Below are 201,053 nucleotides of genomic sequence, written 5' to 3'. Positions count from 1 at the left end.
CACGTGGGTCAGGTTTGGATGGAAATCCCGGGGGTTACTGGGTCAGTTCTGCGTGGAAATCAACAACTTGCTGTCGAGCACGATGTTGTATTCGGGCAGGGGGGTCTTCGCCTGGTAGTACTTCATCGCGTCGCCACCGGTCTCCTCGGTGGTCTCGATCATCAGGCGGATGCCGCGCGACAGCGGCAGGCCGCTGTCCTTGACGGCTTTCATCGCGTACAGCACGGTGGCGATCGAGCCCTTGTCGTCAATGGTGCCGCGGCCGTAGAGGCGGTCGGGCACGACCGGGACAGAAATCGGAGGAGCGCTCGTCAGCGTCAGCCCACCATTGGCAGGCACGAAGGTGACCTCGAAAGGGTTGATCTGCTTGCCATTCAGCACCCATTCGGCGGGCACCACCGGCACCACGTCGGCATGGGTGAGGATGCCGAACTCCTCGCTGCCGGTGCCAGGCAGCGTCACTTCAAAAATGCGGTTGTCCACATTGCGGTAGCGCAGGCCGAAGTCGCGCGCCATGGACTCGACCAGCTTGCCGAAATCGATGATGGCCGGGCTTTCGCGCGGCGGCACCTTGGCATCGCGCACCGTGGGCAGGGCCACCATGCGCCGCAGGCTGTCGAGCACCGCGGCCTCCTGCGTGCGGCGCGTGTAGACGCCGAGCAGGCGAGCGATGTCGGCCAGTTCGTCCCCGGCCAGCGCCTCGCCACGGCTGTAGCGCTGCGCGGCGGCGGCCAGTGCAGGCTGGGCCTGGGCGACTTGTTGGACGAAAGCGGCGAAGCTCGCGGGCACGGGCTCGGCGACGAGCCAAGCATCGAGCGCGGGCTTCTTCAGCGTCTGTGCCTGGGCCGGCAGGCCGCAGGCCAGCGCGGCACCCAAGGCGATGGCCAGCAGGGAGTGGTTGCGAAAGTGCTTCATGGTCTTGCTCATGGAATGTGGTAGGCGAGCCGGCTCATGCCGGGGCGGCTGCCGGCGCGATGCGCAGCGGGATGGTGACCGGCCCGTCGTTCAGCAGCCAGACCTTCATGTCGGCGCCGAAGCGGCCGGTGGCCACCACCGGGTGCAGCGCACGGGCCCGCTGCACGACATAGTCGTACAGGCGCTCGCCGTCGGCGGGCGGCGCGGCGTTGGTGAAGCTCGGGCGGTTGCCGCCGCTGGTGTCGGCCGCCAGCGTGAACTGGCTGACGATGAGCAGGCCGCCCGCCACATCCTGCACGCTGCGGTTCATCTTGCCGGCCTCATCCTGGAAGATGCGCAGCTTCAGCAGCTTGGCCAGCAGCTTGTCGGCCTCCTGTTCGGTGTCGCCGCGTTCGGCGCAGACCAGGGCCAGCAGGCCGTGGCCGATCTGGCCGGCGATCTGGTGGTCGATTTCGACGCGGGCTTCGCGCACGCGTTGCAGCACGGTCATCATGCAGTGGGTTCCTCGGATTGGATGGTTTTCTCGTATTCGGTGTTCTCGCCGCGCGGCAGCACCTCGATGGACGCGACCAGGCCGGGCACCGCCGCCATCAGTTCGGCCTCGAGCGTGTTGCGCAGCTCGTGCGCGCGGCCCAGGCTCCAGTCGGCGGGCATGTGCAGGTGCATGTCGACAAAGCTGCGCTGGCCGGCGCGGCGGCTCACCAGGCGGTCGCTGTAGACCTGGCCCTGCCAGGGTTCGCAGAAGCGCTGCACGCGCTGCTCGATCTCGGCCACCACCTCGGCGTCCAGCGACTGGTCCATCAGGCCCTGCGACGAGCGCCAGATGAGTTCGGCGCCTTCCTTCAGGATGTTCAGCGCCACGGCCAGCGCCACCACGGCGTCCAACCACAGCCAGCCGGTGGCCATCGCGGCGAGCAGGCCGACGACCACGCCGGCCGAGGTCCACACATCGGTGTACAGGTGGCGCGCGTCGGCCTCCAGCGCCAGCGAGCGGTGCGCGCGCGCCGAGCGCATCATCAGCCAGGCCAGGCCGCCGTTGAGCGCCGAGCTCACCACCGACAGCACCAGGCCCAGCCCCACCTGCTCCAGCGGTTGCGGCGAGAGCAGGCGCTGCGCCGAGGCCCAGATGATGCCGGCCGCGGCGCCGAAGATCAGCAGGCCCTCGAAGCCCGCCGAGAAATACTCGGCCTTGGCGTGGCCGTAGGGGTGCTCGTCGTCGGCCGGGCGCTGCGCGATGGTCACCATGCCCAGCGCGAACAGCGCGCCCACCAGGTTGACCAGCGACTCCAGCGCGTCCGACAGCAGGCCCACCGAGCCGCTGACCACCCAGGCCAGGGTCTTGAGCACGATGGTGGCGATGGCCACCACCACCGACAGCTGCAGCAGCCGGTGCGGCGTGGCCCAGCGCGGCGCGGCGGGCAGTGGTGCGGATGGCATGGTCGGCGGCTCCCTGCGGTGGTTCAATGCTCACAAATTAAAAGCACTCAGCGCAGAATATACCAGCGCTGCAGCCGGATTTCACCATGAGGCCCGGGGCCATGGCAATGCCCGTCACCGGATTGTCGAAATCCGGATGCACAATGTGACATGACCCACAACAAGCCCGCATTCACCGCCCCCACCCGCCACCGCACGGCCGCTGCGGCGCTGGCCCAGGTGCAGGCCATCTACACCGAACAGATCAACCACCTGCGCGCGGCGATGCAGCGCTTCGTGGCCGGCGAGACGCCGAGCGCGCCGTACCGCGCCTGCTACCCCTTCGTGCGCATGCAGACGCACACCGTGGCGCGCCCGCCCACGTCGCGCACCTACGGCTTCGTCGAGGGCCCGGGCCAGTACGAGACCACGCTGACCCGGCCCGACCTGTTCGCCGACTACTACGCCGAGCAGTTCGAGCTGCTGATCGCCAACCACGGCGTGGAGCTGGAGGTGGGCACCAGCAACCAGCCCATCCCGATCCACTTCTCGTTCGCCGACAACGACTACGTCGAAGGCACGCTCACGCCCGAGCGGCGCCTGCTGATGCGCGACGTGTTCGACCTGCCCGACCTGCACGCCATGGACGACGGCATCGCCAACGGCACCTGGGAGCCGCAGCCCGGCGAGCCCCGGCCGCTGTCGCTGTTCACCGCGCCGCGCGTGGACTACTCGCTGCAGCGCCTGCGCCACTACACCGGCACCGCGCCCGAGTGGTTCCAGAACTTCGTGCTGTTCACCAACTACCAGTTCTACATCGACGAGTTCATCCGCCTGGGCCATGCCGAGATGGCCAAGGCCGACAGCGAGTACATCGCCTTCATCGAGCCGGGCAACGTGGTCACGCGCCGCGCCGGCCTGCCGCCCGAGGCGGTGGACGAGCTGGGCAGCCCGCCGCCGCGCCTGCCGCAGATGCCGGGCTACCACCTGGTGCGCGCCGACCACAGCGGCATCACCATGGTCAACATCGGCGTGGGACCGGCCAACGCCAAGACCATCACCGACCACATCGCCGTGCTGCGCCCGCACGCCTGGATGATGCTGGGCCACTGCGCCGGCCTGCGCCACAGCCAGCAGCTGGGCGACTACGTGCTGGCCCACGCCTACGTGCGCGAGGACCATGTGCTCGACGAGGAATTGCCGCTGTGGGTGCCGATCCCGGCGCTGGCCGAGATCCAGCTGGCGCTGCAGCAGGCCGTGGCCGATGTGTCGCAGGTGCCCGAGTCGCAGCTCAAGCGCATCATGCGCACCGGCACCGTGGCCAGCACCGACAACCGCAACTGGGAGCTGCTGCCCAACAACACGCCGCAGCGCCGCTTCAGCCAGAGCCGCGCCGTGGCGCTGGACATGGAGAGCGCCACCATCGCCGCCAACGGCTTCCGCTTCCGCGTGCCCTACGGCACCTTGCTGTGCGTGAGCGACAAGCCGCTGCACGGCGAGATCAAGCTGCCCGGCATGGCCAACCACTTCTACCGCGAGCGCGTGGACCAGCATTTGCGCATCGGCATGCGCGCGGTGGACATCCTGCGCGAAGGCGGCTCCGAGCGCCTGCACAGCCGCAAGCTGCGCAGCTTTGCCGAGGTGGCGTTCCAGTAACGCTCAGTCCTCGGCCACCAGGCGCGCGCGCACCAGCTTGCCCTTGACGCGCCCGGCGTTCAGCCGCCGGGCGGCCTCGGCGGCGATGCCGCGCTCCACCGCCACGTAGGTGGAGAAGTCGTTCACGTTGATCTTGCCGACCTGGTCGCGGCCAAAGCCCATCTCGCCGGTGAGCGCGCCCAGCACGTCGCCGGCGCGGATCTTCTCCTTGCGCCCGCCCACGATCTGGATCGTGGCCATGGGCGGCAGCAGCGGGCCGCCGGTGGCCGGCGTCAGCTCGGACAGCGGGTGCCACTCGGACTCGCGCCCCTGCAGCAGCTCGATGCGGCCCACGCTGCCCATCTCGGGCAGGCTGGCCAGGCTCAGTGCCAGGCCCTGGGCGTCGGCCCGGCCGGTGCGGCCGATGCGGTGCACGTGCACCTCGGGGTCGGGCGTCACGTCCACGTTGATCACGGCCTGCAGCTGGGCGATGTCCAGCCCGCGCGCGGCCACGTCGGTGGCCACCAGCACCGAGCAGCTGCGGTTGGCGAACTGCACCAGCACCTGGTCGCGCTCGCGCTGCTCCAGCTCGCCGTACAGCGCCAGCGCGCTGAAGCCCTGTGCCTGCAGCACGGCCACCAGGTCGCGGCACTGCTGCTTGGTGTTGCAGAAGGCCAGCGTCGATTCGGGGCGGAAATGGTTCAGCAGCTGCGACACGGCGTGCAGGCGCTCGCTCTCTTGCACCTCGTACCAGCGCTGGGCGATCTTGCCCGCGCTGTGCTGGGCCTGCACCGCGATCTGCTGCGGCTGCTTCATGAACTGCTGCGCCAGCCGCTCAATGCCCTCGGGGTAGGTGGCCGAGAACAGCAGGGTCTGCCGCGCGGTGGGGCACTGGCGCGCCACCTGGGCGATGTCGTCGAAGAAGCCCATGTCGAGCATGCGGTCGGCCTCGTCCAGCACCAGGGTGTTCAGCGCCGACAGCTCGAGCGAACCGCGCGCCAGGTGGTCCATCACCCGGCCGGGCGTGCCCACGGCGATGTGCGCGCCATGCTCCAGGCTGGCGGTCTGCCCGCGCAGCGGCACGCCGCCGCACAGCGTGACGATCTTGACGTTGTCATGGGCGCGCGCCAGCCGGCGCAGCTCGGCCGTCACCTGGTCGGCCAGCTCGCGCGTGGGGCACAGCACCAGCGCCTGCACGGCGAAGCGCCGCGGGTTGAGGTTGGCCAGCAGCGCCAGGCCGAAGGCGGCCGTCTTGCCGCTGCCGGTGCTGGCCTGGGCGATCAGGTCGCGCCCGAGCAGCGCCGCGGGCAGGCTGGCGGCCTGGATGGGGGTCATGCGGGTGTAGCCCAGCTGGCGCAGGTTGTCCTGCATCGCCGGGGACAGCGCGAGGGCCTCGAAGCCGTCGGCCGCCGCGTCTTGGGTAGAAGAAGTCATGGCCCGATTATCCGGGCCTGGAGCACTATGAAAATCGGAGCTTCTGGCGCTCATCCATTCTCGAATTCAATATGAAAACCCATTGAAATCCTTTGATGGCAAGCGCCAGCAGCTCCTTTTTTCATACCTGCTGCCGCGCCCGGCGCCAGGCCAGCGCCAGCAGACCGAGCGCCATCGCCAGCGCCGCGGGCCAGCCGGTGGCGGGCACCGGGGTGGCCTTGGCGGGCGGCGTGACCGGCGGTTCGGCAGCCGGCTCGGCGATCGCGTAGGGATCGCGCAGGTGGCCGTTCTGCAGGCCGTCCTCGTCCAGCTCGCCGCCGTCCACGAGCAGGTACTCGAAGGCATTGCCCACGCGCTGCGCGCCGGGCACCTCGCTCCACTGGCCGGTGCCACGCTGGTACTTGAGCAGCCGGGCCTGCGGCGACAGCTCGCCCGAGGCCTCGGCCCGCACCACGGCCTGCACGCCGACGGCGCAGTCCGTCAGCGCAAAGTCCACCGCGCCGTAGGGCAGCGCGTAGCCCTTGGGGGCCGGCAGCGAGATGCCCTGCGCCTGCAGCGGGCCGGCGCAGACCGCGTCGGGTGCCACGCTCAGACGCGAGGGCTTGGCCGCGCCGCCCGGCTGCAGATCGGCCACCTGCGCCGGCACTTCGGGCACCGGCCCCACCTGGAAGCGGCCGGTGTCGCTCCAGCCCGACCAGTTCAGCTCGGCATCGCGCACCCGGGCCCGCACGTACCACAGCTCGCCGTCCTGCAGCGCCAGCACCGGCACGGCACGGCCGTCGAAGGGGTCCAGCGGCGAGGCCTTGTCGCCGCCGTGGCTCAGGCGCGCAAAGCACTGGCGCTCGTCCCATTTGCGGTCGCACTGCCAGCGCTCGCCGAGCTCGTCGCCGCCGGGCGTGATGCGCTTGAGCTGCTCCTTGTGCGCCGCATTGGTGGTGAAGGGGTAGAGCCGCTGCGGCTGGGCCAGCAGCCGGCCCAGGTCGAGCTGCAGCATGTCGGCCTCCTTGCGGGTGTCCACGCTCTTGCCGGCGGCATCGAAGAACAGGTTGCTGCGGCGCGTGGCATCGCCCCACACGTCGAAGACCTCGCCGGCGAAGTCAGCGCTGCGCGAGAGCTGCCACTGCGATTCGTAGACCTGGTCCGCGTCCACGCTCTTCAGGCGCAACTGCACCGCGTCGCGCGCCATGCCGCCGAAGTTGCGCTTGGCCAGCAGGGGCCTGGCGTCATTCGCGCGCACCGACAGGCTGATGTCGTCGCCCACCACCAGCGGCTTGTCGGCCGCGTCGAAGGAGTGGCGGCGCCAGGTCTCGCGCGGCTGGCTGCCGAACTGCAGCTGCAGCTCGCTGTAGCCGTAGTCGATGCGGGTGTTGCGGAAGATGTCGAGGTCGCTATTGTCCTGGCCCTTGGCGCTTTCCAGCGCGCCGCTGGCCGAGGCCACGGTGAACCACAGGTGGCGGCTGTTCATGGAGTTGCCCGCGTCGAAGGCGTGCGAGTGGCCCACCAGCGTGGCGGCCAGCGCGTCGTGCTTCTCGGCGTAGTGCTCGATCTTGCGCACCAGGTCGCAGACCAGCACGGCCTCGGCCTGGCGCCAGGTGGTCGTCAGGCACGGCTGGTGGCTGACCATGACGAGGTGGCGCCTGCCGGGCTCGGCCAGGCTGGCGTCCATCCAGTCCAGCACCTCGCGGCTGTAGTTGGCGTTGAAGCCCTTGCGGCCGAAGTCGTAGTCGGCCACGTTCCAGTTGCCGGTGTTGTGCATGGCCGTCATCGGCGTCGAGCCCACGCTGAAGATGCGCGCGTCCAGGTAATCGAGCGCGTAGTAGTGGCCAGCGTAGCGCGTGGGCGTGGACGGGCGCGGCACCATGGCGAAGTACTTGCGGTAGGTGAGCGCCCATTTGGCGATCTCGGCATCGCTGTCGTTCTGCACCTGCGAGCCGAAGAACTCGTGGTTGCCCAGCGCCGGGATCAGCGGCACGTAGGGCGAGAGCGCGCCGAAGTTGTCGAAGAACTGGGTCTTCCACTGGCTGCGCGTCTCGCCCGAGCCGACAAAGTCGCCGCCCACCATCACGCCCTTGAGGTTCTGCACGCAGGTGGCCACCGGATCGGCCGCCTGGCAGCGCTCGCTGGCCATGATGCCGTTGGCGACGATGCTCTTGAAGATGCCGCCGCGGTTGTCCTGCGTGTCCGAGAAGGCGATGAACGAGGCCCGGTGGCCGTCCGCCACGTCGCCCGGCGCGGGCCAGGTCTTGAAGGCGTAGAGCGGCGTTTCCTTCTTCACCACGCCGGTGCCGGTCTGCAGCTTGTACTCGTAGACGGTGTTGGACTTGAGGCCCGCGAGCGGCGCGAAGAAGATCTGCGCATCCTTCAGCTCCTTGTCGGCCTGCACCATCGCAAACGCGGTGAAGGCGCTGGCGCCCTGCTCGCGGTAGAGCACGGTGGGCGCGGCGTCGGTGGTCTCGGCCATCACCACCATGCCGTGGGCGCCGGGGCTCATCAGCACCGGGCCCACGTTGAGGTTGGGCGCCGTCACCGGCGGCGGCGGCACGTCCTCGGTCAGCACGACCTCGTCGATGCCCCAGTACCAGTTGTTCGCGGCCTTGTTGTACTCCCAGACGAGCTGCGCCTGCTGCGCGCCCGCGGGCGGCTGGAAGTACAGCGTCTCCTTCTGGTTCTGGCGGCTCAGGTTGGCGCCATTGAACGCCTGCAGCAGCACCGGGGCCGCGCCGTCGTAGCTGACCAGCACCCGGCCCGACTCGGTGCCCGCGCCGCCGCCGCGGTAGAAGTTGGTGAAGGCCAGCGCATACAGCACGCCGGGCTTGACCGCGACAGACTGCGAGGCGAGCAGCGAGTCGAAGGCGCCCATGTTGTCCTTGGGACGGATGCCGTCGGACTTGGCGAAGGCGATATTGCCCTTGGCCGCCGCGAAGAAGGTGTCGCCCGCGCCCACGCTGGGCTTGGCCGTCACCTGCCAGTTGGCCAGCGAGGGCAGCGCGAGGTTGCCGACATCGCCGCCATTGCCCCGCAGCTGGCGGCTCCAGCCCGCGGGCACCTCGCCCGCCGCCACCTGGTCGAAGTTCTCGGCCAGCACCACCTGGGCGGCCTGAGCCGCGCCCTGCGCCAGCGCCATTCCCAGCACCAGCATCCCCACGAGCCCCCGTCCCGGCCCGCCATACCTGCATCCCAAACGCATCGCTTCCTCGCTGTCAAAAAAAGGGGCGATGCTAGGGACGGCGCATGACAAGCGCATGAATACCGGGCACGATGTGCGGGCGCCGCGCCCACCGGCACCCACGCCGGGCGCGGCCGCCTTGCCTGCGGGCGGAGCCGCCACCACAATGGCGCTGGCCCCGCACCGCGGGCAGTCCATCCAACAACTGATAGATCCAAGGAGAAGCCGCATGAAGTCTGCACACCGCCCCTCGCACCGGCTGCGCGCCACGCCGTCCTTTCGCCTGCTCGCCGTGGCCGGCGCCGCCCTGGTGCTGAGCGCCTGCGGCGGCTCGGGCTCCAGCGGCTTCATCGGCTTCAACTTCGACCGCGCCAGCAAGGAGCTGGCCACGCAGCAGGTGGCGGCCAGCGACATCGGCCTGCCCACCGGTGGCGCCAAGGTGACAGCCGTGGAGACGCCCAGCGCCGCCAGCGGCCCGCAGCCGCCGGCCTCGGTGCGCGCCAACATCAGCATCGCGCCGGTGGACCCGGCCGCGCCGCCCATCAAGATGGGCCTGCTGTTGCCCAAGGAGTGGAACGGCAAGGTGGTGATGCTGGGCGGCGGCGGCTACAACGGCACCATCCCCAGCCTCTACACCTACTCGGCCGCGCCGGCCAGCCAGGGCGCCTACCCGCTGCTGGCCCAGGGCTATGCGGTGTTCGCCAGCGACTCGGGCCACCAGGCGGGCGCGGCCGGCAGCCGCGACGGCAGCTTCGGCACCAACGACGAGGCGGTGGCCAACTTCTCGGGCGATGCGCTGAAGAAGGTGAGCGACGTGGCCCAGGTGCTGGTCAAGCGCTTCTACGGCACCAAGCCCGAGCGGCGCTACTTCATCGGCGGCTCGACCGGCGGGCGCGAGGCGCTGGCCGTGGCGCAGAAATGGCCCATCGACTGGGACGGCGTGGTGGCCTGGTACCCGGCCTGGAACGCGGCCAGCCTGGACCTGCAGTTCGGCCGCATCAGCCGCGCCTTCGCGCAGCCCGGCGCCTACCCGAGCCTGGCCCAGCGCAAGCTGCTGCAGGGCGCGGCCATCGCCCAGTGCGATGCGCTGGACGGCGCGGCCGACGGCCTCATCAGCAACGTGGCGGCCTGCAATGCGCAGTTCGACCCGGCGACGGCGCAGGTGGGCGGCAAGCCGCTGCGCTGTGCCTCGGGCGGCAGCGAGGGCGACCAGTGCCTGTCCGACGCGGTGATCGCGGCGCTCAAGACCTACAACACGCCCATCACCTTCAGTGCGCCGCTGGGCAGCGGCGAGACGCAGTACCCGGGCTTCAACGTCTGGGGCGCGGACCTGGGCCAGGAAGGCACGAGCCCGCTGCAGCCTACCGTGAACCTGCTGGCGATGAACACCACGCCGCCGGCCAGCCCCGCGCCGCTCACGGCGCCGTACTGGGCCGTGTTCTGGGACCAGTGGGTGCGCTACTTCGTCACCCGCGATCCGCAGTTCAACGCGCTGTCGCTCGACCCGCAGAACCCCGGCGCGTGGACGGCACGCATCCAGCAGCTCACCAAGCAGCAGGACATCAACAGCACCGACCTGCTCGCCTTCCGCAAGCGCGGCGGCAAGCTGCTGATGGCCCACGGCACGGCCGACGTGCTGGTGAGCACGCGCGCCACCGAGCAGTACTGGCAGCGCCTGCAGCAGACCATGGGCGCGGCCAACGTGCAGATCTTCGCGCGCTACTACGAGGTGCCGGGCTACGGCCACGCAGCCAGCACCGCGTTCAACGCCAACTGGGATTCGCTGGCCGCGCTGGACCAGTGGGTGAGCACCGGCAAGGCGCCCGCCAACCCGGTGGTGACCGACACCGCCGGCGTGCCCGGCCGCACCCGCCCGCTGTGCGAGTACCCGAACTGGCCGCGCTACAACGGCAGCGGCGACGTCAACAAGGCCGAGAGCTTTGCCTGTGTGACGCAATAAAGCATCAAAAAAGAGAGCTGCTCGCGCTCATTCACCAAGCATTTCAAAGACAAAACCCTTTGAAGTGCCGATGGAGAAAGCGCCAGCAGCTCCTTTTTTTATGAATACCGTGCTCAGGCCGGCACGCGCGGCTTGACCCGCGAGGCCGCCAGCTTGGCGTTGGCGCGGGCCGCATCGGTGTCGGCCGCGCGCGCCAGCGCCACGCCCATGCGGCGGCGCGCAAAGCTCTCGGGCTTGCCGAACAGGCGCAGCTCGGTGCCCGGCACCTGCAGCGCCTGGTCCACGCCGTCGAACACCACGCCCTTGGCCTCGACGCCGCCATAGACCACCGCGCTCGCGCCCGGCGTCTTCAGGCCCGTGTCCACCGGCAGGCCGAGGATGGCGCGCGCGTGCAGCTCGAACTCGTTCTGCCACTGCGTGATCATGGTCACCATGCCGGTGTCGTGCGGGCGCGGGCTGACCTCGCTGAACCACACCTCGTCGCCCTTGACGAACAGCTCCACGCCATACAGGCCCAGGCCCGCGGGCTCGCCCTGCAGGCCCTCGCCCAGGCTGGCGGTGACGGCCGCGGCGATCTGCTGCGCGCGGCGCAGCGCCTCGGGCGGCATGCGGTGCGGCTGCCAGCTCTCCACGTAGTCGCCCTGCACCTGCACGTGGCCGATGGGCTCGCAGAAATGCGTGGCGATGGCGCCGGAGGCATCGCGGGCGCGCACCGTCAGCAGCGTGATCTCGTAGTCGAAATCGACAAAGCCCTCGACGATGATGCGCCCGCCCTGCACACGGCCGCCTTCCATCGCGTAGTTCCAGGCCTTTTCCACATCGGCCGGGCCGTCGATCTTGCTCTGGCCCTTGCCCGAGCTGCTCATCACCGGCTTGACCACGCAGGGGTAGCCGATGCCGCCGGCACCGTTCTCGCCGTCGATCGCGGCGCGCAGCTCGTCCAGGCTGTCGCAAAAGCGATAGGGGCTGGTGGGCAGGCCCAGGGTCTCGGCGGCGAGGCGGCGGATGCCCTCGCGGTCCATGGTCAGCCGCGCCGCACGCGCCGTGGGCACCACGCGCACCGTGCCGGCGGCCTCCAGCGCCTGCAGCGCCGGCGTGGCGATGGCCTCGATCTCGGGCACCACCAGGTCGGGCTTCTCCTGCTCGATCAGCGCCTGCAGCTGCGCGGGATCGCTCATCGCGATGGTGCGCGCGTGGTGCGCCACCTGCTGGCCGGGGGCCTGCTCGTAGCGGTCGACCGCGATGGTCTCCACGCCCAGGCGCTGCAGCGCGATCAGCACTTCCTTGCCGAGTTCGCCGCTGCCGAGCAGCATGACTTTGGTGGCCTGGGGGGTGTAGGGGGTGCCGATGGTGGTCATGGGAATGGGAGGAGCAAGAGCCTGAAAGCCGCCGATTTTATCGGGGCGACTCGCTATGATGCCGGGTTGACTCCCTCCACACTCCAGCATCCAAGGAAGAGACTATGACGATCCAGACCGTAGGCATCATCGGCGCCGGCACCATGGGCAACGGCATTGCGCAGGCCTGCGCCGTGTCGGGCCTGAACGTGGTGATGGTGGACATCGCCGAAGCCGCCGTGCAAAAGGGCATTGCCACCGTGGGCGCCAGCCTGGACCGGCTCATCAAGAAAGAGAAGATGACCGAGGCCGACAAGGCCGCGGCGCTGGCCCGCATCAAGGGCTCGACCAGCTACGACGACCTGAAGGCCGCGCAGATCGTGATCGAGGCCGCCACCGAGAACGAGGCGCTCAAGGTCAAGATCCTCAAGCAGGTGGACGACCTGCTCGCGCCCGAGGTGATTCTGGCGTCGAACACCTCGTCGATCTCCATCACGCAGCTGGCCGCCATCACCAACCGCGCCGACCGCTTCATCGGCATGCACTTCTTCAACCCGGTGCCAATGATGGCCCTGGTCGAGATCATCCGCGGCCTGCAGACCAGCGACGCCACGCACGCCAGCGTGAAGGCGCTGGCCGAGAAGCTGGGCAAGACGCCGATCACCGTGAAGAACGCGCCGGGCTTCGTCGTCAACCGCATCCTGGTGCCGATGATCAACGAGGCCTTCTTCGTGCTGGGCGAGGGCCTGGCAACGGCCGAGGACATCGACGCCGGCATGAAGCTCGGCTGCAACCAGCCCATCGGCCCGCTGGCGCTGGCCGACATGGTCGGCCTGGACGTCTGCCTGGCGGTCATGGAGGTCTACCTGACCCAGTTCGGCGACAGCAAGTACCGCCCCAGCCCGCTGCTCAAGGAAATGGTCGCCGCCGGCCGCCTGGGCCGCAAGACCGGCCGCGGCGTGTACCAGTACTGATCCCGCCCAGCGTGGCCCTGCGCGCCCAGTACCACTTCCGGCCCGGGCCCCAGGGCCTGCAGGCCTGGGACGTGCGCCGCCTGGTCGCGCTGGCGGCGCCGCTCGCACCGCGCTGGGTGCCGCTCTCGGCCATCGCCGAGCTGGACGAGCCCTACTGGTTCAGCGAGCACGATCCACACCCCACCACGCGCGCGCTGGCCGAGCACATGCGCCTGGTGCAGCAGGCCGACACCGCCTACCCCATCGTGCTCTGCGCCGAAGGGCGCGTGATGGACGGCATGCACCGCGTGGTGCGCCGCCTGCTCGACGGGCACGACACGGTGCTGGCGGTGCAGTTCGCCGCCACGCCGCCGCCCGACCACCTGGATGCCGATCCGGATGCCCTGCCTTATGACGACCAGGACGACTAAGACAGCCGTGGCCACCGCATGAAGGTCTTGCTGATCCTGGCCGCCGCGGTCCTGCTCATCCTGTGGGCCGTGGGACGGCGCCAGCTGGCGCGCGAAGCCCGGGCGCGGCCGCAGATAGATGAAGCGTTGGCGGCCATCGCCGATCGGGTGGCCGCATCCGGCGAACCCAGCGGCTGGCGGTTCCGCATGCAGGGCGAGCGCGGCATGGGCGGCCCGGTCTATGGCGATGTGCTGTGCGACGACGGCACCTACCTGCCCCAGGTCTGGGAGTCCGACCTCTGCGTTTCACCCGATGGGCGCTGGCTGCGCACCGGCTTCTACGATGGCTCCACCGCGACGCTGGTCGACCGCCAAAGCCGCCGCAGCTGGCGCATCGGCACCGCCCAGGCCCAGGCGCTGGACGAAGTGCACCACGGGCTGCCGCGCTGGAGCGATGCAGCGCGCGGCCATGCCGGCGAACGGGAGCCGATGCGGAACGAAGCCTTTGCCGCCTGGCTGCAGGCGCGGGATTTCGGCCCCGGCGAGCCGCTGGTGGCCGTGCGCGACCTGTGGCTGGTGGCCGACGATGTGCCGGCCGGCGCAGCCATAGAGCCGCCGGCGCTGGCGCCGCCCCCTCCCGGCATGGCGGCCCCCGTGCTGTCGCTGCAGGGCCACTGGCCCGCATCGCTGCGCACGCTGCGCGATCCGCTGCAGATTTTCGGGCACCCGAACTGGCAGTTGCTGATGGATGGCCAGCCCCAGCCCTGGCTGCTGCACGGCAGTCCCCACCTGGCCTGGCGCGGCGACGGCCAGGCCTTTGCGCTGTATGCCTGGCCCGAGCACGAGGGCGCGGAGGGCGTGCAGCTGACGCTCGCGCTCTGGAGCGCCGAAGGCGGCTGGCAATCCTGGGACGAGCGCATGCCCCACGACCGCAAGAGCTGGACGGTGCAGCCGTACTTTCCCGGCGAGGCCGGGCAGCCGCCCGCGCTGCGCTGGGATGGCCATGCGGTGGCGCAGCGCATGGAACTGGACACGCCCGAAACCGACCGCCTGCACGACGGTTGCACCCTCAGCCTGGTCTGCAGCGACACCGCCGGCTGCGCGGGCCATGCGGCGGATGGCCGGGTGCTGCAGCAGCCGATACCGCGCCTGCGCTTTGACTGGCTGCGCGATCCTGCGCAGCCTGGGCTCTGGCAGGCGCGCAGCGCCCCGGTGGAGGGCCGGCCCCTGGTCTGGACGCTGCACCGCGACGCCGAAGACGCAGCTGGCGAAACCGCGGCCTACCACCTGCGCTGGGGCGGGCACGCGTTGCCCGGCGAATGGGCGCTCGAGCACCTGATCGTGGACGGGCGCAGCGCCTTGCTCATGCCCCACGACCGGGCGCCCGAGCGCGGCGGCGCGGGCGCGCTGTGCCTGTGGGATGGCGAACAGTTGCAGCGCCTGCAGTTGCCCTGGCCCGTCGTTCGTCTGGTACCCGTGCCCGGCCTGGACGGCGACGTGGCCGAGCGGGCCGCCGTCATCGCGCTGGCGGCCTGCGTGGCCGACCACCGCGACAACGCCAGCACGGCCACCTGGCGCTGGGCGCAACAAGCCGTGTCGGCGCGCAAGCTCGCACGCGATGACCACTCCCCCGTCTACACCGTGCGCCATATCGCCCCCGATGCCGGCGGCCACTGGCGGGTGCTGCCGCGCTGGCGCGAGGTGGACCGCATCCAGCATCCCTGCGCCGATGGGGACTACGTCTGGCACACCACCGCAGCGGACGGCCTGCACAGCGATGCACTGTGGTGGTGGGGCGGCGTGAACATGCGCGTGAACAACTACTGGAGCGAGGACGAGCCGCGCTTCGATGGCGTCTGCGTCACGCGCAGCGGCGCCATGCTGTGCGGCACCGGCCCCAGCGCCTGCCCGCACCCCGAGGGCCAGGGCTGGGCCACGCTGGAATGGGTGGAACGCGGCTACGGCGAGCCCGACGAATGGCGGCTGCACTGGCTGCAGCCGGCGCAACAGCAGGTGCTCAGCCTGCGCCTGCAGGCCCGCATGCCGCTGCTGCAAGGCTGGGACGAGCAAGGCCTGCGCTGGCTCGAAGCCGAGCCTGCGGAAGCGGAGGACGGCGGAACACGCACCATCGCTCCCGCCGACTGGCGGCAGGCCGCGCAGCAGCGCCTGCACACAGGCCCCCGGGGCCTGTGGCTGCGCCGGCAGGACCTGCGCTACACCGAGGCGCTGCTGGCCCGGGACGATTGGCCCTGGTAGCCTCGCTCCATTCAAGGGATAGTTTTAATTAAATTGCGCACAACTTAATTGCGAGAAATAATTCAACCCATGCCTGACGCACCCACCCCCTCCAGTCCTGCCGCACTGCGACTCGACCACCAGCTATGCTTCGCGCTGTACTCGGCCTCGCTGGCCATGACCAAGCTGTACAAGCCGCTGCTCGAACCGCTGGGTTTGACCTACCCGCAGTACCTGGTGATGCTGGTACTGTGGGAGCAGGATGACCGCATGGTCAACGAGCTGGGCGAGCGTCTGTACCTGGATTCGGGCACGCTCACGCCGCTGCTCAAGCGCATGGAGGCCGCCGGCTGGCTGCAGCGCCGGCGCGATGCGACCGACGAGCGCCGCGTGCGCGTCACGCTCACCAATGCTGGCCGCGCGCTGCGCGAGCAGGCCGCAGCCATCCCCGCCTGCCTGCTGCAGCAAAGCCAGTGCACGCTGGACGAGCTGCAGGCGCTGACCGGACAAGTTCAACAGCTGCGGGACCGCCTGGTCTCGCAACCGTCCCCCGCTTCATCCTGAAGCGATTTTTCCCCCCGAAGGAGTTTTCACCATGGCCTCACTGGACAAAGTTCTCTACACCGCCCGCGCCCACACCACCGGCGGCCGTGACGGCGCCTCGCGCACCGACGACGGGCGCCTGGACATCGCCCTGTCCTCGCCCGGCGGCGCCGGCCAGGGCACAAACCCCGAGCAGCTGTTCGCAGCCGGCTACTCGGCCTGCTTCATCGGCGCATTGAAGGCCGTGGCCGCCCGCCAGAAGGTCACGCTGCCGCAGGACCTGTCGGTGGACGCCGAGGTCGACCTGGGCCCCGTGGGCCAGGCCTACGGCATCGCCGTGCGCATGGCCATCCATCTGCCCGGCCTCGACAAGTCCGCCGCGCAGCAGCTGGTGGATGCCGCCCACCAGGTCTGCCCGTACTCCAACGCTACGCGCGGCAATATCGACGTCCAGCTCACGCTGGCCTGACCTGCATGCGGCGACAATCGCCGCATGCATGACGCCGCACCTGCCCCCTCCGCCCACCATCCCTACGCCCAGCTCGCGCCCGACGTGGTGCTGGACGCACTGGCCACCATCGGCCTGATGGGCGACGGGCGGCTCGCGGCGCTCAATTCCTACGAAAACCGCGTCTACCAGGTCTGGCTGGACGACGGCAGCCGCGTGGTCTGCAAGTTCTACCGGCCGGGCCGCTGGAGTGACGCGGCCATCGCCGAGGAGCATGCGTTCTCGCAGGCGCTGGCCGATGCCGAGATCCCCGCGGTCGCGCCGCTGGCCGTGCAGGGCAGCACGCTGCACCACCATGCGGGCTTTGCGTTCTCGGTCTCGCCCTGGCGCGGCGGGCGCCAGCCCGAACTCGACGACTTCGAGGTGCTGGAGTGGATCGGCCGCTTCCTGGCCCGCATCCATACCGTGGGTGCCGCCCAGCCCTTTGCGCACCGCCCCGCCATCAGCGTGCAGGCCTTCGGCGAGGAGCCGCACGACTGGTTGATGGAGCACGACGCGATCCCCCCGGCGCAGCGCTCGGCCTGGAGCCGTGCCTGCCTGGCCGCGCTCGACCAGGTGCGCCACGCATTCGGCGCCCACGGCCACCACAGCATTCGCCTGCACGGCGACTGCCACCCCGGCAATGTGCTGTGGGTGCCGGCCGACGAGCCCGGCGGCGGCCCGCATTTCGTGGACCTGGACGATGCCCGCACCGGCCCGGCCGTGCAGGACCTGTGGATGCTGCTGTCGGGCGACCGCGCGCAGCGCAGCCTGCAGCTGTCCACCCTGGTCGAGGGCTACGAGCAGTTCCGCCCCTTCGACCGGCGCGAGCTGGCGCTGATCGAGCCGCTGCGCACGCTGCGTCTCATCCACTACAGCGCCTGGCTGGCGCGCCGCTGGCACGACCCGATCTTCCCCATCCACTTCCCCTGGTTCGGCACCGAGGCCTACTGGGGCGAGCAGGTGCAGCTGCTGGAGGTGCAGATCGAGGCGATGGACGAGGAGCCTCTTTTCATCTAGCGCCACGCGCGCCACACCAGCTCGCCACCCAGCACCACCAGGAACAGCAAGAAGCAGCGCCGGAACAGCGCCGGGCTGATGCGGCAGCGGATGCGCTGCCCCAGCCACATGCCGAGGAGCGCGGGCGCGATGCCGAAGGCCGACCAGCCCAGTTGCTCGACCCGCAGCGCGCCCTGCGTGGCCAGCCCTGCAGCCAGCGCCACGGTGGACACGGTGAACGACAGCCCCAGCGCCTGCACCAGTTCGTCCCTGTCCAGCCGCAGCGACTGCAGGTAGGGCACGGCCGGCATCACCAGCACGCCGGTGGCGCCGGTCACCAGGCCCGTCGCGGCGCCGACCCAGGGCGACAGCCAGGCCTCCAGCCGCGCAGGCACGGCCAGCGGCGGCGCGCACAGCGCATAGCCCGCATAGGCGATCAAGGCCAGGCCCAGCCCCAGGCCGGCGCGCGCCGGATCGGCCCGCACCAGCAGCGCCGCACCCAGCACCGTGCCCACAACGATGCCCAGCATCATCGGCCACAGCCGGCGCACCAGCCGCGCCTTGGCCGGGCCGGCCAGCAGTTGCCACACATTGGTCACCAGCGACGGCACCACCAGCAGGGCGGCGGCCGCGGCCGGCGGCATCGCCATGCCCAGCAGGCCCATGGCCACGGTGGGCAGGCCCATGCCGGTCACGCCCTTGACGGTGCCGGCGGCGAGGAAGATGGCGCACAGCAGCGCCATCCAGGTCAATGAAATCTCATGCATGGCCCCATTGGGCCCGCTGGCGCGGCTTGGCACAATGCGGCATTGGCGCAGCAGCCTTCGGCCAATCCGAAGGCTGCACGCCCCGAATACAGGAGCCGTATGCGATTCGACCTGACCGACCTGCGCCTGTTCCTGAGCGTGGTCGATGCCGGCAGCATCACCCAGGGTGCGGCCCGCGCCCATTTGTCGCTGGCCTCGGCCAGCGAGCGCCTGCGCGGCCTGGAGCAGGACGCGGGCATTGCACTGCTCGCGCGCCATGCGCGCGGCGTGAGCACCACCGACGCCGGCGAGGCCCTGGCCCACCATGCGCGCCTGATCCTGCGCCAGCAGGCCCTGCTGCAGGGCGAGCTGCGCGACTTTGCCCAGGGCAGCCAGGGCACGGTGCACCTGTATGCCAACACCGCGGCGCTGGCCGAATTCCTGCCGCAGCGGCTCGCGCCCTGGCTGGCCACGCACCCGCGGCTGAACGTGGAGCTGAAGGAGCGCACCAGCGCCGAGATCGTGCGTGCCATCGCCGCCGGGCGGGCAGAGGCCGGCATCGTCTCCAGCGCCGTCGAGGCACCCGGCCTGGTGCGCCAGCCGGTGGCCGACGACCACCTCGTGCTCATCGTCCCTGCCGCGCATGCGCTGGCGGGCACGCGCTCGGCGCGGCTGGCCGACGTGCTGGGCGAGCCCTTCGTGGGGCTGGAGCCGGGCAGCGCGCTGCAGGAACATATCAACGAGCAGGCGCGCCGCGCCGGGCGCGAGCCTGCCTTCCGGGTGCGCATGAAGACCTTCGAGGGGCTGTGCGACATGGTGGCGCATGGCGTAGGTCTGGGCATCATCCCGCGCAGCATCGCCACGCGGCTGCGCCGGCGCTACCGCTTCGGTGTCGTGGCGCTCGAGGAGGTTTGGGCCCGGCGGCAGCTGTGCCTGTGCTTCGAGAACTGGGCTGCGCTGTCGCCCGCGATGCAGAACCTGCTGCGGCACCTGGGCGCCACGCCACCCTGATTCAGCAGCGGTTTTCCAGCTTGCAGTCCGGCACCGGCTGCCCCTGGGCATCGTGCCACTGGATGCTGCCAGCGGGCGCCGGCTGCGGCGGTGCCGATGGCGGAAGCGGCTCCGCGGATGGCGCCTGGGCCGGGTCGTACAGCACGGTGCCCGTGCCCACGCCTGCACCGACGCGGGCATTTCCCACCGAGGTGCCGACGCCCACGCCGGCATTGCCGGTGACCTGGCCGCTCTGGTTCACGCCCACCCCGACGCCGACCGGGCCAACGCCCGTGCCCACGCCGGCCGACACGCCGCCGCTGCCCAAGCCCACACCGACCGTCACCGGCCCCACCGGAATGCCGACGCCCACATAGGGCGAGCAGGCCGACAGCAGCGCGATGCCGCCGGCACCGCAGAGGAAGCGCAAGGACTTGGCCATCAGGTCCGCCTCGGCGGCAGCGTGATGCTGGTGCTGTGCGAGATCTCCACCGGCGCGTCCGCCGCGGGGCGGATCACCTGCGCGGGCGGGGGGGGCGGTGCGGCGGGCGGAGGCGGGGCGATCTTCGGCTGGATGTTCTTCTTCCAGGCCTCGACCAGCACGTCGTTGACGAACTGGCGGTCCAGCCACAGCCACAGCAGGAAGGGCACCAGCGTCGGCAGCACCAGGCTGCCCAGCTGGTAGCTGTAGGCCAGGGCTTCGAGCTGGCCCTGGCTGATCTTGAGCACGCGCAGGTCGAGCTGCGTGGTCAGCGCCACCTGCATCAGCAGCGAGCTGCAGATGCTGAACGCCTGGAACGGCAGCAGCACCACATAGCCCACGGCGGCACGCCACCAGCGCCCCGGCCCCCAGGCCGCCAGCAGCAGCGCCAGGAAGATCGGGAACCCGTAGGCGTAGCGGCCCGGATCGCCGTCCACCGAGATCTCCACCCAGCGGCCGCCGGTCTGCGCATTGGCCACGGCGACCGAGGTGTCCACCTCGATCTTGCCCGGCGCGACGTGCACCTGGCGCACCCAGCCCGAGGCGGTCTGCTCCAGCCCGGCCTTGGACAACGCCGCCACCGGGTAGCTGATCCACGGCGACAGGTAGGTCCAGGCCGTGGTGAGCACGATGATGCCGGCGAACGCCAGCACCGCGAAACGCTGCATCGGGTTGAGGCGCTTCATGGCAGTCAGGCGGCTGCTGGCGTCATCGGGGGAGCCGGCGGCTCGGCGTCGTCGGCGCGCTGCCTTCGCTGCCCGGCACGCACCCACACCAGCCAGACGACCAGCACGTCGAGCATGATCAGCGCCTGCCACAGGTATTCATGGGCGAAGTTGAAGGCCGTCATGTTCCACTGCCCCAGGTAGAACAGGCTGATGACGCGCACGATGTTGATGGCCTGCACCGCCACGAAGCCGGCGACCATGCCGATGAGCTTGTGCCGCCACGACGAGGGAAACGCCAGGATCGCCGCGAACAGCACGATGCAGGCCTCGATGCCGTTGCAGCCGGCCTCGATGGACACGCCGAAATTGCTGGCATGGTTCCACAGCACCTTGCCTTCGGCCACGGCCGACTTGTCGAACCAGGTCACCAGGAAGGCGCAGATTTTGGCCAGCAGCGCCGTCCACGGCTCCACCAGGTGCTGCTGCACCCAGTTGAGCATGTTGATGCCGAACAGCGTGAGCTGGATGGCGAGGAAGATGAAGAAGAAGCGGACCATGGCGCGGTGCTCTGGTTGTCGGGGGCGATGCCGGCCATCTTACCTCTGGCGCCCCGCAAAACCACCGCCACACCGGGTGCAGGCCAGGGGGTTTGGCGGCTCGAAAATTCAAATTTGATAGCTGCTTGCGCTTACTGCACAAGCCCAAACCCCTTAAAAGATCAAAAACCCCGCAGAATCAAGGTTCTGCGGGGTTTTCAGCATTCAGGCGCCGGCGGCGCTCAGGCGAGCAGCGCGTTCACCCGTTTCACGTAGGCGGCCGGGTCCTCGGGCATGCCGCCCTCGGCCAGCACGGCCTGGTCGAACAGGATGTGGGCCAGGTCATGGAAGTGCACCGAGCCGTCGAGCTTCTTGACCAGCGGGTGCTCGGGGTTCACCTCCAGCACCGGCTTGCTGTCGGGGGCGGCCTGGCCGGCCTGCTTGAGCAGGCGCGCCAGCTGCAGGCTCATGCCGCCGTCCTGCACCACCAGGCAGGCGGGCGAATCGACCAGGCGGCTGGTGGCGCGCACGTCGTCGGCACGGTCCTTGAGGGCTTCCTTGAGCTTGGCCAGCATGGGCTTGAAGGCTTCGGCGGCCTCTTCGGCGGCCTTCTTCTCAGCCTCGTCCTGCAGCGTGCCCAGGTCCACGGCGCCCTTGGCCACCGATTGCAGTGGCGTGCCATCGAAGTCGTGCAGGTAGTTCAGCGCCCACTCGTCCACACGGTCGGTCATCAGCAGCACCTCGATGCCCTTCTTCTTGAAGACTTCGAGCTGCGGGCTGTTCTTGGCGGCGGCCAGCGTGTCGGCGGTGATGTAGTAGATGGCCTCCTGGCCTTCCTTCATGCGCGCCTTGTAGCCGGCCAGCGAGACCGTCAGGCCGTCGTGCGTGGTCGAGGCAAAGCGCAGCAGCTTGGCGATGCGGTCCTTGTTGCCGAAGTCCTCGCCCAGGCCTTCCTTGAGCACGGCGCCGAAGGCGTTGTAGAACTGGGTGTACTTGCCTTCCTTGGCCTGGTCCTCGTCGCTGACCACATCGGTCACGCCATCGGCGCTTTCGCCAACCGCATGCTTGTCGTGCTTGGCCAGGTCTTCGAGCATGGACAGCACGCGCTTGGTCGAGCCTTCGCGGATCAGGCGCACGTCGCGGCTTTCCTGCAGCAGTTCGCGGCTGACGTTCAGCGGCAGGTCGGCCGAGTCGATCACGCCCTTGACGAAGCGCAGGTACTGCGGCATCAGCGCCTCGGCGTCGTCCATGATGAACACGCGCTTCACATACAGCTTGATGCCGGCGTGCTTGCCCTGCTGGTACAGGTCGAACGGCGCCTTGGCCGGGATGTACAGCAGCTGCGTGTACTCGGTATTGCCTTCAACGCGGTTGTGGCTCCAGGTCAGCGGGTTCTCGAAGTCGTGGCTGATGGACTTGTAGAACTCCTGGTACTGCTCGTCGGTGATGTCCTTCTTGTGGCGGGTCCACAGCGCGCTGGCCTTGTTGACGGTTTCCCACTCGCCGGTCTTGAGCATCTCGCCGGGCTGGTCGTTCTCGCCGTCCTTCCACTCCTCCTGTTCCATCAGGATGGGCAGGCTGATGTGGTCGGAGTACTTGCCGATGATCTGCTTGAGCTTGTAGCCGTTGAGGAACTCCTCGGCCTCGGGGCGCAGGTGCAGCGTGATGCTGGTGCCGCGCGCGGCACGCTCGATCTGCTCGACCTCGAACTCGCCGGTGCCGCCGCTGACCCAGCGCACGCCCTCGCTGGCCGGCAGGCCGGCGCGGCGCGACTCCACGGTGATCTTGTCGGCCACGATGTAGCCCGAATAAAAGCCCACGCCGAACTGGCCGATCAGCTGGGAGTCGGCCTTCTGGTCGCCGCTGAGCTTGTCCACGAAGGCCTTGGTGCCGCTCTTGGCGATGGTGCCCAGGTTGTCGATGGCCTCCTGCTCGCTCATGCCGATGCCGCTGTCGGCGATGGTGATGGTCTTGGCGGCCTTGTCGAAGGACACCCGCACCTGCAGCTCGGGCTGGTCCTCATAGAGCGCGGCATTGTTCAGCGCCTCGAAGCGCAGCTTGTCGCACGCGTCCGACGCGTTGGAGATCAGCTCGCGCAGAAAGATCTCGGGGTTGGAGTACAGCGAATGGGTGACCAGGTGAAGCAGTTGCGCGACTTCGGCCTGGAAGGAATGGGTTTGCTTGGTCATGGGTGTGCGGGGTCTAAGGAAAGTTGGCTTTGCCCGCCTATATAGGGGCCGCCGGCGCAGCTTCAAGCCTGTGCGCCCCTCACAAAGGCCTGTACCCGCCGTATCGGCTCCGCCCGGACACCATTTGGAGATCGAATGAGGACGCGTCCAATAAAAAATACTGATCAAAAACTAAAACACAGTAATTTACAGAAGGGTAACGTAACAAGCGTCAACGTCACCTCCGTGACTCCGTTATAAGCAGTATCATTCAAACAAATATGTTTCCTTTAGTTACATATGTAAAACAACCAAGCATTCCAGGCACGCTGCAACACAGATTCGGCACCAAGATTGCAATACATTGTTTTGCAAGAATTTTTAACAATTTTCAGCCTGCAAAAAGCCTTCAACCCTGACCTCCCGCCCTAGAAAGCCCACCATGTCTGTTACACGTTTTGCCCTTTTCTGCGCACTGCTTGCGACCTCCGCCGCTCATGCCGCGACCGCGCCCACCATGAACTTCAACGTCACGCTGACGGTGAACTCCAAGTGCACCATCACCGGTTCCATCGGAGACATGGCCTTTGGTGCCCAGGACACCTCGGCGACCAATCTGCAGAGCTCGACGACGCTGCAAGTGCTGTGCACCAAGAAGACCCCCTACTCCATCGCGCTGACCCCCAACAGCACCAACAGCACCACCGGCGCCGGCAACATGTCCAGCACCAGCGGCACCAACAATGTCAGCGGCGCCGCCAACCCCGACACGGTGGCCTACCAGCTGCGCCAGGCGACCGGCGCGTCCGCCGCCGTCTGGGGCAATGTGAGCGGCACCGGCTCCAACGTGGTGCCCGTGGCCGCCGCCTCCAGCAACGGTACGGCCCCGGTGAGCACCACCATCTACGGCACCATCTCGAGCATCGGCAACGTGGTGCCCGATACCTACAAGGACGTCGTCACCGTCACCGTCTCCTACTAAGATAGGCACGCCTGCTGTATCCATCCGGTCTATGAAACTCCGCCACGCCCTCTGGTCTGTGCTGCTGGCCGTGCCCACCTGGGCGCTGGCCATCGGCCTGCAGATCTCGCCCACCTCGCTGCAACTGGCAGCGTCGCAGAATGCCGATGGCATCTGGCTGAGCAATGTGGGCGAGACAGTGATCTCGGCCCAGGCGCGCGTGTTCCTCTGGACGCAGCAGGATGAGGACGACCGGCTCGCGCCTTCCACCGCGCTGATCGTCAGCCCGCCGATGCTGCAGATCCCCCCGGGAGGCAAGCAGTTCGTGCGCGTGATCCGCAGCGGCCCGCCGCCCGCGGCCGAAACGGCCTACCGCGTGATCATCGACGAGCTGCCCGTGGAAGCCCCGCCGGCCGAGGGCGCAGCCCCATCGGCCCGCACGCCGAGCCAGAAGCAGATGGGCCTGTCCTTCGTCATGCGCTATTCCCTGCCGGTCTTCCTGGCCGGCGAAGCCGCCGCCGCGCCCCAGCTGGCATGGAGCGTGCGCAAGAGCGCCACGCAATGGCGGCTGCAGGTGCGCAACACGGGCAGCAGCCGGGCCCGCATCGCCGATGTGCAGGCCGTGCTGGCCGACGGCAGCCGGACCACGCTGCACGGCGGCCTGCTCGGCTATGCGCTGGCCGGCCAGACCATGCACTGGAACCTGCCTGCCCCGGCTCCCGCCATCCGCCAGCCAGTCACCGGCTACGAGGCCCTGGTGAACTATGAGGTAATGCCGCTCCATGCCACCGACTCCGCCCAACCCTGAGCGGCGGCGGCAATGGATGACAGGCCTGGCAGCCGCGCTGCCGCTGGTGGCCGCAGCCGCCGACGCCCCCAGCTTTTCCGCCTCGGCGCTGCCGCCGGTGAAGCCGGCCCCGGCGCGCGGCCAGCCATCGGCACGCAGCGCGGGCATCCCGCTGTACCTGTCGGTGCAGCTCAACCAACGCGACATGGGCCTGCAGGCAGCGCTGTGGCGCGCCGATGCGCTGTGGATGCAGCGCGCCACGCTGACTGGCCTGGGCATCCGGCCCGAGCGGCTGCCGCCACCGGGCACCGCGGATGACGGCTGGGTCGCACTGGAGGCCATGCCCGGCCTCAGCGTGCAATACCGCGCCGCGACGCAGGATGCCACGCTGCAGCTGCCGTTCGACTGGCTGACCTGGCCGCGCACCGACATTACCTCGGTAGACACCTCGTCGCCTGCCGCGTCGTCTTCCACCGGCCTGTTGTTCAACTACGACCTGTACGGCGCCCAATCCAGCAGCCGCCAGGGCGGCGTGGGCGCGCTGACCGAGCTGCGGGCCTTCGGCGCCAATGCCGTGCTCAACAGCACGCTGATGTCGCAATACGGCTGGGGCGGCGATGACTCGGCCGGCCAGCAGCAGCCCCGCAACGTGCGGCTGGATACGACCTGGAGCCGCAGCGATCCCGAGCGCATGCTGTCGCTGCGCGTGGGCGACACGCTGACCGGCGCGCTGCCCTGGACGCGCGCCACCCGCATCGGCGGCATCCAGATCGCACGCAACTTCCGCCTGCAGCCCTACCGCGTGACCACGCCCGTGCCAGCGCTGATGGGCACGAGCGCGCTGCCGTCCGACATCCAGCTCTTCGTCAACGGCGTGCAGCAGTACCGGGGCGCGATCCCGGCCGGCCCGTTCGCCGTCAACACGCCCACCGGCATCATCGGCGCCGGCAACGCACAGCTGGTGCTGACCGACGCCTTCGGCCGCGCCACCACGCTGCAGTACAGCTTCTACGGCACTGATGCGCTGCTGGCCAAGGGGCTGAGCGACTGGTCCGCCGAGCTGGGCTGGGTCCGCCGGGACTACGGCTGGCGGTCGTGGAGCTACGGCAGCACTCCCGTGGCCAGCGGCACCTGGCGCTCCGGGCTGTCGGACACCTTCACCTTGCAAAGCCATGGCGAGGCCACCTCGCACCTCGCCAATGCGGGCGTCGGCGCCGCCTGGCAGATCGGGCCGGCGGGCGTGCTGTCCGCCGCCGCCGCGGGCAGCCGCTATGCGGGCACCACCGGCCACCAGCTCCAGCTGGAGCACAGCTGGAACCGTGCGCCGTTCTACACCAGCATCCAGGCCACGCGCGCCAGCGGCGACTACCGCGACGCCGCCTCGCTGTATGACACCACGCACCGCAAATCGTCGGCGCGCGCCCTGGTGGGCTACAGCAGCTCTGCGCTCGGCAACTTCAGCGTGGGCACCTGGTACCTCAACACCGCTGCCTACGACCACTCACCCTATGCCGGCGGCAGCGACGCCAGCACCAACCCGCTGTCGCCGGTGCTGCAGCCCGCCTACACCACCGGCGCGCAGCGCTACGTCACGCTGAACTGGAGCAAACCGATCGGGCGCATGGGCTTCGCCAGCCTGGCGGTCAACCACAACGTGCAGGACCACCGCGCCAGCTCGGTGCAGCTGGGCTTCACCTGGCTGCTGGATGGCAACGTCAACACCGGCGTGTCGTTCGACCGGCAGAACCAGCATCAGATGGCCACCGCCTTTGCCAGCCAGGCCACGCCCAGCGACACCGGCTGGGGCTGGAGCGCATCGACCCGCGCCGGCGCGGGCGGCGGCGCGCAGGCCCGCGTCGAGTACCAGGGCGAGCACTACCGCGCCAATGGCAGCGTGGCCAGCTACGCCGGTGTCAGCACCGCCGCGCTGGGCGCCAGCGGCTCGGTCGCCTGGCTGGGCGGCCACGCCTTTGCCAGCCGCCGCATCGACGACAGCTTTGCCGTCGTCAGCACCAGCGGCGTGGCCCATGTGCCGGTCAAGCGCGAGAACAACGTGATCGGCCACACCGACGGCCAGGGCCTGCTGCTGGTGCCACAGCTGCAGGCCTACCAGCGCAACCAGCTGGCCATCGACACGCTGGGCCTGCCGGCGCAGATGCGCATCGCGCAGACGCAGAAGATCGTCACGCCCACCGACCGCGCCGGCATGCTGGTGGCCTTCGACATCCAGATGCTGCGCTCCGCCACGGTGCTGCTCACCGACGGACAGGGCACGGTACTGCCCGTGGGCAGCGTGGTCACCGTTACGCCGGCCGGCGGCAGCGCATCCGGCCAGCCTTCGGTCACCTCCGCCCTCGTGGGCATCGACGGCGCCGCCTATGTCGAGAACCTGCCCACCCGGGCGCTGCTGCAGGCCGTGCTGCCCGATGGCCGGCAGTGCCAGGCCCGGCTGGACGCGCCCGAGATCGCCCCCACCGACATCCCCGTGCTGGGCCCGCTGGCCTGCACGGCAAGGACTTCGCCATGAAGCACGCGCTTTCCTGCCTTCGCCTCAGCGCCATCCGATGGCTGCTGCCGCTGGTCGCCGCCTGCGCGCTCGCTGCGCCCGCGCAGGCCCAGTCGGTATCCTGCAGCGCCAGCATGACGCCGGTCAGCTTCGGCACCCTCAGCCCCTTCAGCACCAGCGACACCAGCACCAACGCCACGTTGAGCTACAGCTGCAACAACACGACGAACCGCACCCAGCTGGTCAACATCTGCTTCAACATCGGCGACGGTGCCCAGAGTCTGGGCTACTTCAATCCGCGCCGCATGACCAGCGGCTCGAGCGTGCTGAACATGCAGCTCTACTACAACGGCGGCTCGACCATCTGGGGCTCGTACGGCAACGCCACCGTGCCCAGCCCTCCCAACCTGGCCTTCTCCATCGCGCGCAACAGCAGCTACAGCGGCAGCATTCCGCTGACCGCCAAGGTGTTCGGCAACCAGCCCCTGGCGGTGCCCGGCACCAACTACCTGGACAACTTCAGCGGCGTGCATACCTCGATCACCTTCAACTACGACACCAGCGCTCCGTCCAACTGCGGCGGCCCCTCGAACAGCGGCGCCTTCCCGTTCCAGGTCACGGCCACCGTCCCTTCGTACTGCCAGATCACCACCACCTCCGCGCTGAACTTCGGCAGCCAGGACGGCGACAACATCGCCACCAGCGCCAGCAGCGCCCTCGGCGTGCAGTGCACCAACACCACGCCCTACCAGATCGGCCTGACGCCCGCCAACGGCAACACCGGCGGCCAGGGGCGGATGCTGCCCACCGGCACCATTCCCGGCAACACCGATGGCGTGGCCTACCGGCTCTACCGCGACAGCGCGGGCGCCCAGCCCTGGGGCAGCCTCCTCAACAGCAACACCCGCTCGGCCATCGGCAGCGGCAACGTCGACAGCTACACGGTCTACGGCGCCATCACCCACCAGGTGGTGCAGCCCGACAGCTACAAGGACACGGTCACCGTCACTGTCACCTACTGAACGCCCTCCGCGCCCCCGCGGGCCGCGCATTGGCTACCATGTGGCGTCTGCATACGACCAGCGCCATGATGCCCACCGCCACCGAACGACTCCAGCAATCGCTGCACGCCCTTGCGCAACTGGGCGACGAAGCCCCGCGCATCTTCACCCAGCTCTACCCCGAGGCGGCCCAGGAGGCCGCGCAGGCCGCCGACCAGCGCGCCGCGCGCGGCTGGCCGCTGGGGCCGCTCGACGGCAAGCTGGTCTCGGTGAAGGACTTGTTCGACGTGGCCGGCCAGGCCACCACCGCCGGCAGCCGCATCCGCCAGAGTGCGCCGCCGGCGACTGCCGACGCGCCCATCGTGCAGCGGCTGCGCGCCGCGGGCGCCGTCATCGTGGGCAAGACCAACATGACCGAGTTCGCCTTCTCGGGCATAGGCATCAATCCGCACTACGGCACGCCCGGCAACGCGGCAGATGCCACGCGCATTCCCGGCGGCTCGTCCAGCGGCGCCGGCGTCAGCGTGGGTCGCGGCCTGGTGGACATCGCCATCGGCTCGGACACCGGCGGCTCGGTGCGCATCCCGGCGGCGCTCAACGGCGTCGTCGGCTTCAAGCCCACGCAGGCGCGGGTGCCGCGCGATGGCGCGTTCCCGCTGTCGTTCACGCTCGACACCGTGGGGCCGCTGGCGCGCTCGGTGCTCGATTGCGCGCAGGCCGACGCCGTGCTCAGCGGCAGCGCCTGGAAGCCCTTGCCCCCGCGCTCGGTGCGCGGCCTGCGCCTGGGAATTCCGCGCGGCATGCTGCTCGACGGCTGCGAGCAGCTGGTGCTGCACAAGCTCGAACAGGCCGTGCGCACGCTGTCGGCGCAAGGCGCGGTGCTGACCGAGCTGGACTGGGACCACTGGATGCGCGCGCCCTTCGAGGTGCAGGCCGAAGGCACCATCAGCGCCTCCGAGGCCGCATACATCCATCGCGAGGCGCTGGCCACGCGGCAGGCGGATTTCGATCCGCGCGTGCTCAGCCGCATCGTGCGCGGCCAGGGCATTTCCGCGCCCGCCTACATCGCCATGCTGCAGCGGCGCGCGCCGCTGCTCGCGCAGTTCAACGCCGCCATGGCCGACATCGACGCGCTGCTGCTGCCCACGGTGCCCACCACCGCGCCGGCCATCGCACCACTGCTGGCCGACGACGAAGCCTTCTTCGCGGCCAACGCGCAGATGCTGCGCAACACCTCGGTCTTCAACTTCTACGACCTGCCAGCGCTGTCCCTGCCCGCGCCCGTCCAGCCCGGCGAGCTGCCGGTGGGCCTGATGCTGGTGGGCCACCGCCAGCGCGACCGCAGCCTGCTGGCCGTGGGCGTGGCGGTGGAGCAATCGCTTCAACAACGATAGCTGCCAGCGCTTTCTGCATCTGGGCTAGAGCCCAAAAACATTTGAAACTCGGAGATCATTCATGAATGGAGCGAAAAGCCTCGTCCAGACCCTGCTCGCGGCCGGCGTGGACACCTGCTTTGCCAACCCCGGCACCAGCGAGATGCACTTCGTGGCCGCGCTGGACCAGATTCCCGGCATGCAATGCGTGCTCGGCCTGCAGGAGAACGTGGTCACCGGCATGGCCGACGGCTATTTCCGCATCGCCCGCAAGCCCGCCTGCACGCTGCTGCACTGCGGTCCGGGCCTGGCCAACGGCATGGGCAACCTGCACAACGCGCGCCGCGCGCGCAGCGGCATCGTCAACATCGTCGGCGATCAGGCCACCTACCACCGGCCCTTCGACGCGCCGCTGACGTCCGACACCGCCGGCATGGCGCAGGCCGTCTCGCAGTGGCAGCGCACCAGCACCGCCACGCCCGAGCTGGGCCGCGATGCGGCCGAGGCCGTGCGCGCGGCGCGCACCTATCCGGGCCAGATCGCCACGCTGATCCTGCCCGCAGACGTGTCTTGGCAAGAGGGCGGCATCGCCGGCCTGCCGGCCGAGCCAGCGCCGCCGCCCGCCATCGACGGCAACGCCATCGACGGTGCCGCGCGCACGCTGCGCAGCCATGGGCGCGACACGCTGATCCTGCTCGCCGACCAGGGCGTGCAGCCCGAGGCCCAGGCGCTGGCCTGGCGCGTGGCCCAGGCCACCGGCGCCACGCTGATGGCCGACTATGTGAACGCCCAGGTGGCGCGCGGCCGCGGCCGCCTGCAGCTCGAGCGCGTGCCCTACGTGATGGAGGCAGCCATCCGCGCGCTCGAAAGGTTCAGCCACATCATCCTGGTCAACGCCAAGGGGCCGGTGGGCTTCTTCGGCTACCCCGGCCAGCCCTCCATCCAGTACCCGCCGCAGGCCCGGCTGCAGGTGCTGTCGCGGCCTGACCAAGACCCGGTCGAGGCGCTGCGCGGCCTGGTGCAGGCGCTGCAGGCGCCCGAGGCGGCCATCCCCGATCCCGGCCCGCGCCCCGAGGCCGTGCGCGGCGCGCCCTCGCCGGAAGGCCTGGCGCAGACCGTGGCGGCGCTGATGCCCGAGCACGCCATCGTCTCGGACGAAAGCATCTCGTATGGCCGCGGCTTCTACCAGTACACCCATGCCGCGCCGGCGCACGACTGGCTGCACCTGGCCGGCGGCGCCATCGGCGACGGCATGCCCGTGGCCACCGGCGCGGCGATAGCCGCGCAGCGCCAGCGCCGCGTCATCAACCTGCAGGCCGACGGCTCGGCCATGTACTCGCTGCAATCGTTGTGGACCCAGGCGCGCGAGCGCCTGCCGGTGACCACCATCATCCTCAGCAACCGCAAGTACAACATCCTGATCGGCGAGTACAAGGGCGTGGGCGCCGTGCCCGGTGCCACCGCGATGAACATGCTGGACCTCGGCAACCCGGCGCTCGACTGGGTGCAACTGGCGGGCGGCATGGGCGTGGAAGCGGCGCGCGCCACCACGCTGGAGCAGTGCGCCGACCTGATGCGCGCCAGCTTCGGCCGGGCCGCGCCCTTCGTCATCGAGCTGATGATCTAGGCTTGCAAACCATCAAAAAAGAGAGCTGCTGGCGCTTATCAGTATTTGGGTTTCAATATAAATATTATTGAATCCGAATACCAGCAAGCGCCAGCAGCTCTTGTTTTTGAATCAGAAGCCTTCGCCCGGCGCCAGGTAGCGCCACTGCCCCACCGGTAGGTTGCCCAGCGCCACGCGGCCGATGCGGATGCGCTTGAGGCCGACGACGAACAGGCCGACCTGCTCGCACATGCGGCGGATCTGGCGCTTCTTGCCCTCGCGCAGCACGAAGCGCAGCTGCTCGGGGTTCTGCCAGTCCACCTGCGCGGGCAGCAGCGCCTGCCCGTCCAGCGACAGGCCGTGGCGCAGCAGCGCCAGCTTGTCGGCCGGGAAGCGGCTCTGCACGTCCTGCGCCACCGAGCCGTAGGTCACGCGCACCAGGTACTCCTTGTCCATGTCGGAGTCCTCGCCGATGATCTGGCGCGCCACGCGGCCGTCCTGCGTCAGCACCAAGAGGCCCACCGAATCGATGTCCAGCCGCCCGCAGGGCGCCAGGCCCTTGAGCTGGGCGAAGTTGAAGCGCGTCTTGCTGCGGTCGGCATTCCAGCGGCTCTGCGCGGTGATGAGCTTCATCGCCGGCTCGTGGCCGTCCTCGGCCTGGCCGCTCACATAGCCCATCGGCTTGTTCAGCAGGATGGTCACCTGCTGCTCCTGGCTGTTCTGCGCCGCCTTGTCGATCTCGATGCGGTCGTGCGCGGTAACCAGCTGGCCCATCACCGCCACCTCGCCGTTCACGCGCACCCAGCCGTTCTCGATCCAGGCATCGCCCTCGCGGCGCGAGCACAGGCCCTGGTCGGACATGCGCTTGTTCAGCCGCACCGCGCCCTCGGGCTTGGGCTGAGGCTCGGGGCGCACAGCCGCGGTGAAGGCGGGCTTGGGATCGTCCGCCCGCCAGACCTTGGCGCGCGGCTGCGGCGCGGGGGCGGGCGCCGCCGGCCGGCCCGGGCGCGCCGGGCTGCTGAAGCGGCTGGATGGCGGCGCCTTGCGCGGCGCGGGCCGCGACAGCGACAGGGTCTTGCGATCGGACGGGGGCGGGGAAGGAGGAGTGGACGCTGGCATAGCCCTGTATTGTCGCGTGCTTTTCACATCGTGGATGCCGCACGGGCTTGCGCCCCGGCCCGATCACACGGCGGCGCTGCCCTTGTGCAAGCCCTTGCCCTGCAGCGCCGGCAGGTCCAGCACGCGCAGGCCGCCGTATTCGATGCGGATCGCGCCCATGTCCTGCAGTGTAGAGAGCGCCTCGTTCACCCGCTGGCGCGACAGCCCCACCAGGTAGGCCAGCTCCTGCTGGGTGATGCGCAGCACCTCGCTCACGCCGGGGTGCAGTGCCGGGTTGAACAGCGCGGCCAGCGTGCGCGCCACGCGCTCCTCGGGGCGGTTCAGGCGGTCGATCTCGCGCGCGCTGATGAACTGCGCCAGCCGCTCGTTGAGCTGGTGCATCACGAAGCGGTTGAAACCGAACGAATGGCCCAGCAGCCAGTGGAAGGCATCGACCGGGATGCCCGCCACCACGCTGCGGCGCAGCGCCTGGATGTCGTAGCGGTAGGGCTCGCGCTTGAGCGCCGTACCCTCGCCGAACCAGCCGCTGCCGGGCAGGCCGGCGAAGGTCATGGTGCGGCCCTCGCTGTCCTCGGCGCTCATCTTGAGCAGGCCCTCGATCACGCCGAACCAGAAGGTCACCGGCTTGCCGATGCGGCAGATGTACTCGCCCGGCTCGGCATCGGAGACAACCAGCCGCTCCAGCGCGTAGGCGCGCTCCTGCGGCTCCAGCCGGGGCAGCCAGGGAATGCGCGCCAGCTCGTCCTCGTGGGCGGCGCGCTGGCGTTTGTACAGAGGAAGCGGAGAACTCATGAACGGTCGTGCTATTTTTACGGTTTCACCACCCCATTCTGGCTACACTGGGGCCATCTGCCAATGAAGGACAACCATATGACCGACCTGAACACCGCCTTCGAAGCCGCCAAGGCTGCCTCGATGGAGCTGAGCGAGCGCCCGGCGAATGCCGTGCTGCTCAAGCTCTACGCCCTGTACAAGCAGGGCTCGGCGGGCGACAACACCGAGCCCAAGCCCGGCTTCACCGACTTCGTCGCCACGGCCAAGTGGAATGCCTGGAACGACCTCAAGGGCACGGCGCAGGACGCCGCCAAGCAGCAGTACATCGACCTGATCGAATCGCTGGAATGATCACAGCGCGCTGCGCTCCTCGCGCCACGCGAGGTAGCGCAGCGCCGCCACCGCGCCGGCCACGATGCCGGCCACGGCGAGGAAGCTGCCCAGCTGCAGCGTCGAGATCGCGCTCACCCCCTGGCCGATGGTGCAGCCCATGGCGGTGACGCCGCCCACGCCCATCAGCACGGCGCCGAGCAGGTGGCGCGCCAGGTCGGCCGTGTCGGCAAAGCCCTGCCAGCGGAAGTCGCGCCGCCACAGCGCATGCGCGAAGGCGCCCGCCACCATGCCCGCTACCGAGGCGATGCCCCAGGTCAGCAGCTTGCTCTGGTCGCTGAAGAACAGCAGCCAGTCCAGCGTGTGCGCCACCGGCGTGACGAAGCTGAAGGCCTCGATGCGGCCGCTGTAGGTGGCGGCATAGACGTGCTCCAGCGTCGCGGGGTGCTCGGGCACCTCGCCCCAGTGGCCGCTGAGCCACCAGGCCGCCGTCACGCACAGGCCCACGGCCGCGCCGCCGGCCAGCACGGCGCCGTCACGCTCCTTGCGCCCCCAGGCGAGCCCTATCAGCAGCAGCCCCAGGCCCATGCCGGCCAGCAGGCGCACCGTGGCCAGCGGCCAGCCGCCGGCGCGCGCCAGCCATTCCGGCAGCGCCGCCACGGTGCCGGCGTTCCAGGCCACGCTGTCGAGCCAGCGCACCCGCGCCACCGCGGTGATGCCCTTGAGCGTGGCGAAGGCCGCCACCGCCATCACCAGCAGGATCACCAGCGACTTGAGGCTGCCGCCGCCCAGGCGCGTGAGGTTGCGCGCACCGCAGCCCGAGGCCAGCACCATACCCACGCCGAACAGCGCGCCGCCCACCAGCGATGACAGCCACAGCAGTTGCTGGCTGGCATAGAGCGTGCCGCCCGGCGCCACGCCGCCCCACAGCGCCAGCGCGGTGAAGCCGCACATGGCCACGCCCACGGCCATGGCCCACTGGCGCATGCGCATCCAGTCGCCCATGTATACCGCGTCGCTGATCGCGCCCATGGTGCAAAAGCGCGTCTCGCGCATGGCGAAGCCCAGCACCGCCGCCAGCAAAAAAACGGCCACCAGGACGGTGGCCACCAGGGAATCCAACTCCGAAAGGCTCATGGCCGCTATTGGAGCGGTTTTGGCGCCCGCATGCAACAGGCCACGCTACGCGATCCCGTCGTTCGGCTTGACATTCACCAGCTCGGGCTCGTTGAGCCGCCGCGGCTTGAGCACCTTCTGGTCCTTGAGCCACGGCTCCACCACTTCCCAGATCTGGCGGTTGCCGGCGCTCTTCGCCTCTTCGGCCACCGGCGCCCAGCCGGCCACCTTGTACTTCTTGTCGGCGTCGAGCAGCGCACCGTTCAGCCGCATCTCGCTGATGCGCTTGCCCGCACCCGCGGTCGGGTCGCAGCGGTACTGCAGGCCGCCCACGCGCACCATGTCGCCGCCCTGCTGGTAGTAGGGGTCGGGGTTGAAGAGGTTGTCGCACACGTCCTCCAGCACCGTCTTGATGGTGCTGCCCGTCATCTCGGTGACCGTGGCGTAGGAGTAGGTGGTCGCGGTCATGTCCATCAGCCACTCGCGGGTGATGTCCTGGCCGGCCAGCAGCGAGGTGCCCCAGCGGAAGCCCGGCGAGAACGCGATCGGCGCGTCCTGCACCGCCATCATGGCGTCGAGCAGCAGCTGGTCGCCGCTGCCGTTGAAGTTGCCGCGCCTATACAGGCTGCCGTCGGTGCGCGCCAGCACCTCGTTCAGCTTGCTTTCGTAGGGCGCGCGGATCTTGGTGATCAACGCGTCCATCTCGGCATCGGCCGGCAGGATGTTGGCAAAGATGGGCAGCAGGCGGTAGCGGAAGTCGCGCAGCTTGCCGCCCTTCACGTCCAGGTCAAGCACGCCGAGGAACTTGCCGTTCGAGCCCGCATTGGTGACGATGGTCTTGCCGCCGGCGTTCTCCACCAGCGTGGGCACCGGCATGCCGTCGTGCGTGTGGCCACCCAGCACCACGTCGATGCCGCGCACGCGACTGGCCATCTTCAGGTCCACGTCCATGCCGTTGTGCGACAGCACGACCACGACCTGCGCGCCCTTGCCGCGCGCCTCGTCGACCATCTTCTGCAGGTTGTCGTCCTGGATACCGAAGCTCCAGTCCGCCACCATATAGCGCGGGTTGGCGATGGGCGTGTAGGGAAAGGCCTGGCCGATGATGGCCACCGGCACACCGCGGATCTCGCGGATCACGTAGGGCTTGAACACCGGGTCGCCGAAGTCGGCGGTCTTGACGTTCTGCGCCACGAAGTCGACCTTGCCGGCGAAGTCCTTGTCGATGATCTCCTGCACCCGCTGCATGCCGTAGGTGAACTCCCAGTGGCCGGTCATCACATCCACGCCAAGCAGCTTGCAGGCGTCGACCATGTCCTGCGCGTTCGTCCACAGCGAGGTCGCCGAGCCCTGCCAGGTGTCGCCGCCGTCGAGCAGCAGCGCGCCGGGGCGCGAGGCCCGCATGCGCTTGACCAGCGTGGCCAGGTGCGCAAAGCCGCCGACCTTGCCGTAGCGCTTCGCCGCGGCCTCGAAGTCGAGGTAACTGAAGGCATGGGCCTCGGCTGTGCCGGGCCGGATGCCGCAGGCCTTGAGCAGGTGCTCGCCGACCAGGTGCGGGCGCTGGTTCTTCATCGCCCCGATTCCCAGATTCACGCTGGGCTCGCGGAAGTGGATGGGCTTGAGCTGCGCATGGCAGTCCGTCATGTGCAGCAGCGACACATTGCCGAAGGCCGGCAGCTCGTACAAGGCCTTGTCGGCCACGGCGGCATCGGCCCAGGCATGGCGCTGCAGGCCCATGCCGCTGACGCTGGCGGCTGCCAGCACCTGCAGGAATTCGCGTTTGGAGAGGCTCATTTTGAATGAAAACAGCCTGCAACGCCCGTCTATCAAGCGCTGAAAGCTATATATTTAATAGCAAACAATCAACGGTTGACCGGGGAGCGCGGGTCCACCAGCAGCCCCACCACGTCGCGCACCTGCGCCTCGGTCAGGATGCCGCCATGGCCGAAGCGCGGCATGCCCGAGCAGGCGTTGTAGGCCTTGGCGTTCCAGACCTTGCCCCAGGTGTACTCCACGATGGCCCGGGACGCCGGGCTGTCCGGGTCGGTGATGCCGCGGATCTTGCCGTAGTGGTAGAGGCTCGGCCCCAGCGTGCCGAAGGAGATCTCCTCCTTGCTGATCTGGTGGCAGTTGTAGCAGTTGCCGCCATTGGGGCTGCCGGCCTTGTCCGTCCAGGTCATGCCCCGGCCGTTCTGGGCGATCTTCTCGCCCTCCTTCCAGTCGCCAACCAGCCGGCCATCCTTGGGCCATTGCACGGTCTTCAAATTCGCGGCCTCGATGTCGGCCGCGCGCTGGGCATCCAGCGCCACGCCGCTGGCCTCGGCCTCGCTGCAGGCCGCGTTCGATGCGTCCTGCTGCAGGCGGTCGACCTTGGCGATGCCCTGGTCGCGGAACGACTGCGCCACGATCTGTTTGGTGACGGCGTCGATGCGGGCCGTGCTGTCGACCGAGGCACAGCCCCATACCACCAGCGCGGCCGCGACAGCCGCTGCAGGCAATCCGTAGTTGCGCAACATAGCTGGCCTCCTTAGCGCTTGATCGACGGCGCCGTCGAGGCGCCGCCCTTGCCGTTGACACCCATGTACACGCCCAGCGCCACGGTCGCGTCGCTGGCATAGCCCGGGTAGGGAAAGCGCTGCTGGCGGAAGCAGTCGTTCAGGCGGCGCTGCATGCTCCACAGCTCGCCCGAGGACACGCGGTACGCCGGCCAGGCGCCGAAGCCTTCCGCCGCGCCGGGGTTCTTGGTGAGGTTGGGCAGATCCTGCAGCCGGATGCGCTTGCCATCCGCGCCATGGCACGAGGCGCAGGCGAAATCGTGCGTGCCGCCGCGCAGGTAGAAGATACGCTTGCCGACCTCGTACATCTGCTTTTCCTGCGCGTGGCCCTGCGGCAGGTTGAAGGCCATGCCCTTGGACTGCGACGCGATCCAGGCCACCAGGCCCTCGATGTTCTTCTGCTCGTCCTTGCCGAACGGCGTGGCGGCGATCTTCGCCGCGTCCAGCCCCTGCAGCGTGGACATGCAGCTGAGCAGGCGCGACTCCAGGTCCTGCACCTTGCCGGTGTCGGCAAAGTAGCGCGGCAGCTCGACGAAGGCGCCCTTGACCACGCCCGGCCCCTTGCCCAGGTCGCACTGCGCCAGCGAGGCATTCCTGGGGCCGCGCTTTTGCGTCCACAGCTCCTCGCCCTTCATCTCGAAGAGCTCGGCCGGGTTGCCGTCCTGCAGCATCTCGCGGTACTCGGCGATGCCGTCTGCCGTGCTCTTCTGCGCCAGCGCGAACGGCGCCGCGCACAGTGCCAGCACGGCGGCGGCGGCCATAGCCCCTGCGGTGATCTTGTCTCTCATGGGATCCCCTGGTGGTGTTGTGTGGGTTCGGGGCCGGGTGCGTGTCAGCTCACGGTGGCTTCGTCGGTGCGGGTCTCGCCGCGGTTGTCCTTCCAGCTCACCGCTATCTTGTCGCCCGCCTTGGCGCCCTTGACGACGAACTGCAGGAACGGGTTCTTCGACACGGCCGGGCCCCATTCGGCCGTCAGCACGGGCTTGCCGTTGAGCGACGCGGTGACTTCCTGGATGTACCAGGCGGGGATCACCTTGCCCTCGCCGTCCTTGCGCTGGCCGGTTTCCATCTCGTGGGACATCAACACCCGCACCGTTGCCTTGTCGCCTGCGGCCTGTGCACGAATGCGCATCGGATCTGCCATGATCGTTCTCCTTGTCTACCTATTTGCTCAACCGCCGCAGCCACCGAGGGTGACCTTGACTTCCTTCTTGGCGAACAGCGCCTTGCCATCATTGGTGATGGCGACGGCGTATACGTCCGACGACTGGCCCAGCTTGGCGCGCGTGAGGAAGTTGGGCTCCACGGCCTCGTTCACGTTGAACGAGGCGACCATGGTGTTCGGGTTCTTCTCGACCAGCACCAGCAGCTGCTTCACGTTGGCCAGCGTGGTCGCGGCACCGATCGGCACCACCGCGCCGTTCTCGGCGATGTCGGGCGCGGTGATGGTCACGTCCTTGCTCTCCTGCGGCGCCGAGGCGCCCAGGGCCTTGACCACGTCGGCCACGGTCTTGGCGTCGAACGCGGCCTGGTTGTAGGCGGCCTGCGCCACGCGGGGCAGCAGGCCCGCGGCCAGCAGCATGCCGGCCACGGCCGCCGAGTCCTTGAGTACGTCTCTGCGATTCATCGTTGGGTCTCCTTGCAATACATCAAACAGGGGGGAAAGCCGCAGTATCTATGGCTTGGCGCTGCCCGCCAGCCAGCCGGCGATGGCCTTGGCATCGTATTCGCTCACGCCCGGCTGCGGCGGCATGGGCACCGAGCCCCACACGCCGGCGCCGCCGGACTTGATCTTGCCCAGCAGGTAGTCCTGCTGGCCCGGGTACTTCTTCGCGATCTCGGCAAAGCCGGGGCCGACGATCTTCTGCTCCATGCCATGGCAGGCCACGCAGGCGTTCTTCTCGAGCGCCGCCGTGGGTGCGGCGGCCTTGGCATCCTTGGGCGCACTGGCGGGCTTGGCTGCCGCCGCCCCCGTGGCGATGCCGTGCTGCGCGCCGACCAGGCGGTTCTGGTCGGCCAGGTTGCCGTGGTTGTTGCCGGCATGCGCGGGCAGGGCCGAGCGCACCTGGGGCACCGGGCCGCAGTGGCTCATGCAGGCCATGGCCTGGGTGTCCGGTTGGGCCGCACCCGGCTTGGCGTTCTTGGCAAACTCGGGGCCCGGCCATAGCGCGTGCTGCGTGGTCATGCCGTTGCGGTTGGGGAGCTTCTGCTGCACCTCGGCGATGTTGCGGTCGCTGAGCGTGAAGTCGTCCGGCACCACGCCGCCCAGGTTGAGCAGGTAGGCGGTGACGGCGTACACCTCTTCGGTGGACAGCGACTTGGGCGCATTCCACGGCATGGCGCGGTTGATGTAGTCCCACAGCGTCGAGAGCGTGGCCACCTTCATCAGCGTGGTGCGGCCCGGAAAGGCCGGGTCCTTCAGGCGCGCGGCATGGCCGGTGCGGATGTCGTCGGCCGTGGTGCCGCCGACCAGCGGGCTGAACACCTCGTTCGATTCGCCGAACACGCCGTGGCAGGAGGCGCACTTGCCCTCCCATACGTCCATGCCCTTCTGCACCGAGCCGGAGCCGGCCGGCAGGCCCTGGAAATCCGGGCGCACATCGATGTCCCAGGCCTGCACCTCCTGGGGCGTGGCATTGCGGCCTATGCCGGCAAAGCGCCCGGCCGCATCCTTGCCCTGGGCCAGCGCAGCGCCGGCGACCATGCCCGCCAGCGCCAGTACGGCGAGCGCGCAACCATTACGCAAGCTGGACATTGGCCACCTCCCCGTTCGCATGCACCGCCCACGACTGGATGGCATTGTTGTGATAGATGGAGCGGCTGCCGCGCACGGCGCGCAGCTGGCGCGAGCTGGGCTGCACGTAGCCGGTCTCGTCCATGGCGCGGCTCTGGATGATGCACTCCTCGCCGTTCCACACCCAGTCGATGTTGAAGCGCGTGAGGCACTTGGACATCACCGGCCCCTCGAGCCGTGCGGTGCGCCAGTTGCGGCCGCCGTCCACGCTCACGTCCACGCGCTTGACCTTGCCGCGCCCCGACCAGGCCAGGCCCGTGATGCTGTAGAAGCCCTGGTCCAGCAGCATCTGCCCGCCCGATGGCGTGGTCACCACGCTCTTGCATTCCTGGATGCTGGTGTACTGGCGGTGCTGGCCGTCGGGCATCAGGTCGATGTAGTGCACCGCCTCGTCCTTGGTCGCGTAGGGCATGTCGCCCACCTCGATGCGCCGCAGGTACTTGACCCAGCTCACGCCCTGCACGCCGGGCACCACCAGGCGCAGCGGGTAGCCCTGTTCGGGCCGCAGCATTTCGCCGTTCTGGCCGTAGGCCACCAGCACCTCGCCCGAAGTGATCAGCTCGACCGGGATGGTGCGCGTCATCGACGAGCCGTCCGCCCCCTCGGCGAGGATGAACCTGCCCTTCTTCAGGTCGGCGCCGGCCATCTCCAGCAAGGTGATCAGCGGCACGCCGGTGAACTCGCTGCACGAGAGCATGCCATGCGTGTACTGCGCCGTCGGCACGGCGACATTGCCCCACTCCATACCGGTGTTCGCGCCGCACTCGATGAAGTGGAAGCGCGACACCGACGGCAGGCGCATCAGTTCGTCCATGGTGAAGACCTTGGCGCTTTGGACCAGGCCGTTGACCATCAGCCGGTGCCTGGACGGATCGATGTCCCACCAGCCCTGGTGGTGGCGCTCGAAGTGCAGGCCGCTGGGCGTGACGATGCCGAACAGCGACTGCAGCGGCGCAAACGACACCGAGGCCTGGCGTGTCTGCGTGAGCCCCGGGCTCTGGCGGCGCTGCACATTGGCCTCGTATTGGGAAGGTTTGCCATAGCCGTCGGTCACCACCGGCTGGCCCAGGCCCTTGCTGTGCGCGGGCAGATCGAGGATGTTCGGGTCGCCATCACCCACGGTGGCCGCTGCCGCACCGGCAGCCGCAGCGCTGGCTGCCACAGCACCGGCTGCCGCAGCAAATGCGCCGCGGATGAAGTCTCGGCGCCCGGACTTGGCCTCGGCAAACACGGTGGCCACGTCCTGCGAGCGCACGAAATTCTCCGGTGCCTTGCGCACCCTGCCCATCAGCTGGTCGAGCATACGCTCCCTTTCCCATAGCAAACACTGCTTGCCACGCCTCGGAAAGACGGCATCCTGCTCCAGCCTTGTCGCTTCTGGATATGTCTCATCGTGGCGTATTTATTTATATATAAGCATATTATTATTTATGCGAAAAATCGCTTTCTAGGAAATACCCTCGCTATCCTCAATATGAATAGCGAATGCCAGCCAAACTCCTAGGCCACCACCGCGGCACGCGCCTGCGCTAGGCGCTCGTCCAGGTAGGCGCCGTAGAAGTCCGAGGTCGATCCCGCCGTCAGGCGCGGAGCCACCTCGCGGCCATCGCGCCCATAGAACAGCAGCGTCGGCGCCACCTCGATGCCGAGTTGGCGCACCAGCTGGCCATGGGTGGTCGCGCCGCCCTGCCAGTCGCGCACCGGCAGGCGCGACAGGAAATGGAGCTGCGCCACACAGGCGCCCTCCTTGAGCGCGGGCACCAGGTAGTTCTCGCGCGCCACCTTGCAGAATGGGCAGCCATGCAAGGTGGCCAGCACGACCAGCGGCTGCCGCTGCTGCAGCGCCGCGGCCAGGCTCTGGCGCAGATCGGCGGCGGTGGGCAGCAGGCGCTCGGAGGCATCGAGCGGCGCCGCGGGCTGCGCCCAGGCTGGCGCCATGCCCAGGCCCGCCAGGCCCAGCAGCACGGCACGGCGGCTCGTCGTGGCCACGGCGCGGCGTGCCGTCATTGTTTTTCCTGCTCCATCAGCAGGTAGGTGTTGTAGGCGTTCATGCGGTTGCCCTCCTTGAACAAGGGGTAGCCCGCAAAACGCGACCAGTCGGTGGCGCGGTAGGCGTCCTCGAAGGGATCGAGGTTCTGCGCCGCCTTGCCCATGGCCTCGCGCAGAAAGCCCAGGTAGTCGCGCGTGAGCTGCATGTCGGCCTTCGGGTCTTCCGAGGCCGGCCCGTGGCCCGGCACCATGACCTTGACCGGCAGCTTCAGCAGGGCGTCGAGCGCCGCGATCCAGTGGCGGCTGTCGGCCTGGCCCACGTAGGGAATGCGGTTGCGGAACACCACGTCGCCGATGAACAGCGCGCCGGTCTGCGGCAGGAACACGGCCGTGTCTTCCGGCGTGTGCGCCGGGCCCATGTGCTGCAGCACGAACTCGGTGCCGCCGATGGTCAGCCGCGTGGCATCGCCATCGATCCACCGGTCGGCCCCGACCATGCGGGTCGAGGCATCGATCCACGGCGCCAGCTCGGTGCGCGAGGCCTCCAGGCGCAGGCGCGCAGTCTCGGAGTTGAGGTATTCGCGGGCCAGGCCGTTGGCCACGATCTTCGCGCCCAGCGCCTGGAAGACCTGCAGGCCGTAGATGTGGTCGGCGTGGTAGTGCGTGAGGATGACGGTGCGGATGGGCTTGGGCGTGATGGCCCGGATCTTGCGCACCAGCTCCTCGGCCAGCGCGGGCGAGCCCAGCGCATCGATCACCACCACGCTGTCCTGGGTGACCACGAAGCCGGCGTTGGAGATGAAGTTCTGATTCTTCGGCGAGCCGAGCGCCGACAGCCCCTGCACGTAGTACACGTCCGGCGCGACGCTCCTGACCTCCATCGGCACGGCGGCCGCGGCGGTGGACGCTTGCGCCGGCTGCGGCGCCGCGCCATGGTCGCCATGGTCGCCATGGTCGCCATGGGCCCATGCCGCGAAGGCGGCGGCGCTGCCCACCGCCGCCAGGAAATGCCGCCAACCGCTGCCCTGTATCGTCATCTGCAAGAATCTCCGTCGATGGGTGCCCGAAAGCCCTCGGTGCTTTCTCCGGCTATGCAAAGCAATAGCAGGCGACTAATATAAGCCACCAGCGATATTTTGGGGCTGGCAATACTACCAATCCAAACGCAAAGGACTCCATGATGAAACGCATCTTTCTGGCCCTGTTCTTCTCGCTGATGGCCGCGGCCGCCTTCGCGCAGGACAAGATCAAGGTGGTCTACCACGTGAACACCGGGGTCGAGACCGCGTCGGCCATCCTGAACAACATCAGCAACGAGCTCAACGCCTCGCCCACCGACAAGATCGTCGTCGTCACGCATGGCCCGGGCATAGACTTCATGCTCAGCGACGCCAAGGACAGCAAGGGCCGCGAGTTCAGCGGCCCGGTCAGCGCGCTGGCCGCGCGCGGCGTGGAGTTCCGGGTCTGCAACAACACCTTGCAGACCCGCAAGATCGATGCCTCCAAGCTGCTGATGGAAGCCCAGGTGGTGCCTTCCGGCGTGGCCGAGGTCGCGCGCCTGCAGGCCAAGGAAGGCTACGTCTACCTCAAGCCCTGAGCGGGGCTTTCAGTCTTCCATCGCGATCTGCAGGCAGATACTGCGGCACATCTGCACCACCTTGTCGTTGGCGACGAAGTAATAGACGCTCACGCCCTCGCGCCGGCGCCCCAGGATGCCGGCCTGGTACAGGGTGTTCAGGTGCTGCGACATATTGGGCTGCGTGGTGTTGATCGCCGCCAGCAGCTCCGACACATTCTTCTCGCCGTTGCACAGGGCGCTGATGATCTTGAGGCGCATGGGCGCGGCCATGGCCTTGAACAGCTCCGCCGCGCTTTCAAAAACGCCATCGTCTTCCAGCTCTTGCGACTCCATGCTTGCCCCTTGTTTTCCAGCCTGACCAGTGTATGCGCAGCGGATCGCACCCTGTGTGAGCGGCTGTTTTCCGGCGCGGCGCCCGGCCCGGAAAACCGCCGGATCGGGCCGGAAATTTTCGGACTCCTTAATCGAAATTCCGGCAACCTGGACGCCCGCATTTGCAACCGCGGGTAAAACCCCAGAAGGGTTTTCCTTTAAATTGTCGTCGTAAAGACAAAACAGCGTCAAAGTCACTCCTAGTATTCGCCCATCGCAGTCACCCATGCGTCATGGGTCGGCTGTCACCAGAACACTGTGCTGAGGAGACGACGGCATGTCCATGACGTTCCCCAAACTGCTGCTGCAACACGCCGCCGGTCGCCCCCATGCGCCCGCGCTGCGCGAGAAGGAATACGGCATCTGGCAGACCTATACCTGGGGCGAACTGCAGGCCCTGGTGTCGCAGCTCGCGGCCGGCTTGCACCAGGCGGGCCTGGCGCGTGGCGAGCACCTGGTGCTGATGAGCGGCAACCGCCCGCGCATCTATGCGGCCATGCTGGCCGCGCAGTCCATCGGCGCCATTCCCGTGCCGCTGTACCAAGACGCGGTGGCGGCCGAATGCATCTTCCCGCTGAACAATGCCGAGGTGCGCTTCTGCGTGGTCGAAGACCAGGAGCAGGTCGACAAGCTGCTGGAGCTGCGCGAGCCCTGCCCGCTGCTGGCCCACATCTACTATGACGATCCGCGCGGCCTGCGCAACTACGAGGAGCCGGGCCTCGCCGCGCTGGACGAGCTGGTGGAGGCCGGCAAGGCCTTCATCGCCGCCCACCCCGGCTGGTTCGAGGCCCAGGTCGAGGCCACGCAGGAGCGCGACGTGGCGGCCATGTTCTTCACCTCGGGCACCACCGGCAACCCCAAGGGCGTGGTGCACACGCACAGCTCGCTGCTGGAAAGCGCCAGCGCCGGCGCCGAGTTCGAGAAGCTCGGCAACGAAGAGGAAGTGCTGGCCTACCTGCCGCCCGCCTGGATCGGGCAGAACATCTTCAGCTACTCGCAGTGGCTGGCCTGCGGCTACGTGGTGAACTGCCCCGAATCGAGCAGCACCGTGAGCATCGACCTCAAGGAGGTCGGCCCCACCTACTACTTCGCACCGCCGCGCATCTTCGAAGGCCTGCTCACCAGCGTGATGATCCGCATGGAAGACGCGGGCGCGCTCAAGCGCAGGATGTTCCACCACTTCATGGACGTGGCCCGCCGCGTGGGCCCGCAGCTCACCGACGGCAAGGCCGTGGGCTTCCTCGATCACCTGCAGTACCGGCTGGGCAACTGGTTCGTATATGGCCCGCTGCGCAACAGCATGGGCTTTTCCCGGGTGCGCGTGGCCTACACCGCGGGCGAGGCCATCGGCCCCGACCTGTTCACCTTCTATCGCTCGATCGGCATCAACCTCAAGCAGCTCTACGGCTCTACCGAGACCGCCGTGTTCGTCTGCATCCAGCCCGACAACCAGGTCTATGCCGACACCGTGGGCAACCCCATCCGCGGCGTGGAGCTGAAGATGGCCGACAACGGCGAGATCCTGGTCAAGTCCCGGGGCCTGCTCAAGGAGTACTACAAGAACCCCAAGGCCACGGCCGAGGTGCTGACCGAGGACGGCTGGTACCGCACCAGCGACGCGGGCTTCATCGACCAGTCGGGCCAGCTCAAGATCATCGACCGCGTGAAGGATGTGGGGCGCCTCTCGGGCGGCGCGCACGATGGCGCCATGTTCGCGCCCAAGTACGTGGAGAACAAGCTCAAGTTCTTCCCCTTCATCAAGGAGGCGGTGGCGCTGGGCGATGGCCGCGAGAAGGTCTGCACGATGATCAACATCGACTTCGAGGCCGTGGGCAACTGGGCCGAGCGCCAGAACCTGCCCTATGCCGGCTACACCGACCTGGCCGCCAAGTCCGAGGTGTATGCGCTCATCAAGGACTGCGTGGAGAAGGTCAACGCCGACCTCGCCGCCGACCCCATGCTCGCGGGCTGCCAGGTCACGCGCTTTCTGGTGCTGCACAAGGAGCTCGATGCCGACGATGGCGAGCTGACCCGTACCAACAAGGTGCGCCGCGGCTTCATCGCCGACAAGTATGGCGTGCTGGTCGAGGCGCTGTACGCCGGCCGCAGCGAGCAGTTCATCGAGACCCAGGTGAAGTTCGAGGACGGCCGCACCGGAAGCGTGAGCGCCACGCTGAAGATCCTCGACTCCAAGACCTTCGCCCCCGTCAAAACCGCCGCCTGAGAGGAAACGCCCATGAGCAAAAAAATCGGCGACGTGGTTCTGGACATCCAGAACATCAGCCTGCGCTTCGGCGGCGTGAAGGCGCTGACCGACATCTCGTTCAACGTGCGCGAGCACGAGATCCGCTCCATCATCGGCCCCAACGGCGCCGGCAAGAGCTCCATGCTCAACTGCATCAACGGCGTGTACACGCCGCAGGAGGGCTCCATCACCTTCCGCGGCCAGACCTTCAGCCACATGAACAGCCGCCAGGTGGCCGAGATGGGCGTGGCCCGCACCTTCCAGAACCTGGCGCTGTTCAAGGGCATGAGCGTGATCGACAACATCATGTCGGGACGCAACCTCAAGATCAAGAGCAACATCCTGCTGCAGGCGCTGCGCATCGGCCCGGCGCAGCGCGAGGAGATGCGCCACCGCGAGTTCGTCGAGCACATCGTCGACTTCCTCGAGATCCAGGCGCACCGCAAGACCCCCGTGGGCCAGCTGCCCTACGGCCTGCAAAAGCGCGTGGACCTGGGCCGGGCGCTGGCGATGGAGCCGCAGGTGCTGCTGCTGGACGAGCCCATGGCCGGCATGAACGTGGAGGAGAAGCAGGACATGTGCCGCTTCATCCTCGATGTGAACGACGAGTTCGGCACCACCATCGTGCTGATTGAGCACGACATGGGCGTGGTGATGGACATCAGCGACCGCGTGGTCGTGCTCGACTACGGCAAGAAGATCGGCGACGGCGCACCCGACGAGGTGCGCAGCAACCCGGACGTGATCCGGGCCTACCTGGGCTCCAGCCACTGAGGGGATCAACCATGGCATTCTTTCTCGAAACGCTGTTCGGCGGCCTGATGGTGGGCACGCTGTATGCGCTGATCGCGCTGGGCTTCGTGCTGATCTTCAAGGCCTCGGGCGTGTTCAACTTCGCGCAGGGCGCGATGGTGCTGTTCGCGGCGCTGGCCATGGCCCGCTTCTCGGAATGGATTCCGAAGTGGCTGGGCATGGAGCCGGGCGTTGTCACCATCGTGCTGGCGCTGGCCGTGGCCATGGCGGTGATGGTCGTGGTCGCCTGGCTGATCGAAAAACTCGCGCTGCGCCACCTGGTGAACCAGGAGCCGATCACGCTGCTGATGGCCACGCTGGGCATCGCCTACTTCCTCGACGGCCTGGGCCCGCTGATCTTCGGCAGCTCGGTCTACAGCATCAACGTGGGCATGCCCAAGGACCCGACCTTCGTGCTGGACAGCGTGTTCCAGGGCGGCGTGCTGATCAGCCTTGAAGACCTGTACTCGGCCTGCATCGCCGCGGTGCTGGTGACCGGCCTGTCGATCTTCTTCCAGAAGACCAAGACCGGCCGTGCGCTGCGCGCCGTGGCCGACGACCACCAGGCCGCGCAGTCCATCGGCATCCCGCTGTCGCGCATCTGGGTGATCGTGTGGTCGGTGGCCGGCGGCGTGGCGCTGGTGGTGGGCATCATCTGGGGCTCCAAGCTGGGCGTGCAGTACTCGCTGTCGCTGGTGGCGCTCAAGGCGCTGCCGGTGGTGATCCTGGGCGGCCTGACCTCGGTGCCCGGCGCCATCGTCGGCGGCCTGATCATCGGCGTGGGCGAGAAGCTGTCCGAGGTCTACCTCGGCCCCATGGTGGGCGGCGGCATCGAGACCTGGTTCGCCTACGGCCTGGCACTGTGCTTCCTGCTGTTCAGGCCGCAGGGATTGTTTGGTGACAAGATCATTGATCGCGTATGAAATACGAGAGCAAGGATTTTGCAAAGTCGGCGCCGTATTCGCGCCGCGAATACGGTGAGTGCGGCGCTCAGGCGCACTCTGCGGCCAAGGGCCGCGCCCACGACTACAAGATCATTGATCGCGTCTGAGCCGGAAGGAACAAGAACATGTTTTATCGTGAAAACGGCCAGTTCAAGACCAGCTACGCGGCCGACCAGCAGATCTTCCCGGTGCTGCAGGACCGCATCGCCATCATCGCCATCCTGGCGCTGGCCTTCGTGGCCGTGCCGCTGGTGGCCAGCGACTACTTCTTCCAGGCGGTGCTGATTCCGTTCCTCATCATGTCGCTGGGCGCCATCGGCCTCAATATCCTGGTGGGCTACTGCGGCCAGATCTCGCTGGGCACCGGCGCCTTCATGGCCGCCGGCGCCTATGCGGCCTACAACTTCCATGTGCGCTTCGAGGGCATGCCGCTCTTGCTGTCGCTGATCGGCGGCGGCCTGGTGGCCATGGTGGTGGGCGTGCTCTTCGGCCTGCCGTCGCTGCGCATCCGCGGCCTGTACCTGGCCGTGGCCACGCTGGCGGCGCAGTTCTTCATGGACTGGATCACCAGCCGCGCGGCCTGGGTGACCAACAACTCCTCGTCGGGCTCGGTGAGCGCGGGCAAGCTCTCGGTGCTGGGCTGGACGGTGGACACGCCGGTGGAGAAGTACCTGCTGTGCCTGGGCATCCTCTGCGTGCTGGGCCTGCTGGCCAAGAACCTGGTGCGCGGCGCCATGGGCCGCGAGTGGATGGCCATGCGCGACATGGACGTGGCCGCCAGCGTGATCGGCATCCGCCCCATGTACGCCAAGCTCTCGGCCTTTGCCGTCAGCAGCTTCATCGTCGGCATCGCCGGCGCGCTGTGGGGCTTCGTGCACCTGGGCGCGTGGGAGCCGGCGGCCTTCAGCCTGGACCGCTCGTTCCAGCTGCTGTTCATGATCATCATCGGCGGCCTGGGCTCGATCGCCGGCAGCATCTTTGGTGCGGCCTTCTTCGTGCTGCTGCCCATCTTTCTGACCCAGGTACCGCACTGGCTGGGCCTGCCCATCTCGGCCGGCACCGCCACCTACCTGGAGCACATGGTGTTCGGCGCGCTGATCGTGTTCTTCCTGATCGTCGAGCCGCACGGCCTGGCCAAGCTGTGGGCCACGGCCCGCCAGAAGCTGCGCCTGTGGCCCTTCCCCCACTGATTCGCATTGATCCGTTTTCAACCACCGCAGAGTGTTTTTTCAGGGTAGCCAATCCCATAACCCAAGGAGATAGAACCATGTCTTTCAAGCAAGCTGTGATCGCAGCGGCCACCGCCGCACTGGGCATGGGTGCCCTGGTCGCCTCGCCGGCCGCGCAGGCCCAGGAGCAGTTCGTGCCGCTGCTGGTGTACCGCACCGGCCAGTTCGCGCCGCTGGGCATTCCATGGGGGGATGGCAAGCAGGACTACCTCAAGTTGGTCAACGCCAAGGGCGGCATCAACGGCGTGAAGATCGCCTACGAAGAGTGCGAAACGGCCTACGACACGGCCAAGGGCGTGGAGTGCTACGAGCGCTTCAAGGTCAAGCCCGGCGTCTCCAGCTTCGACACGCAATCGACCGGCATCACCTTCGCGGTGAGCGCCAAGGCCGCCGGCGACAAGATGCCCGTGGTCACGCCGGGCTACGGCCTGTCGCAGTCGGCCGACGGCCGCGCCTTCGAGTGGAACTTCCCGCTGCTGGGCAACTACTGGACCGCCGCCGACTCGATGATCCAGGACATCCTGAAGAAGGAGAAGGGCAACCTCAAGGGCAAGAAGATCGCGCTGGTCTACCACGACTCGCCGTACGGCAAGGAGCCCATCCCGCTGCTGCAGAAGCGCGCCGCCAAGGACGGCTTCGAGCTGCTGCTGCTGCCGGTGACCGCGCCGGGCGTGGAGCAGAAGTCCACCTGGCTGCAGATCCGCCAGAACCGCCCCGACTACGTGCTGCTGTGGTCCGCTGGCGTGATGACGCCCACGGCCGTGCGCGAGGCCCAGGCCACCGGCTACCCGCGCGAGAAGATGTACGCCATCTGGTGGGCCGGCTCGGACCATGACGTGAAGGACATCGGCGCCGGCGCCAAGGGCTACAACACCGTCACCATCCACAACACCGCCGACCGCGACAAGGTGCACGACGAGGTCAAGGCCATGCTGTACGACAAGGGCCAGGGCACGGCCTCGGACGCCAAGGAGCTGGGCGCGCTGGCGCACACCCGCGGCATGATGATCGCGATGCTGCAGGTCGAGGCCATCCGCGCCGCGCAGGAGAAGTTCGGCAAGGGCAAGGTCATGACCAGCGAGCAGGTGCGCTGGGGCCTGGAGAACCTGAACCTCACGCAGGAGCGCCTGAACGAGCTGGGCTTCGGCAAGATCCTGCGCCCGTTCAAGACCAGCTGCGAGAACCACCTGGGCGCCGACTGGTCGCGCATCGCGCAGTGGGACGGCAGCAAGTTCACCCCCGTCTCCGACTGGTACCAGGCCGACAAGGGCCTGCTCGACCCGCTGGTCAAGGAGTACGGAGAGAAGTACGCCAAGGAAAAGAACCTGCCCATCCGCAGCTGCAACTGACTGCAAAAACCATAGCTGATAGCGCTCGTCTTGCAATAGTTTCAAATACAAAATTCTTTGAAACCATTGCATGATGAGCGCCAGAAGCTCCCAATCCAATAGCAAACGGTGAGGCCATGAGCACATCCACCCCCGCATCCACCGCCGCGCCGCTGCTCGTGGTCAACGGCATCGAGGTCATCTACAACCACGTGATCCTGGTGCTCAAGGGCGTATCGCTCACCGTGCCGCAAGGCGGCATCGTCGCCATCCTCGGCGGCAACGGCGCGGGCAAGACCACCACGCTGCGCGCCATCTCCAACCTGCTCAAGGGCGAGCGCGGCGAGGTCACCAAGGGCAGCATCGAGTTCGACGGCGAGCGCATCGAGAACCTCTCGCCGGCCGAGCTGGTCAAGCGCGGCGTGGTCCAGGTCATGGAAGGGCGCCACTGCTTCGCGCACCTGACCATCGAGGAGAACCTGCTGACCGGCAGCTACACCCGCACCGACAAGGGCGAGATCGCCGCCAACCTCGACAAGGTCTACAACTACTTTCCGCGCCTCAAGACCCGGCGCACCAGCCAGGCCGCCTACACCTCGGGCGGCGAGCAGCAGATGTGCGCCATCGGCCGCGCGCTGATGAGCAACCCGCGCATGGTGCTGCTGGACGAGCCCTCGATGGGCCTGGCGCCGCAGATCGTCGAGGAGGTGTTCAACATCGTGCAGGACCTGAACCAGAAGGAGAAGGTCACCTTCGTGCTGGCCGAGCAGAACACCAACATGGCGCTGAAGTACGCGGACTACGGCTACATCATGGAGAGCGGCCGCATCATGATGGACGGCGCGGCTTGCGAGCTGGCGAGCAACGAGGATGTGAAGGAGTTCTACCTCGGCGTGGGCGGCGGCGAGCGCAAGAGCTTCAAGGATGTGAAGAGCTACAAGCGGCGCAAGCGCTGGCTGGCTTGATATTCATTTGATAGCTGGTGGCGCTTGCTGGGTCTACGCTGTGGGCTGTTTTCATTTAAATGCATCGACTTTCATGTTTGTTGTGAGTTTGCTTGCAGAGGCCGGGTCTCGCCCCGGCGGGCGACCTACTTTCTTGCGCGTGCAAGAAAGTAGGCAAAGAACACGCCCCGACTGTCTGCGGCCCCAACGCCAAGGCGTTGGGGCAACCTGTGGCGTGACGTTTGCGGGGTGCGCCGCAGAACTCTCTGCGCGCCAGAGGCGCTCCGTTCGGACAACCGCGGCGAGTCAGATAACGAAGCATGCGCGCTCCGACGCGCATGCCACCCCGCAAACGCCACGCCACAGGCGCAGCCAGAAGGGGTGGGCACACCATACGGGCCGTCGCTTCGCTCGGCCCGGCCTCTGCCAAAAAATTCATAACCGCAACCCGCAGGAGCACCTCGCATGAGCCCCTTCTACGACCCCCTCGAAACCCGCGCCCCCGCCGAGCGCGAGGCCGACCTGCTCGCCCGCCTACCCGCGCAGATCGCCCATGCCCAGCAGCACTCGGCCGCGTTCGCCGAGATCCTGCGCGGCGTGGATGCCGCCGCCGTCACCAGCCGCGAGGCGCTGGCCCGGCTGCCGGTCACGCGCAAGTCCGAGCTGCTCGAACGCCAGAAGGCCGAGCGCCGCCGGCACCCGTTCGGCGGCTTCAACACCCAGGGCTTTGGCCGCGCCATGGGGCGCGTGTTCGCCAGCCCCGGCCCCATCTACGAGCCCGAGGGCACGCGCGCCGACTACTGGCGCATGGCACGGGCCATCTATGCGGCGGGTTTTCGGCCCGGCGAGCTGATCCACAACAGCTTCAGCTACCACTTCGTGCCCGCCGGCGCGATGATGGAGAACGGCGCCCATGCGCTGGGCGCCACCGTGTTCCCGGCCGGCACCGGCCAGACCGAGCAGCAGGTGCAGGCCATGGCCGATCTGCAGCCCGCTGGCTACATCGGCACGCCGAGCTTCCTGAAGATCCTGGTCGAGAAGGCCGCCGAGATGCAGGTGCCGCTGCCGTCGCTCACCAAGGCCCTGGTCAGCGCCGAGGCCTTTCCGCCGTCGCTGCGCGACTGGCTGGCCGAGCGCGGCGTGCAGGGCTACCAGTGCTATGCCACGGCCGACCTGGGCCTGATCGCCTACGAGACCGCGGCGCGCGAGGGTCTGGTGCTCGATGAGAACGTCATCGTCGAGATCGTGCGCCCCGGCACGGGCGATCCGGTGCCCGAGGGCGAGGTCGGCGAGCTGGTGGTCACCAGCTTCAACACCGACTACCCGCTGGTCCGCTTTGGCACCGGCGACCTGTCGGCCGTGCTGCCCGGCCCCTGCCCCACCGGCCGCACCAATACCCGCATCAAGGGCTGGATGGGCCGCGCCGACCAGACCACCAAGGTGCGCGGCATGTTCGTCCATCCCTCGCAGGTGGCCGAGATCGCCCGGCGCTTTCCGCAGGTGCTGCGCGCTCGCCTGGTCGTCACCGGCGCCATGGCGAGCGACGCGATGACGCTGAAGGTCGAGACGCGCGAGATCGCCGCAGGCCTCGCCGAGCAGATCGCCGGCGTGGCGCGCGAGGTGACCAAGCTGCGCGCCGAGGTCCAGCTGCTCAACCCCGGCGAGCTGCCCAACGACGGCAAGGTGATCGAGGACGCCCGCAGCTACGACTGAGGCATGCGCCTGCGCCGCCATGCAGCCCTCTCCGACAGGGCGCGGGCGCGATGCGGCGCAGCATGGAGACTTCTGATCGTATCGCTGCAGGGCAGCGCTGAAAGGAGTCCCGACATGCCACGAGGTGACAAGTCCGCCTACACCGACAAGCAAAAGCGCCAGGCGGAACACATCGAGGAGAGCTACGAAAAGCGCGGCGTGGACCACGACGAGGCCGAGGCCCGCGCCTGGGCCACGGTCAACAAGCAGTCCGGCGGGGGCAACCTGTCGGGCTCGGGCCGAGGCGTGCCCGACAACACCCAGTCCGCGCGCAAGGGCGGCCGGCTGGGCGGCAAGGCCTCGGCCCAGCGCTCGGCCGCCGAGCGCTCCGCATCGGCCAAAAAGGCCGCCGCCACCCGCAAGCGCAATGCCGAGGCCCGGCGCCGGCAGGAGGAGTCGGCATGAGCCCACTGCCCTGCACCGCAGGCGCCCACGCGCCGCAGCCGATTCCAGACGATGGCGGCCAGCCTACACCGCCGCCCGGCAAGCCAGCCAAGCCGCGCCCCATCGATCCGCCCGACCACTCGCCGCCGATGGAGCTGCCGCCGCCCAAGGGGCTGCCGATCGGGCGCTAGCGCAAGCTCGCAGGAATCAGGGCGCCGGCCTTTTCTGGCCCAGCGGCCGGCCGTCCTTGCCGCGGGCATCGGTGTCGGGCAGGCCGCGCTTCGCATCCTTGTAGGCCCGCTGCATCTCGGGGTGCTCGGCGCCGCCGGTCATGTCGGTGGACTGGTCGTGCTCGTGCGGCAGCTTGGCGTTCGGCCCGGCATCGCCGGGCTGCTGTTTGGCGGGGGTGCTCACCCGCGTTTCCGGGGTGTGGGTGGAAGGGGGTTGGTGGGTCTTGCTCATGGAGCCTCCTGGGCTGCGGAGGCGGCAGCGGTGCAACGCGCCAGGAATGGCGGGAGCGGCTGCCGCGCTCCTAGGGATAGGTGTTACAGCCATTGTCGGCGCCGCGCCGGTCCACCCTTGTAGTCCAGGCGGCTGCCTGCCTGTGGAGATTTGGTCCGCCTCCCGCCAGCAACCCGGTCAATGTCAAATATTGCCCAGTCCTCGGGGGTTTCCTGGTGCCGGCCCATGGCAATCCGCTATAGCATGCACCCCTTTGATACCCTGGAGAAACCGATCCATGAAAAAGCTCATGCACTGGACCGTGATCGCGGCCGCTGCCATGGCCGCCACCGGCGCACAGGCTGATGACGCCTACCCGTCCAAGCCCATCACCATCATCGTTCCGTTCACCGCCGGCGGCCCGACCGACCGCGTGGCCCGCGACCTGGCCGAATCGCTGCGCAAGCCGCTGGGCGCCAAGACCACCATCGTGATCGACAACGCCGCCGGCGCCGGCAGCTCCATCGGCATCGCCAAGGCCGCGCGTGCCCAGCCCGACGGCTACACGCTGCTGATCAACCACATCGGCATGGCCACCGTGCCCAACATGTACCGCAAGCTGTCGTTCGACGTGCTCAAGGACTTCGAGTACCTGGGCATCATCAACGACGTGCCGATGACCCTGGTGGGCAAGCCCGCGCTGGCGGCCAACAACTACAAGGAACTGGCGGAGTGGATCTCGGCCAACAAGAGCAAGGTGAACATGGCGAACGCCGGCATCGGCTCGGCCTCGCACCTGTGCGGCCTGCTGTTCCAGAGCACCATCAAAACCGAGATGACCACCGTGCCCTACAAGGGCGCGGCACCGGCCATCGCCGACCTGATGGGCAACCAGGTGGACCTGCTGTGCGACCAGACCACCAACACCACCAGCCAGATCGAGGGCAAGAAGGTCAAGGCCTACGCGGTGACCACCAAGCAGCGCCTGAGCACCCCGTCGCTCAAGAGCCTGCCCACGCTGGACGAAGCCGGCCTCAAGGGCTTTGAAGTGACCATCTGGCACGGCATGTATGCGCCCAAGGGCACGCCGCCCGCGGTGCTCAAGAAGATCAACGACGCGCTGAAGGTCGCGCTGAAAGACCCCGAGTTCATCAAGAAGTCGGAGCAGCTGTCCGCCGTGGTCGCCAACGACAAGCGTGTCGATCCGGCCGGCCACAAGGCCTTCGTCGAGGCCGAGATCAACAAGTGGGGCCCGATCATCAAGGCCGCCGGCGCCTACGCCGATTGATATCGATTTGATAGCTGCTTGCGCTTATCCCCATTGCGCCAGCAGCCTATTTGATGCAAAAGACTGCCGCGGCAGTCTTTTTTTCCCCCGCAACGAGAACAACCCAAGGAGACCGCCATGCCCCATCTGCCACCCCACTCCCCCATGTCGCGCCGCCAGTGGCTGGCCGGCGGCGGCGCGCTGGCCCTGTCGGGCGTGCTGCCGGGCACGCAGATCCTGGCCCAGGCGCAGGACGCCTGGCCCACGCGGGCGATCCGCTTCGTCGTGCCGTTTGCGCCGGGCGGCAGCTCCGAGATCGTGGCCCGCTCCACGGCCGCCGAGCTGACCAAGACCCTGGGCCAGAGCGTGTTCGTGGACAACAAGCCCGGCGCGGCCGGCAACATCGCCATGCAGGAAGTGGCCCGCGCCGACGACCAGAGCACGGTGATCCTCGGCCACATCGGCACGCTGGCGGTCAACCCCTACATCTTCGACAAGCTGCCCTACGACGCGAACAAGGACTTCCAGCCCGTGAGCCTGCTGGCCAAGGTGCCCAGCCTGTACGTGGTCCACCCCGACCTGCCGGTCAAGAACCTGCGCGAGCTGGTGGCGCTGGCCAAGTCCAAGCCCGGCAAGCTCAGCTACGGCTCGGCCGGCAACGGCAGCGCCGGCCACCTGGCGTTCGAGTACCTGAAGATGACGGCCGAGATCTTCATGCTGCACGTACCCTACCGCGGCACCGGCCCGATGATGACCGACCTGCTCTCGGGCCGGCTCGATGCCGCCTCGGTCGGCGCCGCCGCGCTGCTGCCCTTCATCAAGTCGGGCAAGGTGCGCTGCATCGCCACCGGCTCGACCAAGCGCCTGCCGCAGCTGCCCGACGTGCCCACCGTGGCCGAGCAGGGCTACCCCGGCTTCGAGATGACGCAGTGGTACGGCATGCTGGCGCCGTCCAGCATGGCCAAGGCCCATGTGGACAAGCTCGCCGCCGAGTGCGCCAAGGCCGTTAAGGCGCCCGATGCGCTCAAGCGCCTGCAGGGCGATGCGGCCGAGCCCATCGGCAGCACGCCACAGCAGTTCGCGCAGTTCATCGCCACCGAGCAAGGGCGCTGGCAGAAGGTGCTCAAGCGCGCCCAGGTCAAGCCGGACTGAGTTCCCTGGCTCCATAAAAAAACGACTGCCTCAGCAGTCGTTTTTCAATGGGGCGCGTCCCCGCGGCTCACACGCCCCAGGTCACGTCGGAGCCCTCGGCCGCGCTGCGCTGCAGCATGTCGATGAAGGGCACGGCCCGCTGCTTCAGGCCCACCAGTACATCGATCACATCGTCATCGTCCTCGCTGGGCTTGGCATGCTTGACGTGCACCACATCCACGGCCTGCTCGCCGGCGGCCTCGCGCGCCATGGCGGCCTTCAGTGCGTCGACGGCGCCGGGGATCTGTTCCACGGTGATGATGCCCTGCCTGGCATGGGAGTCCTTGCCGATGATGTGCAGGATCTGCCGCCCGTCCGCCTCGAGCAGGATGACATTGGCAGTGGCACGGGACGAAAACTTGTAGAGCATGAGACCTCCTAAGCAGCTGGTTCAACGATACATGTAGGCTCTGGTGAACGGATATTCTGATTGTGCCCCAGGCATCGTACCTGCAAGCATAGACCCATCGAGCGATGTCGCCAACATCTGGTGCAGCGCCACCCAGCCGTGCTCGAATCCGGTGGCGCAGCCCGCCAGGTACAGGCGGTAGGCGCGCAAGGTCTTCTCGGCCCGCTCGGGGTCGCCCTTGCGCTGCAGCACGGCCCGCGCCTCGGGCAGGCGGGCCTCCAGCGCGTCCGACCAGGCCCACAGCGTCTTCGCGTAGTGCGGGCGCAGGTTCTCCGTGTCCACCATCTCCAGGCCGGCGTGGGCCATCTCCTGCAGCACGGCGCTCACATGGATCAGCTCGCCGCCGGGGAAGATGTATTTCTCGATGAACTCGCCCATGCCCGCGCCCAGCTGTTCGTTCTCGGTGCCGCCGGCGGTGATGCCGTGGTTCATCAGCAGGCCGCCGGGCTTGAGCAGTTGTCGGATGGTGCCGAAGTAGTCGAGCATGTGCGCCTTGCCCACGTGCTCGAACATGCCGACCGAGGCGATCTTGTCGAAGGGCTGGTCGACCTCCAGGTTGCGATAGTCCAGCAGCAGCATGCGCACCCGCCCCGACAGGCCCTTGTGCTCGATCAGGCGCTGCACATGCGCGTGCTGGTTCTTCGACAGCGTGATGCCGGTGGCCTGCACGCCGTAGTGCTCGGCTGCCCACAGCAGCAGGCCGCCCCAGCCCGCGCCCACGTCGAGGAAGCGCTCGCCGCTGGCCAGCCGCAGCTTGCGGCAGATCAGGTCGAGCTTGGCCTCCTGCGCCTGCGCCAGGTCCAGGCCGGGCTCGGCATAGTAGGCGCACGAATAGACGCGGCGCGGATCCAGCCACAGCGCGTAGAAGTCGTCGGACACGTCGTAGTGGAACTGGATCTGCTCGGCGTCCTTGGTCAGCGTGTGCAGCGCGGCGGAGCGCGAGCGCGCCAGCAGCCGGCTCCACCAGGTGGAGCGCGCATGCACCGGGTCGGAGGGCATCAGCGCCACGGCGGCGGCCATGGTGTCGCGCATGCTGCCGTCGATCTCGATCTGCCCCTCGACGATGGCACTGCCCACCACGCCCACATCGCCGGCCGCCAGCGCGGCCAGTGCCGCGGCGCTGCGGCAGTGCAGGCGCACCCGGGCATCCTGCCGGGGGCCGACCCAGTCGCCGCCAGGCAGCTCCAATGCCAGCGGAACCGGCAAGGCGGCCAGCTTGGCTTCCAGTTTCGTCTGCAACATATTCATAGGCAGCCATTGTGTGCAGGCCGGCGCCGGCGTCAATGGAAGTTGTCTGACACGGCAACACCCGGCTGTCGCCTGAGAGCGGCTTCTAGGCCAGCTTCGCCAGCGCCTGGAACAGCGCCTGCCGCGACTGGCTGACGGCGATGCCCTTCCAGGTGTCGGGGTGCAGCGGCTCGGCGGACGGGGGATTGGCCGCATCCAGCGCCAGGCTGGCACAGGTGGCCCGGGGGCAGGCCTGCTCGGCCGCCTGCTGCAGCGCCTCGTCCGCCCGGCCGATGGCGATGCAGTGCACCGCGTCGGCGTAGGCGGCCTGCTCGCGCAGCACGGCGCGCATCGTGGCCACGCTCCAGCCATTGGCAGCGGTGCACCAGGGCGCATGGACGTAGAGCACGGCCACGCCGGCGGCGCTGGCCCGCGAGCGCCAATCCCCGTCGTTCAGCGCAAACGCCAGCACGCCGCTGCCGGTCAGGCAGCCGGCGTTCGTCAGCACCAGCAGCCGCGTGGCATTCCTCGGGCCGTCGAGTGCCACGTCCATCGCCACCGCGTCGCCGTCCGGCGTCAGCACCGGGCTGGAGTGCGACTCCAGCACCAGGCCGCCGATGACCGCGGCCTCCAGGAATTGCCTGCGCGCCTGCACATAGGTGGGCGCAAAGCTTTCAGCAACCGACAACATGCCTGGCTCCCTGCAAGCTCGATGGATGGACCGTTTCAGCGCGCCGCCGTGGGCTGCGCCAGCCACTGAGTGGCCAGCTGCACCCAGTAGGTCGCGCCCAGCGGGATCAGGTCGTCGTTGAAGTCGTAGCTCGGGTTGTGCAAGGTGCACGGGCCGCCGCCATGGCCGATGGCGCGGTGGTCGCCTTCGCCATTGGCGATGAAGCAGTAGGCGCCCGGCTTGGCCTGCAGCATGTAGGCGAAGTCCTCGGCGCCCATGGTCGGCTCCTGCTCGCGCACGCGCTCCTCGCCGACGATGCCCGCCATCACCTGGCGCGCGAAGGCGGCCTCGGCCGGGGTGTTCACCGTGGCCGGGTAGTTGCGGTGGAAGTGGAACTCGCAGCGCGCGTTGTTCATCGCGCAGCTGCCCTCGGCGATCTGGCGCATGCGGCTCTCGATCAAGTCCAGCACCTCGGTGGTGAAGGTGCGCACCGTGCCCTGCAGCTCGCAGCTGTTGGGGATCACGTTGTTGGCCTCGCCGCCGTGGATCATCGTGACCGAGATCACGCCGGTGTCTATGGGCTTCTTGTTGCGGGTGATGATGTTCTGGAACGCCGTCACCATCTGGCAGGCGATCACCACCGGGTCCACGCCCATGTGCGGCATGGCGCCGTGGCCGCCCTTGCCGTGGATGGTGATCTTGAAGTCGTTGCTCGACGCCATCACCGGCCCGCTGCTCACCGCCATGTTGCCGGCGGCCATGCCGGGCCAGTTGTGCATGCCGAAGACGGCGTCCATCGGGAACTGCTCGAACAGCCCGTCCTTGATCATCTCGCGCGCGCCGCCGCCGCCCTCCTCGGCGGGCTGGAAGATCAGGTAGACCGTGCCGTCGAAGTCGCGCTGGCGCGCGAAATGCTGGGCCGCGCCCAGCAGCATGGCAGTGTGGCCGTCGTGGCCGCAGGCGTGCATCTTGCCGGTGTGGCGGCTGGCATGGTCGAAGGTGTTGCTCTCCTGCATGGGCAGCGCGTCCATGTCGGCGCGCAGGCCCACGGCGCGGCCGCAGGCGCCGCCGTCGCGCCCGTGCACGATGCCCACCACGCCGGTCGTGCCCAGCCCGCGGTGGATAGGGATGCCCCACTCGGTCAGCTTCTGCGCCACCAGGTCGGCGGTGCGCACCTCTTCGAAGCACAGTTCGGGATGGGCATGGATGTCCCGGCGCAGCGCCGCGATGCCCGCGGCCTGGGTCACGATGGAGTCGATCAGCTTCATGGTGGTTGTCTTCCTCTGGGATCGGCAGCGGAAACCTCATGCGGGTGCGCCGCCGGCAAACTTGCTACAGTTTCAGGTAGCACCCATTGTGCCCCATCCCCCCACGATTGAATCCGAAACCGCACCATGTCCGAAGCCCTCAGCGTCATCGGCGCCTGCCCCCACGATTGCCCCGACACCTGCTCGCTCGTCACCACCGTCGTGGATGGCGTGGCGACCAAGGTGCACGGCAATCCCGACCACCCGCACACCGGCGGCGTGCTGTGCGCCAAGGTCAGCAAGTACACCGAGCGCAGCTACCACCCCGAGCGCGTGCTGCAGCCGCTCAGGCGCACGGGGCCCAAGGGCAGCGGCCAGTTCGCGCCCGTGTCCTGGGACGAGGCGCTGGCCGACATCGCCGCGCGCCTGCACGCGATTGCGCAGCGCGATCCCGAGGCCATCCTGCCCTACAGCTATGCCGGCACCATGGGCCTGGTGCAGGGCGAGAGCATGGCGGCGCGGGTCTTCCACCAGCTCGGCGCCTCGCTGCTGGACCGCACCATCTGCGCCAGCGCCGGCGCCGAGGCCCTGCTGCAGACCTACGGCGGCAAGGTCGGCATGCGGGTCGAGCACTTCGCCGAAAGCCGGCTGATCGTCATCTGGGGCAGCAACAGCATCGGCAGCAACCTGCACTTCTGGCGCTACGCGCAGGAGGCCAAGCGCAATGGCGCGCGCCTGGTGTGCATAGACCCGCGCAAGTCCGAGACCGCGGACAAATGCCACGAGCACCTGCAGCTGCTGCCCGGCACCGACGCCGCGCTGGCGCTGGCGCTGATGCACGAGCTGATCCGCAACGACTGGCTGGACCACGACTACCTGGAGCGCCACACGCTGGGTTGGGAGCAGCTCAAGGAGCGCGCCCTGCAATGGCCGCCCGAGCGCGCGGCCGAGGTCTGCGGCCTGCCGGTGGAGCAGATCCGCCAGCTGGCGCGCGACTATGGCACCACCCAGCCCGCCGCCATCCGCCTGAACTACGGCATGCAGCGCACCCGCGGCGGCGGCAATGCCGTGCGCGCCGTGGCCTGCCTGCCGGCGCTGGTGGGCGCGTGGCGGCACCGCGCCGGCGGCATGCTGCTGTCCAGCTCGGGCGAGGTGCCGGCGCAGCGCGCGCAATTGCAGATGCCGCAGCTGCTGGGCAAGCGCCGGCCGCGCACCATCAACATGGTGCAGATCGGCGATGCGCTCTTACACCCCGGTTCACACCCGGGCGGCGGCGATTTCGGCCCGAAGGTCGAGGCCCTGGTCGTCTACAACAGCAACCCGGTGGCGGTGGCGCCCGAATCGTCCAAGGTGGTGCAGGGCTTTGCGCGCGAGGACCTGTTCACCGTGGTGCTCGAGCACTTCATGACCGACACCGCCGACCATGCCGACTACGTGCTGCCCGCGACCACGCAGCTCGAGCACTGGGACATCCACGGCAGCTACGGCCACACCGACGTGCTGCTGAACCGCCCGGCGATCGCGCCGCAGGGCCAGGCGCGCAGCAATGCGCAGATCTTCCGTGGCCTGGCGGCGCAGCTGGCCCGGCACGACGCGGCCTTCGGCGCCGCGCACTTCCAGCACGACGACGAGGCCCTGTGCCGCCAGGCGCTGGATGCGGCCGAGGTCGATTTCGACGAGCTGCTGCAGCGCGGCTTCGCCACGCTGAAGCGCCCCGAGGCGCCCTTTGCCAACGGCGGCTTTCCCACGCCTTCGGGCCGCTGCGAGTTCCACAGCGAGCGCCTGGCGCAGCGCGGGCTCGATCCGCTGCCCGACTACCTGCCCAACTACGAACAGCCCGACCCGGCCGGGCCGTACCCGCTGGCGATGATCTCGCCGCCGGCACGCAACTTCCTGAACTCCACCTTCGTGAACGTGAAGAGCCTGCGCAATGCCGAGGAGCGCCCGCGCATCGAGATCCACCCCGACGACGCCGCGCCGCGCCGCATCGCCGATGGCGACCCGGTGCGCGTGTTCAACGGGCGCGGCGAGCACCTGTGCCACGCCAGCCTCAATGGCCGCGCGCGCCGCGGCGTGGTGGTGGGCCTGGGCATCTGGTGGCGCAAGGACGGCCTGGACGGCACCAACGTCAACCAGCTCACCAACCAGCGCCTGACCGACCTGGGGCGCGCGCCCACCTTCTACGACTGTGCGGTGCAGGTGGAGCGGGCGCCAGCCGGTTGATTCCAAGCCAAATTGGCCTGCAGCGCTTATCCATCAAGCGCTGACAGCTATTTTTTCAATAGCAAACAATCAATAGGCCGCGCCATGCACGGCCAGCACCGGGTCGCCCGACAGCGCCGTGCTGCTGCGCCCGTCCACGCCCACCGGCACATCGCCCACCAGCGTGGTGCGGTAGAGCTGGCGGTCGAAGTCCAGCGCGAAGATGTCGTTGGGCGCCACGTGCGCGGTCGCGCGGTTGTCCCAGAAGGCGATGCTGCCCGGCTCCCACTTGAAGCGCACGGTGAACTCGCTGCGCACGAGGTGCTCCCACAGAAACTCCAGCAGCACCTTGCTTTCGCGCGCCGCCAGGCCGTTGATGCGCTTGAGGAAGCCCGGGCTCGCGAACAGCGCCTGCTCGCCCGTCTCGGGGTGCACGCGCACCAGCGGGTGCTCGCTCACCAGCGGACGCGCCTGCACCAGATCGCGGTACTCGTCGGTGGCCACGGCGCCCGCGGGCGGCGCAAAGCGGTGCTCGCCGCGCAGCGCCTGGAGGAACTGCTGCAGCGGCGCCGACAGCGCCTGGTAGGCGGCCACGAGGTTGGTCCACTGCGTATCGCCGCCGTAGGGCGGGATGGTGACGCCGCGCAGGATGGACGCCGCCGGCGGGTTGTGCGCCGCCGTCACGTCGGTGTGCCAGCCGGTCCAGGGGCGGTGCTCGGCATCGCCGGTATGGCGGTTGGCCTTGCGGTGCTTGGCGATGGAATACAGCTCGGGATGGCCCTCGACATGGCCGAACACCGGGTGGCCCACCGTCAGCTCGCCGAACTGGCGCGAGAAGGCGATCTGCTGCGCATGGCTCAGGTGCTGGTCGCGGAAGAACACCACCTTCCAGCGCAGCAGCGCCGCGCGGATGGCGGCCACCTCGTCCACCGACAGCGGCTGGCGCAGGTCCACGCCGCCGACCAGGGCGCCGATGTGGGCCGACTGCGGCGCCACGCTGAGCTGTGGCGTGCGCGCCAGCGCCTGCCGCAGGCGCTCGTCGAGTTGCAGGGCCAGCGCCTGGGGCGTGGGAAGCGGTGCGTTCATGGCAGGGACCTCGCGGGAATAGGAATAGGTTGGGAAGCAGTCGTCATCGGCGGGCCAGCTGCTGCGCAGGCAGCGGCCCGGCGGGCAGGCCCAGCGCCAGCAGCTGGCGGTGGGTTTCGCGGATCTCCTGCTGCACGAAGCGCTGGGCCTCGCCGGGGCCGATGTAGTGCGATTTCCACTGGTTCAGCGCGACGAACTCGCGCCACGGCGGGCTGTCGCTCACGCGCCGCAGCGCCTGGGCCCAATACTGCCGCTGCGCCTCGCCGATGCCGGGCGGCGCCATCACGCCCTGGAACGACACGCTGACCGCGTCCACCCCCTGCTCGCGCCAGGTGGGCACCTGGGCGAAGGCGCCTTCGAGCCGCTCCTCGGCGGCCACCGCCAGCACCCGCACGCGGCCGCCGTCCAGGTAGGGCAGCAGGTTGGGCGTGGTCACGGCCGCCACGTCCAGGTGGCCGCCGACCAGCGCCACCATCGATTCGGCCGACGATTTGTAGGGCACGACGCGCAGCTGCGCGATGTCGACCTTGCCCTGCTGCAGCGGCTTGGCCACGCCCAGGTGCACATGGCCGCCCAGCGTGTTGGCCACGCCGATGGACAGCGCCGCCGGGTCCTTGCGCAGCGCGGCGATCAGGTCCTGCCCGGTCTTCACCGGCGAGTCGGCGCGCACCACGACGGCCACGTACTCCTTGAACAGGATGCCGAGCACGGTGTTGTGCGTCAGCCGGTCGGGCAGCGCGCCCTGGGCCTGGCTGTTCACGTAGCCGGTGCTCAGCGTCATCAGAACGTTGGGGTTGCCGCTCTCGCGCTGCAACTGCTCCAGCGCGGTGATGGCATGCGCGCTCACCTTGTTGCTGACCACGAAGCGCGGGCTCGCGCCCTGCTCGGCCAGCAGCTGGGTGAGCTTGCGCCCCGCCATGTCCAGCGCGGCGCCGGCGCCGCCCGGGATCACGAACTCCACCTTGCCCTCAGGCTTCCACCCGTCGCCCTGCGCCTGCGCGCCGCCCACCGGCAGCAGCACGGCCAGCGCGAGGCCCGCTGCCCGGCCCCACCCACTCTGCTTGATTGCATTCCACACCACGGCTCTCACTCCCTTTAGCTTGAACGCCTGCCTGCGCAGGCCATGGCTGCATGGTGGGAGCAAGTGCGCCGGAAGGCGACGAAGGGTTTTGCAGATGCTTATGCGGAAAACAGATACGCCCGCGGCCCCGGTGTCAATCCAGCGCCATGCGGTTCTTGGCCGCCACGGCCTTCCAGCGCGCCACCTCGGCCTCGGTGTGCCGTCCCAGCGCCTCGCCCGTGTACTGTTCGGGCGGCAGCAGCTGGATGGCCTGGCTGACCAGCTTGTCGGTATAGTCCTTGTCCGCCATGACTTTCAGGTAGGCCGCCTGGAACTTGTCCAATGCCTCCCTGGGAGTCCCCTTGGGGGCGTAGATACCGTACCAGGTGCTGGCCTCGAAGCCCGGCAGCACGGTCTCGTGCAGCGTGGGCACGTCCTTGAGTTGCGGCAGGCGCACCTTGGACGTGACGGCCAGGGGGCGCACCTTGGCTTCCGTCAGCTGCGGCAGCGCCGTGTTGGTCTGGTCGAACATGCCATCCACCTGGCCGCCGATCACGTCCATCAGCGCCGGGCCGGCGCCCTTGTAAGGCACCAGCGTGACCTTCATGCCCGCCGATGTGGCGAACAGCGCGGCGATGAGGTGGGAGCTGGAGCCCATGCCCGCGTTGCTGAGGTAGAGCTTGTCGGGATTCGCCTTGCCCCATTCCACCAGTGCCTTGATGTCCTTGGCCGGGTGTTCCTTGCGGACCATCAGCACCAGTGGCGTGTCGGGAAAGCGGAACACCGGCGCGAAGTCCTTCACCGGGTCATAGCCGAGCTTCTTGTACAGCGCAGGCGCCGCACCCATGTAGCCCATGTGGCCGACGAGCATGGTGTAGCCGTCGGGCTTGGCCCGCGCGGCCTTGGCTGAGCCCACGGTGCCGCCGGCGCCGGGTGAGTTGTCGATGATGATGGGCTGGCCGACCTCGCGCGCCACCCGCTCGGCCACGCTGCGGGCCAGCGCATCGGTGGGGCCGCCCGCCGCGAACGGCACGATCCAGGTGATGGGCCTCGTGGGGTAGCCCTGCGCCCAGGCGCAGGCGGTGGCGGCGATGAGGGCGAGCGCCGCCACACCGTTCTTGCAGAACGATTTCATGGATGTCTCCTTGGGGTTGAAAAATCAGGGGGCGGGATGCGGCCTGGCCAATGCCTTTGCGTCCACATGCCTGTCGTAGGCTTCGCCGGTGAGCATTCCCAGCTCGATGGCCAGCTCGCGCGGCGGCCGGCCCGAGGCCAGGCTCTCGCGCACGATGCGGGCCACCCGGTCGTAGCCCAGCACGGGGTTGAGCGCGGTCACCACCAGCAGCGAGTTTTCGACATTGGCCGCCAGGCGCTCGCGGTCCAGCTCCAGCCCGTCCACCAGGCGGGTTGCGAAGACCCCGGCCGCATCGCTCAGCACGCGTATCGACTGCAGCAGGTTGTGGATGAGCACGGGCTTGGCCACGTTCAGCTCGAAAAGCCCCGAGGCGTTGGCCATGGTGACCGTGCCGTGGTTGCCCATGACCTGCAGGCAGGCCTGCACCAGCACCTCGGCGATGGTCGGGTTGCGCTTGCCGGGCATGATGGACGAGGTCAATCCATCGTCCGGGATGCGCAGCTCGCCCAGGCCACAGCGCGGCCCCGAGCCGAGCAGGCGCAGGTCGTTGGCGATCTTGACCAGCGAGCTGGCCAGGGTGTTGAGCGCGCCCGAGGCCTCGACCAGCGCATCGTGGACGGCCATGCCTTCGAACTTGCTGGGATTGGGGCTGAAATCCAGGCCGGTCAGGGCACCCAGCTCGTCGCAGAAGGCCGCATCGAACCCCGGCGGCGCATTGAGCCCGGTGCCCGCCGCGGTGCCGCCCTGGGGCAGCACCCGCAGGCGCGGCAGCGTGCCCCGCACCCGCTCCATGCCCAGCGCGACCTGCCGGGCATAGGCGTCGAAGGCCTGGTCCACCATCATGGGCACCGCATCCATCAGGTGGGTGCGGGCGATCTTCACGACACCCCCGAAGGCCTGGGCCCGTGCTGCCAGGCTGCCTTGCAGCACGGCCAGCGCCGGCAACAGGCGCTGCTGCAGCTCCAGCACGGCGGCGATGTGCATCACCGTGGGAAAGCTGTCGTTGGACGACTGCGAGGCATTGACATGGTCGTTGGGATGCACGGGGCTCTTGGTGCCGCGCGGCTGGCCCAGCAACTCGTTGGCGCGGTTGGCGATGACCTCGTTGGCATTCATGTTGGTCTGGGTGCCCGAGCCGGTCTGCCAGATGGTGAGCGGAAAGTCCGCGTCATGCAACCCATCGCGCAGCTGCGATGCCGCCTGCACGATGGCGTCCGCGCGCTGGGCGTCCAGCACGCCGCAGCGCTGGTTGGCGCGCGCGGCGGCCATCTTCTGCAGGCCGAAGGCGTGGATCAGGCAAGCCGGAAAACGCTCCGTGCCTATCGCAAAGACGCCCAGCGCACGCTGCGTCTGCGCGCCCCAGTAGCGCGCCGCGGGTACGTCGACGGGGCCGAAGGCGTCATGTTCGACACGGGTGGTATCACTCATCGTGCATCTCCGTTGGTGCGTGGCTTCGGGGGCAGGCGGACTCAGCCCTGCACCTGCGCGGACAAAGCCAGTGCGCGGTCCACCATCTGCGGCGCCAGGCCCAGGTAGTTGGCCGGATCGGTCAGGCGGTCGATCGCGGCGCGGTCGAAGTGCTTCGCCACCTCGGGCAGCGCTGCCAGCGCCTCGGCCAGCGTGCAGCCCTTTTCGTGGACGGTGCGGCAGGCGTCGTAGACCACGTCGTGCGCCTGCTGGCGGCCGATGTGCGGCGCCATGCCCATCATCACCGCCTCGGCCACGATCAAGCCGCGGCTGATGCCGAGGTTGTGCTTCATGCGCGCCTCGTCCACGATCAGCCCGCCCAGCGCGAACTTGGCCTGGTGCAGCGCGCCCGAGCTGAGGATGAAGCTCTCGGGGATCGCGATCCACTCCGCATGCCAGGGGCCGGTGGCGCGCTCGAAGTCCTGCACCATCGCGTCCACCATCAGGCCCGCATGCTGGCGCACGGCCTTCGACGCGGCCAGCATCAGCTCGCTGGAGATGGGGTTGCGCTTTTGCGGCATGGTGCTGCTCGCGCCCCGGCCCTTGACGAAGGGCTCGTACACCTCGGCGAACTCGGTGGAGGCCATGATCATGATGTCCAGCGCGATCTTGCCCAGCGAGCCCGTGACGAGCGCCAGCAGGTTGATGGCTTCGGCAAAGCCGTCGCGCGCCACGTGCCAGGTGGTGGCAGGCACCCCCAGCTGCAACTCGTCGGCCAGCGCGGCCTGCACGGCAAAGCCCAGGTCTCCCAGCGAGGCCAGCGTGCCCGCCGCGCCGCCGAAGCCCACCACGGCCACGCGCGGGCGCAGCTCGGCCAGGCGCTGTTGGTGGCGGTCGAACATGGCCAGCCAGATGGCGGCCTTGTAGCCGAAGGTCACCGGCAGCGCCTGCTGCAGGTGGGTGCGGCCGGCCATGGGCGTGTCGCGGTACTTGCTGGCCAGGCCCTGCAGGATGCCGCGCAGCTCGCGGATGTCCGCGCCGATGCTGTCGATGGCGTCGCGCACCTGCAGGGCGACGGCGCTGTCCATGATGTCCTGCGTGGTCGCGCCCCAGTGCACGTAGCGCCCGGCCTCGCCGCACATGGCCACCAGCTGGTGCACCAGCGGCAGGATGGGGTAGCCCACGATGTCGGTCTCGTGGCGCATGTGGTCGAAGTCGATGCGCGAAATCTGCGACTCGCGGGCAATCACCTCGGCCGCCGCTGCGGGGATCACGCCCACGCGGGCCTCGGCCTTCGCCAGCGCCACTTCCACATCGATGTAGCGCTGGATCAAGGCGTGGTCCGAAAAGATGTCGCGCATCTTCTGGGTGCCGAAGGCGTCGCGGAACAGGATGGAGTCGACAACGGTGCTGGACAGGGGAGAGGCGGCGTGGCTCATGGTGCGTCCTGAAGTGAGCTAGAGTAGATGACCGGTTATGTCCGAACCAATTATGTCCGGACATATTGACTATAAATATGTTCGGACATATCCGTTACAGGGTATACCCTTGACTCCATGCAAGACCACGCCGCCCGCAAACTGAACTTCACCGACATCGCCAACCACCTGACCGAAGCCATCACCTCGGGGCATTTCGCGGTGGGCGCGCTGCTGCCCACCGAACTGGAGCTGTGCGAGCACTACGGCACCAGCCGGCACACCATCCGCGCGGCCCTGGCGGCGCTGCAGGAGCGGGGCCTGGTGTCGCGCAAGAAGAACGTGGGCACGCGGGTGGAGGCCGCCAAGCCCCGAAATACCTTTCGGCCCACGATGGACTCGGTGGAGGACCTGGTGCAGTTCGCCGCCGAACACCTGCGCCAGATGCAGCACATCGACGAGGTCGTGGCGACCGGCGCGTTGGCGCAAGAGCTGGGCTGCCCGGACGGCAAGCGCTGGCTGCGCGTCTCCAGCCTGCGCCTGGAAGGCGATGGCAAGGCCCTGCCCATCGCCAGTTCGGATGTATACGTGGACCCGCAGTACCAGGACATCGTCGAGCTGGCGCGCGATACCCCCGGCGTGCTGATCAGCACCCTGATCGAGGAACGCCACGGCCGGCAGATCGCCGAGATCCACCAGGACATCCTGGCCGTGCAGATCGACGACGCCGCGCTGGCGCAGGCGCTGGACGTGCCGCTGGGCGCGCCGGCGCTGAAGATCGTGCGGCGCTATTTCGACTCGGACGGCGAACTGTTCGAGGCCAGCATCACGACGCACCTGGCCGAGCGCTTCCGGGTATCGATGCGGCTGCAGCGGATGCAATAGGCCCCTGCGCCGCGGCGTCCGTCCAACGCCGGATGCATCCCGCACCACACCCTTTCTTCCCCCTGGACCGATGGCCCCGGCGGCCGGCTCTCCTACAAGGACGCTGGATCGCCCCCGACAGCAAACACCGCCGCGGCACCGACAGGGCTGCGCCGGGCGGCTGCGAAAAATGGCTACAGGCCCCTGCCGTCCCGGCGTGGCCCATCGCTCCCTCTCACAGTGACAAAAAGAAAGGAAGAGGCTCATGCAATCCACCTCCCCACCCTCCCGCCGCGCCATGCTGGCACGGCCTGCCCTGTGGGCCGCGCTGGCATCCGTGCTGCTGCTGGGCGCCTGCTCCAGCACCCCGGCACCGCGCGAACAGATGGCCGTCGCCAAGAGCACGGTCGACCAGGTCACCACCGCACCCGGCACCGCCGCCGCCGCGCCCACCGAGCTGCAGTCCGCACGCGACAAGCTCTCGCGCGCCGAACGCGCCATGGCCGGCAAGGACTATGACGAGGCCCGCCGCCTGGCCGAGCAGGCCCAGGCCGACGCCAAGCTCGCCGAGGCCAAGTCGCAGGCCGCGAACAGCGAGCGCTCCCTGCGCGAGCTGCAGGACTCCATGCGTGCGCTGACCGAAGAGCTGCAGCGCCGCGCCCCGGCGAAGTAGGCCCGGCCGCGAACCCGGCATTTCCCCCAGACACGGCCCGCGCGCCCGGCCCGCAGGCGCCGCCCGGCACCTCCCCGCCGTGCGCAGGCCTTCACGGAGATTCACCAGAATGACCGCATCCACCCACCACCATCCTCCCGCCCGGCTCACCCTGGCCAGCCTGCTCGTGCTGGGCAGCGCCCTGGCCCTGAGCGCCTGCGGCGCGCGCGGCCCGCTGACCGAGCTGGAGAGCGCCCGCGCCGACGTGAACCGCACGGCCTCCAACCCCGAGGTGGCGCGCCGCGCGCCGCTGGAGCTGAAGAACGCCACCGACACGCTGGCCCGCGCCGACCGCGTGTGGAATGACGACGGTGACCGCGCCGAAGCCGAGAACCTGGCCTACCTGGCCCGCAAGCGCGCCGAGACCGCCGAGGCCATCACCCGTGCGCGCGACGCCGACGACAAGACCCGCGACGCCCGCGCCCAGGCCGACCGGCTGCGCCTCGACGCTCGCACCCGCGAGGCCGAGGCCGCGCGCGGCGATGCCCGCGCCGCGCAGAGCCAGGCCGAGCAGGCCAATGCCCGCGCCGCCGCGCTCGAGGCGCGCCTCAAGGAACTGCAGGCGCAGCAGACCGAGCGCGGCCTGCTCGTGACGCTGGGCGACGTGCTGTTCGAGTTCGGCAAGGCGCAGCTGCTGCCCACCGCCGGGCAGCGGCTGGACCAGCTGGCCAACTTCCTCAGGCAGTACCCCGACCGCAAGCTGCTGATCGAGGGCCACACCGACTCGGTGGGCTCCAGCGCCGCCAACCAGACCCTGTCCGAGCGCCGCGCCCAGTCGGTGCAGCAGGCGCTGGTGGCGCGGGGCGTCGATCCGTCGCGCATCACCGCGCGCGGCTATGGCAAGGACTACCCGGTGGCGAGCAACGGCACGGCCGAGGGCCGGGCGCTGAACCGCCGGGTGGAAGTGGTGATCGCCGACGACAAGGGCAACCTGCGCTCGCGCTGATCGCCCGGCGGCCCGGTGGCTGAATCGCTACTGCGCCGCCGCCCAGTCCACCAACGCATCCCAGGCGGCGCGCGCGGCCACGGCGCGCTCGTCGTTGGCAATGGCCGCCACCACCAGGCGGCGGCCGTTCGCGGCATCCACGTAGCCGGCGATGGCGGTGGCATCGCGCAGCGTGCCGGTCTTCAGGTGCGCGCCGCCCACATGGGCGCTCTTGCTGTGCCTGAGCGTGCCGTCCACGCCCACGATGGGCATCGAGGCCACCAGCTCAGGCATCACCGGAGAGTTCCACGCCGCCGACAGCATGCGCGCCAGCGCGCCGGCGGTGATGCGGGCGTCGCGGCTCAGGCCCGCGCCGTTGTCGATGACCGGCGGCGCCGCACCGGGCACGCGCCGGCTCCACCACTCGGCCACGGCCTGGCGCCCGCCCTCGAAGCTGCCGACGCCGGCGCGCTGCTTGCCCAGCGTGAGGAAGACCTGCTGCGCCATCACGTTGTTGCTGTACTTGTTGATGTCGCGCACCACCTCGGCCAGGCTGGGCGAGGTGATGGTGGTGAGCGGCGTGAGGCCCGGCGGCACGCTGCCGGCGCGCACCGCGCCGCCGAGTTTGCCGCCCAGCTCGCGCCACATGCCTTCGAGCAGGCGCGGCGCATACAGCTCGGCCGGCGCGGGCGCCAGCGACCAGCTCTTTTCACCGCAGGCCGGCGGGTAGCTGCCGGCCAGGCGCAGCCGCGCGGGATCGCTGAAATCGGCCTGCAGCGCGGCGCGCCAGTCGCCGCAGGCAGCGGCCGCCTTGCCCCGGGCCAGCGGCACCGTGGCGGGGATCTGCAACCCGGCCATCGCCGGCTCCACCAGCACGCGGGCCACGCCGGCGGCGGCATCGGGCACCAGGGTGAGCGTGAGCGATTTGTAGTTCAGCAGCAGCGCATCAGGCACGGCGTTGTAGGGCCGGTAGGGCTCGTTGTCGAAGCGCGCCGGGTCGATGGGCGGCAGCGCGAAGGCCGAGCGGTCGAGCACGATGTCGCCGGCGATGCTGTCGATGCCGCGGGCGCGCAGCTGGCGCAGCAGCAGCCACAGCCGCTCCATCACCAGCTTGGGGTCGCCCACGCCCTGCAGGTAGAGGTTGCCGCGCAGCACGCCGCCCTGCACCGCGCCGTCGGCGAACACCGGCGTCTCCCAGGTGTAGGCCGGGCCCAGCAGCTCCAGCGCGGCAAAGCTGGTGACCAGCTTCATCACTGACGCGGGGTTGCGCGGCACGTCGCTGCGCCAGTCGAGCAGCGGCTTGCCCGCGCTGCCGGCGTCCATCACCACGATGGAGACCGCATCGAGCGGCACCTGGGCGCGCGCCAGCGCGGCCTCGACCTCGGCGGGCAGGCGGTTGGCGGGCATGGCCGCAGGCGCGGCGGTGACCGCGGGCGCGGGGGCGGGCGCCAGGGCCACCGGCGTCTGCGCGCAGGCCACCTGGGCCAGCGCCACGGCGGCGGGCCAGGCCCAGCGCAGGCGGGTGGCAATGTGGAACATGGATATCTTCATGGTGAAAAGCGCAGCAGCGGATTGGGCAGGATAATCAGCCCCTGCCAGGGATCGTATTCGGGCCGGGTTATCAAAAAAATGATAGCTGCCAGCGCTTGGATTTTGACACTTCCCGCCATAAAACCCTTCAGAACCCTTTGTAGACAAGCGCAAACAGCTCACTTTTTGTGCTTGCCTGCCGCCTTTCATGAACCTGCTCGCCATCGACACCAGCACCGATACCCTGTCCATCGCCGTGGCCCATGGCGGCCAGGTTTGGCAGCGCAGCGGCGCGGGCGGCGCGCAGGCCTCGCTGCAGCTGCTGCCCGGCATTCAGGCGCTGATGGGCGAGGCCGGCCTCTCCTTCGACACGCTGGACGCCATCGTCTTCGGCCGCGGGCCCGGCTCGTTCACCGGGCTGCGCACCGCCTGCGCCGTGGCCCAGGGCCTGGCCTTCGCGGCGCGGCAGGGCCAGGGCGTGCCCGTGCTGCCGGTCGACACCCTGCTGGCCGTGGCCGAACAGGCGCGCGCCGAGCACGGGCTGACCCAGCTCGTCGCCGCGCTGGATGCGCGCATGGACGAGGTCTACAGCGCCCCCTACGCATACCGCGATGGTGCCTGGACGGCGCTGGCCGAGATGCGCGTGACGCCGCCCGAGGCCGTGGCCGTGCCCGCCGGCTTTGCCGTGGCCGGCAATGCCAGCGCCGCCTACGGCGAGCGGCTGGCGCCCGGCGCGCCCCAGGTGGCCGTGCTGCCCACCGCGCCCGCGCTGCTGCGCCTGGCGCCAGCGCTGCTGGCCCAGGGCCTGGCCGTGCCGGCGGACCAGGCGCTGCCGCTCTATGTGCGCAACAAGGTCGCGCAGACCACGGCCGAGCGCGAAGCCACCAAGGCGGCCAAGGCATGACGGCACGCGCCACCGCCGCCGAGCCGAAGCTGCGCTGGTCGGCGCTGGGCATAGCCGACCTGGAAGCCCTGCTGGCCGTGGAAACGCAGTGCTACAGCCATCCGTGGACGCGCGGCAACTTCATCGACTCCATGGCCATGGGCTATGCGATGGAGCTGCTGTGGGCCGACGACCAGCTCGTCGGCTACTTCGTGGCGATGGAGGGCGTGCAGGAAGTGCACCTGCTCAACATCACCGTCAACCCCGTCTTCCAGCACCAGGGCTGGGCCAAGGTGCTGCTGGAGCAGCTGCGCGCCTGGTGCCTCAGCCGCGACGCGCAGCTGCTGTGGCTGGAGGTGCGCCAGAGCAACGAGCGCGCCCAGCAGGTGTACGAGCGTTTCGGCTTCGAGCGCGTGGGCCTGCGAAAGCGCTACTATCCGGTCTCGCATCTGGAGCGCGAGGATGCGGTGGTGATGCGCTACATGCTGGCCAACTGACGAACATGACTTTGAATCTGGACGCGCGCCAACGCGCCATGCTGCAGGAAATGGGCTACACCTCGTGGTGGCCCCAGCCGGCTGTGCCCGCGCCAGAGGCGCCCACGGCCCCGGCCGCCATCGATCCGCCTCCCGCGCGGCCCGCACCGGCGCCCGCCGCACGGCCAGCCGCTGCGCCCGAGGCGGCGCCGCCTACCACCGCCCTGCCCTCCAACCTCGCGCCGCCCGCCTTTGCGCTGGGCGCGCCGGTGCCGCTGTTCGACACCGCCAAGGCCGACGGCGATACATCTGCCAGCCCCGCCTGGCTGGTGGTGGCCGAGCTGCCCGCCGCCGCATCGCCGGCGGCCACGCTGGCCAGCCCGCGCGGCGAGCTGCTGCGCAACCTGCTGCGCGCCATGCGCCTGCAGGGCCACCCGCGGCTGTGGTGGGTGCCGCTGCTGCGCGCCCATGGCGATGCGGCCCCCGAAGGCGCCGCCACCATGGCCGCGCTGGCGCGCGAGCTGCAGCCCGGCATGGTGCTGCTGATGGGCCTGCCCGCCGCGCGCCACCTGCTCGAAAGCAGCGAGCCGCTGGGCCAGCTGCGCGGCCAGGTGCACCAGCTGCCGCATGCAGGCGTGCCCGCCGTCGTCAGCCACGACCCGGCCTACCTGCTGCGCACGCCCCGCGCCAAGGCCGACGCCTGGGCCGACGCCTGCCTGGCGCTGGCCGCCGTGCGTAACCAGAAATAAACCCTAGGGTTACCACGGCGTTGACATGGCTCAATGCCATAATCGCGGGCATTCCTGTATCTGGAGCATTCCCTTGGAACCCTACCCGAGTCGGTAGCTTTCAACCTGGGCCGGCCATGGTGTTGCGCGAGGGTTGAAAGCACCCCCATCCCCCCGCGAGCGAACAACAACTAGGAAGTGAGCCCATGCTCAACATCTTCACACTGGCCAACGGCCGCCTGGTGCAGGAAGAGATCGAGTCCCTGCAGGAACTGGCGCAGTTCCACCCGATCTGGGTCGACCTGGAATCGCCCACCGCCGACGAGAAGCGCTGGATCAAGCAGCACTACGGCCTGTCCATCCCCGACGACGCGATGGACCAGGACATCGAGGAATCCGCCCGCTTCTACGAAGAGGACAACGGCGACCTGCACATCCGCAGCGACTTCCTGATCGACGACGACGACAACCCGCGCTCGGTGCGCGTGGCCTTCATCCTGAACCTGAACAACCGCGACCTGAAGAGCCACGGCGTGCTGTTCTCCATCCACGACGAGGACGTGCCGGTCTTCCGCCTGCTGCGCCTGCGCGCGCGCCGCATGCCGGGGCTGATCGAGGACAGCAAGGACGTGCTGCTCAAGCTCTTCGACGCCGACGCCGAGTACTCGGCCGACACGCTGGAGAACATCTACGACGACCTGGAAAAAGCCAGCAAGCTGGTGCTGTCGGGTGACGTGACCGACTCGCTCGCCAGCGAGGCGCTGGGCGCCATCGCCCGCCAGGAAGACTTGAACGGCCGCATCCGCCGCAACGTGATGGACACGCGCCGCGCCGTCAGCTTCATGATGCGCAGCAAGATGCTCAACGCCGAGCAGTTCGAGGACGCGCGCCAGATCCTGCGCGACATCGAATCGCTGGACAACCACACGGCCTTCCTGTTCGACAAGATCAACTTCCTGATGGACGCCACCGTCGGCTTCATCAACATCAACCAGAACAAGATCATCAAGATCTTCTCGGTGGCCAGCGTCGCGCTGCTGCCGCCCACGCTGATCGCCAGCGTCTACGGCATGAACTTCAAGGTCATGCCCGAGCTGGAGTGGCAGTACGGCTATGTCTATGTCATCTTGCTGATGGTCGCCAGCGCCGTCGGGCCGATGCTGTACTTCCGCAAGCGCGGCTGGCTGAAATAGCAGACACTATTAAAAAAGGAGCTTGAAGCGCCTGATAATCAAGCACTTCAAGCTCCAATCACCTTGGAACCAAAGCAGAATGAGCGCGAGGCGCTCCTTTTTTATGACTGCGGCACGGCGCCGCGCTCGCGCACCCACAGGATGATGCCGCACAGCATCACCACCAGCTGCGTGCCGATCAGCGCCGCGAAGCCGGCGAAGAAGCCCGCGCTCACGCCGCCGTTGGCCGACAGCGCGCCGATCACCGCGCCCATGATGGCCGGCATGAAGCCCGCCACCAGGCTGCCCGCGCCGTTGACCACGCCATAGGCGCTGGCCACGTGCTCGGGCTTGGCGCAGTACTGCACCGTGCTCGGGATGGCCGGGCTCATCAGGCCCCAGCAGAAGTTGGCGGCGATCAGGCAGTAGGCCGAGGCGTAGCGGTCCTGCACCTCGATGGCCAGCCACACGGCCAGCGCCACGCCCACGCTGCCGAAGATGAAGATCAGCGGCACCTGGCGGCGCGCTATGCGGTCGATGAGCATGCCGCCCACGAACACCGCCGCCACGCTGGCGTACTGCGGCAGCGAGGCCAGCCAGCCCATCTCGCGCATCGAGAAGCCGCGCGACTGCTGCAGGTAGGCCGGCAGCCAATTGCTGCTGCCCCACAGGTACGACAGGAAGGCCGCCGTCAGGATGGTGATGAGCCACAGGTAGCGCGTGTGCATGGCGCCGCGCACGATCTGGCCCACCTGGCCCATGGCCTGGCCCAGCGAATGCGGCTTGGGCATGCCCGTCTCGACCTTGGGCATGCGGATGAAGGCCCAGACCAGCGGCACGCCGAGCAGCACGTTGATCAGGCCCAGCACGTGGAACGAGGTTTCCCAGTTGTGCCCGGCCACCAGGTAGCCGACCAGCGGGTAGCCCACCGCCAGGCCCAGGCCGGTGCCCATGTTGACCAGCGAGTTGGGCTTGCCGTTCTCGCGGCTCTCGAAGTGCGCCTTGATGTAGCTGCCGGCCAGCGAGAACAGCGGCCCCTCCGACACGCCCAGCAGGATGCGCGAGGCCAGCAGCAGGCCGTAGCTGTCCATCGCCGGCGACAGGAAGGTCACCACGCCCCACAGCAGCAGGCCGCCGATGAGGCTGCGGCGCACGCCGAACAGCGCCGCGCAGAACGGCGTGAGCACAAAGGACGAGACGCCGTAGCCGACCATGAAGGCCGTGGCCAGCAGGCCCTGGCGCGTGCGGTCATCCGCGGTGAGGCCGATGTGCGAGAGGAAGTCGGCGTCCGTGATCAGGACCGAGATGTTGATCCGGTCCACATAGGAGATGGCGACGATCACGAACAGCGTGATCACGCCCCACCAGCGCAGCGAGCGGGAGTCGTTCATGGTGCGGTCCTGGGAGGGAGGTGAAGGAGGAATGGGGAAGATTGGCGCTTGCGCGAGCCAGCAGAGCCCGGCCCGCGCAAGCCGTGGCGCCAATCAGGGGAAGGTTGGGATCAGAAGAAGTGGCGGATGCCCAGTTCCATGCCGGTGGACTTGCCGCCCGCGCTGGAGCCGGTGGCGCTCAGGCCCTGCACGCCGATGGAGCGGCTGGAGCCATCCTTGTTCTTCAGGTACGCCAAGGTGCCGTAGACCTGGGTGCGCTTGGAGAAGTTGTAGCCATAGCCCACCGCGATCTTGTTCCAGTCGGCATTGCTGTCGGCCGTGTTGTAGTGGCCGACCGAGGCGCGCAGCTCGCCGCTGCCCAGCGGTGCGGTCACGCCCAGCTGCAGCGCCGTGACCTTCAGGCCGCCGCGCTTCTCGCTGGCCCACAGCAGCATGGGCTTGGCCACGCCGAAGTCGTAGGACAGGCCGACGTTGTGGGCGGTGATGTTGGTCTCGGGCGCATCGCCGTAGAACTTGCCGATGGCCAGCGCGCCGTTGAAGGCACCCTGGCGGTAGCCGAAGCGCACGCCGCGGTAGTCGCCCTGGCGGTGGCCGGCGGCGCTGTCGGGCTTCTCGCTCATGGCGACCTGCGCCTGGCCGTAGAAGCCGCCCAGGTTCGGCGGCAGGAAGTAGCTGATGGCGTTGCTGATCTGGATCGGCGCGCCGCCCGCGGCCGTGCCGGCGCCCGGAATGCCCAGCATGGTGAACGCGCCCGTGCCGCCGACGCCGTTGGTCAGGAAGGGATCGAAGATCAGCGTGCTCAGGAAGGTGGCCGAGTCATCGCGGCCCAGGCGCACTTCACCGAAGTTGCCCAGCAGGCTCACGGTGGAGCGGCGGTTGAAGCCCAGGCCGGTGGTGCCGGGGGCCTTGCCGTTGCCGGTGTCGGAATCGAGGCCGGCCTCGAGCCAGAAGCCCGCCTTCAGGCCGCCGCCCAGGTCCTCGGTGCCGCGAAAGCCCAGGCGGCTGATGTTGGCGCCGCCCGTGGCCAGGCCGATCTTGCTGGACGACTCCGAGCCCGTCAGCCGCGTGACGTTAGTGTCGATGACGCCGAAGATCTCGACCTTCGACTGTGCTGCCGCGGCGCCTGCCAGGCCCGCTACCCCGATGGCAAGAATGATTTTTTTCATGGTGTCTGTCTTCCTTGGATTGAAAACGTGTTGGTTGAGGGAATACCTGTGGGTCAAAGGTCCAGCGTCAGCGTGTCGCTCTTGCAGCCCGAGACGCAGACCATCATCACCTTGTTGGCCGCCTTTTCCTTGGGGCTGAGCACCGAGTCGCGGTGGTCGGGAACGCCGGCCAGCACGCGGGTCTCGCACGAGCCACAGACGCCTTCGCAGCAGCTGTGGTCGACGTCGACGCCGGCTTCCAGCAGCGTGTCGAGCAGCGACTTGTCGGGCGTGATCTGGATGAAGCGGCCGCTCTTCTTCAGCTCGACCGTGTAGTTGTCGCGCGCATCGGACGAGGCCTTGACCTCCACCGGCGAGAAGCGCTCGATGTGGGCATTGGCATGGCCCAGCTCGGCGCAGAACTTCTCGAAGGCGTCGAGCATGGGCGTCGGGCCGCAGGAGTAGTGGTGCAGCCCCGCCTCGGGCGCGCGCTGGGCCAGCAGGCCGCGCAGGTCGGGCGGGCCGCCCGCCTCGGCGTCGAAGTGCAGGTGCAGCGGCATGCCCAGGGCCTGCAGCTCGGCGAGGAAGGCCGCGCTCTTGCGCTCGCGCGCAAAGTACAGCATCTCGAACGAGTGCCCCAGGGCGCTCAGCCGGCGCGCCATGCACAGCATGGGCGTGATGCCGATGCCGCCGGCGACCAGCACCGAGTGCGTTGCGCTCTCGTCGAGCGCGAAGTGGTTGCGCGGCGCGTCGATGGTGATGGGCATGCCCACGCGCAGCGCCTCGTGCACGCAGCGCGAGCCGCCGCGGCTGGTGCGGTCGCGCAGCACGCCGACCACGTAGCGGTGGCGCTCGCTGCTGTCGTTGGACAGCGAGTAGCTGCGCACCAGCCCGTTGGGCAGGTGCAGGTCGATGTGCGAGCCGGCGGTGAAGGCCGGGAACTCACCGCCATCGACCGGGCGCAGCTCGACGCTGATGGTGTCCTGCGCCTCGAAGCGCAGCGTGTGCACAAAGGCTTGCAAGGTGGTGCTCATGGTGCGACGCCTTCGTCGATCTGGTCCTGGGCCTGGCGGCGCAGGTGGCGGCGCAGGCGCACGAGGCCGATGTCGTGCTGGTAGAGGTTCTCGCGCTCGTTGGCGTCGAGTTCCATCTGTTCCATCATGATGCGGTCCTGCTCCAGCACGGCCCAGTGGCGCGCCTCGAGGCGGTTGCGATACAGGAAGCGCCAGGTGTCGCGCATCCAGCCCTGCACCTTGCGCGCGCGCCAGAAGAACACGGCACACAGGTCGGCGCTGATGGGCGTGACGCAGGCGACGATGGCGAAGTTGCCGCCGGGGCCGCCGGTCTTGGGGTACGGGATTTCCAGGCGCATCCACTGCACGCCGGTTTCGCCGTACTCGGTCCAGTCGAAGTTCACGCCGCGCTGGCCGACCTTCTCGAACACGAAACCGTGGTCGGTATCACGCACCTGGAAGCTGGCCTTGCTGTCGCCCTCGGCCATGGAGTGCGACTGCTTGTGCAGGAAGGTGCCGTGCATGGGGTCCATGACGTTGTCGAGCGCGTAGCGGTAGTCGCTGCGCCACTCGGCATAGCACAGGAAGTTCGAGTACTCGGGCGAAGTCAGCTCCTCGGGCAGGGTGAACTCGGGGGCCTCGTCCACATGCTTGTCGCTGTTGTACAGGAAGATGGTGTCGTGGGCTTCGCGCACATGGAAGTCCAGCGCGGCGCGCGAGCCTTCGAGCTTGCAGCCGGGGCTGCCGGGCACTTTGGTCACGGTGCCGTCGCAGCGCACTTCCACGCCGTGGTAGGGGCAGGCCAGGCGGTCGCCCAGGATCACGCCCTGCGACAGCGGCGCGCCGCGGTGCGGGCAGTGGTCTTCCAGCGCGTGGACCTTGCCGGAGGCATCGCGCCACAGCGCGATCTTGCGGCCGAAGCGGCGCAGCGAGATGGGCTGGGTCTTGACGAAGTCCGACGGGCAGACCGCGTACCAGAGATTCTTCAGGCCCTTGTTCAGCAGGCTGTCCACCGGGTCGATGGTGATGGTTTGTACGTTCATGGGGCGCTCCTGTCTTGCGGCGGGTTCACTGGCCCAGGCGCGCCATCAGCGCCTGGAAGCTTGCTTCGGTCCAGGCCTGGCCGTCTTCGCCGGCAGGGCCGCTGCGGTTGATGTAGGCCACCAGCTCGGGCAGCGTCTGCACGCCTTCGCCGAAGGCGCGCTCGATGGTGTCGCCCAGCAGGTCTTCAAACAGGGTGCCCGGGCGCTGGCGTGCCTGGTGCGGTTCGAGGTATCGATCAACAGCCATGGTGGATCTCCTTCCAAAAACAATCGTGGTTCAGTCGGCCTGGATGCCCAGGTCCTTGATGAGCTTGCCGAAGCGGGCGTGGTCGGCGGCATTGGTCTTTTCCAGCCGCGCCGCATCGCCGCCCGCGGGCAGTGCGCCAAAGGTGGCCATCTTGGTGACCACATCGGGCATTTTCAGGATTTCGTTGAGGTGCTGGTTCAGCAGCTTGACGGTCTCGGGCGGCATGCCCTTGGGGCCGAACAGGCCTTGCCAGGCCGTCACTTCCACGCCCTTGATGCCCTGCTCGGCCAGCGTGGGCACGTTGGGCGCGAGCGGGCTGCGCTGCGTGTCGGCCACGGCCAGCGCGTTGACCTTGCCGCCGATGTACGGGGCAATGGGGCCCCAGGTCATGAAGGTGGTGGGCACGTGGCCGCCGATCAGGTCGTTGACGGCGGGCGCCACGCCCTTGTAGGGGATGTGGGCGATCTGCGTGCCCGCGGCCTTGTTGAACATCTCGCCCATGATGTGCATCGGCGAGCCGCTGCCGGGGCTGGCGTAGGTCAGGCCCGAGCGCTTGCCCTGCTCCACCAGGGTCTTGATGTCCTTGATGCCGGAAGTCTGGTTGGCGGCCACGAACATGGGCTGCACGCTGGTCTGCACGATGGGCGTGAAGCCGTGCAGCACGTCGTAGCTGGAGCCCGCCGTGGTCTTGAGCACGAACTGCGCGATGGCGAAGGTGTTGGGCGCCAGCAGCAGCGTGTAGCCGTCGGCCGGGGCCTTGGCCACGTAGACGCTGCCGATCACGCCGCTGGCGCCGGGGCGGTTGTCCACCACCACGGGCTGGCCCAGGCGGGTCGAGAGCTTCTCGGCGTACAGGCGCGCCATCGCGTCGGTGTCGCCGCCGGCCGGGTAGGCCACGACGATGGTGATGGGCTTGCTCGGGTAGGCCGGTGCCTGCGCGGCGGCGCTGCTGCACACGGAGGCGACGGCCAGCGAGGCGGCGGCCAGGGAAACCAGTCGGCGGGAGAGTTTCATGGTGGGCTCTGTGGTGGGTGTGGGTAGTGGTTCGGCGGGCCGTTTATTGCGCTTCGATCCCGCGGCTCTTGATGATGGGCGCCCAGGCGGCCGTCTCCTTGCGGATCAGCTCGCCGAACTTCGGGCCTTCGACGATCCAGACGCTGAGGCCCTGCTTTTGCAGCTGCGCCTTGCTCGCCGGCTCGTTGAAGACCTGCGCGATGTCGTGCTGCAGCTGGGCCAGCACCGGTGCCGGCGTGCCCTTGGGCGCCATCACGCCGTACCAGGACGACAGCGCGACGCCCTTGACGCCGGACTCGGCCAGCGTGGGCACCTCGGGCAGCTCGGGCGTGCGCTGCGCGTCGGTGACGGCCAGCGCGCGCAGCTTGCCCGACTGGATGTGCGGCAGCAGCGTGGGCAGGTTGCCGACGATCATCGGCACGGTGCCGCCGATCACGTCGTTCAGGCCCTGGGGCGTGCCCTTGTAGGCCACGTGCAGGAAGTCGGCGCCGGCCTGCTGGCCGAACAGCTCGCCGGCCAGGTGCAGGCTGCTGCCCACGCCGGGCGAGGCATAGCTCACGGTGCCGGGCTTGCTCTTGGCCAGCGCGATCAGCTCCGCGATGTTCTTCGCCGGCACGGCCGGGTTCACCGCGATCACGTTGGCGGTGCGCGCCAGCGAGGCCACCGGCACGAAGTCGCCCTCCACGCTGTAGCTCAGCTTGGGCATCAGCGTGGGGTTGATCGTGAGGTTGCCCTGCGGCACCACCAGCAGCGTGTGGCCATCGGGCTTGGCGCGCTTGGCCGCCTCGATGCCGATGTTGCCGTTGGCGCCCGTGCGGTTGTCCACGATGGAGACCTGCTTGTACTGCGCGGCCAGGCCGTTCGAGAGCATGCGCGCCAGCGTGTCGATCGGCCCGCCCGGCGGGAACGGGGCGATGATGGTGAACTGCCCCGCCGCGAGCGCCTGGCGCGCGTCGGCCTGCGCCCAGGCCGTGGGCAGCGCGGCGGCTGCGGCCAGGGCCAGCAGGGTGGGGATAAGCATGCGTCGTTGCATCGCGGTGGACTCCGGTTCTGGGTGGCTCAGTGGCGCTTGTCGGTCAGGAACTTGCCGTCGGCGCCGCCCACGCCTTTCTGGCGGCGGGTGTTGCCGTCGAGGCCCCCGTCGATCGCCCATTCGGCGAACACCGTCGGGCCGGGCTCGAACTCGCGCGGCTGCCAGTCGGCCGTGAGCTGGTCCTCGTCGGCGTAGTACTCGACCAGCGCACCGGCCGGGTTCTTGAAGTACCAGAAGTAGGCCGACGACACCGGGTGGCGGCCCGGGCCGAGCTGGGTGTCCCAGCCGCAGCGCGAGATGTGCATGCCGCCGCCGAAGACCTCGTGGATGTCGCGCACGGTGAAGGCCACGTGGTTCAGGCCGGCGTGCTTGTCGGGGCGCTGCAGCAGGAAGATGTCGTGGTGGCCGCCGTCGGGCGCGGTGCGCAGGAAGGCGCCGCGCTCGGGGTAGCGGTCCGAGGCCGCGAAGCCGAAGTTGTCCACATAGAAGCGCTCGCAGGCCTGCACGTCCTTGACGAAGAAGACCACGTGGCCGACCTCGATGGGCTGGGCGCGCTCGTAGGCCGGGCTGGCCTGGTCGATGCGGTTCTTGCGGTTCCAGGTGTTGTACTCGGCGCTCTGCACCTCGACGTCGCGCTTTTGCGTGACCTGCAGGCGCACGGCAAGGCCGTTCGGGTCGGTGCAGCCGATGCGGCCGCCCTGCTTCACAAAGCCCGGCAGCTGTGCGATGCGGCCTTCGTAGAGCGCCAGGTCGGCTTCGCTTTCCACACCCCAGACCACTTCGCGCAGCGTGGGGCCCGGCTCGATGGCGGGCGGCAGGCCGGGGTGGTTGCTGGCGGCCACGATCACGCGGCAGCCGTTCAGCGTCTCGAACACCAGCCGGTCGGCCTGCTCGTTGGCGAGGCTCAGGCCCCAGTCGAGGAAGAACTGGCGGCAGGCCGCCAAGTCGTCGGCGCCGTAGCTAATTTCGTCAATGCCCAGTACGCTCATGATTTTTCCTTAGTTGGCCCAGGCCAGGGGCGATGCGTTCAAACCCCAGTACATGCTTTTCTGCTCCATGTACTGCTGGATGCCCATGCGGCCCTTTTCGCGGCCCAGGCCGCTGTCGCGCCAGCCGCCGAACGGCGTGGAGATGGAGAACTGCTTGTAGGTGTTGATCCACACGGTGCCGGCCTGCACCGCGCGGCCGATGCGCCATGCGGCCTTGTAGTCGCGCGTCCAGATGCCGGCGGCCAGCGCGTAGACGCTGTCGTTGGCCTGCTCCAGCAGCGCCTCTTCGTTGTCGAAGGGCATGGCCACGAGCACGGGGCCGAAGATCTCCTGCTGGCAGATCTGGTCGTTGTTGGTCACGCCTTCGAGGATGGTCGGGCGGTAGTAATAGCCGCGCTCGTACAGCGCGCCCTCGGGGCGGTGGCCGCCGGTGCGCAGCTGGCCGCCTTCGGACAGGCCCAGCGCCACATAGCTCTCGATGGATTCGCGGTGCTTGGCGGTGATCAGCGGGCCCATCTGGGTGCGCTCGTCGGCCGGGTCGCCCACGCGCAGCGCGGCGGCCTTGGCCGTCAGGCGATCCATGAAGTCGCCGTAGAGCTTGCGCGCCACGAACAGGCGCGAGCCGGCAATGCACGATTCGCCCGACGAGCTGAAGATGCCGTAGAGCACGCCGTTGACGGCGTGGTCGAGGTCGGCGTCCTCCAGCACCATGGTGGCCGACTTGCCGCCCAGCTCCAGCGAGACGGGCATCATCTTGTCGGCCGCGATGCGGGCGATGTGCTTGCCAGTGGAGGTGCCGCCGGTGAACGACACGCGCTTGACCAGCGGGTGCTTGGTGATGGCGTCGCCGATCACCGAGCCGCGGCCGGGCAGCACGCTGACGATGCCGCGCGGCACGCCGGCCTCTTCGCAGATCTTGGCCAGCTCCAGCGCCAGCAGCGGCGTGGCTTCGGCGGGCTTGACGACCACGGCGTTGCCGGCCGCCAGCGCGGGGGCGAGCTTCTGCGCCTCGCTGGCGATGGGCGAGTTCCACGGCGTGATGGCCGCGACCACGCCCATGGGCTCATAGACGCTCATGGTCATGAAGTCGCCGCGCGACGGCGTGAGGGTCTCTTCCATGGTCTCGCAGGCCGCCGCGAAGTACTGGAAGGTGCTGGCGGCGCTGGCCACCAGGGCGCGGGTCTCGTTGATGGGCTTGCCGTTGTCCAGGCGCTGCAGCTGGGCCAGCGGCTCGGCGCGTTCGCGGATCAGCAGCGCGATGCGGTAGAGCACGGCGGCGCGCTCGTGCGGCTTCTTCTGGGCCCAGCCGCTGGTGCGGAAGGCGTGGTCGGCCTTCTGGATGGCCTCTTCCACATCGTCCAGGCTGGGGGCGCGCAGGCGGCCCACGATCTCGCCGGTCGCGGGGTAGAGCGTGGCGGACTCGTCGCCGCCGCCCAGGCGCCATTCGCCGGCGATGTTGATGGGGAGCAGTTCAAGGTTCGACATCATGGGTTCCTTTGTTCACTCTTGAAAAGAGAGCTGTTTGCGCTTGTTGGTAGCCAGTTTCAAATACAAAACTATCTGAATTACTTATAGATCAAGCGCTAGCAGCTCCTCTTTTTGATCAGATCACCAGCGGGGCGACCCGGCCACGCAGCGCGCGCACCGCGCTGAACACCGTCAGCGCCGAGGTCTTGGGATTGGCTGCCAGCGGCTGGTTGCGCATGGTCAGCTCGAAGCTGCCGAAGGCGCCCGCGGCCTCGACCTGGTGCAGGTTCTCGCTCACCGCCGGATCGGCGATCAGGCGCACCGTGGTGCGGTCCATGCCGAGGCCGGCCAGCGACACGGTGGCGGCCACGTTGGCGTTCTTCGGGAACTGCGCGGCCGCCTCGCGGGCCGTGCCTTCGAAGATCACCGTCTCGGTGGCCAGCGTGTCCAGATCGCGGCCCTGCTCGGCCGGCGTGCCCTTCCAGGCTTGCGGCGGCTTGCGGCCGGTGTAGCGCACGGACTCCAGCCCGCCGATGCGGGCGGCGGCCAGCGCATCGATGGCGCCGATGGCGCCGGCGATCAGCTGGGCCTGGGTGCCGCCGGCGCGGGCCGCGGCTTCCAGGCGTTCGGGCAGGCCCTCGGCCGAGAGCGCGCCCATCGAGGCAACGATGCATGGCACGCCGCGCGCCAGCGCCGGCAGCACGTGCTGCTCGATGGCGGCATGGCCGGCGGCCTCCACCACCAGGGCGATGCCCTCGGCCGGCACGGCCTGCACCACCTGCGCGGCCGGGGCCAGGCGGGCCGCCACGGCGCGGGCGGCCTCGGCGCCTTCGGCCGGCACCACGATGGCGGCCACGTCGAGGCCGGCGTCGTCCTTCACCAGTTCCAGCAAGGCGGTGCCGATGGCGCCGCAGCCGATCAGGGCAATCTGCATGGTGTGCGTCCTTATGGTGCTTATTGGGTCTTGGTGGCCGGAATCTGGTCCAGCTTGTTCACCGGCGGGCCGGAGAACGTGGCCTTGAAGCTGCCGATGGCGCGCATGTCGATCTCGAGCAGGAACGGGCCCTTCTGGTTCCACGCGCCTTCCAGCACCGCGGGCAGCTCGTCGAGGCTCTGCACGCGGGCATGGGGCAGCTTGATGGACGCGCACAGCTGGGCGTAGTCGGGCGTGTGCAGCTCCACGTAGCAGCGGCGGCCGCCGTAGGAGGCGTCCTGGATGTTCTGGATCACGCCATAGCGCTGGTCGTTCATCAGCACGATCATGGTGTCGCACTTCTCCTGCACCATCGTGGCGAGTTCGCCCAGGTTCAGGATGAAGCCGCCGTCGCCGGCCAGGCCCAGGGTCTTGCGGCCCGAGTCGCTTTCGGCCGCGCCGATGGCCGCGCCGATGGCCATGGGCATGCCCATGCCGATGCCGCCGCCCGTGGCGTGCACGCCGGCGTTGGGCTCGAAGAAGCGCAGCTCGCGGTTGCCCCAGGTGCTGTTGGAGACGGTCACGTCACGCACCCAGTTGAACTTGCGGCCCACCACCTGCTGCAGCTGCTGCACCAGGGCGCTGTACGGGCCCAGGCCGTCGCGCATGGTGGCGACGACTTCGTCGTGCACCTGGCGCAGGTCGGCCAGCAGCTCGGGGTCGGCTTTGTAGCCGCGCTTTTCCAGGCGGTCGGCCAGGCCGTTCAGGGCCAGGGCCGAGTCGCCGCAGACAAAGCCGTCATCCCTGTAGCAGCGGCCCTGCTGGGCGGCGTCCACGTCGATGCGCAGCAGCGGGCGCGGCAGCTTGAGTTCGTACTTCAGCGTCTCGTTGCTGCGCAGGCGCGTGCCCACGGCCAGCATGGCGTCGCAGCGCTGGTAGAAGGCCTCGACGGGCTTCTGGATGTTGTAGGCGCCCAGCGAGGCCGGATCGTCCTCGGGCACGATGCCGCGGCCCTGGCCGGTGCTGACGATGCCGAAGCCCATGGCCTTCAGGCGCTGCACGGCCGCGCCGGCGTGGCGGGCACCGCCGCCCAGCCACAGCAGCGGGCGCTTGGCCTTGGCCAGCGTGTCGGCCAGCGCGTCCAGCGAAGCCTCGCTCGGCGCCAGCACGGGTGCCGGCAGCGGCGCCCAGTCGGTTGGCATGTCGATCACGCTCTGCTGGATGTCGATCGGGATCTCGACGCTCACCGGGCCGGTGGGTGCGGTCATCGCGGCCTGCACGGCGGCCTTCAGGGTGGACAGGCAGGTCTCGGCGCTCAGCACGCGGAAGGCGGCCTTGGAGACGGCCTTGAGCATGGTCAGCTGGTCCGGCGCCTCGTGGATATACGAGAGCTTCTTGTCGAGGTACTGGGTCTCGATCTGGCCCGTGATGTGCAGCAGCGGCGTGCCGGCCGTGTAGGCCTCCACCAGGCTGCCGGCGATGTTGCCGGAGGCCGGGCCGGTGCTGGTGATGCACACGCCCAGGCTGGAGGTGGAGCGGGCGCAGGCGTCGGCCATGTTGCCGGCGCCGGCTTCGCCGCGCGCCATCACGAAGCGCACCTTGCCGCGCGCGAACATCGCGTCGAGGATGGGCATGTTGTGGATCGAGATCACCCCGAATGCGGCCTTGACGTCGCAGTGCTCGAGGAATTCGGCAACGGCGGCGCCGACGGTGATTTGTGCAGTATTAGGCATGGCGGGAAAGACCTCCGGAAACATCGATATGGCTGCCCGTCGTGTACGACGACAGGGGACTGGCGAGGAAGGCGATGGCCTGTGCCGCCTCGCGGGGCAGGCCCAGGCGGGCCAGGGGAATGGATTTCTTGGTGGCAAGCGCGCCGGTCCAGGCGGCCCAGTCCTGCGACTTGTCGTCGCGGGCCTCGAAGCGGCGGCGCCACTGGCCGGACTCGATCAGGCCCACCAGGATGCCGTTGACGCGCACGCCCTGCGGCGCGAATTCGGTGGCCAGCGATCGCACCAGGTTCTTGAGGCCGGCGCGCGCGGCCGACGTGGCGACCATGTGCGGCTCGGGCTGCGAGGCCAGCAGCGAGTTCACGCAGACGATGGCGGCATCGCCGGCCTTGCCCGCCACCTGCGCCAGCTGCGGCAGGAAGGCCCGCGTGGGATGGATGACGGAGAAGAACTTGAGGTGCAGCTCCTGGCTCCAGGCCTCGTCGGTGGTGTCGGCGAAGGTCGACACGCGGCCCTGGCCGGCGTTGTTGATGAGCATGCCGGCCGGCCCGAAGGCCTGCTGCGCCTCGGCCGCGAAGCGCTGCACATCGGCGGCATTCAGCACGTCGCAGGGGGCCGCCAGCAGCCGGGCCGCGGGATGGCGCTCGCGCAGGCCGGCCTCGGCCGCGCGCAGCCGCTCCTCGTTGCGGCCACAGAAGGCCACGGCCGCGCCTTGCTCGAGCAGCAGCTCGACGGTGGCCAGGCCTATGCCCGACGATCCGCCGGTGACCACGGCCACGGTATCCTTGATTTGCATAGACCCCATCTCCGTCACTCCTTTTAACGATCGGGCATGAACAACACCTGCGCCCCGGCAGCCACGCTCATGTGGGGGCGGTAATTCAGCAGGCTGGAAAGCTCTTCGGCCGCTGCGCACACGCGCTGTACCAGGCCTTCGACTTTTTCCCTGTCCACCTGGGGCGCCGGAATCGCGGAGCCCAACGCCGCCACGATGTGGCCGGTATGGCCCCGCACCGGAGCCGCGATGGTGGAAATGGAGGCCTCGTAGAAACCTTGGTCGAAGACGTAGCCGCGCTCGCGGTCGGCCTCGATGAGGTTGAACAGATCCAGTACGGTCTTGGGCGTATTGGCAGAGAAGGCCTCCAGGCGCTCCTCGGGGTACAGCACGCGCAGCTCGGACAACGACATGTCGGCCAGCAGCACCCGCCCGAACACCGTGCCATGGGCCGGCAGCCGTGTGCCCACGCGCACCGAACTGGTCAGCGGCGTTTCGGGGGTGACCTTGGCCACGTAGACGATGGAGCGGATGTCGCGCACCACGATGTTGCAGGAATGGCGGATGTCGTCGCACAGCCGGGCGATCACCGGCTGGCCGAGTTCGGTCAGCTCCAGCGACGACAGGTATTCGAAGCCCAGGCGCAGCACGGCCATGCCGAGGCAGTATTCGTTGCCGCCATTCACGCGCTCCAGGAAACCCAGGTTCTCCAGCGTGTTGAGCATGCGGAACACGGTGGCGCGCGGCAGCTCCAGGCGGCGCGCCAGCTCTGGCGCGCCCAGCGTACGGCTGCCGCGGCCGAACTCCTGCAGCAGGCGCAGGCCGCGCTCCAGCGCGGGCACCATGTATTTGTCGCTCCCGTTTTCCGGGTTGAGTGGCTGTGTCATCGAGATATCCCCCGGTTCAAAGTCTGAAACCCATATCTTCGATCATGGGAGCCGTCCGGCCCACCGTCATCCTCCTGCGACTGCAGGCATCCCCAATCCAGGCGCATCACGGCCATGCCCAGGCGATACTCCGAGCCGCCGTCGATGCGCTCCAAAAAATCCATGCTCTCCAGCGTGCTCAGCATGCGGAATACCGTGGCACGCGGCAGATTGAGCCGGCGCACCAGCTCGGGGGCGCTCAGCTGATGGCTGCCACGGCCGAACTCCTGCAGCAGGCGCAGGCCGCGCTCCAGCGCGGGCACCTGGTACTTGTCGGCGCCTCCGGATGGGTCCTGAGTTCGTGTCATCGCACCCGCCTCGTTCAGAGCCTGGGAGCCTGGCTCTCGATCCACCGGGCCACCGCGCCCGGCTGCTCGCCCGGGCTGGCATGGCCGGCATCGGGGATGCTGGCGAAAGGCACCTGCCAGGCATCGGCCCAGCGGCGGCAGGCGACAGGCGTGGTGACCACGTCGTGCTCGCCGCAGGCGACGGAGACCGGCACGGGCAGCGGCGCATGCCGGCCCAGGTCGCTGTCGCACAGCATGTTCACCGCCTGGCGGTAGCCGTCGGCCTGCATGCGCGATGTGCTCCAGCGCACCCACTCGCGGGCCAGCGCATCGGCGCCGGGGCTGAGCAGGCGCTGGTCGATGCGCTGCGCCAGCCCGGCCACGCCCAGCGTGTCGAGCGCGGCATTGCGATCGCTGCGCACCTTCTCGCGGGCGGCTTCCTCGTGCGAGCCGTAACCACCGGCGGGGCTGAGCAGCAGCACGCCGGCCAGGGCCTGCGGTGCCTGCTGCGCGGCGCAGGCCGCGACCATCAGCGCGCCCAGCGAATGGCCGACCAGCACCACCGGCCCCTGCACGTCCTGGGCCAGCCAGGCGCCCAGGCGGGCGCCGTAGTCGGTGTCGCGCGGACGGAATGCGGGCAGCGGCGTGCTCGCGCCGTAGCCGGGGGCATCCCAGGCCAGCACGCGCCAGTCGGGCCGCAGCGCCAGCGCCACGTCCAGCCACGAGGCGGCCGAGGAGCTGATGCCATGCAGCAGCACCACGGTCAGCGCCGGCTCGCCCGCTGCCGGGCGCTCACGCACCGCCAGCTGGGCGCCGTCCGGCAGCACGACCAGGCGCTGCGCGAACTGCGCTTCGAGCTGCTGTGCCTTGCGCACGAGCGCGTCGCTCCAGGGGATGGCGGCGTCGAGGGACATGGGTGGCCTTGCGGTGGTTTCGGGGATCAGCGCTTGATCTTGGCCAGCGGGTGGTCTTCCGGGTAGGTCGGCGTGATCGGCTTCTGGGCGCCCAGCATCACGCACATCAGCGCGTCTTCGTCACCGATGTTGATCTCTTCGCGGTACACGCCCGGGGGCACCGAGATCACGTCACGGTCGGTCATCACCGTCTCGAAACGCTCGCCTTCGGGCGTGGTCAGCACCACCTTGAGCTTGCCGCGCATCAGGAAGAACACTTCCTCCACATCCACGTGGATGTGCGGCGGGCCTTCGTTGCCGGCGGGGATCACCATCGTGGAGAAGGTGAAGTGCTCGGACGGGATGGTGTTGTTGTCGGTGGACACGCCGGTGCCGCCGGTGCCGATGTAGCGCATCTGGCCACGACGGTACTTGGGGTCGAAGTCGGCCTGGAACTTCAGCGCGTCGAAGTCGTACTTGCGCGTGGAGAAGCGCGCAATGCGTGTCTCCATCCAATCCTTCAGACTGACGCCCTCGGGACGATCCCAGGTGCGGGGGGTGTTCTGCTGCTCGCTCATCGTTCGCTCCTTGCGGTTAATTCATGACAAAGCCGCCGTTGACGGCAAGAACCTGGCCCGTGATGAAACGGGCACCTTCGGACATCGCATAGACCACGGCGCCCGCGACGTCCTCGGGCATCTGCTCGCGCTGCAGCGCGCGTTGATCGATGTAGAGGCGGTGGCGCGCCTCGGGCACGTACTGCGTGGCCTCGACGAGCACCAGGCCCGGCGCCACGGCGTTGACGGTGATGTTCTCGCCGCCCATCTCGCGCGCCATGGCGTGCGTCATCGCGATCACGGCGCCCTTGCTGGCCACGTAGGCCATCAGGTTGGGCGCGCCCCACAGCGCGGTGTCGGACGCCAGGTGGACCACGGCGCCGCGGCCGCTTTCGCGCAGCGCGGGGCGGCAGGCCCGGGTCATCAGCCAGGTGCCGCGCACGTTCACGCTCATCACCTGGTCCCACTTGCCCAGCTCGATGTCGTCCATGCCCTTGCCGCCGGAATCGGTGACCGCGGCGTTGTTGACCAGGCCGTCCAGCCCGCCCAGCTCGCGCACCGCCTGCTCGGCGCATTGCTGCACCGAGGCCGGGTCGGACACGTCGACGCGGATGCCGACGGCGGTGAAGCCGCGCTCGCGCAGCGCCGCCACCGATTGCGGCAGCAGGTCGTCGCGCAGGTCGGCCAGCGCCACCTGGGCGCCGTGCTCGCACAGCGCCTGGGCAAAGGCATAGCCCAGGCCGCGGGCGGCACCGGTCACGAGGATACGGCGGCCTTGCAACTGGCCAATCTGCGGCATGGATGTGAGGGTCATAGTGCGTTTCACCTAAGAAACAATGATTAATTCATGAAACAACGTCAGTGTATCGAGCCCACCCGGGGGGCAATACAGAGGGAAAACCCTAGGTAATTAGGTGTATCAAGGCAAGGGGCGCGGCCACTCCTGCCCGCAAGGACATGGCATCGGCAAGCGGGGAATCGGACTCCGAGCGCCGCCATCCGGGCGCGAGTCGCTATGGAATCAGGGGTGGGTACGGCGTCTATTGGCAAGACACCGGTGTCACGGAGCCAGGGAAAGTCCCAGGCTGGAAGAACGGTTCAGCCGGGCCCGTATGGCTGGGGCGCCCCCGGGCCGCCAGCCGCGGGCAAGGTCAGCGCATCACCAGGCCGCCGTCCACGAACAGCACCTGGCCGGTCATGAAGGCGCTGAGCTGAGAGGCCAGGAACAGCACCGGGCCGGCCACGTCTTCGGGGCTGGCCAGGCGCCTGAGCGGCGTGGCCGCCATCAGCGATTCGCGGAACGATTCCTTGGTGGCCTGCGTGCCCTGGGTGGGGTAGACCAGGCCCGGCGCCACGCAGTTCACGCGTATGCCCAGCGGGCCGAGTTCGCTGGCCAGGTTGCGGCTGAAACCCACCAGCGCGGACTTGGCCGTGGTGTAGTCGTGGTAGGGCACGACCGGATTTTCGACCAGGTTGCTGGCGATGTTGACGATGCTGCCGCGCGCGCGCTGGCGCATCTGCGGCAGCACCGCGCGGCAGACGTTGAAGGCGGCGCCCACGGCACCGTCGAACTGGGCCTGGTAGTCGCTCCAGTCCAGCTCGCCGAAGCGGCTGCGGCGCTCGGGATCGAAGGCATAGGGCCGGAAGGCGTTGTTGACCACGATGTCGATGGCGCCTGCTTCGCTAGTGATGCCCTCCACCATGGCCTGCACCGCGGGTTCGGAGCCCACGTCGGCCTGCACGGCCCAGGCATCGCCGCCCGCGCCCCTGCCCGCCACCTGGCAGGCCGCCACCGTCTGTGCGGCTGCGGCTTGGTTGGACAGGTAGTTGACCGCCACCAGCGCGCCCTCGCGCGCAAAGGCCGTGGCGATGGCCGCGCCTATGCCGCGGCCCGCGCCCGTGACCAGCACCACCTTGCCGCGCAGGTCCAGCGCAGAGGAGTCAGGCGAATGGGCCATGTCAGGCTGCCGGCAGCAGGCTGGTGTCGACCACGTCCGACACCTTGATCTGCTTTTGCACCATGCCCAGCGCGCGGTAGGCGTCGGCGCCCTTTTGCAGCGCCGCGAGGTCGAACGTGCCCAGGGGCTTGCCGGCCTGCACGGGCTGTGCAGAGGCATTGCGCAGGCGCACCACGTCGAGGTTGATGTCGCGCTGCGTGCCGTCGATGGCGTACTTGCCGGCCAGCGTGGCGGCTTCGTCGGCGTTGGCCACCATCCAGGCCGCGCTGTCGCGGTAGCCCTTGAGGAAGGCCTTGAGCAGGTCCTTCTTCTCGCGCAGCACGTCCTCGCGCACCACGAACATGTCGCTGGAGATGTTCAGGTGCTCGCGCACCTGCATCACGTTGACTTCGCCCATGCCCTTGCGCAGGCCCACGGCCAGGCCGGTGTCGGTGGCGGCCGTGGCATCGACCTGGCCCTGCATCAGCGGCGCGAAGTTGAGCAGGCCGGTGACGACGATGGTCACGTCCGACTCCTTGAGGCCGGCCTGGTGCAGCAGCACCAGCAGGTTCTGGCGCGTGCCGCTCGAGAGGCTGTAGACGCCGATCTTCTTGCCCTTGAGGTCGGCGGGCTTGTGAATGCCGGCCGACTTCAGCGAGACCACGTTGAACACGTTCTGCGGGTAGATGTCGTAGATGGCGACCAGCTTCTCGCCCTTGTCCAGCGCCATGAAGAAGGAGCCGGGGTCGGTGAAGGCCACGTCGGCCTGGCCGCTGAGCATGTTGCGGATGGCGTCGCCGCCGCCCGCGCCGGGCAGGTAGGCCAGCTCCACGCCCTGGGCCTTGAAGAAGCCTTTCTCGGGCTCAACGAGGATATTGGTGATCTCGCTGATGGGCTTGCTCCAGCCCGCGAGGCGGACCTTGCCTTGGACAGGTGCAGCCATGCCGGCGCCCGCCAGCGTCAGGCCGGTGATGCCGGCGCAGGCGCCGAGCAGCTGGCGGCGGGAAAGGGTCAGGGTGGAGTGGTGCATGGCAGTGGTGGCGATCAGGGTTGAGGGGGGTGTGCGGAAAGCGGAAAGGCGTGGGCGCGCAGCAGCCTGCGCTCCAGCACCAGGCAGGCCTGGTACAGCAGCAGGCCCATGGCGGCGATGAGCACCAGGGCCGCGAACATCAGCGAGGTGTCCATCATTCCCTGGGCTGCGATGACCACGGCGCCCAGGCCGCGGCTGGCGCCCATGAACTCGGCCACCACGGCGCCGACCAGGGCCAGCACCACGGCCACGCGCAGGCCCGCGAGGATGGCAGGCAGGCCGGTGGGAAGCTTCAGGCGCAGCAGGGTCTGCAGCCGGGTCGCGCCCAGCATGCGAAACAGCTGCAGCCGCGAGGCATCGACCTGGCGCAGGCCCGTGAGCGTGTTCTCCATCAGCGGGAAAAAGCAGATCAGTGCGGTGATCAGCACCGTGGGCAGCATGCCGAAGCCGAACCACAGCACGAACAGCGGCGCCAGCGCCAGCTTGGGCACGACCTGGCTGACGACAACATAGGGCTTGAGCACGCGCTCCAGCAGTGCGGATTCGGCCAGCGCCATGCCGGCCAACAGGCCGACCACGCTGCCCGCGGCCAGGCCCAGCAGCAGGGCCTGCAGCGTGGCCCAGATGTGCGGCCAGAAGTAGCCCGAGGCCAGGCCCGTCCACAGGGACTGCGCGATGGCCGAGGGCGCGGGCAGCACCAGGGCCGACAGGCCCCAACGCCGCACCAGCAGCTCCCACAGGCCGAGCAACGCCACGAGCAGCGCAGCAGCGATCAACCGGGCCTGGAATGGAGTCGGCGTCATGTGCGGCTCCTGTCCATGGCGGCGCGCACGCGGGCACAGTAGTCGTTGAAGGCCGCGCCATGGCGCATGGCCTGGGTGCGCGGCCCGGGCAGGGCAATGGTCCAGTCATCCACGATGCGGCCGTTGTGCATGAGGGCGATGCGGTCGCCCAGGTAGACGGCCTCGTTGATGTCGTGGGTGACGAAAAGCACCGTGGTGCCGTGCTCGCGGCAGGTGCGCAGCAGGTCGTCCTGCAGCTCGGCGCGCGTAATGGCGTCCAGCGCCGCAAAGGGCTCGTCCAGCAGCAGCAGCGGCGGCTCCAGGATCAGGGCCCGCGCCAGCGCCACGCGGCTTTGCTGGCCGCCCGAGAGCTGACGCGGGTGGAGTTTGGCATGGCTGGCCAGGCCCAGCTGCGCCAGCAGCTGCAGCGCGCGCGCCTGGTCCTGCGGCGTGGGCCGGCGCTGCAGCGACACGGGCAGCAGCACGTTGTCGAGTGCGTTGTGCCAGTCCAGCAGCGTGGGTGCCTGGAACATGAAGCCCACCTGCGGCCCGGGCGCGGCCAGCTCGCCGCCGCGCAGCACGATATGGCCGGACTGGGGCCTGAGCAGCCCCGCGGCCAGCTGCAGCAGCGTGGTCTTGCCGCAGCCGCTGCGGCCCAGCAGGCAGTGGAACTCGCCGGCCTGCATGCGCCAGTCCACACCGTCCACCACGGGAGCGCGGCCGGGATAGGTGAAGACCACCTGCTGGATGTCGAGGAACGCCATGCCGTCAGTCCGCCCTTCAGTCTGAATAGGGCGCGAACGGCTGCGTCGCGAGTTCGGCCGACTGCTCGATCTCGGTCATGCGCACCAGGTCGATCAGGTTGAAGCGCCCGTCGTGGTGCCAGCCCGCCTCGGGCATGCTCATGGAGCCGATGGCGCTGACGCGCGTGACGCCGGCCGCGCCCAGCAGGTCGGCCAGCCGGTACAGTTCCTCGGGCGAGGCCGCGATGCCGGCGGTCTGCAGGTATTCGCGCTGCGCGGCGGCCACGGGCACCACGGCGTCGAGGCTGTCCACGCCGACCACGGCAATCGTGCGGTACAGGGCCGTGGGCGCGAGCGGCTGCAGGCTGTCGCTGTAGGCGACGCTCCAGGGCGCGTCCACGGGCCCCAGCAGTTGCTGCTCGTCGTCGGCCCATTCCACGGTCTGCTGCCAGCGGGCCACGGCCGTGCCCTCCTCCAGCTCCAGCGGGCGGCGTGCAAAGCGCCGCTGCAGATTGGCCAGCTCGGCCGCGAGGTAGTCGGCAAAGGCGCGCGGCGGCACCGGCGCGCCGCGCTCCACGTAGAACACATGGGGCGAATAGCAGCCCTGCTGGTCGTAGCGCATCACATCCCAGGCCGCGAGCCGCGCCAAGGCAGGCGCCTTGAGGGTGTCGAGCGCGGCCGCGCCCACCAGGCCGAAGCCCAGCTTGTGGCCGTGCGGCAGAAAGCGCGTGGTCACGGGCAGGCGCTGGCGCAGCGCATGCAGGGTCTGGTTGCCGCCATAGGCCAGCACCGTGTCGGCCTGGGCATAGAGCGCATCAGCTTCCTCACCGCCCGCGCCGCTCCACCAGACCACGGCCAGGCAATCGGCCAGCGGCGGGTGGACCTCGGCCAGCAGCCGCGCGAACCAGCCCGCGAACAGCGGCTCGGCGCTGGCCAGCTTGCCGATGCTGGGCGCCTTGACCAGCAGGCCGCAGACCAGGCTCCACAGCGACAGCGCGGGCACGTTGCCGGCCCAGCTGTGCACCAGCAGATCGGGCCCGAAGGCGCGCACCGCGCCGCCCTTGGGCGCGGGCTGGAAGCCGTCGAGCACCGCGGGGTTGGCAAAGTCCTCGGCCACAAAGCGCCGTAGCTGCGCGGCGCGGAAGGTCTTGAAGAAGCCCGTCAGCCCCAGCCGCACCATGTCGGCGTCATAGCCGCTGACCACGGGCAGCCAGGCCTCGGCCTCGCGGCGGTAGGGGTCGTTGCGGTCCAGCAGGCGGGCGATGGCGCGGTCGATCACGTCAATGATTTCGGCCACCGCCATCGTGCGCAGATGCCGGCTGGCGGCCGCGCGCACGCGCTGCGCCAGTGCCTGCATCTGGGCTGCCGTCAGCACGGGCACGGAAACCTCCAGCTGCAAGCCCTCGCGCTCGAAGGGCAGCACCTGCCACTGCACCTCGTCCTCGCGCAGCCCGGGCAGGTAGCCGGCCGTGATCCGCTGGACCGTCATGCAGCGGCAGCCTTCACGAATTCCTCGACGGCCAGCGAGCAGCCCTTGGCGGCTGCACCCTCGGCCCGGCCCAGCAGCAGAAAGCCGCCGTCCGCCCACAGGCCGACGTCCTCGGTGAGGATGGTGGTGACCGCGTTGTAGTTGGCCAGATCGCAATGCACCAGGATGCCGCGCTCGCCGGGCGCCACGCTGCGGCCGGTGATGGGCTCGACCAGGCGCGAGCGTATCCAGTGCGGGCCCGACTTGACCGAAGGCAGCGTGGCGTTGCCGTCGTCGTAGAACTGCGTGCTCAGTTCGGTCATGCCGTACATGTTGATGCAGTGCGTGCGCGGCACGCCCAGCAGCTGCGACAGCTCCGCATAGAACTCCTCGAGCGGTAGCTCGCGCGACTGGCCCTTGTAGCCGCCCGTGTCCAGGATGCGGCTGCCCGCCGGCAGGCGAAAGCTGCGGCCTTCGGCGCGCAGCGCGTCCATCACATGGACCAGGCTGAAGCTCGCGCCCAGCAGCGCATAGGGCTGGCCGCTGCGCTCGGCCTCTTCCAACGCCGCGCACAAGCCGGGCATGTCCAGGCCCTCGGGCGTGAGCCAGTAGCGGCTGTCCGCCGTGCCGAACTCGGACTTGGCCAGCGCCAGGTAGTGCGCCAGCGACGAGTTGGGCATGGCCTGCTCGTCGGGAAAGAGGATGCCCATGGGCATGCGCTCCACGCCCCGCATGAAGCGCTGCGCGAAGTGGCGCGTCATTGACCGGTCGTAGACGTCGAGTTTGGGATGGAAGTGGCGCCCGCGCGCGGCCAGCCCCTTGGCCTGGCCCGTGGTGCCGCTGGTCATGAACACGCGCTCGGCGGGCGAGGCTGGCTCGCTGCGCAGCTCCATGGCCTTGAAGGCATCGATGGGCACGGCCGGGATGTCGCTCCAGGTCTTCACGTTGCGCAACGTGGCGCCGCGCCGCTGGCAGAAGCTGCGGAACGGCGCATTGGATTCGTACTGGTAGGCGAACAGCTTGAGGGCAAGCTGGTCGAACTGGTCGTCGGTGCAGCCATCCATTGCGATGAATGCAAGCAGGTCTGCGACCAGCGAGTCGGCCTGGGCCTTGTCCATGGAATTCCTTCGAGAGCTGGGACGTGATGCTCCGAAGGCCCCCTCGCCCGTGCCGCAGGGCGCGGCCACGTCAGGGTGCAAGCTCTTCTTCCGCCGGAATGACCCGGTTCAAGTTCTCGGGTGTGGATCTCAGCACTGGCGTGCACCCCGGAGCAGCGCGCCATTTTACTGCAGTGGTGCCGGCTAGGCCTGGCGCGGACGCAGGCACCACAGGGCCGTGGCGGCGGTGGCGGCCGCCAGCACCACCACCCACAGCGCGCCCAGCTGCCACCGGTCCAGCGCCAGGCCGAAGAGAAAGGGCGCGCTCGACTGCGCGATGCGCGCCGGCACCATCAGCAGCCCTTGCCGCTGCCCGTAGCCCTGCGCGCCGAACATGGCCAGCGGCAAGGTGCCGATGGCCACGGTCATGATGCCGTTGCCGAGGCCGAAGGCCACCGCATAGCCCCAGCCGCCGGCGGCGCCGAACACCGCCAGCACCGCGGCCGCCAGCGGGTAGGCCATGACGGCGATGCGCGCCGACCACAGCGGATGCGCGCGGCGCAGGAAGGCGTAATCAGCGATGCGGCCCGCGACCTGGGCCGGCCCCACCAGCGCCGCCGCGGCCACGGCGGCGGTCGCGGTGGCGCCGCCCACCGCCAGCAGGCGCGGCAGGTGCGACATCATGGAGGTGCCGATGAACCACACGGCCGAAAACGTCAGCGCCATGAGCGCCAGCGTGCCGCCATGGTTCCGCAGGAAGGATGGCGACGGCGGCTCGCCCGGCCCGGCCTCGGCTGCCGGTTCCGCCGCCAGCCTTGGCTCGGCGCGGGGCAGCGTGGCGTGCAGCGGCAGCAGCACCAGGGCCTGCACCGCCGCCCAGAACAGGCAGGCGTTGCGCCAGCCGGCCTCGTGCAGCAGCCAGGTGGTGACCGGCCAGCTCACGGTGCTGGCAAAGCCGCCGAACAGCGTGATGCCCACGATGGCGCCGCGCGCCGTCTTGCCGTACAGGCGCACCGCGGTGGAGAACGCCGCCTCGTACAGCCCGGCGCCCATGGCCAGCCCCAGCAGCAGCCACACGGCGAACAGCTGCGCCGGCGTCTGCACGCGCGACAGCAGCACCAGGCCCAGCGCGAACAGCACATTGGTCGCCATCAGCACGGGGCGGCCGCCCCAGCGGTCGATGAGCCGCCCCGCCACGGGACCGGTGAGCGCCATCACCAGCAGCGCCAGCGAGAACGCCGCGAAGATGCGGGAGGCCGGCAAGCCCAGGCTCTCGCCCATGGCCCCGGCCAGGATGGCCGGCAGGTAGAACGCCGAGCCCCACGACAGCATCTGCCCGAAGCCCAGCTTGCAGGTGGTCAGCACCGGCCGCTCGGCGGGAGGATGGGGCAAGGCAGAGGACATCGGGGGCGGGCTCGTCAAAAACAGCGCGCCATTGTGCCGGGCATTGCCGCGGCGCACAGTCACCCGCGCAACCCGGTGACAGGTGGCTCAGTGCGGCGGCAGGCCTTGCAGGAAGCCGCCGATGATGCGCTGCGCGTAGCGGCTGGCCACGGTACGCACGAACTCGGCAAAGTCCACATGGGCGCCGTCGTCGGCGCGGTCCGAGATGGTGCGCATGGCCGCGAACGGCACGCCGTAGTCCAGGCAGGCCTGGGCCACGGCCGCGCCCTCCATCTCCACCGCCAGCACCTCGTGGCCGGCAGTGCGCAGCCCCTGGGCCAGCGCGCGCGAGGCGGCGGCGGTGCCGACGAACTGGTCGCCGCTGGCGATCAGCCCGCAGTGGGCGCGCGGCGGGTGGGTGGCATGGCGGGCGCGCAGGGCCTCGGTGTCGCCCTCCACGCAGGCCCGGGCCGCCTGCAGCAGTGCGGCCGCCATGGCCGCGTCGCAGGCCAGGCGGGTGCGGCCGTAGCCGGGCATCTCCCAGCGCGGGAACAGCGGCGACGCGTCCAGGTCGTGCTGCAGGTAGTCGCTGGCGATCACCACGTCGCCGACCTGCACGCCCTCGCCCACGCCGCCGGCCACGCCGGTGAAGACGATGCGGCGCACGCCGAAGCGCTCGATCAGCGCCGCCGTGGTGGTGGCCGCCGCCACCTTGCCTATGCCCGACAGCGCACAGACCACGTCGTGGCCGTGCAGCCGGCCGCGCCAGAACTGCCGCCCCGCGTGGGCCACGGCTTGGGCGCCGGCCATGGCCTGCACCAGGCCGTCCTGCTCCTGCGGCAGTGCGCTGAGTATTGCCAGGGTCATGATGCCAAGAATCTCCTACACAGAAAAAATGCTCCTTATTCAGGAGCATTTCGCGCTTATCCAGCAAGCGCTAGAGGCCATTTTTACTTAAAAATCTTGTTTGCTCGCCCTACGCCTTGGCCTTGGCCTTGGCCATTTCGGCGTCGCGCAGCTCGCGGCGCAGGATCTTGCCCACCGGCGTCTTGGGCAGGGCGTCGCGGAACTCGATGTACTTGGGGCGCTTGTAGCCCGTCAGGCGCTCGCTGCAGAAGCTGCGCAGCTGCGCCTCGGTGAGGTCGGGCGACTTGCGCACCACCACCAGCTTGATGGCCTCGCCGGTCTTGTCGTCGGGCACGCCGATCACCGCGCACTCGGCCACGCCGGGGCAGGCCGAGGCCACGTCTTCGACCTCGTTGGGGTAGACGTTGAAGCCGCTGACCAGCACCATGTCCTTCTTGCGGTCGACGATGTGGAAGCGCCCGTCGGCATCCATCACGCCGATGTCGCCGGTGCGGAAGAACCCGTCCTCGGTCATGACCTTGGCGGTCTCGTCGGGGCGCTGCCAGTAGCCGGCCATCACCTGCGGCCCGCGGATGGCGACCTCGCCGCGCTCGCCCTGCGGCACGGGCTGGCCCGCGTCGTCGAGGATGGCCATGTCGGTGCTGGGCATGGGCAGGCCGATCGAGCCGTTCACCGGCTGGCCCACCACGCTGCAGCTGGCCACCGGGCTGGTCTCGGACAGGCCGTAGCCCTCGATGATGGGCGCGCCGGTGCGCGCCAGCCATTTCTCGGCCACCGCGCTCTGCACGGCCGCGCCCCCGCCCACCACCACCTTCAGGTGGCTCCAGTCCACCAGGTCGAAGTCCGGGTGGTTCATCAGCCCGTTGAACAGCGTGTTGACGGCCGGGAAAGTGTGGAAGGGCTGGCGGCGCAGGTCGGCCAGCGTGGACTTGATGTCGCGCGGGTTGGCGATCAGCAGCACATGGTGGCCGCAGCGCAGCGACAGCAGCAGGCAGACCGTGAACGCGAAGATGTGGTACAGCGGCAGCGCGCAGACGCACAGCGGCTGCACGTCGGCCGGAATGGTCTTGAGCGCTGGCGCGTACCAGGATTGCACCTGCATCACGTTCGCGGCGAGGTTGCGGTGCTGCAGCACCGCGCCCTTGGCCACGCCGGTGGTGCCGCCGGTGTACTGCAGCGCGGCCACATCCTGAAGGCCCACCTCGGGCGCCGTGAACTGGTGCTGCTCGCCCTGGCGCAGCGCGGCGTTGAACGCGATGCTGCGCGTGAGCTGGAACGGCGGCACGAGCTTCTTCGAATGCCGCACCACCCAGTTGACGATGCTGCCCTTGAGCAGGCCCAGCATGTCGCCCATGCTGCAGACGATGACCTGCTCCAGCTTGGCGTGCTGCGGGCATTGCTGCACGGTCGCGCCGAAGTTCTCGAGCACGATCATCACCTTGGCGCCGCTGTCCTGGAGCTGGTGCTCCAACTCGTGCGGGGTGTAGAGCGGGTTGACGTTGACCACCACCAGGCCGGCACGCAACACCGCCGCCACGGCCACGGCGTACTGCGGCACGTTGGGCATCATCAGCGCAACGCGGTCGCCCTTGGTCAGCGCCAGGGTCTGCAGGTAGGCGGCCAGCGCCAGGCTGGCCTGGTCGAGTTCGCGGTAGGTCCAGACCTTGCCCATGAAATGCAGGGCGTCGCGGTCCGCATGCTGGATGAAGGCCTGGTTCAGCAACTGCGCCAGCGTCGGGATATTGGCCAGGTCGATGTCGGCAGGCACATCGGATGGATAGCCCTGCAGCCAGGGGCGTTGAGTCATGCGCGGTCTCCTGAATGAATAGTGTCGCCCGGCGAGCCCTGCGGGCTGCGCCGCTCCTTCACGCGGAGCGAGGCGCTATGAAATTCTGCAAAACTGGTATTGTGCGCACCCCGCGCCGTTCGCGATTCTGGAATTACCCTGGGATCGCGCCCGCCACGCCTCAGGGTTTGGCTGCCGGCGGCGGCACCGGCTGGCCCGCCTGCATGCGCACCTGCGCCTGCGGTTTCGGCGCCTGGCCGTCCTCGGCCGCCTTGGTCTGGTAGTAGGGCTTTTCGTCGATGGGGAACGGGAACGGCGGCACCTTGAACACGCCGTTCATGAAGCCGGTGCTCTGGCGCAGCGCCTGCGACAGGTCCTGCGCCCAGGTCAGCAGCGGCCGGCCGGCCGAGAAGAAATCGATGCTGTTGTGCGTCTCGGGCCGCACCAGGCGGTGGTCGGCCAGCACCTGCACCTCGATGAGGCCGCCGCTGCCGGTGGTGAAGTGGTACGACACGTGCGACATGGGCCGCGCGAAATAGATGCCGGCCGCCGACAGGCGCGCCGCCATCCGGGGATCGTTCTGCGCCAGCCACTCTTCGCTGTTGGCCGTGCGCTTGATGCGCAGGCAGTCCACGCGCCCCACGTTCAGGCCCTGGGTGCGCTCGACCAGCACGCCCTGCTGCTTGGGGCAGTCCTGCGTCCACACCGTGGGCTGGCGGTTCAGGTCATCGACGTTGGAGCGCACGGCCATCACGGCCACCAGCTCGCCCAGCGAGGTGCGCATCTGCCAGACCTTGGCCTGCAGCGGCTCGTCGCGCGAGAGATCGCGCGGGGCGACGGGGATCAGATCGCTGTCCGAGCCCCAGTAGCGCCACTCCATCTGCGGGGCCTCGTCGAACGACACCTGCGTGCGGCCGACGGAATAAGTCTGGGGCGTGACCGGCGCGCACGCCACCAGCGCCAGGGCGGCGGACGACAGCGCCAGCAGCGCCGCCATCCTGCGGGCAGCAAAAACCATAAACACCAATCCTGTAGGGCAGGCCCGCGCCGGGGGCGCTGGGCAAGAGGGGAAAACCGCCGCCATGATAGCAAGCCGGGGCCTGCAGGCGCCCGCGCGCGGCGGCAGCGAAGCATTGTTGCCCGGCATTGCGCAGACATTGCGGGCAATCGTGAAGAAATGTTTCCCTAGTCCAGGTCTTCGTCAGCATCCTCGCGGCACTCGTCCGGCAGGGACTTGGCCACCGGGCCGCTGCCGCTGCAGTGCCAGATGACCTTGCCGTCCTGCTCGGAAGGCACCATCGCGAACGTGCCCTTGGCGAAAGGGACATTCAGGCTCATGGTCTCGCTGTCGTACTCCCACTGGCCCGCCTGCGCGAGCGTGATGCCGGCGCTGGGCAGGTTGTCGGGCACTTCCTGCTTCTGCTCGTAGTAGTCGCCCAGCGCGCTGCGCAGCGCCGCGCCCTCGTGCCACAGGCGCAGCATCTGGGTCCGCTCCTGGTAGCGCTGCAGCTCGGGCAGGCCCACGGCCGCCAGCGCGCCCACGGCGGCGATCACCAGCAGCAGCGTGAGCAGGCCGGCCGCGCCGCCGCCCACGCGCCCGCCATAGGGCACGAAGAACGCCAGCAGGTACGAAAACGGGTTGCGCCCCGGCATCCGGGTGTCAGGGTTCAGCATGCGCACCACGCGCTTGGTCAGCCAGGGGTAGCCGCCGATCAGCTCGTGGAAGTCGGGGAAGAAGCCGCGGTTGGCCAGGGTCTGGCGCGCGTAGGTGGCGAGGTTGACCTGCTGCCACTTCTCGGCCCCCGCGGCCAGCACCGCCAGAGCGCGCGCCGCCGACTCGGGCTGCTCGCAGCAGGCGCGGCCGTGCAGGTCGCAGGTGTACTCCTTGGCGCGCGAGTAGGCCGCGCCGACCAGCGGCAGCCACAGCACCGGCGCGCGCCAGATGTGGCCGGTGAGGTGGCCGCGGCGGATATGCCCCAGCTCGTGGCCGAAATAGAAGTTGATGCCGTCGGGCAGCTCGCGCAGCGCATCCAGCGTGTCGGCCAGCACGATGACGTAGTTTCGCCCCAGGAAGCGCGTGGCGAAGGCGTTCATCATGCCGTCGCCCTGCAGCACATAGGCCTCGGGCGGGTCGGTGATGACCAGCTTCTGGCAGCACTGCAGGTATTGCAGGTACAGCTCGGGCAGCTGGTCTTCGGACAGCTTCACGCCCGTGCCGCGCAGCCAGGCGATCAGGCCGGACTGCGCGAACAGGTAGGCGATGAAGCCCAACAGCACATAGAGCAGCGCCACGCCGAACGTGCCCACGACCAGCAGCAGCCAGACGATGATGCCCAGCACCAGCGTGAGGGTGCCCAGGGTTTTTTCGCGCGGATAGACCAGCGGATCCATGCTTTTTCTTTCTTTGAAATCCGCCGCATCATACGGGTGGAATCAGCGCCGCGTCACTTCCCGCAAGGTAACAAACTCCTCGGCGCTGGTCGGGTGGATGCCGATGGTTTCGTCGAACTGGGCCTTGGTCGCGCCCGCGCGCAGCGCCACCGCGAAGCCCTGGGTGATCTCGCCGGCATCGGCGCCCACCATGTGCAGGCCCAGCACGCGGTCGCTGGCGTCATCCACCACCAGCTTGACCAGGGTGCGCTCGCTGCTGCCGCTGAGCGTGTGGCGCAGCGGCTTGAAGTCGCTGCGGTAGATGCGCACCGCGCCGTGCTTCTCGCGCGCGGCCTCTTCGGACAGGCCCACGGTGCCGATCGGCGGGTGGGTGAAGACGGCCGTGGGGATGAGCTCGTAGTCCACCGTGCGCGCCGCCTTGCCCGGCAGCGGGCCGAACACATGGTCCACCCAGGCCATGGCCTCGGCCAGCGCCACCGGCGTCAGCTCCAGGCGGCCGACCACGTCGCCCAGCGCATGCACGCTGGGGATATTGGTGGCGTAGTGCCCATCCACCACGATGGCGCCCTGCCCGTCCTGGCGCACGCCCACCTGCTCCAGGCCCAGGCCCTCGACGTTCGGCTTGCGGCCGGTGGCGTAGAGCACCGCGTCGCAGCGCAACTCGGCGCCGTCCTTCAGGCGCACCACGCGCTCGGCGCCTGCGGCCTCGATGCCGGCCACCTCGGCGCCCACGCGGATGTCAACGCCGGCCTTGCGCATCTCCTCGGCCGCGAAGTCGCGCACCTCCTGGTCGAAGCCGCGCAGCACCTGTTCGCCGCGGTACAGCAGCGTGACCTGCACGCCCAGGCCGTGGAAGATGCTGGCCATCTCGCAGGCGATGTAGCCGCCGCCCACCACCACCAGGCAGCGCGGCAGCTCGGGCAGGTCGAACAGGTCGTCGGACACCAGCACATGCTCGCGGCCCGGCAGCTCGGGCACCCAGGGGCGCCCGCCGGTGGCGATCAGGATGTGCCGCGCCGTGAGCCGCTGCTGCTTCATCTCGCCATTGGGCTTGGCGGTGACGACCACGGTGTGCGCATCGGCCAGCGCGCCGTGGCCGGCTAGGCGGTCCACCTTCGCGCCGCTCATCAGGCCCTCGTAGATGCCGTTGAGGCGGCTGATCTCCTTCGCCCGCGCGGCCTTGAGCGCCGGCCAGTCCAGCGCCAGCCCCTGGGGCACCTGCCAGCCGTAGCCGCGCGCCTCGGCAAAGGCCTCGGCGTAGCCAGCGCCGTAGCTGTAGAGCTTCTTAGGGATGCAGCCCACGTTCACGCAGGTGCCGCCCATGGCGCCCGACTCGACCAGGGCCACGCGCGCGCCGCGGCCCGCGGCCATGCGCGCGGCGCGCACGCCGCCCGAGCCGCCGCCGATCACGATGAGGTCGTAGTCATGGGATGTGGATGTGCTCATGGTTTCTTCTCGCCAGACATCAAAACGCCCATTGTGGCCAGCCAACAAAAAACCGCCCCTGCGGGCGGTTTCTTCATTTTTGATAGCTATCAGCGCTTACCAGATAAGCGCTGAAGGCCAATTTATTGCACAAGCTGTGCCAGCTCGCCGGCTGCGTACTTGCGGGCCATGTCGGCCAGCGGCACGCCCTTGATCTTGGCAGCCTGGCCTTCGCAGCCGAACTCCAGGTAGCGCTGCTTGCAGATCAGGCGGGCCGCTTCGCGCGCGGGCTTCATCCACTCGCGCATGTCGAACTTGTCGGGGTTCTCGGCCTGGAACTTGCGCACCGCGCCGGTCATGGCCAGGCGGATGTCGGTGTCGATGTTGATCTTGCGCACGCCGTGCTTGATGGCTTCCTGGATCTCTTCCACCGGCACGCCGTAGGTTTCCTTCATCTTGCCGCCGAACTGGTTGATGATGGCCAGCAGGTCCTGCGGCACCGACGAGGAGCCGTGCATCACCAAGTGGGTGTTGGGCAGGCGGGCGTGGATTTCCTTCACGCGCTGGATCGACAGGATGTCGCCCGTGGGCTTGCGGCTGAACTTGTAGGCGCCGTGGCTGGTGCCGATGGCGATCGCCAGCGCGTCGAGCTGCGTGGCCTTGACGAACTGGGCGGCTTCCTCGGGGTCGGTCAGCAGCGCGGAGTGGTCGAGCACGCCTTCGGCGCCCACGCCGTCTTCCTCGCCGGCCATGCCGGTCTCGAGCGAGCCCAGGCAGCCCAGCTCGCCTTCGACGGTGGCGCCGATCTGGTGGGCCATGGCCACCACGTCGCGCGTGACCTTGACGTTGTAGTCGAAGTCGGCCGGGGTCTTGCCGTCCTCGCGCAGCGAGCCGTCCATCATCACCGAGCCGAAGCCCAGGTTCAGCGCGCCCTGGCAGATGGCGGGCGAGGTGCCGTGGTCCTGGTGCATGACCAGCGGGATGTGGGGATAGGCCTCGACGGCCGCCTGGATCAGGTGCTTGATGAAGCTTTCGCCCGCGTACTTGCGCGCGCCGGCGCTGGCCTGCAGGATCACCGGGGCGCCCACTTCGTCCGCGGCCGCCATCACTGCCTGCACCTGCTCCAGGTTGTTCACGTTGAAAGCGGGGATGCCGTAGTGGTTGGCTGCGGCATGGTCGAGCAATTCGCGCATCGAGACGAGAGCCATGGTGGAGTGTCCGTTATGAAAAGAGTGGGAAGGGGCCAAGGCCGTGGGCCAGGGCCACGAAGAAGCTACAGGAGCCGCGGTGTGGTAACCGCTTGGTAACCCGTTATTTTAACCATGCGTGCCATTTCAGGCCTGCGGCAATGCCAGACGGTAGCAGGTGGTATGCGGCGGCAGCGGCGCGTGCGGGCCGAACCGCCCCCGGTGCAGCTGCGCCACGCGCTCGACGATGGCGTGGCCCAGGTGCAGGCTGTCCACCGGCTCGGGGGGTTTACTGCCGACGTCGCGCCCGCCGTCGTCGCAGACCTGCAGCCAGCATTCACCGCCGTCACCGGTTTCGCGGCCGCCCTGCACCTCGATCTGCGTGCCCTGCGGCGTATGGCGCAGCGCGTTTTCCACCAGGTTGCGCAGCGCCACCTCCAGCAGCACCGCGTGGCCGGTGACCACCAGGGTCTCGGGCACCTCGACCGACAGGCTGCTGCCGTGCTGCCAGGCCGCCTGGGCGTAGTCGGCGGCCACGTCGCGCGCCATCCGGGCCAGATCGACGGGCGCGGCCTGCTGCGTCATCTGCACCCGCCCGGCCCGCGCCAGCGCCAGGATCTGCTGCAGCACATGGCCGGCGCGCAGCGCCTCGGCCTGGATGCGCCGCGCCGCGGCCGCCTGCTCCTCGGCCGGCAGCTCGCCCTGCAGGGCCTGGGCATGCAGGCTGATGGCCGCCAGCGGCGTGCGCAGCTCGTGCGCAACCTCGTTGGCCAGCTTGCGCTCGTGCTCCATCGCCGCCTCGCTGCGGTCCAGCAGGGTGTTGATCGCCTGCGTCACCGCGTGGAACTCCTGCCAGTCGTTGCCGGTCCGCAGGCGCTGGCCCTCGGCCAGATCGAGCTGCGCCACGTCGGCCGAGAGCTGGTTCAGCGGCCGCAGGCCCGCGCGAATGGTGAGCCCCAGCACCAGCGTGACCACCGGCAGCAGCCACAGCCCGGGCACGATCATCTGGCCGGCGATGTCTTCCGCCAGGTCGTCGCGCTCCTTGAGCGCGACCAGCACCGTCACCCGGCGGCTGCGCTCCGCGTCCCACTGCGTGAAGGTGCGCCAGACCTCGCCGCCGGCCAGCGCCGCCTCGTAGAAGCCCTCGCGCTGGACGCCGAACGCTACCACCGGCGCATTGCCCACGTGCAGCAGCAAGCGGCCATCGGCATCCCACATCTGGATGTCCATGGACTGCTGGTAGTCGTGCGCGCGCAGCCCCGGCACCGAGACCCGGCGCGTCGGCGGCAGCTCGGCGCCCGCCTGCACCGGCAGATTCAGCACCATCGCCGCCACGCTGGCCAGGTGGCCGTCGGTCAGCTCGTCGGCCTCTTCCACGCCGGCCTGGTAGGCCCAGAACACGAAGCTGGCCCAGACCAGCACCAGCGACGCCAGGATCCACAGCAGCAGCCGCGTCTGCAGGCGCGGCAGCCCCTGGGCAGGGCCCAGCCAGCTGGCGGCGACGTGCTGTGCCGGCATGCGCTACACCTGCGGCATGAAGTAGCCCACGCCGCGCATGGTGTGGATGTAGTCCGCGCCCAGCTTCTTGCGCAGGTGGTGGATGTGCACCTCGACCGCGTTGCTTTCCACCAGCGAGTCGAAGTTGTAGAGGCGCTCCTCCAGCTGCTGGCGCGACAGCACGCGGCCCCGCGCCTCCAGCAGGATCAGCAGGATGGTAAAGGCCCGCGGCGGCAGCTCCACCGGCTGGCCCGCCAGGCGCACCTGGTGCAGCGCCGGATCGACCACCAGCTCGCGGTACTGGATCAGCGGATTGGCCCGCCCCGCCGCCCGGCGCAGCAGCGCCCGCAGCCGCGCCTGCAGCTCCTGTGCATCGAACGGCTTGGCCAGGTAGTCGTCGGCGCCCAGGTCCAGGCCGCCGATGCGGTCATGCACCCCATCGCGCGCGGTGAGGATGATGACCGGCGTGGCCGGATCGGGCCGGGTCGAGTCCGCCGGCACATTGCGCAGGCGCTGCAGCAGGCTGGTGCCGTCGCCGTCAGGCAGGCCCAGGTCGAGCAGCACCGCGTCGAAGCCCTCGGTGGTCAGGGCATTCCAGGCCGCGGCCAGCGTGCCGCACCAGTCCACCGCGTGGCCGTGCTGGCGCAGGTTGGCGCGCAATCCCTCGGCAATGCCTGCGTCGTCTTCGACCATCAGTATTCGCATGCAGCGCATTGTGCATGATGCCTTGCGGCAGCGGCGCCGACCGGCCATCGCCGCGGCAAGGCCCCGACGGATGAGGCAGTCAATCGAATCATCGACGGTGATATATTCCCTTTACAAAAATTCACCCGCGCCGAAGTCAGGGCGTGCCTCCCAACCCGTCCTCGCCATGCCATGAAAAACCTGGTCTCCTCCACCCTCGCCGCCCTGTCCCTGTGCACCGCCCTGCCCGCCTTCGCCGCGCGCGACTTCACCCCCCAGCCGGGCACCTGGGTGGTCAGCAGCGAGCTCGACGGCAAGCCCGGCCGAGGCCTGGCCATCGACGTGCAGGGCAATACGCTCTTCATGCAGGTGTTCAACTATGAACAGAACGGCGATGCCACCTTCCATGCCTCGCAGGGGCCGATGGACGGAAATACGATGACGGCGCCGCTGGTGCGCTACCGCGGAGGGCGCTCGTTCGGCGGCGAGGCCCGCGAGGCCGTGGAAGATGGCTCGCCCGGCAGCGTGACCGTGAGCTTTGCCAACGGGCTGCAGGGCACGGTGCAGTTTCCGGGCGAGGCGCCGGTGGCGATGGAGCGCCTGGTCGCCATGGGGCCGGCGTTTGACGCGGCCTATGTCAGCGGCGCGTGGTGGCGCCAGTTCAACGTAGTGGGCCTGGACGAGGCCGGACAGGTGGCAAAGTCCTGGCAGTTGGTGATGGACGGCAATTCGGCGGAGCGCCAAGTGAGGCTGACGGGAAGGACAAGCTCCGATCTGGGGCACGAGCAGCCGCAGGCACTGGGCTGCACCGCCCTGTCCACCCCCGACACCTATGCCTGCCGGGGCCGCGAAGACAGCCTGCCGACCGACGGCAGCGCCTGGATCGAATCGGCCACGCTGCGCATCGTGGGTGCCGACGTGCAGGGAGTGGTCTCTACCCGGGCAGGCGAAGCTCGCCAGCACTACGTGCTGACGGGCATGGCCATCGTGGCGGCGGACACCACTGGATTCAGCGCCCCCTCGTGCGCTCCCGCGGGGCAGGTCTACACCCAGGATGCCTTGGGCAGTTGCTCGAAAGACCGCACCATCAACCCTTCCAACGGCACCTGGATCGTGGCCGACGAGCTGACCGGCAAGCCGGGCCGGGGCATCGCCCTCGATGTGCAGAACGGCATGGCCATTGCCCAGGTATTCAATTACCTGCCCGACGGGCGGGCCAGCTTTCACATGGGCAGCGGCGCCTACACGGGCAGCAGCCAATATGCGGGCGAAGCATCCACGCTGGCGCTGAACCGCTATGCCGGGGGCCGCTACTTCGGCGGGCCGGCAACCAGTGCCGCGCTGGCGGACAGCACGGGCACCATGCAGCTGCAATTCAACAACGAGCCCAACCGTGTCGAAGGCATGATCCAGTTCCCCGGCGAGCCGCCGCGGCGCATCGTGCGGCTGGCGCTGGAGCCCGACACCTCCAGCCACCACGGTCTGCTGGGCGAGTGGGTGGCGTTTTTCTGGCCCAAATCAGCATCCCGTACCTATCTCCACACCTTCACCCTCACCCGCGACCTGGGCGATGCAGCCAGCACCAGCGATGGCTCGGTGCGCTGCCAGCGGCAGCCGCATCAGTTTTATCGCAATTTCGTCGCCTGCGACTGGAGGCGCGGCGAAGGTGCGGATACCGAGGTCTGGAGCACCTGGTTCACGCAGCAGACCAACAACCGCAGCGCCTACGCCATGCAGATCCGCGACCGCCATGGCAACCTGCTGGGGCTGGGCGATATCCCGCTGCGCTGAAGCGTTCCTGCTGACGCCTGCGGGCGGCATGGGCACCTGGCGTTAAGCCCGCCTTAAGCGCTGCTCCCACAATGCGCCCATGCCCAGTTCCGTCCTGCCCGCCGCCGCCCCCACCGCCCAGGCACCGGGCCGCCGCTGGCTGGCTGCCACGCTGGCTGGGTTCGCGCTGGTGCTGCTGTGGGACCAGAGCAGCCTGGACCTGGCCGTGGCGCGCTGGTGGGGCGGCGCCCAGGGCTTTGCGCTGCGCGACAACCCTTTTCTCGACCTGTACATGCACGACGCCATGCAGTGGCTGGGCTGGGCGCTGGCGTTCGCGCTCAGCATAGGCGTGTGGTTTCCGTTCGGCGTGCTGCGCCGGCTGCCGGTGGCGCGCCGCGTGCAGGTCGTGGTCAGCGTGCTGGCGGCGCTGGCGCTGGTAGGCCTGCTCAAGCACAGCAGCAGCACGAGCTGCCCCTGGGACATGGCGGCCTTCGGCGGCCTGGCGGAGCCGGTATCGCACTGGCGCTGGGGCCTGCGCGACGGCGGCTCGGGCCACTGCTTTCCCGCCGGCCACGCCGCGACGGGCTTTGCCTTCGTGGGCGGGTATTTCGCGCTGTACCGCGATGCGCCGCGCGCCGCGCGCTGGTGGCTGCTGGCCGCGCTGACCGTGGGCGCAGTGCTGGGCCTGGCGCAGCAGATGCGCGGCGCGCACTACACGAGCCATACGCTGTGGACGGCCTGGCTGTGCTGGCTGGCCGGCTGGCTGACCGACTCGCTGGTGCAGCGCCTGCAGCGGGCGGCCGGGCGCTGAGGCGCACAACAACAAAAAAGGAGCTGCCAGCGCTTGCTGCACCTGGTTTTCAGATCGATAAATATCTAAAACCAAGGCACAGCGAGCGCTGGCAGCTCCTGTTTTCATAGGGCACCAGGCCCTGGCCCGCTTACTCGACGCGGCAGATCTTCATCATGTTGGTGCCGCCGGGCGAGCCCATGGGTTCGCCGCAGGTGATGGCGTAGATGTCGCCGCTTTGCACGATGTCGCGGTTCTTCAGGTGGGCTTCGGCCTGCAGCAGCGCGGTGTCGCGGTCGGCGCTGGTGTCCATCAGCAGCGGGCGCACGTTGCGGTACAGGGCCATGCGACGCTGGGTGGCGATCTTGGGCGTGAGCGCGTAGATCGGGATCTGGGTGCGGTGGCGGCTCATCCACAGCGCGGTGGAGCCGCTGTCCGTCATCGCCACCAGGGCCTTGGCGCCCAGGTGTGTGGCGGTGAACAGCGCGCCCAGCGCGATGCTCTGGTCGATGCGCTGGAAGGTCTTGCCGACGAAGTCGGTGTCCACGTCCCAGTCGGCGGCGGCTTCGGCGGCGGCGCAGATGGCGACCATCTCCTGCACGGTCTCGAGCGGGAACTTGCCGGCGGCCGTCTCGGCGCTGAGCATCACGGCGTCGGTGCCGTCGAGCACGGCGTTGGCCACGTCGCTCACCTCGGCGCGGGTGGGCACGGGGTTGGTGATCATCGATTCCATCATCTGCGTGGCGGTGATGACGGCCTTGTCCATCTCGCGCGCCATGCGGATCATCTTCTTCTGCAGCGCGGGCACGGCGGCGTGGCCCACTTCCACGGCCAGGTCGCCGCGGGCGACCATGATGCCGTCGGACACGCGCAGGATCTCTTCGAGGCGGGGCACGGCTTCGGCGCGCTCGATCTTGGCGATCAGGCCGGGGCGGTGGCGGTATTCGGCCGCGGCCACCAGGCACAGCTGGCGCGCCATTTCCATGTCGGAGGCGTTCTTGGGGAAGCTCACGGCCACGTAGTCGGCCTGGAAGCTCATCGCGGTCTTGATGTCTTCCATGTCCTTGGCGGTCAGCGCCGGGGCCGTGAGGCCGCCGCCCTGCTTGTTGATGCCCTTGTTGTTGGACAGCTCGCCGCCCAGCTTGACGGTGGTGTGCACGGCTTCGCCGAGCACCGAGTCCACGGTCAGCACGATCAGGCCGTCATTGAGCAGCAGCACGTCGCCGGGCTTCACGTCGCGCGGCAGCTCCTTGTAGTCGAGGCCCACGCCGTCGATGTCGCCCGGCTCGGTGCGGCTGGCATCGAGCACGAAGCGCGCGCCCGGCTCCAGCATGACCTTGCCTTCGGCGAACTTGCCGACGCGGATCTTGGGGCCCTGCAGGTCGGCCATGATGGCCACTTCACGGCCGGCGCGCTGCGCGGCGGCGCGCACCGTCATGGCGCGGTCCACGTGGTCCTGTGCCTTGCCGTGGCTGAAGTTCAGGCGCACGACGTTGACGCCGGCGCGGATCATCGCCTCCAGGATCTGCGGGTCGCTCGAAGCGGGGCCCAGGGTGGCAACAATCTTGGTGGCGCGGCGGATTTTGGTCGGTGCGTTCATGGCTTGTCTCGGTCGGGTGGTGGGCTGGCGCCTGCAGTACCGGCCGGCGCCTTGTAATTCAGTTTCTATTCTGCTGCCAATCCGGTTACATCGGGGGTTCATTCGACAGGCCTGCGCGCCAGCGTATTTCCCCTTAAATTCGACCGAAACCCATATACCACGCGCGCAACAAGCTATTAAATCAGAAGCAAATAACAGATATGCCGGCGCGCAGGGTGCGGCTTGATTACGACAGCGAGGGCGCGGCGGCGCCTTCGCGCATCAGCGCCTCGATCTCGTCGGGGTGTACCGGCACGCCGCGGGTCATCAGCTCGCAGCCGTCGTCGGTGATGAGGGCGTCGTCCTCGATGCGGATGCCGATGTTGTGGAACTGCTCGGGCACGCCCTCGGCCGGGCGCACGTAGATGCCGGGCTCGACGGTGGTGACCATGCCGGGGCGCAGGATGCGGCTCGGACGGTTCAGGATCAGCTCGCCCGACAGCGGATCGCGCCGCTCGCTGATGTGGCCCAGCTCCGTCGGCTCGACATAGCTGCCGCAGTCGTGCACGTCCATGCCCATCCAGTGGCCGGTGCGGTGCATGTAGAACGGGAAGTAGCTGCGGTTCTCGATCACGTCCTGCACGCCGCCGACCTTGTTCTTGTCCAGCAGGCCCAGGTCGAGCATGCCCTGCGCCAGCACCGCCACGGTGGCGTCGTGCGGGTCGTTGAAGCGCTTGCCCGGCCGGGTGACGGCGACGGCCGCGTCCTGGCTGGCCAGCACCAGCTCGTAGAGCGCGCGCTGCGGGCCGCTGAACTTGCCGCCCGCCGGGAAGGTGCGGGTGATGTCGCTGGCGTAGCCGTCGAGCTCGCAGCCGGCGTCGATCAGCACCAGCTCGCCGCTCTTGATGGGTGCGGCATCGGCGCGGTAGTGCAACACGCAGGCGTTCGCGCCCGCCGCGACGATGGAGCCGTAGGCCGTGTACTGCGAGCCGTGCTCGCGGAAGGCGTGCAGCAGCTCGGCATCGAGGTGGTACTCGCGCACGTCCTCGCCGGCACGCAGCATGCGGGCCGAGCGCTGCATCGCCAGCACGTGGGCGCGCGCGCTGATGGCGCAGGCACGGCGGATGGTGGCCTGCTCGTGCGCGTCCTTGACCAGGCGCATCTCGTCGAGGATGGCGCACAGGTCGCGCTGCTGCTCGGGCACCAGCGCGCCGAAGCGGCTGCGCGCGCGCACCACGTTGAGCCAGCGCGCCACGCGGCCCTCGAAGCCGGTGTGGATGGCGAACGGGTACCAGACCACGCTGCGGTTCTCCAGCATCTTGGGCAGGCGCAGGTCCAGCTCGGCGAACGAGAAGGCCTCATCCACGCCCAGCGCCGCCACCGCCGCGTCGGGGCCGAGGCGGTAGCCGTCCCAGATCTCGCGCTCCAGGTCCTTGGGCGCGCAGAACAGCGAGCTTTTGCCGTCGGCCGCGATCACCAGGCAGGCATTGGGCTCGGTGAAACCGGTGAGGTAGTAGAAATAGCTGTCGTGGCGGAACTGGTAGTCGCTGTCGCGGTTGCGCAGGTGCTCGGGCGCCGTGGGAATGATCGCGAAGCCGCCGTCCCCCAGCTGCCGCGCCACGCGCGCGCGGCGCTCGGCGTAGATGGCGGTGGCGGACGGGGCGGCTGGGGAGGCGGATGGCGTGTTCATGCAGCTATCGTAGCGCTGCTTGGGGGCTCCGGAGCGTGTTCTGCGCTATCCCCCATAATGCCCGCCATGCCCAACCGCTGGAAACCCAATGTCACCGTGGCTGCCGTCATCGAGCGCGATGGCCGTTTCCTGCTCGTCGAGGAAGACACCTCCGACGGCCTGCGCCTGAACATGCCGGCCGGCCACCTCGACCCCGGCGAATCGCTGGTGCAGGCCTGCACCCGCGAGGTGCTCGAAGAGACGGCCTACGACTTCCAGCCCACCGAGCTGCTGGGCATCTACATGAACCGCTTCGTGCGCACCCGAAGCGGCGCCGACACCACCTACATGCGCTTTTCCTTCGTCGGCACGCTGGGCGGCCTGCACCAGGGCCAGGCGCTGGACGACGGCGTGGTGCGCACCGTGTGGCTCACCGCCGACGAGATCCGCGCCGAGAGCGGGCGCATGCGCAGCCCGCTGGTGCTGCAGTCGCTGGGCGACTACCTGGCCGGCCAGCGCTTTCCGCTCGGCCTGGTCTATACCCACCCGTCGGTCTTCGAGCAGCCGTGATCACGCTGCTGATCGTCTACCACTCGATGACCGGCGGCACGCGCCAGATGGCCGAGGCCGCGCAGGCCGGCGCCGCCGCCGAGCCCGGCGTGCAGGTGCGCCTGCTGCATGCGGCGCAGGCACAGCCGGCCGACGTGCTGGCTGCGCAGGGCTATCTCTTTGCCACGCCCGAGAACCTGGCGGCCATCAGTGGCCAGATGAAGGATTTCTTCGACCGCAGCTACTACGCGGCGCTGGACCGCATCAACGGCCGGCCCTATGCCAGCCTGGTCTGCGCCGGCAGCGACGGCCACAACGCCGCGCGCCAGATCGAGCGCATCGCCACCGGCTGGCGGCTCAAGGCCGTCGCCGAGCCGCTGATCGTCTGCACCCACGCGCAGACGCCCGAGGCCATCCTGGCGGAAAAGCACATCGCCGCCGCCGACCTCGAGGCCTGCCGCGCGCTGGGCGAGGCGCTAGCCACCGGGCTGGCGCTGGGCGTGTTCTAGGACTTGTTATTTGCTGCTGGCGCGGCTGTAGCTGTTCATCAGGTTGCGGTAGTCAGGGATGTGGTTGGAGAACAGCGTGCCCAGGCCTTCCACATCGTTGCGCCAGTCGCGGTGCAGCTCGCAGGCCACGCCGAACCAGGTCATCAGCTGGGCACCGGCGGCCTCCATGCGGCGCCAGGCCGAGTCGCGGGTGATCTCGTTGAAGGTGCCCGAGGCGTCGGTCACGACGAAGACCTCGTAGCCCTCGGCCAGCGCCGACAGCGCCGGGAAGGCCACGCAGACCTCGGTCACCACGCCGGCGATGATGAGCTGCTTCTTGCCCGTGGCCTTGACGGCCTTGACGAAGTCCTCGTTGTCCCAGGCGTTGATCTGGCCGGGGCGGGGAATGAAGGGCGCATCAGGGAAGGTCTGGGTCAGCTCGGGCACCAGCGGGCCGTTGGGGCCGTCCTCGAAGCTGGTCGTGAGCACGGTGGGCAGCTGGAAGTATTTGGCCAGGTCGGCCAGCGCCAGCACATTGTTCTTGAACTTGTCCGGATCGATATCGCGCACCAGCGACAGCAGGCCGGTCTGGTGGTCCACCAGCAGCACGGCGGCATTGTTCTTGTCGAGACGGACATAGGGCTTGTTGGACATGGGGATACCTCGCTCAGCAATGGCAGGCCACTGCCTGCACCCGGCGTCTGCGGCGACGATTCGCGCTTAACGCCTGAAACGAATAGTAGATTTGGAACGACGATTGATAAATACCCAAAAACTGGATTCATCGTTCTTTTATATGAACGACAAATGGCCGCATGCCGCCCGGGCCGCATAGCCCCAGCGCTGCAGCGCCCAGGCCGCCCCGCCGATAATTGCGCCATGGCTAAACAACGTATCGTGGTCGGACTGAGCGGCGGGGTGGACTCGGCCGTCACCGCGCACCTGCTCAAGCAACAAGGGCATGAGGTCGTCGGCATCTTCATGAAGAACTGGGAAGACGACGACGACAGCGAGTACTGCTCGTCCAACATCGACTTCGTGGACGCCGCCGCCGTGGCCGACGTGATCGGCATCGAGATCGAGCACGTGAACTTTGCCGCCGACTACAAGGACCGGGTGTTCGCCGAATTCCTGCGCGAGTACCAAGCCGGCCGCACGCCCAACCCCGACGTGCTGTGCAACGCCGAGATCAAGTTCAAGGCCTTCCTCGACCACGCGATGCGCCTGGGCGCCGAGAAGATCGCCACCGGCCACTACGCCCGCGTGCGCCAGAACGGCGCGACGGGACGGTTCGAGCTGCTCAAGGGGCTCGACCCGGCCAAGGACCAGAGCTACTTCCTGCACCGGCTCAACCAAGCGCAGCTGGCCAAGTCGCTGTTCCCGGTGGGCGAACTCAAGAAGACCCAGGTGCGCCAGATCGCCGAGGAGATCGGCCTGCCCAACGCCAAGAAGAAGGATTCCACCGGTATCTGCTTCATCGGCGAGCGGCCGTTCCGCGACTTCCTGAACCGCTACATCAGCAAGGAGCCCGGCGCCATCGTCGACGAGCGCGGCCGCAAGATCGGCCGGCACGAGGGCCTGTCGTTCTACACGCTGGGCCAGCGCCAGGGCCTGGGCATAGGCGGGGTCAAGGAAAAGGGCGCGCCACGTGGTGGTGGCGAGCATGCGCCGTGGTTCGTGGCGCGCAAGGACATGGCGAAGAACCAGCTCGTCGCCGTGCAGGGCCACGACCACCCCTGGCTGCTGTCGCACCGGCTGCAGGCGCTGGACGCCTCGTGGTGCGCCGGCCACGCGCCCGCCCCGGGCCGCTATGCCGCCAAGACGCGCTACCGCCAGGCCGATGCGCCCTGCGCGCTCACCCAGGGCGATGCCGGGCACTTCGGCCTGGAGTTCCCCGACGCGCAATGGGCCGTCACCCCCGGCCAGTCGGCCGTGCTGTACGACGGCGAGGTCTGCCTGGGCGGCGGCATCATCGAGACCGTGGATGCGGCGCCGTTGAATACTCCTGAAAAGATAGCTGTCAGCGCTTGATGGATAAGCGCTAGAACCGATTTTTTATATAAAACAAAAGCCCGCAGGCACATGGCCTGCGGGCTTTTTTTGTCGGCCTGCGAACCAGGCGCTATTTAGAACGGAATGTCGTCATCCATGTCGTCGAAGCCCGAGGCCGCGCGCGGCGCCGGGGTCGGCATGGGCGCGGGGACTGGGCGCGGAGCGGGTGCGGGGCGCGGCGCCATAGCCGGCGCGGGCGCGCGGCGCTGTGGCTGCTGGTAGCCGCCGCCCTGGTCGCCGTAGCCACCCTGGCCGCCGCCTTGGCCACCGCCCTGGTCGCCGTAGCCGTAGTCGTCACCGCCCTGGCTGCCCTGGCCCATGCCCTGGCGGCTGCCGAGCATCTGCATGGTGTCGGCGCGGATTTCGGTGGCGTAGCGTTCCTGGCCGGTCTGCTGGTCGGTCCACTTGCGGGTGCGCAGGCTGCCTTCCACGTAGACCTGGCTGCCCTTGCGCAGGTACTGGCCCACGATCTCGGCCAGGCGGCCGTTGAAAACCACGCGGTGCCACTCGGTGGCTTCCTTGTTCTCGCCGGTGTTCTTGTCGCGCCAGCGGTCGGTGGTGGCGATGGTGACGTTGGCCACCTGGTCGCCGCTCGGGAAGGTGCGCATTTCGGGGTCGCGCCCCAGGTTGCCGACGATGATGACTTTGTTGACGGATGCCATGGTGCTGGGGATTCCTCTGGTAAGAACAGGCGCCTGCTGGCGATGGCTTAGAACGTGAACACGGTCTGAAAGCGCCCATCAAAAGAAAATTTCAAGGCGCGTATCCTACCTCATCGCGCCAAAGGCAGTGCAGGGCTTTCCCGCCGTCCCGGCAGCGCCCGCCGCGGTTTGTGCACGCTTTCTGTGCAAAACCGCGCACCCATGGATCGCTCCCAGCTATTACTATGGAAGCAATCATCGATACGGTCCCCCTGCCATGCAAGCCACTGACAGCACCACCTTCGACTACCTCGTGATCGGCGCCGGCACCGCGGGCTCGCTGCTGGCCAACCGGCTCAGCAGCCAGCCGCGCAACCGGGTGCTGCTGATCGAGGCCGGTCCCAAGGACGACTACCACTGGATCCACATCCCGGTGGGCTACCTGTACTGCATAGGCAACCCGCGCACCGACTGGCGCTACCAGACCGAGGCCGAGCCGGGCCTGAACGGCCGCGCGCTGCTCTACCCGCGCGGCAAGACCCTGGGCGGCTGCAGCAGCATCAACGGCATGATCTACATGCGCGGCCAGTCGCGCGACTACGACCACTGGGCCGAGCTGACCGGCGACGCCCGCTGGCGCTGGAACGAGAACCTGGCGTACTTCCGCCGCCACGAGGACCACTGGCGGCTCGACGAGGAAGGCAACGCCAGCCCCAGCTTCGCGCAGCTGCACGGCAACCGCCGCACGGGCAGTACCGGCGAATGGCGCGTGGAGAAGCAGCGCCTGCGCTGGGACATCCTGGACGCCTTCGCCCAGGCCGCGCAGCAGGCCGGCATACCGGCCACCGACGACTTCAACCGCGGCACCAACGAGGGCGTGGGCTATTTCGAGGTCAACCAGAAGGCCGGCTGGCGCTGGAACACGGCCAAGGCCTTCCTGCGCCCCACCTGCTACGGCCGCCCGAACGTGGAGCTGTGGACCGGCGCCCAGGTCACGCGGCTGCTGTTCGACCGCAGTGCCGGCGGCGAGCCGGTGTGCACCGGCGCCGAGGTCTGGACGGGCACCGAGACCGTGACCGTGCGCGCCACCAAGGAGGTGATCCTCTGCGCCGGCGCCGTCAATTCGCCGCAGATCCTGCAGCTCTCGGGCATAGGCCCGGGCGAGCTGCTGCAACGGCACGGCATCGATGTGGTGGTGGACCACCCCGGTGTGGGCGCCAACCTGCAGGACCACCTGCAGATCCGCGCCGTGTTCAAGGTGCAGGGCGTGCCCACGCTCAACACCATGGCGAATACGCTCTGGGGCAAGGCCAAGATCGGGCTGGAGTACCTGGCCCGGCGCAGCGGCCCGATGAGCATGGCGCCGTCGCAGCTCGGCGCGTTCACGCGCAGCAGCGCCGAGCACGCCTTTCCCAACCTCGAATACCACGTGCAGCCGCTGTCGCTGGACGCCTTCGGCCAGCCGCTGCACGGCTTTCCGGCCTTCACCGCCAGCGTGTGCAACCTCAACCCCACCAGCCGGGGCACCGTGCAGATCAAGAGCAACCGCTTCCAGGAGGCGCCGGCCATCGCGCCCAACTACCTCAGCACCGCCGAAGACCGCCAGGTGGCGGCCGACAGCCTGCGCCTTACGCGCCACATCGCCGCCCAGCCCGCGCTGGCCCGCTACCGGCCCGAGGAATACAAGCCCGGCGTGCAGTACCAGAGCGACGAGGAGCTGGCGCGGCTGGCGGGCGACATCGCCACCACCATCTTCCACCCCGTGGGCACCACCAAAATGGGGCGCGACGGCGATCCGCTGGCCGTGCTGGACAGCGAGATGCGCGTGCGCGGCGTGCGCCGCCTGCGCGTGGTGGACGCCGGCGCCATGCCCACCATCACCAGCGGCAACACCAACTCGCCCACGCTGATGATGGCCGAGCGCGCCGCGGAGTGGATACTCGCGGCATATGCCTTATAGCCGCTGGGAATCGCCCTGATCGGGTTAATCCCGATGCACCGGCGCGGGGCAACCCATACATTAACGGCACTCGACGCACCGAAGCGGTGCTATGCGAGAGGACCGAGGAGACAAACCCACAATTCGAACAGCACCAAACATCGGCATAGATGTATTTTTTTGAAGCGCCCTCGGGCGCTTTTTCTTTTTCTGGTGCAAATCGCCCCGAATGCCCGCAGCCCGGCCGGCGGCGATGCGACAATTCCGGGATGGAATGGATTGTGGTCACGCTCGCATCGCTGCTCGCGGGCTTTGTCGATGCGGTGGTGGGCGGCGGCGGCCTGATCCTGGTGCCCGCGCTGTTTTCGGCATTTCCCTCGGCTCCCCCCGCCACGCTGCTGGGCACCAACAAGAGCGCCTCGGTCTGGGGCACGCTGATCTCGGCGCGGCAGTACAGCCGCCGCGTGCAGTTCCGCTGGGGTGCGATCGCACCCGCCATCGTGGCGAGCTTCGGCTTCTCGCTGCTGGGCGCCTGGGCCGTCACGCAGATCTCGGCCGACTTCCTGCGCAAGCTGCTGCCGCTGATCCTGGTGGCGCTGCTGGTCTACACCCTGGCCAAGAAGCAGCTCGGCCAGCACCACACGCCGCACTACGAGGGCCGCCAGGAGGCCTGGGTCGCGGCGCTGATCGGCTCGGGCATCGGCTTCTACGACGGCTTCTTCGGCCCGGGCACGGGCAGCTTCTTCGTCTTTTTGCTGGTGCGGCTGCTGGGCTACGACTTCCTGAACGCCTCGGCCAGCGCCAAGCTGCTGAACATCGCCACCAACGCCGCAGCGCTGATGCTGCTCAGCGCCAAGGGCCATGTCTGGTGGCACATGGCCCTGCCGCTGGCCGCGGCCAACGTGGCCGGCAGCCTGCTGGGCACCTATGTGGCACTGCGCAAGGGCTCGGGCTTCGTGCGCGGCATGTTCGTGGTGGTGGTGAGCGTGCTGATCGTCAAGACCGGCTACGACGCATTTTTCAAGTAAAAACAGGCTCTAGCTCCCGTCCATCAAGCGCGAATAGCTACCTTTTCAATAGCAATCAGGGGCCACCCACCTGGGTCGGCAGCGGCACCTCGTCGGCGCGGCGCGGCGTACCGATGGGCGCACTGGCCTGGCCGCGCTGCATGGCGGCCATGTCGGCCTCGCTGGGGTAGTCGCCCAGCAGCCAGTAGTCGATGATGCGACGCGCGATGGGCGCCGCGGAGGCCGCGCCGAAGCCGGCGTTCTCCACGATCACGCCCACGGCGATCTGCGGGTCCTGCGCCGGCGCGAAAGCTTCGTACAGCGCGTGGTCGCGCTGGCGCTCGGCCAGGCGGGCAGCGTTGTAGCGCTCGTTCTGGCCGATGCTGATGGCCTGGGCCGTGCCGGTCTTGCCGCCCGACAGGTAGCGCGCGCCGGCAAAGGTGCGCGAGCCCGTGCCCGCCTGCACCACCGAGACCATGCCGCGCTTGACGGCGTCGATGTTCGACTGCTTGTAGCCGAGCTGCACCGACGGCGGCTGCTCGATGAGCGTGCGCTCGCCGTTCACCGAGTCCACCAGCCGCTTGCCCACATGCGGCGTGTGGCTGGTGCCGTTGTTCACCAGCGTGGCCAGCGCATGCGTGAGCTGCAGCATGGTGAAGCTGTTGTAGCCCTGGCCGATGCCCAGCGAGATGGTTTCGCCCGCAAACCACTGCTGCTGCGCGGCGCGCTTGTAGGTGCGGCGCTTCCACTCCTTGCTGGGCAGCACGCCGCGCACCTCGCCGGGCAGGTCGATGCCGGTGATCTGGCCGAAGCCCAGCGGCTTCATGAAGTCGTGGATGAGGTCGACCCCCATCTCGTTGGCCAGCGTGTAGAAGTAGACGTTGCTCGAGTGCTGGATGGCGCGGTTCAGGTCGACCGGCCCGAGCGCATGGCCCGAGCGGAAGGTGTGGCCGCCGAAGGTCCACGAGCCGCCGTCCTGGATGATGGTCTGCGGGTTGCGCTTGCCGGTTTCCAGCCCGGCCAGGCCCATGAAGGGCTTGTAGGTGGAGCCCGGCGGGTAGGTGCCGCGCAGCGCGCGGTTGAGCAGCGGGCGGTCGATGGACTCGTTCAGTGCCTTCCAGTTCTCCTGGTCGATGCCTTCGACGAACAGGTTGGGGTCGTAGGTGGGCTTGCTCACCATGGCCAGGATCTCGCCGTTGCGCGGATCGATGGCGACGGCCACGCCGCGGCGGTCGCCGAACAGGTCCTCGACCATCTTCTGCAGCTTGATGTCGATGGACAACACCACGCTCGATCCCGGCGTGGCCGGGTTGCTGCCGAGCTTGCGCACCGCGAAGCCCCCGGCCGAGGTCTCGAGCCGCTCGAAGCCGGTCTGGCCGTGCAGCTGCTGCTCGTAGCTGGCCTCGACACCGGTCTTGCCGATGTACTCGGTGCCGCGGTAGTTGGCGGCGTCGTCGGAGTCGTCGATGCGCTCCTTCTCGCGCTGGTTGATGCGGCCGATGTAGCCGATGAGGTGCGCCCCGGTTTCGCCCAGCGGGTAAGTGCGGAACAGCCGCGCCTTCACGTCCACGCCCGGAAAGCGGTAGCGCTGGGCGGCAAAGCGGGCCACCTCGTCCTCGTTCAGCCGCGAGCGGATCGGCAGCGAGTCGAAGTTGCGCGAATCCTCCTGCAGGCGCTTGAAGCGGCGGCGGTCGCGCGGCGTGATCTCGATCAGCTTGGAGAGTTCGTCGATGGTCGCGTCCAGGTCGCCCACCTTGTAGGGCGTGATCTCCAGCGTGTAGGCCGAGTAGTTGGTGGCCAGCACTACGCCGTTGCGGTCGTAGATCTGGCCGCGGCTGGGCACGATGGGCACGACCGCGGTGCGGTTGCTCTCGGCCTGCGCCGCCAGGTCCTCGTAGCGGTCGACCTGCAGCACATAGAGCCGCGCCACCAGCAGGCCGAAAGCGGCCAGCACCACCAGGCCGATGACCAGCACCCGCAGCCGGAAGCGGGCCAGGTCTCTCTCGACGTTGTGGATTTCGGTCATGCGCGCGGCAGCTCTACAGCGGACGGTTGTCGTCGCGCTCCAGCGGCTGGCGCTGCGGCAGCAGCAGCAGCCAGCCCAGCAGCGGCCACAGCAGCGCCTCCCACAGGCCCGGCGTGAGCGCGCCCCAGCCCGGGAAGCCGCCGCGCATCAGCATGCGCATCAGCAGCTGCAGCACATCGGCCGCGACGAACAGCGGCAGCATCTGCACCGCTTGCTCCAGCAGGTTGAACCACGCCATGCGCCGGCGCAGCAGGCCCACGCCGAACATTACCAGCGCATATACGATGGCATGCTGCCCCAGCAGCGCGGCCTGGTGCACGTCCATGCACAGCCCGAGCACGAAGGCCCAGCCCATGCCCACACGCTGCGGCTCGCGCACGCCCCAGATGGCCAGCACCGGCAGCAGCATGTCGGGCATCCAGATGCCACGGCCCAGCGGCAGCAGGTTGAACATCAGCGCCAGCACCAGCGTGCCGGCGATGAACCCCGGGTTGACCGGCAGCAGCAGCGGCTGCCCGCGCGGCATGATCATGGCAGCGGCCCTTTCAGCTCGGTCATCCCTTCCTCCCCTTGCGCGGCGTCGAGGCCGGGCCGTCAGGCTTCCTGTCGGGCGGCGGCGGCTTGGCGGGCAGCGCGTCCTCGCCCAGCGGCTTGAGCACCATCACGAACTGCACGCCGTGCACCTGCGCCAGCGGCTCGCAGTACACGCGCGAGAACTGCGAGTCGGCCTTGCGCTCGATGCGCACGATCTTGGCCACCGGCAGGCCGGGGGCGTAGACGCCGTCCACGCCGCTGGTGGTGAGCAGGTCGCCCTCCTGGATGTCGGCGTTGCTGGGCATGAAGCGCAGCTCCATGCCGCCGCCGGAGCTGGCCAGCGGATCGCCGTAGGCCACGCCGCGGGCGCCGGTGCGCGGGTTCAGCACGGGAATGCTCTGCTCGCGGTCAACCACCAGCGTGACCTCGCTGGTCATGGCGAACACCCGCGTCACCTGGCCCAGCACGCCCAGCTCGTCCATCACCGGCGAGCCGCGCTCGATGCCGGCGACCTCGCCCTTGTCGATCACCACGCGGCGGGTGTAGGCGTCGGCGGTCTCGTAGATCACCTGCGCCGCGGTGCCCGAGGTGGTCAGGCGCGGGCGTAGGTCGAGCAGCGCGCGCAGGCGCTGGTTCTCGAGCTGCATGGTTTCGACCTGGTTGGCGCGCAGCCCCCATTCGGTCATCTTCTTCTCGGCGTTCTGCGCGCGGTCCTGGGCGCTAGTCAGCGACTCGAAATAGCGCGCGCCCTCGTGCGCCAGCTGCACCGGCTGCATCATCACCCACTGCAGCGGGTACAGCACCGCGGCCACCGCGCGGCGCACCGGCTCGGTGAGCTTGAAGCGCACGTCCGCCACCATCAGGAACAGCGCCAGCGCGCCATACACCGCCAGCCGGATCAGCGGCGACGGGCCTCTTTGGCGGAACGTCGGTACACCACTGTCGAAGGAGTTGGTGGGCATGCTGGCGAATCTATAAATTCAAAGCGCAGGCTGCTATGGTAACCATAGTAGCCTGCGCTTGTCATCAGTGCGCTGGGTGGCGTTTTTATCTAAATTGCACGCTTATTCGCTGGTGAAGATGCTGCTGCCCTTGCGGTCCAGCGTATCGAGCGCCATGCCGCAGCCGCGCACCACGCAGGTCAGCGGCTCCTCGGCCACCAGCACGGGCAGGCCGGTTTCCTCGGCCAGCAGGCGGTCCAGGTCACGCAGCAGCGCGCCGCCGCCGGTCAGCATCATGCCGCGGTCGGCAATGTCGGCGCCCAGCTCGGGCGGGGTCTGCTCCAGCGCGTTCTTGACCGACGAGACGATCTGGTTCAGCGGCTCGGTCAGCGCCTCCAGCACCTCGTTGGAGCTGATGGTGAAGCTGCGCGGCACGCCTTCGGACAGGTTGCGGCCCTTGACCTCGATCTCGCGCACCTCGCTGCCCGGGAAGGCCGAGCCGATGCTCTTCTTGATCAGTTCGGCCGTGGGCTCGCCGATCATCATGCCGTAGTTGCGGCGGATGTAGTTGATGATGGCCTCGTCGAACTTGTCGCCGCCCACGCGCACGCTGCCCTTGTAGACCATGCCGCCCAGCGAGATCACGCCCACCTCGGTGGTGCCGCCGCCGATGTCGACGACCATCGAGCCGGAAGCCTCGGACACCGGCAGCCCGGCGCCGATGCCGGCGGCCATGGGCTCCTCGATCAGCTCGACGATGGTGGCGCCGGCCTTCAGCGCTGCGTCCTTGATCGCGCGGCGCTCGACCTGGGTGGAGCCGCAGGGCACGCAGATGATGATGCGCGGGCTGGGGGTGAACAGCGTGCGCGGGTGCACCATCTTGATGAACTGCTTGATCATCTGCTCGGTGATGAGGAAGTCGGCGATCACGCCGTCCTTCATCGGGCGGATGGCCTCGATGTTGCCGGGCACCTTGCCCAGCATGGCCTTGGCCTCGCGGCCCACGGCCTGGATCACCTTGCGGCCGTGCGTGCCGCCTTCGTGGCGGATGGCGACCACCGAGGGCTCGTCCAGCACGATGCCCTTGTCGCGGGCGAAGATCAGCGTGTTGGCGGTGCCCAGGTCAATGGCCAGGTCGGTGGAAAAGTAGCGGCGGAACGCTCCGAACATTCAGACTTCCTCTGGGCACAGCGGCACTTCGGCGCGTTGTCGCCCGGTTCTTGTATCAAATAAGGGGTGCAGACGGGGGTTTTTGGCGCAAAAGACCGAGGTTGGGATGGTCCGGCGCCAAAGGCGGGATAATACCGCATCCCCTGTGAATAACTCGCCAGGCCGGGTTTTGGCCCTCGGGTATTTACGACTGGTTTACACACTCCAAGCTATGGCACTCACCCAAGACGACATTGGCCGCATCGCCAACCTGGCACGGCTCGAACTCTCCGCCCCCGAAAGCGAGCGCATGCTCACGCAGCTCACCAGCTTCTTCAACGTGGTGGAGCAGATGCGTGCCGTGGACACCTCGGGCGTGACCCCGCTGGCCCACCCGCTGGCCGCGATCCAGGAAGTGCAGCTGCGCCTGCGCGACGACGTGGTGAGCGAGAGCGACAACCGCGAGGCCAACCAGAAGAGCGCGCCGGCTGTGGAAAAGGGCATGTTCCTGGTGCCCAAGGTCATCGAATAAGCGCCCCGGGCCCTCGCGGCCCTTTCCGCCCCCGCCCGATTCGGCCGCAGGCAGCGCCTGCCGCCCCAGACAATGAGATCCGCATGAGCATTCCTACCGATTTGCACGAGATGAGCGTGGCCCGGCTCGCCCAAGCACTGAAGAGCCGCGAGCTGTCCGCCACCGAGGCGGCGCAGCACTTCCTGGCCCGCGCCGCCGCGCACCAGAACCTGGGCGCCTATGTCACCATCAACGAGGAAGTGACGCTGGCCCAGGCCAAGGCCGCCGACGCCCAGCTCGCCGCCGGCACCGCCGCGCCGCTGGCCGGCGTGCCGATCGCGCACAAGGACCTGTTCGTCACCAAGGACTTCCCCACCACCGCCGCGAGCAAGATGCTGGCCGGCTACCAGTCGCCGTTCGACGCCACCATGGTCACCCGGCTGGCCGACGCGGGCTGCGTGACGCTGGGCAAGCTGAACATGGACGAGTTCGCCATGGGCTCGGCCAACGAAAACTCGGCCATCGCACCCGTGCGCAACCCCTGGGACACGAGCCGCGTGCCCGGCGGCTCGTCCGGCGGCTCGGCCGCGGCCGTGGCCGCGCGCCTGGCGCCGGCCGCCACCGGCACCGACACCGGCGGCTCGATCCGCCAGCCCGCCAGCTTCTGCGGCATCACCGGCATCAAGCCCACCTACGGCCGCGCCAGCCGCTACGGCATGATCGCCTTCGCGTCCAGCCTGGACCAGGCCGGCCCCATGGCCCGCTCGGCCGAGGACTGCGCGCTGCTGCTGTCGGCCATGTGCGGGCCCGATGCGGACCGCGACTCCACCAGCCTGGACGTGCCGGCCGAGGACTTCACGGCCCAGCTCAATGATTCCATCGAGGGCCTGCGCATCGGCATTCCGGCCGAGTTCTTCGGCGAAGGCCTGTCGGATGACGTGCGCGCAGCCGTGGACGGCGCGCTCAAGGAGTACGAGAAGCTCGGCGCCAAGCTGGTGCCCATCAGCCTGCCGCGCACCGAGCTGTCCATCCCGGTGTACTACATCATCGCGCCGGCCGAGGCCTCGTCGAACCTGAGCCGCTTCGACGGCGTGAAGTTCGGCCACCGTGCCAAGGACTACACCGACCTGCTCGACATGTACAAGAAGACCCGCGCCGAAGGCTTCGGCGACGAGGTCAAGCGCCGCATCATGATCGGCACCTACGTGCTCTCGCACGGCTACTACGACGCCTACTACCTGCAGGCGCAGAAGATCCGCCGCATGATCGCCGACGACTTCCAGGCCGCCTTCAAGCAATGCGACCTGATCGCCGGCCCCGCCGCGCCCACCGTGGCCTGGCAGCTCGGCGGCAAGAGCGACCCGCTGGCCAACTACCTGGCCGACATCTACACCCTGCCCGCGTCGCTGGCCGGCCTGCCCGGCCTGAGCGTGCCGGCCGGCTTCGCGAACTCGAAGGAAGGGGGCGGCATGCCCGTCGGCCTGCAGCTCATCGGCAACTACTTTGCCGAAGGCCGGCTGCTGAACGCCGCGCACCGCCTGCAGCAAGCCACCGACCACCACCTGCGCCAGCCCGCAGGCCTCTGAAAAACCATAGCTGCCAGCGCTTGATGTATATAGGTTTCAATAATAAAACTATCTGCAAACTAGACACAACAAGCGCCAGCAGCTCACTTTTTGATATCACCTGATATGACCGCCCAACTCATCAACGGCTACGAAGTGGTGATCGGATTCGAGACCCACACGCAGCTCGCCACCCAGTCCAAGATCTTCAGCCGCGCCAGCACCGCCTTCGGCGCCGAGCCCAACACCCAGGCCTCGCCGGTGGACCTGGCCCTGCCCGGCACGCTGCCGGTCATGAACAAGAAGGCCGTGGAATGCGCCATCAAGCTCGGCCTCGCGCTGGGCTCGCACGTCGCGCCGCAGAGCGTCTTCGCGCGCAAGAACTACTTCTACCCCGACCTGCCCAAGGGCTACCAGATCAGCCAGTTCGAGATCCCCGTGGTGCAGGGCGGCGACGTGAGCTTCTACCTCGAAGAGGGGAAGGAGACCGTGCGCAAAACCGTCCGGCTCGTGCGCGCCCACCTCGAGGAAGACGCCGGCAAGTCGGTGCACGACGAGTTCATCGGCCAGTCCGGCATCGACCTGAACCGCGCCGGCACGCCGCTGCTCGAGATCGTGACCGAGCCCGACATGCGCTCCACCGCCGAGGCCGTGGCCTACGCCAAGGAGCTGCACAAGATCGTCACCTGGATCGGCATCTGCGACGGCAACATGCAGGAAGGCTCTTTCCGCTGCGACGCCAACGTCTCGGTGCGCAAGCCCGGCGGGCCGCTGGGCACGCGCCGCGAGATCAAGAACCTCAACAGCTTCAAGAACATGCAGATCGCGATCGACTACGAGATCCGCTGGCAGATCGAGGAGCTGGAGGACGGCCGCGCCATCCAGCAGGCCACCGTGCTGTTCAACCCCGACACCGGCGAGACCCGCGCCATGCGCACCAAGGAAGACTCGGCCGACTACCGCTACTTCCCCGATCCCGACCTGCCGCCGCTGGTCGTGGCCGAGAGCTGGGTGCAAGAGGTGAAGGCCGCCATGCCCGAGCTGCCGCGCCAGCGCGCCGAGCGCTTCGTCGCCGACTACCAGTTGCCCGAGTACGACGCCACCACGCTGACGCAAAGCCAGGCCATGGCCGACTACTTCGAAGCCGCCGCCAAGGCCTGCGGCCAGCCCAAGCTGGCCAGCAACTGGGTGATGGGCGAGATCTCGCGCCGCCTGAACAACGAGGAAATCGGCATGGACGCGGTGAAGGTCAGCGCCGCCCAACTGGCCGCGCTGATCAGCCGCATCCAGGACGGCACCATCAGCAACAACGCCGCCAAGCAGGTGTTCGAGGCGCTGTGGACCGGCGAAGGCGCCGACGTCGATGCCGTGATCGAGACCAAGGGCCTCAAGCAGATGAACGACAGCGGCGCGCTGGAGAAGATCATCGACGAGGTGATCGCCGCCAACCCCGCGAACGTCGAGCAGTACAAGGCCGGCAAGGACAAGGCCTTCAACGCCCTGGTCGGCCAGGTGATGAAGGCCTCGAAGGGCAAGGCGAACCCGGGGCAGGTGAATGAGCTGCTGAAGGCCAAGCTGGGCTGAGCCCCTTGCCCACTGAGCCAAGCCTCCTTCGGGAGGCTTTTTTGCGCCCCTGCGGCCTCAGCCCGCCGGCCCGATGTGCTCGCGCAGCAGCGCCTGCAGCGGCGCGATCACCGTGCGCTGCGGATCGGCGTGCTTGGGAACGATGAAATACAGCCGCGGCTGCATGAACAGCAGCAGGTAGTCGGCGTCTTCCACCCAGCGGATGAGCAGCGGCCACGCGAGGCGGCTTTCGCCCATGGCCGACCTGGCGCAGACGCCGCTGCCGTCTTCCTCCAGGCGCACGCTTTGCTCCTGGTGCATGGCCGGATAGCGGCGGTAGTGGCGCCGCGCCAGCGGCTCGCCGATCAGGCGCGGCAGCCACCACGGCAGGGCCGCATACAGCACGCCCACCAGGTCCAGCCACCAGCTCTGCAGCCACAGCCCCGCCGCCACGAACACCAGCCCGGTCACGACGATGGCCACTCGCCCCACCCCGCTCCACCGATGGCTGCGGTGGTACAGGCGCAGCGCGGCGATGTAGTCTGCCTCGCTGACGTGGTAGGAGATGGTCGCAGTCATGGCGCGATGATGGTCGGCACGCCTACTGCCCCTGCGGCCGGAAGTCGTGCAGCACGGTGCCGCCGTTGCTCAGCAGCAGCGACGGCGTGGCGTCGTCCGAGGTGATGTAGAAGCCCATGGGCAGCGCGTCGGCCGCCACGTAGGTGCCGTTGCGGGTGATCTGCGGCAGCTCCTCGACCGGGCGGCTCCAGACGGGCTGCAGCGTCTGCGCGTCCAGCAGCTGCAGCACGCGGCCCTGGTCGGTGACGGGCGTGGGGTTGTAGGCGATGAGCACGCGCTGCGCGTTGGCGGCGAGCACGTCGGCGCGAAAGCGCTTTTGCACCGGCGGCACGGCGGCGAGGCCGGTCACGCCGGCCTCCTGCAGGCTGTCGGGCCGGTAGGCCCAGTCGGGGGTCAGCAACTCGTAGCGCTGGGGATCGGAGCGCACGGCGCTGTCCTCGGTGCTGTAGAGGTTCAGCGGCGGCAGGTACTCAAACTCGCCGGGGCGCACCTTCTGCTCGTAGCGCACCAGCAGCCAGGGGTAGGTGCCGCGGTGTTTATCCGCGTGCAGCTCGGCGAAGTCCACGCGCGGGCGGGTCTCGGTGTAGCTGGCCCAGGGCCGGCCGTGGAAGCGCTGGTAGGCCTCGCTCTGCAGCAGGATCTCGCGCGTGGGCCATTGCACGTGGTAGCGCTCGCCGGAGTTGCTGGTGACGATGAACATGCCGGGCCGGTCGCGCGGCGGGAACTCGATCTGCGCCACGCCCACGCCGAGCTGCCCAGGGTGGCGGTTGACGAGTTCTTCGTCCAGGCTGGCGAACCGGTGGCTGGCCGGGTCGAAGCGCAGCAGTTTCTGGCCGTTGAGGATGAGGTAGATGCCGCCGTCCGGAAAGTGCCGCAGCTTGGGGCTGCGCGACTGCGTGTTGCGCTGGAAGCCGATCTGCTGCGGCTCGGCCAGCGGCTTGCCGGTGTCGAGGTCGCTCGCCACGATCTGGTAGACGTCGCTGCGCGCATCGCCCGCTTCCAGCACCTGCAGCACCTCGATCTTGCCGCCGCCGCTGTGGTAGAGCGTGGAGGCCTGCAGCCGCCCGGGGTTGGGCGCCGCGGGCGCGTGCTCGCGCAGCAGCTCCCGCACGAAGGGCAGCAGCACCAGCAGCATCAACAGGCCGACGCCCACGGCCAGCGCCCATTTGAGCTGGCCTAGCTTGGCGAACTGGCCGGGCTCCAGGCTGTGCACCACGCGCAGTTCCTTGGGCGCGTTGCTGTCGCTGAGCACGAACTCGGCGCTGCAGCTGCTGCAGGCATAGAGGTTGGGGCTATCGGCCACCTTGCGGCAGCGCGAGGCGCCGCACTGCGGGCAGAGGATGCGTTGGATGTGGATGGCCATGGGTGGAGGTCTATCCGCCTGCGCGCACGGTGAAGTCGTGCACGGTGTTGCCGTCATTGTCGATGAGCAGCGCCGGCTGCATCGCATGCTGGCTGATGAAGAAGCCCGAGGGCAGCGCCGACGCGATGGCATAGCTGCCGCCGCCGCGCGTGCCCAGCTGCGGGATCTGCTCGGCCGTGCGGCTCCAGACGACCTGGTGGCTGGCCTTGTCGAGCAGCTGCAGCACGCGACCTTCTTCCTGCACCGGCGTGGGGCTGTAGGCCAGCAGCAAGCGCGTGGCGTTCTCGGCCAGCACCTGCGCGTGGAAGCGTTTGGTGGCCGGCGGCACGGCCTCGAGGCGCAGCAGGCCGTAGTCGCTCACCACGTAGGGGCGCACGGCCCAGCCGCTGCCCACTTCGGGGTCTTTCCAGCGCGAGCGCTCGTCCTTGTCGTGGCCGGCCGGGTACAGGTCGAAGTAGCCCAGGTACTGCATGCGCCCCGGCTCGGCCTTCATCCAGTACCGGACCAGCAGGTAGGGCGTGGCATCGCCCGTCTTCGGGGAGGTCGGCGCGAAGCGGTAGTGGCTGCGCTCGTGGCGGTAGCCGGCCACGGCCTCGCGGTAGGCCGTGCCCGTATCGCGGTCGGCCACGATCTGGTCGGTCAGCCAGTGCACATAGAACTTGCTGCCCTCGCTGCTGGTGACTTCCAGCGCATCGGGCCGGTCCTGGTAGGCGAACTGCAGCTTGGCCACACCGGCGCCCAGTTGCTGCGGAAAGCGCTCGGCCAGACGGGCGCTCAGGTCCACGAACTGCTGGGCGCCGGGGTCGAAGCGCAGCAGCTGGCGCTCGTTCAGCACCAGGTAGAGCTGGCCGTCGGAGAACTGGCGCAGCTCGGGCCGTCGGCTGCCGCCGGCCCGCGGGAAGGCAAAGCGCTGCGGCTCGGACAGGCGCTTGCCGGTCTGCAGCTCGGTCACCAGCACCTGGAACACGGCCTGCTCCGCCTCGCGCAGCTCCATCACGCGCACGTAGCTGATCTTGCCGCTGTTCTCGACCAGCGCCGCCGTCTGCAGCTGGCCGGCATCGCGCGCCACGGCGGGCGCCGCCGGGCGGTGCCGGGGCACGAGCAGCGCCATCGCCACGCCGACCGCCAGCACGGCGGCCAGCGCGACGAAGAGCCACTTGAAGCCGCGCAATCCGCCCGCCTGCACTGCATCTGCGCCATGCACCATGCGCAGCTGTGCGCCGCTGCCGCTGTCATCGCTGAACCGGAACTGCGCCCCGCAACTGGCGCAGGCATAGCCGTCGCGCCGGCCGCGCACCGGCTGGCAGCGCGCGGCGCCGCAGCGGGGGCAGTGCAGGTTCTGGATCGGTGTCGTCATGCGGGAAAAGCCGGAAGCAGGAGTTGAAGCGGAGCGCCCGAGCATAACGGGTTGCTATGAAAAACGCAGTCCTTGCCGGCCACTGCTATTGGTTACTGAATGCTTCAGCATCGAAAGCGGCGCACCATCAGCGCAAAGTGCTTTTATTTCAATAGCATCCACCAGCGATGGACAATCGCCCCATGAACAGCCTGCCCGCCAAGATCGCCCTCTGGGGCGCGGCCATCGCCGCGCTGCTCTACCTGGCCGTGTGCCTGCTGATGCTGCTGCAGCAGCGCAAGCTGATGTACTGGCCACAGCTCACGCGCGTGGATGCGGCGCAGACCGACTTCGCGCTGCAGCGCGGCGATGCGGTGCTGCGCGGCTGGCACAGCCACCCCGGCGCGGCGCCCGCAGCCGATGCCGCGATCTACCTCGGCGGCAATGCCGAGGCCATCGAGGCCAACCTGCCCCGGCTGCGCGAATGGCTGCCCGCGCACAGCCTGTACCTGCTGGCCTACCGCGGCTATGGCGCCAGCGACGGCAAGCCCACCGAGGCTGCGCTGGAGCAGGACGCCATCGCGCTGTTCGACGAGGTGCAGCGCCGCCACCCGGGCGGGCGCATCGCCGTCATCGGCCGCAGCCTGGGCACGGGCGTGGCGGCGGCGCTGGCCGCGGCCCGGCCGGTGGCGCAGCTGGTGCTGGTCACCCCGTTCGACAACATGGTGGGCACGGTACGCGACCACTACGGCTGGCTGCCGGTGGCGCTGCTGCTGCGCGACCGCTACCCGTCCGATGACCGGCTGCAACGCTACGCCGGGCCGGTGCTGGTGCTGCGCGCAGGGCAGGACCAGCTGGTGCTGCCGGCGCGCACCGATGCGCTGCTGCAGGCGCTGCAGGGCCGCAGCGGCCCGCCGGTGCAGGCCGTGGCCTTTGCCGGGGCCGACCACTTCAACATCCTGGAGGCGCCCGGCCTGGGCGCGGCGCTGCGCCGCTTCGTGGAGCGCTGACGGGCGCCCTCTCATTCACCTGCGCGTCAGCACCGCGCACCGGCAGCGGCTACCATGCGCGCAGCATTCTCTGACCCCCGGAACCCGCGCCATGACCACCAGCACCGACATCCCCACCTACCCGCCAGAACCCGAGAACGTGATCTTCGGCCTGCCCATGGCCATGGCCGCGGCCTTCCAGCTCAAGGGCGAGGCCATCGGCAACGACCGCGCCCGCGTGCGCATGCCCTACCAGCAGCAGTACACCAACAGCCGCGGCGACATGCACGGCGGCGCCATCGCCACGCTGCTGGACGTGGGCCTGTCGTGCGCGGCGCGCGCGCACGATCCGCTGCGCTACGGCGTGGTGACGGTGGACCTGACCATCCACTACATCGCCACCGCCGCCAGCGACGTGATCTGCACCTCGGTGTGCGAGAAGCGCGGCAAGAGCCTGTCCTTCGTGCGCGGCGAGTTGCGCAACGAGGCCGGCGAGCTGCTGGGCATGGCCACGGGCACCTTCAAGCTGGTGGAGCGCGTGCGCAGCTGAGCTGTGGCATGCTCGGCGCTTTTGCCAGACTTTTATCAGACCCAAGCGCCATGCAAGCACCTCGCCAATCCCCGCACCCCATCCACAGCCAGTTCCTCGACCGCTTCTCGCCGCGCGCGTTCTCGGGCCGCCCCGTCAGCGCGCAGGAGATCGAGCAGATGGTCGAGGCCGCCCGCTGGGCGCCGTCGGCCAGCAACAAGCAGCCCTGGCACTTTGCCTACGCGCTGCACGGCGACGCGCACTGGGCGGATTTCTCCACCATCCCCAACGAGGGCAACCGCCGCTGGTGCCTGAACGCGGGCGCGCTGCTGGTGGTGCTGTCCGACCAGGACGCCTCGGGCAAGCACAGCTTCGACGCGGGCTGCGCCTGGGGCTACCTGGCGCTGCAGGCACACCACATGGGCCTGGCCACGCATGCCATGGGCGGCATCGACGCCGCGGCCGCCCGCCGCGTGCTCCAGCTCGGCGAGCGCTGGACGGTGGAATGCCTGGTGGCCATCGGCGAGCGCGGCGACAAGGCCACGCTGCCCGCCGACCTGGCCGAGCGCGAGGTGCCGTCGGCCCGCAAGCCGCTGGGCGAGATCCTGTCGGCCGGCCCGCTGGGCTGATCGGCAGCGCAAGGCGGCCTGCCGCCATGCCCGGCTTTCCGCAGCAGAAACACCTGTAACATCCGCCGGTTTTTCCGACGAGGGATGTGCATGAAGAAAATCTGGTGGCTGTTGTTGTGCTGGTGCAGCCTGGTGGCCGCGGCGTGGGCCGCGCCCTCGCGGCCGGTGATGGAGGCCGATGCATCGCCGGAGCAGGTGGCCCAGATGGTGCAGGAGGCCGCCAAGCCCGGCACGCCCGCGTTCAAGACCACCTTTGGCTACGGCAGCTTCCAGGCCTCGCCGGGCGAAGGCTACCGCAGCAGCTTCACGGTCCGCGGCGAACGCACCGTCCACCACCAGGGGCCGGCCAAGGTGCTGCTGATAGCCACCGTGGGCGACGAGAGCGGCGGCCGCGTGCTGCAGTGCTCGGCCGAGGACAAGCAGCCGCGCATCGGCGACCTGTCGCTGCGCTGCGAGGCCGGCGGCGCCTTCCATGTGGAGGATTCCAAGGAGGTGGTCGTCCGGTTCGGGCTGGGCCTGGCCGAGAATCTGTCCGTCACCGCCGTGGCGGCCGAAGTCGCAACCGGCGGAGCCCGCAGCGGGATGTGGCTGTTCTCCCGGCTGATCCCGCTGCTGATCGGGCTGCTGATGCTGGGCTACTGGTTCTTCTTCCTGCGTCGCTGAGCGGTTCAGCGGCCGGACTCCCACAGGTACGCCGGGTCGTTGAAGCCCGGTGTCGACGGGTGGCCGGGCGTGACCAGGCCATCGATGAAGGCCTCGTCGTCCGGCGTGAGCGCATAGTCCACTGCCGGCGCATAGTCCTGCCACTGCTGCAGCGTGCGCGGCCCGGCGATGACGGCGCTGACCGCGCGGTGCGCCAGCACCCAGGCGGTGGCGAACTGCGCGGCCGACAGGCCCCGCTCGCGCGCATGCTGCTGCACCTGCTGGGCGATCACCAGCGACTCGGGGCGGAACTCGGTCTGCATCATGCGGCGGTCCTGGCGGCCGGCGCGACTGTCTGCCGGCGGCTGCTGGCCGGGCAGGTACTTGCCGCTGAGCACGCCGCGCGCCACCGGGCTGAACGGCACCACGCCGATGCCATGGTGCTGGCAGGCGGGCAGGATGTCGGTCTCGGGCCCGCGGTTGAGCAGGTTGTAGTAGGGCTGGCAGACCACGGGGCCCGGCATGCCGAGCTGGCGCGCCAGGTGCGCCGCCTCGGCGATGCGCCAGCCGCGGAAGTTGGAGAGGCCCCAGTAGTGGATCTTGCCGGCGTCGAGCAGCGCCTTCAGCGCGTACAACGGCTCTTCCAGGTTCAGGCCCACGTAGTCGCGGTGCAGGTAGAGGATGTCGATGTGCCCGGTCTGCAGGCGGCGCAGGCTGGCCTCGGCCTCGCGCAGCACCCAGGCGCGCGAGTAGTGGCCGTGGTTGGGCCGCTCGTCCATGGCGTTGCCGAGCTTGGTGGCGACGATCCAGTCGTCGCGCTGGCCCTGCAGCAGCCGGCCCAGCATGGATTCGGAGCCGCCCTTGCTGTAGACGTCGGCGGTGTCGATGAAGTTGACGCCGCGCTCGCGCGCATCGGCCAGGATGGACGCGGCGGCGGCCTCGTCGGTCTGGTCGCCGAACATCATCGTGCCCAGGCACAGCGTGGACACCTTGAGCGGGCTGCGGCCCAACTGGCGGTATTGCATGGAAAGCTCCTTGGTGAGGTCAGCGCGGGCGCACGCCCGATTGCCTGAACGCCTCCAGCACGCCGTGCTCGATCGCGTCGCTGACCAGGTTGGCCATGCCGCTCCAGGCGATCTGTATGCCCAGGCACAGCAGGATGAAGGCCGAGATGCGCAGGAAGACGATGGTGCCGGTCTCGCCCAGCGGCTTGAGCACCTTGTCGGCGTAGCGGTTGCACAGCAGGATCACCACGCCCACCGCGATGGCGCCGATGGTGGCGCCGATCACGTTGACGACGGTGACGGCGGGCGCGCGGTCGATCAGGCTCACGCCCACGGTGATGGTCGCGGCCAGGCTGCCCGGCCCGTAGGTGAGCGGGAAGGTCAGCGGGTAGAAGGCGCGGCGGCGCGCCGTCTCGGGGGTAAAGGCATCGGCCAGCTTCTCGCCCGTGCCTTCGGACGAGCTGGCGTTGATCATGTTCCAGCCGATGTAGGCCACCAGCAGGCCGCCGCCCACGCGCACGATGTCGATCGACAGGCCGAACACGTCCAGCATGTACGAGCCGACCAGCATGAAGAAGATGGTGAGCAGCGTGACGTTGATGGCGATGCGCGTGGCCAGCCGCCGGCGGATGGCGGGCGAGGCGCCCTCCGTCAGCGTGAGGAAGACCGCCGAGGCGCTGACGGGATTGAGGATGGGCAGCATGGTGGCCGCCACCAGCAGAAAGCTCTTGCTGAACGCGGCGAACAGGGTGGCAAAGCTCAGGGACATGCGGTGAAACTGGAGGGTGGAGACGGGCTGCTGCCGCGAGTGTAGGAGAAATTGCCGCCCCTGCTGCCTGCCGCATTGCACAATAGCGCCCCATGAATGTGCGAAACCTGTTGATTCCGCTGGGCCTGCTCGTCCTGCTGTGGGCGGCCTACCAGAACTACCAATGGATGGGCGTGTTCGCCGTCTCCGGCGGCATCGTGATGTGGCTGCTGCTGCACTTCACCCGCCTGCTCACGGTGATGAAGCGCGCCTCCGACCGGCCCATAGGCTATGTGGGCAGCGCCGTCATGCTCAACGCCAAGCTCAAGCCCCGCCTGCCGCTGGTGCATGTGGTGGCCATGACACGCTCGCTGGGCGAACGCCAGTCGCCCGAGGGCGAGGAGCCCGAGGTCTACCGTTGGCGCGACGGCACCGAGTCCACCGTGACCTGCGAGTTCGTGCAGGGCCGGCTCACGCGCTGGACGCTGGAGCGCCCGCAGCCGCCGGCCGATGCCACTGTAGGTAACCCATGAATTTGCTGCCTATTTTTGTAACATTTCCGGGAATCGGCGTATATCCTAGCGCCCGACCCTGAGGGCTTTGTCACAAAGGGGGCCAACGGCTCGTAAAATCAGGCCCACTTCACCCCACCCGGCCGCCCGGGTGCCCGCGACCTCCGTGGGCGCCGGGCGGCTTTCCACCACCATAGGTATGCCATGAACGTTGTCCCCTCCATGTCCGACCGCGACGGCAAGATCTGGATGGACGGCCAGTTGGTCGACTGGCGCGACGCCAAGATCCACGTGCTCACGCACACGCTGCACTATGGCTGCGGCGCCTTCGAGGGCGTGCGCGCCTACCAGACCGCCGACGGCGGCACGGCCATCTTCCGCCTGCAGGACCACACCAAGCGATTGTTCAACAGCGCCAAGATCCTGCGCATGCAGATCCCGTTCACGCAGGACCAGGTGAACCAGGCGCAGATCGACGTGGTGCGCGCCAATGGCCTCGAGTCGTGCTACCTGCGCCCGCTGACCTGGATCGGCGACCGCAAGCTGGGCGTCAGCCCCAAGGGCAACACCATCCACCTGATCGTGGCGGCCTGGGCCTGGGGCGCCTACCTGGGCGAGGAAGGCATGAAGCGCGGCATCCGCGTCAAGACCAGCAGCTACACGCGCCACCACGTGAACATCACCATGAGCCAGGCCAAGGCGGTGAGCAACTACACCAACTCCATCCTGGCCAACACCGAGGCGCTGGACGACGGCTACGACGAGGCCGTGCTGCTGGATGCAGCGGGCTTCGTGTCCGAGGGCTCGGGCGAGAACATCTTCGTGATCCGCGACGGCGTGGTCTACACCCCCGACCTGTCGGCCGGCGCGCTCAACGGCATCACGCGCAACACCGTGTTCCACATCTGCGAGGACCTGGGCCTGAAGGTGGTGGAAAAGCGCATCACGCGCGACGAAATCTATATCTCGGACGAGCTGTTCTTCAGCGGCACCGCGGCCGAGATCACGCCGATCCGCGAGATGGACCGCGTGAGCATCGGCTCGGGCGAACGCGGCCCGATCACCGAGAAGATCCAGAACGCATTTTTTGACATCGTGAATGGGCGCAATCCCAAATACGCCCATTGGCTGACGAAAGTTTGATCACCATGACGCAGGCAGTTGTAGAGTTATTGGCCAAGGACCTGAATGCCCAGGGCGGCGTGTTCTGCCCCAGCCCTAAGGCCGACATGAAGCTGTGGAACAGCCACCCCAAGGTCTACCTGGACGTGGGCCACAGCGGCAGCGCCAAGTGCCCGTACTGCGGCACCGAGTACCGCCTGAAGGCCGGCGAACACTTCCAGGGCGGCCATTGACGCCGGGCCTGATCTGAGCAGCCATCGAGGGCATGTGTCGTCCACTCCCACTGCTGAAACCGCGCAGGCTCCCACGCTCACCGTCGCCATCCTGACGCTGAACGAAGAGCAGAACATCGAGGCCTGCATCCAGAGCGCCTCGTTCGCCGATCAGATCGTCGTGGTGGACAGCGGCAGCACCGACCGCACGACGACCATCGCGAGCAGCCTGGGCGCCCAGGTATACCGGTATGCCGACTGGCAGGGCTTTGCCGTGCAGCGCAACCGGCTGCTGGCGCACGCCTCGGGCGACTACGTGTTCTTCCTGGACGCCGACGAGACCATCTCGCCCGCCTTCCAGCGCGAGTTGCAGGACATCGTGCGCTCGGGCGAGCAGGCGGTGTGGATGATCCGCTGGCGCATGGTCGCCTTCGGCCAGGAGCTGAAGTACCTGCGCTCCACCTCGAAGGTGGAGCGCTTGTTCTGGCGCGGCCTGCTGCGCGAGTACACCGGCGTGGTGCACGAGGAGGCCCAGCTCGCCCGCGACGGCGTGGCGCGCCACCTGATGCACACGCCGCTGCTGCACCACTCGCGCGACACCGTGCACTCCAGCCTCGAAAAGCTCACGCAGTACGCGATGCTGGGCGCGGCCAAGCGCGCCAAGCTGGGCAACCAGCAGGGCGGCATCCTGCGCGGCATGGCCGCGGGGCTGGCCATGTTCCTGCGGCTCTACATCCTGCACCTGGGCATCCTGTGCGGCGGCGCGGGCTTCCTGTACTGCATGTTCGTCGCGCTCGAGAGCTTCTTCCGCTACGTGGCGCTGGCCTACGACCGTCCGCACCTGAGCGAGGACGTGCGCCGATGACGCTGCCGCGCGCCGCCGCTGCGGCGGATTCGTCCTGGGCCGGCCGCGCCACCCAGCTGGCCACCTTTCTGGTGCCGGGGGTCGCGCTGAGCCTGCCCTCGGGCTATTCGTGGGGGCCGGCGCTGCTGGTGCTGACGGCGCTGGTCTTTGCGCGCCGCTGGTGGCCGCTGCCCTGGGACGGCCGCGCCAAGGTGCTGGCCGCGCTGTTCGCCGCCATGGGCGTGCTGTGGGCGCTGAGCTTCGACGGCTGGGCGCTGGCGCAGCGCAGCGACCAGTTCTACAAATACCTGCTGGCGCTGGCTGCGCTGGGCCTGGTGCAGTGGCAGGCGCCCCAGGTGCGGCCGCTGGGCTGGGGCCTGCTGGCCGGCGCGCTGGGCGCGGGCGCCGTCGCCGTGGTGCAGTGCGGCTGGCTCGATCTGTCGCGCGCCAACGGCTTCACCAACGCGATCCAGTTCGCCGGACTGGCCTTCGTGCTCACGCTGGGCTGCTGCTTCGGCGTGATGCTGCTGTGGCGCTCGCTGGCGCTGTGGCAGCGGGCGCTGGGCGCGCTGTGCAGCCTGGCCGGCGTGGTGGCGGTGCTGCTGTCGGACACGCGGGGCGCCTGGATCATGGCGCCGCTGGTGCTGGGCCTGGGCGCCGTGCTGCTGTGGCGCTGCGGCCTGCGCAAGCAGGTGCTGGCCGGCCTGGCCTGCCTGGTGGTGGTGGTGGGCGCGCTGGGCCTGCTGCGCGGCGCCGACATCGAGCGCCGCTACGACCTGGCGATGAACGAGGTCAGCCAGTACGAGCAGGCCGGCCACGCCAACACCTCGGTGGGGCAGCGGCTGGCGCACTGGAAGCTGGCCTGGGACATGGGCTGGGAGCGGCCGCTGACCGGCTGGGGCATGGAGGGCTACCGGCAGGAGAAGGCACGCCGCGCCGCGGCCGGCAGCGTCGATCCCTTCGTGCTGAATTTCGACCACGCGCACAACGAGCTGCTGGACCAGTTCGCCAAGCGCGGCCTGGTGGGCGTGGCGCTGATGCTGCTGTTCTACGGCGTGCCCATCGCCATCTTCTGGCCCACGCGGCGGCGCATGCTGGCCTGCGGCCACCAGCCCATGGACCGGCAGATCCTGTTCCTGCGCGTGCTGGGCGTGATGCTGCCGGTGAGCTACGCCGGCTTCGGGCTGACCCAGGTGTTCTTCGCCCACAACAGCGGCCACCTGTTCTACGTGTACCTGCTGGTGCTGCTGCTGGGCGCGCTGATGGGGCGCGAGAAGGCGCTGCACGCCCGGGGTTGACGCTCTCCTTTTAAGAGCTTTTAGCGCAAGCTACACGGGGTTTTCAAATAGAAAACTATTTGAAATCCTTATCCATCAATCGCAAGCAGCTACGCTTTTCGAAAGCTCCTGCTCCAGCAGGGCCAGCAGTTCGGCCGCCGGCATCGGCCGTGCCTGGGCCACGCCCTGGCCGGCCCACAGCGACAGGTACTGCGCATCACCGCGCTGGGCCGCGAGCCGCCGCAGCGGGCCGGTGAGCGCGTTCTGCACCGGGTACGGCGGGATCGCGGCCTCGTCGGGCGTCAGCGCCTCCATCATCGCGTTGACGATGCCGCGCGCCGGGCGGCCGCTGATGGTGCGCGTGGTGCGCGTGTCGGTGGCCTGGGCGCCGGCCAGCGCCGCGCGGTAGGCGGCGGGGATGCCCGCCTCGGGGCACACCAGGAAGGCCGTGCCCATCTGCACCGCCTGCGCGCCCAGGGCCAGCGCGGCGGCGATGCCGGCGCCGTCCATGATGCCGCCGGCCGCGATCACCGGCACCGACAGCCGCCGCGCGCAGTCGCGCACCAGCGGCAGCGTGGCCACCATCGACGAGGCGTAGTCCGCCAGGAAGGTGCCGCGGTGCCCGCCCGCCTCGCTGCCCGAGGCGCAGACCGCATCGGCGCCCACGGCCTCCCAGGCCAGCGCCTCCTGCACCGTGGTGGCCGTGCCGATCACCGCGCAGCCGGCATCATGCAGGCGCTGCACCTGGCCCGCCGTGAGGATGCCGAAGGTGAAGCTGGCCACCGCCGGGCGCAACTCGACCAGCACGTCGAGTTGGGTGGTGAGGTCCTCGCACCACTGCACCGGCCGCGCGGGCTCGGCATCGAACTTCGCATACAGCGGCGCGAGCCGCCGCATCGCCGCCGCCACCAGCGCGGCCTCGGGCGCGGGCGTGGGCTGCACGAAGAGGTTGATCGCGAACGGCTGGTCGGTGGCGGCGCGCACCGCGGCAGCCGCCTCGCGCATGGCCTGCGGCGAGCGCATGCCGCAGCCCAGCGAGCCCAGTCCGCCGCCGGCCGAGACGGCGGCCGCCAGCGCGGGGGTGTCGGAGCCGGTCATCGGCCCCTGGATGATGGGCAGGCGCAGGCCCAGGGTGTCAAGCAGGCGGGGCATGGTTTTCTCCGATGGTTTGCAGACAGGACAGCAGCGCGTCGAGCGCCGGCGACTGGTAGCCGGTGCGGCGCAGCAGCATGGTGGTGCAGGACGGCAGCGGCACGGTCTGCACCGGCGACGCGTCGCGCATCAGCTCCAGGATGATGCGCGGCGCCACGGCCACGCAGCCGCCGGCGGCCACGCAGGCGACGATGGCGTGGTACGAGGCCAGCTCCAGCACCGACCAGCGGCCGGCGCCGTCGCCATGCACCTCGCGCATCCAGGCCTCGCCCAGGCGGCGGTAGGTGCAGCCCTCGGTGAAGGCCGCCAGCGTGGAGACGGCCAGCGGCCGCGCCGCCGGGTCCGCGCCCTGGGGCAGGATCATGCACAGCGGCTCCTCGTACATCGGGGTGAGGACCAACGGCGCATCGGCGGCGATGTCGGGTGCGGGCCAGGCGACCAGCGCGGCATCCAGCTCGAAGGACAGCACCCGCTCCACCAGCTGGCGCGACGGCGCGGTGGACAGCTCCAGCGCCACCTGCGGCCAGGCCTGGTGGAAGCGCGCCAGCGGCTGCGGCAGCCGCGCGGCGGCCGTGCTCTCCATCGAGCCCAGGCGCAGCCGCCCCTGCGGCTCGCCGGGCTGCAGCGCCTGGCGGGCCTCCTCGGCCAGCGCCAGCAGGCGCGTGGCATAGCCCTGCAGCAGCGTGCCCTGCGGCGTGAGCACCATGCGCCGCGCCTCGCGCACGAACAGCGGCACGCCCAGCGACTCCTCGAGCTGCTGGATGCGCGTGGTCACGTTGGACTGCGCGCGCGCCAGTTGCTCGGCCGCGCGCGTGATGCTGCCGGTCTGGGCGACCTGCAGGAAGATTTCGAGGGAGGGTAGATCCATGGTGCTGGCGCAAAATATCTTTTTTTGAGATGATAAATTAATATTCAATCTCAAATCAAGATTTTTCAACCATGACCACCCTCGCCACCACCCGCCACGGCGCCTGGCGCCAGCAGCCCGCCATCGTGGCCGTCACCGGCATGCTGTCGCTGGCCGCCGCCCTGGGCATAGGCCGCTTCGCCTTCACGCCGCTGCTGCCGATGATGCTGCACGACGGCGTGCTCACGCTGGTGCAGGGCAGTTGGCTGGCGATGACCAACTACCTCGGCTACCTGCTCGGCGCCGTGCTGTGCACCGCGCTACCCTGGGTGGCGCCGGGCTTCGTGCGGCGCTGGCACCCGGCGCGCATGGTGCGCTGGGGGCTGGTCAGCTGCATCGCGCTGACGGCGGCGATGGCCTGGCCCATTCCCGCCGCCTGGCCGGCGCTGCGCCTAGTGGCCGGCGTGGTGAGCGCCGTGGTCTTCCTGAACGCCACGCAGTGGTGCATGACCCAGCTGCAGCTGCTGGGCCGCCCGACGCTGGGCGGCATGATCTTCTGCGGGCCGGGCATGGGCATCGCGCTCACCGGCCTGGCCACCAGCGCCATGGTCGCGCAGCACTGGAACGCGGCCTCGGGCTGGACGGCCTTTGCGGTGCTGGCCGTGCTGCTCGCGCTGCCGGCCATGGCCATCATCCAGGGCCGGCACGAGCCGGCAACGGCCGCGCCGGCCACCGGCGGCGCCCCCACGCCGCCCCATGCCGAAGGCCCGTGGGACCGCGCGCTGCTGACCGCCGCCTACGGCCTGGCGGGCCTGGGCTACATCGTGACGGCGACCTTCCTGCCGGTGATCGCGCGCACCGCGCTGCCCGGCGGCTCGGTCTGGCCCGACCTGTTCTGGCCCCTCTTCGGTGTCGGCGTGATGGCGGGCGCCTACCTGTCGACCCGCCTGCCGGCGCGCTGGGACCGGCGCCGGCTGCTGGTGGCCAGCTACGGCATGCAGGCCGGATCGATCCTGATCTGCCTGCTGCTGCCCACGCGCACCGGCTTCGCGCTCAGCAGCCTGCTGCTGGGCCTGCCGTTCACCGCCATCACCTTCTTCGCGCTGCAGGAGGCACGGCGTATCTGGCCCGGGGCAATCAGCAGCTTTCCCGGGCTGATCACCGCGGCCTACGGCGTGGGCCAGATCGTCGGCCCGCCGATGGTGGCCTGGTGCCTGGCGCACAGCGCCAGCGAGCAGCAGGGCTTTTACTACGGCCTGGGCGCCGCGGCGCTGGCGCTGGTGGCCGGCATGGGGCTGTACGGCGTGATGCTGCTGCGCCATCCGCCCCGCCCCTAGGCAGCGCAAAAATCAGGGTAAATACGGTACGCAAACGTTTGCGTACCCCTAAAATTCGCCAACCTCCGGCATTGGGCCGTTTGTCGTATTTCTACCCTGGAGACTTCCATGCGCATTGCACGCCGTTCCCTTGCTGCCGCCATCAGCCTGTCGCTGGCTGGCGCCTGGCTCGCCACCCCGGCCGTCGCCGCCGACAAGCCCAAGGTGGCGCTGGTGATGAAGTCGCTGGCCAACGAGTTCTTCCGCACCATGGAAGACGGCGCCAAGGCGCACCAGAAGGCCCATGCCGCCGACTACACGCTGCTGACCACCGGCATCAAGAACGAGACCGACACCGCCGCGCAGATCAAGATGGTCGAGCAGATGGTGGCCCAGCGCGTGCAGGCGCTGGTGATCGCCCCGGCCGACTCGAAGGCGCTGGTGCCGGCCATCAAGGCCGCCACCGACAAGGGCGTGCTGGTCATCAACATCGACAACCGCCTGGATGCCGACGCGCTCAAGAGCAAGGACCTGCTGGTGCCCTTCGTCGGCCCCGACAACCGCGCCGGCGCCAAGCTGGTGGGCGACTACCTCGCCAAGAGCCTGAAGGCCGGCGACAAGGTGGCGATCGTCGAAGGCGTGTCCACCACCTTCAATGCGCAGCAGCGCACGCTGGGCTACCAGGACGCGATGAAGGCCGCCGGCGCCACCGTGGTGGGCGTGCAATCGGGCCAGTGGGAGATCGACAAGGGCAACACCGTGGCCGCCGGCATGCTGCGCGAGAACCCTGACCTCAAGGCCATCCTGGCGGGCAACGACAGCATGGCGCTGGGCGTGGTGGCCGCCGTCAAGGCCGCGGGCCGCACCGGCAAGGTCGAGGTCGTGGGCTACGACAACATCGCCGCGCTCAAGCCCATGCTCAAGGACGGCCGTGTGCTGGCCACGGCCGACCAGTTCGCCGCCAAGCAGGCGGTGTTCGGCATCGAGATCGCGCTCAAGGCCCTGGCCGAGAAGAAAAAGCAGGCCGAGCTGCCCGCCGAGGTCAAGACCGACGTGGCCCTGGTCACCAAGGACAGCAAGTAAGCCCTGGCTGAGCGGCCCATGAGCGATACCAGCCCCTCCATCCGCCTGGCGCTAAGCGGCATCGGCAAGGACTACGGCCAGGCCACGGTGCTGGCGGACGTGAGCCTGCAGCTCGCCGCCGGCCAGGTGTTGGCGCTGACCGGCGAGAACGGCGCGGGCAAGAGCACGCTGTCCAAGATCCTGTGCGGGCTGGAATCGCCCACGCACGGCACGCTGGCGCTCAATGGCCAGCCCTTCCGCCCCGCGTCGCGGCGCGACGCCGAGCGCCACGGCGTGCGCATGGTGATGCAGGAGCTGGGCCTGATCCCCACGCTGTCGGTGGCCGAGAACCTGCTGCTCGACCGCCTGCCACGCCTGCGCTGGCGCGGCGGCTGGCTCGACCGCCCGCGCCTGCTGGCGCTGGCGCAGGCGCAGCTGGCCAAGATCGGCATGACCGACATCGACCCGGCCATGCCGGTGTCGCAGCTGGGCATAGGCCAGCAGCAGATGGTGGAGATCGCCCGCAACCTGCAGGACGGCACCCAGGTACTGGTGCTCGACGAGCCCACCGCCATGCTCACGCCCAAGGAAACCGCGCACCTGTTCGCACAGATCGAGCAGCTCAAGGCCCGTGGCGTGGCGCTGGTCTATGTGTCGCACCGGCTTGAGGAGTTGCAGCGCATCGCCGACCAGGTGGCCGTGCTGCGCGATGGCCGCCTCGTGGATGTGCGGCCCATGCAGGGCGTGCAGGAGCGCGAGCTGGTCGAGCGCATGGTGGGCCGCGCCGTGCAGGACAACGAAGGCCGCCCACGCCGCGCCGCAGGGCCACTGCGCCTGTCGGCCCGCCACCTGTCGCGCGGCCAGGCGGTGAAGGACGTGAGCCTCGACCTGCATGCGGGCGAGATCCTGGGCCTGGCCGGCCTGGTCGGCTCGGGCCGCACCGAACTCGCGCGCCTGCTGTTCGGCGCCGATCGCGCCGACACCGGCGAGATCCAGCTTTTCGACGCCGGCAATACACAGCCCACGCACCGCGCCAGCCCCAACTGGCCCAGCCCCATGGCCGCGATCCGCGCCGGCATCGGGCTGGTGACGGAAGACCGCAAGTCGCAGGGCCTGCTGCTGGCACAGTCCATCCGCGTCAACACCACGCTGGCCGGCGTGCGCCAGGTGGCGCGCGCGGGCTGGCTGCGGCTGGCGCACGAGCGCGCCGTGGCCCGCCAGTGGGTGCAGCGGCTGCGCGTGCGCTCGCAAAGCGCCGAGCAGCCCGTGGCCACGCTCAGCGGCGGCAACCAGCAGAAGGTGGTGTTCGCGCGCTGGCTGCACCAGCCCTGCGAGGTGCTGCTGCTCGACGAGCCCACGCGCGGCGTCGACGTGGGCGCGCGCGCCGACCTGTACCACGAGATGGACCAGCTGGTGGCCGACGGCAAGGCGCTGCTGATGGTCTCCAGCGACCTGCGCGAGCTGATGGCCATGTGCGACCGCATAGGCGTGATGCACAACGGCCGCCTCGTCGCCACTTTCGAGCGCGGCGCCTGGAGCGAACAGCAGCTGCTGGCCGCCGCCTTCGGCAATGCCCTGCCCCACAACCCCTGAATCCCATGCCATCGACTGACACCCTGCCCCCATCCCCCACCCCGCGCGCGTCGCTGCAGGGCGCCTGGGGCACCTACCTGGGCCTGCTGGTCGTGCTGCTGGGCATGATCGGCCTGTTCAGCGCGCTGAGCGACTATTTCTGGAGCGCCGAGACCTTCGTCACCATCGCCAACGAGATCCCTGCGCTCGCGGTGATGGCCGTGGGCATGACCTTCGTGCTCATCATCGCCGGCATCGACCTGTCGGTGGGCTCGGTGCTGGCGCTGTCGGCCGCGGTGGCGGCGCAAGCCATCCTGCAGTGGGGCCTCAACCCCTGGCTGGCCGGCCTGCTGGGGCTGCTGACCGGGCTGGCCTGCGGCACCGTCACCGGCGCCATCTCGGTCGCCTGGCGGCTGCCGAGCTTCATCGTCTCGCTGGGCATGCTGGAGGCCCTGCGCGGCTCGGCCTACCTCGTCACCGACTCGCGCACGCAGTACGTGGGCGATGCCATCTCGGGCCTGGCTGCGCCGGTGGTCGATGGCGTATCCACCGCCTTCATCCTGGCCGTGGCCATCGTCGTGCTGGGCCATGTGGTGCTCACGCGCACGGTGTTCGGCCGCTACGTGATCGGCATCGGCACCAACGAAGAGGCCATGCGCCTGGCCGGCATCGACCCGCGCCCGATCCGCATCGCCGTGTTCGCCCTCACCGGCCTGCTGGCGGGGCTCGCGGGCCTGATGCAGTCGGCGCGCCTGGAGGCCGCCGACCCCAATGCCGGCACCGGCATCGAGCTGCAGGTGATCGCCGCCGTGGTCATCGGCGGCACCAGCCTGATGGGCGGGCGCGGCTCGGTGCTGGCCACCTTCTTCGGCGTGCTCATCATCGCCGTGCTCGAGGCCGGCCTGGCCCAGGTGGGCGCCAGCGAACCGAGCAAGCGCATCATCACCGGCACGGTGATCGTGGTCGCCGTCATCATCGACACGCTGCGCCAGCGCCGCGCCGCGCGCCACTGAGCCACCCGCCGCCATGACCAGCATCAAGGACGTTGCGCGCCACGCGGGGGTCTCGGTCACCACCGTGTCGCACACCCTCAACGGCACGCGCGCCGTGCAGGGCGACACGCGCGAGCGCGTGCTGGCTGCCGTGCAGGCGCTGGGCTACGTGCCCAGCGCGGTGGCGCGCAGCCTCAAGACCCAGGCCACGCACACCATCGGCATGCTGGTGCCCAGCAGCGCCAACCCCTATTTCGCCGAGCTGGTGCATGCCGTCGAGGACGCCTGCTTCGCCGCCGGCTACGCGCTGCTGCTGTGCAATACCGAAGACCAGCCCGAGCGCCAGCGCAGCTACCTCGACGTGCTGGCGCAAAAGCGCGTGGACGGGCTCATCGTGGCCTCGACCAGCGACGACGCCGCCATGTCGCAGACGCTGGCGCGCACCCGCCTGCCCATGGTGCTGATCGACCGCGCCATCGCCGGCCTGGCCTGCCCCTGCGTGCAGACCGACCATGCCCTGGGCGCGGCGCTGGGCACGCGCCACCTCGCCGCGCAGGGCCACCGCCGCATCGCCTGCATCGCCGGGCCCGTCGCGCTGCAATCGAGCCAGCAGCGCGTGCAAGGCTGGCAGGACGCGCTGGCGCAGCTGGGCCTGCCCGCCGCCGCGCTCGAGGTGGGCGACTTCAGCGTCAACAGCGGCTACCAGGCCATGCAGCGGCTGCTGCAGGCGCCCGTGGCCCAGCGGCCCAGCGCGGTACTGGCCTGCAACGACCTGATGGCCATGGGCGCGCTGCGCGCCGCGCACGAGGCCGGCCTGGCCATCCCCCGCGAGCTGGCCGTGCTGGGCTACGACGGCATCGAGCTGGCCAGCTACACGCACCCGGCCCTCAGCACCGTGGCCCAGCCCACCGCCGCCATGGCGCAGCGCGCGCTGGCGCTGCTGCTGCAGGCCATGCGGCCCGGCCATGGCGAGTCCACCCCCTCCGCCCAGCCCCCGCAGCCCGAGCTGCTCGCGCCCACGCTGGTGGTGCGCGAAAGCTCGGCCGCCCCGTTTTCCGAAAGCCAGCCTTGACCCCTCCCACCTCTCCTGCCGCACCGCGCATCGTGGTGCTGGGCAGCCTGAACATGGACCTGGTGCTGCGCGTGCCGCACATGCCGCAGCCGGGCGAAACACTGCTCGCCCACGGCATGGCGCACATCCCCGGCGGCAAGGGCGGCAACCAGGCCGTGAGCTGCGCGCGCCAGGGCGCGGCGACCACGCTGCTGTCCTGCACCGGGCGCGACGCGCACGGCGACACGCTGCTGGCCGCGCTGGCGCAAGACGGCATCGACACCCGCCACATCGCGCGCCACCCCAGCGAAGGCACCGGCCTGGCCGCCATCAGCGTGGACGACAGCGGGCAGAACCAGATCATCGTCGTGCCCGGCGCCAACCAGCACCTCGACGTGCCCGAAGCCCTGCTGGCGCCGCTGCTGGCCGGCAGCGCCTATGTGGTGCTGCAGTTCGAGACGCCCCTGGCGCAGGTGGACCGCGCCATCCGCGTGGCGCGCGCGCAGGGCTGCCGCGTGGCGCTCAACCCCTCGCCCATGCAGGCGCTGCCCGCGCACTGGTGGCCGGCGATCGACCTGCTGGTGGTCAACGAGACCGAGGCCGCGCAGCTGCTGGGCAGCCCCATCGCCAGCCCGGCGCAGGCCGCCGCGGCGGCGCAGCAGCTGCGCGCGCGCGGCGCGGCGCAGGTGGTCATCACGCTGGGGGCGGACGGCGCGCTGGCGGCCGACGCCCAGGGCGCGCGCCTGCACCAGGCCGCGCGCGTGCAGGCGGTGGACACCACCGCGGCCGGCGACACCTTCCTCGGCGCCCTCGTCACGCAGCTGGCCCAGGGCCAGGGGCTCGACGGCGCCACGCAATGGGCGATCCGCGCCGCGGGCCTGTGCGTCACGCGCGCCGGCGCCCAGCCTTCCATTCCCACCCGCGCCGAAGTCGACGCGCACACGCAGGCCACGGCCTGGAGCCCCCTATGAAACGCACCCCGCTCTTGCATGCAGAACTCTCGCAGATCATCGCCGCCATGGGCCATGGCGACCTGCTGGTGATCGGCGACGCCGGCCTGCCCATACCGCCGGGCGTGCGCCGCATCGACCTGGCGCTGACGCGCGGCGTGCCCACGGTGTCGCAGGTGCTGGAGGCCGTGCTGGCCGAGCTGCGCGTGGAGCAGATGCTGCTCGCGCGCGAAAGCCTGACGGCCCGAGGCGCGCTGCCGCTGTGGCTGCAGCCGGATGCGCCCTGGCTGCCCGAGGCGCCGACGCTGCTGTCGCACGAGGAGTTCAAGGCCCGCAGCCGCCAGGCCTGCGCCGTGGTGCGCACCGGCGAGTGCACGCCTTACGCGAACATCGGCCTGGTTTCGGGCGTGGTGTTCTAGGATTCAAAAAACAGAGCTGCTTGCGCTTTCTACGCCTTGAATTCAGATGCATTCAGCACTGAAATCAAGCAACAGCAAGCGCCAGCAGCTATCTTTTTGAAAGCTCAGGCCAGCGGCAGGCGCAGCACGAACACCGCGCCGCCGCCTTCGCGCGCCTCGCAGTGCACGTCGCCCTCGTGGCGCTCGGCGATCGAGCGCACCAGTGCCAGACCCAGGCCCACGCCGCCGTGCTTCTCGCTCGCGCCGGGCATGCGGTAGAAGGGCTCGAAGATGCGCTCGCGCTGCTCCAGCGGCACGCCCGGCCCGCGGTCGGCCACGCGGACCTCGGCATGCCGGCCCTGGCGCGACAGCGTCAGCTCGATAGGGCCCGAGCTGTAGCGGCGGGCGTTCTCCAGCAGATTGCGGATCGCGCGGCGCAGCAGCTTGGAGATGCCGCGCACCTCCAACCCGTCGCCCTGCACCTCCAGCTCGGCATCGACGCGTGCCGTCTCCTCGGCGCACAGGCCGATCAGGTCGATGGTCTCGGTCGTGCCCACGTCCACCTCGCGCACGTCGAGCCGGCTGGCCAGCAGGATCTCGTCGACCAGCTGGTCCAGCTCGGTGATGTTGCGCTGGATCTCCTGCTTGAACGCCGGCGAGGGCTTGCCGCCGTCCATCAGCTCCAGCCCCATGCGGATGCGCGTGAGCGGCGAGCGCAGCTCGTGCGAGGCGTTGGCCAGCAGCGTCTTGTGCGACTTCACCAGGGTTTCGATGCGCGCCGCGGCCGCGTTGAACTGGCGCGCCAGCTCGCCCACCTCGTCGTCGCCGTTCAGGTGCACGCGCACCGACAGGTCGCCGTCGCCGAACTGCTTGACGCCGTTGCGCAGGCGCTCGAGCCGCATCATCATGCGGCGGATGATGGGGAACACCCCCACGGCCACGACGATGCCCACCAGGCCCAGCATCCACAGGAAGCCGAACGGCGGCCGCGTCCAGAACGCCCAGGGGCTGCGCAGGTTGGGCGGCGGCGGCCGGTGGCGGCGGTGGTCGCTCAGGCGCGAGACCTCCATCTCGTACGAATGGCCCGCCTCGTCCTCGACCAGGTAGTTCACCTTCTCGCCCGGCGGCCCGGGTTGGCGCACGGCAATGCCCTGCAGCAGCACCGTGCCATCGGGGCGGCGGATGGACAGCTCGCGCGTGGGCGGCTGCATGGGGATGGCGTTCTCTTCGGCCGCCACCTGCCAGGCCCAGCCCACGACCAGGATCAGCACGGCCACGCCGCCCACCACCGTCAGCCAGATGCGCAGGTACAGGCGCTCGGCGAAGTATTTGTACAACTGCATGGTGGCCAAAGAAAAATATGCCGCCAGCGCCCTACTGGTGAGCGCAAGCCGCTATCAAAATATGAGTTTCAATCCTGCTGCTTGGCGAAGACGTAGCCCACGCCGCGCACCGTGAGGATGCGGCGCGGGTTCTTCGGGTCGGTCTCGATGGCGGCGCGGATGCGGCCCATGTGCACGTCGATGGAGCGGTCGAAAGCCTCCAACTCGCGGCCGCGCACGGCCTCCATGATCTGGTCGCGCGTCAGCACGCGGCCGGCGCGCTCGGCCAGCGTCACCAGCAGGTCGAACTGGTACGAGGTCAGGTCGCAGATCTGGCCGTGCACGCTCACCGTGCGCGCGTCGCGGTCGATCTCGAGGCTGCCGAAGCGCAGCGCCTGGCTGGCCTGCATGGCGGCGGCCATGCCGCCTTCGCGGCGACGCAGGATGGCGCGGATGCGCGCCAGCAGCTCGCGCGGCTCGAAGGGCTTGGGCAGGTAGTCGTCGGCGCCCACTTCGAGGCCGATCACGCGGTCCATGGGATCGCCCTTGGCGGTCAGCATCAGGATGGGCACATGCGCCGCGGCGCCCGCCAGCGTGCGGATGCGGCGGCAGACCTCGAGCCCGTCCATGTCGGGCAGCATCAGGTCGAGGATCACCAGGTCGGGCAGCGGCTGGCCCGCGGGCTCCTGCAGCACGGCCAGGCCGCTGGCGGCGTCGGCCATGTGCGTGACCTGCATGCCCGACTGGCCGAGATACTCGCTCACCATGTGGGCTAGGCGCTCGTCGTCCTCGATCATCAACAGTTGGATGGTGTTCATTGCTCTTGGGGCGGAATCTTGATTGCGGCCATCTTTACATAGAGGATTGGTATGGCCTTGTCCCAGCCGTAAAGTTGGGTAAATCGCTATGGAACAGCCTAACCCATGCAGCTTACGCGGCGCTTGCCGCCACCGGCCGCATGCGCGCCGCCAGCGCCACCAGCACCAGCACCGGCACGCCCAGCAGCGCGGTCGACGTGAAGAACGCGGCATAGCCGTGCGCATCCACGTAGGCGCCCGAGAAGCCTGCCAACCACTTGGGCAGCAGCATCATCATTGAGCTGAACAGCGCGTACTGCGTGGCCGAGTACTGCACATTGGTCAGGCTCGACAGGTAGGCGATGAAGGCCGCCGATGCGATGCCGCCGGCCAGGTTGTCGGCCGAGACCACGCAGATCAGCCCCGTCAGGTCGTGGCCGCGCGTGCTCAGCCAGGCGAACAGCAGGTTGCTCGCTGCCGACAGCACGGCGCCCAGCATCAGCACCCGCATCACGCCGATGCGCATCGACACCACGCCGCCCACGAAGGCGCCCAGCAGCGTCATGACCACGCCGAAGACCTTGCTGACGGCGGCCACCTCCTCCTTGGTGTAGCCCATGTCCACGTAGAACGGGTTGGCCATGATGCCCATCACCACGTCGCTGATGCGGTAGATGGCGATCAGCGCCAGGATCAGCGCCGCATGCCAGCCGTAGCGGCGAAAGAAATCGGCGAAGGGATCCAGCAGCGCGCCGCGCAGCCATTCCTGCGCATTGCGCGCGGGCGCCAGCACACGCGCCGCCGGCTCGGGCGACAGCAGCACGGTGAGCACGCCCACCAGCATCGAGGCCGCCATCACCAGGTAGGCCACGCGCCAGCCCTGCTGCTGGTAGCCGCCGCCGGCCGGCTCGGCCAGCGCCGCCAGCCACAGCACGCCGGCGCCGGCCCAAATCATGGCGATGCGGTAGCCCGTCTGGTAGGTGGCGGCCAGCGCCGCCTGCCGGTCGGCATCGGCCGACTCGATGCGGTAGGCGTCGAGCGCGATGTCCTGCGTGGCCGAGCCAAAGGCCACGGCCAGCGCGCACCAGACCATGTGGTGCAGGTGCGTCTGCGGGTTGGTGAAGGCCATGCCCAGCAGGCCGGCCACCACCAGGCCCTGCGCCAGCAGCAACCAGCTGCGCCGCCGCCCCAGCAGGCGGTGCAGCAGCGGCAGCGGCAACCGGTCAACCAGCGGCGACCACACCCACTTGAAGGCATAGGCTAGCGCCACCCAGCTCAGGTAGCCGATGGTGGCGCGGTCGATGCCGGCCTCGCGCAGCCAGAACGACATCGTGCCCAGCACCAGCAGCAGCGGCAGCCCGGCCGAGAAGCCCAGCGCGAGCATGCGCAGGCTGGCCGGCTCGGCGTAGACGCGCACGGTCTCGCTCCAGGAGCGGCGGGGGGCGGGGGACGTGGAGGATGGGGGCATGGAGGACGATCAACGGACAGGCGCAGCAAATATACCGCGCCGCCGCCAGATAATGGCGATGCCATGAGCTCTGCCGCCCGCCTGCACACCGCCGAATACTCGGTCCGCCACTACGATGGCGAGATGCACGCGCACCAGCACGCCCATGTGCAGATCCTGTACGCGCTGCAGGGCCGCATGGAGCTGGAGGTCGACGGCCGCGCCGCCTTCGTCGACACCGCCAGCGGCGTCGTCATCCCCGCGGGCGCGGTGCACCGCTACCTGGCCCAGCCCGGCAGCGCCATCGCGGTGGTGGACGCGCCCGACCACCCGCTGCTCGCCCGCCTGCAGCGCTTTGCCGCGCCGCCGCCCGCGCTGCGCGCCGCGCCCGGCACCGCGCAGGCGCTGGCCGCCGCCCACCTCGCCTGGCTGCAGCAGGCGCCGCAATTGCTGCCGCGCCGCCAGCTCGACATGCAGGCCATCGCCCGCGCGGTGCAGGCCGACCTGGCGGGCGACTGGCCCACGGCCCGGCTGGCCGCGCTGGTGCCCATGAGCGCGCAGCGCTTCCATGTGCGCTGGCAGGAGCTGGCCGGCGCCACGCCCCAGCAGTGGCTGCGCGGCCTGCGCCTCGATGCCGCGGCTGCGGCGCTGGCGCGCGGCGAGCCGCTGGAGACCACGGCGCTGCGCTGCGGCTACCGCAGCGCCAGCGCACTGGCCTATGCGCTGCGCCGCGACCGCGACACCGGCGCCCGCGCGCTGCGCATGGGCCCGGGCCGCTCCTGAATCTATACTGCAGGGCCGATCCATCCGCCTTGCCCCGATGTCCGCCTCGCCCCCTTCGCTGCGCCCGCTCGACCTGCTCTCCGCCCTGCTCGTGGTGCTGCTGTGGGGCGTGAACTTCGTGGCGATGAAATGGGGGCTGCGCAGCTTCACGCCGTTCCAGCTCGGCGCCGTGCGCTACCTCTGGGCGGCGGTGCCGCTGGTGTTCTTCGTGCGGCCGCCGCGCGTGGCCTGGCGCCATGTGCTGGCCTTCGGCCTGCTGCAGGGTGTGGGGCAGTTCGGCTTTCTGTTCACCGCGCTCCAGGTGGGCATGACGGCGTCGCTCGCCAGCGTGATCCTGCAGACCCAGGTGTTCTTCACCGCGCTGTGGACCCTGGTGCTGCTGCACGAGCGCCCCGGCCGGCCGCTGTTCGCCGGCATGGCCATGGCCGCGCTGGGCCTGGTGTGCTTTGCGCTGAACGAGCTGCAGGCCCACGGCAGCGGCGACACCAGCCTGCTCGGCCTGCTGCTGGTGCTGGGCGGCGCGGCCTCGTGGGCCTGCTCGAACGTGGTGGTGCGGCTGGCGCAGCGCCAGAACGCGTCCTACGACCCGCTGGCCTTCATCGCCTGGAGTAGCCTGGTGCCCATCGTCCCCTTCGTGCTGCTGTCGGCGCTGGTGGACGGCGATGCCGCCCGCTGGCTGCAGGCCGACACCTGGCGCGCCGTGCCCTGGCTGTCGTGGGCCTCGGTGGCCTACCTGGGCTGGGTGGCGACCATCATCGGCTATGGCCTGTGGACGCGGCTGATCCAGCGCTACTCGGCCAACCGCATCGCGCCGTTCAGCCTGTGCGTGCCGGTGGTGGGGCTGACGACCGGCATGCTGGTGCTGGGCGAGCCGGTCACGCGCTGGCAGTGGGCCGGCTCGGCCCTGGTGGTGGCTGCGCTGGTGGTCGTGGTCTGGGGCGGAAAGCTTGGAGCCAAATCAGGCTCCAGCGCTTGATGGACAAGCGCTAATAGCTATTATTTAAATAGCTTTCACTCTTCGATCTTCGCGAACTCGACGATCTTCTGGTACTTGGCCACCTCGGTCTGCAGGTACTTGCCCAGGTCGACCGTGGGCGAGGCCGTCACGTTGCCGGTGGCCTCGAGCCTCTTGCGGAACTCGGGCGACTGCAGCGTGTCGCGCAGCGCGGCCTTGAGCTTGTCCGCCACCGGCTGCGGCAGGTGGGCCGGCCCCATCACCGCGAACCAGGAGTTGATGTCCACCTTCTTGAACTGCGGCAGCTCGGACAGCGCCGGGATATCCGGCGCCGCCGGCGAGCGCTTGGCCTCGGTGGTGCCCAGCGCCACCACCTTGCCGGCCTTGATGTGCGGCAGGCCGCTGGAGAGCACGAAGATGCCGAACTCCAGGTTGTTGCCCACGAGGTCGTTGGTCAGCGGCGCCACGCCGCGGTAGGGCACGTGCGTCATGAACAGCCTGCCGTTCTCCTTGACCATCTCACCGGCCAGGTGCAGCGCCGTGCCCACGCCCGAGCTGCCGTAGCTGAACTTGCCGGGGTTGGACGAGACCAGCTTGACGAACTCGGCCGCGGTCTTCACGCCCATCTTGGGCGAGGCCACCAGCACCATGGGCTGGCTGGCCACCAGGCCGATGGGCGTGAAGTCCTTGAACACGTTGTACTTCACCGACTTGTTGATCAGGTGGCTGATCGCCAGCTCGTTGTTCGCGCCCACCAGCAGCGTGTAGCCGTCGGGCGCGGCCTTGGCCACCTTCTGCGCGCCGATCGCGCCGCCGGCGCCGCCCAGGTTCTCGATCACCACCGGCTGGCCCAGGCGGGTGGACAGCTCGGCGCCCACCAGGCGCCCCACCAGGTCGGTGCTGCCGCCCGGCGGGTAGCCCACGACGATGGTGATGGGCTTGGTGGGATAGGCCTCCTGCGCCAGTGCGGGCGCGGCGGCGCAAGCCAGGACGGCGCAGGCGAGCAGCGCGCGGCGGGTGGGGACGGTGGTGGGCATGAGGAGGCTTTCGGGGATATCAGGCCGTCTTGGCGGCGTTCAGCGTGTCGCGCGTCTGCTGCGCCACGCGGCGCGCAGCCGCGGCAAAGTCGTCGCCCTGCGAGGCATACAGCACCGCGCGGGACGAGTTGATGATGATGGGCCCGCCGCCGATGCTGGCCGCCCGCACCGTGGCCACCGCATCGCCGCCCTGCGCGCCCACGCCGGGGATCAGAAGCGGCAGCGTCGGCGCCACCGCGCGCACGCGCTCGATCTCGCTGGGCCGGGTGGCGCCCACCACCAGGCCGAGCTGGCCATTGGTGTTCCACGGGCCCTGGGCCTGCCGCGCCACATGCTCGAACAGCTGCGGGTTGCCCGGCACATCGGCCAGCACGCGGGCCTGCAGGTCGTCGCCACCAGGGTTGGAGGTGCGGCACAGCAGGAAGGCGCCCTTGCCGTGGTAGGCCAGGTAGGGCTGGATGGTGTCGAAGCCCATGAACGGCGACAGCGTGACCGCGTCGGCGCCGTAGCGCTCGAAGGTCTCGATGGCGTACTGCTCGGCGGTGGAGCCGATGTCGCCGCGCTTGGAGTCGAGGATCACCGGCACCTGCGGCGCCGTGCGGCGCATGTGCTCCATCAGCTTCTCGAGCTGGGCCTCGGCGCCGCGCGCCGCGAAGTAGGCGATCTGCGGCTTGAAGGCGCAGGCCAGGTCGGCCGTGGCATCGACGATGGCGGCGCAGAAATCGTAGATCCGGGAGGCGTCGCCCTTCCAGGCGCCGGGAAAGCGCGAGGGCTCGGGGTCCAGGCCCACGCAGAGCATGGAGTCGTTGTGGGTGCCCGCGGCACGCAGTTGCTCGAGAAATTGCATGGGGTGGGATTGTAAATCGCGGGGCCGCGCAGGCCCATGGCGGCGGGCCGCTGCACGAAACCGGCGGCATGGGTACCATCGGGCCCCATGCCCAAGCTCTCCCAACAACAACTGATAACACTGGTGCTGCTCACGCTGACCTGGGGCGTCAACTGGCCGGTCATGAAACTCGGGGTGCAGGACTTTCCGCCGCTGACCTTCCGCGCCATCTGCATGGTGCTGAGCCTGCCGGTGATGGCCGCGGCGCTGGCGGCGATGAAGGTGCCGTTCCGGGTGCCGCGCGAACACTGGGGCCGCGTGCTGCTGCTGGGCCTGGTCAACATGGTGCTGTGGCATTCGCTGATCATCGTGGCCGTGCCCATGCTGTCGAGCGGCCGCGCGGCCATCCTGGGCTATACCATGCCCATCTTCTCGGCCATGCTGGGCGCCTGGATCTGGGGCGACCGGCTCGCCCCCCGCGCCTGGCTGGGCGTGGGCGCCGCGGCCTGCGGCGTGATGCTGCTGCTGTGGAACGAGTTCGACAAGCTGGGCGGCCGCCCCACCGGCGTGGCGCTGATGCTGATCGGCGCCAGCACCTGGGCCCTGGGCACGCAGCTGTTGCGCCGCGCCACCCTGCCCGTGCCCACGCTGACGCTGGCCTTCTGGATGACGGTGGAGACCACCATCGCGCTCGGGGCGCTGAGCGTGGTCTTCGAGCACGGCCGCTGGCAGGCGCCGCCCGCGTTCACCGTGGGCGCCATCGCCTTCAATGCGCTGCTGGTGATCGGCTTTGCGCAGGTGGCCTGGTTCTACCTGGCGCGCAGCCTGCCGCCGCTGGCCTCGACGCTGAGCGTGATGATGATCCCGGTGCTCGGCGTCTTCAGCGGCGCGATCTGGCTGAACGAGCAGCTGCACTGGCAGGACTGGGCCTCGGTGGCGCTGATGATGGTGGCGATCGCCTCGGTGCTGTGGCCCGCGCAGGCGGACGCGGCCGAAAAAAAAGCCGCCCCGTGACCGGAGCGGCGTGGGCTGCTCTGCGGCAAGCCGCGATCAGCGCGAGTTGCCCAGCAGGCGGTTCACGTCGCGGTCGTTGGGCAGCGCGTAGTCGTAGCCGGTGATGATGCGGCTGTCCTCGGTGCGCACGAGCTTGAGGCTCACATAGGTGTAGCCGGCGGCGGGCGAATAGGTGCCGACCAGCACCAGCACGGCGCGGTGGTTGCGGGCGATGTCGCGCACCTCGCGCGACAGCAGCAGCTCGCCCGTGCCTTCGCGCACATAGACGTCGCCGCGCAGCTTCATTTCCTTGACGTTGAAGCCGCGGGCCGCCATCTGCGTGGCGTACTGCTCGGACAGCGTGCGGCCCAGCGGCGCCGACGTGCCCAGATTGTTGACGTTGACCACCGTGGCCACCAGCACCGGGCCGCCGGCCAGCAGCTGCGGGTCGAGGTTGGCGGTGAGCTTGGCGATGGCGTCCTGGCCGCTGGCCAGGAAGGCGTTGTCGGCGGCCGTCTGGTAGGTGGGCTCGGAGCGCAGCGTGGCGACCGACTGCGCGGGCTGGCTGGAGCAGCCGGCCAACAGGGCGGCCGCCGCGGCGATGGCGAGGGAGGCGGCGCGCATCATTGGTTCACCACCTTCATGCTGACGGCGCGCGGCGGCACGAGGCGGGCGAACTGGCCGGCGACCGCGTTGTCCACGTAGTAGATGTTGGACTTGCGCGCCACGTACTGGCCCTGGCGGGTGACGCCCGAGGTCAGTAGCACCTCGGTGTAGGCCGGGCCGCCGGCGGCGGTGCTGGCGCTGTAGTCGCTGCCCAGCGCTTCGCCAAAGCCGCTGGAGCGGCCGCCGCCGATCTGGGCGTCGCCGTGGTGCAGCACGTTGTGGTGCACGACCTGGGCATCGTAGTTCAGTTCGAGCTGCTGGCCGCCCTTGTCGTAGACGGAGGCACCGCGCTGCACCAGCTTGGTCACGAGCAGTTCGCGGAAGGCGGCGTCGAAGGCGCTCGGGTGCTGGGGCAGCGCCACGTGCATCGGCGTCTTGGGCGACAGGCCGTTGCGCTCCAGCGTGGCCAGGGTCTCGGCGGCCACGTCGTTGGCCATCAGGTCCCAGTGGCCGGCGGCACGTACCTTGTACTGCTGGGGCTGCGGATAGTAGTTGCTGGCGCCGGGGATGGGCGCCTCGGCGCACCCGCTCATTGCCACGACCGCGCTGGCGAGCGCGGCCATCCCTATGGTCTTATACAAAGCCATGTTTTCCCTCCTCTGAATAAAGCATGGGGCAGGCGCATGCGCCTGCCCTGATTCGGCTTCATTCTCCGGGGCCTGCCTTACAAAAACAAGCAAAATTGGCCGCACCCGGTTGCAGGCGCTAGCATTTTGTTGTTTTTGTTCACATTTGCAGAATCAGGCTGCGGCGCGCTTTTCCAGGATCTCGAAAGCGGGCAGTTGCTTGCCTTCCAGCACCTCCAGGAAGGCACCGCCGCCGGTGGAGATGTAGCCCACCTGGTCCTCGATGCCGTACTTGGCGATGGCCGCCAGCGTGTCGCCGCCACCGGCGATGCTGAAGGCGCTGGACTCGGCGATGGCCTGCGCGATGGCCTTGGTGCCGCCTGCGAACTGGTCGAACTCGAACACGCCCACCGGGCCGTTCCAGACGATGGTGCCTGCGCTCTTGAGCTGCGCGGCGAGTTTGGCCGCGGTCTCGGGGCCGATGTCCAGGATCATGTCGTCGTCCTCGACCTCGGTGGCCTTCTTGACGGTGGCGGGCGCATCGGCGGCGAAGGTCTTGGCCACGACCACATCGGTCGGGATCGGCACGTCGGCGCCGCGCGCCGCCATGGCGGCGATCACGGCCTTGGCCTCGCCCACCAGGTCGGCCTCGGCCAGGCTCTTGCCGATCTTCAGGCCCGCGGCCAGCATGAAGGTGTTGGCGATGCCGCCGCCGACAATGAGCTGGTCCACGTTCTTGGCCAGCGACTGCAGGATGGTCAGCTTGGTCGAGACCTTGGAGCCGGCGACGATGGCGGCCAGCGGGCGCTTGGGATTGGCCAGGGCCTTGGTGATGGCGTCGATCTCGGCCGACAGCAGCGGGCCGGCGCAGGCCACGGGCGCGTACTCGGCGATGCCGTAGGTCGTGCCCTCGGCGCGGTGGGCGGTGCCGAAGGCGTCGTTCACGTAGATGTCGCAGAGCTTGGCCAGCTTCTGCGCCAGCTCGGGCTTGTTCTTCTTCTCGCCGACGTTCAGGCGGCAGTTCTCCAGCAGCACGACCTGGCCGGGCGCGACCTGCACGCCGTCGACCCAGTTGGCGACCAGCGGCACCCCATTTTCATAGGGTTGGCCCAGCAGTTCGCCGAGGCGCTTGGCCACGGGGGCCAGCGAGTCCTCGGGCTTGAATTCGCCCTCGGTGGGGCGGCCCAGGTGGCTGGTGACCATCACCGCGGCGCCGGCCTTCAGCGCCATCTCGATGGCGGGCACCGAGGCGCGGATGCGCGTATCTTCGGTGATGTTGCCGGCATCGTCCTGCGGCACGTTCAGATCGGCGCGGATGAAGACGCGCTGGCCCTGCACGCGGCCCTGGGCGCAGAGGTCGGAGAAGCGGAGAATGTTCATGGCACGGTTCCCAAGTCAAAGCAATTGGGCGGCATTGTAGAAGCCCGGCCACGCCCCTCCAGTCGCCGGGGCGGCGGCTTTCATAGCCAAAACAGCCTCCAGCGCTTACTGAACAAGCGCCAGCAGCTATTATTTTTGCAAGCTACCAGCCCAGGCCTATGTGCAACGGCAGGTACACCGCCATGCCCGCGATGATGGTGCCGAGGATGCCGCGCCGCTTGAAGTAGTACACCGTGGCGCACAGCACGGCGGGCAGGCGCGCATCGGCCAGCGTGGAGATCAGCTGGCCCTGGCTCATCAGCACCTCGGGCGCGATCACCGCGGTGAGCGCAGCCAGCGGCGCGTACTTGAGGCCGCGCTTGAGCCAGTCGGGCATGGGCAGCTCGCGCTCGGGGATCATGAAGAACGCCCGCGTGACGATGGTGATCGCCGTCAGCCCGGCGATGGCGATGATCTGCCACAGCTCTTCGCTCATCGCCAGTGCTCCTCGCGCAGCGGCACTTCGCTGCTCTCGCCGCTGGGCCGCTCGGGCCCGGGCGACGGCAGCGAGCCGCTCTTGGGTATGACCACCACCTTGGGCTTGCGGCCGGGGTGCGCGGCCATCTCCATCATCAGGCCCACGGCCACCGCGCAGACGATGGCCACGAGGATGTTGAGCTTGAGCGGCAGCCCGTAGGCCGCCACGGCCGCGCCCGCGGCGACGATGGCAGCGGCATGCGAGGCGCGGTCGAACAGCATGGAGTACAGCACGCCCATCAGCGCCAGCACGCCGGCAAAGCCCAGGCCCCAGGTCAGCGGCACCACGTTGGCCAGCAGGATGCCGGCGATGGAGAACACCTGCCAGACCACGAAGTTGGTGAGCGCCGCGCCCCAGAAGAAGTAGATCTGCTGCGGCTTGGCCACCGGCGCGTGGTAGCGCTTCATGAAGGCGACGAAGATCACGTCGCCGCTGAAATAGCCGATCGCCAGACGGTGGCGCAGCGGCAGGTGGGCGAAGTAGGTACGCCACATGCTCGACAGGATGACGAAGCGCAGGTTCACGCAGGCGGCGGCGAACCAGACCACCCACAGCGGCGCGCCCGCCGTCATCAGCGGCAGCACGGCCAACTGCGCGCTGCCGGCGTAGACGGTGAGTGTCATGAAGATGGCCACGGGCGCAGACAGCCCGGTCTTGACCATGGCCACGCCGGTGACCAGCGCCCAGGCCGCGATGCCCACGGCGGTGCCCGCCATGTCGATCGCGCCGGCGCGAAAGCTCAGGTGCTGGGTGGCCCGCCGCAGCGCCTGCCAGCTCATGCGGGATCGCTGCCCAGGCGCATGCCGGCCGCCAGCGGAAAGCCGCGCAGGAAGTCAGCCGCAGGCAGGCGCTTGCCGCCGGCGCGCTGCAGCTGCGTGAGGCGCAGCGCGCCATCGCCGCAGGCCACCATCACGCCCTGGTCGCTGACCGACAGAATCTGGCCAGGAGCCGCATCAGCCGTGCGCGAACTGCTATCAACGGCATAGTCCCAGAGCTTGATGGTCTCGCCGTTGGCCTCGGTCGAGGCGGCGGGGAAGGGGTTGAAGGCCCGGATGCGCGCGCCGATCTGCGCGGCGCCCTGGCTCCAGTCCACGGTGCTCTCGGCCTTTTCGATCTTGTGCGCGTAGGTGACGCCCTGCTCGGGCTGCGGCGTGCGCGTGAGGCCACCGCAGGCCGCGATCTCCAGCGCCTCGACAATCATCCGCCCGCCCAGCTCGGCCAGGCGGTCGTGCAGCGAGGCCGTGGTGTCGTGCGCGGCGATGGCAAGCTTTTCGACCAGCAGCATGTCGCCGGTGTCCAGGCCCGCATCCATCTGCATGATGGTCACGCCGGTCTCGACATCGCCGGCCTCGATGGCGCGGTGGATGGGCGCCGCGCCGCGCCAGCGCGGCAGCAGGCTGGCGTGGATGTTCAGGCAGCCGAGGCGGGGCAGGTCGAGCACCCACTGCGGCAGGATCAGGCCGTAGGCGGCCACCACCATCGCGTCGGCCCGGGCGGCCAGCAGGGCCTCGCGCGCGGCGGTGGCGTCATCGGGGTACTTGCCATCCAGGCGCAGGCTGCGCGGCTGCTGCACGGCGATGCCGTGCTCGAGCGCGCACTGCTTGACGGCCGAGGCCTGTAGCTTCATGCCGCGGCCAGCGGGCCGGTCGGGCTGGGTCAGCACCAGCGGCACCTCGAAGCCGGCGGCCAGCAGGCGCTGCAGGGCGACACGGGCGAAATCCGGCGTGCCGGCAAAGACGATTCTCATAATTCAGGGTTCCACGGGGCGGCAGGGCGCCCCAGGGGGAAGGTGGCAGGCCGCCCGCGGCGGCTCACTTGCCGGGGTCCCGGGGCTCGGGCATGGGCTCGTCGGTGAACATCAGCCGGCGCGCCACGCCCTGGGGATCGACATGCACATGGGCCAGGCGCTTGATGTTGTCCTGCCACAGGCGGTAGGTGTAGATGCGGCCGTCGAAGCTGTACACGCCGGTGATCTCCATCGGCGGGCCGAAGTCCTGCAGCAGTTGCTGCACGGTGTACTGGCCCATCGGGAGGGCGCCGAAGCGCTCGGCCGTGAGCACCTGCTCGGTCTTGAGCAATCGGCCGCCCGCGTCGAAGCTGAGTTGGAAGGCCTCGCGCCCCATGGGCTGGGTGGTGTAGGTCAGGCGCTGGCCGCCGCCGGGCAGCGGCACCGTGGCCGACGGCGGGCCCAGCTTGGCCTGCACCTGCGCCTCGGTGTCGCCGGGCTTGAATTGCGTGGGATAGGCGCAGCCGGCCAGCAGCAAGGCCAGCCCCGCCACCGCGGCCAGGCCAACCCTGCGGAGGGAGTGCGCCAGCATGCTCAGGCCCCTGCCAGTTCGCGCTTTTGCTGCTTGAGCAGCTTGGTCTTGATGCGGTTCTTCTTGAGCGGCGACAGGTATTCGACGAAGACCTTGCCCAGCAGGTGGTCCATCTCGTGCTGGATGCAGATGGCCTTGAAGCCCTCGGCCTCGATCACGCGCTCCTGGCCGTGCTCGTCGAGCGCCTTGACCTTGACGGCCACCGAGCGCTCCACGCCGTCGTAGATGCCGGGCACCGACAGGCAGCCCTCGTCGCCGAGCTGCTTCTCTTCGCTGGCCCAGAGCAGCTCGGGGTTGATCAGCACGAAGGGCTGGTCGCGCTCTTCCGAGACATCGGCCACGATGATGCGCTCGTGCACATCCACCTGCGTGGCGGCGAGGCCGACGCCGTTGGCGTCGTACATGGTGGCGAACATGTCCTGCACCAGCGCCCGCACGCGGTCGTCCACCACCGCCACGGGCTTGGCGACCTTGAACAGGCGGGAATCGGGGTAGCAAAGAATGGGCAGAATGGGCATGGCGGAATCCGTGAATGTCGTTATTTTCGCAACTTTCGCGGGCCGGCGCAGGCCGGCGTTGCAATAATCATTGATCGATCAAGGGCTTGGCCTGAGAATCTGTGACGATATTAACGATTTGTTGCCGGCGCCCCGAACCATCTTCAAGACAGGCGACCCACCGGCACACGAGAGGGAGTTCTTCGCCATGCAGGCACCGCATTCATTTCCCATCCTGGGCAGCGCCGTGCGCGCCGGCGCATCGCTGACGGCCTGGCTGCTGCTCGGCGCCTCGGCTCAGGCCGCCACGCCCGCCGCGCAGTTGCCGGTGTCTTCGCAGCAAAAGGCCACGGCCCGGCAGGTGGCCTCGCAGGGCGTGCCGCTGGCCGACCTGGCCGCCAGCGCGCCCGAGCGCTATGTGGTCAAGCCCGGCGACACGCTGTGGGACATCTCGCGCCTGTACCTGAGCCAGCCCTGGCGCTGGCCCGAGCTCTGGGGCATGAACCTGCAGGCCATCGCCAACCCGCACCTGATCTACCCGGGCCAGACCCTGTACCTGGAGCGCAGGAACGGCTTCGCGCGCCTGTCGACCGCGCAGCCAGGCGGCACCGACGAAGTGATCCGTGTGTCGCCGCAGGCGCGGGTGCTGAGCCTGGCTGACAGCGCGCTGCCCACGATCAACCAGCGGCTGATCGACACCTTCATGGTCGAGCCCGAGGTGCTGGCCGAGGGCGAGATCGAGCGCGCGCCGCGCCTGGTGGCCGCGGCGCAGACGCGCACCCTGCTGTCGCCCGGCGACCGCGTCTATGCCCGCTCGTCGGGCGGCCCGGCGCTGCAGACGCCCGGCGAGCGCGAGCTGTACCGCATCTTCCGCAAGGCCGTGCCGATGAAGGACCCGGAGACCGGCGCCATCCTCGGCTACGAGGCGCAGTACCTGGGCCGGGCGCGCCTAGTGCGCGGCGAGTCCACGCTCACTTCGCTGGACGCCAAGGGCAACCGCCTGACCGACCCGGTGCCGGCCACGCTGGACATGGTGACGGTGAAATCCGAGGTGCGCATCGACGACCGGCTGCTGCCCATGCCGCGCAGCAACTTCCGCAGCTACGTGCCGCATGCGCCGGACGAGAGCCTGCAGGGCAGCGTGGTGTCGATCTACGGCAACGACGCGGTGGACACGGCGGCCAAGAACCAGGTGATCGCGATCAACCGCGGCACCGTCAACGGCATCGAGCCCGGCCATGTCTTCCGCCTGATGACCAACGGCGCGCGCATCGAGGACAAGACGGACGCCGACAAGACCGTCATCAAGCTGCCCAACGAGTACAACGGCCTGGCCATGGTGTTCCGCACCTTCGACCGCGTCTCCTACGCGCTGGTCCTTGAAGCCCGCGAAGGCGTGCGCGTGGGCGACGCGCTGATTTCGCCCAGCTACAACCCCTGACCCCATGGCCCCCGAGGAGCTCCACGGCTGGCTGCGTCTGTTGACCACGCCGGGCGTGGGCAGCGGCACGGCGCGGCGCCTGCTGGCGCGCTTCGGGCTGCCGGCCTCGGTCTTCGCGCAATCGGCGGCCAGCCTCGAGGCCTGCGTCTCGCCGGCGCTGGCCCAGGCGCTGCTGCGGGAGCCCGAGGGCCTTGCGCCGCTGTACGAGGCCACGGCGCGCTGGCTCACCGAAGCCCCACCGCCGGGCACGCGCCGCCACATCGTGACGCTGGGCGATCCGGACTACCCCGCGCTGCTGCTGGAGACCGCCGACCCGCCAGTGCTGCTGTACCTGCTGGGCGCGGAGCGCTGGTTCGACGGCGACGGCGCCAGCCAGCGCCTGCGCGGCTGGCCCGGGCAGGCCCTGGCCCTGGTCGGCAGCCGCAATCCCACGCCGCAAGGCAAGCAGAACGCACAGGCTTTCGGCCGCGAGCTGGGCGGGCGAGGCTTTTGCATCGTCTCGGGCCTGGCGCTGGGCGTGGATGCGGCGGCGCATGAAGGCGCGCTCGCCCACGAAGGCGCCGAGGATGCGCCCTGCACCATCGCCGTCGTCGGCACCGGGCTGGACCGCGTCTACCCGCGCGGCAACCACGCGCTGGCCCAGCGGATCGCGGCCCAGGGCCTGGTCGTGAGCGAGTACCCGCTGGGCACGCATCCGCTGGCAGGCAACTTTCCCAAGCGCAACCGCATCATCTCGGGGCTGGCGCGGGGCACGGTCGTGATCGAGGCCGCGACCGAGTCGGGCTCGCTGGTCACCGCACGCCTGGCCAGCGAGCAGGGGCGCGAGGTGTTCGCGCTGCCCGGCTCCATCCATTCGCCGCAGTCGCGCGGCTGCCATGCGCTGATCCGCCAGGGTGCGAAGCTGGTGGAGCGTGTGGACGACATCCTCGAGGAGCTGGCCCTGCCGGCCGCCAGGCCTGCGCCCGCGCCGCCATCGCCTTTCCCCGCCGAGCCCGGCGACGGCCTGCTGACGCAGATGGGGCACGAGCCGGTGGACCTGGACGCGCTGGTGGCGCGCACCGGCCTGGATGCCGCCCGGCTGCAGGCGCAACTGCTGGAGCTGGAGTTGGAGGGCCTGGTGGCGCGCATGCCCGGCGGGCTATTCCAGCGCGTGGGGCAGGCTTGATTGCAAAAACCATAGCTGCCAGCGCACACTGTTAGGCTATTTCAGATATTTATTCATCTGAAACCCTTGTACAACAAGCGCTAGCAGCTCTCTTTTTGATACTACTGGAGCAGCCGTTCCGGATTGGCCTCGATCTTGGCCAGCGCGTCGCGCGAGGCCCGGGCGGTGATGCCTTCCAGTTCGCGCGGCGCGAGCAGGCCGGCCTGCAGGTAGCCGGCCAGGCGCTGCAGCTGGAACAGGAAGCAGAAGCCGTTCGGCGCGGCAAACAGGTGCAGCTGCTGGCGCTTGCTCTGCCACACGTACTGCGCCTGGATCGGCGAGCCGTTGTGGTCCAGCAGGAACCAGTGCCCCAGCAGCAGCGCGCGCGCCCATTCCAGCGCCTCGGCCGGCGCCTCGGTGTCGTTGTCGGCGATGACGTGGATGGTGTTGGCGTCGATGCCGAGCAGCAGCTCGATGCTGTCGGCGCTGAGCGGGTAGTCGTCGGTCACCACGTCGTCGAGCGCGTCTTCGAGGTGCTCCAGCCGCTGGGCGATGGCGTCGATGTGCTGGCGCGAGATCTCGGCGGTCTTGGCCAGGAAGGCATCGGCCAGCGTGTCGGTCAGCGCCTTGACCACCGCCTCCTGCGCCTCGTCCACCACACCGGCCAGCGCCAGGCCCTGGCGCAGCAGGCCCAGCAGCTGCGGCAGCTGGCGCATCACCTGGGCGCGCTCTTCCTTCGACGACTTGGCCGACGCCGACCAGACCAGGTCGGCCGCCGCCTGCTTGTAGCGCAGCGTGGTTTCGTGCTGGGCGCCGAAGCGCACGGCCGACACCGCCAGCACCTCGGACCAGCGGCGGAACAGGAAGTCGCGGATCTCGTCGCGGATCGGCATGCCGGCCAGCATGTCGCGCAGCTGGATGGTGTACTGGATGGCCAGCGTCTCGCGGTGCTCCACGCGCTCGGCCAGGCTGACCAGGGTGCGCGTCTGCGGCGACTGCTGCAGCGATTTCTCGAGGAACTGCTGGAACTCCTTGAGCACCAGCTGGAACACGCGGCTGCCGGTCTCGGGGTACTGCTCGATGACCTGCACGATGCGCCGGATCTCGGCCTCCACCGCCGCATCGTTGAGCTCGGCCGCCTCGAAGCCCAGCACGCAGGCGCCCATACGGTCGATCAGCTGGCGCGCGGGGTGCTCCAGGTCGTTGAAGAACTCGGGCTCGGCCAGCGCCACGCGCAGCACCGGCACCTGCAGGCGCGCGAACCAGATGCGCACGCTCTGCGGAATGCGCTCCTCGTGCAGGATGCTCTGGAACATCAGCGCCACGATCTCGATGATGGCCTTTTCTTCTTCGCTGGTGGCCACCTGCTTGAGCGCGGTCGACTGCTGGCGCACCGCCAGCGCGACCGGGCCGATGAGCTGGGCCGCCGGCACCATGCCCACGCCGGCCACGCCCTGCGCCGTCTGGAACCAGGTCGACTGCAGCACCGTCTGGCCCGCCGCCAGCGCCTGCTGCAGCGCAGGCGTCGGCACCCAGCCGACCGGCACCGCTACGGCGCCCTCGGCCATGGCCACGGAGGGGCCGCCGCCGCCCAGGAACTGCCGCAGCTGCGCCATCACCTGCGAGGCCCGCTGCCGCGCCTGGGCAAATGGCTGGGCCACAAAGGGCTGCGGCCCGGCACCCGGCGCGCGGTAGCCGGCGGGCAGGCTCTGGCCCGCCACCACCATCGGTGCGCCGTAGCCGCTGGGCACCGCCATGCCCGCCGGCCAGGTCCCGGGCGCGGCGGCGGCAAAACCGCTGGGAGCGCCGGGCGCCGGTGCCGGCGCAGCGGCCTCGGCTCCCTCGGCCCGCTTGATGCGGTAGGCGCGCAGGTCCTCGGCGCTGGCCGCCTGGCTGTCGGCATAGAACTGCCGCACGGCCTCGTAGGGCGGCTGCAGCCAGCGCCGCAGCTGCGTCCGCAGCTCCGGCAGGGCCACCGTCCAGGCTTCCTGGCCCAGGCCGGCCTGGTGCCAGGCGTCGACCACGCGCACGCAGACGGATTCCGGCCGCAGGATGTCCGCTGCGGGCAGCTCTTCGTCTTCGAGGAATTGGGTGGTGCGGCGCACCACGTCGAACGCCGGGGCCAGGTGCTCCAGCAGCTGCTGGGCCAGGTGGGATGCCGCGATGCGGCCATCCATGGCCGCGTCCGACATCAACTCCAGCGTCGATTCGGTGAACGGGCGCGGCGCCGGATCGGCCTGCTCGTCGGCCAGAAAGCTCTGGCGCAGCGACTTCACCACGCCCGCCGTCCAGGCCGCGTGCAGCGCCGTCAGCTCGTCATGGGCGGAGCGCAGTGCGACATGGGTGCGCTTGTCGTCCTCGCCCGGGTGCGACAGGCCCTGGGCCAGGTCCTGCAGCAGCGCCTGGGCCAGCCCGGGCACGCCCGCGCACAGCCCGCCGACAAAGCGCAGCCGCGCCTGCCGCGCAAGCCTGCGCCGGGCCTGCGGCTGGCGTTGGGCCGGAACGGGGGCGGCAACCATGGCTACGCTCTGCGTGGGACGGCAGGGCGATGCCTTATACCGTCGCCCCCGCGTTGGGATCGTTCGGGTCCAGGTCCTTCTTGGTGGTCTTGACCAGGTCCTCGCGCTTGACGCCCAGCCACATCGCAATGGCGGCCGCCACGAACACCGACGAGTAGATGCCGAACAGGATGCCGATGGTCAGCGCCAGCGCAAAGTAGTGCAGGCTGGGGCCGCCAAAGAAGAACATCGACAGCACCGTGGCCTCGGTCGAGGCATGGGTGATGATGGTGCGGCTCATGGTCGAGGTGATGGCGTGGTCGATCACCTCGGCCGTCGAGAGCTTGCGGAACTTGCGGAAAGCCTCGCGGATCCGGTCGAAGATCACCACCGACTCGTTCACCGAGTAGCCCAGCACCGCCAGGATGGCCGCCAGCACCGCCAGCGAGAACTCCCACTGGAAGAAGGCGAAGAAGCCCAGGATGATGACCACGTCGTGCAGGTTGGCGATGATGGCCGCGACGCCGAACTTCCATTCGAAGCGGATGGCCAGGTAGACCGCAATGCCCAGCACCACCATGCCCAGCGCCATCAGGCCGCCGTGCACCAGTTCGTCGCCCACCGAGGGGCCGACGAATTCGCTGCGCTGCAGCGTGACGTCGGGGCTCGCGGCCTTCAGCACGCCCATCACCTTCTCACTCTGCTGCGACGAGGTCACGCCCTTTTCGGACGGCAGGCGGATCATCACCCGGTCGGCGCTGCCCACGTTCTGCACCAGTACGTCCTGGTAGCCCAGGCCGGACATCTGCTCGCGGATCTTGCCCACGTCGGCCGGCTGCTGGTAGGCCACCTGCATCACGGTGCCGCCGGTGAACTCCACCGACAGGTGCAGGCCGCGCGTGACCAGGAAGAACACGGCCAGCGCGAAGGTGATGAAGGAGATCGCGTTGAAGATCAACGCGTGCTTCATGAACGGGATGTCCCGCTTGATTCGGAAAAATTCCATGTTCCGACTCCCTCTTTATTTCTTGACCGAGGCCACCGAGCGGTGCTCGTCGCCCTGGGGCTTCCAGACCTGGCCGATGGACACGCTCTTGAGCTTCTTGCGACGGCCGTACCACAGGTTGACCAGGCCGCGCGAGAAGAACACGGCCGAGAACATGCTGGTCAGGATGCCGATGCAGTGCACCACGGCAAAGCCGCGCACCGGGCCGGAGCCGAAGGCCAGCAGCGCCAGGCCGACGATCAGCGTGGTCACGTTCGAGTCGAGGATGGTGTGCCAGGCGTGCTCGTAGCCCGCATGGATGGCGGCCTGCGGCGAAGCGCCCGCGCGCAGCTCCTCGCGCACGCGTTCGTTGATCAGCACGTTCGAGTCGATCGCCACACCCAACGCCAGCGCCATGGCCGCAATGCCCGGCAGCGTCAGCGTGGCCTGCAGCATCGACAGGATGGCCAGCAGCAGCAGCAGGTTCACGATCAGCGCGATCGACGAGATCACGCCGAAGATCATGTAGTAGATACACATGAAGACCGCCACCGCGATGAAGCCGCCGACCACGCTGTGGATGCCGGCCTCGACGTTTTCCTTGCCCATGCTGGGGCCGATGGTGTATTCCTCGATGATCTCCATCGGCGCGGCCAGCGAACCGGCGCGCAGCAGCAGCGAGGTGTCGTTGGCTTCCTTGGTCGTCATGCGGCCGGAGATCTGCACGCGGCCGCCGCCGATCTCGGAGCGGATCACCGGCGCCGTCACGACCTGGCCCTTGCCCTTCTCGAACAGCAGGATGGCCATGCGCTTGCCGATGTTCTCGCGGGTCACGTCCTTGAAGATCAGCGAGCCCTTGCCGTCCAGCGACAGGTTCACCGTCGGCTCCTGGGTCTGGCTGTCGAAGCCGGGCTGGGCATCATTCAGGTTCTCGCCGGTCAGCACGACCTGCTTCTTGACGATGATGGTCTGGCCGTTGGCATCGCTGTATTTCTCGGAGCCGAAAGGCACCGGGCCCGAGCCCAGCTCGGCGGAGCGCGCCTCGGAGCTTTCGTCGACCATGCGCACTTCCAGCGTCGCGGTACGGCCCAGGATGTCCTTGGCCTGCGCCGGGTCCTGCACGCCGGGCAGCTGCACGACGATGCGGTCCAGGCCCTGCTGCTGGATCACCGGCTCGGCCACGCCGAGTTCGTTGATACGGTTGTGCAGCGTGGTGATGTTCTGCTTGAGCGCCTGCTCCTGCACGCTGCGCAGCGACTCGGGCTTGATGGCGGCGCGCACGGTGTAGGTCGCGCCGCTGCTCACCACGCTGGCCTGCAGGTCGGGCATGGTGTCCGCGATCAGGTTGCGCACCGTGGTGGCCGTGGCCTCGTCCTGCAGGCGCACCTCGAGCGACTGGCCCTCGCGGTTCACGCCGCCATGGCGGATCTTTTTGTCGCGCAAGGCCAGGCGCACATCGCTGACCAGCGTGTCGATGCGCTTGGTGATGGCCGCCTGCATGTCCACCTGCATGGTGAAGTGCACGCCGCCGCGCAGATCGAGGCCCAGGTACATGGGCTTGGCATGCAGCGCCGTCAGCCATGCGGGCGAGCGCGAGATCAGGTTCAGCGCCACGATGTACGAAGGATCGGCGGTATCGGGGATCAGCGCGCGCTCCAGCACGCCCTTGGCCTTGAGCTGTTCGTCTTCCTTGTCAAAGCGCACGCGGATCGAGCCACCCTCGAGCGCGAGGGCCGTCGGCTGCACGCCGGCGTCCTTCAGCAGGCCCTCCACGCGCTTTTCGAGCGCCGGGTCCACCACGACCGTGGCCTTGACCGAGGCGACCTGGACTGCAGGCGCCTCTCCATAAAAATTCGGCAGGGTATAGATGATCCCCACCAGAAGCGCGATCACGATGATCGCGTACTTCCAGACCGGATAACGGTTCATGATCGCGCTGTAGCCTTACGCATTGGGGGCAAAACAAAAGGCGCGCCCAGGGCCGCGCCTCGTCGGTCCTGCCAGGGTTACTTCATCGTGCCCTTGGGCAGCACCTGCGTCACGGCGCTGCGCTGCACCTGCACCACCACGCCGGAGGCCACTTCCACCTGCAGGAACTGCTCGGCCATGCCGGTCACGCGGCCGATCAGGCCACCGGAGGTCGCCACTTCGTCGCCCTTGGCCAGCGCGTCGATCATCGCGCGGTGTTCCTTCTGGCGCTTCATCTGGGGGCGGATCATCAGGAAGTACAGCACCACGAACATCAGCACCAGCGGCAGCATGCTGGTGAGCGAGGACATCATCCCGCCATTGGCAGCGGCGGCAGGGGCGGTCTGTGCGAATGCAGAGGAAATGAACAAGAGAGACTCCGATGATGGGGGATGTACAGGCGCCCGCGCCGGAACCGGCACCGGGACGCCAAAGGAATGCATTGTATGGCCTGCCATGCGGACCGGCGCGGGGCAAAACCCATGCGGACGCCGGTTTTTGCCCTGTTTTCAAGGCATTAACTGTCCACTTCCCATGAAAAAAGCCGCCGGCACAGGCCGGCGGCTGGGAAAGGGGCCCACGGAGTCCGCCAGGCCTTGGAGTTCAGACCGTGGCGGCCGGCTGGCTCGCCGCCGGCTGGGCGGCGGCGCCCTCGCGCCACTGCGCCATCAGCCGGTCCCACTTGGCGCGGGCGGCGTGCAGGTGGCGCTCCTTCACATGGCCGAAGCCGCGGATGTCCTCGGGGATGGAGGCGATCTCCACCGCCAGCGCCAGGTTGCCAGCGTCCAGCCGGGTCAGCAGCTCTTCGATGCAGCGGCGGTATTCGGCGATCAGCGCGCGCTCCATCTTGCGCTCGTCGGTGCGGCCGAAGAGGTCGAGCGCGCCGCCGCGCAGCCCCTTGAGGCCGGCCATGAAGCCGAAGGCCTTGCGCATCCACGGGCCGTAGGCCTTCTTGACGAGCTCGCCCTTGTCGTTCTTCTTCGCCGTCAGCGGCGGCGCCAGGTGGTGGACGATGCGGTAGTCGCCCTCGAACATGGACGCGATCTTGTCGGTGAATTCCTTTTGCGTGTGCAGCCGGGCCACCTCGTACTCGTCCTTGTAGGCCATGAGCTTGAACAGGTAGCGCGCCACCGCCTGCGCCAGGCGGGTGCCGCTGCCCAGCTTGGCCTCGGCCGCCTGCACCTGGTCGACGAAGGCCTTGTACTCGGCGGCGTAGGCGGCGTCCTGGTAGTCGGTCAGGAAGGCGACGCGCTTGTCCACCAGCTCGGGCAGCGAGGGCTTCTTGACCAGCTGGATCACCTGCGCGGCCTGGAACAGCGACTGCACATGGGCCAGGTCGTGCGCGCAGTGGCGGCCCCATTCGAATGCGGCCTTGTTGTTGTCCACCTGCACGCCGTTGAGCTCCATCGCGCGCATCAGCGCGGCGTGGCTCACCGGGATCATGCCCTTCTGCCAGGCGTAACCCAGGATCAGCGGGTTGGTGTAGATGCTGTCGCCCAGCGCCTGCGTGGCCACTTGCTCGGCATCGAACATGCCCACGCTGTCGCGGCCCACGGCGGCGAGGATGGCGGCCTCGCAGCTGGCTTCGGGGAACTGCCAGTTCGGGTTGGTCACGAACGCGGCCGTCGGCGTGTTGTGCGTGTTCAGCGCCACGAAGGTGCGGCCCTGCTGCATCGCGGCCAGCGTGGTCTTGGTGGCGGCCACGATGGGGTCGCAGCCGATGATGAGGTCGGCCTTGGCGGTGTCGACCTTGGTGGTGTAGATGGCCTCGGGGGTGTTGGCGATCTGCACGTGGCTCCAGGTCGAGCCGCCCTTCTGCGCCAGGCCGGCCGCGTCCTGCGTGATCACGCCCTTGCCTTCGAGGTGCGCGGCCATGCCCAGCAGCGAGCCGATGGTAATGACACCGGTGCCGCCCACGCCGGCCACGACGATGCCCCAGGCCTGGGTGGCCACGGGCAGCGCCGGATCGGGCAGTGCGGGCATGCTGGCGAGGTCGCCCTTCTGTTCCTTCTTGGCCTTCTTCAGCTTGCCGCCCTCGATGGTGACGAAGCTGGGGCAGAAGCCGTCGACGCAGGAGTAGTCCTTGTTGCAGGAGCTCTGGTTGATGCGGCGCTTGCGGCCGAATTCGGTCTCCAGCGGCTCCACCGACAGGCAGTTGGACTTGCTGGAGCAGTCGCCGCAGCCCTCGCACACGGCCTCGTTGATGAGCACCGTCTTGTCTGGCGTGGCCAGGGTGCCGCGCTTGCGGCGGCGGCGCTTCTCGGTGGCGCAGGTCTGGTCGTAGATGATGGCCGTCGTGCCCTTGATCTCGCGGAACTCGCGCTGGATGCGGTCCAGCTCCTCGCGGTGGTGCACGGTCACGCCGTCGGCCAGCTTCACGCCGTCGTACTTCTGCGGCTCGTCGGTCACGATCACCAGCTTGGCGACGCCTTCGGACTTGAGGCTGTTCATGATCTGCAGCACCGAGTGGCCCTCGGGGCGCTCGCCCACGCGCTGGCCGCCGGTCATGGCCACGGCGTCGTTGTACAGCACCTTGTAGGTGATGTTCACGCCGGCCGCGATGCTCTGGCGGATGGCCAGCAGGCCGCTGTGGAAGTAGGTGCCGTCGCCCAGGTTGGCGAAGATGTGCTCGTCCTTGGTGAACGGTGCCTGGCCCACCCAGGTCACGCCCTCGCCGCCCATCTGCGTGAAGGTGCTGGTCTTGCGCTCGGGCATCCAGCTCACCATGTAGTGGCAGCCGATGCCAGCCACTGCGCGGCTGCCCTCGGGCACGCGGGTGCTGGTGTTGTGCGGACAGCCGCTGCAGAACCATGGCACGCGGTCGCCGGACTCGGTCTTGAGCTCGGCGATGCCGCGGTCGCGCGCATCGAGCACAGCCAGGCGCTCGTCCATGCGCGCCACGATGTCGCTGGGCACGCCCAGCTTCTTCAGCCGCTTGGCGATGGCGCGGGCGATGATGGCCGGCGTCAGGTCGGCCTTGGGGCGCAGCAGCCAGTTCTTGCTCGGGTTGGGCATGGACCATTCGCCGCCGGAGTTGTCGCCCTCCTGCTCGTCGAACTTGCCCAGCACGTTGGGGCGCACGTCGGAGCGCCAGTTGTACAGCTCTTCCTTGAGCTGGTATTCGATGACCTGGCGCTTTTCCTCGACGACCAGGATCTCCTGCAGGCCCATCGCGAAGTCGCGGGTGATCGAGGCTTCGAGCGGCCACACCACGTTGACCTTGTGCAGGCGGATGCCGAGCTGGCGGCAGACGTCGTCGTGCAGGCCCAGGTCGGCCAGCGCCTGGCGCGTGTCGTTGAAGGCCTTGCCGCTGGCGATGATGCCGAAGCGGTCATTCGGCGTGGCGAGCACGTTGTGGTTGAGCTTGTTGGCGCGCACATAGGCCAGCGCGGCGTACCACTTGTAGTCCATCAGCCGCGCTTCCTGCTCCAGCGGCGGATCGGGCCAGCGGATGTGCAGGCCGCCGGGCGGCATCTCGAAGTCCTCGGGGATGACGATGTTCACGCGGTCGGGGTCGACCGAGATGCTGGACGAGGACTCGACGATCTCCTGGATGGTCTTCATGCCCGACCAGACGCCGGCGAAACGGCTCATCGCGAAGGCGTGCAGGCCCATGTCCAGGATGTCCTGCACGCTGGACGGGAAGAACACCGGCGAGCCCACGGCCTTGAAGATGTGGTCGCTCTGGTGCGCGGCGGTGGAGGACTTGCTGATGTGGTCGTCGGCCGCGATCGCGATCACGCCGCCGTGCCTGGCCGTGCCCGCCATGTTGGCGTGCTTGAACACGTCCACGCTGCGGTCCACGCCCGGGCCCTTGCCGTACCAGATGCCGAACACGCCGTCGAACTTCTTGCGCTCGGGATACAGGTCGAGCTGCTGCGAGCCCCACACGGCCGTCGCGCCCAGCTCCTCGTTGACGCCGGGCTGGAACTCGATGTGGTTCTCTTTCAGGTACTTCTTGGCCGCCCACAGCGCCTGGTCGTAGCCGCCCAGCGGCGAGCCGCGGTAGCCGCTGATGAAGCCCGCGGTGTTCAGGCCCTGCAGCGCATCGCGCTGGCGCTGCAGCATGGGCAGGCGCACCAGGGCCTGCACGCCGCTCATGAAGGCTCGCCCATGGTCTAGCGAGTATTTGTCGTCCAGCGACACCGTCTCCAGCGCCTTGCGGATATGTTCGGGCAGTTGGGCATTCATCGTGCGGTCTCCATCGTGGGGAGTGGCGCAGCGCCGGGATCGCCGGGCACCGCGACAGGAAGCAGTTCTTATGGCTTGGATGCCCCGGCGCGGGGCATGTTCCACCCCGTCGCCCAGGCACCCTGGTTCGATTTTGCAGTGTATGCCGGCGCGATGGAATAAAGTATTCTTTTTATTGCCGTGTTTCCGCTAGTATTTGAAAGAATCTTGCTCCATCAAGCCAAAATATGAACAACCTTGACAAATACGACCTCGCCATCCTCGAAGCCTTGCAGCAGGACGCGCGCCTGACCAACGCCGAGCTGGCCCAGCGCGTGGGCCTGTCGGCCGCGCCGTGCTGGCGGCGCGTGCGGGCGCTGGAGCAGTCGGGCTTCATCAAGGGCTACCACGCCGAGATCGACCGCCACAAGATCGGCCTGGGCGTGCTGGCCTTCGTGCGGCTGGATGCGGCGCAGAACACGGCCGGCATCACGCAGAAGATGGAGGACGCGATCCGCCAGCTGCCCGAGGTCACGTCCTGCCACTACATCAGCGGCGCGGGCACCTTCGAGCTGCAGGTCGTGGCGCCCGACCTGGACAGTTTCTCGCTGTTCGTGCGCAACGTGCTGCTGCACCTGCCGAACGTGAAGGACGTGCACACCAGCTTCTCGCTGGGCGAGGTCAAGGCCAGCAGCGCGCTGCCGCTCAAGCACCTGCAGTAGTCAAAAACAATAGCTGCTAGCGCTCATCATCATTGGATTTCAAATACAAAATCATTGAAAACCCAATAACAACAAGCGCCAGCAGCTCTCTTTTTTTTAGTAGCTCAGGCAGATCTTGCCGAAGTGCCGCGCCGCCTTCTGGTGCGCGAAGGCCTCGGCGATCTGCTCCAGCGGGTAGCGGCTGTCGATCACCGGGCGCCAGGCGAACTGCTCCAGCGCGCGCACCATGTCCTGCTGCTGCTCGCGGTGGCCGACGATCAGGCCCTTGAGCGTCTGCTGCTTGCGCATCAGCTCCACCGTCGGCACCTCGCCGCCAAAGCCGGTGAGCACGCCGATCAGCGCGATGTGGCCGCCCGGCCGGCAGGCGCGGATGGACTGCGGCAGCGTGCCCGGACCGCCAACCTCGACCACGATGTCGGCGCCGCGCCCGCCCGTGGCGGCCAGCACGGCCTCGCCCCACTGCGGTGTTTCCTGGTAGTTGATGACCACCTCGGCGCCCAGCGCCTTCAGCTGCTCGGCCTTGGCATTGCTGGATGTGGTGGCGATGACGCGCGCGCCCATGCTCCGCGCCATCTGCAGCGCAAAGATCGAGACACCGCCCGTGCCCAGCACCAGCACCGTGTCGCCCGCCTGGATGCCGGCATCCACCACCAGCGCGCGCCAGGCCGTGAGGCCGGCGGTGGTCAGCGTCGCGGCCTCGTCGTGCGTGTAGCCCTTGGGGGCGTGGGTGAAGGCCGTGGCCGGCAGGTTGACCAGCTCGCGCGCAAAGCCGTCCACGCCGTCGCCGGGCACGGTGGCGAAGGTGAAGGGCACCTGGTCGCCGGCCTGCCACTGCGGGAAGAAGCAGGACACCACGGCGTCGCCCACGGCGAACTCCGCCACGCCCGCGCCCACCGCGGTGACCACGCCGGCGCCATCGGCCATGGGGATGCGGCCGTCGGCCGCGCCGGCACGGCCCAGCACCACGCCCAGGTCGTGGTAGTTGAGCGAGCTGGCATGGATGCGCACCTGGATCTCGCCGGCGCCGGGCGCGCCGGGCGCCGGCAGGTCGACGAGGCGCAGGTGGTCCAGCCCACCGGGTTGCTGCAGTTGGATGGCTTTCATGGCGTTGCTTTCCTTCAGGTCAATCGATGCCATGCATGGTGCAGGCAAAGGGCGAAGCGCGCCAGAACCAACATATTTGTGGGGTAGTATTAAAAATGTAAGTATTGCACCCGCACAAGGATCGTCCCTAGACTTCCGGCAGGAGAACCAGCCCCATGAAACGTCTGAACGGCAAGAGCGGCTGCGCCGTCGAAGTCACGCTGTCGGTGATGGGCGGCACCTGGAAGCCCATCATCCTGTTCCACCTGCTGCACGGCAAGAAGCGCTTCAGCGAGCTGGGCCGCACCATAGGCGCCATCACCCAGCGCATGCTCACGCTGCAGCTGCGCGAGCTCGAAGAAGCCGGCATCGTCGAGCGCACCGTGCATGCCGAGGTGCCGCCGCGCGTGGACTACGCGCTGACCGCTCTGGGCCGCTCGCTGGAGCCGGTGCTGGTCGCCATGCGCGACTGGGGCACGGCCTACACCCAGGAGCACCTGCACGAGGACGCGCCGCCCGCGCCCTGCCCGCCGCAGGCCAAACGGGCCTAACCGCGCCTGGTGGATCAGCGCACGGCCGTCTTGCGCGGCCACAGCGCCCACAGGCGCAGCGGCTGCTTCACGCGGCCGGCGAAGTCGCCCGCCTCGTGGCCCCAGCCGGCAAAGTAGTCGGCGCGCACGGCGCCGACGATGGCGCTGCCCGTGTCCTGCGCCAGCACCAGGCGGCTGAGCTGCGCCGTGGGGCCGGGCGATGCCAGCCACACCGGCGTGCCGTAGGGAATGCTCTGGCGGTCCACCGCGATGGAGCGGCCCGGCGTGAGCGGCACGCCCTGCGCGCCGTTGGGGCCGAACTCGGCGTCCAGGCCCGACAGTGGCTCCTCGCGGAAGAACACGTAGCGCGGGTTGCTCCACATCAGCTCGTTGATGCGCGCCGGGTTCTGCGCGATCCAGGCCTTGATGCCGGGCCAGGTCGCGTCGCGGATCAGGCCCTGGTCGAGCAGCCACTTGCCGATGCTGCGGTAGGGCTGGTCGTTGGTGGCCGCATAGGCCACGCGGATCATGCGCTGCGAGCCGTCGGGCTCGGTGATGCGCACGCGGCCCGAGCCCTGGATGTGCAGCACCATCGCGTCCACCGGGTCGTTGACCCAGGCGATCACCTTGTCCTGCAGCTCGGCCTGCACCTGCGGCAAGGTCTCGATCTGCTGGCGCGTGAACCAGGGCTTTTTGCTGCCCAGGCTCGCCGGCGCGCGGTAGATCGGGATCGAGAAGCCGTTGCCCGGCAGGCGGCTGCCGTCGAGCATGGGCTCGAAGTAGCTGGTCAGCATGCCGTCGGGGTTGCCGTCGAGCGACTCAATGCGGTAGGGCTGGAAGCGCGCCTTCATCCAGGCCCGCTGCTCGTCGCCGGTGGCCAGGCTCATGCGCCGCACCTCGGAGCACAGCGCGGCGAACGGCGCGGCCGGGCGGCCGCAGCTCTTGATCCAGGCGTTCCAGGCCTCGTGCAGCGCATCGCTCTCCACGCCCGGCACCGACGACCAGTGCACCGGCACCCAGCGGCTCTTGAGCTGCTGGATCGGCGGCGGCAGCGGCTCGTTCGCATCGGGCGGCACGACCTCGATGCTGCCCGAGACCGGCGGCATGGGCGTGGTGGTCGATGGCTCCAGCGGCACATGTGTGCTCGAGCAGGCCGAGAGGATGCCTACAATCAGCGCCACCCCCACATTGCGTAGAGAAACGATGCTATTGATTCTGTTGGAAGCGCTGCTGGCCTTGGTCATACTCGTGGCGATCGTCTGGTGGACCATGTTTGCCGGTCGGAAAAAAGGTGAAATCGTACGCAAAGAAGATCAACCGCCGCGCGAATAGGGCATCCACCACGTAGGACTGGGCCGCTTGTTCGGTGATTTTTTACCATTATTAAGCATTGGTGCTGGCATTCGCCACGCGCGCTGTTCACAATCAAAAGCCACACGGATCCTTTCCGTTTTGCTTTTTTTGAGGAGTGAGTCATGAGCAAGAAAATCCTGATCTGCACCGTGGCCAGCATCGCCGTCCTGAGCGGCTGCGCCAACATGTCCGACACCCAGCGCCGCACCGCCACCGGCGCGGGCGTGGGCGCGCTGGGCGGCGCGGCCGTGGGCGCCATCGCCGGCGGCCATGCCGGCACGGGCGCCGTGATCGGCGCCGGCGTGGGTGCCCTGGGCAGCTACATCTGGTCGCAGCACATGGAAAAGCAGAAGCAGGAGATGCAGCAGGCCACGGCCGGCACCGGCGTGGTGGTGACGCAGACGCAGGACAACCAGCTCAAGCTCGACATCCCGAGCGACATCTCGTTCCAGACCAACCGCGCCGACATCCAGAGCAATTTCGCGCCCATCCTGGAGCGCTTCGCCGAAGGCCTGCGCAACAACCCGAACGCCCAGGTGCGCATCATCGGCCACACCGACAGCACCGGCACCGATGCCATCAACAACCCGCTGTCGCTGCAGCGCGCCGAGAGCACGCGCAACTACCTGACGGCCCGCGGCGTGAACGGCGCGCGCGTGCAGGTCGAGGGCATGGGCTCGCGCCAGCCGGTGGCCACGAACGACAGCTCCGAGGGCCGCGCGCGCAACCGCCGCGTGGAGATCTTCGTGGGCGAAGTCAAGCCCTCCTGATCCGCGCCGCAGCGCTACACAAGACAACGGGCCGCGAGGCCCGTTTTTTTGATCAAATATGGCTCCAGCGCTTGTCCAGCAAGCGCCATCAGCTATCTTTTTTGAGAATCCGACTGCGCACCCAGACCCACCCACTGGCTGTCGCGCAGCAGGTTGGCCAGCTCCACCGCGGACTTGACCTGCATCTTGTCGAACACGCGCGCGCGGTGCACCTCGACCGTGCGCACGCTGATCGCGAGCTGGTCGGCGATGAGCTTGTTGGGCAGGCCGTCGATCACCAGGCGCATCACGGCCTGCTCGCGGTCGGTCAGCTCGTCGACGCGGGCGCGCACCTGCTCGTGCTCGCGCATGCCGTCGAGGAAGGCGGCCGATGCCTCCAGCGCCTGCTCCACGCGATCGACCAGCGCGTTGTCGGAAAACGGCTTCTCGCAGAAGTCGAAGGCGCCGCGCTTGACGGTGGCCACCGCGGTGGGCACGTCGGCATGGCCGGTCAGGAAGATCACCGGCAGGCCAGCGATGTCGCCGCGCTCGACCATGCGCTCGAACAGCGCCAGGCCGCTCATGCCGGTCATGCGCACGTCGAGCAGCACGCAGGCCGGGTCGCGCTGCGGGCAGCTGCGCGCCGCGAGCATGGCATCGAAGGCCTCGGCCGAGTCGAAGCCTTCGCTCACCAGGCGGCGCGAGCGCAGCAGCCAGGCCAGCGCCTCGCGCACGCCGGCGTCGTCATCCACGATGTATACGGTTGCATTCAGAAGGGGCATCACTCTCCAGGATCGTTGCGCCAAGCGGGCATGGTAAAGCTGAACACGGTGCCGCGCGGCTCGTTGGCGCGGTAACTGAGGAAACCGCCATGCTGCTCCACCACGGTGCGGCACAGGCTCAGGCCCAGGCCCATGCCCTCTTCCTTGGTGGTGAAGAAGGGCGTGAACAAGCGCTTTTCCACATCGGCGGGAATGCCCTCGCCGCTGTCGGCCACGACGAACTCCACCCAGGCCCGGCCCGCCGTGCTGGAGGCGCGGCGCACCGCGATCTGCAGGCGGCGCTCGATGCAGCCGGGCACGTCCATGGCCTGCATGCCGTTGCGGCTGAGATTGAGCAGCACCTGCTCGACCATGGTGCGGTCGCAGTACACCGGCGGCACGTCCAAGGCCACGTCCAGGGCCACGTCGACGCGCAGCTTGTGGGCCTGCAGGCGCACCAGCGGCAGGATGGCGTCGATCAGCTCCTGCGGGGGCACCGATTCGCGCGACTGGTCGCGGCGGCGCACGAAGTCGTGCACGCTCTTGATGACCTTGCCCGCGCGCTCGGCCTGCTGGGCGATGCGCTCGACGGCCATGCGCACGTCGGGCAGGTCGTGGCGCAGCGTGGCCTCGTCGGCATCAGGCGGCAGCAGGTTGAGCGTGCCCGTGGCGTAGCTGGAGATCACGGCCAGCGGCTGGTTCAGCTCGTGGCTGAGCAGCGAGGCCATCTCGCCGACCATGGCCAGGCGCGCCGAGGCCTGCAGCCGCTCTTGCTGGGCGCGCGACAGCTCCTCGACACGGCGCTGCTCGCTGATGTCCACCACCGCGCTCATCCAGCCCGTGTGCTGGCCGGTGGCGGTGATCAGCGGCGCCTCGAAGACCAGCACCGGAAAGCGCGTGCCGTCCCGGCGCATGAACACCGACTCGTAGCGCTCGCGCGGCGGCGCCATGTCGGTGTAGCGCGTGCGGTGCCGCTGCAGGTATTCGTTCACCCGCTCGGGCGGCCAGTAGAGCGCGGGAATGTGCTGCTCCAGGATCTCCTCGGCCGTGAGGCCCACCATCTCGCAGAACGCCGGGTTCACGTAGGTGGTGTGGCCGCGCAGGTCGCGCGCGCGCAGGCCGGTGACCAGCGAGTCCTCCATGGCCTTGCGGAAGGCCAGCGCGTCGCCCAGGTCGCGCTCGGCCTTGAGGCGGCGGCGGTTGTCGCGCACCAGCACCACCAGCACGGTGATCAGCGCGATCGACATCACCGCCACCAGCGCGGTGAGCACGTTGGGGAACAGGTTGGGTGCCGCGTGCCAGCTGTCCACGCGCAGCACCAGCGTGGTGCCGGGCAGGTCCAGCAGCTGCTGCGAGGTGAACACCCGCGTGCCGCGCCGCGTGGTGCTGAGGCTGGCCAGGCGCGTGCCGTCGGGCTCGGTGAACGAGATCTCGTGGTTGCGCCGCAGCTTGTCGCTGACCAGGTCGGTGAGCACGTTCTGCAGCACGTAGGTGGCCACGACGAAGCCATGCAGCTGGCCGCCGGTGGCCACCGGCACACACAGCTCCACCAGTTCCGCGCCGGTACCGTTGCCCAGCGAGAGGAAGTAGCTGCCCGAGTATGACGGCGCGCCCGAGCGCTGCGCGCGCACGCAGGCGGTGTAGCTGTCGGAGTTCGCGTCGGTGCGGTCCACCGTGTGCCATTGCAGGTTCAGGTACGGCGTTTCCTCGACGGCCACGATGCGCTGGCGCGGCGTGCGCCATTCGACGTGCGCCAGCTCGCGGTGGTTGCGCAGCAGGTCGGCCGCATCGATGCCCCAGGCCATCATGTCGCCGTCGGCGCGGTACAGCGCACGCAGCTGGATGGCATTGCGGGCAAAGGCTTCGCGCACGTCGGCCACCGCATCGGCCACGTCGCGGTCCAGCCGCTGCTGCACCTGCGAGACCTCGTAGCGCCCCGTGAGCCAGACCTGCGTGACCAGGGTACCCAGCACCAGCAGCACCAGCGCCAGCCACAGCGACCAGCGGCGCCAGGCCTGGAGCCAGTGGCGCGCCACCCAGGCCGCCGTCCCCTCCAGCGCCTTCAGCATACGCGGTGCTGCAGGGCCGGCAGCTGGGCGCGCGCCTGCGTGAGCGCGGCGAAGTCCAGCTCCGCCAGCACCACGCCGGGGCCCTGCTCCTGCTGCGCCAGCACCTGGCCCCAGGGGTGCACCAGCATGCTGTGGCCCCAGGTGTGGCGGCCGTTCTCGTGCACGCCGCCCTGCGCCGCGGCCAGCACGAAGGCCAGGTTCTCGACGGCGCGCGCGCGCAGCAGCAGCTCCCAGTGCGCCTGGCCCGTGGTGTGGGTGAACGCGCTGGGCACCAGCAGCAGATGCGCGCCCGCCGCCGCGTGCTGGCGGTACAGCTCGGGAAAGCGCAGGTCGTAGCATACGGACAGGCCCACGGTCCAGCGCTGGCCGTCGCGGCTGGGCAGCTCGAACTGCACGGCCTCGCGCCCGGCGGTGATCACGCGGCTTTCGTCATAGGACTCGCGCTCGTTCGCGTAGCGGAACAGGTGGATCTTGTCGTAGCGCGCCACGCATTGGCCATCGGGTCCGTAGACGCAGTGGCTGTTGTAGACGTGCTGCGCGTCGGGCCCGGCCATGGGCAGGGTGCCGCCGGCGATCCACAGGCCCAGGCGCTGCGCGGCACCGGCCAGGAAATCCTGCACCGGCCCGCGGCCGGGCTGCTCGGCCAGCGCCAGCTTGTCGGTGTCGCGCTGCCCCATCATGCAAAAGTACTCGGGCAGCACCGCCAGCTCGGCACCGGCATCGGCCGCCTCCTGCAGCAGGCCCAGGGCCTGGTCGCGGTTGTGCGGCCAGCTCGTGGCCGAGACCATCTGGATGGCGGCTGCTTTCATGGTGTGCTTCCCGGTGAGGCTGGTTGGACAGCCGGATTATCGGCCGCGGCGCCGCCGGCCTTGCGGCTGCCGCGTGCCACGCGCTCCACCTCGGGGTTGCTCCAGGAGCCGGTGACCGAGAACTCCTGCGTCGCCGCCTGCATCAGCGGCCCGCGCAGGAAGGCCTGCGCCAGGAAGCTGCCCAGGCCGATCACCGGGTTGATGGCGGTGGCCACCAGCGAGGCCGTCATGGCGTTGATCTCCGGGATCACCACCACGTGCAGCTGTTGGGTTTCGTTCTGCAGCGAGGCCTTGCCCTCCAGCAGCACGGCGGCGCTCACGCCCTTCATCTGCAGGTTGTTGGTGGAGGCCACGCCGGCGGCGATCTTCACGTCGCCGCGCACGAAGTCGAAGGCGAAGCCCGAACTGAACACGTCCTTGAAGTCCAGCGTCAGCCGGCGCGGCAGCGACTGCAGGCTGAGCACGCCCAGCAGCTTGGCCAGGCCCGGGTCGGCCTTGAGGAACTGGCCCTGGCCCACGTCCATGTTCAGGTGGCCGTCCATGCTGCGGTAGTCGGGGTTGAAGGGGCTGCCCATCCAGCCCAGCGTGCCAGTGAGCTGGCCCTTGCCCTGGCGCACCACGCCCGGCATGCCCAGCCGCGCCAGCAGCGCGCCGGTGTCGCGCAGCTCCAGGCGCATCTCCAGCTGCGTGCGGCGCGGGCCGTCGCCCGGCACCGGGCCGGTGGCCGCGGCCTGCGGGCGGCCCCAGTCGCCGCTGGCGTGCAGGCTGGCGTCGTCGTTCTGGATGTTGAAGCTGGTCAGGTGCCACCAGGGCCGCGCCGCGGGCCCCTGGTTGACGGCCTGCAGCGCCAGCCGGCCGGCCGCGTGGCCGTGCCACTGCAGGTCGTCGACCACCACGTCGAGCGCCGGCAGCCGCTGCGGCTCCTTGCCCGGCACCTGGGGCGCGCGCACGTCCACGTCGGGCTCGTCGGCCTTCACGCGCAGCTGCGCCAGCCGTGCGACGATCTTGCCCGGGCCGCCGCTTTCCTGCTGGTACTCCAGCGTGCCGTCCGCGAGGCTGGAGCTGAGCTGGTTGGTCCAGCGCCGGCCGCTGCGGCTGCCGCGCAGCTGCAACTGGTTGACCTCCAGCGTCTGGTAGCGCAGCTGGCCCAGGTCCACGTCCCAGCGGCTGGGCAGGTAGTCCATCCACGGCGCCTCGGCAGCCGCGGACGGCTGGGCCGCCGGTGCGGACGGCGAGGACGGCGAAGACGGTGCCAGGGCCTCCGCCACCTTCAGCCAGTCTTCCACCGGCAGCTGCGGCAGGCGCACGCGCGCCGCCACGCCCTGGGCCGGCAACGGCAGCGCCGGGCCGTCGCCGACACGGATCGCGCCTTGCAACACCCGCGGTGCGGCGCCGGCCGAACGCACAAAGCTGACCGCGCCACGCGCGCCCAGGTCCACCTCGATGCGCTCGCGCTCGCCGGCATCGCCCTCGAAGCGCTGCACGAAGCGCAGCGGCCAGGACTCGGCCGCCGGCTTGGCCAATGGCGCGGGCAGGCGCCAGGCCAGGCCCTGCATGTCGCTGCTCACCAGGATCTGCGCCTGGCCGTGCGCGGCGCCCAGCTTCAGCGCGTAGCGCGTCTGCCCGTCGGCCCATTGCGCGAGCTGCGTCAGCGGGGTGAGCGAAGCCTGCCGCAGCCCCTGCGCGGTGGCCACGCCCTCGGCGCGCACGTCGAGCATGTCGGCTGCGGGTTTCGTGGCATCCATGCCGCCGCTCAGCAGCACCTCGCCGCCCAGCGCCTGCCCCTTCAGGTTCTGCAGCGCAAAGCCTTTTTCCGAGAAATGCACCGCGCCCGACACCGCCGCCACCGCGGGCGCGTCGGGGTGGAAATGGATGTCGTTGCCCGCGAGCTGCACGTTGCCATCGACCTTGGCATCGCGCATGCGGTGCACCGGCAGATCGAGGCGCAGCTGCAGCTGGGCGTTGCCGCTAGTGACGGCCTTGGACATGGCGTCCTCGGTCAGCGCCGCGATCTCCGAGCGCTTGACGGTGGCCAGCATGTCGGGCAGCGGCCCGCGCGCCTGGGCCGTGACCAGCACCCGCGTGTCCTCCAGGTCGGCGATGCGCGCCTGGGCCTGCTCCACGCGGATCTTGTCGTTGCCGTCGAGGATGCCCTTGGCATTGCGCACCTCCATCGAGGCGCGGTCGAACAGCAGCTCGCCCGACAGTCTGGAGAGCACCGGCCAGGGCTTTTCGCCCGGGGCCTGCAGCGACGCCGGCACGTAGGCGTAGTGCACGTCGCGCACCTGCGCGCTGATGCGGAACACGCCCGAGTCCGGCTTGCGGAACGGCACATCGTGCAGATCGCCCTTGACCTGGAACTGCACCGGGCCGGCCTCGCCGGCCACCACGGCGTCGCGCACGTAGTGGCGCGCATCGGCCGGAATCTCGAGCGGCAGGTAGCGGTGCACCCGGTTGCCCTTGGCGCGGCTGAGCTGGCCCGACAGATCGAGCACGCCCGGAAAGCGCGAGCCGCTGGACGAGCGTTTTTCGTCCGCGGTGCGCCAGTCGAAACGCGCCTGGCCCGCGGCATCGGCATTGGCAAAAGTGAACTTGTCGGATTCGACCCGGATGGCGTCGCCCGCCACCGTCCAGCGCACCTCGCCGTCGAGTTGGTCGAACGGCAGCACCGCCTCCTCGAACACCGTGGGCAGGTACAGCGCGCCGGGGCCGCCCTGGCCCATGCGGATGCGGGCCTTGCCGCCGCCGGCCGAGGCTTCGAGCGTGGCGCTCAGCCCCTGCAGGCCCCACTGCGCGGCGGCGCTCACCGGCCGCGCCTTGGCATCCTTCGTGCCCGACACGCCCATGGCCAGCTGCTCCACGTCGAGCGTGGCGCGCCAGTCCTGCGGCGCGTCCATGTCGCCGCGCCAGTGCGCCGCCGCCTGCTGCACGGTGCCTGCCGGGGCGTAGTCCGCCAGCCAGCGCCGCAGCGTGGCCGGCAGCGGCAGGCCGCGCGCCAGCGCGCTCACCGCCGCAATGTCGATGCTGTGCAGCTCCACGTCGGTCTCGCTCGGCTCGGTGCCCTGGGGGTAGGCATGCTCCACCCGCAGCCGCCCGCCGGGCCAGCGGCGGCCGTCGCCCATCTCGACCGCCAGCTGCTCGGTGAAGAAGCGGAAACCCTGGTCCGTCGTGGCACCGCCCAGCCGCCCCTGCACCGAGCGCAACACCAGCGGCTCCTGCGGCATCCAGGCCGCCTGCGACTTGGCATCCACGCAGGCATCGACGGCGGAGCTGTCTTGTTCGCTATTGTTTTTATAGCTTTTAGCGCTTGATGGTGTTGGGCTAGAGCACGATTTCTTCAAAATCCGCTGCGTGGGCCACTGCGCCAGCACGTCGCGCAGCGCCAGGTCCACGGTGCCGTCCTTGAGCTGCGCCTCGGCAATGTCCAGCCAGATGCGGGCCGAGCCCTGGCCCTGCTTGAGCGGCACCCATTCGGACAGGTAGGGCGCCATGCCCGCGGCGTCGAGCCGCGTGGCCTCGGCGAAGAGCTGGCCCGTCCAGCGCCGCATGTCGCCGCCATGCAGCGCCAGCAGCGGCTGGCGGAAGCGCCCGCGCAGCACAAGCTGCTCGCCCCAGGCGGACGGCGGCGTGACCGACACCTGCCATTCGTGGCGCAGGCCGGCATTGCGCAGCAGCAGCTGCACCTGGCTGAAGTCCACCGACGGCAGCTGGCGCTGCGCGTCCGTCCAGGTGACCTGCCCGCCCTCGATGACGATCTCGCGCTGGCGGAACAGCCAGTCGGCCGCGGTGTTGCTGCCCTCGCCCGGCGCCGCCAGCACCGGGATGCCGGCCACGCGGATGCCGCCATCGGCCTCGCGCCGCACCTGCAGCCGCGGCGAGCGAATCACGATCTGTTCGGCCCGCAGCGCCAGCAGCGAGCGCAGCGACAGCGCGACCTGCACCTGGTCGAGCTGCAGGCCGGGCGCTGCGTCGGGGTCGTCGGGCTGCAGCAGGCGCACGTCGTGCGCCCGCAGCGCCGGCACCAGGCCGCTGCTGCTGTCGGCCTCGAGCCGGCCTATGCGTACCGGCACCTCCAGCACCCGCGACAGGCGAGATTCCACACCGGGGCGAAAGTCATTGATACGGGGCACAATGCCCCAGTGCAGCACCGCCACCAATGCCGCCAGCACCAGGGCCACACCGGCCAGCAGGCGCATGGTCCAGCGCATCAGCCAGGCCAAAAGCTTGAGCGGGCGGGGCGGATGCACAGTCGATTCGAGCCTACAACGTGAAAAGAAAAAGATTATGACCTGCGGCCCCGACGGAAGTTTGCCAGCGGCCTTTTTGCAAGTGTGACGATTTGAACCATGACAGGATCCAACGATACCGCTCTGGCCGAGCATTCCCGCTTCTTCCAGCGCCTGCATCGCCGCTACGAAGACCTGTTCACGCTGCTGCCGCCCGGTGAGCCCACCCGCGCCAGCATGCAGCAGACGCTGGCCGCGCTGCAGCAGCAGGGCCAGCCGCTACCGGCGGCGCTGCGCATCCTGCGCCAGCTGGTGATGGAACGGCTGATCCGCCTGGACTGCGAGGCCCAGGCGCCGCTCGAAACCATCACCCGCGGCGTGACCGAGCTGGGCGAGCTGGCGCTGTCGGCCGCCTGCGAAGCCGCCCGCGCCGAGCTGGACCAGCGCCACGGCGCCCCGCAGGACACGAACGGCAACCCCGTGCAGCTGTGGATCATCGGCATGGGCAAGTTCGGCGCGCGCGAGCTGAACGTCTCCAGCGACATCGACCTGATCTACGTCTACGAGCACGACGGCGAGACCGCCGGCCTGCCCGACGGGCGCGGCCGCATCTCCAACCACGAGTACTTCTCGCGCGCCGTCAAGCTCATCTACCAGCTGATCGGCGAGACCACCGAGCACGGCTTCGTGTTCCGCGTCGACCTGGCGCTGCGGCCCAACGGCAACTCGGGCCCGGCCGCGATCTCGCTGTCCGCGCTGGAGGAATACCTGCAGGTCCACGGCCGCGAATGGGAGCGCTTTGCCTGGCTCAAGAGCCGCGTGGTCGCGCCGCGCGACTGCATCGCCCAGCCCCAGGTGCAGGCGCTGCGCGGCGTGGTGCTGCCCTTTGTGTTCCGCCGCTACCTCGACTACAGCGTGTTCGACTCACTGCGCTCGCTGCACCGCCAGATCCGCGACCATGCCAGCAAGCGCAGCGCCGGCCACCCCGAGCGCGCCAACGACGTCAAGCTCTCGCGCGGCGGCATCCGCGAGATCGAGTTCACCGTGCAGCTGCTGCAGGTGGTGCGCGGCGGACAGTTCCCCGAGCTGCGCTGCCGCCCCACGCTCGAGGCGCTGGAGCGGCTGGCCCGCTCCAACCTCATGCCGCAGGACACCGCACAGGCGCTGGCCGAGGCCTACACCTTCCTGCGCCGCGTGGAACACCGCATCCAGTACCTGGACGACCAGCAGACCCACGTGCTGCCCACGCGCGATGACGACCTGCGCTGGATGGCGCAGACCCTGGGCTATGCCGACTGCTGCGCCTTCTTGCACCAGCTCGACGCGCACCGCGAGTTCGTCGCCCAGGAGTTCGACAAGCTGCTCGGCGGCAAGCCCGCCTGCAAGAACGGCCAGTGCGGCGGCCCCAAGGCGGCAGCGGCGGCGCCGGACTTCGACGGCGTGCTCAGCCGCCTGCCCGAGGCCGTGCGCGAGCGCGTGCAGCAGTGGCAGAGCAACCCGCGCTTCGCATACCTGAGCGAATCGGGCCGCAACCGGCTGATCCTGCTGGTGCAGCGCACCGGCCAGTGGCTGGAGCAGGGCCAGGTCAGCGACATCGCCGCCCTGCGCCTGGCCGACTGGATCGAGCCCTTGCTGCGCCGCGAAAGCTACCTGGCGCTGCTGCTGGAACGCCCTGCCGTGCACGAGAAGCTGCTGCACCTGCTGGGCGCCGCCAAATGGCCGGCGCGCTACATGCTGCAGCACCCCGGCGTGATCGACGAGCTGGCCAGCGACGCGCTGATGCACGAGCGCTTCAGCGCCGCCGACTTCGAGGTCGAGCTGGAGCGCCGCCGCGCCTCGCTGCAATCCACCGGCGAGGACGACGACGAGAACCTGCTGAACCTGCTGCGCCGCGCCCACCATGCCGAGACCTTCCGCACGCTGGCCCGCGACGTGGAGCGGCAGATCACCGTCGAGCAGGTCGCCGACGACCTCTCGGCACTGGCCGACGCCGTGCTGCGCATCACCTCGCGCTGGTGCTGGGAGCGGCTGAAGAACCGCCACCGCGACGAACCCCAGTTCGCCATCATCGGCTACGGCAAGCTCGGCGGCAAGGAGTTGGGCTACGGCAGCGACCTGGACATCGTCTTCGTGTTCGACGACGAGGACGATCGCGCCCCCGAGGCCTACGCCGCCTTCGTGCGCAAGCTCATCAGCTGGCTCACCGTCAAGACCGGCGAGGGCGATCTGTTCGAGATCGACACCGCGCTCAGGCCCAACGGCAACTCGGGCCTGCTCATCACCAGCTTCGAGTCCTACGCCAACTACCAGCAGCAGCGCGGCAGCAACACCGCCTGGACCTGGGAGCACCAGGCCATGACGCGTGCGCGCTGCGTGCTGGGCGCGCCGGGGCTGGCACAGCGCTTCGACACCGTGCGCGAGGCCGTGATCACCGCGCCGCGCGACGCTACCGCGCTCAAGAACGAGATCGTCGCCATGCGCGAGCGCGTGCGCGGCGGCCATCCCATCGCCGCCGGGCGCTTCGATGTGAAGCACAGCGTGGGCGGCATGATGGATGCCGAGTTCGTCGTGCAGTACCTGGTGCTACTGCACGCCGGCCAGCACCCGGGCCTGGTCGCCAACCTGGGCAACATCGCGCTGCTGCAGCGCGCCGAAGCCGCCGGCCTGCTGCCCGCCGGCATGGGCCATGCCGCCGCCGATGCCTACCGCGAACTGCGGCGGGTGCAGCACACGGCGCGCCTCAACGAGGCCCCCACCCAGGTGCCCGATGCCGAGCTGGCCCCCCAGCAGCAGGCCATCCGCGCACTATGGAACTACGTACTGGGATAAGGTGGTAGGCGTTTAGGTTACTTTCAGATACAATAACCGCGACAATTCACAAAAATTCAAATTTTGTAGCAAGAAATACTGATACAACAAGCCATTGGCAGTAGGTTCAAAATCTCACTTTACGTATCTTTAAGGAAAAAGGTATGGAACTTTGGGCCATCGGACCTACTCTATTGGCAACGATGCCAGCCTTTCAAGGAACCGAAACCGCCGCATTGCCGAACCAGTTTATTGTTGCGAAGCCTTTCACCGCGTGACTGCAAGCCTGAAGTGCTTCTCCTCCCTCCCTCTCTATCATTCGCTTCGGGACGCTTCGCAACATTTTTCCAAGCCAACCCAGCCTTCGCGCTGGGTTTTCTTTTGCCTGGGCGGTGCGGGAAAAGCGGGGATGGCTTCGGCCTTGAGCGGGCGGCCGCCCGCCATCAGTCGGGACGGGTGGAGGCGAAGCTCGGCCGCTCTTCCAGCCGGTGCAGCAACTGCTCCAGATTGGGATAGGGGCGGCGCCAGTCGAGTTCGGGGCAGCGGAAATCGAGCCAGGCCAGCATGCAGCCCACGGCCAGGTCGGCCAGGCTGATGTGGATGCCGTTGCCCAGGCAATACGGCTTCTTGCCCAGGCCGTTGCTCAGGTATTCGAGGCCGGCCCAGACCTTGCCGGTCTGCCGCTCCATCCAGGCCTGGCTGCGCTGCTCGGGCGTACGGCCCTCGAAGATGTTTTCCAGCCGCACCAGCACGGCGGCGTCGAGCACGCCGTCGGCCAGCGCCTCCCAGGTCTTGACCTCGGCGCGCTCGCGGCCCACGCTGGGAATCAGCTTGCCCACCGGCGACAGGGTGTCGAGGTACTCGACGATCACGCGCGAGTCGAACAGCGCCTCGCCGTCGTCCAGCACCAGGCAGGGCACCTGGCCGAGCGGGTTGACCTGGGCGATGCGGGTGTCGGTCGACCATACGTCTTCCAGCTCCAGCCGGTAGTCGAGCTTCTTTTCCGCCATGACCACGCGCACCTTGCGCACATAGGGACTGGCCTTGCTTCCAATCAGTTTCATGGTGTGTGGGGAGTGAGTCATTGCCGGTCCGGCCGGCGGCCGGAATCCACCCGTTTTCTTGATGAAATTCTGTTGATCCAGGATTCTAGCGATGGATTGCCATCCGCCCCCGTCGACTTGGGGTCAGCACCTACAATAGCGGCCCATGAGCCTCACGTCCCTTACCGCCCTTTCTCCGCTGGACGGCCGCTATGCCGCCAAACTCGCCGACCTGCGCCCCATCATGAGCGAATTCGGCTACATGCATCGCCGCGTGCAGGTGGAGATCACCTGGTTCATCGCGCTGTCCGATGCCGGCTTTGCCGAGTTCCCGCCGCTGTCCGACGGTGCGCGCAGCTACCTGCACGGGCTGGTGAGCCATTTTTCGGAAGCCGACGCCCAGGCCATCAAGGACATCGAGAAGACCACCAACCACGACGTGAAGGCCGTCGAGTACTGGATCAAGAGCAAGTTCGACGCCCGCCCCGAGCTGCTCAAGGCCGCCGAGTTCGTGCACTTCGCCTGCACCAGCGAGGACATCAACAACACCAGCCACGCGCTGCAGATCCGCGCCGGGCGCGACCAGGTCGTGCTGCCGGGGCTGGACCGCGTCATCCTCAAGCTGCGCGAGATGGCGCACCAGTACGCCGCCGTGCCCATGCTCAGCCGCACGCACGGCCAGACCGCCAGCCCCACCACCGTGGGCAAGGAAGTGGCCAACGTCATCGCCCGCCTGCAGACGGCGATGGACCGCATCGCCGGCGTGAAGCTGCTGGCCAAGATGAACGGCGCCGTGGGCAACTACAACGCCCACCTGTCCGCCTGGCCCGAGTTCGACTGGGAGGCGTTCAGCCAGAAGGTCATCGAGACGCACGAACCTGCGGGCCTGGGCCTCACCTTCCAGCCCTACTCCATCCAGATCGAGCCGCACGACTACATGGCCGAGCTGTTCGATGCCGTGGCGCGCGCCAACACCATTCTGATCGACCTGTCGCGCGACATCTGGGGCTACGTGAGCGTAGGCTACTTCAAGCAGCGCCTGAAGGCCGGCGAGATCGGCTCGTCGACCATGCCGCACAAGGTCAACCCCATCGACTTCGAGAACGCTGAAGGCAACCTGGGCCTGGCCAACGCGCTCTTGCGCCACCTGGCCGAGAAGCTGCCCGTCAGCCGCTGGCAGCGCGACCTGACCGACTCCACCGTGCTGCGCAACATCGGCGTGGCGCTGGGCTACGCGGCCCTGGCCTACAGCTCGCTGATGACCGGCCTGAACAAGCTCGAACTCAACGAAGAGCGCCTCGCCGAAGACCTGGACAACGCCTGGGAAGTGCTGGCCGAGCCCATCCAGACCGTGATGCGCCGCTACGGCGTGCAGGGCGCCTACGAGAAGCTCAAGGAAGTGACGCGCGGCAAGACCGTGCGCGCCGAAGACTTGCACCGCCTGATCCAGAGCCTGGAGATCCCCCAGGCCGACAAGGACCGCCTGCTGGCCATGACGCCCGCGAGCTACGTGGGCAAGGCTGCCGAGCTGGCCAAGCGCATCTGACAAAAACCATAGCTGCTGGCGCTTACCAGTAGCCATTTCTTAATACAAAGAGCTGCCAAAACAAGCCATGGCTTGCGCTGGCAGCTCTTGTTTTTATAGCAACCGCATGGCGCTGAAATCCACCATCTTCAAGGCGAACCTGTCCATCGCCGACATCGACCACGGCTACTACGCCGACCACGCGCTCACGCTGGCCCGCCACCCCAGCGAGACCGACGAGCGCATGATGGTGCGGCTGGTGGCTTTGGCCTTCAACGCCCACCAGCTCAACGACGTCTGCAACGGCGACGGCACGCTGGCCTTTGGCGCCGGCCTGTCCGACCCGGACGACCCGGACATCTCGCTCACCGATTTCACCGGCGCCAAGCGCCTGTGGATCGAGGTCGGCCAGCCCGAGGAAAAGCCGCTGGCCAAGGCCTGCTCCAAGGCCGACAGCGTCATGGTCTATGCCTTCCACCACGCGGCGGAAGTCTGGTGGAAAGGGCTGGAGAACAAGGTCAGCCGGCTCGACAAGCTGCAGGCCTGGCGCATTCCCGCCGAAGCCTCCCAGGCCCTGGCGCAGTTGGCCGAACGCAGCATGCAGCTGCAGGCCACGGTGCAGGACGGCGCGCTGATCCTGAGCAGCACCAAGGGCGACGTGCAGATCGAGCCCCTGCGCTGGAAATAACTACTTGCCCAGCTCCCGCGCGCGCTCGGCGTAGCGGTTGAAGCGCCAGGCCGAGCCCGACTCGGTGATGCGCCGCCACACCATGCGCTTTTGCACCGGCGTGTAGGCCAGCCAGTGCTGCACCTCCTCGAAGGTACGGCCGCAGCCCTTGCAGTCCGCATCGCCCTGGCTGGTGGAGCAGATCGCGATGCAGGGCGTATCCGGCGTGGTCTCGTACCAGGCCAGCCAGGCCCACAGTGCCTCGTCGGGCATGGCGTCCTCGGGCCAGGCATCCACCTGCTGGAACACCATGCGCGCATACAGCTCCGCCAGCGCGCACACCTCGGGCGCCAGCGCCAGCCCGGGCCCGCTGGGCGATTGCGCGCGCCAGTGGTTGATGGCGGATTCGATGTCGGTGATGTGGATGCTTGGCATGGCGAAGCCCTGCATCATAGCCCGGCGGCGGCACTATCTCCTGCGACATCCTAGGGTTTCTACCCGGTGACGGACGGCGCATCTGTGTTCCAATTCCGCCTGCGAAGGGGAGTAGTTCTCGCTCGGCAGCGCCAGCCACCTGGCAACGCCAAGATGTCATGGGTCGTCAATCCGTAGCCTTGATGGCTTCCGGCCCATGAAGTCCGCCACCTGGCGGGCTGAACAAGACCTTCGAAAACCCGTTGTGCTGAATGCAGGGTCTTTCGAAGCCGCTCCTCCACGGCCTGTTTCCGATGCGATACAGGCGTGAACGCAGCCTCCACAGCCCCTCACCAGCCTTCCATACATAAGCATTGGTTTGAAGGTGTTTCGATGGACTTGGATTTCTTGACACATGCCCCGTTCTGGATCGCTCTGGGGCAGATCATCATCATTGACATTTTGCTCGGCGGCGACAACGCCGTCGTCATCGCGCTGGCCTGCCGCCGGCTGCCGCCGGACCTGCGCCGCAAGGGCATCATCTACGGCACGGCCGGTGCCATCGTGCTGCGCGTCATCCTCATCGCCTTCGCCATGTACCTGCTGGCGCTGCCCTTCCTGAAGTTCGTCGGCGCCATCCTGCTGGTCTGGATCGGCGTGAAACTGCTGGTGCCCGAGGAAGACGGCCACGGCAACATCGAGGGCAGCGAGAAGCTGCTGGCCGCCATCAAGACCATCATCGTCGCCGACCTGGTGATGAGCGTCGACAACGTGATCGCCATCGCCGGCGCCGCGCAGACTGCCGGCCAAGATCACCAGATGCTGCTCGTCGTGCTGGGCCTGCTGATCAGCATCCCGATCATCGTCTGGGGCAGCCAGCTGGTCATCAAGCTGATGGAGCGCTATCCCCTCGTCATCACGGCCGGCGGCATGCTGCTGGGCTGGATCGCCGGCGGCATGCTGGTGACCGACCCGGTCTTCGCCAACCACGACAAGTGGACCTGGATGTTCAAGCTCGACCAGGGCAAGACCCTGACCTACGCTGCTTCGGTGGCCGGTGCACTGCTGGTGCTGGCCCTGGGCAAATACTTCGCCGCCCGCAAAAACCGGGAACTCCCGGCCGACGGCGCCGCCTAAGCAGGTATTGGGGGAAACAGGTTCGACCCAGACGGGCCGAACCGTTATCCTCCCATCTACCCGCAGCCCGGAACCACCATGCAAGTCAAAATCGCCTTCGTCGACGACTCGGCCCACGCGCTCCAGCACTGGAGCGCGCTGCCCGCACAGCCGGACACCCATTGGGTGCTCGTGGCCTGCGCCCCCAAGATCACCCGGCGCGCCAGCCGTTGGGGCAACCGCAGCACGCTGGACAAATGGCGCAACAAATGGGCCCGCAACCTGTTCGACGACCTGCTCGCCCGCAGCCAGCATCTGCGCCAGGGCACGGTGAGCACCCAGGTGGCCGAAGCCGCGCTGCAGCAGATCACCATGCAACTGCATGCCGAGCATCCGGGCGCCGAGTTCATGGACTGGCGCCGCCCCAAGGCGATCTCGGCCCCGCCCGACGCCACGCCCCACACGGGCGGCCGCCTCACCACCGCGCTGGCGGGCCTGTTCGGCCTCTGCCTGACGCTGGGCCTGGACTGATGCCCGAGGCCTATTGCCTCTCTACAATAGGCCGCATCTCCAACCAGACCCGACGGCTTCACCCCCTGGAGCCGCTTCACGCACCATGAACCTGCTCATCAAATGGCTGCTCTCCGCCGTGGCGCTGCTGTGCGTCGCCTACCTGTACAGCGGCGTCGAGGTGCACAGCTTTGGCGCGGCGCTGTTGGCGGCGCTGGTCATCGGCCTGTGCAATGCCATCGTGCGGCCGGTGCTGGTGGTGCTGACGCTGCCCGTCACGCTGGTCACGCTGGGGCTCTTTCTCTTCGTCATCAACGCGCTGATGTTCTGGGCCGCCGCCTCGCTGTCGGGCAGCGGCTTCCAGGTGCACGGCTTCTGGGCCGCGCTGATCGGCTCGGTGCTGTACTCGCTGATCTCGCTGGTGATCGAATCACTTGTCGGCCGCCTGCTCCTTCGCCAGTGACTGCATCTCGCGCAGCCGCGTGTCGATGATCGACGCCTCGAAATAATCCGCCCCCGGCCCGCCCTTGCGCGCCAGATCCTGCCCGGCCTTGAGCCGGTCCACCGCCGCCGCGTAGTCGTATTGGGCCGCCCTGGCCTCGGCATCGGCGCGCACCGCGCGCAGCGGCTGGCCCTGCAACTGCCATAGCGCCGACAGCGCCTGCCAGGCCGGCGCATCGCGCGGCTGCGTGGCCGTGATGGTCTGCAGCCCGCCGGTCAGCGTCTTGATCAATGCCTCGTGCTGTGCCGCACCGCTTGCACCGAGCCGCACCAGCGCCTGCGTGGCCAGCAGCCCATCGGTGCGGCGCTGGCCGCTGTCGCCGGCCATCGCCGGGGCCGCCGCCACCGGCGCCCGGGGATCGGCATCGGCGATTGACAGCGACTGGTCCGCACCGCGCGAAATCACCGCCGACGACACGGTGCCCGTCATCGCGTTCTCGACTGCGGTGACCTGCGCTCCGGCCGCTGCAGGCGCGGCCCCATTGCCTGCTTGCAGCATTGGCTCCAGCGCCTGCAGAGCCTGGGCCGGCTGGCGAGCCGCCAGCGCCAGATCGGCCTGCAGCAGCCGCGCCTGGCGCAGCGCCTCGCCCTGGCCATGGGTCTGCACCAGTTGCAGCAATTGCTCCCACAGCGTCTGGGCCTGCGCATGCTGGCCCAGCTGGCTGCAGGCCAGTGCCGCGGCATACAGGTCCGCCGCCTGCTGCGGCGGGGCCTTGCGGGCAAACGTGCTGTTGGCCGGCTGCTCGGCCCATTGCCGCAGCGCCCCGGGCCCGGGGCGCGAGAGCACGCGGGCACGCGCGCCCATCATCTGCGCCACCAGGCCGCTGTCCTGCCCCGCCATCGACGAGCGCGCGCCCGCCGGCAGGCGCGACTGCATGTCGGCAATGCGCTGCGTGGTCAGCGGGTGGCTGCGCAAGTAGGGCCAGCTGCCGTTGTCGTTGATGCGGCTGGCCTGCTCCAGCTTCTCGAACATGGTCACGAAGCCACCCTGCGCAAAGCCGCCAGGCTGCATCAGGCCGAAGCCGGTGCGGTCGGCCTCGCGCTCCATGTCGCGCGAGAAGTTCAGCTGCGTCTGCACCACCGCCGCCGTGCCGCCGATCGCCAGCGCCTGCGCGGCGGCGGGGTTCTTGCTGGCGGCCAGCGCGCCCAGGATCATGCTGCCGATCATCACCGGCGTCATGCGCTTTTCCTGCGCCATCATCCGCGCGATATGGCGCTGGGTGATGTGGCTGATCTCGTGCGCCAGCACCGAGGCCAGCTCGTCGCGGCTGCCCACCACGCCGATCAGCCCGGTCTGCACGCCCATGAAGCCGCCGGGCAGCGCGAACGCATTCACCGTCGGGTCGCGGATCAGCAGCACCTGCCAGGCAAAGCGCTCGGCCTGCTCCTCGCCCAGATTGCCGCGCTGCTTGGCGGCCGCCACCAGGTGCTGCCAGATGCCGTTGACGTACTCGTACAGGATGGGGTCGTCGATGTAGTCCGGGTCGCGGTAGATCTGCTGCATGATGCGATTGCCCAGCCGGCGCTCGTCGCTGGTCGTCATCTCGGCCCCCTCGCCCATGGCCGGCAGATGGCTCTGTGCGTGCACCAGCGGCACGATCCCCCAGGCACTTGCTCCTAAAAAAAGAGCTGTCAGCGCTTTCTGCAATTGCGTTTGACGGCGTTTTTTCATCATATCCATAAGAGTTGGCATGCTCCCGTATGATGCACTGCCAAGGCAACAGTTTCGCCGGGATACACATGAACACCCTTACCCACTTCGACGCGCAGGGCCAGGCCCACATGGTCGACATCGGCGCCAAGGCCGCCACGCACCGCATCGCCATCGCCCAGGGCCGCATCGAAATGCAGCGCGCCACGCTGGACCTCATTGCCGGCGGCACGGCCAAGAAGGGCGACGTGCTCGGCATCGCCCGCGTCGCCGGCATCATGGGGGCCAAGAAGACCAGCGAGCTGATCCCGCTGTGCCACCCGCTGGCGCTCACCAAGGTAGCCGTCGAGTTCGAACTGCTGCCCGAACCCTGCGCCGTGCAGTGCACCGTGCGCACCGAGACCACCGGCCAGACCGGCGTGGAAATGGAAGCCCTGACCGCCGTGCAGGTCGCCCTGCTCACCATCTACGACATGTGCAAGGCCGTGGACAAGGGGATGGTGATGACGGGGGTGCGGCTATTGGAAAAGCACGGGGGGAAGTCGGGGAGTTTTGTGGCGGGGTGAGACAATTGCCATTGGAGCAAAGTGTCAGCAGGCTAGCCACTTCTCAACCCTTGATAAGCATACTTAGCAGCAAACCGCCCCGTAAAGCGTCTGCTTAAGCACAAATGCAAAACCTTCCCGAAGGAAGGTTTTGCAGATTCAGCGCGTGGAGATTACTTGCACGAACCGGGAGCGTACTTGGCCATGTCGCCGGTGGACTTGCAGATCCACTCGCTAATTTGCTTGCCCTGGCTCTTATCAACTGCAGAGGTCACATCGACGGCCGCGCCGGCGATCATCGGGCTGAGCGTCAAAGAGCCGGTGGGAGACGCGGTGGTGATGCCAAGGGCGGTAAATTCCGGAACAACGGTAATAACGCCGTCCTTGGAAGTGGTGATGCTCAAAACCATCTTGGTCGGACCAGCACCTGAAGTGCCTGCGGTGTTGGCTTCG

The 201,053-nt window shown here is 68.9% G+C and carries 187 protein-coding genes and 2 pseudogenes (1 of these 189 running past the window's edge); 79 read left to right on the top strand and 110 right to left on the bottom strand.

Going from position 1 to position 201,053, the window contains the following annotated elements; genetic code table 11:
• Nucleotides 1-66: 66 nt before the first annotated feature.
• From ACYVKR_RS22380 to ACYVKR_RS22370, 3 genes and pseudogenes are all read right to left on the bottom strand, one after another.
• Nucleotides 67-915: pseudogene (locus tag ACYVKR_RS22380) on the bottom strand (M20/M25/M40 family metallo-hydrolase); the annotation flags it as partial.
• A gap of 34 nt (nucleotides 916-949) precedes the next feature.
• Nucleotides 950-1,408, bottom strand: a complete 459-nt coding sequence (gene dtd / locus ACYVKR_RS22375; protein WP_460483189.1) for a D-aminoacyl-tRNA deacylase — start codon at nucleotides 1,406-1,408, stop codon at nucleotides 950-952.
• Nucleotides 1,405-2,352, bottom strand: coding sequence for a cation diffusion facilitator family transporter (locus ACYVKR_RS22370; protein ID WP_460483188.1), 948 nt, complete (start codon nucleotides 2,350-2,352; stop codon nucleotides 1,405-1,407). Before ACYVKR_RS22370 ends, dtd begins: the two co-directional genes overlap by 4 nt.
• A gap of 150 nt (nucleotides 2,353-2,502) precedes the next feature.
• On the opposite strand from ACYVKR_RS22370, the gene ACYVKR_RS22365 reads away from it, so the two are divergent.
• Nucleotides 2,503-3,987, top strand: a complete 1,485-nt coding sequence (locus tag ACYVKR_RS22365) for an AMP nucleosidase (RefSeq protein WP_460483187.1) — start codon at nucleotides 2,503-2,505, stop codon at nucleotides 3,985-3,987.
• 3 nt (nucleotides 3,988-3,990) lie between these two features.
• On the opposite strand, the gene dbpA is transcribed toward ACYVKR_RS22365, so the two are convergent.
• Nucleotides 3,991-5,400: an ATP-dependent RNA helicase gene (gene dbpA / locus ACYVKR_RS22360; protein ID WP_460483186.1), complete on the bottom strand. Its 1,410-nt coding sequence runs from the start codon at nucleotides 5,398-5,400 to the stop codon at nucleotides 3,991-3,993.
• Nucleotides 5,401-5,521: 121 nt separating this feature from the next.
• Nucleotides 5,522-8,539 carry a metallophosphoesterase family protein gene (locus tag ACYVKR_RS22355; RefSeq protein WP_460483185.1) on the bottom strand — a complete coding sequence of 1,006 codons (3,018 nt, stop codon included), beginning with the start codon at nucleotides 8,537-8,539 and terminating at the stop codon, nucleotides 5,522-5,524.
• 256 nt (nucleotides 8,540-8,795) lie between these two features.
• Here ACYVKR_RS22355 and ACYVKR_RS22350 point away from each other — a divergent pair, with 256 nt between their 5' ends.
• Complete coding sequence (locus ACYVKR_RS22350; RefSeq protein WP_460483184.1) at nucleotides 8,796-10,526, top strand: alpha/beta hydrolase family protein; 1,731 nt, start codon at nucleotides 8,796-8,798, stop codon at nucleotides 10,524-10,526.
• Nucleotides 10,527-10,639: 113 nt separating this feature from the next.
• On the opposite strand, the gene purT is transcribed toward ACYVKR_RS22350, so the two are convergent.
• Nucleotides 10,640-11,884, bottom strand: a complete 1,245-nt coding sequence (gene purT, locus ACYVKR_RS22345; RefSeq protein WP_460483183.1) for a formate-dependent phosphoribosylglycinamide formyltransferase — start codon at nucleotides 11,882-11,884, stop codon at nucleotides 10,640-10,642.
• Nucleotides 11,885-11,988: 104 nt separating this feature from the next.
• Here purT and ACYVKR_RS22340 point away from each other — a divergent pair, with 104 nt between their 5' ends.
• The 6 genes from ACYVKR_RS22340 to ACYVKR_RS22315 all read left to right on the top strand — a co-directional run bounded on the left by ACYVKR_RS22340 (nucleotide 11,989) and on the right by ACYVKR_RS22315 (nucleotide 17,511).
• Nucleotides 11,989-12,837 (top strand): 3-hydroxybutyryl-CoA dehydrogenase, encoded by an 849-nt coding sequence (locus ACYVKR_RS22340; protein ID WP_460483182.1) that lies wholly within the window; start codon nucleotides 11,989-11,991, stop codon nucleotides 12,835-12,837.
• 11 nt (nucleotides 12,838-12,848) lie between these two features.
• Nucleotides 12,849-13,247 (top strand): hypothetical protein, encoded by a 399-nt coding sequence (locus ACYVKR_RS22335; RefSeq protein ID WP_460483181.1) that lies wholly within the window; start codon nucleotides 12,849-12,851, stop codon nucleotides 13,245-13,247.
• Nucleotides 13,248-13,265: 18 nt separating this feature from the next.
• On the top strand, nucleotides 13,266-15,482 hold the full coding sequence (locus ACYVKR_RS22330; RefSeq protein WP_460483180.1) for a hypothetical protein: 2,217 nt from the start codon (nucleotides 13,266-13,268) through the stop codon (nucleotides 15,480-15,482).
• Between the two features lie 69 nt (nucleotides 15,483-15,551).
• On the top strand, nucleotides 15,552-16,025 hold the full coding sequence (locus tag ACYVKR_RS22325; RefSeq protein ID WP_460483179.1) for a MarR family winged helix-turn-helix transcriptional regulator: 474 nt from the start codon (nucleotides 15,552-15,554) through the stop codon (nucleotides 16,023-16,025).
• 31 nt (nucleotides 16,026-16,056) lie between these two features.
• Entirely contained in the window at nucleotides 16,057-16,473 is a 417-nt protein-coding gene (locus ACYVKR_RS22320) for an organic hydroperoxide resistance protein (RefSeq protein ID WP_460483178.1), read from the top strand.
• Nucleotides 16,474-16,497: 24 nt separating this feature from the next.
• Entirely contained in the window at nucleotides 16,498-17,511 is a 1,014-nt protein-coding gene (locus tag ACYVKR_RS22315; protein ID WP_460483177.1) for a stress response kinase A, read from the top strand.
• On the opposite strand, the gene ACYVKR_RS22310 is transcribed toward ACYVKR_RS22315, so the two are convergent.
• Nucleotides 17,508-18,257 carry a sulfite exporter TauE/SafE family protein gene (locus tag ACYVKR_RS22310; RefSeq protein ID WP_460483176.1) on the bottom strand — a complete coding sequence of 250 codons (750 nt, stop codon included), beginning with the start codon at nucleotides 18,255-18,257 and terminating at the stop codon, nucleotides 17,508-17,510. The genes ACYVKR_RS22315 and ACYVKR_RS22310 overlap by 4 nt on opposite strands.
• Before the next feature lie 99 nt (nucleotides 18,258-18,356).
• On the opposite strand from ACYVKR_RS22310, the gene ACYVKR_RS22305 reads away from it, so the two are divergent.
• Nucleotides 18,357-19,247, top strand: coding sequence for a LysR family transcriptional regulator (locus tag ACYVKR_RS22305; protein ID WP_460483175.1), 891 nt, complete (start codon nucleotides 18,357-18,359; stop codon nucleotides 19,245-19,247).
• 1 nt (nucleotide 19,248) lies between these two features.
• Here ACYVKR_RS22305 and ACYVKR_RS22300 read toward each other — a convergent pair whose 3' ends face one another.
• The 4 genes from ACYVKR_RS22300 to htpG all read right to left on the bottom strand — a co-directional run bounded on the left by ACYVKR_RS22300 (nucleotide 19,249) and on the right by htpG (nucleotide 23,100).
• Nucleotides 19,249-19,668 (bottom strand): hypothetical protein, encoded by a 420-nt coding sequence (locus tag ACYVKR_RS22300; protein WP_460483174.1) that lies wholly within the window; start codon nucleotides 19,666-19,668, stop codon nucleotides 19,249-19,251.
• Nucleotides 19,668-20,393 (bottom strand): exosortase H-associated membrane protein, encoded by a 726-nt coding sequence (locus ACYVKR_RS22295; RefSeq protein ID WP_460483173.1) that lies wholly within the window; start codon nucleotides 20,391-20,393, stop codon nucleotides 19,668-19,670. Before ACYVKR_RS22295 ends, ACYVKR_RS22300 begins: the two co-directional genes overlap by 1 nt.
• Before the next feature lie 5 nt (nucleotides 20,394-20,398).
• Nucleotides 20,399-20,932, bottom strand: a complete 534-nt coding sequence (gene xrtH / locus ACYVKR_RS22290; RefSeq protein WP_460483172.1) for an exosortase H — start codon at nucleotides 20,930-20,932, stop codon at nucleotides 20,399-20,401.
• A 221-nt stretch (nucleotides 20,933-21,153) separates the two neighbouring features.
• Nucleotides 21,154-23,100, bottom strand: a complete 1,947-nt coding sequence (htpG, locus tag ACYVKR_RS22285; protein ID WP_460483171.1) for an Hsp90 family chaperone protein — start codon at nucleotides 23,098-23,100, stop codon at nucleotides 21,154-21,156.
• Nucleotides 23,101-23,596: 496 nt separating this feature from the next.
• On the opposite strand from htpG, the gene ACYVKR_RS22280 reads away from it, so the two are divergent.
• The 6 genes from ACYVKR_RS22280 (at nucleotide 23,597) to ACYVKR_RS22255 (ending at nucleotide 31,334) form a co-directional block, all read left to right on the top strand.
• Nucleotides 23,597-24,061, top strand: coding sequence for a spore coat protein U domain-containing protein (locus tag ACYVKR_RS22280; protein ID WP_460483170.1), 465 nt, complete (start codon nucleotides 23,597-23,599; stop codon nucleotides 24,059-24,061).
• 31 nt (nucleotides 24,062-24,092) lie between these two features.
• The gene (locus ACYVKR_RS22275; RefSeq protein WP_460483169.1) at nucleotides 24,093-24,848 is read left to right on the top strand and encodes a fimbrial biogenesis chaperone; all 756 of its coding nucleotides are present in this window, start codon (nucleotides 24,093-24,095) and stop codon (nucleotides 24,846-24,848) included.
• 16 nt (nucleotides 24,849-24,864) lie between these two features.
• Nucleotides 24,865-27,354 carry a fimbria/pilus outer membrane usher protein gene (locus tag ACYVKR_RS22270; protein ID WP_460483168.1) on the top strand — a complete coding sequence of 830 codons (2,490 nt, stop codon included), beginning with the start codon at nucleotides 24,865-24,867 and terminating at the stop codon, nucleotides 27,352-27,354.
• Nucleotides 27,351-28,355: a Csu type fimbrial protein gene (locus tag ACYVKR_RS22265; protein ID WP_460483167.1), complete on the top strand. Its 1,005-nt coding sequence runs from the start codon at nucleotides 27,351-27,353 to the stop codon at nucleotides 28,353-28,355. The genes ACYVKR_RS22270 and ACYVKR_RS22265 overlap by 4 nt, the downstream gene beginning before the upstream one ends.
• Before the next feature lie 38 nt (nucleotides 28,356-28,393).
• A complete protein-coding gene (locus tag ACYVKR_RS22260; protein WP_460483166.1) occupies nucleotides 28,394-29,728 on the top strand; it encodes an amidase in 1,335 nt (444 codons plus the stop codon).
• A gap of 61 nt (nucleotides 29,729-29,789) precedes the next feature.
• Nucleotides 29,790-31,334 (top strand): acetolactate synthase large subunit, encoded by a 1,545-nt coding sequence (locus ACYVKR_RS22255; protein WP_460483165.1) that lies wholly within the window; start codon nucleotides 29,790-29,792, stop codon nucleotides 31,332-31,334.
• Nucleotides 31,335-31,445: 111 nt separating this feature from the next.
• Here ACYVKR_RS22255 and ACYVKR_RS22250 read toward each other — a convergent pair whose 3' ends face one another.
• On the bottom strand, nucleotides 31,446-32,432 hold the full coding sequence (locus ACYVKR_RS22250) for a pseudouridine synthase (protein WP_460483164.1): 987 nt from the start codon (nucleotides 32,430-32,432) through the stop codon (nucleotides 31,446-31,448).
• Nucleotides 32,433-32,495: 63 nt separating this feature from the next.
• Nucleotides 32,496-33,224, bottom strand: coding sequence for a Crp/Fnr family transcriptional regulator (locus tag ACYVKR_RS22245; RefSeq protein WP_460483163.1), 729 nt, complete (start codon nucleotides 33,222-33,224; stop codon nucleotides 32,496-32,498).
• 78 nt (nucleotides 33,225-33,302) lie between these two features.
• On the opposite strand from ACYVKR_RS22245, the gene ACYVKR_RS22240 reads away from it, so the two are divergent.
• Nucleotides 33,303-33,557, top strand: coding sequence for an acyl-CoA-binding protein (locus tag ACYVKR_RS22240; RefSeq protein ID WP_460483162.1), 255 nt, complete (start codon nucleotides 33,303-33,305; stop codon nucleotides 33,555-33,557).
• Here the strand turns inward: ACYVKR_RS22240 and ACYVKR_RS22235 are convergent, their stop codons facing one another.
• The 10 genes from ACYVKR_RS22235 to ACYVKR_RS22190 form a co-directional block, all read right to left on the bottom strand.
• The gene (locus tag ACYVKR_RS22235; RefSeq protein WP_460483161.1) at nucleotides 33,558-34,673 is read right to left on the bottom strand and encodes a YeeE/YedE family protein; all 1,116 of its coding nucleotides are present in this window, start codon (nucleotides 34,671-34,673) and stop codon (nucleotides 33,558-33,560) included.
• 45 nt (nucleotides 34,674-34,718) lie between these two features.
• Nucleotides 34,719-36,446: a thiosulfohydrolase SoxB gene (gene soxB, locus ACYVKR_RS22230; RefSeq protein WP_460483160.1), complete on the bottom strand. Its 1,728-nt coding sequence runs from the start codon at nucleotides 36,444-36,446 to the stop codon at nucleotides 34,719-34,721.
• A gap of 68 nt (nucleotides 36,447-36,514) precedes the next feature.
• Nucleotides 36,515-37,168 carry a sulfur oxidation c-type cytochrome SoxX gene (soxX, locus tag ACYVKR_RS22225; protein ID WP_460483159.1) on the bottom strand — a complete coding sequence of 218 codons (654 nt, stop codon included), beginning with the start codon at nucleotides 37,166-37,168 and terminating at the stop codon, nucleotides 36,515-36,517.
• Nucleotides 37,169-37,179: 11 nt separating this feature from the next.
• On the bottom strand, nucleotides 37,180-37,995 hold the full coding sequence (gene soxA, locus ACYVKR_RS22220; protein ID WP_460483158.1) for a sulfur oxidation c-type cytochrome SoxA: 816 nt from the start codon (nucleotides 37,993-37,995) through the stop codon (nucleotides 37,180-37,182).
• Between the two features lie 44 nt (nucleotides 37,996-38,039).
• On the bottom strand, nucleotides 38,040-38,351 hold the full coding sequence (gene soxZ / locus ACYVKR_RS22215; RefSeq protein ID WP_460483157.1) for a thiosulfate oxidation carrier complex protein SoxZ: 312 nt from the start codon (nucleotides 38,349-38,351) through the stop codon (nucleotides 38,040-38,042).
• Nucleotides 38,352-38,378: 27 nt separating this feature from the next.
• Nucleotides 38,379-38,834, bottom strand: coding sequence for a thiosulfate oxidation carrier protein SoxY (soxY, locus tag ACYVKR_RS22210; protein ID WP_460483156.1), 456 nt, complete (start codon nucleotides 38,832-38,834; stop codon nucleotides 38,379-38,381).
• A gap of 48 nt (nucleotides 38,835-38,882) precedes the next feature.
• The gene (locus ACYVKR_RS22205) at nucleotides 38,883-39,962 is read right to left on the bottom strand and encodes a c-type cytochrome (protein WP_460483155.1); all 1,080 of its coding nucleotides are present in this window, start codon (nucleotides 39,960-39,962) and stop codon (nucleotides 38,883-38,885) included.
• Nucleotides 39,946-41,304: a sulfite dehydrogenase gene (soxC, locus tag ACYVKR_RS22200; protein ID WP_460483154.1), complete on the bottom strand. Its 1,359-nt coding sequence runs from the start codon at nucleotides 41,302-41,304 to the stop codon at nucleotides 39,946-39,948. The genes ACYVKR_RS22205 and soxC overlap by 17 nt, the downstream gene beginning before the upstream one ends.
• Before the next feature lie 197 nt (nucleotides 41,305-41,501).
• On the bottom strand, nucleotides 41,502-42,008 hold the full coding sequence (locus ACYVKR_RS22195; RefSeq protein WP_460483153.1) for a thioredoxin domain-containing protein: 507 nt from the start codon (nucleotides 42,006-42,008) through the stop codon (nucleotides 41,502-41,504).
• On the bottom strand, nucleotides 42,005-43,027 hold the full coding sequence (locus ACYVKR_RS22190; RefSeq protein WP_460483152.1) for an MBL fold metallo-hydrolase: 1,023 nt from the start codon (nucleotides 43,025-43,027) through the stop codon (nucleotides 42,005-42,007). The genes ACYVKR_RS22195 and ACYVKR_RS22190 overlap by 4 nt, the downstream gene beginning before the upstream one ends.
• Nucleotides 43,028-43,170: 143 nt before the next feature.
• Here ACYVKR_RS22190 and ACYVKR_RS22185 point away from each other — a divergent pair, with 143 nt between their 5' ends.
• Entirely contained in the window at nucleotides 43,171-43,587 is a 417-nt protein-coding gene (locus tag ACYVKR_RS22185; RefSeq protein WP_460483151.1) for a DsrE family protein, read from the top strand.
• Between the two features lie 9 nt (nucleotides 43,588-43,596).
• On the opposite strand, the gene ACYVKR_RS22180 is transcribed toward ACYVKR_RS22185, so the two are convergent.
• Nucleotides 43,597-43,902 (bottom strand): ArsR/SmtB family transcription factor, encoded by a 306-nt coding sequence (locus tag ACYVKR_RS22180; RefSeq protein ID WP_460483150.1) that lies wholly within the window; start codon nucleotides 43,900-43,902, stop codon nucleotides 43,597-43,599.
• A 316-nt stretch (nucleotides 43,903-44,218) separates the two neighbouring features.
• Here ACYVKR_RS22180 and ACYVKR_RS22175 point away from each other — a divergent pair, with 316 nt between their 5' ends.
• The 10 genes from ACYVKR_RS22175 (at nucleotide 44,219) to ACYVKR_RS22130 (ending at nucleotide 53,750) form a co-directional block, all read left to right on the top strand.
• Nucleotides 44,219-46,165 (top strand): AMP-dependent synthetase/ligase, encoded by a 1,947-nt coding sequence (locus ACYVKR_RS22175; RefSeq protein WP_460483149.1) that lies wholly within the window; start codon nucleotides 44,219-44,221, stop codon nucleotides 46,163-46,165.
• A 12-nt stretch (nucleotides 46,166-46,177) separates the two neighbouring features.
• On the top strand, nucleotides 46,178-46,960 hold the full coding sequence (locus ACYVKR_RS22170; RefSeq protein ID WP_460483148.1) for an ABC transporter ATP-binding protein: 783 nt from the start codon (nucleotides 46,178-46,180) through the stop codon (nucleotides 46,958-46,960).
• An 11-nt stretch (nucleotides 46,961-46,971) separates the two neighbouring features.
• Nucleotides 46,972-47,901 carry a branched-chain amino acid ABC transporter permease gene (locus ACYVKR_RS22165; protein WP_460483147.1) on the top strand — a complete coding sequence of 310 codons (930 nt, stop codon included), beginning with the start codon at nucleotides 46,972-46,974 and terminating at the stop codon, nucleotides 47,899-47,901.
• Entirely contained in the window at nucleotides 47,898-48,029 is a 132-nt protein-coding gene (locus tag ACYVKR_RS22160; protein WP_460483146.1) for a hypothetical protein, read from the top strand. The genes ACYVKR_RS22165 and ACYVKR_RS22160 overlap by 4 nt, the downstream gene beginning before the upstream one ends.
• An 18-nt stretch (nucleotides 48,030-48,047) precedes the next feature.
• Nucleotides 48,048-49,112: a branched-chain amino acid ABC transporter permease gene (locus tag ACYVKR_RS22155; protein ID WP_460483145.1), complete on the top strand. Its 1,065-nt coding sequence runs from the start codon at nucleotides 48,048-48,050 to the stop codon at nucleotides 49,110-49,112.
• A 77-nt stretch (nucleotides 49,113-49,189) separates the two neighbouring features.
• A complete protein-coding gene (locus ACYVKR_RS22150) occupies nucleotides 49,190-50,500 on the top strand; it encodes an ABC transporter substrate-binding protein (RefSeq protein ID WP_460483144.1) in 1,311 nt (436 codons plus the stop codon).
• Nucleotides 50,501-50,616: 116 nt separating this feature from the next.
• Nucleotides 50,617-51,444 (top strand): ABC transporter ATP-binding protein, encoded by an 828-nt coding sequence (locus tag ACYVKR_RS22145; protein WP_460483143.1) that lies wholly within the window; start codon nucleotides 50,617-50,619, stop codon nucleotides 51,442-51,444.
• A gap of 444 nt (nucleotides 51,445-51,888) precedes the next feature.
• Nucleotides 51,889-53,136 (top strand): phenylacetate--CoA ligase family protein, encoded by a 1,248-nt coding sequence (locus tag ACYVKR_RS22140; protein ID WP_460483142.1) that lies wholly within the window; start codon nucleotides 51,889-51,891, stop codon nucleotides 53,134-53,136.
• Between the two features lie 114 nt (nucleotides 53,137-53,250).
• Complete coding sequence (locus tag ACYVKR_RS22135) at nucleotides 53,251-53,580, top strand: plasmid stabilization protein (protein ID WP_460483141.1); 330 nt, start codon at nucleotides 53,251-53,253, stop codon at nucleotides 53,578-53,580.
• On the top strand, nucleotides 53,577-53,750 hold the full coding sequence (locus ACYVKR_RS22130; protein ID WP_460483140.1) for a hypothetical protein: 174 nt from the start codon (nucleotides 53,577-53,579) through the stop codon (nucleotides 53,748-53,750). Before ACYVKR_RS22135 ends, ACYVKR_RS22130 begins: the two co-directional genes overlap by 4 nt.
• 16 nt (nucleotides 53,751-53,766) lie before the next feature.
• Here ACYVKR_RS22130 and ACYVKR_RS22125 read toward each other — a convergent pair whose 3' ends face one another.
• On the bottom strand, nucleotides 53,767-54,021 hold the full coding sequence (locus ACYVKR_RS22125; RefSeq protein ID WP_460483139.1) for a hypothetical protein: 255 nt from the start codon (nucleotides 54,019-54,021) through the stop codon (nucleotides 53,767-53,769).
• 277 nt (nucleotides 54,022-54,298) lie between these two features.
• Between ACYVKR_RS22125 and ACYVKR_RS22120 the strand changes: the two genes are divergently transcribed.
• On the top strand, nucleotides 54,299-55,288 hold the full coding sequence (locus tag ACYVKR_RS22120) for a type 2 periplasmic-binding domain-containing protein (RefSeq protein ID WP_460483138.1): 990 nt from the start codon (nucleotides 54,299-54,301) through the stop codon (nucleotides 55,286-55,288).
• A 117-nt stretch (nucleotides 55,289-55,405) separates the two neighbouring features.
• Nucleotides 55,406-56,419, top strand: coding sequence for a Bug family tripartite tricarboxylate transporter substrate binding protein (locus ACYVKR_RS22115; protein ID WP_460483137.1), 1,014 nt, complete (start codon nucleotides 55,406-55,408; stop codon nucleotides 56,417-56,419).
• A 67-nt stretch (nucleotides 56,420-56,486) separates the two neighbouring features.
• On the opposite strand, the gene ACYVKR_RS22110 is transcribed toward ACYVKR_RS22115, so the two are convergent.
• The 4 genes from ACYVKR_RS22110 to ACYVKR_RS22095 form a co-directional block, all read right to left on the bottom strand.
• Nucleotides 56,487-56,828 (bottom strand): DUF1840 domain-containing protein, encoded by a 342-nt coding sequence (locus ACYVKR_RS22110; protein ID WP_460483136.1) that lies wholly within the window; start codon nucleotides 56,826-56,828, stop codon nucleotides 56,487-56,489.
• 21 nt (nucleotides 56,829-56,849) lie between these two features.
• Nucleotides 56,850-58,115 carry a class I SAM-dependent methyltransferase gene (locus ACYVKR_RS22105; RefSeq protein WP_460483135.1) on the bottom strand — a complete coding sequence of 422 codons (1,266 nt, stop codon included), beginning with the start codon at nucleotides 58,113-58,115 and terminating at the stop codon, nucleotides 56,850-56,852.
• Between the two features lie 85 nt (nucleotides 58,116-58,200).
• Complete coding sequence (locus ACYVKR_RS22100; RefSeq protein ID WP_460483134.1) at nucleotides 58,201-58,785, bottom strand: M14 family metallopeptidase; 585 nt, start codon at nucleotides 58,783-58,785, stop codon at nucleotides 58,201-58,203.
• Nucleotides 58,786-58,820: 35 nt separating this feature from the next.
• Nucleotides 58,821-60,032, bottom strand: coding sequence for a M20 aminoacylase family protein (locus ACYVKR_RS22095; RefSeq protein WP_460483133.1), 1,212 nt, complete (start codon nucleotides 60,030-60,032; stop codon nucleotides 58,821-58,823).
• A gap of 126 nt (nucleotides 60,033-60,158) precedes the next feature.
• Between ACYVKR_RS22095 and ACYVKR_RS22090 the strand changes: the two genes are divergently transcribed.
• Complete coding sequence (locus tag ACYVKR_RS22090) at nucleotides 60,159-62,234, top strand: molybdopterin-containing oxidoreductase family protein (RefSeq protein ID WP_460483132.1); 2,076 nt, start codon at nucleotides 60,159-60,161, stop codon at nucleotides 62,232-62,234.
• Nucleotides 62,235-62,303: 69 nt separating this feature from the next.
• Here the strand turns inward: ACYVKR_RS22090 and ACYVKR_RS22085 are convergent, their stop codons facing one another.
• The 5 genes from ACYVKR_RS22085 to ACYVKR_RS22065 form a co-directional block, all read right to left on the bottom strand.
• Nucleotides 62,304-63,299, bottom strand: coding sequence for a TauD/TfdA dioxygenase family protein (locus tag ACYVKR_RS22085; protein ID WP_460483131.1), 996 nt, complete (start codon nucleotides 63,297-63,299; stop codon nucleotides 62,304-62,306).
• Nucleotides 63,300-63,342: 43 nt separating this feature from the next.
• Nucleotides 63,343-64,380, bottom strand: coding sequence for a tripartite tricarboxylate transporter substrate binding protein (locus tag ACYVKR_RS22080; protein WP_460483130.1), 1,038 nt, complete (start codon nucleotides 64,378-64,380; stop codon nucleotides 63,343-63,345).
• Between the two features lie 133 nt (nucleotides 64,381-64,513).
• The gene (locus ACYVKR_RS22075; protein ID WP_460483129.1) at nucleotides 64,514-65,494 is read right to left on the bottom strand and encodes a tripartite tricarboxylate transporter substrate binding protein BugD; all 981 of its coding nucleotides are present in this window, start codon (nucleotides 65,492-65,494) and stop codon (nucleotides 64,514-64,516) included.
• Nucleotides 65,495-65,518: 24 nt separating this feature from the next.
• Nucleotides 65,519-66,922: a class II fumarate hydratase gene (locus ACYVKR_RS22070; protein ID WP_460483128.1), complete on the bottom strand. Its 1,404-nt coding sequence runs from the start codon at nucleotides 66,920-66,922 to the stop codon at nucleotides 65,519-65,521.
• Between the two features lie 41 nt (nucleotides 66,923-66,963).
• Entirely contained in the window at nucleotides 66,964-68,340 is a 1,377-nt protein-coding gene (locus ACYVKR_RS22065; RefSeq protein WP_460483127.1) for a class-II fumarase/aspartase family protein, read from the bottom strand.
• A gap of 117 nt (nucleotides 68,341-68,457) precedes the next feature.
• On the opposite strand from ACYVKR_RS22065, the gene ACYVKR_RS22060 reads away from it, so the two are divergent.
• The 3 genes from ACYVKR_RS22060 to ACYVKR_RS22050 all read left to right on the top strand — a co-directional run bounded on the left by ACYVKR_RS22060 (nucleotide 68,458) and on the right by ACYVKR_RS22050 (nucleotide 70,841).
• Entirely contained in the window at nucleotides 68,458-69,204 is a 747-nt protein-coding gene (locus ACYVKR_RS22060; RefSeq protein WP_460483126.1) for a GntR family transcriptional regulator, read from the top strand.
• Between the two features lie 244 nt (nucleotides 69,205-69,448).
• Nucleotides 69,449-69,856 (top strand): DUF4398 domain-containing protein, encoded by a 408-nt coding sequence (locus ACYVKR_RS22055; RefSeq protein WP_460483125.1) that lies wholly within the window; start codon nucleotides 69,449-69,451, stop codon nucleotides 69,854-69,856.
• 109 nt (nucleotides 69,857-69,965) lie between these two features.
• Nucleotides 69,966-70,841 (top strand): OmpA family protein, encoded by an 876-nt coding sequence (locus ACYVKR_RS22050; protein ID WP_460483124.1) that lies wholly within the window; start codon nucleotides 69,966-69,968, stop codon nucleotides 70,839-70,841.
• Nucleotides 70,842-70,868: 27 nt separating this feature from the next.
• On the opposite strand, the gene dacB is transcribed toward ACYVKR_RS22050, so the two are convergent.
• The gene (gene dacB / locus ACYVKR_RS22045) at nucleotides 70,869-72,359 is read right to left on the bottom strand and encodes a D-alanyl-D-alanine carboxypeptidase/D-alanyl-D-alanine-endopeptidase (RefSeq protein ID WP_460483123.1); all 1,491 of its coding nucleotides are present in this window, start codon (nucleotides 72,357-72,359) and stop codon (nucleotides 70,869-70,871) included.
• 199 nt (nucleotides 72,360-72,558) lie between these two features.
• On the opposite strand from dacB, the gene tsaB reads away from it, so the two are divergent.
• The 4 genes from tsaB (at nucleotide 72,559) to corA (ending at nucleotide 75,630) form a co-directional block, all read left to right on the top strand.
• A complete protein-coding gene (gene tsaB / locus ACYVKR_RS22040) occupies nucleotides 72,559-73,254 on the top strand; it encodes a tRNA threonylcarbamoyladenosine biosynthesis protein TsaB (RefSeq protein ID WP_460483122.1) in 696 nt (231 codons plus the stop codon).
• Nucleotides 73,251-73,730, top strand: coding sequence for a GNAT family protein (rimI, locus tag ACYVKR_RS22035; RefSeq protein WP_460483121.1), 480 nt, complete (start codon nucleotides 73,251-73,253; stop codon nucleotides 73,728-73,730). Before tsaB ends, rimI begins: the two co-directional genes overlap by 4 nt.
• A gap of 5 nt (nucleotides 73,731-73,735) precedes the next feature.
• Nucleotides 73,736-74,458, top strand: coding sequence for a uracil-DNA glycosylase family protein (locus ACYVKR_RS22030; RefSeq protein WP_460483120.1), 723 nt, complete (start codon nucleotides 73,736-73,738; stop codon nucleotides 74,456-74,458).
• A gap of 185 nt (nucleotides 74,459-74,643) precedes the next feature.
• Complete coding sequence (gene corA, locus ACYVKR_RS22025; RefSeq protein ID WP_460483119.1) at nucleotides 74,644-75,630, top strand: magnesium and cobalt transport protein CorA; 987 nt, start codon at nucleotides 74,644-74,646, stop codon at nucleotides 75,628-75,630.
• A 101-nt stretch (nucleotides 75,631-75,731) separates the two neighbouring features.
• Here the strand turns inward: corA and ACYVKR_RS22020 are convergent, their stop codons facing one another.
• The 32 genes and pseudogenes from ACYVKR_RS22020 to ACYVKR_RS21865 form a co-directional block, all read right to left on the bottom strand.
• Entirely contained in the window at nucleotides 75,732-77,000 is a 1,269-nt protein-coding gene (locus tag ACYVKR_RS22020) for an MFS transporter (protein ID WP_460483118.1), read from the bottom strand.
• A 110-nt stretch (nucleotides 77,001-77,110) separates the two neighbouring features.
• Complete coding sequence (locus ACYVKR_RS22015; protein WP_460483117.1) at nucleotides 77,111-78,166, bottom strand: porin; 1,056 nt, start codon at nucleotides 78,164-78,166, stop codon at nucleotides 77,111-77,113.
• Nucleotides 78,167-78,219: 53 nt separating this feature from the next.
• The gene (locus ACYVKR_RS22010; protein ID WP_460483116.1) at nucleotides 78,220-79,179 is read right to left on the bottom strand and encodes a PDR/VanB family oxidoreductase; all 960 of its coding nucleotides are present in this window, start codon (nucleotides 79,177-79,179) and stop codon (nucleotides 78,220-78,222) included.
• Nucleotides 79,176-80,201, bottom strand: a complete 1,026-nt coding sequence (locus tag ACYVKR_RS22005; RefSeq protein ID WP_460483115.1) for a Rieske 2Fe-2S domain-containing protein — start codon at nucleotides 80,199-80,201, stop codon at nucleotides 79,176-79,178. The genes ACYVKR_RS22010 and ACYVKR_RS22005 overlap by 4 nt, the downstream gene beginning before the upstream one ends.
• A gap of 25 nt (nucleotides 80,202-80,226) precedes the next feature.
• Nucleotides 80,227-80,448 carry a recombinase-like helix-turn-helix domain-containing protein gene (locus ACYVKR_RS22000; RefSeq protein ID WP_460483114.1) on the bottom strand — a complete coding sequence of 74 codons (222 nt, stop codon included), beginning with the start codon at nucleotides 80,446-80,448 and terminating at the stop codon, nucleotides 80,227-80,229.
• A gap of 30 nt (nucleotides 80,449-80,478) precedes the next feature.
• Entirely contained in the window at nucleotides 80,479-81,462 is a 984-nt protein-coding gene (locus tag ACYVKR_RS21995; protein ID WP_460483113.1) for a Bug family tripartite tricarboxylate transporter substrate binding protein, read from the bottom strand.
• 43 nt (nucleotides 81,463-81,505) lie between these two features.
• Nucleotides 81,506-82,483, bottom strand: a complete 978-nt coding sequence (locus ACYVKR_RS21990) for a Bug family tripartite tricarboxylate transporter substrate binding protein (RefSeq protein ID WP_460483112.1) — start codon at nucleotides 82,481-82,483, stop codon at nucleotides 81,506-81,508.
• Between the two features lie 38 nt (nucleotides 82,484-82,521).
• Complete coding sequence (locus ACYVKR_RS21985) at nucleotides 82,522-83,484, bottom strand: VOC family protein (protein ID WP_460483111.1); 963 nt, start codon at nucleotides 83,482-83,484, stop codon at nucleotides 82,522-82,524.
• Between the two features lie 9 nt (nucleotides 83,485-83,493).
• A complete protein-coding gene (locus tag ACYVKR_RS21980) occupies nucleotides 83,494-84,969 on the bottom strand; it encodes an aldehyde dehydrogenase (RefSeq protein ID WP_460483110.1) in 1,476 nt (491 codons plus the stop codon).
• A 118-nt stretch (nucleotides 84,970-85,087) separates the two neighbouring features.
• Entirely contained in the window at nucleotides 85,088-85,885 is a 798-nt protein-coding gene (locus tag ACYVKR_RS21975; RefSeq protein WP_460483109.1) for an aspartate dehydrogenase, read from the bottom strand.
• A 20-nt stretch (nucleotides 85,886-85,905) separates the two neighbouring features.
• Nucleotides 85,906-87,597 (bottom strand): thiamine pyrophosphate-binding protein, encoded by a 1,692-nt coding sequence (locus tag ACYVKR_RS21970; RefSeq protein WP_460483108.1) that lies wholly within the window; start codon nucleotides 87,595-87,597, stop codon nucleotides 85,906-85,908.
• Complete coding sequence (locus ACYVKR_RS21965; RefSeq protein WP_460483107.1) at nucleotides 87,590-88,399, bottom strand: SDR family oxidoreductase; 810 nt, start codon at nucleotides 88,397-88,399, stop codon at nucleotides 87,590-87,592. The genes ACYVKR_RS21970 and ACYVKR_RS21965 overlap by 8 nt, the downstream gene beginning before the upstream one ends.
• Before the next feature lie 14 nt (nucleotides 88,400-88,413).
• The gene (locus tag ACYVKR_RS21960) at nucleotides 88,414-89,256 is read right to left on the bottom strand and encodes an IclR family transcriptional regulator (protein ID WP_460483106.1); all 843 of its coding nucleotides are present in this window, start codon (nucleotides 89,254-89,256) and stop codon (nucleotides 88,414-88,416) included.
• 71 nt (nucleotides 89,257-89,327) lie between these two features.
• Nucleotides 89,328-89,603: pseudogene (locus tag ACYVKR_RS21955) on the bottom strand (helix-turn-helix domain-containing protein); the annotation flags it as partial.
• A 14-nt stretch (nucleotides 89,604-89,617) separates the two neighbouring features.
• Nucleotides 89,618-90,496 carry an alpha/beta fold hydrolase gene (locus ACYVKR_RS21950; RefSeq protein WP_460483105.1) on the bottom strand — a complete coding sequence of 293 codons (879 nt, stop codon included), beginning with the start codon at nucleotides 90,494-90,496 and terminating at the stop codon, nucleotides 89,618-89,620.
• A 26-nt stretch (nucleotides 90,497-90,522) separates the two neighbouring features.
• The gene (locus ACYVKR_RS21945) at nucleotides 90,523-91,053 is read right to left on the bottom strand and encodes a cupin domain-containing protein (protein ID WP_460483104.1); all 531 of its coding nucleotides are present in this window, start codon (nucleotides 91,051-91,053) and stop codon (nucleotides 90,523-90,525) included.
• A gap of 16 nt (nucleotides 91,054-91,069) precedes the next feature.
• A complete protein-coding gene (locus tag ACYVKR_RS21940) occupies nucleotides 91,070-91,846 on the bottom strand; it encodes an SDR family oxidoreductase (protein ID WP_460483103.1) in 777 nt (258 codons plus the stop codon).
• 337 nt (nucleotides 91,847-92,183) lie between these two features.
• Entirely contained in the window at nucleotides 92,184-92,990 is an 807-nt protein-coding gene (locus ACYVKR_RS21935; RefSeq protein ID WP_460483102.1) for a Rossmann-fold NAD(P)-binding domain-containing protein, read from the bottom strand.
• Nucleotide 92,991: 1 nt separating this feature from the next.
• Nucleotides 92,992-93,999: a periplasmic binding family protein gene (locus tag ACYVKR_RS21930; RefSeq protein ID WP_460483101.1), complete on the bottom strand. Its 1,008-nt coding sequence runs from the start codon at nucleotides 93,997-93,999 to the stop codon at nucleotides 92,992-92,994.
• A 14-nt stretch (nucleotides 94,000-94,013) separates the two neighbouring features.
• Nucleotides 94,014-94,802, bottom strand: a complete 789-nt coding sequence (locus ACYVKR_RS21925; RefSeq protein ID WP_460483100.1) for an ABC transporter permease — start codon at nucleotides 94,800-94,802, stop codon at nucleotides 94,014-94,016.
• The gene (locus ACYVKR_RS21920) at nucleotides 94,799-95,545 is read right to left on the bottom strand and encodes an ABC transporter ATP-binding protein (protein WP_460483099.1); all 747 of its coding nucleotides are present in this window, start codon (nucleotides 95,543-95,545) and stop codon (nucleotides 94,799-94,801) included. Before ACYVKR_RS21920 ends, ACYVKR_RS21925 begins: the two co-directional genes overlap by 4 nt.
• A gap of 16 nt (nucleotides 95,546-95,561) precedes the next feature.
• Nucleotides 95,562-97,013 (bottom strand): aldehyde dehydrogenase family protein, encoded by a 1,452-nt coding sequence (locus ACYVKR_RS21915; RefSeq protein ID WP_460483098.1) that lies wholly within the window; start codon nucleotides 97,011-97,013, stop codon nucleotides 95,562-95,564.
• On the bottom strand, nucleotides 97,010-98,110 hold the full coding sequence (locus ACYVKR_RS21910) for a long-chain-fatty-acid--protein ligase (RefSeq protein WP_460483097.1): 1,101 nt from the start codon (nucleotides 98,108-98,110) through the stop codon (nucleotides 97,010-97,012). Before ACYVKR_RS21910 ends, ACYVKR_RS21915 begins: the two co-directional genes overlap by 4 nt.
• Before the next feature lie 183 nt (nucleotides 98,111-98,293).
• Nucleotides 98,294-99,493: an MFS transporter gene (locus ACYVKR_RS21905; protein ID WP_460483096.1), complete on the bottom strand. Its 1,200-nt coding sequence runs from the start codon at nucleotides 99,491-99,493 to the stop codon at nucleotides 98,294-98,296.
• A gap of 87 nt (nucleotides 99,494-99,580) precedes the next feature.
• Entirely contained in the window at nucleotides 99,581-100,339 is a 759-nt protein-coding gene (locus ACYVKR_RS21900; RefSeq protein WP_460483095.1) for a 5'-methylthioadenosine/S-adenosylhomocysteine nucleosidase, read from the bottom strand.
• A 109-nt stretch (nucleotides 100,340-100,448) separates the two neighbouring features.
• Entirely contained in the window at nucleotides 100,449-102,146 is a 1,698-nt protein-coding gene (locus ACYVKR_RS21895) for an acyl-CoA synthetase family protein (protein ID WP_460483094.1), read from the bottom strand.
• 160 nt (nucleotides 102,147-102,306) lie between these two features.
• A complete protein-coding gene (locus ACYVKR_RS21890) occupies nucleotides 102,307-103,143 on the bottom strand; it encodes a hypothetical protein (protein ID WP_460483093.1) in 837 nt (278 codons plus the stop codon).
• A gap of 167 nt (nucleotides 103,144-103,310) precedes the next feature.
• Entirely contained in the window at nucleotides 103,311-104,516 is a 1,206-nt protein-coding gene (locus ACYVKR_RS21885) for a M48 family metalloprotease (RefSeq protein ID WP_460483092.1), read from the bottom strand.
• Nucleotides 104,517-104,558: 42 nt separating this feature from the next.
• Nucleotides 104,559-105,962: an NAD(P)/FAD-dependent oxidoreductase gene (gene gorA, locus ACYVKR_RS21880; protein ID WP_460483091.1), complete on the bottom strand. Its 1,404-nt coding sequence runs from the start codon at nucleotides 105,960-105,962 to the stop codon at nucleotides 104,559-104,561.
• 122 nt (nucleotides 105,963-106,084) lie between these two features.
• A complete protein-coding gene (gene fba / locus ACYVKR_RS21875) occupies nucleotides 106,085-107,149 on the bottom strand; it encodes a class II fructose-bisphosphate aldolase (protein WP_460483090.1) in 1,065 nt (354 codons plus the stop codon).
• Between the two features lie 126 nt (nucleotides 107,150-107,275).
• Entirely contained in the window at nucleotides 107,276-108,646 is a 1,371-nt protein-coding gene (locus tag ACYVKR_RS21870; protein WP_460483089.1) for a sensor histidine kinase family protein, read from the bottom strand.
• 3 nt (nucleotides 108,647-108,649) lie between these two features.
• Nucleotides 108,650-109,330: a response regulator transcription factor gene (locus ACYVKR_RS21865; RefSeq protein WP_460483088.1), complete on the bottom strand. Its 681-nt coding sequence runs from the start codon at nucleotides 109,328-109,330 to the stop codon at nucleotides 108,650-108,652.
• A gap of 171 nt (nucleotides 109,331-109,501) precedes the next feature.
• Here ACYVKR_RS21865 and ACYVKR_RS21860 point away from each other — a divergent pair, with 171 nt between their 5' ends.
• Together ACYVKR_RS21860 and ACYVKR_RS21855 are read left to right on the top strand one after the other, a co-directional pair.
• Nucleotides 109,502-111,100: a hypothetical protein gene (locus tag ACYVKR_RS21860; protein ID WP_460483087.1), complete on the top strand. Its 1,599-nt coding sequence runs from the start codon at nucleotides 109,502-109,504 to the stop codon at nucleotides 111,098-111,100.
• 79 nt (nucleotides 111,101-111,179) lie between these two features.
• The gene (locus tag ACYVKR_RS21855) at nucleotides 111,180-111,890 is read left to right on the top strand and encodes a phosphatase PAP2 family protein (protein WP_460483086.1); all 711 of its coding nucleotides are present in this window, start codon (nucleotides 111,180-111,182) and stop codon (nucleotides 111,888-111,890) included.
• 130 nt (nucleotides 111,891-112,020) lie between these two features.
• Here ACYVKR_RS21855 and pyk read toward each other — a convergent pair whose 3' ends face one another.
• Together pyk and ACYVKR_RS21845 are read right to left on the bottom strand one after the other, a co-directional pair.
• On the bottom strand, nucleotides 112,021-113,469 hold the full coding sequence (gene pyk, locus ACYVKR_RS21850; protein WP_460483085.1) for a pyruvate kinase: 1,449 nt from the start codon (nucleotides 113,467-113,469) through the stop codon (nucleotides 112,021-112,023).
• 226 nt (nucleotides 113,470-113,695) lie between these two features.
• Nucleotides 113,696-115,138, bottom strand: coding sequence for a Xaa-Pro aminopeptidase (locus ACYVKR_RS21845; protein WP_460483084.1), 1,443 nt, complete (start codon nucleotides 115,136-115,138; stop codon nucleotides 113,696-113,698).
• 57 nt (nucleotides 115,139-115,195) lie between these two features.
• Between ACYVKR_RS21845 and ACYVKR_RS21840 the strand changes: the two genes are divergently transcribed.
• Nucleotides 115,196-115,687 carry an NUDIX hydrolase gene (locus ACYVKR_RS21840; RefSeq protein ID WP_460483083.1) on the top strand — a complete coding sequence of 164 codons (492 nt, stop codon included), beginning with the start codon at nucleotides 115,196-115,198 and terminating at the stop codon, nucleotides 115,685-115,687.
• Nucleotides 115,684-116,175 (top strand): flavodoxin family protein, encoded by a 492-nt coding sequence (locus tag ACYVKR_RS21835; RefSeq protein WP_460483082.1) that lies wholly within the window; start codon nucleotides 115,684-115,686, stop codon nucleotides 116,173-116,175. The genes ACYVKR_RS21840 and ACYVKR_RS21835 overlap by 4 nt, the downstream gene beginning before the upstream one ends.
• 6 nt (nucleotides 116,176-116,181) lie before the next feature.
• On the opposite strand, the gene ycaC is transcribed toward ACYVKR_RS21835, so the two are convergent.
• Nucleotides 116,182-116,808, bottom strand: coding sequence for an isochorismate family cysteine hydrolase YcaC (gene ycaC / locus ACYVKR_RS21830; protein ID WP_460483081.1), 627 nt, complete (start codon nucleotides 116,806-116,808; stop codon nucleotides 116,182-116,184).
• Nucleotides 116,809-117,033: 225 nt separating this feature from the next.
• Here ycaC and mnmA point away from each other — a divergent pair, with 225 nt between their 5' ends.
• Nucleotides 117,034-118,185 (top strand): MnmA/TRMU family protein, encoded by a 1,152-nt coding sequence (gene mnmA / locus ACYVKR_RS21825; protein ID WP_460483080.1) that lies wholly within the window; start codon nucleotides 117,034-117,036, stop codon nucleotides 118,183-118,185.
• Nucleotides 118,186-118,280: 95 nt separating this feature from the next.
• Here the strand turns inward: mnmA and ssb are convergent, their stop codons facing one another.
• Complete coding sequence (gene ssb, locus ACYVKR_RS21820) at nucleotides 118,281-118,868, bottom strand: single stranded DNA-binding domain-containing protein (protein ID WP_460483079.1); 588 nt, start codon at nucleotides 118,866-118,868, stop codon at nucleotides 118,281-118,283.
• 256 nt (nucleotides 118,869-119,124) lie between these two features.
• Between ssb and ACYVKR_RS21815 the strand changes: the two genes are divergently transcribed.
• Together ACYVKR_RS21815 and ACYVKR_RS21810 are read left to right on the top strand one after the other, a co-directional pair.
• Nucleotides 119,125-120,807 carry a GMC family oxidoreductase gene (locus ACYVKR_RS21815; protein WP_460483078.1) on the top strand — a complete coding sequence of 561 codons (1,683 nt, stop codon included), beginning with the start codon at nucleotides 119,125-119,127 and terminating at the stop codon, nucleotides 120,805-120,807.
• A gap of 248 nt (nucleotides 120,808-121,055) precedes the next feature.
• A complete protein-coding gene (locus ACYVKR_RS21810) occupies nucleotides 121,056-121,814 on the top strand; it encodes a sulfite exporter TauE/SafE family protein (protein WP_460483077.1) in 759 nt (252 codons plus the stop codon).
• 55 nt (nucleotides 121,815-121,869) lie between these two features.
• On the opposite strand, the gene mrdA is transcribed toward ACYVKR_RS21810, so the two are convergent.
• From mrdA to ACYVKR_RS21790, 4 genes are all read right to left on the bottom strand, one after another.
• A complete protein-coding gene (mrdA, locus tag ACYVKR_RS21805; protein ID WP_460483076.1) occupies nucleotides 121,870-123,819 on the bottom strand; it encodes a penicillin-binding protein 2 in 1,950 nt (649 codons plus the stop codon).
• A 13-nt stretch (nucleotides 123,820-123,832) separates the two neighbouring features.
• A complete protein-coding gene (mreD, locus tag ACYVKR_RS21800) occupies nucleotides 123,833-124,351 on the bottom strand; it encodes a rod shape-determining protein MreD (RefSeq protein ID WP_460483075.1) in 519 nt (172 codons plus the stop codon).
• 22 nt (nucleotides 124,352-124,373) lie between these two features.
• Nucleotides 124,374-125,315: a rod shape-determining protein MreC gene (gene mreC, locus ACYVKR_RS21795; RefSeq protein WP_460483074.1), complete on the bottom strand. Its 942-nt coding sequence runs from the start codon at nucleotides 125,313-125,315 to the stop codon at nucleotides 124,374-124,376.
• A 102-nt stretch (nucleotides 125,316-125,417) separates the two neighbouring features.
• Nucleotides 125,418-126,464: a rod shape-determining protein gene (locus ACYVKR_RS21790; RefSeq protein ID WP_460483073.1), complete on the bottom strand. Its 1,047-nt coding sequence runs from the start codon at nucleotides 126,462-126,464 to the stop codon at nucleotides 125,418-125,420.
• 211 nt (nucleotides 126,465-126,675) lie between these two features.
• On the opposite strand from ACYVKR_RS21790, the gene gatC reads away from it, so the two are divergent.
• The 3 genes from gatC to gatB all read left to right on the top strand — a co-directional run bounded on the left by gatC (nucleotide 126,676) and on the right by gatB (nucleotide 130,103).
• Nucleotides 126,676-126,975 carry an Asp-tRNA(Asn)/Glu-tRNA(Gln) amidotransferase subunit GatC gene (gatC, locus tag ACYVKR_RS21785; protein ID WP_460483072.1) on the top strand — a complete coding sequence of 100 codons (300 nt, stop codon included), beginning with the start codon at nucleotides 126,676-126,678 and terminating at the stop codon, nucleotides 126,973-126,975.
• A gap of 83 nt (nucleotides 126,976-127,058) precedes the next feature.
• Nucleotides 127,059-128,540, top strand: coding sequence for an amidase (gene gatA / locus ACYVKR_RS21780; protein ID WP_460483071.1), 1,482 nt, complete (start codon nucleotides 127,059-127,061; stop codon nucleotides 128,538-128,540).
• A gap of 105 nt (nucleotides 128,541-128,645) precedes the next feature.
• Nucleotides 128,646-130,103 carry an Asp-tRNA(Asn)/Glu-tRNA(Gln) amidotransferase subunit GatB gene (gene gatB, locus ACYVKR_RS21775; RefSeq protein ID WP_460483070.1) on the top strand — a complete coding sequence of 486 codons (1,458 nt, stop codon included), beginning with the start codon at nucleotides 128,646-128,648 and terminating at the stop codon, nucleotides 130,101-130,103.
• A 57-nt stretch (nucleotides 130,104-130,160) separates the two neighbouring features.
• Here gatB and ACYVKR_RS21770 read toward each other — a convergent pair whose 3' ends face one another.
• Genes ACYVKR_RS21770 through ACYVKR_RS21760 form a run of 3 tightly spaced genes read right to left on the bottom strand, consistent with a single transcriptional unit; the run spans nucleotide 130,161 to nucleotide 133,381 of the window.
• Entirely contained in the window at nucleotides 130,161-130,661 is a 501-nt protein-coding gene (locus tag ACYVKR_RS21770; protein WP_460483069.1) for a YcxB family protein, read from the bottom strand.
• Nucleotides 130,662-130,683: 22 nt separating this feature from the next.
• Complete coding sequence (locus tag ACYVKR_RS21765) at nucleotides 130,684-132,024, bottom strand: hypothetical protein (protein ID WP_460483068.1); 1,341 nt, start codon at nucleotides 132,022-132,024, stop codon at nucleotides 130,684-130,686.
• A gap of 10 nt (nucleotides 132,025-132,034) precedes the next feature.
• Nucleotides 132,035-133,381 carry a hypothetical protein gene (locus ACYVKR_RS21760; protein WP_460483067.1) on the bottom strand — a complete coding sequence of 449 codons (1,347 nt, stop codon included), beginning with the start codon at nucleotides 133,379-133,381 and terminating at the stop codon, nucleotides 132,035-132,037.
• A gap of 182 nt (nucleotides 133,382-133,563) precedes the next feature.
• On the opposite strand from ACYVKR_RS21760, the gene ACYVKR_RS21755 reads away from it, so the two are divergent.
• From ACYVKR_RS21755 to ACYVKR_RS21740, 4 genes are all read left to right on the top strand, one after another.
• Entirely contained in the window at nucleotides 133,564-134,370 is an 807-nt protein-coding gene (locus tag ACYVKR_RS21755; RefSeq protein ID WP_460483066.1) for an alpha/beta hydrolase, read from the top strand.
• 91 nt (nucleotides 134,371-134,461) lie between these two features.
• Nucleotides 134,462-134,899, top strand: a complete 438-nt coding sequence (locus ACYVKR_RS21750) for a PaaI family thioesterase (protein ID WP_460483065.1) — start codon at nucleotides 134,462-134,464, stop codon at nucleotides 134,897-134,899.
• 50 nt (nucleotides 134,900-134,949) lie between these two features.
• The gene (locus ACYVKR_RS21745; RefSeq protein WP_460483064.1) at nucleotides 134,950-135,507 is read left to right on the top strand and encodes a nitroreductase family protein; all 558 of its coding nucleotides are present in this window, start codon (nucleotides 134,950-134,952) and stop codon (nucleotides 135,505-135,507) included.
• A gap of 90 nt (nucleotides 135,508-135,597) precedes the next feature.
• On the top strand, nucleotides 135,598-136,170 hold the full coding sequence (locus ACYVKR_RS21740) for a hypothetical protein (protein ID WP_460483063.1): 573 nt from the start codon (nucleotides 135,598-135,600) through the stop codon (nucleotides 136,168-136,170).
• Nucleotides 136,171-136,175: 5 nt separating this feature from the next.
• Here ACYVKR_RS21740 and ACYVKR_RS21735 read toward each other — a convergent pair whose 3' ends face one another.
• Complete coding sequence (locus ACYVKR_RS21735; RefSeq protein ID WP_460483062.1) at nucleotides 136,176-137,174, bottom strand: aldo-keto reductase family protein; 999 nt, start codon at nucleotides 137,172-137,174, stop codon at nucleotides 136,176-136,178.
• Between the two features lie 19 nt (nucleotides 137,175-137,193).
• Nucleotides 137,194-137,922 (bottom strand): MarC family protein, encoded by a 729-nt coding sequence (locus ACYVKR_RS21730; protein ID WP_460483061.1) that lies wholly within the window; start codon nucleotides 137,920-137,922, stop codon nucleotides 137,194-137,196.
• A gap of 92 nt (nucleotides 137,923-138,014) precedes the next feature.
• On the opposite strand from ACYVKR_RS21730, the gene ACYVKR_RS21725 reads away from it, so the two are divergent.
• The 5 genes from ACYVKR_RS21725 (at nucleotide 138,015) to ACYVKR_RS21705 (ending at nucleotide 141,889) form a co-directional block, all read left to right on the top strand.
• Nucleotides 138,015-138,434, top strand: a complete 420-nt coding sequence (locus ACYVKR_RS21725; protein ID WP_460483060.1) for a glycerate kinase — start codon at nucleotides 138,015-138,017, stop codon at nucleotides 138,432-138,434.
• Nucleotides 138,435-138,617: 183 nt separating this feature from the next.
• Nucleotides 138,618-139,556, top strand: coding sequence for a branched-chain amino acid aminotransferase (locus tag ACYVKR_RS21720; RefSeq protein ID WP_460483059.1), 939 nt, complete (start codon nucleotides 138,618-138,620; stop codon nucleotides 139,554-139,556).
• A 5-nt stretch (nucleotides 139,557-139,561) separates the two neighbouring features.
• Entirely contained in the window at nucleotides 139,562-139,768 is a 207-nt protein-coding gene (locus tag ACYVKR_RS21715; protein WP_460483058.1) for a zinc-finger domain-containing protein, read from the top strand.
• A 34-nt stretch (nucleotides 139,769-139,802) separates the two neighbouring features.
• Nucleotides 139,803-140,612 carry a glycosyltransferase family 2 protein gene (locus ACYVKR_RS21710; RefSeq protein WP_460483057.1) on the top strand — a complete coding sequence of 270 codons (810 nt, stop codon included), beginning with the start codon at nucleotides 139,803-139,805 and terminating at the stop codon, nucleotides 140,610-140,612.
• Nucleotides 140,609-141,889, top strand: coding sequence for an O-antigen ligase family protein (locus tag ACYVKR_RS21705; RefSeq protein WP_460483056.1), 1,281 nt, complete (start codon nucleotides 140,609-140,611; stop codon nucleotides 141,887-141,889). The genes ACYVKR_RS21710 and ACYVKR_RS21705 overlap by 4 nt, the downstream gene beginning before the upstream one ends.
• Before the next feature lie 75 nt (nucleotides 141,890-141,964).
• Here ACYVKR_RS21705 and ACYVKR_RS21700 read toward each other — a convergent pair whose 3' ends face one another.
• Both ACYVKR_RS21700 and ACYVKR_RS21695 read right to left on the bottom strand, forming a co-directional pair.
• Complete coding sequence (locus ACYVKR_RS21700) at nucleotides 141,965-143,020, bottom strand: NAD(P)H-dependent flavin oxidoreductase (protein WP_460483055.1); 1,056 nt, start codon at nucleotides 143,018-143,020, stop codon at nucleotides 141,965-141,967.
• Nucleotides 143,004-143,888, bottom strand: coding sequence for a LysR family transcriptional regulator (locus tag ACYVKR_RS21695; protein WP_460483054.1), 885 nt, complete (start codon nucleotides 143,886-143,888; stop codon nucleotides 143,004-143,006). The genes ACYVKR_RS21700 and ACYVKR_RS21695 overlap by 17 nt, the downstream gene beginning before the upstream one ends.
• A 71-nt stretch (nucleotides 143,889-143,959) precedes the next feature.
• On the opposite strand from ACYVKR_RS21695, the gene ACYVKR_RS21690 reads away from it, so the two are divergent.
• The 7 genes from ACYVKR_RS21690 (at nucleotide 143,960) to rbsD (ending at nucleotide 151,229) form a co-directional block, all read left to right on the top strand.
• Nucleotides 143,960-145,204 (top strand): YbfB/YjiJ family MFS transporter, encoded by a 1,245-nt coding sequence (locus ACYVKR_RS21690; RefSeq protein WP_460483053.1) that lies wholly within the window; start codon nucleotides 143,960-143,962, stop codon nucleotides 145,202-145,204.
• Nucleotides 145,205-145,312: 108 nt separating this feature from the next.
• On the top strand, nucleotides 145,313-146,266 hold the full coding sequence (locus ACYVKR_RS21685; RefSeq protein ID WP_460483052.1) for a sugar ABC transporter substrate-binding protein: 954 nt from the start codon (nucleotides 145,313-145,315) through the stop codon (nucleotides 146,264-146,266).
• Nucleotides 146,267-146,284: 18 nt separating this feature from the next.
• Entirely contained in the window at nucleotides 146,285-147,838 is a 1,554-nt protein-coding gene (locus tag ACYVKR_RS21680; RefSeq protein WP_460483051.1) for a sugar ABC transporter ATP-binding protein, read from the top strand.
• Between the two features lie 5 nt (nucleotides 147,839-147,843).
• On the top strand, nucleotides 147,844-148,830 hold the full coding sequence (locus ACYVKR_RS21675; protein ID WP_460483050.1) for an ABC transporter permease: 987 nt from the start codon (nucleotides 147,844-147,846) through the stop codon (nucleotides 148,828-148,830).
• A 13-nt stretch (nucleotides 148,831-148,843) separates the two neighbouring features.
• A complete protein-coding gene (locus ACYVKR_RS21670) occupies nucleotides 148,844-149,881 on the top strand; it encodes a LacI family DNA-binding transcriptional regulator (protein ID WP_460483049.1) in 1,038 nt (345 codons plus the stop codon).
• The gene (gene rbsK / locus ACYVKR_RS21665) at nucleotides 149,878-150,831 is read left to right on the top strand and encodes a ribokinase (protein WP_460483048.1); all 954 of its coding nucleotides are present in this window, start codon (nucleotides 149,878-149,880) and stop codon (nucleotides 150,829-150,831) included. Before ACYVKR_RS21670 ends, rbsK begins: the two co-directional genes overlap by 4 nt.
• Nucleotides 150,828-151,229 (top strand): D-ribose pyranase, encoded by a 402-nt coding sequence (gene rbsD, locus ACYVKR_RS21660; RefSeq protein WP_460483047.1) that lies wholly within the window; start codon nucleotides 150,828-150,830, stop codon nucleotides 151,227-151,229. The genes rbsK and rbsD overlap by 4 nt, the downstream gene beginning before the upstream one ends.
• A gap of 104 nt (nucleotides 151,230-151,333) precedes the next feature.
• Here rbsD and ACYVKR_RS21655 read toward each other — a convergent pair whose 3' ends face one another.
• The 3 genes from ACYVKR_RS21655 to ACYVKR_RS21645 form a co-directional block, all read right to left on the bottom strand.
• Entirely contained in the window at nucleotides 151,334-152,551 is a 1,218-nt protein-coding gene (locus ACYVKR_RS21655) for a sensor histidine kinase (protein ID WP_460483046.1), read from the bottom strand.
• A 68-nt stretch (nucleotides 152,552-152,619) separates the two neighbouring features.
• Nucleotides 152,620-153,348 (bottom strand): response regulator, encoded by a 729-nt coding sequence (locus ACYVKR_RS21650; RefSeq protein WP_460483045.1) that lies wholly within the window; start codon nucleotides 153,346-153,348, stop codon nucleotides 152,620-152,622.
• Nucleotides 153,349-153,460: 112 nt separating this feature from the next.
• Nucleotides 153,461-154,795, bottom strand: coding sequence for an MFS transporter (locus ACYVKR_RS21645; protein WP_460483044.1), 1,335 nt, complete (start codon nucleotides 154,793-154,795; stop codon nucleotides 153,461-153,463).
• Between the two features lie 63 nt (nucleotides 154,796-154,858).
• Here ACYVKR_RS21645 and ACYVKR_RS21640 point away from each other — a divergent pair, with 63 nt between their 5' ends.
• Both ACYVKR_RS21640 and ACYVKR_RS21635 read left to right on the top strand, forming a co-directional pair.
• Entirely contained in the window at nucleotides 154,859-155,557 is a 699-nt protein-coding gene (locus tag ACYVKR_RS21640) for a helix-turn-helix domain-containing protein (protein ID WP_460483043.1), read from the top strand.
• Nucleotides 155,558-155,594: 37 nt separating this feature from the next.
• On the top strand, nucleotides 155,595-156,533 hold the full coding sequence (locus tag ACYVKR_RS21635; protein WP_460483042.1) for an EamA family transporter: 939 nt from the start codon (nucleotides 155,595-155,597) through the stop codon (nucleotides 156,531-156,533).
• A gap of 35 nt (nucleotides 156,534-156,568) precedes the next feature.
• Here ACYVKR_RS21635 and ACYVKR_RS21630 read toward each other — a convergent pair whose 3' ends face one another.
• Nucleotides 156,569-157,549 (bottom strand): Bug family tripartite tricarboxylate transporter substrate binding protein, encoded by a 981-nt coding sequence (locus ACYVKR_RS21630; protein ID WP_460483041.1) that lies wholly within the window; start codon nucleotides 157,547-157,549, stop codon nucleotides 156,569-156,571.
• Between the two features lie 19 nt (nucleotides 157,550-157,568).
• Nucleotides 157,569-158,396, bottom strand: coding sequence for an orotidine 5'-phosphate decarboxylase (gene pyrF, locus ACYVKR_RS21625; RefSeq protein WP_460483040.1), 828 nt, complete (start codon nucleotides 158,394-158,396; stop codon nucleotides 157,569-157,571).
• A gap of 87 nt (nucleotides 158,397-158,483) precedes the next feature.
• Here pyrF and ACYVKR_RS21620 point away from each other — a divergent pair, with 87 nt between their 5' ends.
• Nucleotides 158,484-159,389: a DMT family transporter gene (locus tag ACYVKR_RS21620; protein WP_460483039.1), complete on the top strand. Its 906-nt coding sequence runs from the start codon at nucleotides 158,484-158,486 to the stop codon at nucleotides 159,387-159,389.
• 36 nt (nucleotides 159,390-159,425) lie between these two features.
• On the opposite strand, the gene ACYVKR_RS21615 is transcribed toward ACYVKR_RS21620, so the two are convergent.
• The 8 genes from ACYVKR_RS21615 to def all read right to left on the bottom strand — a co-directional run bounded on the left by ACYVKR_RS21615 (nucleotide 159,426) and on the right by def (nucleotide 165,333).
• Nucleotides 159,426-159,995 (bottom strand): FlgO family outer membrane protein, encoded by a 570-nt coding sequence (locus tag ACYVKR_RS21615; protein ID WP_460483038.1) that lies wholly within the window; start codon nucleotides 159,993-159,995, stop codon nucleotides 159,426-159,428.
• Nucleotides 159,992-160,621, bottom strand: a complete 630-nt coding sequence (locus ACYVKR_RS21610; RefSeq protein WP_460483037.1) for a hypothetical protein — start codon at nucleotides 160,619-160,621, stop codon at nucleotides 159,992-159,994. The genes ACYVKR_RS21615 and ACYVKR_RS21610 overlap by 4 nt, the downstream gene beginning before the upstream one ends.
• Nucleotides 160,622-160,774: 153 nt before the next feature.
• Complete coding sequence (locus ACYVKR_RS21605) at nucleotides 160,775-161,980, bottom strand: phosphoglycerate kinase (protein WP_460483036.1); 1,206 nt, start codon at nucleotides 161,978-161,980, stop codon at nucleotides 160,775-160,777.
• A 142-nt stretch (nucleotides 161,981-162,122) separates the two neighbouring features.
• The gene (locus tag ACYVKR_RS21600; protein WP_460483035.1) at nucleotides 162,123-162,455 is read right to left on the bottom strand and encodes an AzlD domain-containing protein; all 333 of its coding nucleotides are present in this window, start codon (nucleotides 162,453-162,455) and stop codon (nucleotides 162,123-162,125) included.
• A complete protein-coding gene (locus ACYVKR_RS21595) occupies nucleotides 162,452-163,276 on the bottom strand; it encodes an AzlC family ABC transporter permease (RefSeq protein WP_460483034.1) in 825 nt (274 codons plus the stop codon). Before ACYVKR_RS21595 ends, ACYVKR_RS21600 begins: the two co-directional genes overlap by 4 nt.
• Nucleotides 163,273-164,244: a methionyl-tRNA formyltransferase gene (gene fmt / locus ACYVKR_RS21590; RefSeq protein WP_460483033.1), complete on the bottom strand. Its 972-nt coding sequence runs from the start codon at nucleotides 164,242-164,244 to the stop codon at nucleotides 163,273-163,275. Before fmt ends, ACYVKR_RS21595 begins: the two co-directional genes overlap by 4 nt.
• Nucleotides 164,245-164,308: 64 nt before the next feature.
• Nucleotides 164,309-164,815, bottom strand: coding sequence for a hypothetical protein (locus ACYVKR_RS21585; protein WP_460483032.1), 507 nt, complete (start codon nucleotides 164,813-164,815; stop codon nucleotides 164,309-164,311).
• Between the two features lie 2 nt (nucleotides 164,816-164,817).
• A complete protein-coding gene (def, locus tag ACYVKR_RS21580) occupies nucleotides 164,818-165,333 on the bottom strand; it encodes a peptide deformylase (RefSeq protein WP_460483031.1) in 516 nt (171 codons plus the stop codon).
• 187 nt (nucleotides 165,334-165,520) lie between these two features.
• Here def and ACYVKR_RS21575 point away from each other — a divergent pair, with 187 nt between their 5' ends.
• Together ACYVKR_RS21575 and dprA are read left to right on the top strand one after the other, a co-directional pair.
• A complete protein-coding gene (locus ACYVKR_RS21575) occupies nucleotides 165,521-166,753 on the top strand; it encodes a LysM peptidoglycan-binding domain-containing protein (protein ID WP_460483030.1) in 1,233 nt (410 codons plus the stop codon).
• 4 nt (nucleotides 166,754-166,757) lie between these two features.
• The gene (dprA, locus tag ACYVKR_RS21570; RefSeq protein ID WP_460483029.1) at nucleotides 166,758-167,918 is read left to right on the top strand and encodes a DNA-processing protein DprA; all 1,161 of its coding nucleotides are present in this window, start codon (nucleotides 166,758-166,760) and stop codon (nucleotides 167,916-167,918) included.
• Between the two features lie 101 nt (nucleotides 167,919-168,019).
• Here the strand turns inward: dprA and ACYVKR_RS21565 are convergent, their stop codons facing one another.
• From ACYVKR_RS21565 to ACYVKR_RS21545, 5 genes are all read right to left on the bottom strand, one after another.
• On the bottom strand, nucleotides 168,020-170,416 hold the full coding sequence (locus ACYVKR_RS21565) for a DUF1631 family protein (protein WP_460483028.1): 2,397 nt from the start codon (nucleotides 170,414-170,416) through the stop codon (nucleotides 168,020-168,022).
• 34 nt (nucleotides 170,417-170,450) lie between these two features.
• Nucleotides 170,451-171,401, bottom strand: a complete 951-nt coding sequence (gene secF, locus ACYVKR_RS21560) for a protein translocase subunit SecF (protein ID WP_460483027.1) — start codon at nucleotides 171,399-171,401, stop codon at nucleotides 170,451-170,453.
• Between the two features lie 15 nt (nucleotides 171,402-171,416).
• The gene (gene secD, locus ACYVKR_RS21555; RefSeq protein WP_460483026.1) at nucleotides 171,417-173,309 is read right to left on the bottom strand and encodes a preprotein translocase subunit SecD; all 1,893 of its coding nucleotides are present in this window, start codon (nucleotides 173,307-173,309) and stop codon (nucleotides 171,417-171,419) included.
• 77 nt (nucleotides 173,310-173,386) lie between these two features.
• On the bottom strand, nucleotides 173,387-173,719 hold the full coding sequence (yajC, locus tag ACYVKR_RS21550) for a preprotein translocase subunit YajC (protein WP_460483025.1): 333 nt from the start codon (nucleotides 173,717-173,719) through the stop codon (nucleotides 173,387-173,389).
• Between the two features lie 232 nt (nucleotides 173,720-173,951).
• A complete protein-coding gene (locus ACYVKR_RS21545; RefSeq protein ID WP_460483024.1) occupies nucleotides 173,952-177,539 on the bottom strand; it encodes an indolepyruvate ferredoxin oxidoreductase family protein in 3,588 nt (1,195 codons plus the stop codon).
• A gap of 227 nt (nucleotides 177,540-177,766) precedes the next feature.
• Between ACYVKR_RS21545 and ACYVKR_RS21540 the strand changes: the two genes are divergently transcribed.
• Nucleotides 177,767-178,240: an Lrp/AsnC family transcriptional regulator gene (locus ACYVKR_RS21540; protein ID WP_460483023.1), complete on the top strand. Its 474-nt coding sequence runs from the start codon at nucleotides 177,767-177,769 to the stop codon at nucleotides 178,238-178,240.
• Between the two features lie 96 nt (nucleotides 178,241-178,336).
• On the opposite strand, the gene ACYVKR_RS21535 is transcribed toward ACYVKR_RS21540, so the two are convergent.
• Complete coding sequence (locus tag ACYVKR_RS21535; protein ID WP_460483022.1) at nucleotides 178,337-179,344, bottom strand: zinc-dependent alcohol dehydrogenase family protein; 1,008 nt, start codon at nucleotides 179,342-179,344, stop codon at nucleotides 178,337-178,339.
• A gap of 155 nt (nucleotides 179,345-179,499) precedes the next feature.
• Between ACYVKR_RS21535 and ACYVKR_RS21530 the strand changes: the two genes are divergently transcribed.
• On the top strand, nucleotides 179,500-179,874 hold the full coding sequence (locus ACYVKR_RS21530) for a winged helix-turn-helix transcriptional regulator (RefSeq protein WP_460483021.1): 375 nt from the start codon (nucleotides 179,500-179,502) through the stop codon (nucleotides 179,872-179,874).
• Between the two features lie 14 nt (nucleotides 179,875-179,888).
• Here the strand turns inward: ACYVKR_RS21530 and mltA are convergent, their stop codons facing one another.
• Nucleotides 179,889-181,097, bottom strand: a complete 1,209-nt coding sequence (mltA, locus tag ACYVKR_RS21525; RefSeq protein ID WP_460483020.1) for a murein transglycosylase A — start codon at nucleotides 181,095-181,097, stop codon at nucleotides 179,889-179,891.
• On the opposite strand from mltA, the gene ACYVKR_RS21520 reads away from it, so the two are divergent.
• A complete protein-coding gene (locus ACYVKR_RS21520) occupies nucleotides 181,057-181,185 on the top strand; it encodes a hypothetical protein (RefSeq protein WP_460483019.1) in 129 nt (42 codons plus the stop codon). The genes mltA and ACYVKR_RS21520 overlap by 41 nt on opposite strands.
• A 143-nt stretch (nucleotides 181,186-181,328) precedes the next feature.
• Complete coding sequence (locus ACYVKR_RS21515; protein WP_460483018.1) at nucleotides 181,329-181,976, top strand: OmpA family protein; 648 nt, start codon at nucleotides 181,329-181,331, stop codon at nucleotides 181,974-181,976.
• Between the two features lie 92 nt (nucleotides 181,977-182,068).
• Here ACYVKR_RS21515 and ACYVKR_RS21510 read toward each other — a convergent pair whose 3' ends face one another.
• Genes ACYVKR_RS21510 through ACYVKR_RS21495 form a run of 4 tightly spaced genes read right to left on the bottom strand, consistent with a single transcriptional unit; the run spans nucleotide 182,069 to nucleotide 189,841 of the window.
• The gene (locus ACYVKR_RS21510; protein WP_460483017.1) at nucleotides 182,069-182,740 is read right to left on the bottom strand and encodes a response regulator transcription factor; all 672 of its coding nucleotides are present in this window, start codon (nucleotides 182,738-182,740) and stop codon (nucleotides 182,069-182,071) included.
• On the bottom strand, nucleotides 182,737-184,785 hold the full coding sequence (locus tag ACYVKR_RS21505) for a sensor histidine kinase (RefSeq protein WP_460483016.1): 2,049 nt from the start codon (nucleotides 184,783-184,785) through the stop codon (nucleotides 182,737-182,739). Before ACYVKR_RS21505 ends, ACYVKR_RS21510 begins: the two co-directional genes overlap by 4 nt.
• Nucleotides 184,779-185,594, bottom strand: a complete 816-nt coding sequence (locus ACYVKR_RS21500) for a carbon-nitrogen hydrolase family protein (protein ID WP_460483015.1) — start codon at nucleotides 185,592-185,594, stop codon at nucleotides 184,779-184,781. Before ACYVKR_RS21500 ends, ACYVKR_RS21505 begins: the two co-directional genes overlap by 7 nt.
• Nucleotides 185,591-189,841: a YhdP family phospholipid transporter gene (locus ACYVKR_RS21495; RefSeq protein WP_460483014.1), complete on the bottom strand. Its 4,251-nt coding sequence runs from the start codon at nucleotides 189,839-189,841 to the stop codon at nucleotides 185,591-185,593. Before ACYVKR_RS21495 ends, ACYVKR_RS21500 begins: the two co-directional genes overlap by 4 nt.
• A gap of 99 nt (nucleotides 189,842-189,940) precedes the next feature.
• Between ACYVKR_RS21495 and glnE the strand changes: the two genes are divergently transcribed.
• Nucleotides 189,941-192,649 carry a bifunctional [glutamate--ammonia ligase]-adenylyl-L-tyrosine phosphorylase/[glutamate--ammonia-ligase] adenylyltransferase gene (gene glnE / locus ACYVKR_RS21490; RefSeq protein WP_460483013.1) on the top strand — a complete coding sequence of 903 codons (2,709 nt, stop codon included), beginning with the start codon at nucleotides 189,941-189,943 and terminating at the stop codon, nucleotides 192,647-192,649.
• Between the two features lie 422 nt (nucleotides 192,650-193,071).
• Here the strand turns inward: glnE and ACYVKR_RS21485 are convergent, their stop codons facing one another.
• On the bottom strand, nucleotides 193,072-193,692 hold the full coding sequence (locus tag ACYVKR_RS21485; RefSeq protein ID WP_460483012.1) for a glutathione S-transferase family protein: 621 nt from the start codon (nucleotides 193,690-193,692) through the stop codon (nucleotides 193,072-193,074).
• A gap of 145 nt (nucleotides 193,693-193,837) precedes the next feature.
• On the opposite strand from ACYVKR_RS21485, the gene purB reads away from it, so the two are divergent.
• Together purB and ACYVKR_RS21475 are read left to right on the top strand one after the other, a co-directional pair.
• A complete protein-coding gene (purB, locus tag ACYVKR_RS21480; protein ID WP_460483011.1) occupies nucleotides 193,838-195,217 on the top strand; it encodes an adenylosuccinate lyase in 1,380 nt (459 codons plus the stop codon).
• Between the two features lie 106 nt (nucleotides 195,218-195,323).
• Nucleotides 195,324-195,884, top strand: a complete 561-nt coding sequence (locus tag ACYVKR_RS21475) for a YaeQ family protein (RefSeq protein WP_460483010.1) — start codon at nucleotides 195,324-195,326, stop codon at nucleotides 195,882-195,884.
• Here the strand turns inward: ACYVKR_RS21475 and ACYVKR_RS21470 are convergent, their stop codons facing one another.
• Entirely contained in the window at nucleotides 195,885-196,298 is a 414-nt protein-coding gene (locus tag ACYVKR_RS21470; protein WP_460483009.1) for a DUF3717 domain-containing protein, read from the bottom strand. It abuts the gene before it with no gap.
• Between the two features lie 372 nt (nucleotides 196,299-196,670).
• Between ACYVKR_RS21470 and ACYVKR_RS21465 the strand changes: the two genes are divergently transcribed.
• From ACYVKR_RS21465 to ACYVKR_RS21455, 3 genes are all read left to right on the top strand, one after another.
• Nucleotides 196,671-197,414, top strand: coding sequence for a TerC family protein (locus ACYVKR_RS21465; RefSeq protein ID WP_460483008.1), 744 nt, complete (start codon nucleotides 196,671-196,673; stop codon nucleotides 197,412-197,414).
• Between the two features lie 78 nt (nucleotides 197,415-197,492).
• A complete protein-coding gene (locus tag ACYVKR_RS21460; protein ID WP_460483007.1) occupies nucleotides 197,493-197,924 on the top strand; it encodes a hypothetical protein in 432 nt (143 codons plus the stop codon).
• Between the two features lie 85 nt (nucleotides 197,925-198,009).
• Nucleotides 198,010-198,366: a phage holin family protein gene (locus ACYVKR_RS21455; RefSeq protein WP_460483006.1), complete on the top strand. Its 357-nt coding sequence runs from the start codon at nucleotides 198,010-198,012 to the stop codon at nucleotides 198,364-198,366.
• Here ACYVKR_RS21455 and ACYVKR_RS21450 read toward each other — a convergent pair.
• The gene (locus ACYVKR_RS21450; protein ID WP_460483005.1) at nucleotides 198,334-199,992 is read right to left on the bottom strand and encodes a M48 family metalloprotease; all 1,659 of its coding nucleotides are present in this window, start codon (nucleotides 199,990-199,992) and stop codon (nucleotides 198,334-198,336) included. The two genes, ACYVKR_RS21455 and ACYVKR_RS21450, sit on opposite strands and share 33 nt — an antisense overlap.
• Nucleotides 199,993-200,144: 152 nt before the next feature.
• On the opposite strand from ACYVKR_RS21450, the gene moaC reads away from it, so the two are divergent.
• Nucleotides 200,145-200,621 (top strand): cyclic pyranopterin monophosphate synthase MoaC, encoded by a 477-nt coding sequence (moaC, locus tag ACYVKR_RS21445; RefSeq protein ID WP_460483004.1) that lies wholly within the window; start codon nucleotides 200,145-200,147, stop codon nucleotides 200,619-200,621.
• A gap of 152 nt (nucleotides 200,622-200,773) precedes the next feature.
• Here the strand turns inward: moaC and ACYVKR_RS21440 are convergent, their stop codons facing one another.
• Nucleotides 200,774-201,053 carry the 3' portion of a pilin gene (locus ACYVKR_RS21440; RefSeq protein WP_460483003.1) on the bottom strand. Its footprint extends 245 nt past the window's final position, so 280 of the gene's 525 nt are visible here — the last part of the coding sequence; its start codon lies beyond the right edge, outside the window; its stop codon occupies nucleotides 200,774-200,776.

It is taken from the genome of Comamonas humi, assembly GCF_054782535.1.
This window is presented reverse-complemented; position numbering and strand designations above follow the sequence as displayed.

Bases quoted from the DNA above. Each gene is read 5' to 3' on its own strand.
- dtd (WP_460483189.1), bottom strand. From the start codon at position 1,408: ATGATGACCGTGCTGCAACGCGTGCGCGAAGCCCGCGTCGAAATCGAC.
- ACYVKR_RS22370 (WP_460483188.1), bottom strand. From the start codon at position 2,352: ATGCCATCCGCACCACTGCCCGCCGCGCCGCGCTGGGCCACGCCGCAC.
- ACYVKR_RS22365 (WP_460483187.1), top strand. From the start codon at position 2,503: ATGACCCACAACAAGCCCGCATTCACCGCCCCCACCCGCCACCGCACG.
- dbpA (WP_460483186.1), bottom strand. From the start codon at position 5,400: ATGACTTCTTCTACCCAAGACGCGGCGGCCGACGGCTTCGAGGCCCTC.
- ACYVKR_RS22355 (WP_460483185.1), bottom strand. From the start codon at position 8,539: ATGCTGGTGCTGGGAATGGCGCTGGCGCAGGGCGCGGCTCAGGCCGCC.
- ACYVKR_RS22350 (WP_460483184.1), top strand. From the start codon at position 8,796: ATGAAGTCTGCACACCGCCCCTCGCACCGGCTGCGCGCCACGCCGTCC.
- purT (WP_460483183.1), bottom strand. From the start codon at position 11,884: ATGACCACCATCGGCACCCCCTACACCCCCCAGGCCACCAAAGTCATG.
- ACYVKR_RS22340 (WP_460483182.1), top strand. From the start codon at position 11,989: ATGACGATCCAGACCGTAGGCATCATCGGCGCCGGCACCATGGGCAAC.
- ACYVKR_RS22330 (WP_460483180.1), top strand. From the start codon at position 13,266: ATGAAGGTCTTGCTGATCCTGGCCGCCGCGGTCCTGCTCATCCTGTGG.
- ACYVKR_RS22325 (WP_460483179.1), top strand. From the start codon at position 15,552: ATGCCTGACGCACCCACCCCCTCCAGTCCTGCCGCACTGCGACTCGAC.
- ACYVKR_RS22320 (WP_460483178.1), top strand. From the start codon at position 16,057: ATGGCCTCACTGGACAAAGTTCTCTACACCGCCCGCGCCCACACCACC.
- ACYVKR_RS22315 (WP_460483177.1), top strand. From the start codon at position 16,498: ATGCATGACGCCGCACCTGCCCCCTCCGCCCACCATCCCTACGCCCAG.
- ACYVKR_RS22310 (WP_460483176.1), bottom strand. From the start codon at position 18,257: ATGCATGAGATTTCATTGACCTGGATGGCGCTGCTGTGCGCCATCTTC.
- ACYVKR_RS22305 (WP_460483175.1), top strand. From the start codon at position 18,357: ATGCGATTCGACCTGACCGACCTGCGCCTGTTCCTGAGCGTGGTCGAT.
- ACYVKR_RS22300 (WP_460483174.1), bottom strand. From the start codon at position 19,668: ATGGCCAAGTCCTTGCGCTTCCTCTGCGGTGCCGGCGGCATCGCGCTG.
- ACYVKR_RS22295 (WP_460483173.1), bottom strand. From the start codon at position 20,393: ATGAAGCGCCTCAACCCGATGCAGCGTTTCGCGGTGCTGGCGTTCGCC.
- xrtH (WP_460483172.1), bottom strand. From the start codon at position 20,932: ATGGTCCGCTTCTTCTTCATCTTCCTCGCCATCCAGCTCACGCTGTTC.
- htpG (WP_460483171.1), bottom strand. From the start codon at position 23,100: ATGACCAAGCAAACCCATTCCTTCCAGGCCGAAGTCGCGCAACTGCTT.
- ACYVKR_RS22280 (WP_460483170.1), top strand. From the start codon at position 23,597: ATGAACTTCAACGTCACGCTGACGGTGAACTCCAAGTGCACCATCACC.
- ACYVKR_RS22275 (WP_460483169.1), top strand. From the start codon at position 24,093: ATGAAACTCCGCCACGCCCTCTGGTCTGTGCTGCTGGCCGTGCCCACC.
- ACYVKR_RS22270 (WP_460483168.1), top strand. From the start codon at position 24,865: ATGACAGGCCTGGCAGCCGCGCTGCCGCTGGTGGCCGCAGCCGCCGAC.
- ACYVKR_RS22265 (WP_460483167.1), top strand. From the start codon at position 27,351: ATGAAGCACGCGCTTTCCTGCCTTCGCCTCAGCGCCATCCGATGGCTG.
- ACYVKR_RS22260 (WP_460483166.1), top strand. From the start codon at position 28,394: ATGTGGCGTCTGCATACGACCAGCGCCATGATGCCCACCGCCACCGAA.
- ACYVKR_RS22255 (WP_460483165.1), top strand. From the start codon at position 29,790: ATGAATGGAGCGAAAAGCCTCGTCCAGACCCTGCTCGCGGCCGGCGTG.
- ACYVKR_RS22250 (WP_460483164.1), bottom strand. From the start codon at position 32,432: ATGCCAGCGTCCACTCCTCCTTCCCCGCCCCCGTCCGATCGCAAGACC.
- ACYVKR_RS22245 (WP_460483163.1), bottom strand. From the start codon at position 33,224: ATGAGTTCTCCGCTTCCTCTGTACAAACGCCAGCGCGCCGCCCACGAG.
- ACYVKR_RS22240 (WP_460483162.1), top strand. From the start codon at position 33,303: ATGACCGACCTGAACACCGCCTTCGAAGCCGCCAAGGCTGCCTCGATG.
- ACYVKR_RS22235 (WP_460483161.1), bottom strand. From the start codon at position 34,673: ATGAGCCTTTCGGAGTTGGATTCCCTGGTGGCCACCGTCCTGGTGGCC.
- soxB (WP_460483160.1), bottom strand. From the start codon at position 36,446: ATGAGCCTCTCCAAACGCGAATTCCTGCAGGTGCTGGCAGCCGCCAGC.
- soxX (WP_460483159.1), bottom strand. From the start codon at position 37,168: ATGTTGCGCAACTACGGATTGCCTGCAGCGGCTGTCGCGGCCGCGCTG.
- soxA (WP_460483158.1), bottom strand. From the start codon at position 37,995: ATGAGAGACAAGATCACCGCAGGGGCTATGGCCGCCGCCGCCGTGCTG.
- soxZ (WP_460483157.1), bottom strand. From the start codon at position 38,351: ATGGCAGATCCGATGCGCATTCGTGCACAGGCCGCAGGCGACAAGGCA.
- soxY (WP_460483156.1), bottom strand. From the start codon at position 38,834: ATGAATCGCAGAGACGTACTCAAGGACTCGGCGGCCGTGGCCGGCATG.
- ACYVKR_RS22205 (WP_460483155.1), bottom strand. From the start codon at position 39,962: ATGTCCAGCTTGCGTAATGGTTGCGCGCTCGCCGTACTGGCGCTGGCG.
- soxC (WP_460483154.1), bottom strand. From the start codon at position 41,304: ATGCTCGACCAGCTGATGGGCAGGGTGCGCAAGGCACCGGAGAATTTC.
- ACYVKR_RS22195 (WP_460483153.1), bottom strand. From the start codon at position 42,008: ATGACGGCACGCCGCGCCGTGGCCACGACGAGCCGCCGTGCCGTGCTG.
- ACYVKR_RS22190 (WP_460483152.1), bottom strand. From the start codon at position 43,027: ATGACGATACAGGGCAGCGGTTGGCGGCATTTCCTGGCGGCGGTGGGC.
- ACYVKR_RS22185 (WP_460483151.1), top strand. From the start codon at position 43,171: ATGAAACGCATCTTTCTGGCCCTGTTCTTCTCGCTGATGGCCGCGGCC.
- ACYVKR_RS22180 (WP_460483150.1), bottom strand. From the start codon at position 43,902: ATGGAGTCGCAAGAGCTGGAAGACGATGGCGTTTTTGAAAGCGCGGCG.
- ACYVKR_RS22175 (WP_460483149.1), top strand. From the start codon at position 44,219: ATGTCCATGACGTTCCCCAAACTGCTGCTGCAACACGCCGCCGGTCGC.
- ACYVKR_RS22170 (WP_460483148.1), top strand. From the start codon at position 46,178: ATGAGCAAAAAAATCGGCGACGTGGTTCTGGACATCCAGAACATCAGC.
- ACYVKR_RS22165 (WP_460483147.1), top strand. From the start codon at position 46,972: ATGGCATTCTTTCTCGAAACGCTGTTCGGCGGCCTGATGGTGGGCACG.
- ACYVKR_RS22160 (WP_460483146.1), top strand. From the start codon at position 47,898: ATGAAATACGAGAGCAAGGATTTTGCAAAGTCGGCGCCGTATTCGCGC.
- ACYVKR_RS22155 (WP_460483145.1), top strand. From the start codon at position 48,048: ATGTTTTATCGTGAAAACGGCCAGTTCAAGACCAGCTACGCGGCCGAC.
- ACYVKR_RS22150 (WP_460483144.1), top strand. From the start codon at position 49,190: ATGTCTTTCAAGCAAGCTGTGATCGCAGCGGCCACCGCCGCACTGGGC.
- ACYVKR_RS22145 (WP_460483143.1), top strand. From the start codon at position 50,617: ATGAGCACATCCACCCCCGCATCCACCGCCGCGCCGCTGCTCGTGGTC.
- ACYVKR_RS22140 (WP_460483142.1), top strand. From the start codon at position 51,889: ATGAGCCCCTTCTACGACCCCCTCGAAACCCGCGCCCCCGCCGAGCGC.
- ACYVKR_RS22135 (WP_460483141.1), top strand. From the start codon at position 53,251: ATGCCACGAGGTGACAAGTCCGCCTACACCGACAAGCAAAAGCGCCAG.
- ACYVKR_RS22130 (WP_460483140.1), top strand. From the start codon at position 53,577: ATGAGCCCACTGCCCTGCACCGCAGGCGCCCACGCGCCGCAGCCGATT.
- ACYVKR_RS22125 (WP_460483139.1), bottom strand. From the start codon at position 54,021: ATGAGCAAGACCCACCAACCCCCTTCCACCCACACCCCGGAAACGCGG.
- ACYVKR_RS22120 (WP_460483138.1), top strand. From the start codon at position 54,299: ATGAAAAAGCTCATGCACTGGACCGTGATCGCGGCCGCTGCCATGGCC.
- ACYVKR_RS22115 (WP_460483137.1), top strand. From the start codon at position 55,406: ATGCCCCATCTGCCACCCCACTCCCCCATGTCGCGCCGCCAGTGGCTG.
- ACYVKR_RS22110 (WP_460483136.1), bottom strand. From the start codon at position 56,828: ATGCTCTACAAGTTTTCGTCCCGTGCCACTGCCAATGTCATCCTGCTC.
- ACYVKR_RS22105 (WP_460483135.1), bottom strand. From the start codon at position 58,115: ATGAATATGTTGCAGACGAAACTGGAAGCCAAGCTGGCCGCCTTGCCG.
- ACYVKR_RS22100 (WP_460483134.1), bottom strand. From the start codon at position 58,785: ATGTTGTCGGTTGCTGAAAGCTTTGCGCCCACCTATGTGCAGGCGCGC.
- ACYVKR_RS22095 (WP_460483133.1), bottom strand. From the start codon at position 60,032: ATGAAGCTGATCGACTCCATCGTGACCCAGGCCGCGGGCATCGCGGCG.
- ACYVKR_RS22090 (WP_460483132.1), top strand. From the start codon at position 60,159: ATGTCCGAAGCCCTCAGCGTCATCGGCGCCTGCCCCCACGATTGCCCC.
- ACYVKR_RS22085 (WP_460483131.1), bottom strand. From the start codon at position 63,299: ATGAACGCACCGCTTCCCACGCCCCAGGCGCTGGCCCTGCAACTCGAC.
- ACYVKR_RS22075 (WP_460483129.1), bottom strand. From the start codon at position 65,494: ATGAAATCGTTCTGCAAGAACGGTGTGGCGGCGCTCGCCCTCATCGCC.
- ACYVKR_RS22070 (WP_460483128.1), bottom strand. From the start codon at position 66,922: ATGAGTGATACCACCCGTGTCGAACATGACGCCTTCGGCCCCGTCGAC.
- ACYVKR_RS22065 (WP_460483127.1), bottom strand. From the start codon at position 68,340: ATGAGCCACGCCGCCTCTCCCCTGTCCAGCACCGTTGTCGACTCCATC.
- ACYVKR_RS22060 (WP_460483126.1), top strand. From the start codon at position 68,458: ATGCAAGACCACGCCGCCCGCAAACTGAACTTCACCGACATCGCCAAC.
- ACYVKR_RS22055 (WP_460483125.1), top strand. From the start codon at position 69,449: ATGCAATCCACCTCCCCACCCTCCCGCCGCGCCATGCTGGCACGGCCT.
- ACYVKR_RS22050 (WP_460483124.1), top strand. From the start codon at position 69,966: ATGACCGCATCCACCCACCACCATCCTCCCGCCCGGCTCACCCTGGCC.
- dacB (WP_460483123.1), bottom strand. From the start codon at position 72,359: ATGTTCCACATTGCCACCCGCCTGCGCTGGGCCTGGCCCGCCGCCGTG.
- tsaB (WP_460483122.1), top strand. From the start codon at position 72,559: ATGAACCTGCTCGCCATCGACACCAGCACCGATACCCTGTCCATCGCC.
- rimI (WP_460483121.1), top strand. From the start codon at position 73,251: ATGACGGCACGCGCCACCGCCGCCGAGCCGAAGCTGCGCTGGTCGGCG.
- ACYVKR_RS22030 (WP_460483120.1), top strand. From the start codon at position 73,736: ATGACTTTGAATCTGGACGCGCGCCAACGCGCCATGCTGCAGGAAATG.
- corA (WP_460483119.1), top strand. From the start codon at position 74,644: ATGCTCAACATCTTCACACTGGCCAACGGCCGCCTGGTGCAGGAAGAG.
- ACYVKR_RS22020 (WP_460483118.1), bottom strand. From the start codon at position 77,000: ATGAACGACTCCCGCTCGCTGCGCTGGTGGGGCGTGATCACGCTGTTC.
- ACYVKR_RS22015 (WP_460483117.1), bottom strand. From the start codon at position 78,166: ATGAAAAAAATCATTCTTGCCATCGGGGTAGCGGGCCTGGCAGGCGCC.
- ACYVKR_RS22010 (WP_460483116.1), bottom strand. From the start codon at position 79,179: ATGAGCACCACCTTGCAAGCCTTTGTGCACACGCTGCGCTTCGAGGCG.
- ACYVKR_RS22005 (WP_460483115.1), bottom strand. From the start codon at position 80,201: ATGAACGTACAAACCATCACCATCGACCCGGTGGACAGCCTGCTGAAC.
- ACYVKR_RS22000 (WP_460483114.1), bottom strand. From the start codon at position 80,448: ATGGCTGTTGATCGATACCTCGAACCGCACCAGGCACGCCAGCGCCCG.
- ACYVKR_RS21995 (WP_460483113.1), bottom strand. From the start codon at position 81,462: ATGAAACTCTCCCGCCGACTGGTTTCCCTGGCCGCCGCCTCGCTGGCC.
- ACYVKR_RS21990 (WP_460483112.1), bottom strand. From the start codon at position 82,483: ATGCTTATCCCCACCCTGCTGGCCCTGGCCGCAGCCGCCGCGCTGCCC.
- ACYVKR_RS21985 (WP_460483111.1), bottom strand. From the start codon at position 83,484: ATGAGCGTACTGGGCATTGACGAAATTAGCTACGGCGCCGACGACTTG.
- ACYVKR_RS21980 (WP_460483110.1), bottom strand. From the start codon at position 84,969: ATGTCGAACCTTGAACTGCTCCCCATCAACATCGCCGGCGAATGGCGC.
- ACYVKR_RS21975 (WP_460483109.1), bottom strand. From the start codon at position 85,885: ATGCAGATTGCCCTGATCGGCTGCGGCGCCATCGGCACCGCCTTGCTG.
- ACYVKR_RS21970 (WP_460483108.1), bottom strand. From the start codon at position 87,597: ATGCCTAATACTGCACAAATCACCGTCGGCGCCGCCGTTGCCGAATTC.
- ACYVKR_RS21965 (WP_460483107.1), bottom strand. From the start codon at position 88,399: ATGGGGTCTATGCAAATCAAGGATACCGTGGCCGTGGTCACCGGCGGA.
- ACYVKR_RS21960 (WP_460483106.1), bottom strand. From the start codon at position 89,256: ATGACACAGCCACTCAACCCGGAAAACGGGAGCGACAAATACATGGTG.
- ACYVKR_RS21950 (WP_460483105.1), bottom strand. From the start codon at position 90,496: ATGTCCCTCGACGCCGCCATCCCCTGGAGCGACGCGCTCGTGCGCAAG.
- ACYVKR_RS21945 (WP_460483104.1), bottom strand. From the start codon at position 91,053: ATGAGCGAGCAGCAGAACACCCCCCGCACCTGGGATCGTCCCGAGGGC.
- ACYVKR_RS21940 (WP_460483103.1), bottom strand. From the start codon at position 91,846: ATGACCCTCACATCCATGCCGCAGATTGGCCAGTTGCAAGGCCGCCGT.
- ACYVKR_RS21935 (WP_460483102.1), bottom strand. From the start codon at position 92,990: ATGGCCCATTCGCCTGACTCCTCTGCGCTGGACCTGCGCGGCAAGGTG.
- ACYVKR_RS21930 (WP_460483101.1), bottom strand. From the start codon at position 93,999: ATGCACCACTCCACCCTGACCCTTTCCCGCCGCCAGCTGCTCGGCGCC.
- ACYVKR_RS21925 (WP_460483100.1), bottom strand. From the start codon at position 94,802: ATGACGCCGACTCCATTCCAGGCCCGGTTGATCGCTGCTGCGCTGCTC.
- ACYVKR_RS21920 (WP_460483099.1), bottom strand. From the start codon at position 95,545: ATGGCGTTCCTCGACATCCAGCAGGTGGTCTTCACCTATCCCGGCCGC.
- ACYVKR_RS21915 (WP_460483098.1), bottom strand. From the start codon at position 97,013: ATGACGGTCCAGCGGATCACGGCCGGCTACCTGCCCGGGCTGCGCGAG.
- ACYVKR_RS21910 (WP_460483097.1), bottom strand. From the start codon at position 98,110: ATGGACAAGGCCCAGGCCGACTCGCTGGTCGCAGACCTGCTTGCATTC.
- ACYVKR_RS21905 (WP_460483096.1), bottom strand. From the start codon at position 99,493: ATGTCCTCTGCCTTGCCCCATCCTCCCGCCGAGCGGCCGGTGCTGACC.
- ACYVKR_RS21900 (WP_460483095.1), bottom strand. From the start codon at position 100,339: ATGACCCTGGCAATACTCAGCGCACTGCCGCAGGAGCAGGACGGCCTG.
- ACYVKR_RS21895 (WP_460483094.1), bottom strand. From the start codon at position 102,146: ATGACTCAACGCCCCTGGCTGCAGGGCTATCCATCCGATGTGCCTGCC.
- ACYVKR_RS21890 (WP_460483093.1), bottom strand. From the start codon at position 103,143: ATGGTTTTTGCTGCCCGCAGGATGGCGGCGCTGCTGGCGCTGTCGTCC.
- ACYVKR_RS21885 (WP_460483092.1), bottom strand. From the start codon at position 104,516: ATGGATCCGCTGGTCTATCCGCGCGAAAAAACCCTGGGCACCCTCACG.
- gorA (WP_460483091.1), bottom strand. From the start codon at position 105,962: ATGAGCACATCCACATCCCATGACTACGACCTCATCGTGATCGGCGGC.
- fba (WP_460483090.1), bottom strand. From the start codon at position 107,149: ATGGCTCTCGTCTCGATGCGCGAATTGCTCGACCATGCCGCAGCCAAC.
- ACYVKR_RS21870 (WP_460483089.1), bottom strand. From the start codon at position 108,646: ATGCCGGCACAGCACGTCGCCGCCAGCTGGCTGGGCCCTGCCCAGGGG.
- ACYVKR_RS21865 (WP_460483088.1), bottom strand. From the start codon at position 109,330: ATGCGAATACTGATGGTCGAAGACGACGCAGGCATTGCCGAGGGATTG.
- ACYVKR_RS21860 (WP_460483087.1), top strand. From the start codon at position 109,502: ATGAAAAACCTGGTCTCCTCCACCCTCGCCGCCCTGTCCCTGTGCACC.
- ACYVKR_RS21855 (WP_460483086.1), top strand. From the start codon at position 111,180: ATGCCCAGTTCCGTCCTGCCCGCCGCCGCCCCCACCGCCCAGGCACCG.
- pyk (WP_460483085.1), bottom strand. From the start codon at position 113,469: ATGAACGCACCGACCAAAATCCGCCGCGCCACCAAGATTGTTGCCACC.
- ACYVKR_RS21845 (WP_460483084.1), bottom strand. From the start codon at position 115,138: ATGAACACGCCATCCGCCTCCCCAGCCGCCCCGTCCGCCACCGCCATC.
- ACYVKR_RS21840 (WP_460483083.1), top strand. From the start codon at position 115,196: ATGCCCGCCATGCCCAACCGCTGGAAACCCAATGTCACCGTGGCTGCC.
- ycaC (WP_460483081.1), bottom strand. From the start codon at position 116,808: ATGTCCAACAAGCCCTATGTCCGTCTCGACAAGAACAATGCCGCCGTG.
- mnmA (WP_460483080.1), top strand. From the start codon at position 117,034: ATGGCTAAACAACGTATCGTGGTCGGACTGAGCGGCGGGGTGGACTCG.
- ssb (WP_460483079.1), bottom strand. From the start codon at position 118,868: ATGGCATCCGTCAACAAAGTCATCATCGTCGGCAACCTGGGGCGCGAC.
- ACYVKR_RS21815 (WP_460483078.1), top strand. From the start codon at position 119,125: ATGCAAGCCACTGACAGCACCACCTTCGACTACCTCGTGATCGGCGCC.
- ACYVKR_RS21810 (WP_460483077.1), top strand. From the start codon at position 121,056: ATGGAATGGATTGTGGTCACGCTCGCATCGCTGCTCGCGGGCTTTGTC.
- mrdA (WP_460483076.1), bottom strand. From the start codon at position 123,819: ATGACCGAAATCCACAACGTCGAGAGAGACCTGGCCCGCTTCCGGCTG.
- mreD (WP_460483075.1), bottom strand. From the start codon at position 124,351: ATGATCATGCCGCGCGGGCAGCCGCTGCTGCTGCCGGTCAACCCGGGG.
- mreC (WP_460483074.1), bottom strand. From the start codon at position 125,315: ATGCCCACCAACTCCTTCGACAGTGGTGTACCGACGTTCCGCCAAAGA.
- ACYVKR_RS21790 (WP_460483073.1), bottom strand. From the start codon at position 126,464: ATGTTCGGAGCGTTCCGCCGCTACTTTTCCACCGACCTGGCCATTGAC.
- gatC (WP_460483072.1), top strand. From the start codon at position 126,676: ATGGCACTCACCCAAGACGACATTGGCCGCATCGCCAACCTGGCACGG.
- gatA (WP_460483071.1), top strand. From the start codon at position 127,059: ATGAGCATTCCTACCGATTTGCACGAGATGAGCGTGGCCCGGCTCGCC.
- gatB (WP_460483070.1), top strand. From the start codon at position 128,646: ATGACCGCCCAACTCATCAACGGCTACGAAGTGGTGATCGGATTCGAG.
- ACYVKR_RS21770 (WP_460483069.1), bottom strand. From the start codon at position 130,661: ATGACTGCGACCATCTCCTACCACGTCAGCGAGGCAGACTACATCGCC.
- ACYVKR_RS21765 (WP_460483068.1), bottom strand. From the start codon at position 132,024: ATGGCCATCCACATCCAACGCATCCTCTGCCCGCAGTGCGGCGCCTCG.
- ACYVKR_RS21760 (WP_460483067.1), bottom strand. From the start codon at position 133,381: ATGACGACACCGATCCAGAACCTGCACTGCCCCCGCTGCGGCGCCGCG.
- ACYVKR_RS21755 (WP_460483066.1), top strand. From the start codon at position 133,564: ATGAACAGCCTGCCCGCCAAGATCGCCCTCTGGGGCGCGGCCATCGCC.
- ACYVKR_RS21750 (WP_460483065.1), top strand. From the start codon at position 134,462: ATGACCACCAGCACCGACATCCCCACCTACCCGCCAGAACCCGAGAAC.
- ACYVKR_RS21745 (WP_460483064.1), top strand. From the start codon at position 134,950: ATGCAAGCACCTCGCCAATCCCCGCACCCCATCCACAGCCAGTTCCTC.
- ACYVKR_RS21740 (WP_460483063.1), top strand. From the start codon at position 135,598: ATGAAGAAAATCTGGTGGCTGTTGTTGTGCTGGTGCAGCCTGGTGGCC.
- ACYVKR_RS21735 (WP_460483062.1), bottom strand. From the start codon at position 137,174: ATGCAATACCGCCAGTTGGGCCGCAGCCCGCTCAAGGTGTCCACGCTG.
- ACYVKR_RS21730 (WP_460483061.1), bottom strand. From the start codon at position 137,922: ATGTCCCTGAGCTTTGCCACCCTGTTCGCCGCGTTCAGCAAGAGCTTT.
- ACYVKR_RS21725 (WP_460483060.1), top strand. From the start codon at position 138,015: ATGAATGTGCGAAACCTGTTGATTCCGCTGGGCCTGCTCGTCCTGCTG.
- ACYVKR_RS21720 (WP_460483059.1), top strand. From the start codon at position 138,618: ATGAACGTTGTCCCCTCCATGTCCGACCGCGACGGCAAGATCTGGATG.
- ACYVKR_RS21715 (WP_460483058.1), top strand. From the start codon at position 139,562: ATGACGCAGGCAGTTGTAGAGTTATTGGCCAAGGACCTGAATGCCCAG.
- ACYVKR_RS21705 (WP_460483056.1), top strand. From the start codon at position 140,609: ATGACGCTGCCGCGCGCCGCCGCTGCGGCGGATTCGTCCTGGGCCGGC.
- ACYVKR_RS21700 (WP_460483055.1), bottom strand. From the start codon at position 143,020: ATGCCCCGCCTGCTTGACACCCTGGGCCTGCGCCTGCCCATCATCCAG.
- ACYVKR_RS21695 (WP_460483054.1), bottom strand. From the start codon at position 143,888: ATGGATCTACCCTCCCTCGAAATCTTCCTGCAGGTCGCCCAGACCGGC.
- ACYVKR_RS21690 (WP_460483053.1), top strand. From the start codon at position 143,960: ATGACCACCCTCGCCACCACCCGCCACGGCGCCTGGCGCCAGCAGCCC.
- ACYVKR_RS21685 (WP_460483052.1), top strand. From the start codon at position 145,313: ATGCGCATTGCACGCCGTTCCCTTGCTGCCGCCATCAGCCTGTCGCTG.
- ACYVKR_RS21680 (WP_460483051.1), top strand. From the start codon at position 146,285: ATGAGCGATACCAGCCCCTCCATCCGCCTGGCGCTAAGCGGCATCGGC.
- ACYVKR_RS21675 (WP_460483050.1), top strand. From the start codon at position 147,844: ATGCCATCGACTGACACCCTGCCCCCATCCCCCACCCCGCGCGCGTCG.
- ACYVKR_RS21670 (WP_460483049.1), top strand. From the start codon at position 148,844: ATGACCAGCATCAAGGACGTTGCGCGCCACGCGGGGGTCTCGGTCACC.
- rbsD (WP_460483047.1), top strand. From the start codon at position 150,828: ATGAAACGCACCCCGCTCTTGCATGCAGAACTCTCGCAGATCATCGCC.
- ACYVKR_RS21655 (WP_460483046.1), bottom strand. From the start codon at position 152,551: ATGCAGTTGTACAAATACTTCGCCGAGCGCCTGTACCTGCGCATCTGG.
- ACYVKR_RS21650 (WP_460483045.1), bottom strand. From the start codon at position 153,348: ATGAACACCATCCAACTGTTGATGATCGAGGACGACGAGCGCCTAGCC.
- ACYVKR_RS21645 (WP_460483044.1), bottom strand. From the start codon at position 154,795: ATGCCCCCATCCTCCACGTCCCCCGCCCCCCGCCGCTCCTGGAGCGAG.
- ACYVKR_RS21640 (WP_460483043.1), top strand. From the start codon at position 154,859: ATGAGCTCTGCCGCCCGCCTGCACACCGCCGAATACTCGGTCCGCCAC.
- ACYVKR_RS21635 (WP_460483042.1), top strand. From the start codon at position 155,595: ATGTCCGCCTCGCCCCCTTCGCTGCGCCCGCTCGACCTGCTCTCCGCC.
- ACYVKR_RS21630 (WP_460483041.1), bottom strand. From the start codon at position 157,549: ATGCCCACCACCGTCCCCACCCGCCGCGCGCTGCTCGCCTGCGCCGTC.
- pyrF (WP_460483040.1), bottom strand. From the start codon at position 158,396: ATGCAATTTCTCGAGCAACTGCGTGCCGCGGGCACCCACAACGACTCC.
- ACYVKR_RS21620 (WP_460483039.1), top strand. From the start codon at position 158,484: ATGCCCAAGCTCTCCCAACAACAACTGATAACACTGGTGCTGCTCACG.
- ACYVKR_RS21615 (WP_460483038.1), bottom strand. From the start codon at position 159,995: ATGATGCGCGCCGCCTCCCTCGCCATCGCCGCGGCGGCCGCCCTGTTG.
- ACYVKR_RS21610 (WP_460483037.1), bottom strand. From the start codon at position 160,621: ATGGCTTTGTATAAGACCATAGGGATGGCCGCGCTCGCCAGCGCGGTC.
- ACYVKR_RS21605 (WP_460483036.1), bottom strand. From the start codon at position 161,980: ATGAACATTCTCCGCTTCTCCGACCTCTGCGCCCAGGGCCGCGTGCAG.
- ACYVKR_RS21600 (WP_460483035.1), bottom strand. From the start codon at position 162,455: ATGAGCGAAGAGCTGTGGCAGATCATCGCCATCGCCGGGCTGACGGCG.
- ACYVKR_RS21595 (WP_460483034.1), bottom strand. From the start codon at position 163,276: ATGAGCTGGCAGGCGCTGCGGCGGGCCACCCAGCACCTGAGCTTTCGC.
- fmt (WP_460483033.1), bottom strand. From the start codon at position 164,244: ATGAGAATCGTCTTTGCCGGCACGCCGGATTTCGCCCGTGTCGCCCTG.
- ACYVKR_RS21585 (WP_460483032.1), bottom strand. From the start codon at position 164,815: ATGCTGGCGCACTCCCTCCGCAGGGTTGGCCTGGCCGCGGTGGCGGGG.
- def (WP_460483031.1), bottom strand. From the start codon at position 165,333: ATGCCCATTCTGCCCATTCTTTGCTACCCCGATTCCCGCCTGTTCAAG.
- ACYVKR_RS21575 (WP_460483030.1), top strand. From the start codon at position 165,521: ATGCAGGCACCGCATTCATTTCCCATCCTGGGCAGCGCCGTGCGCGCC.
- dprA (WP_460483029.1), top strand. From the start codon at position 166,758: ATGGCCCCCGAGGAGCTCCACGGCTGGCTGCGTCTGTTGACCACGCCG.
- ACYVKR_RS21565 (WP_460483028.1), bottom strand. From the start codon at position 170,416: ATGGTTGCCGCCCCCGTTCCGGCCCAACGCCAGCCGCAGGCCCGGCGC.
- secF (WP_460483027.1), bottom strand. From the start codon at position 171,401: ATGGAATTTTTCCGAATCAAGCGGGACATCCCGTTCATGAAGCACGCG.
- secD (WP_460483026.1), bottom strand. From the start codon at position 173,309: ATGAACCGTTATCCGGTCTGGAAGTACGCGATCATCGTGATCGCGCTT.
- ACYVKR_RS21545 (WP_460483024.1), bottom strand. From the start codon at position 177,539: ATGAATGCCCAACTGCCCGAACATATCCGCAAGGCGCTGGAGACGGTG.
- ACYVKR_RS21540 (WP_460483023.1), top strand. From the start codon at position 177,767: ATGAACAACCTTGACAAATACGACCTCGCCATCCTCGAAGCCTTGCAG.
- ACYVKR_RS21535 (WP_460483022.1), bottom strand. From the start codon at position 179,344: ATGAAAGCCATCCAACTGCAGCAACCCGGTGGGCTGGACCACCTGCGC.
- ACYVKR_RS21530 (WP_460483021.1), top strand. From the start codon at position 179,500: ATGAAACGTCTGAACGGCAAGAGCGGCTGCGCCGTCGAAGTCACGCTG.
- ACYVKR_RS21520 (WP_460483019.1), top strand. From the start codon at position 181,057: ATGCTATTGATTCTGTTGGAAGCGCTGCTGGCCTTGGTCATACTCGTG.
- mltA (WP_460483020.1), bottom strand. From the start codon at position 181,097: ATGACCAAGGCCAGCAGCGCTTCCAACAGAATCAATAGCATCGTTTCT.
- ACYVKR_RS21515 (WP_460483018.1), top strand. From the start codon at position 181,329: ATGAGCAAGAAAATCCTGATCTGCACCGTGGCCAGCATCGCCGTCCTG.
- ACYVKR_RS21505 (WP_460483016.1), bottom strand. From the start codon at position 184,785: ATGCTGAAGGCGCTGGAGGGGACGGCGGCCTGGGTGGCGCGCCACTGG.
- ACYVKR_RS21500 (WP_460483015.1), bottom strand. From the start codon at position 185,594: ATGAAAGCAGCCGCCATCCAGATGGTCTCGGCCACGAGCTGGCCGCAC.
- glnE (WP_460483013.1), top strand. From the start codon at position 189,941: ATGACAGGATCCAACGATACCGCTCTGGCCGAGCATTCCCGCTTCTTC.
- ACYVKR_RS21485 (WP_460483012.1), bottom strand. From the start codon at position 193,692: ATGAAACTGATTGGAAGCAAGGCCAGTCCCTATGTGCGCAAGGTGCGC.
- purB (WP_460483011.1), top strand. From the start codon at position 193,838: ATGAGCCTCACGTCCCTTACCGCCCTTTCTCCGCTGGACGGCCGCTAT.
- ACYVKR_RS21475 (WP_460483010.1), top strand. From the start codon at position 195,324: ATGGCGCTGAAATCCACCATCTTCAAGGCGAACCTGTCCATCGCCGAC.
- ACYVKR_RS21470 (WP_460483009.1), bottom strand. From the start codon at position 196,298: ATGCCAAGCATCCACATCACCGACATCGAATCCGCCATCAACCACTGG.
- ACYVKR_RS21465 (WP_460483008.1), top strand. From the start codon at position 196,671: ATGGACTTGGATTTCTTGACACATGCCCCGTTCTGGATCGCTCTGGGG.
- ACYVKR_RS21460 (WP_460483007.1), top strand. From the start codon at position 197,493: ATGCAAGTCAAAATCGCCTTCGTCGACGACTCGGCCCACGCGCTCCAG.
- ACYVKR_RS21455 (WP_460483006.1), top strand. From the start codon at position 198,010: ATGAACCTGCTCATCAAATGGCTGCTCTCCGCCGTGGCGCTGCTGTGC.
- moaC (WP_460483004.1), top strand. From the start codon at position 200,145: ATGAACACCCTTACCCACTTCGACGCGCAGGGCCAGGCCCACATGGTC.